The 218,207-nt window shown below is 68.6% G+C and carries 235 protein-coding genes, 3 tRNA genes and 2 pseudogenes (2 of these 240 only partly in view); 124 read left to right on the top strand and 116 right to left on the bottom strand.

Translation table 11 applies throughout. From position 1 onward, the window contains the following. From NLF94_RS10910 to NLF94_RS10890, 5 genes are all read right to left on the bottom strand, one after another. Positions 1-187, bottom strand: the beginning of a protein-coding gene (locus NLF94_RS10910; protein WP_254837654.1) for a 30S ribosomal protein S13. 329 nt of this gene lie to the left of the window's left edge; the window shows 187 of its 516 coding nt (coding positions 1-187); the start codon lies at positions 185-187; its stop codon lies beyond the left edge, outside the window. A gap of 16 nt (positions 188-203) precedes the next feature. Then, positions 204-287 (bottom strand) — tRNA-Ser (locus tag NLF94_RS10905). 196 nt (positions 288-483) lie between these two features. Continuing rightward, positions 484-636 (bottom strand): hypothetical protein, encoded by a 153-nt coding sequence (locus NLF94_RS10900; protein WP_254837653.1) that lies wholly within the window; start codon positions 634-636, stop codon positions 484-486. Between the two features lie 44 nt (positions 637-680). After that, positions 681-923: a DUF7976 family protein gene (locus NLF94_RS10895; protein WP_254837652.1), complete on the bottom strand. Its 243-nt coding sequence runs from the start codon at positions 921-923 to the stop codon at positions 681-683. 2 nt (positions 924-925) lie between these two features. Then, entirely contained in the window at positions 926-1,969 is a 1,044-nt protein-coding gene (locus NLF94_RS10890) for an Mrp/NBP35 family ATP-binding protein (RefSeq protein ID WP_254837651.1), read from the bottom strand. 135 nt (positions 1,970-2,104) lie between these two features. Here NLF94_RS10890 and moaA point away from each other — a divergent pair, with 135 nt between their 5' ends. Further along, positions 2,105-3,088 (top strand): GTP 3',8-cyclase MoaA, encoded by a 984-nt coding sequence (gene moaA, locus NLF94_RS10885; protein WP_254837650.1) that lies wholly within the window; start codon positions 2,105-2,107, stop codon positions 3,086-3,088. A gap of 120 nt (positions 3,089-3,208) precedes the next feature. Here the strand turns inward: moaA and NLF94_RS10880 are convergent, their stop codons facing one another. The 3 genes from NLF94_RS10880 to NLF94_RS10870 all read right to left on the bottom strand — a co-directional run bounded on the left by NLF94_RS10880 (position 3,209) and on the right by NLF94_RS10870 (position 6,116). Continuing rightward, positions 3,209-4,429 carry a hypothetical protein gene (locus NLF94_RS10880; protein ID WP_254837649.1) on the bottom strand — a complete coding sequence of 407 codons (1,221 nt, stop codon included), beginning with the start codon at positions 4,427-4,429 and terminating at the stop codon, positions 3,209-3,211. Between the two features lie 59 nt (positions 4,430-4,488). Further along, entirely contained in the window at positions 4,489-5,490 is a 1,002-nt protein-coding gene (locus NLF94_RS10875; RefSeq protein WP_254837648.1) for a PKD domain-containing protein, read from the bottom strand. A 170-nt stretch (positions 5,491-5,660) separates the two neighbouring features. After that, on the bottom strand, positions 5,661-6,116 hold the full coding sequence (locus tag NLF94_RS10870; protein ID WP_254841419.1) for a DUF7960 family protein: 456 nt from the start codon (positions 6,114-6,116) through the stop codon (positions 5,661-5,663). A gap of 130 nt (positions 6,117-6,246) precedes the next feature. Between NLF94_RS10870 and NLF94_RS10865 the strand changes: the two genes are divergently transcribed. Beyond that, positions 6,247-7,284 (top strand): tyrosine--tRNA ligase, encoded by a 1,038-nt coding sequence (locus NLF94_RS10865; RefSeq protein WP_254837647.1) that lies wholly within the window; start codon positions 6,247-6,249, stop codon positions 7,282-7,284. 36 nt (positions 7,285-7,320) lie between these two features. On the opposite strand, the gene NLF94_RS10860 is transcribed toward NLF94_RS10865, so the two are convergent. Further along, positions 7,321-8,145: a hypothetical protein gene (locus tag NLF94_RS10860; RefSeq protein WP_254837646.1), complete on the bottom strand. Its 825-nt coding sequence runs from the start codon at positions 8,143-8,145 to the stop codon at positions 7,321-7,323. Between the two features lie 52 nt (positions 8,146-8,197). Beyond that, positions 8,198-8,521 carry a winged helix-turn-helix transcriptional regulator gene (locus NLF94_RS10855; RefSeq protein ID WP_254837645.1) on the bottom strand — a complete coding sequence of 108 codons (324 nt, stop codon included), beginning with the start codon at positions 8,519-8,521 and terminating at the stop codon, positions 8,198-8,200. 189 nt (positions 8,522-8,710) lie between these two features. On the opposite strand from NLF94_RS10855, the gene NLF94_RS10850 reads away from it, so the two are divergent. Both NLF94_RS10850 and NLF94_RS10845 read left to right on the top strand, forming a co-directional pair. Then, complete coding sequence (locus NLF94_RS10850) at positions 8,711-9,124, top strand: DoxX family protein (protein WP_350355878.1); 414 nt, start codon at positions 8,711-8,713, stop codon at positions 9,122-9,124. Positions 9,125-9,270: 146 nt separating this feature from the next. Further along, positions 9,271-9,513, top strand: a complete 243-nt coding sequence (locus NLF94_RS10845) for a transcriptional regulator (protein ID WP_254837643.1) — start codon at positions 9,271-9,273, stop codon at positions 9,511-9,513. Positions 9,514-9,542: 29 nt separating this feature from the next. On the opposite strand, the gene NLF94_RS10840 is transcribed toward NLF94_RS10845, so the two are convergent. Further along, positions 9,543-9,947 (bottom strand): SRPBCC family protein, encoded by a 405-nt coding sequence (locus NLF94_RS10840; protein WP_254837642.1) that lies wholly within the window; start codon positions 9,945-9,947, stop codon positions 9,543-9,545. Between the two features lie 52 nt (positions 9,948-9,999). On the opposite strand from NLF94_RS10840, the gene NLF94_RS10835 reads away from it, so the two are divergent. The 4 genes from NLF94_RS10835 to NLF94_RS10820 are packed head-to-tail and all read left to right on the top strand — an operon-like array spanning position 10,000 to position 14,811. Beyond that, positions 10,000-10,890, top strand: a complete 891-nt coding sequence (locus tag NLF94_RS10835) for an ABC transporter ATP-binding protein (RefSeq protein ID WP_254837641.1) — start codon at positions 10,000-10,002, stop codon at positions 10,888-10,890. Further along, positions 10,890-12,743, top strand: coding sequence for an ABC transporter permease (locus NLF94_RS10830; protein WP_254837640.1), 1,854 nt, complete (start codon positions 10,890-10,892; stop codon positions 12,741-12,743). The genes NLF94_RS10835 and NLF94_RS10830 overlap by 1 nt, the downstream gene beginning before the upstream one ends. Continuing rightward, positions 12,736-13,779, top strand: a complete 1,044-nt coding sequence (locus NLF94_RS10825; RefSeq protein WP_254837639.1) for an ABC transporter permease — start codon at positions 12,736-12,738, stop codon at positions 13,777-13,779. Before NLF94_RS10830 ends, NLF94_RS10825 begins: the two co-directional genes overlap by 8 nt. Before the next feature lie 57 nt (positions 13,780-13,836). Next, the gene (locus NLF94_RS10820) at positions 13,837-14,811 is read left to right on the top strand and encodes an aldo/keto reductase (protein ID WP_254837638.1); all 975 of its coding nucleotides are present in this window, start codon (positions 13,837-13,839) and stop codon (positions 14,809-14,811) included. A 2-nt stretch (positions 14,812-14,813) separates the two neighbouring features. On the opposite strand, the gene NLF94_RS10815 is transcribed toward NLF94_RS10820, so the two are convergent. Continuing rightward, positions 14,814-15,818, bottom strand: coding sequence for a PGF-CTERM sorting domain-containing protein (locus NLF94_RS10815; protein ID WP_254837637.1), 1,005 nt, complete (start codon positions 15,816-15,818; stop codon positions 14,814-14,816). A 115-nt stretch (positions 15,819-15,933) separates the two neighbouring features. Between NLF94_RS10815 and NLF94_RS10810 the strand changes: the two genes are divergently transcribed. Next, positions 15,934-16,584, top strand: coding sequence for a helix-turn-helix domain-containing protein (locus tag NLF94_RS10810; RefSeq protein ID WP_254837636.1), 651 nt, complete (start codon positions 15,934-15,936; stop codon positions 16,582-16,584). Here NLF94_RS10810 and NLF94_RS10805 read toward each other — a convergent pair. Together NLF94_RS10805 and NLF94_RS10800 are read right to left on the bottom strand one after the other, a co-directional pair. Next, positions 16,578-17,096 carry a hypothetical protein gene (locus tag NLF94_RS10805; RefSeq protein ID WP_254837635.1) on the bottom strand — a complete coding sequence of 173 codons (519 nt, stop codon included), beginning with the start codon at positions 17,094-17,096 and terminating at the stop codon, positions 16,578-16,580. The two genes, NLF94_RS10810 and NLF94_RS10805, sit on opposite strands and share 7 nt — an antisense overlap. 81 nt (positions 17,097-17,177) lie before the next feature. Next, entirely contained in the window at positions 17,178-17,687 is a 510-nt protein-coding gene (locus tag NLF94_RS10800) for a macro domain-containing protein (RefSeq protein ID WP_254837634.1), read from the bottom strand. 87 nt (positions 17,688-17,774) lie between these two features. On the opposite strand from NLF94_RS10800, the gene NLF94_RS10795 reads away from it, so the two are divergent. From NLF94_RS10795 to NLF94_RS10760, 8 genes are all read left to right on the top strand, one after another. Further along, positions 17,775-18,176 carry a DUF7522 family protein gene (locus NLF94_RS10795; RefSeq protein ID WP_254837633.1) on the top strand — a complete coding sequence of 134 codons (402 nt, stop codon included), beginning with the start codon at positions 17,775-17,777 and terminating at the stop codon, positions 18,174-18,176. Then, positions 18,151-18,288, top strand: coding sequence for a hypothetical protein (locus tag NLF94_RS10790; RefSeq protein ID WP_254837632.1), 138 nt, complete (start codon positions 18,151-18,153; stop codon positions 18,286-18,288). Before NLF94_RS10795 ends, NLF94_RS10790 begins: the two co-directional genes overlap by 26 nt. Positions 18,289-18,467: 179 nt before the next feature. Next, positions 18,468-18,908 carry a PH domain-containing protein gene (locus tag NLF94_RS10785; protein ID WP_434085397.1) on the top strand — a complete coding sequence of 147 codons (441 nt, stop codon included), beginning with the start codon at positions 18,468-18,470 and terminating at the stop codon, positions 18,906-18,908. Continuing rightward, positions 18,908-20,389: a PH domain-containing protein gene (locus NLF94_RS10780; protein WP_254837630.1), complete on the top strand. Its 1,482-nt coding sequence runs from the start codon at positions 18,908-18,910 to the stop codon at positions 20,387-20,389. The genes NLF94_RS10785 and NLF94_RS10780 overlap by 1 nt, the downstream gene beginning before the upstream one ends. A 79-nt stretch (positions 20,390-20,468) precedes the next feature. Further along, complete coding sequence (locus NLF94_RS10775; protein WP_254837629.1) at positions 20,469-21,254, top strand: DUF7537 family lipoprotein; 786 nt, start codon at positions 20,469-20,471, stop codon at positions 21,252-21,254. Positions 21,255-21,296: 42 nt separating this feature from the next. Beyond that, positions 21,297-22,127 (top strand): DUF7537 family lipoprotein, encoded by an 831-nt coding sequence (locus NLF94_RS10770; RefSeq protein WP_254837628.1) that lies wholly within the window; start codon positions 21,297-21,299, stop codon positions 22,125-22,127. Positions 22,128-22,167: 40 nt separating this feature from the next. Then, positions 22,168-22,401, top strand: a complete 234-nt coding sequence (locus tag NLF94_RS10765) for a CDGSH iron-sulfur domain-containing protein (RefSeq protein ID WP_254837627.1) — start codon at positions 22,168-22,170, stop codon at positions 22,399-22,401. 34 nt (positions 22,402-22,435) lie between these two features. Beyond that, positions 22,436-23,218 carry an HAD-IIA family hydrolase gene (locus NLF94_RS10760; RefSeq protein ID WP_254837626.1) on the top strand — a complete coding sequence of 261 codons (783 nt, stop codon included), beginning with the start codon at positions 22,436-22,438 and terminating at the stop codon, positions 23,216-23,218. On the opposite strand, the gene NLF94_RS10755 is transcribed toward NLF94_RS10760, so the two are convergent. Then, complete coding sequence (locus NLF94_RS10755; protein ID WP_254837625.1) at positions 23,201-26,050, bottom strand: penicillin acylase family protein; 2,850 nt, start codon at positions 26,048-26,050, stop codon at positions 23,201-23,203. The genes NLF94_RS10760 and NLF94_RS10755 overlap by 18 nt on opposite strands. A gap of 82 nt (positions 26,051-26,132) precedes the next feature. Between NLF94_RS10755 and NLF94_RS10750 the strand changes: the two genes are divergently transcribed. The 6 genes and pseudogenes from NLF94_RS10750 to NLF94_RS10725 all read left to right on the top strand — a co-directional run. Further along, positions 26,133-26,825, top strand: a complete 693-nt coding sequence (locus NLF94_RS10750; RefSeq protein WP_254837624.1) for an alpha/beta fold hydrolase — start codon at positions 26,133-26,135, stop codon at positions 26,823-26,825. 36 nt (positions 26,826-26,861) lie between these two features. Then, positions 26,862-27,014: a hypothetical protein gene (locus tag NLF94_RS10745; protein WP_254837623.1), complete on the top strand. Its 153-nt coding sequence runs from the start codon at positions 26,862-26,864 to the stop codon at positions 27,012-27,014. 196 nt (positions 27,015-27,210) lie between these two features. Next, a complete protein-coding gene (gene rbcL / locus NLF94_RS10740; protein WP_254837622.1) occupies positions 27,211-28,464 on the top strand; it encodes a type III ribulose-bisphosphate carboxylase in 1,254 nt (417 codons plus the stop codon). Positions 28,465-28,545: 81 nt separating this feature from the next. Then, the gene (locus NLF94_RS10735) at positions 28,546-28,848 is read left to right on the top strand and encodes a DUF8173 domain-containing protein (protein WP_254837621.1); all 303 of its coding nucleotides are present in this window, start codon (positions 28,546-28,548) and stop codon (positions 28,846-28,848) included. A gap of 95 nt (positions 28,849-28,943) precedes the next feature. Beyond that, entirely contained in the window at positions 28,944-30,383 is a 1,440-nt protein-coding gene (locus NLF94_RS10730; RefSeq protein ID WP_254837620.1) for an RNA-guided endonuclease InsQ/TnpB family protein, read from the top strand. A 12-nt stretch (positions 30,384-30,395) separates the two neighbouring features. Beyond that, positions 30,396-30,647, top strand: a pseudogene (locus NLF94_RS10725) (hypothetical protein); the annotation flags it as partial. A gap of 5 nt (positions 30,648-30,652) precedes the next feature. Here NLF94_RS10725 and NLF94_RS10720 read toward each other — a convergent pair. Continuing rightward, positions 30,653-31,204: a hypothetical protein gene (locus NLF94_RS10720; protein WP_254837618.1), complete on the bottom strand. Its 552-nt coding sequence runs from the start codon at positions 31,202-31,204 to the stop codon at positions 30,653-30,655. 114 nt (positions 31,205-31,318) lie between these two features. Here NLF94_RS10720 and NLF94_RS10715 point away from each other — a divergent pair, with 114 nt between their 5' ends. The 3 genes from NLF94_RS10715 (at position 31,319) to NLF94_RS10705 (ending at position 35,216) form a co-directional block, all read left to right on the top strand. Next, positions 31,319-33,985 carry an AAA domain-containing protein gene (locus NLF94_RS10715; protein WP_254837617.1) on the top strand — a complete coding sequence of 889 codons (2,667 nt, stop codon included), beginning with the start codon at positions 31,319-31,321 and terminating at the stop codon, positions 33,983-33,985. A 305-nt stretch (positions 33,986-34,290) separates the two neighbouring features. Beyond that, complete coding sequence (locus NLF94_RS10710; protein ID WP_254837616.1) at positions 34,291-34,599, top strand: hypothetical protein; 309 nt, start codon at positions 34,291-34,293, stop codon at positions 34,597-34,599. Positions 34,600-34,703: 104 nt separating this feature from the next. Beyond that, on the top strand, positions 34,704-35,216 hold the full coding sequence (locus tag NLF94_RS10705) for a DUF6789 family protein (protein WP_254837615.1): 513 nt from the start codon (positions 34,704-34,706) through the stop codon (positions 35,214-35,216). 1 nt (position 35,217) lies between these two features. On the opposite strand, the gene purF is transcribed toward NLF94_RS10705, so the two are convergent. The 3 genes from purF to NLF94_RS10690 all read right to left on the bottom strand — a co-directional run bounded on the left by purF (position 35,218) and on the right by NLF94_RS10690 (position 37,284). After that, entirely contained in the window at positions 35,218-36,690 is a 1,473-nt protein-coding gene (gene purF, locus NLF94_RS10700) for an amidophosphoribosyltransferase (RefSeq protein WP_254837614.1), read from the bottom strand. Positions 36,691-36,928: 238 nt separating this feature from the next. Then, positions 36,929-37,102, bottom strand: a complete 174-nt coding sequence (locus NLF94_RS10695; RefSeq protein ID WP_254837613.1) for a 50S ribosomal protein L37e — start codon at positions 37,100-37,102, stop codon at positions 36,929-36,931. Beyond that, on the bottom strand, positions 37,099-37,284 hold the full coding sequence (locus NLF94_RS10690) for an LSM domain-containing protein (RefSeq protein ID WP_254837612.1): 186 nt from the start codon (positions 37,282-37,284) through the stop codon (positions 37,099-37,101). The genes NLF94_RS10695 and NLF94_RS10690 overlap by 4 nt, the downstream gene beginning before the upstream one ends. Before the next feature lie 155 nt (positions 37,285-37,439). Here NLF94_RS10690 and NLF94_RS10685 point away from each other — a divergent pair, with 155 nt between their 5' ends. The 3 genes from NLF94_RS10685 (at position 37,440) to NLF94_RS10675 (ending at position 39,100) form a co-directional block, all read left to right on the top strand. Further along, a complete protein-coding gene (locus NLF94_RS10685) occupies positions 37,440-37,700 on the top strand; it encodes a hypothetical protein (protein WP_254837611.1) in 261 nt (86 codons plus the stop codon). Between the two features lie 90 nt (positions 37,701-37,790). After that, positions 37,791-38,747 carry a zinc-dependent metalloprotease gene (locus tag NLF94_RS10680; RefSeq protein ID WP_254837610.1) on the top strand — a complete coding sequence of 319 codons (957 nt, stop codon included), beginning with the start codon at positions 37,791-37,793 and terminating at the stop codon, positions 38,745-38,747. A gap of 53 nt (positions 38,748-38,800) precedes the next feature. Then, positions 38,801-39,100, top strand: coding sequence for a zinc ribbon domain-containing protein (locus NLF94_RS10675; RefSeq protein ID WP_254837609.1), 300 nt, complete (start codon positions 38,801-38,803; stop codon positions 39,098-39,100). A 6-nt stretch (positions 39,101-39,106) separates the two neighbouring features. Here the strand turns inward: NLF94_RS10675 and NLF94_RS10670 are convergent, their stop codons facing one another. The 5 genes from NLF94_RS10670 to NLF94_RS10650 form a co-directional block, all read right to left on the bottom strand. Next, on the bottom strand, positions 39,107-39,475 hold the full coding sequence (locus tag NLF94_RS10670) for a Zn-ribbon domain-containing OB-fold protein (protein WP_254837608.1): 369 nt from the start codon (positions 39,473-39,475) through the stop codon (positions 39,107-39,109). Beyond that, positions 39,472-40,638 carry a thiolase C-terminal domain-containing protein gene (locus NLF94_RS10665; protein ID WP_254837607.1) on the bottom strand — a complete coding sequence of 389 codons (1,167 nt, stop codon included), beginning with the start codon at positions 40,636-40,638 and terminating at the stop codon, positions 39,472-39,474. The genes NLF94_RS10670 and NLF94_RS10665 overlap by 4 nt, the downstream gene beginning before the upstream one ends. Before the next feature lie 49 nt (positions 40,639-40,687). Continuing rightward, positions 40,688-40,924 (bottom strand): DUF8527 family protein, encoded by a 237-nt coding sequence (locus NLF94_RS10660; protein ID WP_254837606.1) that lies wholly within the window; start codon positions 40,922-40,924, stop codon positions 40,688-40,690. Then, entirely contained in the window at positions 40,921-41,316 is a 396-nt protein-coding gene (locus NLF94_RS10655; RefSeq protein WP_254837605.1) for a nuclear transport factor 2 family protein, read from the bottom strand. The genes NLF94_RS10660 and NLF94_RS10655 overlap by 4 nt, the downstream gene beginning before the upstream one ends. Positions 41,317-41,378: 62 nt before the next feature. Next, the gene (locus NLF94_RS10650; RefSeq protein WP_254837604.1) at positions 41,379-43,157 is read right to left on the bottom strand and encodes an acyl-CoA dehydrogenase family protein; all 1,779 of its coding nucleotides are present in this window, start codon (positions 43,155-43,157) and stop codon (positions 41,379-41,381) included. A gap of 111 nt (positions 43,158-43,268) precedes the next feature. On the opposite strand from NLF94_RS10650, the gene NLF94_RS10645 reads away from it, so the two are divergent. Beyond that, on the top strand, positions 43,269-44,126 hold the full coding sequence (locus NLF94_RS10645; RefSeq protein WP_254837603.1) for an enoyl-CoA hydratase/isomerase family protein: 858 nt from the start codon (positions 43,269-43,271) through the stop codon (positions 44,124-44,126). Between the two features lie 43 nt (positions 44,127-44,169). Continuing rightward, positions 44,170-45,060 (top strand): beta-keto acid cleavage family enzyme, encoded by an 891-nt coding sequence (locus NLF94_RS10640; RefSeq protein WP_254837602.1) that lies wholly within the window; start codon positions 44,170-44,172, stop codon positions 45,058-45,060. A 92-nt stretch (positions 45,061-45,152) separates the two neighbouring features. Here NLF94_RS10640 and panB read toward each other — a convergent pair whose 3' ends face one another. Beyond that, complete coding sequence (panB, locus tag NLF94_RS10635) at positions 45,153-45,959, bottom strand: 3-methyl-2-oxobutanoate hydroxymethyltransferase (RefSeq protein WP_254837601.1); 807 nt, start codon at positions 45,957-45,959, stop codon at positions 45,153-45,155. Positions 45,960-46,093: 134 nt separating this feature from the next. Between panB and NLF94_RS10630 the strand changes: the two genes are divergently transcribed. Continuing rightward, complete coding sequence (locus NLF94_RS10630) at positions 46,094-46,336, top strand: DUF5822 domain-containing protein (RefSeq protein ID WP_254837600.1); 243 nt, start codon at positions 46,094-46,096, stop codon at positions 46,334-46,336. On the opposite strand, the gene NLF94_RS10625 is transcribed toward NLF94_RS10630, so the two are convergent. From NLF94_RS10625 to NLF94_RS10610, 4 genes are read right to left on the bottom strand one after another with little or no spacing between them, the layout of a single operon-like run. Further along, positions 46,297-46,842: an HAD family hydrolase gene (locus tag NLF94_RS10625; protein ID WP_254837599.1), complete on the bottom strand. Its 546-nt coding sequence runs from the start codon at positions 46,840-46,842 to the stop codon at positions 46,297-46,299. The two genes, NLF94_RS10630 and NLF94_RS10625, sit on opposite strands and share 40 nt — an antisense overlap. A 21-nt stretch (positions 46,843-46,863) precedes the next feature. Then, a complete protein-coding gene (locus NLF94_RS10620) occupies positions 46,864-47,991 on the bottom strand; it encodes an acyl-CoA dehydrogenase family protein (RefSeq protein ID WP_254837598.1) in 1,128 nt (375 codons plus the stop codon). 57 nt (positions 47,992-48,048) lie between these two features. Then, positions 48,049-49,278 carry an alanyl-tRNA editing protein gene (locus NLF94_RS10615; RefSeq protein ID WP_350355824.1) on the bottom strand — a complete coding sequence of 410 codons (1,230 nt, stop codon included), beginning with the start codon at positions 49,276-49,278 and terminating at the stop codon, positions 48,049-48,051. 45 nt (positions 49,279-49,323) lie between these two features. Further along, entirely contained in the window at positions 49,324-49,821 is a 498-nt protein-coding gene (locus NLF94_RS10610; RefSeq protein WP_254837597.1) for a helix-turn-helix domain-containing protein, read from the bottom strand. Between the two features lie 187 nt (positions 49,822-50,008). On the opposite strand from NLF94_RS10610, the gene NLF94_RS10605 reads away from it, so the two are divergent. Beyond that, positions 50,009-50,093: transfer RNA gene (locus NLF94_RS10605), tRNA-Leu, on the top strand. A 136-nt stretch (positions 50,094-50,229) separates the two neighbouring features. On the opposite strand, the gene NLF94_RS20790 is transcribed toward NLF94_RS10605, so the two are convergent. Then, complete coding sequence (locus NLF94_RS20790; protein ID WP_256558605.1) at positions 50,230-50,364, bottom strand: DUF7129 domain-containing putative zinc-binding protein; 135 nt, start codon at positions 50,362-50,364, stop codon at positions 50,230-50,232. Positions 50,365-50,486: 122 nt separating this feature from the next. Between NLF94_RS20790 and NLF94_RS10600 the strand changes: the two genes are divergently transcribed. Then, entirely contained in the window at positions 50,487-51,050 is a 564-nt protein-coding gene (locus NLF94_RS10600; RefSeq protein WP_254837596.1) for a DUF420 domain-containing protein, read from the top strand. A 49-nt stretch (positions 51,051-51,099) separates the two neighbouring features. On the opposite strand, the gene NLF94_RS10595 is transcribed toward NLF94_RS10600, so the two are convergent. Genes NLF94_RS10595 through NLF94_RS10575 form a run of 5 tightly spaced genes read right to left on the bottom strand, consistent with a single transcriptional unit; the run spans position 51,100 to position 56,867 of the window. Then, entirely contained in the window at positions 51,100-51,702 is a 603-nt protein-coding gene (locus tag NLF94_RS10595) for a class I SAM-dependent methyltransferase (RefSeq protein WP_254837595.1), read from the bottom strand. Then, on the bottom strand, positions 51,686-52,381 hold the full coding sequence (locus NLF94_RS10590) for an RNase P subunit p30 family protein (RefSeq protein WP_254837594.1): 696 nt from the start codon (positions 52,379-52,381) through the stop codon (positions 51,686-51,688). The genes NLF94_RS10595 and NLF94_RS10590 overlap by 17 nt, the downstream gene beginning before the upstream one ends. 44 nt (positions 52,382-52,425) lie before the next feature. Beyond that, complete coding sequence (locus NLF94_RS10585; protein WP_254837593.1) at positions 52,426-53,019, bottom strand: rhomboid family intramembrane serine protease; 594 nt, start codon at positions 53,017-53,019, stop codon at positions 52,426-52,428. 2 nt (positions 53,020-53,021) lie between these two features. Further along, a complete protein-coding gene (locus NLF94_RS10580) occupies positions 53,022-53,969 on the bottom strand; it encodes a DUF368 domain-containing protein (RefSeq protein WP_254837592.1) in 948 nt (315 codons plus the stop codon). Further along, positions 53,970-56,867: an oligosaccharyl transferase, archaeosortase A system-associated gene (locus NLF94_RS10575; protein ID WP_254837591.1), complete on the bottom strand. Its 2,898-nt coding sequence runs from the start codon at positions 56,865-56,867 to the stop codon at positions 53,970-53,972. Positions 56,868-56,987: 120 nt separating this feature from the next. Here NLF94_RS10575 and aglJ point away from each other — a divergent pair, with 120 nt between their 5' ends. Then, on the top strand, positions 56,988-57,923 hold the full coding sequence (gene aglJ, locus NLF94_RS10570) for an S-layer glycoprotein N-glycosyltransferase AglJ (RefSeq protein WP_254837590.1): 936 nt from the start codon (positions 56,988-56,990) through the stop codon (positions 57,921-57,923). Here the strand turns inward: aglJ and NLF94_RS10565 are convergent. Beyond that, positions 57,920-58,249, bottom strand: coding sequence for a hypothetical protein (locus NLF94_RS10565; protein WP_254837589.1), 330 nt, complete (start codon positions 58,247-58,249; stop codon positions 57,920-57,922). The genes aglJ and NLF94_RS10565 overlap by 4 nt on opposite strands. Before the next feature lie 80 nt (positions 58,250-58,329). On the opposite strand from NLF94_RS10565, the gene NLF94_RS10560 reads away from it, so the two are divergent. After that, entirely contained in the window at positions 58,330-58,539 is a 210-nt protein-coding gene (locus NLF94_RS10560) for a ribbon-helix-helix domain-containing protein (RefSeq protein ID WP_254837588.1), read from the top strand. Here NLF94_RS10560 and NLF94_RS10555 read toward each other — a convergent pair. Next, the gene (locus NLF94_RS10555; protein WP_254837587.1) at positions 58,527-58,940 is read right to left on the bottom strand and encodes a JAB/MPN domain protein-containing protein; all 414 of its coding nucleotides are present in this window, start codon (positions 58,938-58,940) and stop codon (positions 58,527-58,529) included. The two genes, NLF94_RS10560 and NLF94_RS10555, sit on opposite strands and share 13 nt — an antisense overlap. A gap of 167 nt (positions 58,941-59,107) precedes the next feature. Between NLF94_RS10555 and NLF94_RS20785 the strand changes: the two genes are divergently transcribed. Further along, complete coding sequence (locus NLF94_RS20785; RefSeq protein WP_256558604.1) at positions 59,108-59,239, top strand: DUF7503 family protein; 132 nt, start codon at positions 59,108-59,110, stop codon at positions 59,237-59,239. Positions 59,240-59,246: 7 nt separating this feature from the next. Here NLF94_RS20785 and NLF94_RS10550 read toward each other — a convergent pair whose 3' ends face one another. Together NLF94_RS10550 and NLF94_RS10545 are read right to left on the bottom strand one after the other, a co-directional pair. Further along, positions 59,247-61,295: a CHAT domain-containing protein gene (locus NLF94_RS10550; RefSeq protein ID WP_254837586.1), complete on the bottom strand. Its 2,049-nt coding sequence runs from the start codon at positions 61,293-61,295 to the stop codon at positions 59,247-59,249. Between the two features lie 52 nt (positions 61,296-61,347). Continuing rightward, positions 61,348-62,013: a hypothetical protein gene (locus NLF94_RS10545; protein WP_254837585.1), complete on the bottom strand. Its 666-nt coding sequence runs from the start codon at positions 62,011-62,013 to the stop codon at positions 61,348-61,350. A 92-nt stretch (positions 62,014-62,105) separates the two neighbouring features. On the opposite strand from NLF94_RS10545, the gene NLF94_RS10540 reads away from it, so the two are divergent. Continuing rightward, the gene (locus NLF94_RS10540) at positions 62,106-62,801 is read left to right on the top strand and encodes a VOC family protein (protein WP_254837584.1); all 696 of its coding nucleotides are present in this window, start codon (positions 62,106-62,108) and stop codon (positions 62,799-62,801) included. On the opposite strand, the gene NLF94_RS10535 is transcribed toward NLF94_RS10540, so the two are convergent. Further along, entirely contained in the window at positions 62,794-63,084 is a 291-nt protein-coding gene (locus tag NLF94_RS10535; RefSeq protein WP_254837583.1) for a DUF5779 family protein, read from the bottom strand. The genes NLF94_RS10540 and NLF94_RS10535 overlap by 8 nt on opposite strands. Positions 63,085-63,407: 323 nt before the next feature. Beyond that, positions 63,408-63,671 (bottom strand): hypothetical protein, encoded by a 264-nt coding sequence (locus NLF94_RS10530; protein WP_254837582.1) that lies wholly within the window; start codon positions 63,669-63,671, stop codon positions 63,408-63,410. A 105-nt stretch (positions 63,672-63,776) separates the two neighbouring features. Here NLF94_RS10530 and NLF94_RS10525 point away from each other — a divergent pair, with 105 nt between their 5' ends. The 3 genes and pseudogenes from NLF94_RS10525 to NLF94_RS21085 all read left to right on the top strand — a co-directional run bounded on the left by NLF94_RS10525 (position 63,777) and on the right by NLF94_RS21085 (position 67,032). After that, positions 63,777-65,648 (top strand): DEAD/DEAH box helicase, encoded by a 1,872-nt coding sequence (locus NLF94_RS10525; protein WP_254837581.1) that lies wholly within the window; start codon positions 63,777-63,779, stop codon positions 65,646-65,648. Between the two features lie 31 nt (positions 65,649-65,679). Continuing rightward, positions 65,680-66,246, top strand: a complete 567-nt coding sequence (locus tag NLF94_RS10520) for an acyltransferase (protein WP_254837580.1) — start codon at positions 65,680-65,682, stop codon at positions 66,244-66,246. Positions 66,247-66,484: 238 nt separating this feature from the next. Further along, positions 66,485-67,032 (top strand): annotated as a pseudogene (locus NLF94_RS21085) (RAD55 family ATPase). Between the two features lie 151 nt (positions 67,033-67,183). On the opposite strand, the gene NLF94_RS10510 reads toward NLF94_RS21085, so the two are convergent. The 5 genes from NLF94_RS10510 to NLF94_RS10490 form a co-directional block, all read right to left on the bottom strand. Beyond that, positions 67,184-67,579, bottom strand: a complete 396-nt coding sequence (locus NLF94_RS10510) for a PIN domain-containing protein (RefSeq protein ID WP_254837578.1) — start codon at positions 67,577-67,579, stop codon at positions 67,184-67,186. After that, the gene (locus tag NLF94_RS10505) at positions 67,576-67,824 is read right to left on the bottom strand and encodes an antitoxin VapB family protein (protein WP_254837577.1); all 249 of its coding nucleotides are present in this window, start codon (positions 67,822-67,824) and stop codon (positions 67,576-67,578) included. The genes NLF94_RS10510 and NLF94_RS10505 overlap by 4 nt, the downstream gene beginning before the upstream one ends. A 214-nt stretch (positions 67,825-68,038) precedes the next feature. After that, entirely contained in the window at positions 68,039-69,172 is a 1,134-nt protein-coding gene (locus NLF94_RS10500) for a hypothetical protein (RefSeq protein WP_254837576.1), read from the bottom strand. A 245-nt stretch (positions 69,173-69,417) separates the two neighbouring features. Beyond that, positions 69,418-69,600, bottom strand: coding sequence for a DUF7576 family protein (locus NLF94_RS10495; protein WP_254837575.1), 183 nt, complete (start codon positions 69,598-69,600; stop codon positions 69,418-69,420). Positions 69,601-69,667: 67 nt separating this feature from the next. Continuing rightward, positions 69,668-70,531 (bottom strand): SDR family oxidoreductase, encoded by an 864-nt coding sequence (locus tag NLF94_RS10490; protein ID WP_254837574.1) that lies wholly within the window; start codon positions 70,529-70,531, stop codon positions 69,668-69,670. A gap of 296 nt (positions 70,532-70,827) precedes the next feature. Between NLF94_RS10490 and NLF94_RS10485 the strand changes: the two genes are divergently transcribed. Then, positions 70,828-72,078, top strand: a complete 1,251-nt coding sequence (locus NLF94_RS10485; RefSeq protein ID WP_254837573.1) for an inorganic phosphate transporter — start codon at positions 70,828-70,830, stop codon at positions 72,076-72,078. A 142-nt stretch (positions 72,079-72,220) separates the two neighbouring features. On the opposite strand, the gene glmU is transcribed toward NLF94_RS10485, so the two are convergent. Next, positions 72,221-73,405, bottom strand: coding sequence for a bifunctional sugar-1-phosphate nucleotidylyltransferase/acetyltransferase (gene glmU / locus NLF94_RS10480; RefSeq protein ID WP_254837572.1), 1,185 nt, complete (start codon positions 73,403-73,405; stop codon positions 72,221-72,223). Positions 73,406-73,492: 87 nt separating this feature from the next. Beyond that, entirely contained in the window at positions 73,493-74,839 is a 1,347-nt protein-coding gene (locus NLF94_RS10475) for a RimK family alpha-L-glutamate ligase (protein WP_254837571.1), read from the bottom strand. Positions 74,840-74,932: 93 nt separating this feature from the next. Between NLF94_RS10475 and NLF94_RS10470 the strand changes: the two genes are divergently transcribed. From NLF94_RS10470 to NLF94_RS10440, 7 genes are all read left to right on the top strand, one after another. Then, the gene (locus tag NLF94_RS10470) at positions 74,933-75,943 is read left to right on the top strand and encodes a succinylglutamate desuccinylase/aspartoacylase family protein (protein WP_254837570.1); all 1,011 of its coding nucleotides are present in this window, start codon (positions 74,933-74,935) and stop codon (positions 75,941-75,943) included. Positions 75,944-76,051: 108 nt separating this feature from the next. Beyond that, positions 76,052-76,429, top strand: a complete 378-nt coding sequence (locus NLF94_RS10465; RefSeq protein ID WP_254837569.1) for an Hsp20/alpha crystallin family protein — start codon at positions 76,052-76,054, stop codon at positions 76,427-76,429. Between the two features lie 152 nt (positions 76,430-76,581). Then, the gene (gene sdhC, locus NLF94_RS10460; protein ID WP_254837568.1) at positions 76,582-76,971 is read left to right on the top strand and encodes a succinate dehydrogenase, cytochrome b556 subunit; all 390 of its coding nucleotides are present in this window, start codon (positions 76,582-76,584) and stop codon (positions 76,969-76,971) included. Position 76,972: 1 nt separating this feature from the next. Next, positions 76,973-77,338, top strand: a complete 366-nt coding sequence (locus NLF94_RS10455) for a succinate dehydrogenase hydrophobic membrane anchor subunit (protein ID WP_254837567.1) — start codon at positions 76,973-76,975, stop codon at positions 77,336-77,338. Positions 77,339-77,340: 2 nt separating this feature from the next. After that, the gene (locus NLF94_RS10450; RefSeq protein WP_254837566.1) at positions 77,341-78,225 is read left to right on the top strand and encodes a succinate dehydrogenase/fumarate reductase iron-sulfur subunit; all 885 of its coding nucleotides are present in this window, start codon (positions 77,341-77,343) and stop codon (positions 78,223-78,225) included. Between the two features lie 38 nt (positions 78,226-78,263). After that, positions 78,264-80,090 carry an FAD-binding protein gene (locus NLF94_RS10445; RefSeq protein WP_254837565.1) on the top strand — a complete coding sequence of 609 codons (1,827 nt, stop codon included), beginning with the start codon at positions 78,264-78,266 and terminating at the stop codon, positions 80,088-80,090. Between the two features lie 192 nt (positions 80,091-80,282). Then, the gene (locus NLF94_RS10440) at positions 80,283-80,636 is read left to right on the top strand and encodes a DUF7344 domain-containing protein (RefSeq protein ID WP_254837564.1); all 354 of its coding nucleotides are present in this window, start codon (positions 80,283-80,285) and stop codon (positions 80,634-80,636) included. 333 nt (positions 80,637-80,969) lie between these two features. On the opposite strand, the gene NLF94_RS10435 is transcribed toward NLF94_RS10440, so the two are convergent. After that, positions 80,970-81,338, bottom strand: a complete 369-nt coding sequence (locus NLF94_RS10435; RefSeq protein WP_254837563.1) for a HEPN domain-containing protein — start codon at positions 81,336-81,338, stop codon at positions 80,970-80,972. 172 nt (positions 81,339-81,510) lie between these two features. On the opposite strand from NLF94_RS10435, the gene NLF94_RS10430 reads away from it, so the two are divergent. From NLF94_RS10430 to hflX, 4 genes are all read left to right on the top strand, one after another. Then, positions 81,511-81,996 carry an Rpp14/Pop5 family protein gene (locus NLF94_RS10430; protein ID WP_254841417.1) on the top strand — a complete coding sequence of 162 codons (486 nt, stop codon included), beginning with the start codon at positions 81,511-81,513 and terminating at the stop codon, positions 81,994-81,996. Positions 81,997-81,998: 2 nt separating this feature from the next. Then, positions 81,999-82,742, top strand: coding sequence for an archaeal proteasome endopeptidase complex subunit alpha (gene psmA / locus NLF94_RS10425; protein ID WP_254837562.1), 744 nt, complete (start codon positions 81,999-82,001; stop codon positions 82,740-82,742). Between the two features lie 201 nt (positions 82,743-82,943). Continuing rightward, entirely contained in the window at positions 82,944-83,669 is a 726-nt protein-coding gene (locus tag NLF94_RS10420) for a ribosome assembly factor SBDS (protein WP_254837561.1), read from the top strand. Positions 83,670-83,741: 72 nt separating this feature from the next. Then, positions 83,742-85,049: a GTPase HflX gene (hflX, locus tag NLF94_RS10415; RefSeq protein WP_254837560.1), complete on the top strand. Its 1,308-nt coding sequence runs from the start codon at positions 83,742-83,744 to the stop codon at positions 85,047-85,049. Here hflX and NLF94_RS10410 read toward each other — a convergent pair. The 4 genes from NLF94_RS10410 to NLF94_RS10395 form a co-directional block, all read right to left on the bottom strand. Next, the gene (locus NLF94_RS10410; RefSeq protein WP_254837559.1) at positions 85,027-85,530 is read right to left on the bottom strand and encodes a hypothetical protein; all 504 of its coding nucleotides are present in this window, start codon (positions 85,528-85,530) and stop codon (positions 85,027-85,029) included. The genes hflX and NLF94_RS10410 overlap by 23 nt on opposite strands. A 79-nt stretch (positions 85,531-85,609) precedes the next feature. Then, positions 85,610-86,092, bottom strand: a complete 483-nt coding sequence (gene moaC, locus NLF94_RS10405; RefSeq protein WP_254837558.1) for a cyclic pyranopterin monophosphate synthase MoaC — start codon at positions 86,090-86,092, stop codon at positions 85,610-85,612. A gap of 46 nt (positions 86,093-86,138) precedes the next feature. Then, positions 86,139-87,572, bottom strand: coding sequence for an NAD(P)H-hydrate dehydratase (locus NLF94_RS10400; RefSeq protein WP_254837557.1), 1,434 nt, complete (start codon positions 87,570-87,572; stop codon positions 86,139-86,141). A gap of 66 nt (positions 87,573-87,638) precedes the next feature. Then, the gene (locus NLF94_RS10395; protein WP_254837556.1) at positions 87,639-87,917 is read right to left on the bottom strand and encodes an acylphosphatase; all 279 of its coding nucleotides are present in this window, start codon (positions 87,915-87,917) and stop codon (positions 87,639-87,641) included. Positions 87,918-88,022: 105 nt separating this feature from the next. On the opposite strand from NLF94_RS10395, the gene NLF94_RS10390 reads away from it, so the two are divergent. Next, positions 88,023-88,436 (top strand): hypothetical protein, encoded by a 414-nt coding sequence (locus NLF94_RS10390; protein ID WP_254837555.1) that lies wholly within the window; start codon positions 88,023-88,025, stop codon positions 88,434-88,436. On the opposite strand, the gene NLF94_RS10385 is transcribed toward NLF94_RS10390, so the two are convergent. Continuing rightward, a complete protein-coding gene (locus tag NLF94_RS10385) occupies positions 88,418-89,329 on the bottom strand; it encodes a DNA-3-methyladenine glycosylase family protein (RefSeq protein WP_254837554.1) in 912 nt (303 codons plus the stop codon). The genes NLF94_RS10390 and NLF94_RS10385 overlap by 19 nt on opposite strands. Before the next feature lie 126 nt (positions 89,330-89,455). On the opposite strand from NLF94_RS10385, the gene NLF94_RS10380 reads away from it, so the two are divergent. Next, positions 89,456-89,893, top strand: coding sequence for a DUF555 domain-containing protein (locus tag NLF94_RS10380; RefSeq protein WP_254837553.1), 438 nt, complete (start codon positions 89,456-89,458; stop codon positions 89,891-89,893). Between the two features lie 48 nt (positions 89,894-89,941). On the opposite strand, the gene NLF94_RS10375 is transcribed toward NLF94_RS10380, so the two are convergent. Next, positions 89,942-90,178 (bottom strand): UPF0058 family protein, encoded by a 237-nt coding sequence (locus tag NLF94_RS10375; RefSeq protein ID WP_254837552.1) that lies wholly within the window; start codon positions 90,176-90,178, stop codon positions 89,942-89,944. 164 nt (positions 90,179-90,342) lie between these two features. Between NLF94_RS10375 and NLF94_RS10370 the strand changes: the two genes are divergently transcribed. Beyond that, the gene (locus NLF94_RS10370; RefSeq protein WP_254837551.1) at positions 90,343-90,747 is read left to right on the top strand and encodes a translation initiation factor IF-2 subunit beta; all 405 of its coding nucleotides are present in this window, start codon (positions 90,343-90,345) and stop codon (positions 90,745-90,747) included. A 7-nt stretch (positions 90,748-90,754) separates the two neighbouring features. On the opposite strand, the gene NLF94_RS10365 is transcribed toward NLF94_RS10370, so the two are convergent. Further along, the gene (locus NLF94_RS10365; protein WP_254837550.1) at positions 90,755-90,997 is read right to left on the bottom strand and encodes a DUF7508 domain-containing protein; all 243 of its coding nucleotides are present in this window, start codon (positions 90,995-90,997) and stop codon (positions 90,755-90,757) included. After that, positions 90,997-91,530 (bottom strand): DUF5796 family protein, encoded by a 534-nt coding sequence (locus NLF94_RS10360; RefSeq protein ID WP_350355823.1) that lies wholly within the window; start codon positions 91,528-91,530, stop codon positions 90,997-90,999. Before NLF94_RS10360 ends, NLF94_RS10365 begins: the two co-directional genes overlap by 1 nt. 118 nt (positions 91,531-91,648) lie before the next feature. Between NLF94_RS10360 and NLF94_RS10355 the strand changes: the two genes are divergently transcribed. Both NLF94_RS10355 and NLF94_RS10350 read left to right on the top strand, forming a co-directional pair. After that, on the top strand, positions 91,649-92,497 hold the full coding sequence (locus NLF94_RS10355) for a shikimate kinase (RefSeq protein WP_254837549.1): 849 nt from the start codon (positions 91,649-91,651) through the stop codon (positions 92,495-92,497). Positions 92,498-92,643: 146 nt separating this feature from the next. Next, positions 92,644-92,910, top strand: a complete 267-nt coding sequence (locus tag NLF94_RS10350; protein WP_254841416.1) for a chorismate mutase — start codon at positions 92,644-92,646, stop codon at positions 92,908-92,910. 295 nt (positions 92,911-93,205) lie between these two features. On the opposite strand, the gene NLF94_RS10345 is transcribed toward NLF94_RS10350, so the two are convergent. Beyond that, positions 93,206-94,312, bottom strand: coding sequence for an IS630 family transposase (locus NLF94_RS10345; RefSeq protein ID WP_254837548.1), 1,107 nt, complete (start codon positions 94,310-94,312; stop codon positions 93,206-93,208). Between the two features lie 315 nt (positions 94,313-94,627). On the opposite strand from NLF94_RS10345, the gene NLF94_RS10340 reads away from it, so the two are divergent. The 3 genes from NLF94_RS10340 to NLF94_RS10330 all read left to right on the top strand — a co-directional run bounded on the left by NLF94_RS10340 (position 94,628) and on the right by NLF94_RS10330 (position 96,000). After that, entirely contained in the window at positions 94,628-94,912 is a 285-nt protein-coding gene (locus NLF94_RS10340) for a ribbon-helix-helix domain-containing protein (protein WP_254837547.1), read from the top strand. Then, positions 94,905-95,189, top strand: coding sequence for a type II toxin-antitoxin system RelE family toxin (locus NLF94_RS10335; RefSeq protein ID WP_254837546.1), 285 nt, complete (start codon positions 94,905-94,907; stop codon positions 95,187-95,189). The genes NLF94_RS10340 and NLF94_RS10335 overlap by 8 nt, the downstream gene beginning before the upstream one ends. Before the next feature lie 208 nt (positions 95,190-95,397). After that, the gene (locus tag NLF94_RS10330; protein ID WP_254837545.1) at positions 95,398-96,000 is read left to right on the top strand and encodes a class I SAM-dependent methyltransferase; all 603 of its coding nucleotides are present in this window, start codon (positions 95,398-95,400) and stop codon (positions 95,998-96,000) included. Between the two features lie 135 nt (positions 96,001-96,135). On the opposite strand, the gene NLF94_RS10325 is transcribed toward NLF94_RS10330, so the two are convergent. Next, complete coding sequence (locus tag NLF94_RS10325; protein WP_254837544.1) at positions 96,136-97,932, bottom strand: HU family DNA-binding protein; 1,797 nt, start codon at positions 97,930-97,932, stop codon at positions 96,136-96,138. A 119-nt stretch (positions 97,933-98,051) separates the two neighbouring features. Here NLF94_RS10325 and NLF94_RS10320 point away from each other — a divergent pair, with 119 nt between their 5' ends. The 4 genes from NLF94_RS10320 to NLF94_RS10305 all read left to right on the top strand — a co-directional run bounded on the left by NLF94_RS10320 (position 98,052) and on the right by NLF94_RS10305 (position 101,937). Beyond that, entirely contained in the window at positions 98,052-99,050 is a 999-nt protein-coding gene (locus tag NLF94_RS10320; protein ID WP_254837543.1) for a transposase, read from the top strand. A 327-nt stretch (positions 99,051-99,377) separates the two neighbouring features. After that, on the top strand, positions 99,378-100,295 hold the full coding sequence (locus NLF94_RS10315) for an NAD-dependent epimerase/dehydratase family protein (protein ID WP_254841415.1): 918 nt from the start codon (positions 99,378-99,380) through the stop codon (positions 100,293-100,295). 182 nt (positions 100,296-100,477) lie between these two features. Next, positions 100,478-100,873: a DNA-binding transcriptional response regulator gene (locus NLF94_RS10310; RefSeq protein ID WP_254841386.1), complete on the top strand. Its 396-nt coding sequence runs from the start codon at positions 100,478-100,480 to the stop codon at positions 100,871-100,873. Between the two features lie 8 nt (positions 100,874-100,881). Next, positions 100,882-101,937 (top strand): two-component system sensor histidine kinase NtrB, encoded by a 1,056-nt coding sequence (locus tag NLF94_RS10305; protein WP_254841385.1) that lies wholly within the window; start codon positions 100,882-100,884, stop codon positions 101,935-101,937. Between the two features lie 66 nt (positions 101,938-102,003). Here the strand turns inward: NLF94_RS10305 and NLF94_RS10300 are convergent, their stop codons facing one another. From NLF94_RS10300 to NLF94_RS10280, 5 genes are all read right to left on the bottom strand, one after another. After that, positions 102,004-102,639, bottom strand: coding sequence for a helix-turn-helix domain-containing protein (locus tag NLF94_RS10300; protein ID WP_254841384.1), 636 nt, complete (start codon positions 102,637-102,639; stop codon positions 102,004-102,006). A gap of 154 nt (positions 102,640-102,793) precedes the next feature. Next, on the bottom strand, positions 102,794-104,089 hold the full coding sequence (locus NLF94_RS10295) for a hypothetical protein (RefSeq protein ID WP_254841383.1): 1,296 nt from the start codon (positions 104,087-104,089) through the stop codon (positions 102,794-102,796). Then, the gene (locus tag NLF94_RS10290) at positions 104,089-104,796 is read right to left on the bottom strand and encodes a hypothetical protein (RefSeq protein ID WP_254841382.1); all 708 of its coding nucleotides are present in this window, start codon (positions 104,794-104,796) and stop codon (positions 104,089-104,091) included. Before NLF94_RS10290 ends, NLF94_RS10295 begins: the two co-directional genes overlap by 1 nt. Positions 104,797-104,882: 86 nt before the next feature. After that, complete coding sequence (locus tag NLF94_RS10285; protein ID WP_254841381.1) at positions 104,883-105,740, bottom strand: hypothetical protein; 858 nt, start codon at positions 105,738-105,740, stop codon at positions 104,883-104,885. 141 nt (positions 105,741-105,881) lie between these two features. Continuing rightward, positions 105,882-106,871: a TIGR04024 family LLM class F420-dependent oxidoreductase gene (locus NLF94_RS10280; protein WP_254841380.1), complete on the bottom strand. Its 990-nt coding sequence runs from the start codon at positions 106,869-106,871 to the stop codon at positions 105,882-105,884. A gap of 90 nt (positions 106,872-106,961) precedes the next feature. Here NLF94_RS10280 and NLF94_RS10275 point away from each other — a divergent pair, with 90 nt between their 5' ends. Further along, entirely contained in the window at positions 106,962-107,996 is a 1,035-nt protein-coding gene (locus tag NLF94_RS10275; RefSeq protein WP_254841379.1) for a saccharopine dehydrogenase family protein, read from the top strand. A 27-nt stretch (positions 107,997-108,023) separates the two neighbouring features. On the opposite strand, the gene NLF94_RS10270 is transcribed toward NLF94_RS10275, so the two are convergent. Next, complete coding sequence (locus NLF94_RS10270; protein WP_254841378.1) at positions 108,024-109,175, bottom strand: MBL fold metallo-hydrolase; 1,152 nt, start codon at positions 109,173-109,175, stop codon at positions 108,024-108,026. Positions 109,176-109,319: 144 nt separating this feature from the next. Here NLF94_RS10270 and NLF94_RS10265 point away from each other — a divergent pair, with 144 nt between their 5' ends. From NLF94_RS10265 to thiC, 5 genes are all read left to right on the top strand, one after another. Then, positions 109,320-109,979, top strand: coding sequence for a winged helix-turn-helix transcriptional regulator (locus NLF94_RS10265; protein WP_254841377.1), 660 nt, complete (start codon positions 109,320-109,322; stop codon positions 109,977-109,979). A gap of 88 nt (positions 109,980-110,067) precedes the next feature. Continuing rightward, the gene (locus tag NLF94_RS10260) at positions 110,068-110,952 is read left to right on the top strand and encodes a GAF domain-containing protein (protein ID WP_254841376.1); all 885 of its coding nucleotides are present in this window, start codon (positions 110,068-110,070) and stop codon (positions 110,950-110,952) included. Then, positions 110,945-111,598 carry a DUF7504 family protein gene (locus NLF94_RS10255; RefSeq protein ID WP_254841375.1) on the top strand — a complete coding sequence of 218 codons (654 nt, stop codon included), beginning with the start codon at positions 110,945-110,947 and terminating at the stop codon, positions 111,596-111,598. The genes NLF94_RS10260 and NLF94_RS10255 overlap by 8 nt, the downstream gene beginning before the upstream one ends. Before the next feature lie 75 nt (positions 111,599-111,673). Continuing rightward, positions 111,674-111,877, top strand: a complete 204-nt coding sequence (locus NLF94_RS10250; protein ID WP_254841374.1) for a hypothetical protein — start codon at positions 111,674-111,676, stop codon at positions 111,875-111,877. A gap of 101 nt (positions 111,878-111,978) precedes the next feature. Continuing rightward, a complete protein-coding gene (thiC, locus tag NLF94_RS10245; RefSeq protein WP_254841373.1) occupies positions 111,979-113,409 on the top strand; it encodes a phosphomethylpyrimidine synthase ThiC in 1,431 nt (476 codons plus the stop codon). Positions 113,410-113,463: 54 nt separating this feature from the next. On the opposite strand, the gene NLF94_RS10240 is transcribed toward thiC, so the two are convergent. Next, complete coding sequence (locus tag NLF94_RS10240; protein WP_254841372.1) at positions 113,464-114,357, bottom strand: ABC transporter substrate-binding protein; 894 nt, start codon at positions 114,355-114,357, stop codon at positions 113,464-113,466. Between the two features lie 159 nt (positions 114,358-114,516). Here NLF94_RS10240 and NLF94_RS10235 point away from each other — a divergent pair, with 159 nt between their 5' ends. Continuing rightward, positions 114,517-115,380 carry a pyridoxamine 5'-phosphate oxidase family protein gene (locus tag NLF94_RS10235; RefSeq protein ID WP_254841371.1) on the top strand — a complete coding sequence of 288 codons (864 nt, stop codon included), beginning with the start codon at positions 114,517-114,519 and terminating at the stop codon, positions 115,378-115,380. 17 nt (positions 115,381-115,397) lie between these two features. On the opposite strand, the gene NLF94_RS10230 is transcribed toward NLF94_RS10235, so the two are convergent. Then, positions 115,398-115,895: a gamma carbonic anhydrase family protein gene (locus NLF94_RS10230; RefSeq protein ID WP_254841370.1), complete on the bottom strand. Its 498-nt coding sequence runs from the start codon at positions 115,893-115,895 to the stop codon at positions 115,398-115,400. Positions 115,896-115,996: 101 nt separating this feature from the next. Then, the gene (locus NLF94_RS10225) at positions 115,997-116,275 is read right to left on the bottom strand and encodes a hypothetical protein (RefSeq protein WP_254841369.1); all 279 of its coding nucleotides are present in this window, start codon (positions 116,273-116,275) and stop codon (positions 115,997-115,999) included. Positions 116,276-116,642: 367 nt separating this feature from the next. On the opposite strand from NLF94_RS10225, the gene NLF94_RS10220 reads away from it, so the two are divergent. The 8 genes from NLF94_RS10220 (at position 116,643) to NLF94_RS10185 (ending at position 124,902) form a co-directional block, all read left to right on the top strand. Further along, complete coding sequence (locus NLF94_RS10220; protein WP_254841414.1) at positions 116,643-117,842, top strand: LeuA family protein; 1,200 nt, start codon at positions 116,643-116,645, stop codon at positions 117,840-117,842. Positions 117,843-118,154: 312 nt separating this feature from the next. Beyond that, entirely contained in the window at positions 118,155-119,912 is a 1,758-nt protein-coding gene (gene ilvB / locus NLF94_RS10215) for a biosynthetic-type acetolactate synthase large subunit (RefSeq protein ID WP_254841368.1), read from the top strand. Next, positions 119,909-120,541: an acetolactate synthase small subunit gene (gene ilvN / locus NLF94_RS10210; protein WP_254841367.1), complete on the top strand. Its 633-nt coding sequence runs from the start codon at positions 119,909-119,911 to the stop codon at positions 120,539-120,541. The genes ilvB and ilvN overlap by 4 nt, the downstream gene beginning before the upstream one ends. Beyond that, positions 120,538-121,530 carry a ketol-acid reductoisomerase gene (ilvC, locus tag NLF94_RS10205; protein WP_254841366.1) on the top strand — a complete coding sequence of 331 codons (993 nt, stop codon included), beginning with the start codon at positions 120,538-120,540 and terminating at the stop codon, positions 121,528-121,530. Before ilvN ends, ilvC begins: the two co-directional genes overlap by 4 nt. Positions 121,531-121,570: 40 nt before the next feature. Further along, positions 121,571-121,876 carry a DUF7989 family protein gene (locus NLF94_RS10200; protein ID WP_254841365.1) on the top strand — a complete coding sequence of 102 codons (306 nt, stop codon included), beginning with the start codon at positions 121,571-121,573 and terminating at the stop codon, positions 121,874-121,876. Continuing rightward, positions 121,869-123,293, top strand: coding sequence for a 3-isopropylmalate dehydratase large subunit (gene leuC, locus NLF94_RS10195; RefSeq protein ID WP_254841364.1), 1,425 nt, complete (start codon positions 121,869-121,871; stop codon positions 123,291-123,293). Before NLF94_RS10200 ends, leuC begins: the two co-directional genes overlap by 8 nt. Beyond that, entirely contained in the window at positions 123,294-123,932 is a 639-nt protein-coding gene (leuD, locus tag NLF94_RS10190; RefSeq protein WP_254841363.1) for a 3-isopropylmalate dehydratase small subunit, read from the top strand. Next, positions 123,925-124,902, top strand: a complete 978-nt coding sequence (locus NLF94_RS10185; protein WP_254841362.1) for an isocitrate/isopropylmalate family dehydrogenase — start codon at positions 123,925-123,927, stop codon at positions 124,900-124,902. Before leuD ends, NLF94_RS10185 begins: the two co-directional genes overlap by 8 nt. Here the strand turns inward: NLF94_RS10185 and NLF94_RS10180 are convergent, their stop codons facing one another. The 3 genes from NLF94_RS10180 to NLF94_RS10170 all read right to left on the bottom strand — a co-directional run bounded on the left by NLF94_RS10180 (position 124,903) and on the right by NLF94_RS10170 (position 126,062). Next, positions 124,903-125,364, bottom strand: a complete 462-nt coding sequence (locus NLF94_RS10180; protein WP_254841361.1) for a DUF5799 family protein — start codon at positions 125,362-125,364, stop codon at positions 124,903-124,905. It abuts the gene before it with no gap. Between the two features lie 46 nt (positions 125,365-125,410). Beyond that, on the bottom strand, positions 125,411-125,770 hold the full coding sequence (locus NLF94_RS10175; RefSeq protein WP_254841360.1) for a winged helix-turn-helix transcriptional regulator: 360 nt from the start codon (positions 125,768-125,770) through the stop codon (positions 125,411-125,413). 112 nt (positions 125,771-125,882) lie between these two features. Further along, the gene (locus tag NLF94_RS10170) at positions 125,883-126,062 is read right to left on the bottom strand and encodes a hypothetical protein (protein ID WP_254841359.1); all 180 of its coding nucleotides are present in this window, start codon (positions 126,060-126,062) and stop codon (positions 125,883-125,885) included. Between the two features lie 180 nt (positions 126,063-126,242). Here NLF94_RS10170 and NLF94_RS10165 point away from each other — a divergent pair, with 180 nt between their 5' ends. Beyond that, positions 126,243-127,028 (top strand): sulfite exporter TauE/SafE family protein, encoded by a 786-nt coding sequence (locus NLF94_RS10165; RefSeq protein ID WP_254841358.1) that lies wholly within the window; start codon positions 126,243-126,245, stop codon positions 127,026-127,028. A gap of 9 nt (positions 127,029-127,037) precedes the next feature. On the opposite strand, the gene NLF94_RS10160 is transcribed toward NLF94_RS10165, so the two are convergent. The 3 genes from NLF94_RS10160 to NLF94_RS10150 form a co-directional block, all read right to left on the bottom strand. Continuing rightward, entirely contained in the window at positions 127,038-127,922 is an 885-nt protein-coding gene (locus NLF94_RS10160; protein ID WP_254841357.1) for a hypothetical protein, read from the bottom strand. Positions 127,923-128,008: 86 nt separating this feature from the next. Further along, positions 128,009-130,120, bottom strand: a complete 2,112-nt coding sequence (locus NLF94_RS10155) for a plastocyanin/azurin family copper-binding protein (RefSeq protein WP_254841356.1) — start codon at positions 130,118-130,120, stop codon at positions 128,009-128,011. A gap of 102 nt (positions 130,121-130,222) precedes the next feature. Next, positions 130,223-131,209 carry a sulfite exporter TauE/SafE family protein gene (locus NLF94_RS10150; RefSeq protein WP_254841355.1) on the bottom strand — a complete coding sequence of 329 codons (987 nt, stop codon included), beginning with the start codon at positions 131,207-131,209 and terminating at the stop codon, positions 130,223-130,225. A gap of 196 nt (positions 131,210-131,405) precedes the next feature. On the opposite strand from NLF94_RS10150, the gene NLF94_RS10145 reads away from it, so the two are divergent. The 3 genes from NLF94_RS10145 (at position 131,406) to NLF94_RS10135 (ending at position 134,092) form a co-directional block, all read left to right on the top strand. Further along, the gene (locus NLF94_RS10145) at positions 131,406-132,857 is read left to right on the top strand and encodes a dihydrolipoyl dehydrogenase (RefSeq protein ID WP_254841354.1); all 1,452 of its coding nucleotides are present in this window, start codon (positions 131,406-131,408) and stop codon (positions 132,855-132,857) included. 87 nt (positions 132,858-132,944) lie between these two features. Next, on the top strand, positions 132,945-133,298 hold the full coding sequence (locus NLF94_RS10140) for a DsrE family protein (protein WP_254841353.1): 354 nt from the start codon (positions 132,945-132,947) through the stop codon (positions 133,296-133,298). Between the two features lie 74 nt (positions 133,299-133,372). Continuing rightward, positions 133,373-134,092 carry an NAD(P)H-hydrate epimerase gene (locus NLF94_RS10135; RefSeq protein ID WP_254841352.1) on the top strand — a complete coding sequence of 240 codons (720 nt, stop codon included), beginning with the start codon at positions 133,373-133,375 and terminating at the stop codon, positions 134,090-134,092. 43 nt (positions 134,093-134,135) lie between these two features. Here NLF94_RS10135 and NLF94_RS10130 read toward each other — a convergent pair whose 3' ends face one another. The 5 genes from NLF94_RS10130 to NLF94_RS10110 all read right to left on the bottom strand — a co-directional run bounded on the left by NLF94_RS10130 (position 134,136) and on the right by NLF94_RS10110 (position 138,586). Beyond that, positions 134,136-134,621 (bottom strand): HTH domain-containing protein, encoded by a 486-nt coding sequence (locus NLF94_RS10130; RefSeq protein WP_254841351.1) that lies wholly within the window; start codon positions 134,619-134,621, stop codon positions 134,136-134,138. Positions 134,622-134,777: 156 nt separating this feature from the next. Further along, on the bottom strand, positions 134,778-135,731 hold the full coding sequence (locus NLF94_RS10125) for a patatin-like phospholipase family protein (protein ID WP_254841350.1): 954 nt from the start codon (positions 135,729-135,731) through the stop codon (positions 134,778-134,780). Continuing rightward, positions 135,724-136,608 carry an SDR family oxidoreductase gene (locus tag NLF94_RS10120; RefSeq protein ID WP_254841349.1) on the bottom strand — a complete coding sequence of 295 codons (885 nt, stop codon included), beginning with the start codon at positions 136,606-136,608 and terminating at the stop codon, positions 135,724-135,726. Before NLF94_RS10120 ends, NLF94_RS10125 begins: the two co-directional genes overlap by 8 nt. A gap of 54 nt (positions 136,609-136,662) precedes the next feature. Then, positions 136,663-138,027, bottom strand: a complete 1,365-nt coding sequence (locus NLF94_RS10115) for a dihydrolipoyl dehydrogenase (protein ID WP_254841348.1) — start codon at positions 138,025-138,027, stop codon at positions 136,663-136,665. A 187-nt stretch (positions 138,028-138,214) separates the two neighbouring features. Further along, entirely contained in the window at positions 138,215-138,586 is a 372-nt protein-coding gene (locus NLF94_RS10110; protein WP_254841347.1) for a hypothetical protein, read from the bottom strand. Between the two features lie 206 nt (positions 138,587-138,792). Here NLF94_RS10110 and NLF94_RS10105 point away from each other — a divergent pair, with 206 nt between their 5' ends. Together NLF94_RS10105 and NLF94_RS10100 are read left to right on the top strand one after the other, a co-directional pair. Further along, positions 138,793-139,221: a hypothetical protein gene (locus NLF94_RS10105; protein WP_254841346.1), complete on the top strand. Its 429-nt coding sequence runs from the start codon at positions 138,793-138,795 to the stop codon at positions 139,219-139,221. A 194-nt stretch (positions 139,222-139,415) separates the two neighbouring features. Beyond that, on the top strand, positions 139,416-140,663 hold the full coding sequence (locus NLF94_RS10100) for an RNA-guided endonuclease InsQ/TnpB family protein (RefSeq protein ID WP_254841345.1): 1,248 nt from the start codon (positions 139,416-139,418) through the stop codon (positions 140,661-140,663). Between the two features lie 76 nt (positions 140,664-140,739). Here NLF94_RS10100 and NLF94_RS10095 read toward each other — a convergent pair whose 3' ends face one another. Both NLF94_RS10095 and NLF94_RS10090 read right to left on the bottom strand, forming a co-directional pair. Continuing rightward, entirely contained in the window at positions 140,740-141,138 is a 399-nt protein-coding gene (locus NLF94_RS10095; protein ID WP_254841344.1) for an OsmC family protein, read from the bottom strand. 51 nt (positions 141,139-141,189) lie between these two features. After that, positions 141,190-141,909, bottom strand: coding sequence for a metal-dependent hydrolase (locus NLF94_RS10090; RefSeq protein ID WP_254841343.1), 720 nt, complete (start codon positions 141,907-141,909; stop codon positions 141,190-141,192). A gap of 111 nt (positions 141,910-142,020) precedes the next feature. Between NLF94_RS10090 and NLF94_RS10085 the strand changes: the two genes are divergently transcribed. From NLF94_RS10085 to NLF94_RS10075, 3 genes are all read left to right on the top strand, one after another. Continuing rightward, positions 142,021-142,446: a GNAT family N-acetyltransferase gene (locus NLF94_RS10085; RefSeq protein WP_254841342.1), complete on the top strand. Its 426-nt coding sequence runs from the start codon at positions 142,021-142,023 to the stop codon at positions 142,444-142,446. A gap of 128 nt (positions 142,447-142,574) precedes the next feature. Beyond that, positions 142,575-143,345, top strand: coding sequence for a fumarylacetoacetate hydrolase family protein (locus NLF94_RS10080; RefSeq protein ID WP_254841341.1), 771 nt, complete (start codon positions 142,575-142,577; stop codon positions 143,343-143,345). Next, positions 143,345-143,545 carry a hypothetical protein gene (locus NLF94_RS10075; RefSeq protein ID WP_254841340.1) on the top strand — a complete coding sequence of 67 codons (201 nt, stop codon included), beginning with the start codon at positions 143,345-143,347 and terminating at the stop codon, positions 143,543-143,545. Before NLF94_RS10080 ends, NLF94_RS10075 begins: the two co-directional genes overlap by 1 nt. 7 nt (positions 143,546-143,552) lie before the next feature. On the opposite strand, the gene NLF94_RS10070 is transcribed toward NLF94_RS10075, so the two are convergent. Beyond that, positions 143,553-144,011: a transporter gene (locus tag NLF94_RS10070; protein ID WP_254841339.1), complete on the bottom strand. Its 459-nt coding sequence runs from the start codon at positions 144,009-144,011 to the stop codon at positions 143,553-143,555. 99 nt (positions 144,012-144,110) lie between these two features. Here NLF94_RS10070 and yqeC point away from each other — a divergent pair, with 99 nt between their 5' ends. Together yqeC and NLF94_RS10060 are read left to right on the top strand one after the other, a co-directional pair. Further along, a complete protein-coding gene (yqeC, locus tag NLF94_RS10065; RefSeq protein WP_254841338.1) occupies positions 144,111-144,833 on the top strand; it encodes a selenium cofactor biosynthesis protein YqeC in 723 nt (240 codons plus the stop codon). A 139-nt stretch (positions 144,834-144,972) separates the two neighbouring features. Next, positions 144,973-145,320: a hypothetical protein gene (locus tag NLF94_RS10060; protein WP_254841337.1), complete on the top strand. Its 348-nt coding sequence runs from the start codon at positions 144,973-144,975 to the stop codon at positions 145,318-145,320. A gap of 21 nt (positions 145,321-145,341) precedes the next feature. Here the strand turns inward: NLF94_RS10060 and NLF94_RS10055 are convergent, their stop codons facing one another. The 4 genes from NLF94_RS10055 to NLF94_RS10040 are packed head-to-tail and all read right to left on the bottom strand — an operon-like array spanning position 145,342 to position 151,358. Beyond that, positions 145,342-146,046 carry an SDR family NAD(P)-dependent oxidoreductase gene (locus NLF94_RS10055; RefSeq protein ID WP_254841336.1) on the bottom strand — a complete coding sequence of 235 codons (705 nt, stop codon included), beginning with the start codon at positions 146,044-146,046 and terminating at the stop codon, positions 145,342-145,344. A 56-nt stretch (positions 146,047-146,102) separates the two neighbouring features. Beyond that, positions 146,103-146,711, bottom strand: coding sequence for a molybdenum cofactor guanylyltransferase (locus NLF94_RS10050; protein WP_254841335.1), 609 nt, complete (start codon positions 146,709-146,711; stop codon positions 146,103-146,105). Continuing rightward, entirely contained in the window at positions 146,704-149,853 is a 3,150-nt protein-coding gene (gene fdhF / locus NLF94_RS10045) for a formate dehydrogenase subunit alpha (RefSeq protein WP_254841334.1), read from the bottom strand. Before fdhF ends, NLF94_RS10050 begins: the two co-directional genes overlap by 8 nt. Further along, complete coding sequence (locus NLF94_RS10040) at positions 149,850-151,358, bottom strand: NADH-ubiquinone oxidoreductase-F iron-sulfur binding region domain-containing protein (RefSeq protein ID WP_254841333.1); 1,509 nt, start codon at positions 151,356-151,358, stop codon at positions 149,850-149,852. Before NLF94_RS10040 ends, fdhF begins: the two co-directional genes overlap by 4 nt. 92 nt (positions 151,359-151,450) lie before the next feature. Here NLF94_RS10040 and hisC point away from each other — a divergent pair, with 92 nt between their 5' ends. Genes hisC through NLF94_RS10020 form a run of 4 tightly spaced genes read left to right on the top strand, consistent with a single transcriptional unit; the run spans position 151,451 to position 154,224 of the window. Then, on the top strand, positions 151,451-152,518 hold the full coding sequence (gene hisC / locus NLF94_RS10035; RefSeq protein ID WP_254841332.1) for a histidinol-phosphate transaminase: 1,068 nt from the start codon (positions 151,451-151,453) through the stop codon (positions 152,516-152,518). Continuing rightward, on the top strand, positions 152,515-153,021 hold the full coding sequence (locus NLF94_RS10030) for an adenylate kinase family protein (protein ID WP_254841331.1): 507 nt from the start codon (positions 152,515-152,517) through the stop codon (positions 153,019-153,021). Before hisC ends, NLF94_RS10030 begins: the two co-directional genes overlap by 4 nt. Beyond that, positions 153,018-153,647: a CDP-alcohol phosphatidyltransferase family protein gene (locus NLF94_RS10025; RefSeq protein ID WP_254841330.1), complete on the top strand. Its 630-nt coding sequence runs from the start codon at positions 153,018-153,020 to the stop codon at positions 153,645-153,647. The genes NLF94_RS10030 and NLF94_RS10025 overlap by 4 nt, the downstream gene beginning before the upstream one ends. A 40-nt stretch (positions 153,648-153,687) precedes the next feature. Continuing rightward, the gene (locus NLF94_RS10020; protein WP_254841329.1) at positions 153,688-154,224 is read left to right on the top strand and encodes a multiprotein bridging factor aMBF1; all 537 of its coding nucleotides are present in this window, start codon (positions 153,688-153,690) and stop codon (positions 154,222-154,224) included. On the opposite strand, the gene NLF94_RS10015 is transcribed toward NLF94_RS10020, so the two are convergent. Then, positions 154,221-154,403, bottom strand: coding sequence for a hypothetical protein (locus tag NLF94_RS10015; RefSeq protein WP_254841328.1), 183 nt, complete (start codon positions 154,401-154,403; stop codon positions 154,221-154,223). The two genes, NLF94_RS10020 and NLF94_RS10015, sit on opposite strands and share 4 nt — an antisense overlap. Positions 154,404-154,508: 105 nt before the next feature. On the opposite strand from NLF94_RS10015, the gene NLF94_RS10010 reads away from it, so the two are divergent. Both NLF94_RS10010 and NLF94_RS10005 read left to right on the top strand, forming a co-directional pair. Continuing rightward, positions 154,509-155,201 carry a DUF47 domain-containing protein gene (locus NLF94_RS10010; protein WP_254841327.1) on the top strand — a complete coding sequence of 231 codons (693 nt, stop codon included), beginning with the start codon at positions 154,509-154,511 and terminating at the stop codon, positions 155,199-155,201. A gap of 76 nt (positions 155,202-155,277) precedes the next feature. Further along, complete coding sequence (locus NLF94_RS10005; RefSeq protein ID WP_254841326.1) at positions 155,278-155,493, top strand: DUF7511 domain-containing protein; 216 nt, start codon at positions 155,278-155,280, stop codon at positions 155,491-155,493. Here the strand turns inward: NLF94_RS10005 and NLF94_RS10000 are convergent, their stop codons facing one another. Continuing rightward, positions 155,494-156,120 carry a hypothetical protein gene (locus tag NLF94_RS10000; RefSeq protein WP_254841325.1) on the bottom strand — a complete coding sequence of 209 codons (627 nt, stop codon included), beginning with the start codon at positions 156,118-156,120 and terminating at the stop codon, positions 155,494-155,496. A 79-nt stretch (positions 156,121-156,199) separates the two neighbouring features. On the opposite strand from NLF94_RS10000, the gene tpiA reads away from it, so the two are divergent. Further along, positions 156,200-156,844, top strand: a complete 645-nt coding sequence (gene tpiA, locus NLF94_RS09995) for a triose-phosphate isomerase (RefSeq protein ID WP_254841324.1) — start codon at positions 156,200-156,202, stop codon at positions 156,842-156,844. A 9-nt stretch (positions 156,845-156,853) separates the two neighbouring features. Here tpiA and NLF94_RS09990 read toward each other — a convergent pair whose 3' ends face one another. The 5 genes from NLF94_RS09990 to NLF94_RS09970 form a co-directional block, all read right to left on the bottom strand. After that, positions 156,854-158,746: an ATP-binding protein gene (locus NLF94_RS09990; RefSeq protein ID WP_254841323.1), complete on the bottom strand. Its 1,893-nt coding sequence runs from the start codon at positions 158,744-158,746 to the stop codon at positions 156,854-156,856. 48 nt (positions 158,747-158,794) lie between these two features. Continuing rightward, positions 158,795-159,244, bottom strand: a complete 450-nt coding sequence (locus NLF94_RS09985; RefSeq protein ID WP_254841322.1) for an acyltransferase — start codon at positions 159,242-159,244, stop codon at positions 158,795-158,797. Between the two features lie 63 nt (positions 159,245-159,307). Then, positions 159,308-159,586: a hypothetical protein gene (locus tag NLF94_RS09980; protein ID WP_254841321.1), complete on the bottom strand. Its 279-nt coding sequence runs from the start codon at positions 159,584-159,586 to the stop codon at positions 159,308-159,310. 31 nt (positions 159,587-159,617) lie between these two features. Continuing rightward, a complete protein-coding gene (gene dinB, locus NLF94_RS09975; RefSeq protein WP_254841320.1) occupies positions 159,618-160,829 on the bottom strand; it encodes a DNA polymerase IV in 1,212 nt (403 codons plus the stop codon). Positions 160,830-160,896: 67 nt separating this feature from the next. Then, entirely contained in the window at positions 160,897-161,982 is a 1,086-nt protein-coding gene (locus NLF94_RS09970) for an SMP-30/gluconolactonase/LRE family protein (RefSeq protein WP_254841319.1), read from the bottom strand. An 88-nt stretch (positions 161,983-162,070) separates the two neighbouring features. Between NLF94_RS09970 and NLF94_RS09965 the strand changes: the two genes are divergently transcribed. Beyond that, complete coding sequence (locus NLF94_RS09965) at positions 162,071-162,715, top strand: hypothetical protein (RefSeq protein WP_254841318.1); 645 nt, start codon at positions 162,071-162,073, stop codon at positions 162,713-162,715. Here the strand turns inward: NLF94_RS09965 and NLF94_RS09960 are convergent, their stop codons facing one another. From NLF94_RS09960 to NLF94_RS09940, 5 genes are all read right to left on the bottom strand, one after another. Then, the gene (locus NLF94_RS09960; protein WP_254841317.1) at positions 162,716-162,982 is read right to left on the bottom strand and encodes a hypothetical protein; all 267 of its coding nucleotides are present in this window, start codon (positions 162,980-162,982) and stop codon (positions 162,716-162,718) included. 61 nt (positions 162,983-163,043) lie between these two features. After that, the gene (locus NLF94_RS09955) at positions 163,044-163,658 is read right to left on the bottom strand and encodes a COG4315 family predicted lipoprotein (protein ID WP_254841316.1); all 615 of its coding nucleotides are present in this window, start codon (positions 163,656-163,658) and stop codon (positions 163,044-163,046) included. 73 nt (positions 163,659-163,731) lie between these two features. Beyond that, positions 163,732-164,034 (bottom strand): DUF8036 family membrane protein, encoded by a 303-nt coding sequence (locus tag NLF94_RS09950; RefSeq protein ID WP_254841315.1) that lies wholly within the window; start codon positions 164,032-164,034, stop codon positions 163,732-163,734. 57 nt (positions 164,035-164,091) lie between these two features. After that, positions 164,092-164,376, bottom strand: a complete 285-nt coding sequence (locus tag NLF94_RS09945) for a winged helix-turn-helix domain-containing protein (protein ID WP_254841314.1) — start codon at positions 164,374-164,376, stop codon at positions 164,092-164,094. 39 nt (positions 164,377-164,415) lie between these two features. Beyond that, positions 164,416-166,026 (bottom strand): FAD-binding oxidoreductase, encoded by a 1,611-nt coding sequence (locus NLF94_RS09940; protein ID WP_254841313.1) that lies wholly within the window; start codon positions 166,024-166,026, stop codon positions 164,416-164,418. A gap of 184 nt (positions 166,027-166,210) precedes the next feature. On the opposite strand from NLF94_RS09940, the gene NLF94_RS09935 reads away from it, so the two are divergent. Then, on the top strand, positions 166,211-166,384 hold the full coding sequence (locus tag NLF94_RS09935) for a hypothetical protein (RefSeq protein WP_254841312.1): 174 nt from the start codon (positions 166,211-166,213) through the stop codon (positions 166,382-166,384). A gap of 18 nt (positions 166,385-166,402) precedes the next feature. On the opposite strand, the gene NLF94_RS09930 is transcribed toward NLF94_RS09935, so the two are convergent. After that, positions 166,403-167,683, bottom strand: coding sequence for an MFS transporter (locus NLF94_RS09930; RefSeq protein ID WP_434085396.1), 1,281 nt, complete (start codon positions 167,681-167,683; stop codon positions 166,403-166,405). A gap of 118 nt (positions 167,684-167,801) precedes the next feature. Between NLF94_RS09930 and NLF94_RS09925 the strand changes: the two genes are divergently transcribed. Beyond that, entirely contained in the window at positions 167,802-170,579 is a 2,778-nt protein-coding gene (locus NLF94_RS09925) for an ATP-dependent helicase (RefSeq protein WP_254841310.1), read from the top strand. Between the two features lie 61 nt (positions 170,580-170,640). Then, positions 170,641-171,669 carry a DUF8073 domain-containing protein gene (locus NLF94_RS09920; protein ID WP_254841309.1) on the top strand — a complete coding sequence of 343 codons (1,029 nt, stop codon included), beginning with the start codon at positions 170,641-170,643 and terminating at the stop codon, positions 171,667-171,669. A gap of 2 nt (positions 171,670-171,671) precedes the next feature. Here NLF94_RS09920 and NLF94_RS09915 read toward each other — a convergent pair whose 3' ends face one another. Both NLF94_RS09915 and NLF94_RS09910 read right to left on the bottom strand, forming a co-directional pair. Further along, positions 171,672-172,898: a lactate racemase domain-containing protein gene (locus NLF94_RS09915; protein ID WP_254841308.1), complete on the bottom strand. Its 1,227-nt coding sequence runs from the start codon at positions 172,896-172,898 to the stop codon at positions 171,672-171,674. A 4-nt stretch (positions 172,899-172,902) separates the two neighbouring features. Beyond that, positions 172,903-175,779, bottom strand: a complete 2,877-nt coding sequence (locus NLF94_RS09910; RefSeq protein ID WP_254841307.1) for an RtcB family protein — start codon at positions 175,777-175,779, stop codon at positions 172,903-172,905. 345 nt (positions 175,780-176,124) lie between these two features. Between NLF94_RS09910 and NLF94_RS20975 the strand changes: the two genes are divergently transcribed. Next, a complete protein-coding gene (locus NLF94_RS20975; RefSeq protein WP_254841306.1) occupies positions 176,125-181,560 on the top strand; it encodes a right-handed parallel beta-helix repeat-containing protein in 5,436 nt (1,811 codons plus the stop codon). 20 nt (positions 181,561-181,580) lie between these two features. Here the strand turns inward: NLF94_RS20975 and NLF94_RS09900 are convergent, their stop codons facing one another. Both NLF94_RS09900 and NLF94_RS09895 read right to left on the bottom strand, forming a co-directional pair. Next, positions 181,581-183,800, bottom strand: coding sequence for a hypothetical protein (locus tag NLF94_RS09900; RefSeq protein ID WP_254841305.1), 2,220 nt, complete (start codon positions 183,798-183,800; stop codon positions 181,581-181,583). A gap of 274 nt (positions 183,801-184,074) precedes the next feature. After that, positions 184,075-185,229, bottom strand: coding sequence for an acyl-CoA dehydrogenase family protein (locus NLF94_RS09895; protein WP_254841304.1), 1,155 nt, complete (start codon positions 185,227-185,229; stop codon positions 184,075-184,077). A gap of 133 nt (positions 185,230-185,362) precedes the next feature. Here NLF94_RS09895 and NLF94_RS09890 point away from each other — a divergent pair, with 133 nt between their 5' ends. Continuing rightward, positions 185,363-187,333 carry a 3-hydroxyacyl-CoA dehydrogenase/enoyl-CoA hydratase family protein gene (locus tag NLF94_RS09890; protein ID WP_254841303.1) on the top strand — a complete coding sequence of 657 codons (1,971 nt, stop codon included), beginning with the start codon at positions 185,363-185,365 and terminating at the stop codon, positions 187,331-187,333. 31 nt (positions 187,334-187,364) lie between these two features. Here NLF94_RS09890 and NLF94_RS09885 read toward each other — a convergent pair whose 3' ends face one another. Further along, the gene (locus NLF94_RS09885; protein ID WP_254841302.1) at positions 187,365-188,684 is read right to left on the bottom strand and encodes an archaellin/type IV pilin N-terminal domain-containing protein; all 1,320 of its coding nucleotides are present in this window, start codon (positions 188,682-188,684) and stop codon (positions 187,365-187,367) included. 139 nt (positions 188,685-188,823) lie between these two features. Here NLF94_RS09885 and NLF94_RS09880 point away from each other — a divergent pair, with 139 nt between their 5' ends. From NLF94_RS09880 to NLF94_RS09850, 7 genes are all read left to right on the top strand, one after another. Next, positions 188,824-189,084 carry a hypothetical protein gene (locus tag NLF94_RS09880; RefSeq protein ID WP_254841301.1) on the top strand — a complete coding sequence of 87 codons (261 nt, stop codon included), beginning with the start codon at positions 188,824-188,826 and terminating at the stop codon, positions 189,082-189,084. A gap of 65 nt (positions 189,085-189,149) precedes the next feature. Next, the gene (locus tag NLF94_RS09875) at positions 189,150-190,412 is read left to right on the top strand and encodes an MgtC/SapB family protein (RefSeq protein ID WP_254841300.1); all 1,263 of its coding nucleotides are present in this window, start codon (positions 189,150-189,152) and stop codon (positions 190,410-190,412) included. Between the two features lie 55 nt (positions 190,413-190,467). Then, positions 190,468-191,802, top strand: coding sequence for a class-III pyridoxal-phosphate-dependent aminotransferase (locus tag NLF94_RS09870; RefSeq protein ID WP_254841299.1), 1,335 nt, complete (start codon positions 190,468-190,470; stop codon positions 191,800-191,802). A 60-nt stretch (positions 191,803-191,862) separates the two neighbouring features. Next, positions 191,863-192,681, top strand: a complete 819-nt coding sequence (locus tag NLF94_RS09865) for a DUF4399 domain-containing protein (RefSeq protein ID WP_254841298.1) — start codon at positions 191,863-191,865, stop codon at positions 192,679-192,681. A 93-nt stretch (positions 192,682-192,774) separates the two neighbouring features. Next, the gene (locus NLF94_RS09860; RefSeq protein ID WP_254841297.1) at positions 192,775-193,860 is read left to right on the top strand and encodes a phosphotransferase family protein; all 1,086 of its coding nucleotides are present in this window, start codon (positions 192,775-192,777) and stop codon (positions 193,858-193,860) included. 102 nt (positions 193,861-193,962) lie between these two features. Then, positions 193,963-194,235, top strand: a complete 273-nt coding sequence (locus tag NLF94_RS09855) for a hypothetical protein (RefSeq protein ID WP_254841296.1) — start codon at positions 193,963-193,965, stop codon at positions 194,233-194,235. 38 nt (positions 194,236-194,273) lie between these two features. Then, positions 194,274-194,702 carry a CBS domain-containing protein gene (locus NLF94_RS09850; protein WP_254841295.1) on the top strand — a complete coding sequence of 143 codons (429 nt, stop codon included), beginning with the start codon at positions 194,274-194,276 and terminating at the stop codon, positions 194,700-194,702. A 72-nt stretch (positions 194,703-194,774) separates the two neighbouring features. Here NLF94_RS09850 and NLF94_RS09845 read toward each other — a convergent pair whose 3' ends face one another. After that, positions 194,775-195,104 carry a ribbon-helix-helix protein gene (locus NLF94_RS09845; RefSeq protein ID WP_254841294.1) on the bottom strand — a complete coding sequence of 110 codons (330 nt, stop codon included), beginning with the start codon at positions 195,102-195,104 and terminating at the stop codon, positions 194,775-194,777. Positions 195,105-195,151: 47 nt separating this feature from the next. Continuing rightward, positions 195,152-195,343 (bottom strand): hypothetical protein, encoded by a 192-nt coding sequence (locus tag NLF94_RS09840; RefSeq protein ID WP_254841293.1) that lies wholly within the window; start codon positions 195,341-195,343, stop codon positions 195,152-195,154. Positions 195,344-195,429: 86 nt separating this feature from the next. Here NLF94_RS09840 and NLF94_RS09835 point away from each other — a divergent pair, with 86 nt between their 5' ends. After that, positions 195,430-196,371: an HhH-GPD family protein gene (locus tag NLF94_RS09835; RefSeq protein WP_254841292.1), complete on the top strand. Its 942-nt coding sequence runs from the start codon at positions 195,430-195,432 to the stop codon at positions 196,369-196,371. 79 nt (positions 196,372-196,450) lie between these two features. Further along, complete coding sequence (locus NLF94_RS09830) at positions 196,451-197,032, top strand: NADPH-dependent FMN reductase (protein ID WP_254841291.1); 582 nt, start codon at positions 196,451-196,453, stop codon at positions 197,030-197,032. Here the strand turns inward: NLF94_RS09830 and NLF94_RS09825 are convergent. Next, positions 197,029-197,952 (bottom strand): hypothetical protein, encoded by a 924-nt coding sequence (locus NLF94_RS09825; protein ID WP_254841290.1) that lies wholly within the window; start codon positions 197,950-197,952, stop codon positions 197,029-197,031. The genes NLF94_RS09830 and NLF94_RS09825 overlap by 4 nt on opposite strands. A gap of 81 nt (positions 197,953-198,033) precedes the next feature. Here NLF94_RS09825 and NLF94_RS09820 point away from each other — a divergent pair, with 81 nt between their 5' ends. The 4 genes from NLF94_RS09820 (at position 198,034) to NLF94_RS09805 (ending at position 203,003) form a co-directional block, all read left to right on the top strand. Next, positions 198,034-198,669 carry a YIP1 family protein gene (locus NLF94_RS09820; protein ID WP_254841289.1) on the top strand — a complete coding sequence of 212 codons (636 nt, stop codon included), beginning with the start codon at positions 198,034-198,036 and terminating at the stop codon, positions 198,667-198,669. 42 nt (positions 198,670-198,711) lie between these two features. Beyond that, positions 198,712-200,820 (top strand): OB-fold nucleic acid binding domain-containing protein, encoded by a 2,109-nt coding sequence (locus NLF94_RS09815; RefSeq protein ID WP_254841288.1) that lies wholly within the window; start codon positions 198,712-198,714, stop codon positions 200,818-200,820. Between the two features lie 83 nt (positions 200,821-200,903). Next, positions 200,904-202,562, top strand: a complete 1,659-nt coding sequence (locus NLF94_RS09810; protein ID WP_254841287.1) for a tRNA uridine(34) 5-carboxymethylaminomethyl modification radical SAM/GNAT enzyme Elp3 — start codon at positions 200,904-200,906, stop codon at positions 202,560-202,562. 51 nt (positions 202,563-202,613) lie between these two features. Next, entirely contained in the window at positions 202,614-203,003 is a 390-nt protein-coding gene (locus tag NLF94_RS09805) for an SHOCT domain-containing protein (RefSeq protein WP_254841286.1), read from the top strand. A gap of 1 nt (position 203,004) precedes the next feature. Here the strand turns inward: NLF94_RS09805 and NLF94_RS09800 are convergent, their stop codons facing one another. Continuing rightward, entirely contained in the window at positions 203,005-203,841 is an 837-nt protein-coding gene (locus NLF94_RS09800) for a M14 family metallopeptidase (protein WP_254841285.1), read from the bottom strand. Between the two features lie 93 nt (positions 203,842-203,934). On the opposite strand from NLF94_RS09800, the gene NLF94_RS09795 reads away from it, so the two are divergent. From NLF94_RS09795 to NLF94_RS09785, 3 genes are all read left to right on the top strand, one after another. After that, the gene (locus NLF94_RS09795; RefSeq protein ID WP_254841284.1) at positions 203,935-204,612 is read left to right on the top strand and encodes an MBL fold metallo-hydrolase; all 678 of its coding nucleotides are present in this window, start codon (positions 203,935-203,937) and stop codon (positions 204,610-204,612) included. A 41-nt stretch (positions 204,613-204,653) separates the two neighbouring features. Beyond that, positions 204,654-205,685: an NAD(P)/FAD-dependent oxidoreductase gene (locus NLF94_RS09790; protein WP_254841283.1), complete on the top strand. Its 1,032-nt coding sequence runs from the start codon at positions 204,654-204,656 to the stop codon at positions 205,683-205,685. A 146-nt stretch (positions 205,686-205,831) separates the two neighbouring features. Next, positions 205,832-206,311: a TspO/MBR family protein gene (locus NLF94_RS09785; protein ID WP_254841282.1), complete on the top strand. Its 480-nt coding sequence runs from the start codon at positions 205,832-205,834 to the stop codon at positions 206,309-206,311. A 39-nt stretch (positions 206,312-206,350) separates the two neighbouring features. Here the strand turns inward: NLF94_RS09785 and NLF94_RS09780 are convergent, their stop codons facing one another. After that, positions 206,351-207,520, bottom strand: a complete 1,170-nt coding sequence (locus NLF94_RS09780) for a M24 family metallopeptidase (RefSeq protein WP_254841281.1) — start codon at positions 207,518-207,520, stop codon at positions 206,351-206,353. A 293-nt stretch (positions 207,521-207,813) separates the two neighbouring features. Between NLF94_RS09780 and NLF94_RS09775 the strand changes: the two genes are divergently transcribed. Then, the gene (locus NLF94_RS09775) at positions 207,814-208,272 is read left to right on the top strand and encodes a hypothetical protein (protein WP_254841280.1); all 459 of its coding nucleotides are present in this window, start codon (positions 207,814-207,816) and stop codon (positions 208,270-208,272) included. A 172-nt stretch (positions 208,273-208,444) separates the two neighbouring features. Here NLF94_RS09775 and NLF94_RS09770 read toward each other — a convergent pair whose 3' ends face one another. Continuing rightward, positions 208,445-209,050 (bottom strand): class I SAM-dependent methyltransferase, encoded by a 606-nt coding sequence (locus NLF94_RS09770; protein ID WP_254841279.1) that lies wholly within the window; start codon positions 209,048-209,050, stop codon positions 208,445-208,447. A 102-nt stretch (positions 209,051-209,152) separates the two neighbouring features. Here NLF94_RS09770 and aroA point away from each other — a divergent pair, with 102 nt between their 5' ends. Next, positions 209,153-210,478, top strand: coding sequence for a 3-phosphoshikimate 1-carboxyvinyltransferase (aroA, locus tag NLF94_RS09765; RefSeq protein WP_254841278.1), 1,326 nt, complete (start codon positions 209,153-209,155; stop codon positions 210,476-210,478). Between the two features lie 138 nt (positions 210,479-210,616). On the opposite strand, the gene NLF94_RS09760 is transcribed toward aroA, so the two are convergent. Continuing rightward, positions 210,617-211,651 carry a guanosine monophosphate reductase gene (locus NLF94_RS09760; RefSeq protein WP_254841277.1) on the bottom strand — a complete coding sequence of 345 codons (1,035 nt, stop codon included), beginning with the start codon at positions 211,649-211,651 and terminating at the stop codon, positions 210,617-210,619. A gap of 104 nt (positions 211,652-211,755) precedes the next feature. Between NLF94_RS09760 and aroC the strand changes: the two genes are divergently transcribed. After that, complete coding sequence (gene aroC, locus NLF94_RS09755; RefSeq protein WP_254841276.1) at positions 211,756-212,943, top strand: chorismate synthase; 1,188 nt, start codon at positions 211,756-211,758, stop codon at positions 212,941-212,943. Between the two features lie 11 nt (positions 212,944-212,954). On the opposite strand, the gene NLF94_RS09750 is transcribed toward aroC, so the two are convergent. From NLF94_RS09750 to NLF94_RS09735, 4 genes are all read right to left on the bottom strand, one after another. Next, the gene (locus tag NLF94_RS09750) at positions 212,955-214,436 is read right to left on the bottom strand and encodes a hypothetical protein (RefSeq protein WP_254841275.1); all 1,482 of its coding nucleotides are present in this window, start codon (positions 214,434-214,436) and stop codon (positions 212,955-212,957) included. Positions 214,437-214,621: 185 nt separating this feature from the next. Then, positions 214,622-216,136 (bottom strand): hypothetical protein, encoded by a 1,515-nt coding sequence (locus tag NLF94_RS09745; protein WP_254841274.1) that lies wholly within the window; start codon positions 216,134-216,136, stop codon positions 214,622-214,624. A gap of 87 nt (positions 216,137-216,223) precedes the next feature. After that, a tRNA-Ser gene (locus NLF94_RS09740) sits at positions 216,224-216,307 on the bottom strand. Between the two features lie 254 nt (positions 216,308-216,561). Then, the gene (locus tag NLF94_RS09735) at positions 216,562-217,296 is read right to left on the bottom strand and encodes a hypothetical protein (RefSeq protein ID WP_254841273.1); all 735 of its coding nucleotides are present in this window, start codon (positions 217,294-217,296) and stop codon (positions 216,562-216,564) included. 59 nt (positions 217,297-217,355) lie between these two features. Here NLF94_RS09735 and NLF94_RS09730 point away from each other — a divergent pair, with 59 nt between their 5' ends. Beyond that, positions 217,356-217,574 (top strand): hypothetical protein, encoded by a 219-nt coding sequence (locus NLF94_RS09730; RefSeq protein WP_254841272.1) that lies wholly within the window; start codon positions 217,356-217,358, stop codon positions 217,572-217,574. Positions 217,575-217,658: 84 nt separating this feature from the next. Here NLF94_RS09730 and NLF94_RS09725 read toward each other — a convergent pair whose 3' ends face one another. Then, positions 217,659-218,207: the 3' portion of an FKBP-type peptidyl-prolyl cis-trans isomerase gene (locus tag NLF94_RS09725; RefSeq protein ID WP_254841271.1), read on the bottom strand. The gene runs 459 nt beyond the window's last position; 549 of the gene's 1,008 nt are visible here — the last part of the coding sequence; its start codon lies beyond the right edge, outside the window — the gene reads right to left on this strand; the stop codon is at positions 217,659-217,661.

Here is a 218,207-nt window from a genome sequence, read left to right as displayed (position 1 = left end):
CGAGCAGTTCCCGGCGGTCGATGTCCGCTCTGTCCGCGATGATGCGAGCGACGCGCCGACCGATGCCGTTCATGTCGGTCAGCGCCCGCTCGACGCTCTTCGTCCCGTCGAGGTCGGTCTGTCCGATACGGACGAAGTACTGAATGTCCTCGTCTTCCTCGTCCGCCGTGGGTTCTTCTGCACTCATGTGTGGGTTGGATTAGCGTCGTGGCGGGGATTTGAACCCCGGAGGCTTGCGCCACAGAGTTAGCAACCCTGCGCCTTGGGCCATGCTTGGCTACCACGACTCGCGTGCGCCTATCCTCGCCCTCACGGAACTACGTTCCGTGCGTCCCTGAACTCTCGTTCGGGGTTTCTCGGACTCGGGGCCGGGGCCCCTGCATCGATTGCGTCCTCCGCTACCCCGCGACCGTACTTAAGCACAACGATACGCCCGGCGACGGCGGTGCTGGGGCGTGAGACGGTCACACGGCCCTCGACCGATCACTCCGCGACCGGTTCCTCGAGCCCCAGGAACGCCCGGATGCGGGCCGAGAAGACGAACGCCACCAGTCCCACGAGGAACGACAGCATGCTCGGAACGACGATCCACCAGACGTTCGGGTGATCGATACCCGTGTGCAACAGCGCGTCCATACGGGTCGTGGAGGGCGACGGCGACAAAAAAGGTCCCATCGGCGTCAGCCGTCCCGCTCCGGGCGGCCGCCGCGCTCCTTGACGTCGAGGATGGTCCGGACGTTCCGGTAGATTTCCGCCGGCGTCGTCTCCTCGTCGGGGTCGTAGAGGTCCGAGACCCGGTACAGCATCGCCGCGACCTGCTCGCTCTCGGAACTGTCGCCGCGCACCTCCGCGGCGACCTCCCGCAACAGCGCCGCCCGCTCGGGGTCGCTCTCGACCCGCTCTTCGTCCTCGCTTCCCGGCATCGTCACCTGCGCTCGCTGGCCTGCCGCCGACGGACGATGCCCTGCATGTTCGCCGTCTCGTCGGCGAACTCCCGGAAGGCCGCGCCCGCCTCGCTGTCCGTCTCGAGGACGATGGGCGCCCCGGAGTCGCCGCCCTCCCGAACGGACGTGTCAAGCGGAACCTCGCCGAGGAACGGCATGTCGTTGTCGTCGGCGAACTCGCGGCCGCCGCCGCTGCCGAAGATGTCGTGTTCCCCACCGCAGTCCGGACAGACGAAGCCCGACATGTTCTCGACGATGCCCAGCACCGGCGTGTCGTGCTTCCCGAACATCCGCAGGCCCTTCCGGGCGTCGTCGATGGCGACCTCCTGCGGCGTGGTCACGATGACGGCCCCCGACACCGGGACGGACTGCAACAGCGTCAACTGCGTGTCGCCCGTTCCCGGTGGCAGGTCGACGACCATGTAGTCGAGGCGCCCCCACTCGACGTCCTCCCACAGCTGGGTCAGTACCTTGTGGACCATCGGCCCCCGCCAGATGACGGGGTCGTCCTCGCCGACGAGGAAGTCCATGCTCATCAGCTCCATCCCGTACCGTTCCGGCGGGATGATGGTCTCCTCGTGGGTCGCCTTCGGTCGCTCGTCGGCCTCGATCATCCGCGGGACGTTCGGCCCGTAGATGTCGGCGTCGAACAGGCCAACGCTGGCACCCATCTCCGACAGCCCCGCGGCGAGGTTCACCGCCACCGTCGACTTCCCGACCCCACCCTTTCCCGAGGCGACGGCGATGATGTTCTCGACGCCCGGCAGCACCGACTCGTCGGCGGACGGCCCGGCGTCGACGCTCGCCGACAGCTCGAGTTCGCGGTCCAGGTCGGCCAGTTCCTCCCGGACCGCCCCGGCCATCGCCGTCTCCGTCGGCGAGTACGGCGCCCCCAGTGCGAGGTCGATTGCCACGGTACCGTCGTCGACGGTCACGTCGTTGACCAGCCCCAGCGAGACGATGTCGTCCCCGAGGTCGGGGTCCTTGACCGCCGAGAGTCGGTCGAGTATCGCGTTTTCGTCCATACGTCCGGATAGGCCGCGAGACGACGATAAGGGTTGTGAACGGCGACCGGGAGACCGCTCTGGCGTAACCGAATACAGTTACTGGCGACCGGCTGGTGGCATCGATTTTAAGCACATGAACACGAACTCTCGGATATGCTCGAGGACGGGTTCGGGAGGGAGGTCACGGGCGTCCGGGTCTCGCTCACCGACCGGTGTAACTTCGACTGCGTCTACTGCCACAACGAGGGGCTGGGCGACACCCGCGGCCCGATGGAACCCGCCGACGACGAGATGGACACCGACGATGTCGTCCGCTTTCTCGAGGTAGCCGCCGAGTTCGATGTCGACGCCGTGAAGTTCACCGGCGGCGAGCCAATGCTCCGGCAGGACCTCGAGGAGATCGTCCGCCGGACGCCCGATTCGATGGAGACCTCGCTCACCACCAACGGGACCTTCCTCCCCGACCGCGCCGACGGGCTCGTCGACGCCGGCCTCGAACGCGTCAACGTCTCCCAGGACGCCCTCTCGCCCGAGACGTTCAAACAGGTCACCAAGAGTAGCGCCTACGACGACGTGATGGCCGGGGTCGACGCCGCGCTGGAGGCCGGTCTCGACCCGGTCAAGCTCAACATGGTCGTCTTCGAGCAGACCGCGGGGTACGTCCCCGAGATGGTCGACCACGTCGCCGACAACGAGGGCCTGCAGCTCCAGCTCATCGAGTACATGCCCGAACTCGCCGGCCGGCCCGACTGGGCGGTCGACATCGACCGGGTCCACGGCTGGCTCGAAGAACGGGCCGACCGCGTCGAGCACCGCGAGATGCACGACCGCCGCCGCTACTGGGTCGGTCCCGACGACTCGGCCGAGACGGAGACGGGCATGGTCGAGATCGTCGATCCCGTCGAGAACCCCACCTTCTGTGCCAACTGCCACCGCGTGCGCGTCACCCACGAGGGCTACCTGAAGGGCTGTCTCAACCGCAACGACGACCTCAAGAGCATGGGCGAGATGACGAAACCCGAGATCCGGGAGGCGTTCCGCGAAACCGTCGAGAACCGCGTGCCCTACTACGGCGAGTACATGATCCGCGACGACGACGGCGAGTGGGTCTTCAACGACGATTACATCGAGGCCTGAGCGGCAGGGCGTTCACCGCCGGACCTGGTTGTATGCTCAAATCGACCTGTAATTTTATGTCACAACGAGGTGACATATCGACACCAATCCCCGTGTGGATTATTCAACTGTCGTACATCTCTACAGCTGGTTATCGCTCAATGCCTTGACCGGCCGAGAGAGCTGCTGGGGGCCCCATGTCACCGTGATTTCGGAGACGTTGTCGTTAGCGGAGGTCGTCACCTGACCGTCTGGCGAGCCATACACCTCCCGGAGTTCGGCCTCACTCGGCGGCGACCCCTTGATGCGGGACGTCACCGCCTGCCCCATCCCCGTTTCGCCGTTGGTGTCGAACCCATAGAAGATCGCATCAAACTCCGGTAACCGCTGGACCTCCCGATTCGAATACGGACTGTCATCAAACTGCACCCGCCCATCCCTGATCTCGCCCACGACCATCGGCATTCCCGGTCGGAGCTTTGAGAGACACCACTGGACTGACTCCTCACCCACCACACTCTCACCCTCACCAGCAAGCCGGAGGATTAACGGGTGGAGGGCTTCAGGGTCTTCATCGCCGGACTCGACGGCGATGATATCGCGGTCTCGCGCCTCACTCACGATGATGTTCCGGCTAGAGGCATGCTCCACACCCGAATACACGACTGTATCGGGGTACCTATCGTCTTTCGTCGAGGGGTTGTCTGCGACGGCCTCATGAAACGACGACAGGTTCGCACCAACGAACATGATTATGCCAGGCGAAGAGTATCCAATAACCTCATCCACCTCACGGGCTGATTCCTGCTGTTCTGACTCCGCAGCGAGCCCGGTCTGTTTGAGGAGCTCCGGGCCAACGTTCGGGAACCCCTCACCGATCGGATCGGTAATGATTTCAGCGATATCGATTGTTGCTCCGAGGGGGGTGTGGATGAGGTCGTATTTCGGAGGGCGGAACAGGTTGCCTTTGTCCGGAGCGAGTGTCCAGTCCTCGGTTTTCGTGGCTCCGAACGTCATTTCGGCATTGATCATGCGGATGTACCATTCCCAGTCGATTCGGACGAAATTCGAGTTGTTCGTCCGCTGTTCACCGCGGAGATGCTTCTGTGGCAAGAGTTCCATGTAGTTTGGAATCGTGAGGTCCTCAGGCGCGTACTCTCGGGATTCTGTTACTGTCGGAGTTGCTGTGTCTGTCGCCGTCGGGCTCGGCGTCTCCGTGGGAGTAGTGGTGTCGGATTCGAGGCGGTTACAGCCCGCTGTTCCAGCTGTGAGGCCAACACTGATCGTTTGGAGCAGCCGCCGCCGTCGCATCATATAATTCCTCTTCAGAACTATACGTAAATATATCTGTGGTGGTGCCACGTCCTGAACATCTCGTCAACCGCGGATGAACCTGACCGGAAATCTGCCTTGGGCTGGGGCTACGGTTGGATATACCCTGAATCGTTCCCCCTATACCCCGAACCATCACTGGAAAACCCAGACCCACCTCCTCCATCACTGGACCCGTTTTCTCCACCTTCGTCGGGGAAATCGTTCCCGCTATCGTTGGCGCCATTGTCGCCATCGCCTTCTTCTGGGTCATCGCCTTTATCGTCGTTGCCGCTGCCGGGGCCGCTGGCGCAGTCGTTGTCGTCACAGGCGCTGTTGTACCCGCTCGTCACGGAGCCGGTGTCACCGTCCGTCGGGTCCCCGACGCAGGTGTAGCCGGCGGTGGCGGGTCCCCCCGCGAGGTCACATTCGGAGTTACCCGTCTCGAAACCGTCCTGGGAGTCGGACCCGGCGTCGACCGAACCGCCCGTGTCGGAGTCGTCGTCGGAATCGAACGCCTGTGGTTCGACGAGGAGCGTGTCGCGGGCGGTGCGGCCCGACGAGTCCCGAACGACGACCTCGATGCGGTGGGTACCGGGATCGGAGAAGGTCAGCGGACGTTCGTCGGTGTCGGCAGCCCCCGAAAGCGATCCCTCGGCGACGGTTGCGTCGTCGACGCGCCAGGTGATCTCCTCCAGTTCGGCGTTGGTGGTCTCCGCCGTGGCTTCGTAGGGAGTCGGCTCGTCGGCCGGCGGATCGGTCGGGCCGTCCAGTTCGACGGACGGGCCGGCACCCTCGACGTAGACGTAGAGGGTGTCGCTGTCGGAGCGGCCCTCGCCGTCGGTGACGGTCAGCGTCACGTCGTAGCGACCGGGGTCGTCGGGCGTGAAGTGGGTCCGGGCGCAATCGGCACAGTCCGGCGTGATCTGGCCGCCGTTGGGCGTCTCTATCGACCACTCGTAGCTGTCGATGGTGCCGTCGGGGTGCGAGGAACCGGTGCCGTCCAGTTGGACGGTCGTGTCGACGGTGACCTCCTGGTCGAGGCCGGCGTCGGCCAGCGGACCGGAGTCGGCGGCGGCGACGCCGAGGGTTCCCGCCAGAAGCGAGGCCACGAGGACGAGAGCGACATATCTTTTCATATTTCTTGGGACGGATTTAATACCGTTCCACTATATATAATTTCGGGCGGATTCTGGTCGTAGGTTTCCCGAGGGTCGACGACGGGCTCCGCTAGCGACGTCGCGGTCGTCGACGCCCCGTTCCGGGTCGGGTAGAGGCGGCTTCAGGCGGTCGAGCGTTCCAGCGGGCCGAGGTCCTCGAGCGCCCACTGGACGATGCGGGCCTCGACGAGGTCGCGGGTCTCGACGTTGTCGTCGCCGTTCTCGTATCGGTCGAGGACCGAGCGGGCGGACTCGCGCATCTCCGCCTCCAGCGGCGCCTGGTCCGGTTCCTCGCGGGTGGCGTTCAGGAGCGCCTCGAAGTCCTCCCGGAGGACGAACGACGCCCGGCCGGCGTTGCAGCGAGACAGCGGACTCATCCCGGTCTCGAGGACGAGTTCCCGGACGGTCGCCCAGTCGTCGGCACAGAAGTACAGCGAGACCTCGCCCTCGATGTCCCGCCAGGCTATCGGGCCGGCGTGTTTCAGCAACTGGACGGCCCGGGGCGGGATGTCGACCCGGTGGTCGGTCTCGGGGCGGCCACAGAGACAGCAGGGCTTCTCGGTACGCCCGGTGTACATGCCCCGGAGTAGGTCCCGGAGGGGCATGGCCGTACGGTCTCCGGGGATTCCTGTGGGTTCTCGTGTGCGAGGCGTTGGCGACGAGGCGGATACCCGAACGTTTTATCGGCCGCCTCACGGTAGCAGGTCCATGGACGCGGCCGAGCGGACCGACCTGGTCACGCGGTACACCGAGGAGGTCGTCACCGAAGCCGAGATCGAGGCGCTGTTCGAGGAGCGGGAGTCGCCGAGCGCCTACATCGGCTACGCCCCGACCGGCGAGATGCACATCGGGCACTTCACGACGATCCGGAAGCTCGCGGACTTCATCGAGGCCGGCCTCGACGTGACGGTGCTGGTCGCCGACCTGCACGCCCACCTCGACGACGCGAAGAGCCCCTTCGAACTGCTGGACGCCCGCTCGGCGTACTACCAGGCCGCAATCGAGGCGATGATCGAGGCCGCCGGCGCCGACCCCGATGGCGTCGAGTTCGTCCGGGGGACGGACTACCAGCTCGAAGAGCCCTACACCCTGGAGCTGTACCGGATGCTCGCGGAGACGACGCTCTCGCGCGCCCAGCGGGCGGGCAGCGAGGTGGTCCGCCAGTCGGAGAACCCGAAACTGGGCGGACTCGTCTACACGCTGATGCAGTCGCTGGACGTGGCGGCGCTGGAGGCCGACATCGCCTACGGCGGCATCGACCAGCGTGGCATCTACATGCTGGCCCGCGAGCAGTTGCCCGAGCAGGGGTACGACAAGCCCGCCTGCGTCTTCGCGCCGCTGCTGTCGGGGCTGACCGGCGGCAAGATGTCCGCCTCGGAGGCGGGCTCGAAGATCAACCTCACCGACGACGACGAGGCGGTCGCCGAGAAGATAGAGAGCGCCTACTGTCCCGCCGGCGACGTCGAGGACAACGGTGTCCTCGAGTACCTCCGCTTTCTCGTGTTCCCGGTGTTGGCCGAGCGCGGCGAGGAGTTCCTCGTCGAGCGACCCGAGGAGTACGGCGGGGACCTCGTCTACGCCGACTACGAGGCCCTCGAGTCCGACTTCGTCTCCGGCGAACTCCACCCGGCCGACCTCAAGCCGGCGGCCGCCGAGGCAATCGCCGAGGTCATCGAACCGGTTCGAGAACGGTTGCTCGAGGCGCCGGAACTGCTGGCGGACGCCTACCCCGAGAAGTACGCCTGACGAACGAGGGGTCGGCCGCGCCGCCGCAGTCGGAACTCACCGCCGGGGCGGCGTCGGTCGCTGGACGACCACCACCTTCGGTTCGTCGCTGCGCTCGGGACACTCCGCGGCGGTCTCGACGGGGATCGACTCCAGGTCCTGGAACCCCTCGCGGCGGGTCCCGTTGTCGTCGTAGAAGACGAACCCGGGGAGCGCGAGCTCGTAGCTTCGGGACTCGCCACCGCCCAGCAGCGGCGAACCGAGCGAGGGTCTGTACTCCAGCGGCGCCGGCCGGTACTCCGGACCGTAGACGCAGGCGTGGTACCGGTCGATGTCCGCACGCCGGGGGAGGAAGAAGCCGTTCGTGACCGTTACCGTGCCGACCGTGGCCCGGTCGCGGACGTCGGGTATCTCGACCGACTCCTCGAACTCGGCGGTGGTCGTCGGCTGCGGCCCGGCGAGGTCGACGCCGACGAGTGCGACGGACGCCAGGAGCACCGCGACGACGGCAACCGCCGCCCGCCGCCGTCCGAGCGTCAGGCTGTCCCGCTGGGCGAGATAGCCGAGCGCGATGAAAAGCGCCGACGACCCCGCGAGGAGCAGGAACGTGCCGCCGTCGCCGACGTCGAATCGCGAGAGGACGTACGCGACGAAGACGAGATAGCAGCCTGCGGCGAGCGCGTACGCGACGATATCCAGGGTCTCGACGTCGAAGCCGACGCCGACGAGCAGAAAGCAGAGGAAGCCGGCGAACAGCAGGGTGGCCGTCGTGGCCGGTGAGACGCCCTCGAAGAGCTGGAATCCGAAGTACGCCGCCGCGGCGACCCCGAGGAGGATGCCGACGACGTAGAGGAGCTTTTCACGGTCGAGTCCGAGTGCCATACCGGAACACCAGCGGCGTCCTACAAGGGTCTTTGGCCGGCGCTGTGGTCGATTAGGTCTCGAGCCACTCGTCGGCCCACGCTTCGATCTCGTCGAAGACCGGACACAGCGACCGCCCCTTCGGAGTCAGCGAGTAGTACGTCGCGACGGGGGCGTCCTCCTCGAGGCGGCGTTCGACGAAGCCCGTCCCCTCCAGGTCGTCGAGCACGCGGGACAGCGTCCGTGCGTTGGCGTCCGTCTCCCGTTTCAGTTCGTTGAACCGCCGTTCGCCGTCCTGCAGGGCGTGCAGCACCAGCAGTCGCCACTTCGACCCGAGCTGTTCGATGGACTCGACGACGGGACAGACCGACTCCGGCTCCTGGGGCGCCTGTGCCATGCGAGCGATACGAGGGCGCCGAATAAATATCTCATCGACGTGCCGCGCCAGTAACACCGGTGTCACCCGGTAACACTCGTGTCCGGGAAATGATATAAACGCGACTGTGCTATCCACGACCGTGATGGCTGTGAACCGCAGTTTCGACGGTATCGACGCTCGACCGACCGTGACGACGGAGGGGCGATGATGTTCGAGACCGCCGGCGCCGACGTCGCCTTCCTGCTCGCGCGGGTCGTCTTCGGGGGCGTGCTCGCCTTCATGGGGCTGAACCACTTCCAGAACGGCGACGAGATGGCGGAGTACGCGGCGTTCAAGGGTATTCCGGCGCCGACCGCGTCGGTACTGTTCTCCGGCGGACTGCTGGTGTTCGGCGGACTCTCGATACTCGCCGGCGTCCTGCCGACGGTCGGGGCCGGGGCACTCGCCGTCTTCCTCCTCGTCTCCGCGGTGACGATGCACGACTTCTGGAACGCGGAAGGCGAGGACGCCCAGACCGAGATGACGCAGTTCCTCAAGAACGTGAGCCTCTCGGCCGGTGCGCTGGTGTTCCTGGCGCTCGCGGGCGCGTCGTGGCCGCTCGCGGCGAACGTCGGTCTCTGACCTGCGGCCGTCGGACCGTTTCTGCCGCCCGGCGTGAACGAACGTTCACTTGCGGACTCAAACGCCGCGAAACGACGTCTTGCGCCGTCTCGTTGGTCGACAAACGAAGGGGCACTTCTATTACGGATGACCGCCCACGTCAGCACATGACTCACACCTGCCGGAACTGCAAGCGGACGTTCTCGAGCAAACTCCAGTACGAACTCCACCGGGACACCTGCTCGGCGGAGGCGCTCATCTGCGAGCGCTGCGGCGAGCAGTTCTCGGAGCGACGGGCGACGAAGGACGGCTGGCACTACGCCTGCCCCAGCGAGGACTGCGAGGGGTCCGGTCTCGAGGAGGATCTCCACCCGGTACGGGACTTCAGCGTCGCCTCCCGCGCCGAATAGGGTCGCCCGGGTGTGCCCCGGACCGCCACTCAGTTCTCGGCCAGTCGCTTTATTTTCCGGCAGGCCCGCCGGCAGACCGGCGCGTAGCCGGCGGCCGCGAACGGTATCTCGAACTCGACGCGGCAGCCGTCGCCCGACGCCGCGACGCGGTGGCCGGTCGCCGGCACGCCGGCGACGTCCCAGCGCCACCGCATCGCCTCGGCGTCGAAGCACCGTATCTCGAAGGGTACCCTGGCTCCGATGCCCCGGATGCGAACGTGGCCGGTCGTCCCCGCCTCGATGCGCCGGGTCGGTGACTCGACGGCCGCCACCGTCGGTCCCCACTCCGGCCACCGCTCGGTGTCGACCAGCAGTTCCCAGACCCGGTCGGCGGGCGCCGCGATGTCGGCGCCGACGACCCAGCGTCGGCCAGCGCTCGTCCGTCGGAGTTCCATGCGCCTCGATACGGCGCCCGGCTTTTTGTCCTCCCCGTCCGACTCGACGGGCGTGATAGACGTACGTGACCTCCGGAAGGAGTACGGGGGGTTCGTGGCCGTCGACGGCGTCTCCTTCGGCGCCGACTCGGGGGAGGTGTTCGGCATCGTCGGCCCGAACGGCGCCGGCAAGACGACGACGCTGAAGACGCTCGCCGGCCTCGTCGAACCCACTGACGGCACCGTCGAGGTCGATGGCGCGCCCGCCGACGCCCGCGAGACCCGCCGTCGTCTCGGCTTCCTCCCGGAGGAGTCGCCGCTGTACGAGGAGATGACCGCGCTTTCGTACCTCCGGTTTTTCGCCGACCTCTACGACGTCCCCCGCGACGTGGCGGACGAGCGCATCCACGAGGCGCTGGACCGACTTGAACTCGACCACCGCGAGCGCCCCATCGGGGACATGTCCAAGGGGATGACCCGGAAGGTAGCCATCGTCCGCTCGCTGGTCAACGACCCCGACGTGGTCGTCTACGACGAACCCGCCTCGGGACTCGACCCTCTGACCACTAACTACATCGTCGAGTTCACGCGGGAACTCGCCGAGGAGGGCCGGACGGTCGTCTTCTCGGCGCACAACCTCTACCATGTCGAGGAGGTCTGTGACCGCGTCGCCATCATGAACGAGGGCCGCGTCGTCGCCAAGGGTGCCCTCGAGGACCTCCGTGGCGAGTACGGTAGCACCGAGTACCACGTCTACACCACCGTCGAGGTGCCGGAGTCCGTTGCGGAGAACGGCCGCTACCGGCGCGTCGTCGAGGGGATGGACGCGGTGCGGGAAATCGAGGCGGCGGCGGCCGAACGGGGCGGCGAGATAGCCGACATCCGGACCGTCGAACCGAGTCTCGAACGGCTCTTCTTGGACCTCGCCGAGACCGGCGAGCGGGCCGGACGGACGGAGGCCTGATGCGGCCGCGAAAGCTCCTCCGCATCGCCCGCTGGGAGACGACCAAGGGCGTCGGCGGCTTCGACCGCGGCGCCGTCGCCGTGGTCGTGGCCGCGGCCGCCTTCGTCGTCGCGTTCGGCGTCGTCGGCCTGGTCGGAGGTGTCGCCATCGAGGACGGCATCTACCGGGTCGGCGTTGACGAGGACAGCCCCTTCCACGACCCCGTCGCCGAGGATCCCACCTTCGCGGTGCGCGACCCCGACCCCGAGGCGATTGCGGACGGCCGACTCCGGGTCGACGAGGGGTACGACATCTACATCGCAAGCAGGTCCGACCGGACGCGAATCTACCTCGCCAGACGCGGCGGCGAACCGACCGACAAGAGTCGCGCCGCAGTTGCCGCCTTCCGGGAGGCCGTCGCGCAGTACAACGAGGGACGGATGCGCCTGGAGGACAACGAGACGGCCGCCTTCCCCGTCGTCGTCTCCCTGGAGTTCGTCGAGCGGGACGGTGTCGGTGGGACCGCCGGCGCCGGCACCGGCGACGATGGCGGCGACGGCAACGGCGGCGGTGGCGGAGGTGACGGCACCGGTGGCGGCGACGGCGGCAGTGGCGGCCTGCCCTCGACGGGCGGCACCGGCGACGACGGCGGCCAGGTGGGGGCGCCCTCGCTCGGCGCCTTCGACCTCTTCGGGACGGCCGGCACCTCCGGGTCGCCGTCGGACATCTCCCCGCCCTTCCCCTTCCAGTCGCTCGTGTTGGCCTTCCTCTTCGTGCTGCCGTTGAACTTCGTCATCCAGGCCTACGGGAGTTCGATGCTGTCGGAGCGACTCGACCGCCGCGGCGAGTTGCTGCTCGTTTCGCCCGTCAGCCCCACCGAAATCGTCTTCGGGAAGACGCTGCCGTACTTCGCGGCCGCGATGGCAATCGCGGCGACCATCGTCGCGGGGCTGTGGGTCCTCGGCGGGCAGGCGGGCCCGCTGTCGGTGCTGGCGGTCGTCCCGCTGGCGCTGCTCTTCCTGTCGACGACGTTCCTCGGGGCGATGTTCGCCCGGTCGTTCAAGGAACTCACCTTCGTCTCCGTCACCGTCAGCACGCTCCTGACGACCTACGCGTTCGTGCCGGCCATCTTCACGGGGACGAGTCCGGTGGCGTTCGTCTCGCCGCTCACCGTCGCCGTCCGGGACCTGACGGGTGCCGGCGTCTCGCCCGGACAGTTCCTCTTTGCGACCGCCCCGGCGACGCTCGTGGCCGGCGTCTGCTTTCTGCTCGGTCTCGGCGTCTACCGCGAGGAGGACCTCTTCACCCAGCGGCCGGTCCACCGCAAGGCACTGGACGCCCTCGCCGGGCGGATCCGCCGCCCCCGGAGCCTCGCGCTCGTGGTCGCGCTGCTCGTCCCGTTCGTCTTCGTCGCGGAACTGCTGGCCGTCGCGCTGCTCTTTGCCCTCCCGGTCGGCCTCTCGATACCGCTCGTGTTCGGCACCATCGCCGTCATCGAGGAACTGGCGAAGGGGCTGCCGATTTATGCCGGCTTCCTCGCCGGCCGCTACGGACGGACGCTCGGAGCCGCCGTCGCGGCCGGCGGGTCGGCCGGCGTCGGATTTTTCCTCGCCGAGAAGCTCTCCGTCCTCGTCCAGGTGGTCGGGCTACCGGGGACGGCCGTCGCCGACGCGGCCTTCCAGACCGGGCTCGGGACGAACAGCCCGGCCGTCGTCGCGCTTTTGGCCGTGGCGCCGCTGGCGCTGCACGTCGTCACGGCGACGGTGTCGGCGGTCGGCGCGAGCCGAGGCCGGACCGCCTTCGCCGTGAGCCTCGCGGCGGCAATCCTGCTGCACCTCGCGTACAACGTCGCGGTGGTGAGTCGCCTTGTCTAGAGTCGCCATCGCGCGCCGGGAACTGGGGTCGCTCTCCCGGGAGAAGACCATCGTCCTCGCCATCCTCATCCAACTGGTCATCGCGGGCTTTTCGTCGTTTCTGGTGGTCGGTCTCACCTCGCTGTACGATCCCGGCGCCGCCAGCGAGAACGTCGAGGTGGCGGTCACCGGCGAGGAGGCCGACGCGCTGGTGGCCGCCTCGGCCGAGGTCGAGGGGGTGGAGCTGGTGACCTACGAGGACCGGGCGGCCGCGAGGTCCGCCTTCCAGCGGAATCGCGTCTCGGCGGTGGTACGCGCGGAGTCGAGCGACGGCCGGGTCGCCGTCACCGCCGACGTCCCGCAGTCGAGCCTCCGGAAGACGCTCGTCGTCGTCCAGTTGCGGGCGGTCCTGGAGGAACTCGAGCGCGACGAGCGGGCCGACCGCGACGCCCACCTCGAGTTCGACCCGCTGCCGCTGCCACCCTCGATCGACGCCAGCCCCTACTTCGGGTTCTCCTACACCGTCCTGCTTCCGCTGCTCGTCTTCCTGCCGGTGTTCATAAGCGGCGCGGTCGTCGTCGACTCGCTCACCGAGGAGATCGAACGCGGCACCCTGGAGTTACTCCGGGTCGCGCCCGTCTCCGTCGTCGGCATCGTCGACGGGAAGGCCGGCCTGCTGGCCGCGCTCGCGCCGCTGCAGGTGCTCGCGTGGGTCGCCCTGCTGGAGTTCAACGACATCGCGATAGCGAACGTCGCGCTGCTGGCCGTCCTCGCGAGCGCGCTCGCGGTTGTCGCCGTCGCCTTCGCCGCCGCGCTCGCCGTCGCCATCCCCGTCCGACAGCGGGCGCAGTTGACCTACTCGCTGGGCGCGCTCGCGGCGTTTGCGGCCGCGGCCGCGCTGCCCGAACACCCCGCCACGACCGTCGCCCGTCTCGCCATCGGCAGCGCGACCACCGGCACCCACCTGCACCTCGCGGGCTACGTCGTGGGTGCCGCCGTCGCCGTCCTCGCGGTCCGGCGCTACGCGGCCGGCATCTCGCCGGAACGGTTCGGGTGACGCCGCGGCCGCCGACCTGCCGGCGACTTTTTGACGGGGCGCTGCGAGGGTACGGGCATGGAGTACACCACGCTCGGTTCGACCGGCATCGAGGTGTCGCGCATCTGTCTCGGCTGCATGAGCTTCGGCGATTCCGACTGGCGCGAGTGGGTCCGCGGCGAGGAGTTCGGTCACGAACTCGTCGAGCGAGCCCTCGATCTGGGCATCAACTTCTTCGACACCGCGAACATGTACTCTCGCGGCGAGAGCGAGCGGGTCCTCGGCGAGGCCCTGGAAGGCCACCGCGATGAGAGCGTCGTCGCCACCAAGGTCTACTTCCAGATGCGGGACGACGACCCCAACTCCGGCGGCCTCTCCCGGAAGACGATCGAACAGGAACTGGACGCCTCGCTCGAACGACTGGGGATGGACACCGTCGACCTCTACCAGACCCACCGCTGGGACTACGACACCCCCGTCGAGACGACGCTTCGGGCGCTCGACGACGCCGTCCGCCGGGGGAATGCCCGCCACGTCGGCGCCTCCTCGATGTGGGCCCACCAGCTCGCCGACGCCCTGCACACCAGCGACCGCCTCGGACTCGAGCGCTTTGCGACGATGCAGAACCACTACAACCTCGTCTACCGCGAGGAGGAACGCGAGACGCTGCCGCTCTGCGAGAAGGAGGGGCTGGGCGTGGTGCCGTGGTCGCCGATGGCGCGCGGCTACCTTACCCGACCCCACGAGGAGTACATGTCCACGAAGCGAGCCGAGACCGACGACTACGCGCAGGCCCACCCCTACGCGGACGGGGGCGGCCGCGAAATCAACGAGCGGGTGCAGGAACTCGCCGAAGAGAAAGGCGTCTCGATGGCACAGTTATCGCTGTCGTGGCTGCTGCACAACGAGTGGGTCGACGCGCCCATCATCGGCGCCTCGAAAATCGAACACCTCGAGGACGCCGTCGAGGCCCTGGAGATAACGCTGTCGGACAGCGACGTCGAGTACCTCGAAGAGCCCTACGAGCCGGTGTCGGTGTCGGGCCACGAGTGAGGTCAGCACCGCCGCCGGACTAAGTAGACCGCACCGAGGAGAGACAGCACCGCGGGAACCGGCCCGAAGCCGGGGCCTTCGCTTGCGGTCGGCGTCTGCAGGACGTGGTCGTCCCACCCCTCGGTCGGGGTCGCGGCCCCGTCGTCGGCAACCGTCGAGACGCTGTCGGCCGTCTCGATCGGCGTCGTGGTCGGCGTCGCGGTCGTCCGACTCGTCGCGGTCGGCTGTGGGCCGGTCGACGCCGCCTCGGTCGGCGTCTGGTCGGCGGTCGTCGACCGCGGCTCCGGGGTGCCGCCATCGCCGCCGTCGCTGCCGGTACCGGTCGTCGTGGGGGTGGACCGGGGAGTGGGCGTCGGCGTCGCCTGGGGCTCCGACGGCGGCGGCCCGAGCTTTTCGCGGGCCGCGGCCTCGTTCTCGCAGTTACAGATCCAGAAGTAGTGGGACTCGCTGCCGAAGGTGGCCCGCTCGCCGCCTTCGGTGACACCCGTGGTCGTCCCGGTTATCCGGTACCAGCCCGGCTGATCGGGGTTGTCGATGCAGTTGGCGACGGAGATGAACTCGTCGCCGTCGTCGAAGTACGTCGAGCCGCCGAAGTCGTTCTCGCCGTAGTACTCGACCTGGAAGACGTCCTCCCCGGCGGTGAACGACTTCACGTTCGACTGGAGGCTCTCGTCGATCTGATAGCCCTCCAGGGTCTCCCCGCGGTCGATGCCGAACGTCTCGCTGTTGGAGGGTCCGCAACTGCTGAAGCTCCCCTCCTCGTAGGTCGCGGTGGTCCGTTCGAGGGTCCGCAGGTCGGTGCCGCCCCTGGCGACGACCTGCTGGCCGTACCTGACGTTCTCGGCGCCGGGACTGCGGTCGTCGAGCGGGACGACGGTGAAGTTGGCCTGCTGGGGACCGTGACTCGCCCCGGCGACCCCGACGGTGGGGGGCACGGCCGCACCGGCCAACAACGCCAGCGCCAGCCCCGCCACGAGTGCCGCGACGAAACCACGATTCGGCCTCATCTGTTGTATACTCGTCGTCGCTTCAGTCCGTTACGGCTGTCGCCGTCAATCGTCGGTCCCTTCATATCCGAAACGACCATTGGAGGTTTATACCCCGGCTACTAACGGTGGGGCGATGCGGTACGTCAAAGTCTCGCTCATCCCGACCGGCGGCGACATCGACCCGGTCGGCGAGGACATCGAGGCCCACCCCTCGCTGACCCGGGAGTCGATACTCCACATCAGTCGCCTCAACGACGGTACCGCCGTCCTGCTCACCCAGATACGCGGGGACAAAGAGACGCTCGAGGGGATTCTCGAGGACTCCGGGGAGGTAATCTCCCACAACGTATCGACGCTCCGGGACGGTCTGCAGGCGTACGTCCACACCGAACCGACCGAGTCGGCCTCTGCCCTCCTGGAACTCGAACAGGAACACGAGTTCGTTCTCGATATGCCCATCGAGTACGGTCCCGACGGGGGGCTGAAGGTCGCCGTCATCGGGCGCGAGGAGACCGTCCGCCGTGCCATCGAGGACGTCCCCGAGGAGATACGGGTCGAACTCCAGCAACTGTCGGACTACGACCCGGAGCTACGCGAACTGTCCTCGCTGCTGACCGGCCGCCAGCAGGAGATCCTCGACACCGCGACCGAACTGGGCTACTACGAGGTGCCGCGGCAGGCGACCCACCAGGACATCGCCGACGACCTCGACCTCTCGACGACGACGGTCGGCGAACACCTCCGGAAGATAGAGGCGCGGATGCTCTCGGAGATCGCTCACTGATCGAGAGGTCGGGTGAGACGGCTCGTGATGTAGGCGCTGGCGAGGCCGACCAGTCCGACCGGCAGGCTCACCTGGAACATCAGCGTCCCCAGTGCCGACGGCTCGATGGGTCCGCCGCCCCCGCCCCCGCCCCCGCCGCCCCCACCGGCACCGGCCCCGTACTCCGCGAGCACCGAGACCGTGAGAAACAGCCCGAGTCCGGCAAAGAGGAAGAAGCCGACGAAACTGCCGACGCCGGCGACGACGGCCGCGGTCCCGTCCCGCTCCGGGAGCGCCACCCCGACGCCGATGCCGGCGACGCCCGCCGCTATCGGGCCGACGGCGTAGACGAAGAAGATGGAGACGAGGAACATGATACCGACCTGCGTCGAGTCCAGCGGGTCGGTCCCGGGATCGACGAACTGCTCGATGAAGAACCCGAGCGTGAAGTTGGCCGCCAGCCCGAGACCGGCACCCAGCGCGGTGAAGATGCCGACGATGGCCAGCGCGTAGACGTACGCGGGTCGACTCATGGACGTAAAAATAGGGTCGTTCCGAATGTACGTGACGGTATCGCCGCAGTACGCCGGCGGTCTTAAGTCTGCACCCCGTCGTCACTCGCTTCGGATGTCGTCGGCGGTTCGCCGTATCGTCTCGAACTCCTCGTCGCTGTAGGCGATGACGCGGACGTCCTCGAGGCTCTCGGGGTCGAAATCGGCGATGGTTTCCGCGATGATCCGAGCGCCGTCTTCGAGATCGAAGCCGGCGACGCCGCAGCCCAGCGCCGGTATCACGATCGAGGTACAGCCCCGCTGGTCGGCGGCGGCGAGCGCGTTTCTGGTCGCCGTCCGGATGCTCTCGGCGGTCGCCCGGCCGTCGCCGTAGTGCGGCATCGCCGCCGCGTGGACGACGTACTCCGCCTCGAGGTCGAAGGCGTCCGTCACCGCAACCGCCCCGAGGTCGACCGGCCCGAGCGCGGTCGCCGCCTCGTTGAGCTGCTCGCCGCCGCGGCGCCGGAGCGCGCCGGCGACGCCGGAACCCATCTCCAGGCTCGTCCCGGCCGCGTTGACGAGGGCGTCGGCCGACTGTGCCGCGATGTCCCCCTGGATCACTCGGAACTCCATGCTCGGGCTTGCCCGGCCACCATCAAAAATGGCTCGCGGATCGACACGACCCTCGGATTTTTCACTGTTCTTCCACCAGTGGCGGATATGCCGGGTACGGCTGGTCCGGGCGACGGCGATCCCGGGCCGGGAATCGACGCGCTCCGACGCCGGACGGACGGATCGCTGTACAGCGTCGTCCGGTTCGACCCCGACGACTTCGAGGTGCTGTACGTCGGCGAGGAGACATACGAGATGTATCCGACCGACGACGCCATGTTCGAGCACTTCGAGCGGATCTTCGACTACGTCGGCATCGACTTCGCGGAGAAGGCGCTCTTCACCGACGTCCTGTTTTCCGGCTCCGGATCGGTCCAGTACATGACGACCTGCCTGGACTCGGTGAAGGTGGTGCGGCTGTACGCCGGCTCCACCGGGGTCTTCCTGGGAGTCGACCCGGCGGAACCCGTCCCGCCGCTGGTCGATGTCGTCGAGACGCACCTGTTTTGAGGCCAACGGGTTCCAGCGGCCGGCCGGCGACCCCCTGTTGCACTTCGCGGCGCCCATCGACGTGACGGCCGGCCGGGTCCACCGGGCGTCGGTCCGGGAGGCGGCCAACTAAATACCACGCGCTCACAGGGACACCCAATGGACACGGACACCGAGCGGGGCGACGACGGTCCGTTCGACGAACGGCTGACCCCGGCGGTCCGGCCGGTCGACGACGGCGCGGCGGACGGCGCCGACGCCGCCCCACCGGTCGAGGAACTCGTCGGTCCCCGGCGGACGCTCGACCCGACCATCCAGCAGGTCTGGCTCCTGCAGGCGGTCGTCCCGTCGCTGGTGCTGGGAGGCCTGGTCGCGGTCGCGCTGGCCTTCCTCCCCGTCGGGGCGCCGTGGATGGGCGTGGTCGTCGCCGCTGCGGTCTTCGTCGTCTCGGCCGTCTTCGCGGTGCTGCGGTATCGGTCGTGGTCCTACGAGGTCCGGGAGGACTCGCTGTACCTCGAGCGGGGCGTCGTCACCAACGTGCGGACGGTCGTTCCCTACGTCCGCATCCAGCACGTCGACGCGAGCCGGGGGCCGATAGAACGGGCGTTCGGGCTGGCGACGACCGTCGTCTACACCGCCGGCTCCCGCGGCGCGGACGTCTCGATTCCGGGGCTGTCGCCGGAGCGGGCCGACGACCTCCAGGCCCGACTGAAACAGCTGGCCATCGCGGCCGAGGGCGAGGACGCCGTCTGATGAAACTGGACCCGCTGTCGATCCCGTACCGGACGGGCGAATCCGTCCTCCGACTGGCCTGGGTGCTGGTCTTCGTCTTCATCGGATCGCCGTTCGAGGGCGTCGCTGGCGCCGCACTGCTCGTCGTCGCGTGGTTCGTGGTCGCCCTGGGCTATCAGGTCGTCTACTACCAGCGATTCGAGTACGAACTCACGGGCGACTCGCTGGACATCGCCTCCGGCGTCGTCTCCCGGCGGAACCGCGAGATACCGGTCGGCCGCATCCAGAACGTCGACATCAGTCGGAACGTCGTCCAGCGGCTGCTCGGGCTCTCGGAGATCAACCTCGAGACCGCGGGTGGCTCCTCGACGGAGGCCTCCCTGAAGTGCGTCAGCGAGGCGGAGGCCGAGCGGCTCCAGGCCGAGATCGGTCGCCTGAAGCGCGGCGAGGAGGGGTCTCTCGAGGAAGCGACGGCGCCGGAGAGCCGCGAACTCTTCGAGATAACGACGAAGGAACTGGTCCTCCTGGGCGTCGTCGGCATCGACCTCCGGCTGCTCTCCATCGTGACCGTCGTGTTGCCGGTCGTCGCGCCGTCGCTGCGCGAGCGGTTCGCCGATCCGCTGGTCGGGCTGGCGGTGACGGCGCCGCTCGCGGCCCTCCTCATCGTCGCCGCCGTGGCCGCCATCAGCGGCGCCCTGGCGGTGACGAACTACTACGGGTTCCGGCTGTCCCGCCGCTCGGACGAACTGCACTACGAGCGGGGACTGCTCCAGCGGTTCAGCGGCACCATCCCGCTGGAGAAGGTCCAGACGCTTTCCATCTCGGAGAACGTCATCGCTCGCCGGCTCGGTTACGCCTCGCTGGCCGTCGAGACGGCCGGCTACGCGCCCGGCGACGCCGGCTCGCAGTCGGCCATCCCGCTGGCCGAACGGGACCGGGTGTTCGACCTCGCGGGTTCGGTGGAGGCCTTCGACGACGTCTCCTTCGAACGTCCGCCGAAACGCGCCCGTCAGCGGTACGTCGTCCGGTACGGCGCCGTCGCCGTTCTCGCCGTCGCGGCGGTCTTTGCGGTCAATCGCTTCACGGCGCTCCCCTTCGCCTGGTACTGGACGGGCGTTCTCCTCCCGGTCGCGCCGGTCGCTGCCCACCTCAAGTGGGTCAACCTCGGCTACGACGTCCAGTCGGAGTACGTCGTCCTCCGGGAGGGATTCTGGACGCGGACGATAACCGTCGTGCCGTACTACCGGGTCCAGAACGTCGTGGACTCGAGGACGGTCTTCCAGCGACGCCGGCGGCTGGCGACGCTTGTCGTCGACACCGCCGGCTCCAGCGGCCTGACCGGCGGCCAGCCACGGGCGCTGGACATCGACGCCGACGTGGCTGCGGAACTCCGCGAGGAGGTCGCCGACCGCCTCCAGGAGTCGCTCGTGCGCCGCCGCCGACAGCGACGACGCGAGCGTATCCGATCCATCGAGTCGGGACCGGCCGAGCCGACCGCCTGAGACGCCCGCCAGCGGTCGCCGACGCTCCCGGTCCGGTCGGGCCACTACACTTTTAATCCGCTCGACACCACGGAACTGTATGGTGAAGCGTTCGACGCTGGCGGTGTCGCTCGTGGTCGTTCTGACGCTGCTCTCCGGTTGCTCTGCGGTACTGGACGGTGGCGGCAACGGCAACGCGACCGACGGGGACGGCCCGAGCGACCCCGCCGGGTTCGAGTACGCCGACGGCTACGGTCCCGACGGCGTCACCGACGGGTCGGTGGCCGTCGAGAGCCACCAGTCGTCGCTCATCGACGGAGGGAGTTTCACCGGGACCTACACGTACGAGGTCGAGGCCAACAACGAGACGACCGCCGTGAACGTCGAGAGCCGCGTCGACTTCGAGTCCGAGGAGAACTACCAGCGGGTCGACGTGGACACGCCGCAGTCGACGAGCGTGGTCGAGGTCTACCGCAACAGCGACACGCGGTACCGGCGCTCGGAGTTCAACAACCAATCGAGTGTCCAGTCCCAGGACCGGACGTTCGTCGCCGAGAACGTCACGGCGCTGGACCCCGTTCGCCCGCTACTGTTGAACATCTCCGCGTACGACTCCTCGGTCGTCGAGCGGAACGGCACGACGGTCGTCGTCTACGAGAAGACCAGCAGCGAGGGCGTCGACTCCTTCTACGGCGTCCAAGACTCGGCGAACATCTCGTCGTTCTCGGGGACGATGGCCGTCGACTCCGATGGGGTCGTCCGGTCGGCCGACTACGAGATGACCTACACCGTCGACGGCCAGCAACGGACGCTCTCGGTGGAGTACTCGCTGTCGGCGGTCGGCGACACGTCGGTCGAGCGCCCCGCGTGGGTCGACGAGGCCTGAATCGGTCACAGCTCTTATAGGTTCTCGCCGGCACGTCCGCTCATGGACCGCCGGGTCGTCGCCACGGTCGCCGTCGTCGTCGTGCTGTCGCTCGCCGGCTGTTCGGCTCTCCCCGCTTTCGACCAGGACCAGACGCCGGCCGCGACGCCCTCGCCGACCGCGACCACGACACCCTCGGCGACCCCGACGCCGACCGCGACGCCGACGCCGCAGGACCCGGCGAACGTCGACTACCCCGACGGCTACGGTCCCGACGGCATCGAGGACCCCGACGCCGCGGCCCGGACCCACGTCGACGCGCTCGTCGGGGCCGACAGCTACCGGTTCCGATTCGACGTCGGCGTCGGCTCCGGCAACGGGACCGAGGACGCCTTCGTCTACCTCCTCTCGGTCGACCAGGCCAACGAGACGGCCCTGGAGATACGTGACGACGGCGACGCGACCCGCTACCAGTACTACGAGAACGACCGTCTCTACCTCAGACTCGTGGTCGACGGAGACGAGCAGTACAACGCGACGGACACCGAGTTCGTCCCCGAGCAGTTCACCGGCAGCCAGTATCTCGGCCCGCTGTTCGAGCACGTCGAGTACGGTACGCCCGAGACCGTCGATACCGACAACGGGACCCTCCACCGCTATCGCAGCGAGAACGTCACCGACCCCGACGCGATACTCCCGGGCAACGCGACCGAAGCCGAGATAGCGAGCTTCACGGTCCAGCTCGTCGTCCACGAGGACGGGTACGTCCGGGGCGCGCGATACATCGTCGTCACCGAGAACGGCTCCGAACTGGCTGCCGTCGCCCTCGTCGAGGACGTGAACGCCGAGACGGTGACCCGCCCCGAGTGGTACGACCGGGCGGCCGAGGGCTGAGACGGTCAAGGCTCTTGGGGCCGCGGCTCTCACGCCCGGTATGGCACGCGAGGTGCGACACGAGGCGACCGACCCGGCGATTCTCGACGCCGACGACCTGGGCGACGACGGGAAACTGTACGTCTGTCGCTGCGGACTTTCGGCGAAACAGCCCCTCTGTGACGGCTCTCACAGGCGAACCGAGGACGAGACCGACGGGGTCGTCTATCGGTACGACCCGGACGGCGACGACGAGCGCCGCGTCGTCGAGGGGATCGAACTCGCCGAGGAGTAGCGGGGCTTAATCGGGCCGAGCACCTACGGCCCGTATGGACTACGAGGGGGCGGTGCTGGACCTGGACGGGACGGTTTATCGCGGCGACCGACTGCTCCCCGGGGCGGGCGCGGCGGTCGAGCGACTCCGGGCAGCCGGCGTTCGGACGCTGTTCTTCTCGAACAACCCGACGAAGTCGCGGGCGGAGTACGTCGAACGACTCGACTCCCTCGGTATCGAGGCCCGCCCCGAGGAGGTGCTGTCGGCGGGGACGGTCACGACCCGGTTCCTCGCCGACGAACACGCCGACGACGCGGTGTTTCTGATCGGGTCGCCCGGCCTGAAACGCCAGTTCGAGACGGCGGGACTGGACTTCGTGGCGGACGCCACCGACGCGGACGTGCTCGTGGTCTCCTACGCGCGGGAGTTCGGCTACGGCGACATGCTGGCCGGCTACCGCGCTCTGGAGGCCGGCGCGAGGTTCTACGGTACGGACCCCGACATGCTGATACCGGCCGACGGCGGGATGATTCCGGGGTCGGGCGCGGTCATCAACGCCGTCGGCGGCGTCCTCGGACGAGAGCCCGACAGAATCATCGGCAAGCCGTCGACGGAGGCTCGGCGGGCCGCTCTCGACGCACTCGATGTACCGGCGGAGCGGTGTTTCGTGGCCGGCGACCGCCTCGACACGGACATCGCGCTCGGCGAGCGGGCCGGCATGACGACGGTGCTCGTCCGGACCGGCGTGACGACCGACGCGGACCTCGAGACCAGCGACGTCTCGCCCGACCACGTCGTCGACTCGCTCGAGGACCTGCCGTCAGCGCTCCCCGAGTGAGAGACCGTCGAATCCCGGAATCGTCACGCCGGGACCGTCTTCCGTCTCGTCTTCCGTCTCGTCTTCTTCGCCGGAGTCGACGTCGGTCGCGGCCGCACCCCCGATGTCGTCGAGGATGCCGTTGACGCTCCGGTCGAGCTGGCCGGTGAGGTCGCGGACCGCCCGGAGGCCGCCGCCGGGAACCGAGAAGAGCTTTACGGCCAGGTCCGTCACCGGCCGTCCGGCGTCGGCTATTTCCTCGCTTTGGGTCCGCAGCGTCTCCTGTGCGGTCGCCCGCTCCTCGACGCCCTCGCGGGCCAGCGGCAGCGGCTTGTACTCGAAGTTTTCGTAGAGGTCCAGCTGGTTCGTCAGGCGGTCGGGCTCGTTGCCCGCCAGCGTTCCCAGCAGTTCGACGACGTTCTGGTGACCGGAGTTGCTCGGCGGCAGCGACGCGCCGTTTTCCAGTCCCTCCCCGACGACGTACGACTGCGGGAAGCTCGACCGGTTCGTCATCGGCACCCGGTCGGCGTTGGCGGCGCCCAGCGGGGAGAACTCGCTTTGCCGGTTCTCCAGCAGCCAGTCGGCGGGGTCGGGGCTGCCGTACCGCTCTTCGAGGGTGTCGGCCGCCCGCTGCATCGCCTTCCGGATCACCTCGCTTTGCGTGGACCCGTCGGCGTCGTCCCCCGGACTCCCGAACCAGCGGTACTCGGTGTCGCCGTCGATGGCGGCCACCAGCGTGACGTCCTCGTTTACGGTCGCGCCGTGGTCGGCGGCGTGGGGGTCGCCGCCGCCCATCCCGTCGGCGTTCGTCGGGTCGTAGTTCAGCGTCGGCGTCTGCTCGCCGAGTTCGTCCCGGAAGACCAGTTCCTGGAGCTCCTTTCGCGTTTCCTCCCAGATGGCCATCCCGCCGTTGTCGTAGGTGCCGTTCGAGCCGGGCCGGAACGAGTAGTCCGTCGCTGCCCACGTTTCGAGCTCCTCGCCCATCGCCGTCAGCTGGTCGTCGACGAACCCCGGTGCGACCGCCTCCAGCATGGCCGGCACCGAGCGGGGGGCGTAGGGGTGTTCGACGCTGCAGTCCTCGACGATGTCCTCGACGTCCTGACGGGTCAACTCGCCGCCGGTCCGCGCTATGGCCTCCCGGATCAGCCGGTCCATCACGTCGACCCTGTGGACGGTGCCCCACTGCTGTTCGGAGCTACCGGCCCGCCAGCCCGGTGCGGGCGCGTTGTTCCAGTTGACCACGTAACCCCGCTCGGGGTTGCGGACGCTGGCGACGCTGGTGCCGAACTCGAAGCCGCCCCAGTCGTGTTCGGCCTGGGGCTTCGGCATCCGTGGGTCGCCATCTCCCCGTCGGTCCGGCAGCTTTCCCGTCCGGAAGTAGGCTATCTCGTCGTCGCTGACGACGTGGAAATTGAACCCGAACGGGAACTCCGAGATGTACGATTCGAACTCGTCGATGCTGTTGGCGCGGCCAACCTCGGCCCACTGGAAGGCGCCGTCTAGCTCGTCCATCCGGGACGTTATCCGCTGGCAGTAGGCGACGTTCTCCTCGGGGTTCCACGCGATGACCGGCATCGAGGTTCCCTCCTGTTCGACGCGGGCGACCTCCTGGCGGACGACCGTGTACTCGCCGGGACTCGTCTGGCCCTGGGCCGCGCCGCCGACGGGGTTCGTGTAGTGTCGCACCTGCTGGGTGGCCATCTCGTGCCACTCGCCGTTCCAGCGGTAGCGGTGTCGGTCCTCGGGGTCGAGTTCGACCGCGATGGTGTCTATCATCTCGTCCTGGGAGGTCGTCACCGTCCAGGCGATATCGGGCGTCCGACCGATGACCAGCGCCGGCGCGGCGACGACGCCCATCCCGACGATGTCGAAGCCGGCGCCGTGAATCCCGACCTCGTAGGGGATGGGTGGCTTGAACAGCCCCATCTGCGGCCCGGCGCCCAGGAGTGGTTTCTCGCCTGCGGTGTGTTCCTCGCCGACGATGACGGCGTTGGAGCCGAACCTGAACCCGTTGAGCATACCGCGAGCCTCCCGGAGCCCCTCGGTGAGACCGTCCGGTACCGGGAGCCCCTCGTCGATGCCCCACGGAACCGCGTCCCTGGCCGCCCTGATGGCGTCGAGTTGGTCCTCGGAGAGTTCGTCGTACTCGAGAGCGCGCTCGTCGGTGTCGTCGACCTCGCTGGACAGCACCGACCCGTAGTGTTCCTCGGGGACGACGACGTTGTTGAGGTCGTCGTAGGCCGCCCAGGCGTCCCGCTCGGACTCGAAGTTCTCGAACATCTCCGCGAGCGTCCGGGCGTTCGACAGTTCCGCGCCGCCGTTGACGCCGAAGAAGCCCAGCGCGTAGTTGATCCACGCGATGGAGTCCTCGGGCTTCCAGGGCTCGATGGGGCGACCGAGCGCGGCGAACTCCCCCGGAAGCTCCCCCTCGGCGATGCGTTCGACGATCTTCCGGTTGACGCCGTCGCTGAACCCCCGCAGCGCCGCTCTCGTGGTCTCGCTCGCGTCTTCCCACTGCTGGTTTATCCGGTCGCGGCTGTAGAGGTCCCGCCGGACCTCGATGTCGGAGGGCAACTGTGCGGGGCCGAGCCACTCGGCGCTTTCGCCCCTGCCGACGAGCCGGAGGGCGTCCATCTGGAAGAGTCGGTCCCGCGCCTGGACGTAGCCGTTGCCGTACGCCAGCGAGTACACGTCGTCGGCGTAGACGTGACTGACCCCGTACTCGTCGGTGAGAATTTCGACCTCCTCGAGCGGTCCGTCCTCCTGCCCCTGGAGCGTCGTTGCAGTCACCTGCCCGCTTCCGACCAGCCCCGCGGCTGCCCCTGCAGCCCCGAGGAAGCTTCTGCGTCTCATACCCGAGGGTGCGTCTCTTCGTAGAAGTTTCGTACCCCGTAGCTGAGGGGTGTTTTATGTATCGGCTGCACGAACGAGGGACGTGAAGACGGACGAACTCGGGAGCGGCGACGACCTGCTGTTCGTGATGGGGTGGGGCAACCGCGTCGACGGGACCAACGAGCGGTGGTTCGCCACGCAACTGGCCGAGGCGGGCTACCGCGTGACGCTCGTGGAACTGCCGACGAACCCCACCGACTTCGAGAGGGAGTCCCTCGCGCCCGTCGCCGACGTCCGGGACGGACTCGACTCGCCGGTCGTCGTCGGCCACAGCACGGGCGGACTCGTTGCGGCGCACCTCCAGCCGGAGCGAGTCGTCTACGTCAGCCCGTGGTGGGCGTTCTACGGCGAGAAGATACGGGGCAGTCTGCTCGAGTGGGGCTCGAAGCTTCCCATCGAGACGCCCGTGGTCCCCATCGACTTCGACCGCGAGGAGGTCGGCCCACGGGTGACCGACCGGGGCTGGGAGCGGGTCCCCGACCGCGTCTCGCCGGCCTTCGTCCGCGAGATACGCCGAGCGCAGGCGGAGCTACCGCCGATAGCCGACGGCGCACGCGTCTGTGTCTCGCTTTCGGACACCGTCGTCGGCCTGCAGGGCGTCGGCGAGCGGGTCCCGCCCGAACGCGTCCACCTCTACGAGGGCCGCCACGAGCCGTTCACCGCCGAGGATCGGACGGCCGCCACCGCCGTCGTCGTCGACGCCCTCGACGCGACCGAGTCGGATGGTAACGTCTGACAAGGATTTATATAGAAGGGCTTCCGACCCTCTATCATGGTGAACGATCACACACCATACGACTACGGCGACGCGGAGACCGAAGCGATCGGCGAGGACCCGGCTCACGAACGGCAGCACGGCCTCGATACGGTCATCGTCGACGGGTCGGCGATGAGCTACAGGCGCTACACCAGCGACGAGGCGTGAACATCCGGGCCGACGCGGCGTCGGCCCCCGGGGCGGTCGCGGCCATCGGCCGCTCCGAGACGCGCACCGTTCGACGAGCGATTCCTCGCTTTCGGTGTTTCGACCACCGATAGCGGCTGCTTCGTCCGGCCGCGTCCCTCCCGACGACCCGGTCCGGCGGCGAGATATAAGGGCCGGGACGACGAACGAACGAGGTATGGAGTACGCTGATTTCCTCGACGAGACGTACGAACCCGACGAGGCGGACCTCGTCTGTACGTTCCGCCTCGTGCCGGGCGCGGGCCTCTCCGTCGGGGAGGCCGCCGCCCGGGTCGCCTCCGAGAGTTCCAACGGCACCTGGGCGACCCTCGCGCCGGAGTCGGACGTCGCACAGTACTCGGCGGTGGCCTGCGACATCGGGCCGGCGGGCGACCACGGGACCGAGGTGACCGTCGCCTACCCCGAGGCGCTCTTCGAGGACGGGAGTCTGGCGCAGGTGCTGTCCTGCATCGCGGGCAACATCCTGGGGATGAAGGCGGTCGAGACCATCCGGCTGCTGGACTGCGAGTGGCCCGCGGGGCTGGCGCGGTCGTTCCCCGGCCCGCAGTTCGGGTCGGCGGTCCGGTCGGAACTGCTGGACGCCGGCGACCGGCCGCCGCTGGCGACGGTGCCGAAACCGAAGGTCGGCCTCTCGACGGCCGAACACGCTCGGGTCGGCTACGAGGCGTGGGTCGGCGGTCTCGACCTCCTGAAGGACGACGAGAACCTCACCGACCAGGACTTCAACCCCTTCGAGCGCCGCGTGAGCGAGTCCCTGGAGATGCGCGACCGCGCCGAGTCCGAGACCGGCGAGCGGAAGGACTACCTCGTCAACGTCACCGCAGAGACCGACGAGATGGTCCGCAGGGCCGAGTACGTCGCCGACCAGGGCGGCTCGTTCGTCATGGTCGACGTCGTCACGACGGGCTGGAGCGCCGTCCAGACCGTCCGACGGCGGACCGAGGACCTCGATTTGGCCATCCACGCCCACCGCGCGATGCACGCCGCCTTAGACCGCCTGCCGCAACACGGCGTCTCGATGCGCTGTCTCGCCCAGTTCGCCCGCCTGGCCGGCGTCGACCACATTCACACCGGGACGGCTGGCCTCGGCAAACTGGAAAACGAGGACACCGCGGGCATCAACGAGTGGCTCCGCGGCGAGTTCCACGGCCTCCGGGACGTCCTGCCGGTCGCCTCCGGCGGTCTCCATCCCGGCATCGTCGACGACCTGCTCGCGGCGCTCGGCACGGACGTGATGGTTCAGGCCGGCGGCGGCGTCCACGGCCACCCCAACGGCACCGAGGCCGGGGCCCGTGCCCTCCGGGCGGCCGTCGAGGCGCACGTCGACGGCGAGTCGCTCGAATCGCGGGCCGAGACGGTGCCCGAACTGGCGACCGCCCTCGAGAAGTGGGGCACCGAGACGCCGCGGTAGGGGGTCGGTCCGGCCGGAGCGGGCGGTTCGGTCGGGGCTGCCCCCGGGATTTATCGAAGCGGCCGACGATTCGGGGATACGATGTCGCTCCTCGCATCGATCGACCTTGCCCTCCTCGTCCAGGTGTCGGCCGACCCGGCGCCGTCGGCCGGCCGCCCGCTGGTGAACCTGCTCGGCAGCGCCGTCGGGGCGTTTCTGACGACGCTCGTCGTCGGCGCCATCCTGATCGCGGTCGCGGAGGAGTACACCCTCGGGAAGATGGCGACCGTCGTCGAGGAACCGCTGGGATCGTTCCTCTACGGGCTGATCTGTCTCGTCTTCCTCGGGCTGGTGATCCTCGTGCTCGTCATTACAGAACTGCAAGGCGAAAGCCCACGGTTTTAGCCGTGGGATGAAGCCGACAAAGCGGGGACAGTCCACGGTCGAATGCCTGCCTGCAATCCCAACGTTTAGTGTCGGCCAGTGACATATTACCACTGGTGAGTGGACGACCACAGCGAACGAACGAGTACACCGCCGAACCAATCAGTGACCGGTATCGGGAGTGCTTGTTCGAGTGGTTGGCCGCCCACGCCCCCCTGTGGAATCAGATCACCTACCGACGCCGCCAAGCCTACTTCGACGACGACAAAGACGTCTGGGACGTAGCATACGACGACTTGTACGACGAGTACGCACCCGTCCTCGGGACAGCAACGTGCCAGCAGGTCGCCCGGAAGAATAGCGAAGCGTGGCGGTCGTTCTTCCGACTCCTCGACAAATACCACGGTGACGACCCCAGCGTGACGGAGAAACCCAGTCCGCCTGGCTACTGGGGCAACCGAAACGACGGGTACGACCTGCACGGCCTCGTCCGCAACGACCTCTACACCTTCGACTGGAACGAGGACACGAGTACGCTGGAATTTGGCGTCGGTGACGTGTTAGAAGACAAGTACGACTTCGAGTATCAAGAGCGCGTCACGCTCGAAGCCCGTGGTGACCCGCAGTGGAACGGTGACGATTCGAGGTTGGAACTCACCTACGACGAGGCGGCCGACACGGTTCGCGTCAAGCATCCGGTTCGCATTCGGCCAGACCAATTGCAGGAGCAGCGACTGGATGCCTTCACTCACACACTCCACCCGGAGAACGCGACGCACTCGGCCGCCATCGACGTCGGCGCGAACAACACCCTCGCCATCGTCACCACCACCGGCGAAACCGCCGTCTACCACGCTCGTCCCCAATTCAAGCAGTTCCGGCAGTATTCGGCGAAAATCGCCCGTCGGCAATCTGAACTGCCCGAGGAGCGGTATTCGAGTCCTCGGATTCAGCGGTTGTACGACGAGCGAACGCGAAAGCGTGACCACAGCCGGAACGCGGCGGTGAAGCACGCTGCTGAGTGGCTGCTGGAACGGAACGTAGACACGGTGTACGTCGGCGACCTTTCCGACGTACTGTCCACGCACTGGTCCGCTACGGTGAACGAGAAAACGCACGCATTTTGGAGTCACGGGCAGCTCACCGACCGGCTCGAACTCACGCTCGGAGACGTTGGAATCACCGTCAAAGAAGTGAACGAGGCGGATTCAAGTAGCGAGTGCCCGGCGTGTGGGTCGGAGGACGTTCACCGTGCTGGTGACTCGTTCCGCTGCTACGTGTGTGACTTAGACGCTCACAGCGATGTAGCTGGGGCGTGGAATCTGCTGCAAGACGAAGTAGGGCCGATGGCTCGGCCTGCTGCCCTGTCTGTTGGACGCGGCAGGGACGCACCCGCTGACGGGGCGTACTGGGAGTGGGACGACCACGGCTGGAGACCCACAGTATTTCGGGAACAGTCGCGGTCGCCCGACCAAACCAGCCTCAGCGAACCCGCAAGTTCACAGCCGGGGCAATCGGCTGGCCGGATTGCCCACGGAGGAATCCCACGGCTTTAGCCGTGGGAGGAAGTCAACATCATCGGCATCTTCATTGCGGTACCGCTCCTCCTCGTGGCGTATCTTGCCTGGGCCGTCGGCGCGTCCATCGCCTTCCTCGCCGTCGGCGACCGACTCGTCGGTCACGAGGACGGCTGGACGAAGCCGCTGTTGGTCGGCGCGGCGATAAACGGCGGTCTGACGCTGACCGGCATCGGCGGCATCGTCACGTTCGGCATCGGCGCCGCCGGGTTCGGAGCGGTCCTGCGGGACTTCCTCGGGTAGGCGCCTCAGTGAAAGCCCCGGCCGACGTCGCTGTCCTCGACGAGGTCGTCCAGTTCCTTCGACAGTAGCTCCTCGGCCTCCTCGAAGGTGTCCGAGAGGTCGTCGAGTTCGTCGGGCCGGTCGTACATGTCGTACTCCATGGGACCGAAGGCGGGGCTGTCAAGAGCGTCCATCACGTCCTCGAAGAGGGCGTCCGGCGTCGTCGGCGCGTCGGCGTGGGTCTCCAGAACGGTTTCGAGGTTCTTGGCCTTCTTCTCGGCGTCGCTTTCGTCGTCGACGCCGTCGTTGACGCCGAATCGACCGCCGGCCTCTTCGGCCGGGAACAGCGGTTCGAGGTCCTCGTCGACCTTCCGGGCGACCCGGGAGCCGACGCCCCGGACCTCGTAGGGGTTCTTGGCGAAGGTCTTCAGCTGAAAGACGCCGCCGGAGGGGTGGCCGAGGTACATGTCCTCGCCGGGGCCGCCCCGCCGGTCGCCGGCGACGGCACGCCAGTCGCCGGCGTCGGCGCCTGATTCGACGACGTCTTCGAGGATGTCCTGCCAGTCGCGGACGCGCATACCCGTACCGTGGTCCGTGACCGGAATGAACCTGTCGGCTTCCGCGACCGGGCGGGGACGTCGAACGACGGTCCGACCGATAGCGTTTTTCCGGCGAGGGCGCTGGTAGGTGACGTGAACGTACGGGGCCCCGTCGTCGAGGCTCGTGACGCCCGAACCGTCGAGACGAGCCGCGGCACTTCGGAACTGGCGGAGGTGCTCGTCCGGCCGGAGCGTGGCGCGGGCGACCCCGTCCAGGTGACGCTGTGGGGCAAGTGGACCGAGACGGCCGACCTGCTCGAAGCCGGGATGGAACTGCTGGTCACCGACGTCGAGAAAGGGGAGTTCCGCGGCGAGACGCAGTACGCGACCACGGGCGAGTCGGCCGTCGTCGTCGAACCGGACTTCCTCGTCGACGTGACCGACATCCGCGGGTGGGTACAGTGTCCCCGAATCTACTACCTGAACAAGCTCTCGGGCGTCCCGCTGAAGTACCCCGTCGTCAAGGGGACGGTCGTCCACGAGGTGTTCGACGACCTGCTGCGGGGCCGGGACCTCGCGCAGAGCATCGACGAGCGGGTCGCGGAGGCCGCACTCGACATCGGACTCCTGGGCGAGACGGCCGACGCCGTCGCCGAGGACGTCAGACAGAACGCCGCCGCAATCCAGGGGTGGCTCCAGCAGGGCGCCCTCGGCGAGACCGACTCCTGGCGCTCCGAGCAGACGCTCCTCTCCGAGCGGTTCGGCATCAAGGGTCGGGCCGACGCCGTCCGCCGGGGGACGCCAGTCGAACTCAAGACCGGCAAGAACACGAGCCGGGACCCCCGATTCCAGGACAAGGTCCAGGCGGCCTGCTACGCGCTCCTCCTGGCCGACGACGTCGCCGAGGCGCCGGACACGGGGACGCTGCTGTACACGAAGAACACGGCCCTGGACAGGAGCGAGGCCTCGGGCGACCTCTCGCCGGCCAAGGACTTCTCCATCGGTCCGGGCTTTCTGCAGTTCGTCCTCCGGCAGCGCAACGAGATAGCGGCCGCCGAGTACGACCTGACGGTCCCGACCGGCTACGAGGCGGACGCCAAGTGCGAGTACTGCTTCGAGCAGGACACCTGCATGGTCGTCGCCGGCCGCCTCGACCAGGAGTCGAAGGCGGGGCAAATCGGCGAGCCCCTGCCGGACGAGGAACGGGCCTACTTCGAGCGGTTCTACCGCGCCATCGAGGCCGAGCGCCGCGAGGTCCACGCCGAGTACCGGAAACTGTGGGAGCAGTCCGCGGCGGAGCGGGCCGACGACGACCGCGCGCTGATCGACCTCGAACCGCTCGGCCGGGAGGGCGTCTCCGGCGGTCGCTGGCGGCTGTCGGCCCGCCGAACGAGCGACGCCGTCTCGAAGATACGCGAGGGCGACCGCGTGCTGGCCAGCGACGGCCACCCGACCCGCGGGACGGCCGAACTCGCCACCGTCGAGTCGCTCGGCGAGGAGGTGGTCGTGGTCGCCGACGAGCCGCTGGACCTCCGGCGGGTCGACGTCTACCCGTCCGAAATCGGCGTCGACCGCCGGCTCTCGGGGCTGCACGACGCCGTCCTGCGGGGCGACCCCGACCGGAAGGACGTCCTCTTCGGGCGGCGCGACCCCGCCTTCGACGGCGACGAGCGGACCTACATCGACAACAACGCCGCCCAGAACGAGGCGGTCAACCGCGCCGTCACCGCCGAGGACTTCGCACTGGTCCACGGGCCGCCGGGGACGGGCAAGACCTACACGCTGGCCCGGACGGTCCGGGCGCTGGTCGAAGACGGCGAGCGGGTCCTGCTGTCGGCGTTCACGAACCGCGCGGTCGACAACGCCATCGAAGCTCTCGAAGAGCAGGGCTTCACCGACGTCGTCCGGTGGGGTTCGGAGTCCGGCGTCCGCGAGGACATGCAGGAGTACCGCCTGGAGCGGTCGGGCGACCCCGAGGAGCGGGCCGGCGCGCTCCGGGAGGCGCGGGTGATTGCGGCGACGACCGCCGCCTGCGGGTCGCGGGCGCTGAAGGCCCAGTCGTTCGATGTCGCCGTCGTCGACGAGGCCGGCCAACTGACCGAGCCGGGGACCTTCCTCGCGGCGAACCTCGCCGACCGGTTCGTCCTCGTCGGCGACCACGAGCAGTTGCCGCCCGTGGTTCGCGCCGAGAACGACCTCCAAGAGTCGCTGTTCGAGCGGCTCATCGAGACCTATCCCGACGCGGGCGTGATGCTCGACCGACAGTACCGGATGAGCCAGCGGGTCCAGTACTTCTCCAGCCGGGAGTTCTACGACGGGGCGTTGCGGCCGGCCTCCGGGGAGGTTGCGGCCCGGCGGCTCGCGGACCTGCCGGGCGTCGACGCCGACGTCCTGCCGCCGGAGCTCCGTGACCCCGTCTCCTTCGTCGACCCGGACGGGACGGCGACGGGCAACTCCAATCCGGCGGAAGCCGACCGGGTCGCCGAGATCGTCGCGGCCTACCGCGAGGCCGGCGTCGACGCCGACGACATCGGCGTCATCGCGCCGTTCCGGGCACAGGTGGCCGAAATCTCCCGCCGGCTGCCGGACGTGGCCGTCGACACCGTCGACCGCTTCCAGGGCTCCGCCAAGGAGGTTATCGTCGTCTCCTTCGTGGCCACCGGGGACCTCGATAGTCCGATCTTCGAGGACCACCGCCGGGTCAACGTCGCGCTGACGAGGGCCAAGCGGGCGCTCGCGCTGGTCGGCGACGAGGGTGCGCTCCGCAGCGTGCCGTTCTACGAGCGGATGCTGGAGTGGGCAGCGAGGCCCGAGCGATAGCGAGGGTCTCGGTATTGCGAGCGGCGACGCGAGGAGCCGCGAGGGGCGTGAGCCGAACGCGAGTGAGGCTCACGTTGTGGTGAGCGGGGAGTGAAACGACCCGCGAGCGGCGAGGGACGACCGGTAGGGAGTCCCTCGTCGTTGCGACTGGATGGCCGTGCCGTCCCAGTGGACTCGCGGTCCATTTCGGCCGAACCGCCGGGGTCGGTAGGCATCCACTACCGCCAGTAGCGGACACATTACTACCAGGGGGAGGTGAGTGGGCCGAGACGGTTGTCCAGGGAGACAGCTACGGGGACGAAGACATGTTCGAAGAGCCACCGGACGACGAGACGGCAGCACAGCACCGACGACGCCCGGCGGACAGCGTCCGCGCGGGCGACACCGTCGTCTACACGAGCAAACTGAACAAGGAGTACAGGTTCGAGGTCGCCGACGTCGACGACGACTGGATAGCGTTCCGGACGGGGCAGATGGTTCACGCCGACCGGTTCGAGCGAGAGGACTTCGAGGTCGTTCGCTCCGGCGAGGCGGCCGTCGCCTCGGCCGAGGGGCGCACGGCCCCGGCCAGCGAGTCGGGGGCGGCCGGACGGCCGACGCCGGACGCCGAGTGAGGACTCGTCGGCGCCGGGGTGCCGGTCGAAACGTCCCGACCTCGCGGTTCGTTTCGCGCTCGCGGCGTCAACTCTTTTGAGGCCCCCCTTCGTTGTGGTAACGTATGGCAGAGAACGATGCGACGGTCGGCGTGTCGGAACTCGACGAGCGGGACACGAACTCGCTTTCGGGCATCGTCGTCGACGGGGTCATCGGCGCCGTCGGCGGCGCGGTCGGGACCGGACTGATGACGCTCGTGTTCATGGCGGCCTCGACGCTCGGCGCGTTCGACCTCACCTCCTTTACCATCCTGGCGGAGATGAGCGGTCTGGCGGCGCTGGCCCCGGCCTACGCCAACGCCATCGGTTACGTCATCTTCCTGCTCGGCGGGATGGTGACGTGGCCGCTGCTCTTCGCCTCGCTGGGCCAGTACCTCCCCGGGGACACGTTCGCCAAGGCGGGCGTCTTCTACGGGTTCATTCTCTGGACCGGATTCGTGCTGGCGTTCTACACGGGTTACTCCGGAATCCAGTTGCCGCTGTACGCCGCCGCGACGCTGGTCGGGCACGTCGCCTACGGCTTCGGGCTGGGATCGGTGCTGGACTACCTCGGCGAGCGAGAAGGGCCGCTGGTGTAGGTCAGTCGTCGGCGAGGCCGGCCTGTGCGCCGTCGATGTCGGGCCGGACCACCTCGCGGTCGGTCGCCTCGCCGTCGATGTCGTAGGGGTACTCGCCGGTCACACAGCCCAGACAGAGGTCCGCACGGGACTCCTCCAGTGCCTCGGCGACGGCGTCGATGGAGAGGTACGAAAGCGAGTCGGCCTCGATCTCCTCGCGTATCTCGCCGACGTCGCGGCCGGCGGCGATGAGCTCCTCGCGGGAGGCCATGTCGATGCCCATGTAGCAGGGGGCGACGATGGGCGGGGCGCCGATGCGCATGTGGACCTCCTCGGCGCCGACGTCCCGCAGTAGCTGGACGAGTTGCGTCGAGGTGGTGCCGCGGACGATGGAGTCGTCGATGACGGTGACGGTCCGGCCCTGGACGACGTCCTTGATGGGGTTGAGCTTCAGCCGAACGGCCCGCTCGCGGGCGTCCTGGGTGGGCATGATGAACGTGCGGCCGACGTAGCGGTTCTTCATCAGGCCCTCGGCGAACTCGACGTCGGCGCCGTCCTCGGCGGCGGCGTCGGCGTAGCCGGAGGCGAACGCGCGCCCGGAGTCCGGCACCGGGAGGACGACGTCGGTGTCGACGCCGCTTTCCTCCCAGAGCTTCCGCCCGAGTTCGCGCCGGACGTCGTAGACGAGGTTGCCGTCGATGCGGGAGTCGGGCCGGGCGAAGTAGACGTGTTCGAAGAAGCAGTGGGCGCTGTTGTCGGTGTCGACGAGCTGGTAGGTGTCGAAGCCCTCGCCGTCCGGCTGGAGGACGACGAGTTCGCCGGGGTTCACGTCGCGGACGAGTTCGCCGTTGAGGACGTCGATGGCGGCCGACTCGGAGGCGAGCATGTAGCCGTCCTCCAGTTTCCCGATACAGAGCGGGCGGTTGCCCTGCGGGTCCCGGACCCCGAGGACGGTGTCGTCGTGGGTGATGGTCAGCGAGTACGAGCCGTGGATGCGCCCCATCGTCCGCTTGACGGCGCGGACGAGGTCGGACTCCAGCAGGTTGCGCGCGAGGTCGTGGGCGATGACCTCCGTGTCGCCGTCGCTGGTGAATGCGTGGCCCTTCGCGGCCAGTTCCTCGCGCACCTCGTCGGTGTTGACGAGGTTGCCGTTGTGGCTCAGCCCGAGCGACCCGGACTTGAACGAGACGGAGAACGGCTGTGCACAGCAGGAGTCGACGCTCCCGGCGGTCGGGTAGCGGACGTGGCCGATGCCGTTGGAGCCGTTCAGCGACTCGATGTCGTCGGGCTCGAAGGCGTCGCCGACCAGCCCCATCTCGACGTGGCTGTGCTGCTGGAAGCCGTCGTGGGTGACGATGCCCGCCGACTCCTGGCCGCGGTGCTGGAGCGCGTACAGCGAGTAGTACAACGGTCGTGCCGCCGCCCGACCGTCGAGCGAAACGCCGACGACGCCGCACTTCTCCGTCGGCCCCTCCGGGTGCCGCCCATCTGGCATGGATGGGGCTCCGTCGCGCAGGGGTAAAAATTCACTCCATCGTGCGTGTTGGCGGGGACGACAAGACTGTGTATATGCATGATAGTGCATATATCGGCGAACGCGCTCGGGTCGGCCGCTCGTCGCTGCCGGCGTCGAGAGTCGTTCGATCCCGGCCGGCGACCCGGACCGGAGGTCCCCGGTCGACGGCCGCCAGCGGTCGCTGTCCGGTCGGCGGAAATCGGGAGAAACGCGGCGGCTACTCGTTCTGCTTGGACTGCCACTCGTAGTCGCGGCGCTTTGCGGTCTTGCCGAAGCCACAGGAGGCACAGACCTTCTTCTTGGAGTGGTAGGACTTCTCGCCGCAGCGACGGCACTTGACGTGTGTCGTCTTGTTCTTCTTGCCCTGGCTCGGGGTCCCTGCTCCGGTCATGGTTGTATCGAGACGACGTTATCGCCGCGGATAATGGTTACGTTGTCGCCTTCCTCGAGGACGAGGTTCATGTGCTGGTCGTAGCCGGCGAGGACGCCGTCGTACATCTCGCCGCCCTTGAGGGTGACGTTCACTTCCGAACCCAGCGTGGCTTCGAGGACGTCGAGGGGTCGGTCTGTCATACGAGTGACCGCACGCGCCGGCAGTATAAACGCACCGGCATACTATCCCGATACCGCCGGGTGAGGGCGCTACGAGGTGGGATCGGACCGCCTGCGGTTGGTCGGTCGTAGCGGCCCCTCGTCACCAATAAGTACGCGAGACTCCAACGTCGAGCATGGTCAAGTTCACTTTCCTGGAGATCCACGTCGACGACTCGGACTTCACCGCCACCGCGAGTGCGCCGTACGAGTTCGGCGAGAAGGACGTCGAGGCCGGCGAGGAGATCCCCGACCGCGAGGACGGCTCGAAGACGGGGGCGGCGCTTGCGGCCGTCGTCGGTCTCGTCTTTCTGGTCGCCGTCGCCTACGTCGCAAAGCGGCGGTTCCTCGACGACGATGATGAGGAGTTCGACGAGGAGTTCGACGTCGAGGTGTAGCTATCGACGGCCGTCGACAGTCGGACGGAGCCCGATCCGCCGCCAGCGCGCTCCCGGAAGCCCTTTGTCCCGGCACTGGCTACCACAACCGTGAGTCTCTATCGCGCCGTCCGCGCCGTCGCCGACTCCGAGGGGGACGGGCCGGTCGACTGGGCCGCCGTCGGCACCGCCGCCAGGGAGGGGACCGACGCCGGCGACCTGACGCTCTCGGAGGCCGAACGCCGCGGGTACGCCGACGACGTCGGGGACGCCCGCGACGCCATCCGCGAGACCGCTGGCCTCGAGTTCGACCTCCCCGAGAACGTGCAGGTCCAGAACCGCCACCACTGGATCGACGCCAATCTCGTGACCTTCGAGCGCCTGCTCGCGCCGCTGGAGGAGCGGACGGTTCTCGCGCCCTCGCTGGCCCGGTCGGCCAACACCGGATCGATGGCGGTCACGCTCGGTTTCCTCGCAAACAACGTCCTCGGGCAGTACGACCCGCTGTTGTTGAGCGACGGCGACCACGGGCTCTACTTCGTCCACCCGAACATCGAGACGGTCGCGGCGGCGCTCGACGTCGACCGCAATCGGTTCCGGCGCTGGATCGCCTTCCACGAGGTCGCCCACGCCGCCGAGTTCGGGGCCGCACCGTGGCTCTCCGACCGACTCGAGACGGCCGTCAGGGAGGCCGTCTCCGAGCTGGCCGACGGCAACGTCGACCGGGAGGCGCTCGGCGAACTCGACGTCACGATGACCGCGGTCGAGGGGTACGCCGAGCTCGTCATGGACCGGGCTTTCGACCGGGAGTACGCCGACCTCCGGGAGAAGCTCGACGCACGACGCGGCAGCGCCGGCCCCATCTCGATGCTTCTGCGTCGACTGCTCGGACTGGGCAGGAAGCGCCGGCAGTACGAGCGAGGGAAGGCGTTCTTCGACGCCGTCGCCGAGGCCCGCGGCGTCGCCGGCGCCGCCGTCGTCTGGGACGCCCCCGGCAACCTCCCGACCGACGAGGAACTCGACGACCCCGACGCCTGGCTCGCCCGGGTCGGCCCCCGCTCGGCGTAGCCCCGAACCCGGGGAACCTCTAAGTGTCGTCGTCCCGTATGTTCACACGACACATGGAGGGGCTGCTCTGGCTGGGTGCCGCGGCGACCCTGTTCGTCCTCCTGCACGTAGCGGTGGCGGCGTACCTCTATCGGGCCGCCTCTGCGAGCGAGGGCGAGTCGGCCTCCGAGTACGTCCCGAGACAGGAGTCCGGCGAACGGGCGCCGGGAACTGGCGAGGACCGGGTCGCCTGTCCGACCTGTGGCGCGCCGAACGATCCGAGTTACCGGTTCTGCCGCCGGTGCATCGCGGATCTTTCCAGCGGCGTCACTTCCGCGACCGGCCCGGACGGCCGAAAACAGCTCGGCAGCTGACGCCGCTCAGACGGCCTCGAACCGCGGTGCGGTGTAGCCCTGCTCGTCCTCGGTGTACCCCGAGAGTGCGACGTCGTCGCCCACGCCGACGGTCTCACCGTCGACGCGGCCGAGCAGGCGGGCGTCCCCGAGGTCGACGATAGCGACCTGGTAGCCGCGCTCCTCGATTCCTTCCGGCGGGACGTTGATCGTCGTTTCCGTGTAGACGACGCCCTCCGTCGGGAGGTCGACCGTCTCGAGGTCGCGTGCCCCGCAGTGTGGGCAAGCGGCCTTCGGCGTGCCGACGGTCGTATCGCACTGCCCGCAACTGCCGCCGAGTAGCCTGCCATCCCGGACCGCATCGGTCCAGGCCGCGTGGGTGAGTCCGTCGCTCATCGGTGGGCCTCCATGACGCTGACGACGGTCGTCGCGGCGTCGCCGCCGAGGTTGTGCGCGACCGCGCGTTCGGCGTCCGGTATCTGCCGTTCGCCGGCCTCCCCGCGGAGATGCTCGACCAGTTCGACGATCTGTGCGGCGCCGGTCGCGCCGATGGGGTGGCCCTTCGCCTTCAGTCCGCCGGAGGGGTTGATGGGGACGTCGCCGTCGCGGGCGGTCCGGCCCTCCTCGGCGGCGGGGCCGCCCTCGCCGTCGGCGACGAGACCGAGCGCCTCGCTGGCGAGAATTTCGGCGCCGGTGAAGCAGTCGTGGACCTCCGCGAAGTCCATCTCGTCGGCGCCGGTGCCGGCCTGCTCGTAGGCCTCGCCCGCGGCGTCGCGGGCCGCCTGTGTGACGTGCGGCGTCGTCTTGTCGGCGATGGGCACCACGTCGGTGGCGTGACCGACGCCCGCGACGTCGACGGGCGCGTCGTAGGAGTCGGCGTACGCCTCGCTGGTGACGACGAGGGCGCTGGCGCCGTCCGAGAACGGACAGCAGTCCATCAGCCGGAACGGGTCGGCGACGACGGGGCCGTCCAGCGCCTCTTCGACGGTCGTCTCCTTGCCGAAGTGCGCCCGGGGGTTCAGGGCGCCGTTGCCGTGGTTCTTCACCGCGACGTGGGCGAGTTGTTCCTCGGTCGTGCCGTACTCGTGCATGTGTCGTTTCGTCAGGAGGGCGAAGACGCCCGGGAAGGTCAGCCCCGCCGGCTGTTCGTACTGGCGGTGGGAGGCCGACGCGAAGATGCGCGTCATTTCGTCGGTGTCCTTGCCGGTCTCGGGGGTGCAGCGCTCGACGCCGCCGACCACGACGACATCGTGGACGCCGGCCTCGACGGCCGCGACGGCGTTCTTGAACGCGTTCGCCGAGGTGGCGCAGGCGTCCTCGAAGCGCTGGACCGGAATCCCCGCCATCCCGACGTAGGAGGCGACTTTCGGTCCGAGGTGGGTCTCGTTTTCGGCCTGTCCGCTCATCGCGTTGCCGAAGTACAGCGCCTCGACGTCCGACGGTCCGATCCCGGCGTCGTCCAGCGCGTCGAAGGCTGCCTCGCCGAACAGCTCCTGCAGTGGTGTGTCGTGGACGCCGAACTTCGTCATGCCAGCGCCGACGACCGCGGCTCGTGCCATAGGCCGATATGCAAGGGTGCCACTAATAACGCGACCGATAGCGGCAGGCTTATTTTCGGTACTCGCGGTTCGAGGCGGGCGAGAGCTGTTCGACGCTCGGAAAGAGGTACCACACGAGCGCCGCGCCGACGAGGAGGCCGGCCGCGACCGCACCGAGGACGACCACGAGCGAGGCGTCGCCCTGGGAGGTGATGAGGCCGGCCGAAAGTCCCACGAGGAGGACGACGCCGACCTTCAGACGGGTCATCGTCCGCTCGCGGTCCTCGTCGGAGATGGGACCCGTCATCGGGTGTCACCCGCTGTGCTGACGTGCATCCCGGCGAAGCGCCAGGCCGTCCCGATGTCGGCGTCGTCGGCCCGCCGCACGAGCGTGCCGCTCCAGCGGGTGTCGAACTCGTGGCGGTGGTCCCGCTCGACGTCGGTCCAGGCCATGAACACGTCGTCGGAGAACCACGCACACTCGTCGTCGCCGTCGACGACGAGCCGTTCGGAGTCGACCGTCCACTCCTCGGTCGTCTCGGTCTGTGCCCGCAGTCCCTCCCGTACCTCCTCGTACCCCGTCAGTCGCTCCCCGATGCCGAACTTGACCGTCGTCTCTGCGGGGGCGAAGAACGGGTACAGCGGTTCGCCAGCACGGAGCCCGTCGTAGTACGCCCGGACGGTGGCCTCGGCGTCCATGCACGGTCTTCGGGGCGGGGCGACTTACCCCTACTGGAACGGCCCGCTGGTCGCCGGCGGCGTCAGTCGTCGGCGGGCGCGGTCTCGACCAGCGACGCCGGTTCGACGCCGGCGTAGTGGGCGATGGCCGCGAAGGCGTCGTCCTCCATGGCGAGGCGGTCGCCGGATGTGACGCCGTAGGCCTCGCCCTCCTCGAACCGCGTCTCGACGAACCGGCGGGCAACCAGTGCCTTCCGGCCGTCGCCGTCCTCGTCGACGGCGGTCTGGGCCTCGTCGAGCAGCAGCGCCGCCGTGACGACGTCGAAGATTAGGTCAGCCAGCCGCTTCGCGTGGTACTGGGCGTAGTCGCCGTCCTCGGTGGCCAGCGTCGCCAGCGCGTTCTGCAACTCGAGGAACTCGTCCTCGACGGTGTCGGCCAGTTCCTCGAGTAGCGGGTGCTCGACGCCGTCGAGGCGCTCCTGCACGTAGGGGATCAGCGCCTCGTGGGCGTTCTCGCGGTTCAGCGCCCGCAGTGTGTCCAGTGCCAGGATGTTCGAGGGGCCCTCCCAGATGGGCAGCACCTGGGCGTCCCGTAGCAGGCGCTCCGTCGTGTGCTCGCGCACGTAGCCGTTGCCGCCCAGTATCTCCATCGCGTACGACGTCGTCTCGACGGACATCCGGGCGGTCTTGTACTTGACGACGGGGATGAACAGCCGCATCAGCTGGTATGCCGCCGAATCGTCGCCCTTCCGTTCACGCTCGTCGAGCAACCTCGCCGCCTCGAAGGAGAAGGCGGCCGCCGCCTCGTAGTCGACGGTCATGTCCACCAGGTCCCGGCGCATCAGCGGGTACTCGTCGATGGTGTCACCGAAAGCCTCCCGGCGGGCCGCCCGGACCTTCGCCTCCAGGAGCGCCCGGCCCATCACGCCGATTGCGCCCGTGGCGTTCGTCAGTCGCTCGAAGTTCATCATCTCCGCCATGTACCGGAACCCCCCGCCCTCCTCTCCGACGAGGTAGGCCTCGGCGCCCTGGTAGTCGATTTCGCCGGTCGGGACCGAGATGGTGCCGAGCTTGTCCTTCAGCCGCCGGAAGTGGGCGTCGTTGACCTCGCCGTCGGGCGTCGTCCGCGGGACGAGAAACAGCGACAGCCCCTCGACGCCGTCGGGGGCGTCGGGCGTCCGGGCCAGCGCCAGCGCGCCCTGGGCGTCGATGTTCGAACAGAACCACTTCTCGCCGTACAGTTCGTACACGTCGTCTTTCTCGGTGGGCTCGGCACGAACCTCGTTGGCGCCGACGTCGGAGCCGCCCTGCTCCTCGGTGAGGAACATCGCGCCCTCGATGTGCTCCTCGAGGTTTCGGGCGGTCAGCCCCTGAAAGTACTCCTCGAGGGCGCCGTCGTCGAACTTCTCGAGGACGATGGCGGCGCCGTTGGTCATCGACACCGGGCAGGTGAAGCCGGCGTCGACGTAGGAAAGCAGCGCCTGCATCATCAGCGGGTGGGTCAGCCCGACCGGTTCGTCGCGTCCCGGCGGTGCGTGGAAGGCGTCGTGGGTGACGCCGAACTCCTCGTAGACGACCTCCTCCTGCTCGTGGACGAGCGGGTGGTACTGAACCTCGTTGAGCCGGTCGCCGTACTTGTCGAATGACTCGAGTTCGTGGCCCGCTTCGTCGATGCGGTCGGCGGTGTCGGCCAGCCGGTGGCCCAGCGCCTCGCCGAACTCCTCCAGGACGGGTTCGGCCCACTCGAACTCGTCGTCCGGGTAGACGCGCCGGGCCTCGAACTGCAGTGTCGGGTCCAGCGCCCAGTAGTTGCAGTTCCGGCCCTCCTCGTAGTCACCGTACGGTATCGGGTCCGCAGTCATACGTATTCGTTCGTGTAGGACCGGATAAACCCCACCGTTGCCGCAGCCGTCGAAACGGCTCGCCGACAGTTTTGGATTAAACGAGTTGTTCGTTTATTTCCGTCCGAAATCATGATGGGCCGCCCCCTGTATCCCTACGACAGGATGGTCACGAGCGACGAACTCGGCAACGAGGACCTGGAGGTGGCGGTGGCCGACGACGACCTCGTCGTCCGTGCCACCATCGACCGCGAGGAGGACCGCAACGCCCTGAACCAGAACGTCATCGGCGGCCTGCTCGACGTCTTCGAGTACGCCGACGACGGCGAGGCCCGCGTGGTCGTGATTCGCGGTGCCGGTGGCACCTTCTGTGCCGGCGGGGACATCAAGTCGATGGCCGGCGCCGTCGGCCAGGGGTCGCAGGCCTACCGGGAAGGGTTCGCCGGGATGAAGAACCTCGTCGAGGCCGCCGTCGACACCGCGGCCCTGACCGTCGCCGCCGTCGAGGGCTACTGTCTGGCCGGCGGGATGGGCCTGGCCGGCGCCTGCGACGTCGTCCTCGCCAGCGACGAAGCCACCTTCGGCACCCCCGAGGTCGACATCGGTATCTTCCCCGCACAGGCGCTCGTTCCCGTCATGCGGACCGTCAACGAGAAGCAGGCGTTCAAGTACCTCTTCACCGGCGAGCATTTCGACGCCGAGACTGCTCACGACATCGGCTTCACGACCGACGTCGTGCCCGCCGACGAGTTCGAGGCGGAACTGGACGACCTCGTCGACGGTCTGGTCACGCCCTCCGGGTTCATGATCGAGATCGGCAAGGAGTCCTTCTACAACCAGCGGGAGATGGGCTTCGACGAGGCGCTGGACTACATGCGCGAGATGGTGACGATGCTGGCGATGAGCGACGACGCCGAGGAGGGGTTCAACTCCTTCCTCACCGACTCCGAACCGGACTGGAAGGGCCGCCCCGACGACCCGGACGCATAGCCCGCCGACCGACACGAGGACCGACGAAGACGACCCACTACCCATGACAATCGAACAAGAATCCGTCAAAGGCAACGACCCCGAGAAGGCAGTCATCAGCGCGGCGCTAACCGGCGCGCTGACGACCCGCGACCAGTGTGAGGCCATCCCGTACACGCCCGAGGAAATCGCCGAGGACGCCGCCGAAGCCCGCGAGAACGGCGCCGCAATCGCACACATCCACGCCCGGACCGAGAACGGCTCGCCGACCTTCGACGAGGAGGTGTACCAGGAGATTTACGACGAGGTTCGGGCCCGCACGGACATTCTCATCAACTTCTCGACGGGGGCGCTGCACGAACCCGTCGACTCCCGCATCGAGTACGTCGAGGGTGTCCAGCCCGACATCGCCGCCCTCAACATGGGGTCGATGAACTACGCGAAGTACAGCGAGAACCGCGACGACTTCGTGTTCGACATGGTGTTCGACAACCCGTTCAACGAGATCCGGGAGTTCCTGCAGGCGATGAACGACAACGGTGTCAAGCCCGAACTGGAGTGTTTCGACACCGGCCACGTCGGCAACATCCGGCCGTTCCTGAAGTCCGGCGACCTCGAGTCGCCGCTGAACTTCTCGCTCATCATGGGCGTGCTGGGCGGCATCCCCCCGAGCATCGAGAACCTCGCCCACCAGGTCCGGCAGGTGCCCGACGACGCCAACTGGCAGGTCATCGGCATCTCCCGCGACCAGTGGCAACTGGCCGCCGGCGCCCTCTCGATGGGCGGCAACATCCGCGTCGGCCTCGAGGACAACTTCTACCTCCCGAACGGTGAGATGTCGACGAACCCCGAACTGGTCGCCAAGGCCGCTGAGTTGACGCGGAACGTCGGCCGCGAACCCGCAACGCCCGAGGAAGCCGCCGAGATCATGGACATCGACGCGACGCACTTCTAGGCCCCTCGTCGCTCGGGGTTTCTCGCCCGCCGCTCGTGGCTCGCTTCGCTCGTCGTTCGTTCTGACGAGGTCCCACCTCGTCCCGACCGGTCTCAGTACACGTCGTCGAGTTCCTCTTCGTAGTGGCTGTGCTTCTCGGCCGGGTACTCGCCGTTCTCGACCTCGCTAACGTAGGCCTCGATGGCGTCGGTCATCTCGCCACGGACGTCGCCAAAGGCCTTCGAGAACGGCGCCGTCCCCTCTGAGAGACCGATGACCTCGTCGATGACGAGCACCTGGCCGTCGCAGTGCGGGCCGGCGCCGATGCCGATGGTCGGAATCGAGATGGCCTCGGTCACCTTCCGTGCGAGGTTCGCGGGGACGTGTTCGAGGACGAGCGAGAAGGCGCCGGCGTTCTCGTGTTCGCGGGCGAGGTCGACGATGCGGCGGGCGGACTCGGCGTCGGTGCCCTGCCGGAACAATCCCGTCTCGTTTTCCCGCTGTGGCGTCAGTCCGAGGTGGGCCTGCACCGGGATGCCCAACTCGGTCAGCGTCCGGGTCAACTCGACGGTGTGGGGACCGGACTCGAGTTTGACCGCGTCGGCGTCGGCCTCCTTGAGCATCCGGCCGCAGTTCTCGACGGCGTCGCCCTCGTCGGCGCCGTACGAGAGAAAGGGCATGTCGGCGATGACCAGCGCCTCCTCGGTCGCCCGTGCGACGGCGGCGGTGTGACTGGCCATCTCCTCGACGGTGACCGGGAGCGTCGAGTCGTACCCGAGCCGTGTGTTGCCGACCGAGTCGCCGACGAGAATCATGTCGACGCCGGTCTCGTCGACCAGGCGGGCCGTCGGCGCGTCGTAGGCCGTCAGCATCGTCACCGGCTCCTCGCCGGCCCTCTCGCGGATGTCCTTCGCGCGCATGTCCCAAACTCCGTCGGGGGTGTGCTAAACGCTGTCGCTTCGACAGCGGCGGCGGGATTCGAAGACGAGCGGGCCCACCGGCGGTCGAGACCCGAACCGTAACCGCTTACCCGGAGAGCGCCCCAGAGCGGGGTATGCCGGAGCGCGTCGAGACGACCGACCCCGAGGGCGTCGACTACGGGTGGGTGATGCAGACCACGTTCGTCCTCACCATCGTCGTCGGCGCGCCCGTCGTCGCGGCGCTGTCGGCGTTCGTGACCCTCTCGACGTGGGGCGAGCGGGCGGAGTTCGCGGTCCGGGTCGGCGCCGTCGTGTGGCTCTGCATCGGCGTCCCCGTCTACGCGTACGCCCGGAGCCACTCGGAGACGTCGAGGTAGTCGGTGCCGGCCTGGTCTGCGGTCCGGGCGTCTCGTTCGCTGTCGCCGACGAACAGCGTCCCGTCGGGGTCGCCGTCGAGGCGCCGGACGGTCTCCAGGAGCGGTTCGGGGTCGGGTTTCTCCGTCCCGACGGTGTCGCGGCCGACGACGGCGCCGACCCCGTCGATGCCGTGCTCCGACAGCGCGATGCGGCAGGCGGCCTCGCAGTTCAGCGAACAGACGCCGACGGTCCCGTCGGGGACGGTCCCCGCCGCGGGCAACCGCTCGGAAGCGCGTGCGCCCTCGCGCTCGAACTCCGCGATGACGGATTCGACGGCCTCGCGGTTGCCGGAGCGGTCGGCGGCCGAAAGCATCGTCCAGAGGTCGTCGGGCGGCGAGACGCCCCGCTCTCGGAGCGTCTCGGCGACGGCGTCGGCCACCGCCTCCCAGTCGACCACGAGACGGACCAGCGTGCCGTCGAGGTCGAAGACCAGCGTGTCGTGGTCGGTGCTGTCGGCGGCGCTCATCGCGTCGGTCCCCCGAAGCGGTCAGTCCAGCAGTTCACGGGCGATGACCTTCTTCTGTATCTGGGTCGTCCCCTCGTAGATGGTCGTTATCTTCGCGTCGCGGTAGAGCCGCTCGACGGGGAAATCGGTGGTGTAGCCGTAGCCGCCGTGAACCTGGACCGCCTCGTTGGTCACGTCCATCGCCGCCTCGCTGGCGAAGTACTTCGCGGTGCTGGCGGCCATCGACGGCGGCGACCCCTCGTCGAGTCCACGGGCGGCCTCGTAGGTCAGCATGCGGCCCGCCTGGGTTTTGGCGTGCATCTCCGCGAGTTTCTGCCGTATCGACTGGATGTCGGCGATGGGGTCGCCGAACTGCTCGCGCTCCCCTGCGTACTCGACGGCCAGGTCCAGCGCGGACTGGGCGAGGCCGACCGACTGGGCGGCGATACCGACCCGCCCGCCGGTGAGGATGGACAGCGCCGCGGATAGCCCGCGGCCCTCCTCGGTCAGCCGGTAGGACTCGGGGATGCGGACGTCGTCGAAGACGAGCGTCGTCGTGTCGCTGGCCCGGAGCCCCAGTTTCTCCTCCTTCTTGCCCACCTCGAGGCCGTCGGCGTCCTTCGGGACGACGAACTGCGTCACCGTCCGCGGGTCGTCGCGGTCGGTCTTCGCAAAGAGGACGACGACGCCGCTTCGCTCGCCGTTGGTTATCCACTGTTTCGTGCCGTTGATGACGTACTCGTCGCCCTCCTTGCGGGCCTCGGTGGACATCTCGGCAGGGTTGGAGCCGGCGTGCGGCTCCGACAGCGCGAACGCGCCGACCGGCCGGCCATCGACCATCTCCGGCAGCCACCGATCCTTCTGTCTCTCGTCGCCGAACTCGGCGATACAGGAGGTGGCCAGACAGTGAACCGACAGCGCCGTCGCCACCGCCAGTTGACCGTACGCGACCTCCTCGTTGACGAGGGCGTAGGTCAGCCCCTCGACGTCGAGACCGCCGTACGCCTCGGGGACGGTCATCGCCGTCACCCCGATGTCGGCCAGCCCGTCCCACACCGCCTCGGGGAACGTCTCCGTCTCGTCGGCCTCGCGGGCCGTCGGGCGTATCTCCGCCTCGGCGAACTCCCGGACGGTTTCCCGGATGGCCTCCTGCTCCGGCGAAAGCTCCATGTCCGGTCGTCGGCCGCGACCGGCAAAAATCGTCCGCTCGTCGGGCGCCGCCTCGCCTCAGCGGTCCTCGTCCGTCGCCCGCAGATACGAGACGACCGTCTCGCCGTCGGCGTCGAGTCCACCGGCCGGGGCGACGGTCGGGGAGCCGCCGCCCCCGCCGCCGAACTCGTCCGTGAGTTCCTCGACCACCTCGCCGGCGTCGGGCGTGCCGCCGGTCCCGACCGCGAGGCTACCCGACGACGACACCAGGACGAGCACGTCGACGCCGTCTGGGCGCTCCCGGACCCGTTCGGCGAGGGCGTTGGCGTCGGCGTCGACGACGGCCGCGGCCCACCGGCGGCCGTCCCGCTGGAAGCCGTCGTCGCCGGCCTCGGCGACGGCGGCGTCGAGGACCTGCCCCCTGAGATCGTCGCGTTCGGCCTCCAGCGCCGCCACGTCGTCCTGCAGGCGCGCGACTTCGTCCGGCAACGACTCGACGTTGGTGCCGAGCGTCGCGGCCGCCTCGAGGGCGGCGCCCTTCTCGGCGACGCGGCGGTCGATGCCCGCCGGCCCGACGGCGAACTCCACGCGGGTCAGCCCCTCGCCGGGGTTCGAGCGTCCCAGCACCGTCACGGGACCGATCTCTCGGGTGTTCCGGACGTGAGTCCCGCCGCAGGCGGCGACGTCCCAGCCGTCGATTTCGACGATCCGCACGGTGTCTCCCGCGATGCCCTCCTCCGTTTTCGTGTTGAACGCGACGTCTTCCCGTGCGAGCGCCTCCTCGCGGTCGAGTCGCTCCCAGGTGACCGGGCGGCTCTCCCAGACGCAGCGGTTGACCAGTCGCTCCAACTCGAGGAGCGTCGCGTCGTCGACGTCCGTCGAGGTGGTGAAATCGACGCGGACCTTCTCGTCGGTGCTCGCTGCTGCGCCGTTCGCTCGCTGCCCCCGCGGGGCAGCGCCGATGTCGAAGCCGCCGTAGCCGACGTCCTCGAAGAGCCGGCGACCGGCGCCGTACAGCGCGTGACTCGCCGTGTGAGCGCGGGCGCAGTACCGGCGGAACTCGGGGTCGATTGCGGCCTCGACGGTCCGGCCGGCCTCGAGTTCGCCGTCGAGGACGTGGACGACCTCGCCGTCGCACTCCTGGACATCGAGGACCTCGTGGCCGCCGAGGGTACCGCGGTCGGCGGGCTGGCCGCCGCCCTCCGGGTAGAAGTACGTCTCCGAGAGGACGACCCCGCTGCCACCGGACTCGACGGTGGCCTCGAAGGCGAGCGTCTCGGGGTCGTCGGATGCAAGGGAGTTCACCATGGCTGCCCGGTGAGCCGGCGGCGACAAAAGCGGGTCGAAAGCGGGCTACTCCTCGGCGAGTTCGACGCCGAGCCGTTCCTCCAGGGCTTCGATGAGGGAACCGCCGACGTTGGCGCGGGCGGCCCGGCCCTGTTCGACGGCGACGAGGTCCTCCACGTCGATGCCGAGTTCCGCGGCGAGTTCGTCGGGCTGGAGACCGGCCGCCTGGCGGGCGTCCTCGACGACTTCGCCGTAGCCGGCCACGAGGTAGGGCAGCGGATCGTCCTCGTAGTCGGTCCCCTCCTCGAAGTCGGTGTCGGCCTTGCGGGCGTCGTCCAGTCGGGCGGCGTTCTGTGCGGCCTTCTTGCGCCGCTCGCGCTCCTCGTTTCGGCTCTCGTCGCCGCCAGAGTCGCCGCCGTTCTCGCCGTGTCTGGCACACTCCCCGCAGACCTCCAGTTTCGCGCCGGCGACCGTCGCGGTCTCGAGGTCGCGGTCCTCGGCGCCGCAGAGCTCGCAGGCGCCGCTGGAGTCGCCCCCGACACCGCCGGTCGAGTATTTGGCCATACGGGAGTTCACTGCTGGTACGTACTTCAACCCCGCGTTCCTCGCCAGTGCGGCCGTCCGCCGCTCCCGCGGCCGTCCGCCGACACCGCGTCGCCCGCCCGGAATCGCCAGCGGGTGCCACACGGCTGGTGAACGGAAAGGGTTAAAACGGAACGACTCCGAGGCAAGCGTGCGGAAGACACAGCGTGCGTGGGTAGCCAAGCTAGGCCAACGGCGCAGCGTTGAGGGCGCTGTCCTGTAGAGGTCCGCCGGTTCAAATCCGGTCCCACGCACTGCCAACTCGCAACGCGGCGAGGTCAGTGCGGGTGCTCGCAGACAGCACCCACGCAAATTCTCCCGAGGTACCGGCCGCGAGCCGTGCGGCCGTCGGCGTTGCTGCCGCTGTTGCTCCGGCGTCCCGCAAAAAACCTAGAGGGACCGTTCGATACCGATGTTCTTCAGGTAGCCGCCACAGGCGCAGAGCCGCCCCTCCGGGTCCCGCTGGCGGTCACCGCAGTCCATACACTCGTAGAGGGTGTCTCCCTCCGGTTGTGTCCCGCGCATACTGTGGAACCGTACGTGTCTGAGTATGATAACTGTTATCATGACTCTCGGAAGGTAGACGGACGGGCGTTTCCGGTCCCGAATCACCAACATCTATCCACCGTCCGCTCGTAGCGAAGCGCATGCAGACCCGGACGTGGGCCAGAGAGCACGTACCGGCACTGACGGCGGTTCTGACCGTCGTGTCACTGACGCTGGTCTTCGGCGCTGCCCTCCAGATGCTCCCCGTCGGGGCGCTCCCGAGTCCCGAGGGGCTTCTGGCGGCGATACCGCACGTCAACGCCGTCCTCAGCCTCGCGGCCATCGGCACGATAACCGCCGGGGTCCGCGCCATCCGCCGCGGCGAGGTCGAGCGACACCGGGCGCTCATGCTTTCCAGTTTCGGCCTGTTCGCGCTCTTTCTCGCGCTGTACCTCTACCGGGTCGCCGTCCTCGGACCGACCGAGTTCACCGGACCCGCCTTCGTCCGCACGTACGTCTACTTCCCGGTCCTGTTCGTCCACATCGCGCTGGCCATCGTCTGTGTCCCCTTCGTCTTCTACGCCCTGTTGGTCGCCGGGACCCGCCCGACTGCGGAGATATACGAGACGCGCCACCGGACGGCGGGCCGGGTCGCGGCGGCGCTGTGGCTCGTCTCCTTCACGATGGGGCTGGCCATCTATTCGATGCTGTACCACGTCTTCTGATACTGCCGGCTGTAACTATTCACGTAATTACAGCCGGCAGTACGAGCCGTCAGGGGGTCCGCTCGGCGACGAGGACGCCCACCTGTTCGTGGACCATCTCGACGGCGGTCAGCGAGAAGCCGGCCGCTGTCAGCGCGTCCGCGAGCACCCCGACCGTCGCCGGGTCGTCCACCTCGGGGCTGTAGAACGGTTCCGCGGGGTCGGGTTCGCCGAAGAACATCACGTCCCCGAGGACGAACCGGAGCGGGTCGAGGTCGGCGATGACCTCGATGGCCTCGCGCTTCTCGGCGTCCGAGAGGTGATGCATGGCGAAGTTCGAGACGACGACGTCCGCCCGCTTGACGTTCGGCTCCCGGAAGGTGCCCTCGCCGACGGTGACGTTTTCGAGGCCGCGTTCCTCGGCCTTCCGGCGGGCCTCGGCCATCATCCCCTCGCTGATGTCGCGGCCGAGGACCCGTGCTGCGTCCGCCGCGAGTCGGAGTCCGATGGCGCCGGTGCCGCAACCCAGATCGAGGACGACGTCGCCGGGACCGGGGTCGGCGTACTCGACGACGAGCGAGACGGCCGCGCGGTACTCCTCGCGCTTGTCGTCGTCGTACTCTTCGGCCTTCTCGTCGAACCGGGCGGCGTGCTCCTCATGGCTCTTCTTCATGCTCGTCGATACGGACGCCCGGCTCTATGAACGTCCCGGAGCGCCGCTTTCTGTTCCGGGCGGCGATGTCGCCCCAGGCGCGAAGGCCCGCCTCGATAGCCTCCCGGTCGAAGCCGACGACCTCCCCGACGGCGTACAGTTCCCGCGGCGCCCGCAACTGGAGGTGCGAGCGCGGGTCCGCCGAGACCACGAACGGGGCGTCGTAGGCCTCGACCAGTTCGCGGAGTTTCCGGAGGCCCTGGATAGCCTGCACCCGCCGGCCGCCGTCGGCCCGGAGGACGCGCCCGAAGTTGAACTCGAGGTGGACGCCGTTCTCGGCGGCGGCCTTCGCCAGTACGTGGTTCACGTCGCCGTCGGCCATCGGGTGGGCGAGCACGTCGACCTTCGGCTGCTCGACCGCGAAGCGGTTCAGCGGCCCGCCGTGGACGCAGACGACGTCCCGCTTCGAGCGGTAGTTGCCGACGAGGCCGCTGGCCTGGCCGACGTCGTCGGTCCGTATCTCGATGCCGGAGACGACGTCGAGACCGTATTCGGCGGCGACGGTCTTGGCGTCGTAGTCGCCCTGGGCGTCGCCGTGGTTCCGGACCACCACCCCCTCGTAGCCGTAGTCGGCGGCCGTCGTCGCCAGGCGGGCGACCGTCGCCTCGCCGTCGGGGTGTGCGTGGACGCCCTCGTACATGACCGTCCTTCGTGGCGGCCGCGCCTTTGGTGTTGCGTCTCGACTCACGCGTCGGCCTGCGGCGACGCATCGGACCCGACGTGCAACAGCCGACCCCGACCGGCGACGGCGCCGACCAGGAAGCCGGTGAAGTGCGCCACCAGGGCGACGCCGGGTGCGGCCGTCGCAAGCGTCACGACGGCCGCCAGCACGCCGAATAGCAACAGCGACCCCGCGGTCCCGAGCGGGAGCCACGACAGCGCGCGCGTCGAGGCCCGGTTGCCGACCAGGAAGTACCCCATCAGCGCGAAGATGGCGCCGCTCCCGCCGAGGACGCCCGCGCCCCCGAACGGGACCGTCACGAGCACCTGCGCGATGCCCGAGAGCGCACCCGAGACGACGAAGAACAGGTGGAACCGTATCGGCGAGGTCACGTAGGCGACGAGCGGGCCGACGACGGCCAGCGCGAGCGTGTTGGCCGCCAGGTGCTGGAGGCTCCCGTGGGCGTAGACGCTCACCAGGGTGGCCGAGGGATGTTTCGTCAGCGGCCACCGCAGGACGAACACCGCCGGGTCGACGCCGAGCGCCCCGTCGAACGCCTGGACCGCGAACACCACGGCGAAGAGACACAGCGTCGTCAGGGTCGGCCTGTCGCCCATCGTCAGTACTCCAGGTCGTCGGTGTAGTTGTCGAGGACGAAGACGAGGCCGGCGCCGACGACGACGGGAACGGCGACGACGGCCGCCACCACCGCGGGCGACCCCTCGACGTTCGTCCGCACCTCGAAGACCGGCAGCCGGAGCGCGCCGACCATGAGACTCACGAGGAAGACGAGCGTCGCCTCCCGATAGCGTTGCAGGGCCGCCCGCACCGCGTAGGCGATCGAGAAGACGCCGACCAGCGCGCCGGCCATGAACGCCCCGAACGGCACCAGCGCCTCGGCGAGCGACGCGGTGTCACCGCCGACGGCCGCGAGGAGGCCGTTCACGACGTCGCTCGGAATCTCGGTGACCGTCTCGTACTGGCCCATCACCAGCAGCAGGAACGACCCGGAGATGCCGGGTAGCACCATCGCCGAGATGGCGATTGCGCCGGCGACGAACAGCACCAGCGGCGTCGACGAGGAGGTCGGCCCCGATAGCGAGGGGTCCGTGACCACGAACGCCACGACGAACCCGACGGCGGCGACGATCGCCCGCCGGGGCGTCGTCGCGTCGACGTACCGGTACAGCACGACCGCCGAGGCTGCGATGAGCCCAAAGAAGAACGCGTAGGTCGGGGCGGGGTACTCGGTGACGGCGACGTTCATCGCCGTCGCTATCGTCGCCGCCGCCGACAGCACGCCCGCCCCGAGTACGAGCAGGAAGGGTACGTCCATCCGCAGGAGGTCCTCGGCGAGGGCGGCCCGTCCGTCGGTCGTGTGAAGCGAGAGGAGGTGTCGGACCACCCGCGGATCGACGGAGGTGAGCGCGGTTATGAGCTGCTCGTAGACGCCGACGATGACCGCGATGGTGCCGCCGGAGACGCCCGGCACGGTGTCGGCCGCCCCCATGCAGGCGCCCTTGAGGTAGACGACGAGCCACCCCCGGACGCCGACGGAGTCGGACATTCAGGACGCCCTGACGCCGCGCTGCTGCTGTGGGGTCGCCGTGGCCGTCGCGTTCGTCCCACCACCGGCGTCGCTGCTCGTCTCGTTACCGCTCGTGGCGGTACCGTTCGTCGCGTCGTTCGTCGTCTCGTCGCCCGCCGTCTCGTTGTCCGAGGTGGTCTGTTCCTGCAACTCGACCTGCGTGACGGTGTCGTTCTCGCCGAGGACCTGCCCCTCGGTCACGTCGGCCCCGCCGACGAAGATCCGCGAGCCGTTGTCCGCCAGCGCGAGGAACCGGTAGCTGCTGTTGGCCCGGACGCTGACGTTCGTGTAGCCGGCCTCGGTGCCGTACTCGTCGTAGCCCGTCGTCGAGTACGGCACCGTCATCTCGAAGTTGCCCTGGTCGTCGGTCCGTGCGAACTGCCGGTAGGTGAACGTCTGATCCGTGGTCGGGATCTCCATCGTGACGGATGCCTCGACCTCCGTGTTGGCGGGGCCGGTTCCCTCTATCGTCGCGCCCTCGACGCGCTCGAAGGTCTTGACCTCGGACTCGACGGGCGGATCCTGCACCCGGAGGTTGCTGTACAGCGGCGACGGCCGTGCCTGCTCGCTGGCGTGGACGAGCCGGTAGTGTTCGAGCGCGCCGACCCGCTCGCCGGGCTGTCCGAGCAGCCCGCCGTGTATCGCGGTGGGGTCGCTCTGGGCGGCCTCGCGGGCCTGCTCGGGGCTGTCGAACTGCTGGATCGGGGCGCCGTCCTCCGGCGGTACCGGGATCCCTCCCGGACCCCGCCGGAATCGACTGACGAAGCTCGCGGGTTCGCGGGCGCTGCCGTGGAACTGGTAGAGCCGGACCCGCATGCTCTCGTAGGCGCGCTGGGTGTGAATCCCCCACAGCGGGACGTACTGTCCCCGCTGGAGCGCCCGGGGGCTCGCAACCGACAGGCCGAGGTCGCTGGTGTTGAGCCCGTGGCGCGTCTCGAAGGCCGTCGGAGCGTTGTACTTCGTGGTCCCAGCGTAGCCGAGCTGGTAGTCGACCATGACGTACCTCGTTCCCTCGCCCTCGCCGCTGTCCTCGGCGAGAATGTCGTTGGCCTCGGTCTCGTTGCCCGCCAGCAGGAAGTCGGCGGCCTGATCGGCGTGCTGCTGGAAGGGGTTGGCGACCGGGATCCGCTCGCCGCCGTAGGTGATGTAGTGGCCGTAGTCCCACCACGCCATGACGCCGTACTCGCCGTCCGTGTACTCGAAGTCGTCCGTTGGCCCGTAGCTGCCGTAGTACGCCAGGTCTCGAGGACCGCTACCGCCGTACTCGCCGACGTCGGGTGTCTCCTCGGAGAGCCACTCGAGGCTGCCCTGCCAGTCCTCGTACTCGCCGGGGTTCGTCGCGCTGTCGGACGCACGCATCGGCGCCGCAGTGGCCACGAGCGGCCCGGCGACGACGAACAGGATGGCGACGACGATGAGCACCTGGTACGGCTCGACTTTCGTGACGTCCGCCCGAACATCGTCGAGGTCGATGAAGGAGAACACCTGCCCGACGAGGTATGCGTTGCCCGCGGCGACGCCGATAGCGAGGTAGTAGTCGAACCGCAACTGCGTCATGGTGAAGATCACCATAAGCGCCGTGAACGTGGCGACCAGGAGCTGTTCGGCGCGGGGACGTTGGGCGAAGACTGCACGCACCGCCACAACGAGGACGCCGATCATGGCGGTGTAGAACGCCAGCCCGTAGCTCGTGAAGAAGAACTGGACGGGGTTGTCGAGCGCCTGGGCCTCGCCGACGGTGGCTGCGGTGTCGGTCGAGCCGAGACCGGCGACCCGTTCGACCTGCCGGAGGAGGAAGCCGAACGTGTCGGGCGCGACGACGGCGAGGACGGCGGCCGCGATGGCACCGATCCCGGCGACGCCGATCGGGTAGGCGTTCCGCGGGAGGTCGCGGTTCTCCCAGAGCCGTGCGACGGCCGCCATGAAGAGTGCGCCGCCGGCGACCAGAACTGCCAGCAGCGGCTGTAGCAGCGATAGCTCGGTCGTCTCCAGCGAGAACGCCGTCAGGAACGGGAGCAGGAGGACGGCGGCGACCAGCGCCGCGACCACCGACGGGATGACGACGTGATCGGGACTGTGGCCGCGGACGAACTCCACGGAGAGGTGGAAAAACAGGAAGATGGCGTAGATGCCGAGGAGGAACACCGCGGGCGGCCACACGAGCATCGTCAGCGTGAGCGCGACGCCGAGGGCGGCACCCCAGGCGACCGGCTCCTTCAGCAGGCCCAACTCCCGGGTCTCGACGAACTCGTAGATGGGCTTTTCCCGCTGGGCGACGGTGAGCATGGTCATGCCGATCGACAGCACGAGAAGCGTCGCCAGCACCTCGGCGATGTGGTGGTCGTAGACGCCGGCGACGCTCCGGGAGAGGAACTGTCCGGGCGTGAGCGCGAGCACGAGGACGCCGATGATACCGCCGAGGCGCCCGCCGAGGCGCTTGCCGACGTAGTACATCGGCGGGACACACAGGACCGCGATGACCGGCGGCGTCAGGACGGTGACCAGCGTGACCGTCGACTGCGAGGGCGATCCGAGGCCGACAACGAGCGCGACCGTCGCCACGATCTGGTCGAAGATGGTACCGAACTGGCCGACCTGGGTGCCGGTGTCGAACCCGCTCCAGACCTCGTAGGGCATGTTGAACGGGTAGTTCTGGATGACGTAGTCGGTCGTCCGGCGGTGGTAGTAGGGGTCGTTCCCGCGGTAGAGCGGCTCGCCGCCCTCGCCGATCATCCGCCCGTAGTGTCGCACCCGGATCCACAGCATGAAGAGCATCAGGGCTGCGAGAACGGGGATGTGGTACAGTCGGTATACGGAGTCGAGCTGCGACTCGTAGTCGTCGAGTCGCTCCTCGACCTGATCCCACCGCTGACTCATTGCCCCCAACAACTGTCAAAACGCGCATAAGCCTTTTCCATTGGTCGTCGAAACGGGGGCGGCGAACCGCCGACCGCGAAAGCTCAGTCTTTTTGTCGCTCGGTGCCGCAGGCACCGCCAATGCCCGACCGCTCGGACGTCTGTGTACTCCTGCCGACCCTCGAAGAGGCTGAGACCATCGGCGAGGTGGTCGACGGCTTCCGCGAGGCGGGCTTCGAGCACGTCCTGGTCGTCGACGGCCACTCGACGGACGGCACGCGGGACATCGCACGCGAACACGGCGCCCGGGTCATCACCCAGTCGGGGTCGGGGAAGGGCCAGGCGGTCCGGGAGGGGATCGCAAGCATCGACCGGGAGTACGTCCTGATGGCCGACGGCGACGGCACCTACCGCCCCGAGGACGCCGGCGCGATGCTGGAACCGCTGTTCGAGGGGCGGGCGGACCACGTCGTCGGCAACCGCTTTGCCGACATGGAGGAGGGCGCGATGACCCGGCTGAACACCGTCGGCAACCGGATCATCAACCGCCTGTTCGCGGCCGTCCACGGCCGGGACATGGAGGACATCCTCTCGGGGTACCGGGCGTTCACCCGCGAGTCCTTCGAGCGGTTCCAGCTGGACGCCGAGGGGTTCGGCATCGAGACGGAACTGGCCGTCGAGTGCGTCCGCAACGGCGTCGCCACCGAGGTCGTCCCCATCCGCTACGAGCGGCGGCCGGGCGGTTCGGAGACGAACCTCCACCCGCTGAAGGACGGCGGCCGGATCATCCTGACGCTGTACACGCTCACGAAGACGAACAACCCAATCTTCTACTTCGGCTTCGTCGCGGCCGTCGGCACCCTGCTGGGGCTCGGCCTCGGCAGCTACGTCGTCTACGACTACGTTATCAACGGCATCTCCCACGAGGTCATCGCCCTGCTCGGCGTCTTCGTCATCCTGCTGTCGATGCAGCTGTTCATGTTCGGCGTGCTCTCGGACATCATCGTCTCGGTCAACCGCGAGCAGACGCGCCGCCTGGAGGAGCTGTCCGACCGACTCCGGGAGTTCGAGGACTAGAAGGGCAAAAGCGAGCGGAGCTGTCCGACGATGCTGTTGTTCGCGCGGTCGCGCCTGGCCTCGAAGACGGGGTGCAGCGCGTTCATCAGGTCCTGTCTGGTCTCGAACTCGTCGGCGTGGGTTTCCTCCAGCGCCGCCGACAGCGACATCTCGTTGCCCTTGGCGTCGTAGGGAATCGCGGGGTCGTCGAGACGGTCGACGAGGGCCGAGGCCGTCGTCGGGAAGACGATCTCGTCCCGGTCCAGATGCTCGTCGAGGGCCGCGATGCCGAAGGCGATGGTGTCTATGTCGTCGCCGTCGTCCTGCTGCGGTGGTCGGACTCCCATTTCCGTCTCCTTGGACGTTCACCACCGTAAAGGCACACGACTTGCCAACGTCTATGCCGACGGCGCCCCTCCCGGCCGGTATGACGGATTACACGACCGTCTCGATTCCGAAGGACCTCGCCGACCGCGTCGAGGAGACCATCGAGGGGACCAGCTTCTCGTCGACCAGCGATCTGGTGCGGTTCCTGCTGCGGAGCATCGTCATCCAGCACCAGCAGTCCGGCGAACTGACGGAGGCGGAGTTCGAGGAGATAACCGACCAGCTACAGGATCTCGGTTACCTCGAGTAGTCCTCGATGGTCCCGTGGGGTGGGGCCACGTCGAGGACGTCTATCGGCAGCTGCTCGCCGGAGCGGTCGAAGGCACCGACGCAGTCGTCGTCGTACGGCGGGACGGCGACGAAGACGACTTCGTGGAGGTCGTCCCGCTTGGTCAGCGCCAGCGGACCCTCCGGATGCGTGACGAACCGCCCCGCCGAGCCGGGCGTCGAGAGATCCATCCCGAAGACCGCAGTCACCGACTCGCCCGTATCGGGCAGGTACATGTCGGTGAACACCGACGCCTCCGCCGGGAGGTCGGCGTCGAGTTCGCCGGCCGCCGTCACCGCCAGCGAGACGGTCACCGAGGAGGGGTCCCTGTCGGCCCCCAGATCCAGGAGTGCCGTCAGCAGGCCGCGTGTGATGTAGACCACACCGTCCGTTCGGACCTGTCGTCCCTAACGCTGTCGGTTTCCTTGCGGGAAAAAATTTACTGTATTAACTTGAACGGCGACCAGCCGTTCGTTTGTTGTGCGAAACGATGACAACGGGAGAAAGGGCTACAAAAAGCTTATTGCTTCGACACGGGACTGAATCGAATATGTCGAAAAAGGCGATCAAACAGTTCCTGGCCGACCACCCGAGGCTGACCAGCGCCCTGTTTACGCTGATGCTGTTGTTGTCCCAGGTCGGGACTGTCATCGCCAACGGCGACGGGCACGGCGGGCCCTGATCCGGCTTCAGAACCGTTCGGCTGCGTCGCTACTCCAGACGAACTCCCCGTCGACGAAGACGGGGAAGGAGGCCGATTCGAGGTACTCCCGGAGTCGGTCGGCGGTCGTCCGCACTTCGGGCAGATCCTTGGGGACGAGAAACACCGACGGATCCTCGCCGACGCCCGGGCGGAACTGCGCGCCCATCCCGCCCGACCCCGAGAGGTGCGGCGTGACCTGCACCCGGTACTCGTCGGCCCCGACCGACTCGACTTCGGCGACCCACGGGATGAGTCCCCTCGGCTGTGCGATGTCGGCGTTGCCGTCGCCGACGACGAGGTACTGTGAGCCGACGATGCTGCACCGTCTGGCGATGGCAAGTGCCCCGTACAGGGGAAACCCCCGGTTGAGGAGGCGGGCCATCGTCTTCCCGATACGGAGCGCCCCCTCGTCGAGCACCTCGTCGAACGTCACGACGCTTGCGACGGCGCCCTTCTCTATGAGTCTGTACCCCTGTTCGTAGGACCGACACGCGTTCAGGAACGCGATGTCGACGCCCACCTCCTCCAGTGCCGCGATGTCGAGGGCGCCGTCGGCGCACTCGAATCCGCCCTCGCCGACGTGACCGACGTAGTGGACGTAATCGAGGTCGGACTCGAAGACGAGACGGAGGCTCTCGGTGTCGAGGTCGTCGTGGAAGGTAACCTCGAACGGCAGGTTCAGGTTCGACCCGTAGGCGCCACGGGCCGTGTCGCCCTCCTCTAGCATCTCCTCGTCGTTACAGACGACCGCCACCTGGACCTCGTCGTCGGCCGGCTCGCGCTCCATCCAGTTCCGGTAGGCCTGCGGCGTCGCCTTGCTGGCGCCGATGGGGACGCCCGGCCCGACCCAGGCCTGTGCCAGCGAGTCCGCACCCGGTGGTCGGACCACGCTCGCACACCCGTCGGCTGTCTCGCTCTCCCCCTCCGGCGCGTCGCCGCGGGGCGTCGGCCCGTCGTGGGTTCGTACCACTGCGAGGTCGTTTGCGAGGAAGGGTATCGCCTCGATGCCCTGCCGACTCGGCTGGACGTGGGCCGTCAGATTCCAGTCGGGGAGGTGCTCCTCGATGGTCCCGTAGGGAACGTCGAGGTACGCCTCGAGGCGTTCGGCCGGGGGCCGACCGTGGAGGGTCTCGATGTCCACGCCGAGGGTTCCGTCGAGGACCTCCCGTTCGAACAGCATGACGTCCCGCTGCCCTTCGGTCCTGACGAGGCAGTCCAGGAAGAAACTCCGCTTGAGGGTCCGCTCGACGGCCCGCTCGAACCCGTCGCCGCCGTCGAGTCGGTGGCGCGTCCCCTCGACGACCAGCGCAGGGGTGTCCGACTGTCGGACCGGCGCTTCGAGGTAGTACGACAGCGGCGCCGCGGGCAGCACGTACTCGAGTTCGGGCGGTACCTCGAGGCGTACGTTCCCCTCGGGCGATTCGAGCCCGGACGGGATCGAAAGCTCCCCGCCGACCTCGATTGCGGGCGGATGGCCACGGAGCGTCGGATACGAGCGCTTGCTGCCTCGGGTCTTGAGTTCGGTCCCGAACGTCGACACCGCGCGCATCACGTCGCAGGGGTCCTCGGTGGTCGTGACGGTGGCGGCCGGTCGTTCGTGGTGCGAGCGGGCCCCGACGACGACCGTCCGCGGCTCCGGAAGGTCGATCAACACGTTGTCGACCCGGTTTTCGACCTCGAAGGGGCCGGGCACTTCGGCGTAGAGCTTCAGCGGCCCGGACAGTTCGACGGTGTAGGTCCCCGCCGGGAACGCCTCGTGGCCGAACAGCTCCACCTCGGTCATGTTGTCGGGCCCGTGAACGAACGACGCACCCGTCGGAACGAACTCCAGATGGTCCGTCGAGAGGGCGATGGTGACGTCCGTGGGGTACCGGAATCGGTCGCCGTCCGCCGGGACGGGCGAGACCCCGCCGCCGGTTCGTATCGTGTAGTTTCGCCGGTCGATGCGGTCGTTGATACGGACACCGCCCTCCGGGGGCGTCTCGACGGAGACCCTGGCTGCGTCGCCGCTCACTCGTCCGTCACCGACGGCCATGCATGCACTGAAAACTATCAGGAAGAAAAACCTATCGGGCTGTACTACTTTATCAGAGACCGATGAATCCGCGGAGGTTGTCGAGGTACAGCGGCACCATCTTCCTGCGCGAGCCGTCGATAGCCTCCCGGATGACGCCCCGGACGTCCTCGAAGACGCCTTCGCCGTGCCCGACGAGCAAGCGGTCGGCGTCGTACTCCAGCAGCGACCGGGGCGGCACCGCACGCAGCATCGGGTGGACGCCGAGTCGCTCGCCCGGTGCCCGGAAGTACGACACCGTCCCCAGCGCCTCCGGGACGACGAGCGTCTCGCCGTCGAACAGCGCCCCCTCCTGCCAGAATGGGTTGTCGACGACGATGTCGAGGGCGAACTCGCCGACACCCTCCTCGAACCGGACGACGGGTGCGTCGATGTCGGACTCGACGCCGCTCATCCACTCCGGGACGTAGACGGGCACGTCGTGGCGGTCGGCGACCGCCGCCGAGTCCCGCTTGTGACGGTCCAGCAGGACCACGACGCCGCCGACATCGCCGTACTCGGCGAGCAGGTCGTCGACGCCGTCGGCGTCGACCGGGTCGATCACCCACAGTTTCCCGCCGCTCTCGACGGCGTGGGAGGCCCGCTGCATCGTCTCCCCGGGGTAGGCGAGCCAGCCGACGCCGCCCTCGAAGCGGTCGATCTCGGTCAACTCGGCCGCTCCGCTGCCTTTCATTCCCATGCGCTCCGGTTCGTGTCCCGACGGCTTAAATTCCGCAGTGCCGGCAGTTCGGCGTGCCCGGGCTTTATCGGGGGCGACGACGATATCGAAGCATGCTTCGAGCGTGTCGCTGGCTGGCCCTCGAGGTCAAGCGCGTCGACCCGGTGGTCGACTTCTACCGGGAGCACCTCGACGTTCCGGTCGCGTGGGACACGGACCGGGAGGTAGCCCTCGACGTCGGGACGGGCGGGCAACTCCGGCTTCGCCGCCCCGACGGGGTTCCCCGCGGTGGGCTCCACACACACTACGCGCTGGCCTGTCCGGCCGGCGCCTACGACGCCTGGTGGGACCACCTCGAGAGCGCCTTCGACCTCCAGGAGGTGGACTTCGGCGGGATGCGCTCGCTGTACTTCTACGACCCGGAGGGCAACTGCGTCGAGATAGCCGGTGCGGGCGAGTCCGACGCCACGGAACGGAGGCTGGAGGGCGTCTTCGAAGTGGTCTTCGAGGTCGAGGACCTCCCCGAATCGGAGCAGTTCTACACCGACCTGGGCTTCGAGGTGGTCGACCGGGGGGAGGACCGCAGGCGGACCCGGCTGACGACCGGGCCGTTCGACATCGAACTGTGGGAGCCACACCTGGGACTGGCGGACGCACGCGGCGGCGTCCACGTCGACGTGGGCCTGACGGCCGACGACCCGGAGACGGTCGCCGACAGCGTCGCTGCGCGGGTGACGAAACGCGAGCGCGTCGAGGACGGTATCCGCATCCGCGATCCCGACGGCCACTACCTGACGCTCCTCAGCTGAGCCGGTCGGTGTCGATGTCGCGGCCGGGCGGCGAGATGACCAGGAAGTCCCTGAAGTGCATCAGTTCCCCGCCCATGTCGCGGACCTCGCGGGCGAAGCCTGCGGCGAGCTCGTTGAGGTCCCCTTCGACGTTCAACACGAGCACGTCGTCGTTCTCGACGTGCTCGATCCACTCCTCGTCGTCGGTCGAGCCGTCCAGAACGCCGAGGACGACCCGGCCGCTCGGGTCCGGTTCGTCGAGTTCCCCCTCGGCGGTCTGCAGGTCGAGGTCCAGGTCGCTCATACCCGATTCTCCACCCCCCTGGAGAAAAAGCCTGCCGGCCTCGGAGCCGACACACCCGCGTCCGCCTAATCAGTTAGGCACCAGGCACAACCCCCAACGGTCGGTAGGGGCGGATGCGCTGGGACGACGACTGGTCGATGCCCATTGACACGAGCCTCTGACACTCGGCGACGAACTCTCGCCAGCGCCCTACCGGGAACCCCGTTCCCGACCCGTTCCCCACCCCACCTCACCTTAACGCTCCCGTTCAGGCGTGGTCCGTGGCCCGAACTCGGGCCGTGCGGGCCGCGTCACCCGTTTCGAGACGGCGAGTGGCGTCGCCGTCACTCGAAGACGGGGCCCTCCTCCCGCAGCGCCTCGACGTCCTCGACGACGGCCTCGGCCTGCTCCGGGAACAGCGCGACCTGAACCTCGTTACCGTCGGCGTCGGACGCGACGAGTTTGACCTGGCTGTCGCCGAACGCCCTGGCCTCGACGTCCTCCACGTCGAACAGTTTGGCCGACGCCGACTTGTTCGGGGCGCCGACGTTCTCGATGCTTCCGTCCTTGAACTCGACCATGAAGGAATCGACGTTCAGATTGAGCACGACCGTCGCTTCGCACCCCAGCGAGTAAACGGTTCCTCCGTCGGTCGTCGGTGCGGCCGTCCCGACGCGGGGCGCTTTTATCCGCCCGTCGCCTACCGGGGGGTAGTGACCGAGAACGCGGACGAGCCGGCGGTCGACGTCGACGCCTTCTACGACGCCCTCGAGGACCGGACCCGCCCCGTCGTCACGGCGACGGAGGTGGCACGCGTGGCGGACTGCTCGCAGGCAGCGGCCGTCGAGGCGCTCGAGGGCCTGGTCGCCGACGGCCGGATCGAGCGGCTAAACGTCGACAGCGACCCCGTGGTGTGGTTCCCGACTGACTACCGCGAGACTGCCGCCCGCGAGCGGGTCTCGGTGTTCCCTGACCGCCGGGAGATAGTCGCCGACCAGCCCGTCCAGTTCACCCGGGCGCAACTGTCGCAGTTCGCCCGCCTCGAGGAGACGAACCGTGAGGGGGCCTACCGCTACACCGTCCGCGAGCAGGACGTCTGGAGCGCGCCCGCCGAGACGCTCGCGGACCTCCTGACGACGGTCCGGTCGGCGCTGGGTGGCCGATACGAAGCCCTCGAGGAGTGGATCGAGGACCAGTGGGAGCGGGCCCACAGGTTCCGGCTGCGGACTCACGAGGACGGCTACGTCGTCCTCGAAGCCGAGAGCGCGGACCTCCTGGGCAACGTCGCCGAGCAGCACCTCGATGACGGCCTCGTCCGGGCCCGCATCGACGACGAGACCGCCTGGGTCGACGCCGACCGCACCGCCGAGATCAAGCGCACGCTCTACGAGGCCGGCTACCCGGTCCAGGACCACCGCGAACTGGAGACGGGCGACGACCTGCCCGTCGAACTCGAACTGTCGTTGCGCCCCTACCAGGCCGACTGGGTCGCCCGGTTCGCCGACGCGAACTCCGGGGTCCTCGTCGGCCCGCCCGGGTCCGGCAAGACCGTCGCCGCGCTCGGTGTCATGGCCGATGTCGAGGGCGAGACGCTGATACTCGTCCCGTCGCGGGAACTGGCGGGCCAGTGGCGCGAGCGAATCCTCGCCGACACGACGCTCACCGCCGACCAGGTCGGCGAGTACCACGGCGGCGTAAAGGAGATACGGCCCGTCACCATCGCCACCTACCAGACGGCCGGGATGGACCGCCACCGCTCGCTGTTCGACTCCCGCAAGTGGGGACTCATCGTCTACGACGAGTGCCAGCGCATCCCCTCGCCCGTCAGTCGCCGCAGCGCCGACCTCCAGACCAAGCACCGGCTCGGTCTCACGGCGACGCCCATCCGGGAAGACGACCTGGAGGAGCAGATATACACGCTCGTCGGGCCGCCCATCGGCACGGACTGGGAGGCGCTATTCGAGGCGGGCTACGTGGCCGAACCGGAGGTCGAACTCCGGTATCTGCCGTGGGCCTCCGAGACGCACAAAAACGAGTACGGCGCCAGCGAGGGGCGGGAGAAACGCCAGCTGGCGGCGACGAACCCCGCCAAGAGCCAGGAGATAGCGGCCCTCCTCCGCGAGCACCCGGGGTCGAAGGCCATCGTCTTCGTCGAGTACCTCGACCAGGGCGAGTCCATCGCCGAGGCGCTCGGCGTTCCCTTCATCAGCGGCGAGACGCCCCACGCCCGGCGGAGCCGGCTGTTCGACCGGTTCCGGTCCGGGGCGCTGGACACCGTCGTCGTCTCCCGGGTCGGCGACGAGGGCATCGACCTGCCGGACGCCGAGGTGGCCGTCGCCGCCTCCGGACTGGGCGGGTCGCGCCGACAGGGTGCCCAGCGGGCCGGTCGGACGATGCGGCCCGTCGGCAAGGCCAGGATGTACGTGCTGGCGACTCTCGGCACCCGCGAGGAGGAGTTCGCCCGACAGCGCACGCGACACCTCGCCGCCCGCGGCGTCCGCGTCCGGGAGGGCGAGCCGTCCGCCTTCGACGGCGAACGGGTGGCCGGCAGGGCGCCGGCCGCCGGGACCGACGCCGAGGAGTAAGTTCAAACGGCCCGGCCCCGATGTCGGGACCGTGACCGACCGCGACGACGACGGCGACACGGGGCGATACGGCCGGGTGACCCGGCATCCGACGCCCGGCCCTGGCAACTCCCTGCAGTCGTGGACCGACGCAAAGCACCCCCTCCGGGTCGCGTTCAACTACGCGTTCATCGTCGCGGCGCGACACTCCCCGAGCCTCCGGCTGAAGAACTGGCTCCTCCGGCGAATCGGCGTCTCCGTCGGATCCGGCGTCTCGTGGGGCCTGGAGTCGACGCCGGACGTCTTCTGGCCCGAACTGATCACGGTCGGCGACGACGCCATCGTCGGCTACGACGCGACGCTGCTGTGTCACGAGTTCCTCCAGGACGAGTACCGCACCGGCGAGGTGCGGGTCGGCGAGCGGGCGATGATCGGTGCCGGCGCAGTCGTGTTGCCGGGTGTCGAAATCGGCGCCGACGCACAGGTGGCCGCGAACTCGCTGGTCGCAGAGGACGTGCCACCGGGCGAGACGTGGGCCGGCGTGCCCGCCGAACCGGTCGACGACACCGACAGGCGGGACGGGACGGCGGACGCCACCGACGGCGACTCGCCCGACTGATTTCCGCCCCTCCCCCGACTGTGTGCGCCCGAAGAGCGAGTCACCGGGAGTCCCGTCGGCCGCGTGTTACCGGAGAACCGACGGACGGGGCGGCCCCGGGTTCGAGGCTGGAAACGGACGGTTCGATTAATACGTCCCCACCCAGAAACCGTGTCAAGCCATGTCACACGAACGGCTGGCGACCGGGGTATAGGTGGTCGACGAACACCTCGACGGTGGCCTCCCCTCTGGCACCATCATGGCCGTCGTCGCCCCGCCCGCCACGCAGAGCGAACTCCTGGTGTCAACCTCGCTGCCCAGCGGCCGACGCTGTACCTGTCGACCCGGCGGAACGAGGAGAGCGTCCGGGACGCCTTTCACCGCGCCGACCTCGACATCGAGGACTCGATGATTGCCTACGCTGACCCCGACGCCGACCTCGACGACGTCGGCAGCACCATCAGCCGGGTCGGTGCCGAGCAAAACCCCATCATCGACCCCGCGAACCCCCTCGAGCGGTGGGACCCGCAGGTCTACCAGCAGTTCCTCAACCGCCTGCACACCTACATCCGCCGCACCGGCAGCATCGCGGTCGTCCACTGCCACACCGTCGGCGACGACCTGGGCCGGGAGGTCACGCTCGGCATCGCCGACGTGGTGCGCAGACTCGACCAGACCGTCACCCCCGACGCCGTCGAGTCCACCCTCGTCGTCTCGAAGTTCCGCGGCGGCCGCGCCCTGACCGAACCCATCACCCTCGAGTTGACCGACAACGTGCGGGTGGACACCTCGCGGAACGTGGCCTGAGGCCGCTGGCCGCCGTGCCGTCAGGGTCGCCGCCGGTCGAAACAGGCCGTGCCGAGGCCGAACCGGATCCGTTCACTGCCGGGGCACACCCGAGGTATTCTCCGATACGCCCGTGAGTCGCATCAGAACGGCCGAACGGACTCGCCGGCGGTCAGTACTCCTCGACGTCGACGACCCTCTTCGTTTCCTCGTGAGTGAGGTCGCCGTCTCCCGAGACCACCGGCACGTCGAGTTCACGGCCGACCGCAGCGACCAGTGCATCGACCCCGTCCAGATACGGCCCGTCCGGCGCTATCTCGTCCGCGATGTGCCCTGCAGTGGCGGCCGTTCGCTCGTCGACCGGACGAACGTCGACCCACGCCAGGTCCGCGCGGGCCCCGTCGATGTCCCCGTTCGGGAGGTTCCCCTCGCCGACGAGGACCTCGGCGAACGCCGGGACGGGGACGACCCATCGGGTCCGGCCACCGCCGTGCTCCTCGTAGAACTCCCGGGTCGCCTCGACGCCGTCCAGGTAGTCGATCAGAAAGGTCGCGTCGAGGACCTTCATGCGGTGTCCTCGGCCCGCTCGCGCATCCGACGCTTCCGCTCGTCCTTCGACTTCCGCCGACCCTCCCGGACCCGCTCGGCCTCCTCGTCGGACCAGCGGCCGAACCCGTCGTAGAAGTCGCCGGCGTCCTCCTCGTCGAGGATGCGCTCCAGCACGTCGTTGTAACTCTCGCCCTCCCGCCGACGCCGTTCGATTGCTCGCTTCACCGTCGCGCTCACTCGAATCTGTTCGTCCGCGATTCCCATGTTGCGTTGACGTTGGCGTTGACGCAACTTTGCCTTTTGGTGGGAACCGGGAACGGGGTGATCGGCGCGTCAGGCCGGTCACGGTACTCCCGGAGGACCCTCTGATTCCTCCAGAGAAACGCATCGGAGCGGGGATACCCCTGTCCGTCGTTGCCGGGCTGTTCGCAAGCTTCAGGTGCGAGCAAGCAGCCTCCGTCGGTCCATCGCCCTCAGGTCACTCCCAGGCGACCGAGATCTCCGAGACGTTCTCGCCGGCCGTCGTGCTGACCGACCCATCCTCGGAACCGTACACCTCGCGCAACTCGGCGTCGCCCGGCGGCTCCCCGTCGACCCGCGACGTCACCGCCTGCCCCGTCGCCGTGAACCCGTTGGTGTCGAACCCGTAGAAAATCGAATCGAACGACGGCAACCGCTGCACCTCCCGGTTGGAATACGGACTCTCACCAAACTGCCGACGCCCGCCGTTAATCTCGCCCAGCACGACCGGCACCGCCGGCACCAACTGCGATAGACACCACTGCACCGACTCCTCGACCGCCACGCTCTCACCCTCCTTCGCTAGCCGGCCGAACGTCGGGGTCAGGGCTTCAGGCTCCTCGTCGCCGGACTCGAACGCGATGATGTCGCGCTCTCGCGCCTCACTCACGATGATGTTCCGCCCAGAGGCATTATCGACACCCGAGTAAACGACTGTATCCGGGTATCCATCGTATTCTGACGAGGAATTGTCTGCGACAGCGTCCCGGAACGACGAGAGGTCCGCGCCGACGAACATGGTGACACCGGGCTCCGCGTATCCGATGACTTCGTCGACTTCGCGGGCTGCCTCCCGCTCGCCCGGCTCCGCATCGAGACCAGCCTGCTTGACCATCTCCGGCCCCGCGTTCGGGAAGGCGTCGATGACATTGGCTATGACCTCTGCGTTCTGGATTGCGGCTCCAATAGGCATATGGATGAGGTCGTACTTCGGCGGGCGGAACAGGTTGCCTTCGTTGGGAGCCAGCGTCCAGTCTTCGCCGCTGGCCGCCCCGAACTCCATCTCCTCGTCTATCATCCGAACGTACCACTCCCAGTCGACACGGACGAAATTGGAGTTGCTCGTCCGGTCGGTGCCGCGGAGGTGCTTCTGGGGCAGCAGCTCGATGTAGCTGGGGATGGTGAGGTTCGCCGGGGCGTAGTCCCGGGTATCCGTCTCCGTTTCCGTCGGGGTTTCTGTCTCCGTCGCGGTCGGGGTCGGGGTCGGAGTGGCGGTGGGGGTGTCCTCGCCGTCGGAACCGAGGCGGTTGCAGCCGGCGACCCCTGCCGTGAGGCCGACACCAATCGTCTGGAGGAGGCGGCGTCGTCGCATTGATTATACTCATCTACCGTACGGATTGCATTAAAATCTCACTGAAAAGAGAAAACGAAACGCTGGTCCGTTCGTGGTGAATCGACCGGGAGACCGACAACGTCGAGATTCGAGTCAATAAGGGCTGATTCCGGGGAAACACGGCGATGCGAGCGCCGCCATGCTCGATAGAGAACTGAGCCGCAAAAACGACAGCGACGAAACGGCACGACGGTGGAGGGGACCGAAGTCGGGTCGCGGTTCGATCAGGGCTCCCACTCGGCGCGACACGCCTCGTCACAGAAGTGCGCCGACTGGACGCTGTCGTCCTCTATCCAAGTGATGACCCGGTGTGTGGCCTCGTTCACTATCGGTTCCCCGCAGGCATCGCATCTCGGCGCGTCCTCCTCGGTGACGTCCTCACCGAGGTCCGAAGTAGGGTCGACCATCTTACCGTACGGTTAGGAGGCACGCATATGAACGATTATGTTCCCACAGGCGGTGCCGGCGCGGGGTTCACTCCGGGCGCTCGTAGCTCGGGTCGAACATCTGGGCGGACATCGGTGCCGGGTCGCCCTCCGTGAGGTTGTACTTCGAGAAGTCCTCGACGCCGGCCTCCCGGAGGAGTTCCTCGTCGTAGACGGCGTTGCCGTTGAACGACGAGGGGTCGCGGCTCAGCATCTCGAGGACGGTGTCGCTGACGATTTCCGGCGTGCGCCAGTCGTCCTCTGTTCCCATCCCGAAGTAGCGCGTCGCGCGGGTGTCGATGGCGGTGACCGGCCAGAAGGAGTTACAGCCGACGCCGTGGCCGCTGAGTTCCGTCGAAAGCGACAGCGTGATGAACGACATCCCCATCTTCGACCAGGCGTACGGTGCCTCGCCGGGCGCGCGGTCGACGGTGACCGGCGGCGCGTTCGCCAGCAGCCAGGCGTCGTCGACCTCCTTGAGGTGGTCGAGGAAGGCCCGCGAGGTGAGGTAGGTCCCCCGGACGTTCACGTCGTTCAGCAGGTCGAAGCGGTTCGCGGGGAGGTCCTCGACGTTGGCTATCTGGATGGCGCTGGCGTTGTTGATGACGATGCCGACCTCGCCGAAGTGGCCGATGGCCTCCTGGGCGGCCGCCTCGACTTCAGCCTCGTTGCGGACGTTCAACTGGATGGGCAGCGCCTCGACGCCCAACTCCTCGCACTCGCGGGCGGTCTCCTCGATGCTGCCCTCGAGGTCCCTGTCCTCGCCGTAGTCGTCGTTCTCGCTGGTCTTCCCGGTCGAGACGATGTTACAGCCCTGCTCTGCGAGTGCCAGCGCCAGCGCCTTGCCGATGCCGCGGGTCGTGCCGGTGATGAAGGCGGTCCGTCCGGAGAGGTCCGGTTTCTCGAGCGTCATGGCCCACCCATTCGCGGGGCGGGTATTAAATCCGGGTCGTCCGGCAACGTTGGGCTGGATTCGCAAGCGCACGTCCGAGACGGGCACTACCGGGAGCACGAACGAGAGACAGCCGACCGCCATAGCCTGTTGTCAGGCGGGGCGTGCTGAGCACGGGGTGTGCCGTCGATAGGACACACCATCCTCTCCTGGGAAAGCGACGGATGACGAAGCTCTACACCCTGTTATGCGGCTCGGCCGGGTCGATTTTTCGACGTATACTATATCCGGGCGGCGTCCGACTGCTCAGAGAAGGGATGGTCTCAATTTTACTGGTCGCTGGGATCGCCGTAGCGGTGTTCGTTGGGTTCAACATCGGTGGCTCGTCGACAGGAGTGGCGTTCGGTCCGGCGGTCGGCTCGCGTCTCGTCCGCAAAACGACTGCTGCGGCGCTGTTCGTCGGGTTCGCGTTCCTCGGCGCGTGGACCGTCGGACGGAACGTCATCGCAACGATGAGCAGCAGCATCGTCCCGGCTGTTCAATTCACGCCCGCTGCGAGTGTTGCCGTCCTGTTCTTCACTGGGCTCTCACTGTTGATCTCGAATCTGTACGGCGTTCCGGCCTCTACCTCGATGACGGCGGTCGGAGCTATCGCCGGACTGGGCCTCGCATCGGGGACGCTCAACCAGGCACTGATGTTCGTCATCGTCTCGGCGTGGATCGTCGCACCGCTGTTGAGTTTCGCCGTCGGCATCGTCATCGGGCGGTACGTGTACCCGTATCTCGACCGCTACGTCGCGTTCACGAAGTTCGACCTCCATTTCGTCCAGCTCGACCGCTCGCGGACGATTCCGCGCCCGTACCTGAACCGGAACGCGTCACCGCAGGACGTCGTTGGGTCGCTCTCGGTCATCCTCATTGCCTGTTACATGGCATTCTCCGCGGGCGCCTCGAACGCGGCAAACGCCGTTGCCCCGCTCGTCGGCGCCGGCGGGTCGCTGACCGTCGACCAGGGCGTCCTGCTCGCCGTGGCGGCCTTCGGACTGGGCAGTTTCACCATCGCCCGCCGGACGCTGGAGACGGTCGGCGACGATATCACCGAACTCCCCATCCTCGCGTCGCTCGTCGTCTCCATCGTCGGCGGGACGGTCATCACGATACTGTCCTACCTCGGCATCCCCGCCAGTCTCGCGGTGAGTACGACCTCGACGATAATCGGCCTCGGCTGGGGCCGGGCGAGTCGTGCGGCGACGCTGGCGGAACTGGCGACGCCGGCATCCGAGCCGACGGCGGCCGACGTGGACATCGCCACGGGGGCGCTGGCCGCGTCGCGGGGCGAGGACGTGCCCACCAGCCCGACCATCGGGGACATCGCCCGACACGAGGAACCGGCCGAAAGGCCGGACGAGGTGCCGGACGTACCGGAGGTCGGCGAGAAGGGGCCGGTCGACCTCGACAGGAAGAGCCTCTTCGACCCGGCGGCGGCCAAGCGCATCGTGACGATGTGGGTCCTGACGCCCTCGCTCGCGGTGGCCGCGTCGTACCCGGTGTTCCTGTTCTTGCTGTGAACGCCACTTGAAGACGCACTGACGCCCTCGTACTGCAGCAGATCCCCGATTCCGATTCAACGAGCACCCGCAGAAATATATCTGAACTGACGGACGGCTCGGCGGTCCGTTCCGAGTTCGAAGAGGAGCAGTCCGACCCGGTTCACCGGTCCCGCGTGACGGACTCGCCCGGCGCCGTCGTCGCACCGGCCGACAGCACGACGCCGGGGGCGAGGCTGGTGTTGATGCCCGTCTTCGCGCCGGGGCCGGCGACGACGCCGTACTTGCGGCGGCCGGTCGAGACGCGCTCGCCCTTGACGGTCTGTTTCACGTTGCCGTCGTCGTGTCTGAGGTTCGCCACCTGCGTGCCGGCCCCGAGGTTCACGTCGGGACCGAGCAGGCTGTCGCCGACGTAGGAGACGTGCGGGACGGCGGCGCCGGCCATCAGCACCGAGTTCTTCACCTCGACGCCGTGGCCGACCTTGCAGCCCTCGCCGACGAGCGTGGCACCACGGACGTAGGCGTTCGGGCCGATTTCGGCGCCCGAGCGGACGAGGGCGGGCCCCTCGATTGTGACCCCCGGTTCTATCGTGGCGCCCTCCTCGACAACGACGGGGCCGCGCAACTCGGCGTCGCCGCGGACGTCGCCGTCGACGCGGCGGTCGAGACCGTCGAGTTTCCACTCGTTTGCCGCGAGCAGTTCCCACGGGCGGCCGACGCCGAGCCATCGCTCGACCGGCACCGCCCGCACGTCGCGCTCGGCGAGGAGGCGCTCGACGACGTCGGTTATCTCGTACTCGCCGCGCTCGCTCATCTCGACGTCGTCGAACCAGTCGGTCGCCTCGGCGGGGAAGCCGTAGGCGCCGACGTTGACGCGGTTGCTGGGCGGGTCGTCGGGCTTCTCGGTCACGTCGACGATTCGGTCGCCGTCGAGCGAGAAGACGCCGTACGGCCGGGGGTCGTCGACGGTGTAGGCGCCGACGGCGGGCGTCGCCTCGAACAGCGCCTCGATGGCCGCCTCGTCGTAGATGTCGTCGCCGTTCAGGACGGCGAAGTCGCCGTCGAGGTGGTCGGTCGCGGCGCCGACGGCGTGGGCGGTGCCGAGCTGTTCGGACTGGACCGCGTAGGTGACGGGCACGCCGCGGTAGGCGTCGCCGAAGTGCTCGCGGACGGCGTCGGCCTCGTAACCGACGACGAAGACGAGTTCGGAGGCGCCGGCGGCGACGGCGGCGTCGGCGGTGTGGGCACACAGCGGCCGGTCGGCCACCGGCAGCATCGGCTTCGGAACCGTCTCCGTCAGCGGTCGCATCCGGGTTCCTTCGCCCGCAGCGAGGATGACAGCCTGCATGTGGCGCCCGTCGCCGCCGAACGGGAAAAGCGGCCGGGGTTCGTCGGTCCTGGCGCACCGTCCCGCCGACGGACGCCGCAGTCCGGGTCACTCCTCCTCTTCGGTGTCGGACAGCGCGGGGGGTTCGGCCTCGTCGGCGCGCTCGCGGACGTCGACGTGGTAGTGCTGGAGGATGTCCCGGCCGAGCAGGATCGGGTAGTCCATGTGGCTGCGGTCCTCCACGCTCGCCGTGACGGTGTGCTGGGTCCCGCCGATGCCGACCACCAGGTCGACGACGGGCCGGGACTTTCCGGCCTTGACGCTCCCGGAGCGAACCTTGACGATGTCCTTGATCGGGCCGGTGCCGATGTCGGCGGCGAGCTGGGCGTCGATGCTCGTCCGGGTCGCGCCGGTGTCGGACTTCGCCAGGACGGTCTGCTGTCCGGTCGTTCCCATGACGGCGACCTCCTCGATGTAGCCGATGACGAGGGGTTCGACCGGGGATTTGGCCTGCTTTCTCGGCATACACGCCGGCCGCGAATCGTCGAGGTTCGCCGACAGCTCGTACACCCGCTCCTCGTCGACCTCACCGCCGGCGCGTTCGACGGCGAGTCTGACGATGTGCGGGGCGGGCGACCGTCCGGTCGCCTTGAACAGCCCCCGGAACCCGGCGGTGGGGTTGACCTCGAGGACGTAGTAGCCCTCCTCGCCCTGGACGATGTCGACGCCGGAGTAGTCCAGCCCGACCACGTCGGTCGCGCGTTTCGCCATCGTGACGACCTCCTCGGGGAGGTCGTCCGTGGCGTCCTCGACCTCGCCGCCCAGGGCCACGTTCGTCCGCCACTCGCCCTCCGGAGCGTAGCGGTTCATCGCGCCGACGATGCGGTCACCGACGACGTAGATGCGGAGGTCGTGGTGCCGCTGTTCGTCGTGCTCGATCAGCTCCTGGAGGAACGCTTGCCTGGAGCCGACCATCGGGTTGAGCTGGTCGTCGGTGTCCAGCTTCCAGGCCCCGCCGCCGTGGGTGCCGATGGCGGTCTTGTAGACGAACTCCGGGCCGAACCGCTCCCGGCGGGCGTTCAGCGTCTCGCCCGACAGCGCGAGCAGCGCGTCCGGGACCGAGACGCCGGCCTCGGCGAGTGCGACCCCGGTGGCGAACTTGTGCATCGCCGTCATGGTCGCGGTCGGCGTGTTCAGCATCGGCCGTGCCCGGTCGAGCATCGTCGCCAGCCCCAGCGCCTCCGCCGGCTGTTCTTCCTTCGACAGCAGCAGCCGATTGATGACGATGTCGACGTCGGGTTCCAGCGTCACCTCGCCGTCGTCGACCTCGACGACGGTGTTCTCCGCGCGGAGCCACTCGGTCCCGAAGCCGAGGTCGTCGGCGGCGTTGAGGATGGCCTTCGACTCCTTGGAGCTGTGGAGGCTGAGGACGCCGACGGTGAGGTCCGTTTCCATAGTATAGAACGTGGAACGCCGCAGAGCAAAACGATGGCGGTCACCACGGTCGGCGCCGGACGGGTTTATACCGTGTCCGCACCTGGAACCCGTATGTGCGGTGCATTCACGTACGACGGCGGGGTCGTCCGGCCCGGCGAGACGGCGGACCTCCGCTACACCGTGAGCGAGACCTATCTCGGGGACCCCGTGCGCGTTCCCGTGACCATCGTCAACGGCGAGCGCGAGGGACCGACCCTGTTCCTCTCGGCGGCGACCCACGGCGACGAACTCAACGGCATCGAAATCGTCCGCGAGGTGGCCCAAGAGTGGGACCACACCGATCTCGCGGGCACCCTGGTCTGTCTGCCGGTCCTCAACGTCCCCGGCTTCATCGCCCAGCAACGGTACCTCCCGATCTACGACCGGGACCTCAACCGCTCGTTTCCCGGGACGGAGACGGGTACCAGCGCCGACCGCATCGCTGGCCGGGTCTTCCGGAACTTCCTCGAACCGTGCGACTTCGGCGTCGACTTCCACACCTCGACGCGGGGCCGGACGAACGTACTCCACGTCCGGGCCGACACCGACCACGAGGGGGTCGAACGGCTGGCGAAAGCCTTCGCCTCGAACGTCGTCATCTCCAGCGAAGGGCCGGAGGGAACGCTCCGCGGGGCGGCCACGGAGGCCGGGACGCCGACCATCACCGTCGAACTGGGCGAGGCCCACCGGTTCCAGCGCCCGCTCATCGACGCGGCACTCGAGGGCGTCCTCTCGGTGATGGCGGAGTTGGGAATGCGCGAGACCGAGCGGGTCAAGTGGCCGGGCTGGCGGACCGTCATCGAGGGCGCCGACGAGAAGACCTGGCTCCGGGCCGACGCCGGCGGTCTCGTCGAGATGCACGCCGACCGCGGGTCGCTGGTCGAGACCGGCGATCCCATCTGTACCATCACCAACCCCTTCAAGACCGAGTCGGTGGTCGTCGAGGCACCGTTCACCGGCCTGCTGGTCGGCGTTCTGGAGAACCCGCTCGTCTATCCCGGCAACCCGCTGTGTCACCTGGTCGCGCTGGACGAACAGACGCGCCGGGCGTTCGAGGCCCACCACGCCTCGCTCCGCGAATAACTGGCCGTTCAGTCGGTTCGAGTCGGTATTGTGGTGTTTGCTAGCAAGATTAGAAAGATTTTTTACGAACCACGAACAATCGTCCGATGCACTCGAGGTGACAGACCCATGCTCGAGCCAACGACCCCGAGCAGCTGGCGACAGAGCCTCGACCTCCCGAGCCGGCTCTTCGGCGAGGGGTTCACCGGTGGTAACGACTACGAACTGTACGAGGAGGACGGTGAGTTCGTCCTCAGCATCGACGCGCCCGGCTTCGAGCGCGAGGACATCGACCTGACCTGGGACGGCGGTGTCCTCAACGTCGCCGCCGAGCACGTCGACGAGGACCGCGGCCGGAAGCGCACCTACCACCGACGGTTCCGGTTCCCGAAGGACGTCGAGACCGACGCCATCTCCGCGTCGTACACCAACGGCGTCCTCGAGGTGACCCTCCCCATCCAGGAGGGCATCGAGCCCCGCGGCGAGCCCATCCCCATCGAGGGCTGACGTCGCGGTAGCCGACGCACCGTTTTTCCGCCCGCCGTTCGCGGTTGCCACTCCACGTTTCGAGGCGGGCGCCCGTCCACGACCCCGGAGACCCCTGTGACACGTTCCCGGAAGGTAACTACTATACCGGCGGGGAACTGACGCTACCGTGCATGAGTCAATCGTACGACCGGGGTCTGATAGAGGACTTCGGGCGGTGGCGGGAGTTCTCCGCCGGGATGTGGGCCTGGGTGTTCCACAAGTTCACCGGCTGGGTACTCATCGGCTACCTGTTTACACACATCGCCGTGTTGAGCACGGCGACGGTGGACGGGACCACCTACACCACGACGCTGCAGGGGCTGGAGGAACTGCTCGTCGTGCGGTTCCTCGAGGTCGGCCTGCTGGCCGTCGCGGTCTTTCACATCCTGAACGGCGTCCGACTGCTGTTCGTCGACCTCGGTGTGGGGCTGGAGGCACAGGACAAGGCGTTCTACGCCGCACTGATAATCACGGCTGCCATCACGGTCGCCAGCGTTCCGACCTTCCTGGGAGGGTTCTGAGATGGCGGACTACTACTCCTCGTTCGAGCCGAAGGGCACGCGCTGGCTGCTCCAGCGCATCACCGCCGCGTTCCTCGTGGTGGTCCTGGCGTATCACTTCCTGCTGTTGCACTTCGTCAACCACGCAGCCGAGATAACCTTCGCCGGCACGACCGCGCGGATGAGCCAGGTCGGGTACTTCTCGACGATGGTGCTGTTCCTCGTGACGGCGACGTTCCACGGCGTCAACGGCGTCTACAACGCCCTCGTCAACCAGGGGCTGGAGGGAACCCCGAAGACGGCCGTCAAGTGGCTGCTCGTCGGCGCCAGCGTCATGCTGGTCGTCCAGGGCATCCGCGTCTCGCTGGCGATGACCAACCTGGTGTAACCATGAGTACGCAAATAGAACAAGAGTCCGAAGCCGAGACGGAAGCCGAGGCCGACGTGGAGACCGAGGCCGAATCGACTCACCAGCAGCGCCGACTGACGGCCAAACACGACCGCGCCGACATGCGGCAGCGCGCCGAGGCGGAACTGTCCGAGACCGACGAGACGGTGAAGCTGAAGGTGTTCCGCTACGACCCGGAGGTCGAGGGCAAGTCCGACCCCCGGTTCGACACGTTCCGGGTCCCCTTCACGAAGGGGATGACGGTGCTGGACGCGCTCATCTTCGCCCGCGACCACTTCGACTCCTCGCTGACCTTCCGACACTCCTGTCGGCAGGCCATCTGTGGGTCCGACGCGCTGTTCATCAACGGCCGCCAGCGACTCGGCTGCAAGACACAGATGTCGGACCTGGACTGGCCGGTCCGCATCGAACCGCTCCCGCACGCCGAGGTGGTCAAGGACCTCGTCGTCGACATGGAGCACTTCTACGACCAGATGGAGTCCGTCGAGCCGTACTTCCAGACCAACGACCTGCCGTCGGGCGAACTCGAGGAGCAACGGCAGGACCGCGCCAACCGCGAGAAGATCAAGATGTCGACGCGATGCATCTGGTGTGGCGCCTGCATGTCGTCGTGCAACATCGCGGCGGGCGACAACGAGTACCTCGGGCCGGCGGCCATCAACAAGGCCTACCGCTTCGCCATGGACGAACGCGAGGGCGAGGACATGCAGGAACACCGCCTCAACATCATCGAGCAGGAGCACGGCGTCTGGCGGTGCCAGACCCAGTTCTCCTGTACCGAGGTGTGTCCGAAGGACATCCCGCTGACCGAGCACATCCAGGAACTGAAGCGCGAGGCGGTCAAGAGCAACCTGAAGTTCTGGTAGAAACACGCTAAAGAGAGTTCAGTCCAAACACATCACCAATGCACGAACACGACGTCATCGTCGTCGGCGCCGGCGGAGCGGGTCTCCGTGCGGCCATCGCGGCCCACGAGGAGGGCGCCGACGTCGCCATGGTCACGAAGTTACACCCGGTCCGGTCGCACACCGGCGCCGCGGAGGGCGGCATCAACGCCGCCCTGCGGGACGGCGACGACTGGGAACTGCACGCGTACGACACGATGAAGGGGTCGGACTACCTCGGCGACGCCCCCGCAATCGAGAAACTGGCACAGGACGCCCCCGAGGAGGTCGTCCAACTCGAGCACTGGGGGATGCCCTTCTCCCGGGAGGACGACGGCCGGGTCTCCCAGCGGCCCTTCGGCGGCCTGTCCTTCCCGCGGACCACCTACGCGGGCGCCGAGACCGGCCACCACCTGCTGCACACGATGTACGAGCAGGTCGTAAAGCGGGGCATCACGGTCTACGACGAGTTCTACGTCTCCCGACTCGCCGTGACGGACCACGACGACCCCGAGGACCGCGAGTGTCACGGCGTCGTCGCCTACGACATCAAGTCGGGCGACATCGTCGGCTTCCGGGCCACCAACGGCGTCATCCTCGCGACCGGCGGCGACGGACAGGTCTTCGACCACACGACCAACGCCGTCGCGAACACCGGCGACGGGCCGGCGATGGCCTACCGGGCCGGCGTCCCCGTCGAGGACATGGAGTTCGTCCAGTTCCACCCGACGACGCTGCCGTCGACGGGCGTGCTCATCTCCGAGGGCGTCCGCGGCGAGGGCGGCATCCTCTACAACGGCAACGGCGAGCGGTTCATGTTCGAGTACGGCTACGCGAACAACGCCGGCGAACTGGCCTCCCGGGACGTCGTCGCCCGCGCGGAGTTGACCGAGGTCAACCAGGGCCGCGGCATCGAGGACGAGTACGTCCACCTCGACATGCGGCATCTCGGCGAGGAGCGCATCTATGACCGCCTGGAGAACATCATCCACCTCGCGGAGGACTTCGAGGGCGTCGACCCCGTCGAGGAACCGATGCCGGTCAAACCCGGCCAGCACTACCACATGGGCGGCGTCGAGACCAACGAGCACGGCCAGACCTGCATCGACGGCCTGTACGCCGCCGGCGAGTGTGCGTGTGCCTCGGTCCACGGTTCGAACCGCCTGGGCGGCAACGCCCTGCCGGAACTCATCGTCTTCGGCGCCCGCGCCGGCCGCCACGCCGCCGGGACGGACCTCGGGACCGCCGAGGTGCCGACGGGTCCCTCCGCCCGCAGCGAGGACGAGACCGACCTCGACACCCCGGTCGACCCCGGTGCCCTCGAGACCGACGGCGATGTCGCGGCCGACGGCGCCCTCGTCGAACCCGCCGAGGTCGTCGACCACGCCGTCGAGATGGAGCGCGCACGCGTGGAGGACATGCTCGAACGAGACGGCACCAACCACGCCGAAATCCGCGAGGACCTCCAGAAGGCGATGACGCGCAACGTCAACGTCTTCCGCAACGAGGAGGGCCTGAAGACGGCCCTGGAGACCATCCGGGAGTGCCGCGAGCGGTACAAGGACGTCGCCGTCGCCGACCCCTCCCGGACGTTCAACACCGACCTCATCCACACCATCGAGACGCGGAACCTCATCGACATCGCCGAGACCATCACCCTCGGCGCACTGGCCCGCGATGAGTTCCGCGGCGCCCACTGGCGGCAGGAACACCAGGAGCGGAAGGACGACGAGTGGCTCAAGCACACCATGATCGCCTGGGACGGCGGCACCCCCGACCTCTACTACAAGCCCGTCATCCTCGAAGGCGAGAACAAGGAGTACGAGCCGAAGGTCCGCAGTTACTGAGGTTCGCGGAACCGTCGTAGATCCGTTTTTCTCGACCTCCTGCCCCCGATACCCCTACTGAGAGACATATCAGGAGACGTCTGGAACCCCTCCAAAACCCCGTCCAGTCCGGCCCGTCGAACGGGTTCTCGAAATCCTGAATATACGTAAGTATTTACGAGGCGGCGCGTTTCGCAACGAGAGACATATAAAATGTCAACAAAAGAGATTGAGGTCGGAGGCTCGCTGAACGAACTGTTCGAGATGCTCAGCCACGGACATCGCCGTCGCGTGCTCGTGGCCGTTGGACGACAAAACCCGCAGGACGACGAGGACATCGCATCGGAATCGGTCGCGGAGAGGGACGAGCGTGGCGACGACGAGGCGCTCGACTCGGTACAGCAGCAACTCTACCACGCCCACCTCCCCAAACTGGCCGAGGCGGGATTCATCGACTGGAACCGCGATTCCGGGGTCATCACCCGCGGGCCGCGGTTCGAGGAAATCGAACCGCTCCTCAGATTGATGAGCGACCACGAGGACGAACTGCCGGACGGCTGGCCGTAACCCTGCTACTGGTGTAGTGGACGCTGTCGTGAGAGGGTGGGAACAGCGCCCCGTTCGGCAGGACTGGCGTGCCTGGCACCACCGGATGATTTCAACGAGAGCAGAGTTCTCTCTTGGGGGCGGGCGGCGGTCGATACCCGGGCGAGCATACGCCGAACGAAGCGAGGCGTTTTGGTTCGGGAGTGCGAGGCTCTCCCATCGACGAAAGACCGCGCGTGCGGTCCTTCGAACGATTCCGAGGGCGAGGCCCGCGTGACGGCGGTTTTTTCATCGACGTTTTTCAAGGAGTGGTGCGCGAGCGGAGCGAGCGCACCCGACGCAGAAAAAGGTCGGTTAGCAGAAGTCTTCCATGTCCTCGACGAACCGCTCGGCGCGCACCAGTTTGGCGTCGAGGTCCATCTCGACGTCCTCGTGTTCGTAGTCGGCCTTCTTGCGGTAGGCGCGCAGGCCGTTGAGGAACTGGGCGTCCTCCATGGACGTCTCCTCGGCGATGACGACATCCTCGGCGAACTGCGCGGGGACGTGGTCCTCGTCGTCGGGCAGCGTCCCGCGGACGGAGAGGACGGCCTGGGCGGCGTGGAAGGCCGCGAAGTAGGTCCGGTTGACGACACCGGCCGTCGAGCCGTCGGCTTCCCGGAGTTTCTGGGCGTCGTCGAGCGCCTCGCGTGCCTTCCGCAGTTCGGCGTCGGCGAAGTCCGTCATCGGCGGCGCCCTCCTGCGGTCGCGTTCGCGGTCCGGTTTCGGTCCCCTCGTCGTGGTCCGTCTCGCATGTGGGTCCGATGCGCACCTCTCGCCTTCAATCCCGGGGTCCTCGGTCGAGCAGGACCGGCACTCGACCGCCGGAGATATGTCCGTGGGCGCCGTCGACGAATCCGTGAAGCACCTCCCGAAGCACCTCCGTCCGCGGTGGCGGTATCTGGCGGTCGGGCTGGAGTCGTGGCCCGAGGCGGACGTCGACCGCCGTAGCTTCCAGCGGGCGCTGTGGTTCGCCGCCCAGAATTTGCTGGGCGACGCCGGCAGCGCCGACCTCGACGGGTCGGTGCTGACGTTCCGGTTCGAGGACGGGGCCGGCGAGGCGGTCGTCCGCGCTCGCCGCGGGGAGGTCGAGCGGTTGCGTGCCGTGCTGGCGACGGTCGACGCCGTCGACGGCGACGACGTGGGCGTCGTCGTCCGGGGCGTCAGCGGAACGGTGCGGGCCTGTGAGGAAAAGTATATACGAGGCCCGGCGGAAGTTTCCGAGGAGAGAAACGTCGTGTTCGCTGGTGCCGACCGGCACGCCGTCGTCCGGGGCGACCGGGTCGACGCCGACGTCGGCGGCGGCCATGTGGGCGCGACGGCACTCGATATCCGCGACAACTAACAATGCAGGGACAATCGCAGCAGCAGGCGTACGACCGGGGGATAACCATCTTCTCGCCGGACGGCCGCCTGTACCAGGTCGAGTACGCACGAGAGGCGGTAAAACGAGGCACGGCGTCCATCGGCATTCGAACGCCCGAGGGCGTGGTGCTTGCGGTCGACAAGCGCATCCGTAGCCCGCTGATGGAGCGGACGAGCGTCGAGAAGATCCACAAGGCCGACGACCACGTCGGCATCGCCAGCGCCGGCCACGTCGCCGACGCCCGCCAGCTCATCGACTTCGCGCGGCGGCAGGCGCAGGTCAACCAGCTTCGCTACGGCGAGCCGATCGGCGTCGAGACGCTGACGAAGGCCGTCACCGACCACATCCAGCAGTACACCCAGGTCGGCGGCGCCCGACCGTTCGGTGTCGCGCTCATCATCGGCGGCATCGAGGACGGCGAGCCGCGCCTCTACGAGACGGACCCCTCGGGGACGCCCTACGAGTGGCAGGCGCTCGCGGTCGGCGCCGACCGCGGCGAAATCGAGGACTACCTCGAGGCCAACTACGAGGCCGAGATGACGCTGGAGGAGGGCGTCGGGCTGGCGCTGGCGGCGCTGGCGTCGGTCAACGACGGCGGACTCGCCCCGGAGGGCATCGGCGTCGCCACCATCCCCACCGAAACCGCGACCTTCGAGGAACTCTCCGACGAGGAGACCCGCGAGTACCTCGAGGCCAACGACCTGCTGGATACCGACGAGGAGTAAGCCGGTCGCCGCCGACCGCAAGCGCGACCCCACTCCGAGGAACGGTCGTATTCGCCCTTCGACGATTCTGCCGCTCGACGCCCGCCACCGGAGCGGCGGGACCGTCGGCGGCGTGCGGCCGACACCGTCGTCTCGACGGAGCAGTAACGCGTGACGCCCGACGTAAACAGCTTTTAACCCCGCCCGCTCGTAGCGGCGTGTATGATATCACTCGACGAGGCGGTGACCGCCCGCCTGGAATCGCACGGCGAGCGGTTCGAGGTACTGGTCGACCCGGACGCGGCCCTCGCCATCAAGCGCGGCGAGTTCGACGGCGACCTCGAGGAGGTCATCGCCGCCGAGGACGTCTTCGAAGACGCCTCCAGCGGTGACCGCCCGCCCGAGAGCGCTCTCGAGGAGGTGTTCGGGACCACCGAGCCGCTGGAGATCATCCCGGAGGTCATCGAGCGCGGCGAGATACAGATCACGGCCGAGCAGCGCCGCGAGATGCAGGAACAGAAGCACAAACAGCTCATCAACCAGATCGCCCGCAACGCGGTCAACCCCCAGATGGACGACGCGCCGCACCCGCCCGAGCGCATCGAGCGCGCCCTGGAGGAGGCCGGCTTCCAGGTCGACCCGATGGAACCCGTCGAGAACCAGGTCGACGACGCCCTGGATGCGCTGCGGCCCGTCATCCCCATCCGGTTCGACGAGGTGGTGATGGCGGTGCAGGTACCGGCCGACTACGCCGGCAGTGCACAGGCGCAAATCCGGCAGTTCGGCGACCTGCAGGATGAGGAGTGGCAGTCCGACGGTTCGTGGGTCGGCGTCCTGAAGTTCCCCGCGGGCCTGCAAAACGAGTTCTACGACCTCGTCAACGAACACACCAGCGGCGAGGCCGAGACCCGCGTCGTCAAGGACGAGGACGAGATTGGGACGCGGTGACGCCGCCCGGCATGTCAACTGTCGACGGCGTTGCCCGACGCTTAAATATCCCGACCGCCTAGTCGACGACGAGTGACAGGGACAAACGGCAGGGCGGTCGTCGCCAAACGGGTCGACGACGGCCACCCGGACACCGAGGAGATACGTGATCTGGCGCGGGCGGCCGGCTACACCGTCGCCGGCGAGGTGACGCAGACGCGGACGGAGGATCCCGCGCTCTGTCTCGGGGAGGGCAAGGTTGCCGAGCTGGCCGACCGCGTCGCCGCGACGGACGCGACGGCCGTGATATTCGACAACCGGCTCGGTCCCTACCAGACCTACAACCTGGGGACGAAGCTACCGACGGGCGTCGAGGTGGTCGACCGGTTCCGGCTCATCCTCGACATCTTCGGGCAGCGCGCCCGGACGAAGAAGGCCCAGTTACAGGTCGAACTGGCCGAACTCCGGTACGAACTCCCGCGGGCGGAGGCGAAGGCATCGCTCGCCAAGCGGGACGAGCGCCCGGGGTTCATGGGGCTGGGCGAGTACGACGAGTCCCGCGAGCGGGACATCAAGGCCCAGATAAGCCGCATCAGCGACGAACTGGAACGCATCGAGGAGACCGAACAGCACCGCCGCGAGCAGCGCCGGGAGTCGGGGTTCGACCTCGTGGCGCTGGCCGGCTACACCAACGCCGGCAAGTCGACGCTGCTGCGCCGCCTGGCCGAAGACGTCGACATCGACGAGAACGAGGGACTGCATCCGGACCTCGACTCGACGGCCGAGTCCGAAGACCGGCTGTTCACCACGCTCGGGACGACCACCCGCCGGGCGGCGTTCGACCGCCGGAACGTGCTCGTGACCGACACCGTCGGGTTCATCTCCGATTTGCCTCACTGGCTCGTCGAGTCGTTCAAGTCGACGCTCTCGGAGGTGTACCGGGCCGACCTCGTTCTCCTGGTCGTCGACGTCTCCGACCCCATCGAGGAGATACGCGAGAAACTGGTGACGTGTCACGACACGCTCTACGAGCGCAACGAGGCGCCCATCGTCACCGTCCTCAACAAAATCGACGCCGTCGACGACGAGGAACTGGAGCGCAAGCGGGAGGCGCTGTCGGCGCTGGCGCCGAACCCCGTCGCCATCAGCGCGAAGGAGGGCGACGCCGTCGACGCGCTCCGGGAGCGCATCGACCGCGAGTTGCCCGACTGGCGCCGCGAGCGGCTTGTCGTCCCGATGACCGACGACACGATGAGCTTCGTCTCGTGGGTCCACGACCACGCCGCGGTCGAGGACGTCGACTACGGGGAGCAGGTCACCATCGACTTCGAGGCCCGGCCAGCGGTCGTCGAGCAGGCCAGAGCGAAGGCCAGCGACCTCACCGTCGCGCCCGCGGAGTAGCGTCGCCGGAGTCCCGGACGAGAAGCGCCGCCAGCAGTCCGAGCGCGACGAGTTCGACGATTTTCGACGGCAGCGCGAAGTGGCCCGACGCCAGCCGTTCGAGGAAGGTCGGTTCCGTACTCTCCGTGTCCCAGCCGTGGGTGTGGCCGCCGGCCGCCTCGCCGTGGGAGTGACTCGCCTCCGGCGGCTGCCAGTCGAGTCCGAGTGCGGACTCGGAGAGCCCCAGCGCGTAGACGTCGACGTAGGCGACCAGCGAGACGAGAAGGAGCGCGATTCCGCCGAGGTAGGCGGTCCGGCGGGAGACGGCGCCGAGACCGGTCGCCGCGACGCCGGCCAGCGCGACCGCGCCCCACGCGACCAGAAGCAGCGAAAGCGGCGTCACCTCGGTCGCCAGGGCGTCGACGCCGACGGCGACGTGCATGGCGCCGGCGAGTCCGACGAGGGTGCCCGCGGCGGTCGGCAGGTGGATTCCCTCGGCCATGGTCCGGGATTCACGCCGTGACGTAAAACGCTAGGCCGTGTTCCGTCCCAAATTCGGCCGCGTCGTCCGCCCTCGACCGTCAGGGGTCTCTCTTTTCCTTCGAGACGACCGCCACGTCGGTGATGCGGGTCTCGGGGTACTGTCCGTTTTCGTCCTTCTCGGCGGCCTTGACCATGTCCCAGACGACATTCAGGCCGGTCGTGACGCCCTCCAGGGCCTCCATCTCGCACCCGGTCGTGCCGGTGGTCTCGACGGCCACCTCGATTCCGACCCGGTCGTCGCCGACCGAAAAGTCGACATCGACGTTCGTGACGGGAATCTGGTGGCACATCGGCACCGACTCCCAGGTGTGCTTGACGGCCTGGATGGCGCCGACCCGCGCGACGGCGAGGACGTCGCCCTTCTCGATGCCGTTTTCCGCTATCGCCTCGACCGTCGAGGGGCGGAGCCGTATCTCGCCGCGGGCGACCGCGCGCCGCTCCGTGACCGGCTTGTTCCCGACGTCGACCATCCGGGCGTCACCGTCGTCGGTGACGTGGGTGAGGTCCGACTCGTCGCTCATACTCGCCTCTCTCGGCGGGACGGCGAAGAAACCTGCGGCGCCGCGGTCAGTCGTCGGGCCACAGCGCCCGCGGGACCGCCTCCAGCAGGTCGGTCGCCGTGAGGCCGTAGCCGTACTCCTCGACGACGAGGTCGCCCGCGCGGCCGTTGGCGTAGGCGGCCACGGCGCCCGCCCCGGCCGGGTCGAGGACGCAGGCCATCGCCCCGCCGACACCCGCGAGGACGTCGCCGGTCCCGCCGACGGTCATGCCGGGGTTGCCGGTCCGGTTGAGCCGCGTGGTCTCGCCGTCGGAGACGACGTCGTAGGCGCCCTTGACCAGCAGCGTCGCGCCCAGGTCGGCGGCGAAGGCCTCGACGAGGGCGGCCCGCTCGCCGGGGTCGTCGGCCGTCTCGCCGCCCATCTTCCGGAGTTCGCCCTGGTGGGGCGTACACAGCAGGGTCGCGTCGGTGTCGACGTCGGGGACGACCTGCAGCGCGTCGGCGTCGACGACGGCCGTGCCGTCGAAGCCGGCGAGGAACTCGCGGACGGCGGCGAGCGTTCCCTCGTGGTCGCCGAGGCCCGGGCCGAGGACGACGCAGTCGGCGTCCCCGGCGGCCGCGAGCAGGCCCTCGACGTGGTTCGGCGCGAGTCGGTCGCCCGAAAGCGGGTCGACGATGAGGTTCTCGCTGTACCCCTGCACCTCGCCGGCGACGCCCTCGGGACAGGAGACGTACGCGAGGTCGGCGCCGGCCCGGAGCGCGGCCTGCGCGGTGAGCGCTGGCGCGCCGGTGTAGGGACCGCCGCCGACGACCCGGACCTCGCCGAAGTCGCCCTTGTGTGCGGTCGGGTCCCGCGAGAGCCGTAGCAGGTCGCCCCGTTCGACGAACCGCTCGGCGGCCGCCGGGATGCCGATGTCTGCGACGGTCACCGCGGCGTCGACGGACTCCAGCCCCGGTTTCTCGTCGTGGAAGGTGACGACGTGGTCGGCATCGACGGCGACGCCGGCCGCCTCGCCCGTATCGGCGTCGACGCCCGAGGGGACGTCCACGGAGACGACGGTGGCGTCCACGTCGTTCATCGTCCGGGCGGCGGTCGCTTCGGGTTCCCGGAGCGCGCCCGTCACGCCGGTGCCGAGCATGGCGTCGACCACGACGTCGGGGTCGCCGAGCGAGAGCGCCGCCGAGTCGGTCACCTCGCGGGCGTCCAGTTCGGCCGACTGCAGTGCGTCCCAGTTCTCGCGTGCGATGGTCGTCGAGATGGTCTCCGCGCGTCCCAGTAGGTGGACGGTGACGTCGAACGCCGAGAGGAAGCGGGCGGTCACGAAGGCGTCGCCGCCGTTGTTGCCCCGACCGCAGACCAGCGCCACGGCGTCACCCGGGTCGGCCACCTCGCGGACGACCCGGGCGACGGCGTTGCCCGACGACTCCATCAACTGCTTGCGGGGGACGCCGAGCGCGGCCGCGTTCGCGTCGACGACGGCCATCTCCTCGCTCGATATCATGGCCGCGGGTTCGGCCGGCGAGCCGTTAATGGTTCCTGTCGGACCACGCCGGACCGCGGCCGCGGTTCAGTACCGTATCTCGAAGCCCGATTCGCCCTTGGGGTCCGTGTACTCCACCTCGACGTCCTCGACGACGGCCCGCTGGCTGCCGGTGTGACACCACTCGACCATCGCCTCGACGGCCGCCGCATCGCCCTCGAAGACGGCCTCGACGCGGCCGTCGTCGAGGTTCCGGACCCAGCCGTCGACGCCCTTCTCACGGGCCGTATCGCGGGTGTTCGCGCGGTAGTAGACGCCCTGTACCGTCCCGGAGACGAAAACGTGTGCGCGAGTTCGCTCGCCCATGGACGGCGGTTGTGGACGAAGGCTCTAAAGGGTCGGTTCCGCCGGGCCGTCCGGGAGCAGGGCCGAACGGTCGGCTTTTGATGCTCCCGTTCCAACGGTCGCCGGATGCTGGAGACGCTCAGGGCGGCGCTGACGCCGAACGTCGAGGCGGTGCGGCGAGGGTCGGTCGGCGGGTGGGACCGTGCGGCCGAGTTCCCCTACACCCACCACACCGAGGCGGCGTCGGCCGCCCGACGCCACCGGGACAACGGCCGGCCGGAGCGGGCGGAGGCACTCTTCGAGTGGTGTCTCGACTACGCGGAGGCCGAGGCCGCCGCCGAGTACTTCATGGACGTGCCACCGGCCCACTACGAGGCGCTCGCGGACCTCTACCGGGAGGCGGGCCGCGAGGCTGCCGAGGTTTCGGTCCTGGAGCGCTACGTCGAGTTCGTCCGGACCATCGGCGGGACGCCCCGGAGCCGGGTGCTCGACCGGCTCGAAACCGCCCGCGAGCGGGCGGGTCAGGACTCGCGGAGGTAGTGGAACACGTACGTCTGTGCGTAGCCGGCGTACTCGCCGCCGAACCGCTCGCGTATCGCCCGTGAAGTGGCCTCGTACCCCCCGCGCTCGCAGTCGGGGTAGTGCTCCTCGATTGCGGTCCGGATCCAGGTGTCCAGCGGGACCGCCTGCAGGTAGCCAAGCGAGAACAGCAGCACGCAGTCGGCGACCTTCTGGCCGACGCCGACGAACCGGGTGAGCGACGCCCGGGCGTCCTCGTAGTCGAGGCCGCGGGCCTCCCCGGGGCGGGCCTCGCCGCCGGCGACCATCTCGGCGGTCCGCTTGACGTACGGCGCCCGGTAGCCCAGCGAGAGGTCACGGAGTTCCGACTCGGTGGCCGCCGCCAGGCGGTCGGGCGTCGGGAACGCGGCGTAGGATTCGCCGTCGAACTCGACGCGCTCACCGTAGCGGTCCGCCAGGGCGACCTGCATGCCGTGGATGCGGGCGACCCGCATCTGTGCCGAGCAGATGAAGGAGATCAGCGAGGGGAAGGGCGGGTCCCGGACCAGTCGCATTCCCCCGTAGGCGTCGTAGGCGCGCTCCAGGAGCGGGTCGGAGGGGGTCGCGGCGACGATGGCGTCGAGGTCGTCGTCGAGGCGGAGTAGCTCCTCGAGTCGGGCGTAGGCGTTCGGCGTCGAGGCTGCCCACTCGATTCGGCCGTCGCGTTGCCGGACCCGGAGCACCTCGGGTTCGTTGGTTTCCGTCGCCGTCGACGGCAGGACGGTGTGGTACCAGGCGTCGCCGCCGGCGGCGTCGGCCGTCTCGTACATGCGGCCGTCGGCCCGCCGCCACAGGTAGGACTGCCCGCTCTCGACGGTCGCCTGTAGGTCGAACCCGCCGTCGAGCGCCGCGACCGCACGACTCCCCGTGTCCATACCGGTCCCATGCGGGCGCGGGGCTTCGGCCTTTCGAGTCCGGGGCGGCCGGGACATCGGGGCGGTGTCAGCGGCGTTCGACCGGTGGGGCGAACCTTCTTTGCGATAGGATTGCAATGTCTTACCATGGACTGCCGGGTCGTCGTAGAGGCTGCCGTTCCCGTGTACGACGTCGAGACGGCCGACGAAGCCGTCCGCATCGCGATTTCGAAGACCGGTGAGATGCTCAACCCCGACCTCAACTACGTCGAGATCAACATGGGCGAGCGGACCTGTCCGAACTGCGGCGACGAACGGGAGCCGGCCTTTATCGCCGCCGACGAGGGGCTGGTCGCCCTCGAACTCGAGATGACCGTCTTCAACGTCGAGCGCGACGAACACGCCTCGCGGGTGGCCCGCAAGGAGATCGGCCAGCGGCTCACGAACATCCCGCTGGAGGTGGTCGAGGTCGAAGTGCTCGAAGAAGAGGACGACGACGGGGACGCCGTCGACGAGCCGGAGGCGACCGAGAGCCAGGACGACGAGGAGGTTCTGCCGGAGTTCGAGGATCTGATGGACGAGTAGCTGACGCTGGAAACGTCGCGTCCGTGAGAACCGTTCGTCCGTCCGCTATCAGTCGGCAGCGGCCGAGACCGGAGCCTCGGCTTCGCGTTCCATCTCTTCGGTGATCCCGTCGGCCAGCGCAAAAACAGCCGCCTTGTGGTCGGTCTTCGATTTGTGGATCGATGTCGGTCGAATACCGAGTTCGGTGTACTTGGCGTGCTCTACCTCGCACTCCGCCATCTGCTCGTAATGCTCGCAAACCTCTGCAAGCAGGCCGTGGAGATGAATGAGCTCCTGCTTCTTCATGGTCACCTTCGCGTAACAACTCGGGGCTTATAGAACTATCCTGACACTGGTTAACACGTACCTGCGGTAGACGGCCCCTGACACACGTTATCATGAGATTCGGGATGAGCGTGACCGTCGCGGTGGCTGAAAGGTTTTTGCTGTCCGCTTACCAACGGCCTGGTATGGATTACGAGGAGCAACTCGACCGTGCGATCGAGTCGTCACCGGACATCGAGGGCTCGGAGAGTCGGTTCTCGCTCCCGGAGCCGAACGTCCGACAGGAGGGCAACGTCACGGTCTACGAGAACTTCCAGTCGACGCTGGACACGCTGGACCGCGAGGACACCCACGTCATGAAGTACCTCCAAAACGAGCTCGGCACCAGCGCGAACATCGACGAGCGGGGCCGTCTCCGGCTGACGGGCGAGTTCCGCACGAGTCGTGTCCGGGAGGCCATGGAGGAGTACGCCGACGCCTACGTCCTCTGTTCGGAGTGCGGGCTGCCGGACACGCGACTGGAGACGGAGAACGGCGCGAAGGTACTGCGGTGTGAGGCCTGCGGCGCCCGCTCGCCGGCGGGCAACTGAGTCCCGGCTACAGCCGCTCTCTGTGTTCTTCGAGGAGTCGCTCGGCCGCGGTGCGGTTCGGGGTCGCCTCCCAGCGGACCTGCGACCCGTCGCCGTACGCGATGGCCTCCTTCAGTTCGTCCCGGAGCGGACCCGCCTCGACTGCGACGACGTTACCCGCCTCGTCGCCGAGTTCGTAGATGCCGTAGCTGTCGGGAACCGAGTCGACGGTGGCCCGCTCAAGCGGTTTCCAGGGCTTTCGCAGCGGCATCACTCGCCCCCTTCGTCGGTCCCTTCGCTGGGTTCCCCGTCGCCCTCGCCGCTCGCGGGTCGCTCGCGCTCCCCGCTCGCCCCGTTCGAGACCTCCCGCTGGTCGGCCTCGCTGCCCACTATCTCGTAGGCAGCCTCTCCCATCTCGTCCTCGGCGAAGACGAACACGCGCCCGCGGGCGGCCTCGGGGTCGGCCGTCACCTCGATTCGGTAGCCGTGGTTCTCCGCCTCGACGCCGGGGAACAGCGACGTCTCCTCGCCGCCGTCGAGTAGGACGCGGCCGACGCCCGTCGACTCGAGTATCTCGTCGTGGGTGTTGCGGTCGTTGACGTACACCATCACCCCCTCCCGTTCGTCCGGCGAGGTGACGAGGACGTGCACGTCCTTGCCCGGGCCACAGACGACCGACCCCTCGCGTTTCTCGGGAACGCCGTGGTAGAAGACCGACCGGTCGTCGAGGTACTCCACCTCGACACCCTCCGGTTCGAGCGAGACGCGGAGCGTCTCGGGGGCGATGTCGCTTCGCTGGGGCATGGCCGACGGTAGGACCGACGCTCTCAAAAGGCGGTCGGTCGCGGTTCGGGAGCAACGGGTCACGGAGCCGTTGCGCTAACCGCCACCGCTTTGTAGCCGCCACGGTGAGGTGCGGACGATGGAAGGTCGCGCAGCCGCCCCCGCGGCAGGGACCGTGCTGAACGCCCTGGCGAACGGCTACGGCGCCGCCTTCGCCATCGACGCCCACACGGAGGCGACCGTCGAACTCGACGAGACGGGCGAGGTGACCGGCGAGATAGCCGGCGCGCCGGAGGCCGACACGCGACTGATCGAGCGTTGCGTCGAGGTAGTCGTCGAGCAGTTCGGCGACGGTGAAGGCGGCCACGTCCGCACCGAGAGCGACGTGCCGATGGCCTCGGGACTGAAGTCCTCGAGCGCCGCCGCCAACGCCGCGGTGCTGGCGGCGCTGTCGGCGCTGGACGCGACCGACGAGATCGCCCGCGAGGACGCCTGCCGGCTGGGCGTCGACGCCGCCCGCGAGGTCGGCGTCACCGTCACGGGCGCCTTCGACGACGCCTCCGCGTCGATGCTCGGCGGCGTGACCGTCACGGACAACACCGAAGACGCCCTGCTCCGGCGGGACGAACCCGACTGGGACGTGCTGGTCTACACGCCCGACGAGCGGGCGTTCTCAGCGGACGCCGACGTCGCGCGGTGCGAGCGAATCGCGCCGACCGCCGACGTGGTCTACGAACTCGCCGCCGACGGCGACTACGAGCGGGCGATGGGCGTCAACGGCTTCGCCTTCTGTGCGGCGCTGGGGTACCCGGCCGACCCCATCGTCGAGGCGATGCCCGAAGCGGCGGCGTCGCTGTCTGGCACCGGGCCGAGTTACACCGCCGTCGGCGACCGGGAGACGCTGGTCGAGTTGCGCGACGTCTGGGAGAAGCGAGAGGGACACACATGGTTGACAACGACACAACACACGGGAGCGACGACGCTGTGAGCGAGGAAAGCGAGGCCGAACGCAGTGAGGCCTCGGACGTGGCGATCGGGGAGCGCGAGCGACCCGCGAGCGGCGAGGCCGACCAGCGGGAGGCCTCGGAAGGGGCGAGCGGGAAGAGTGGAGCAGCCGCCCGCACCGCCGAGGAGATGGGTCTCGACGAACTCCGGACGGAGATACGGACCATCGACCGCGAGATAGTCGAGCTAATCGCCCAGCGGACCTACGTCGCCGAGAGCATCGCCGAGGTCAAACGCCAGCAGGGGATGCCGACGACCGACGAGTCCCAGGAGGAGGCGGTCATGGAGCGGGCCGGCGAGAACGCCGAGCAGTTCGACGTCGACGCCAACCTGGTGAAGGCCATCTTCCGGCTGCTCATCGAGCTGAACAAGGTGGAGCAGCGAGAGTCTAGGTAACACACAACACGATTTTGTGCAGTCCTTTCTTTCACGTTAAATTGCCCTGACTAGCCGCTCGGTCGAGTCTGCGTATCGAGCGGCTGATTCACTCCCTGGAAACTGAAACGAGCCCGCCACGTACACGGAGCCCGGCATCCGCCGAGCGGGGCCTTCGGAGAAGGCCCCCGAGGCGGTTCGCGGCGGCGCGAAGCGCCGCCGTAGCGCGCACGGACTGACGCGACGCCCCCGGCGTCGCGGAAGGAGTACGCGCGCATATTTTCCCCACGTTTTTGCCGACCCGGCGGCTTAGTGATTAGCGGATCTTATTGAGGAATCCACTGAGGTGATTGTCAATCCACGATGCAGCGAAGCTCAGTTGCTCGGTCAGTTCTTCGAACAGATCGTCAAGGAGTGTTCGGTACTCGTCTTCATCTTCGACAATCAGCGGTGATGACTCCCACTTGAGACTTTTCCAGACTGGCTCGATTGGATTGAGATGCGGCGATCCAACCGGAAGGAATACGAGATCAATTCCTAGTTCGTGGGCACGCTTGCGAGTGTACTTGCAAATGTGAGATGAGAAGTTATCTAAAACGAGCAGAATCCGGGTACGCGGATTCTGCTCGCGGATCGTCTCGAAGCACTCACAGATCTGTTCTTTCTCCTGGTTCGGCGGAAACGACAGTACACTCTCACCGTTGAGTGCATAGAACCCGGCCGCTGGTGTGTCGATTTTCACCAGCGGCCGGGTGATGTGTGGGTCATCAACTGTGTACATCCGCTGAGAATTGTCCCACGGCTGTGGATGTGACAGGTCGAAAAACCCGATGACTGTGCCACCATCTGTTCGAATATCCTCGTCACGGTCCCAGTCTTCGTCGTCTTGATCTTTCTCTCGTTTGTTGTGAGGCTGATCGTCGGCATCCTCGTCGAACGCGTACTCGACGCGTTCGTCGAGAATCCCTTCGGCGTCGTCTGGTCGATCAGGACGTTTCGTCCGTGGAATAGCGTACGAGAGGCCGAGGTTGTCCAGAAACGTCGGTAGATAGTGTGGATGATACTCGATATTGAATTCCTCGTTGAGGAGATGCTGAATCTCCTGTTTTTTCCAGGGCTGGCCCTCACGGAGTCGCTCGATCAGTCGCTGCTGTTCGGCCTCGCCGAGCTTCGGGGGCCTGCCGCCCCCGAAGTTCGGCGTGAGTTTGCCCAGTCCTCCTTCATTCCAGCGTTCGACCCAGTTGTCAGCTGTCCCCTCTGATCGCCCAACGTCATCAGCGGCTTCAGCGAGCGTCGCTCCCTTGTATAGCCGTTTGATGAACACGAGCCGTTCGTGTTGCTTCACGTCGTCAGTTTCCGTGAGCAGTCTATCCAGGTCTTCCTCGCTCAGGTGGCGTACAACTTCTTTCTCACGGCCAGTCATTACATCGAAAAGACGGTTTTCCTCAATAACTTCCCCGAATGACTATGCCGCCGGGTCCTGTAAAAAGTGGGCTGTATTGACCGATTCGCATCTCTCTGTTTAGGGAAGCGCGCTGTAGCTTGACGACTGGGTCCCTACTGCGATTATTTATATGATCCTCTCGCTTTGGTTGAATCCCACGATTATTCGATAGTCACCGACTCGCAACGACTGACATGATTTCAGCCCAGCGATTCTGGCGTCGCTTCGTTCCTCTCATGAGGAGTCGTATCTGCCAGCGAAACAAACTTGGTAAGACGGTAGTAACACAAGCGTATGTCTGAAGCAACCACCGAAAACGACGAAGAGGACGAAATCGTCACGGTGAACTTCAAAGTCACCCAGTCGTTTCTCGACGAGATAGACGGGACGTGGCAGGGACGCGGCTTCAACAGTCGGAGCGAGTTCATCCGGTATACGCTGCGCGACGCAATCGAGTTCCCGACGTTCGACCGCGACGAACTCGTGGCCCTCCTCGAAGCGGAAGAGGATATCCGCAAGGGGCGAACCATGAGCGCCGAAGAGGCGCGCGAGCAGTTCGGTACGGGCGGAGATGAGTGACGGCGACTGGACGTGGGAACTCTCATCGAAGGCTCAGAACGACCTCGCCGCGCTCGACCCCCACGAACAAGACCGTATTCTCGACAAACTCGACGAAATCGTCGAGTCGCCGTGGCGCGACCCACCCGATTACGGCGAACCACTGCAGAACAGTCAACGGAAGAAAGTGCGCGTTGGAGGGTTCCGGCTCGCCGTGACGTTCCGTCAGAACGAACGACGCATCGTGGTTGCTCGAATCAAGCGCCGTGGTGGTGCGTACACCGCCGACGATGACTGAGTACACTCCGAAGAAAGCAGCAAGATGGACAAAATCTGTAACGGGAGTCCGAGACCTGAACAAGGTCGAACAGCGCGAGAGTCGGTAGCGATACCCGTGATGTTCGATAGCGTTTGACATCCAGACGGCGTCGCGTCCCTCCTTCGCAGACCTGTCAGCGATAACTCTTGGAACCCTTATCTTCCACCGAGGCTACTGCTGAGTAGCTATGAACGAACCGGAGGACAGCTATCACGGGTACACGCCGGTGGACTACGACGAAGATAGTGCGGCGGACGAGGCGTACCAGACGTGCGTGTCGTACATCGTCGAACACGCACCGATCGGACGCGACGATACGGTGGTCGATATAGGTACGGGAACCGGAACCGTCGCGCTCGAACTCGCATCGAAGTGCGAACGCGTCCTCGGTCGAGACATCCACGAGGAGTGGCTTCGATACGCCCGAAAGAAGACAGCGGAGAACGGCGTCGAAAACGTCTCGTTCGGCCGTGGGTCGTTTCGGGAACCGAACGTGGACGAGGCGGTGGATGTCGTCGTCGCAAGTTACGCGCTCTACATGGCGTACGACGAGGGCGGTAAGGTGGAGCTACGGGCCGCAATCGAGGGCATTTCGTCGCTGAATCCCCGTCACCTCGTCGTTGCCGACAAGATGTTCTTCGGGCCACCGGACTCCCGTGGCGACTACGAGACACTCCCGCGGATGGGGACTGTTGCGAACCTGCTCGCCGATGCAGGTTTCACGCTCACCGACGTGGAGATCGTCAGTGGCTCCGTGGGCGTTCTCGTCGCTACTCGAACGGGTAGATAACCAGACGAAGGCGATAGCCTCCAGCGGTAATCGGTCCGCCATGCGAGCGGAAGCGACGAGGTACACGGGATCCGTTGCGTCAGTCCAAAGCCGAACGAGGTGGACCAGCGCGAGAGCCGCTGAACGGAGCCCCCCTCAGTTCACGCTCTTCGAGAGCTCCGCACCCGCCTTGAACTTCACGTCCCGAGACGCACGCGCCGCACCCACCAGGTGAAGTACCGGCGCGTCCACCGCAACGTGCTTCAGAACGATATCCCCGTACGTCCGGCGCCCGGGCGGCTTCCGAATGCCCTCGGCCCCACCACTCGAGAGCACTCCGGACTCGACCAACGCACCGACTGTTCCCGAATCTATCCGCGCTCCCCGCAGAGCACGCGGACCCGACACCGACCGCTCCACCAGGTCTCCGAGTCCATCTCCATCGACGTCGCCGAGCCCAACGGGAACCACCTGCGTCTCCGTCGTCATCGACAACACCGTCAACGAACCCGCGTAGAGCGCCGCCTCGTCGATTACCCACCCGCCCGTGTAGACGAGCTGGTCGTCGCTCCGACACCGTTGGGTGTACAACAACGCAGGGAACGGATGCGGACACTCCGGTGGCTGCACCAACACCTGATAGACGAGCGTTCCCGGTGTCGACCCCGACCTCGTCGTGCGCGCCCACACACCGGGTCCACAGGGGTCGTCGTCGGATACAGCGGCACACACCGTCGCTGGTCCGCCGTCGGTTTCCGGCGGCGTGTTGATAATCGTCACCATCCCGTCACTCTCCCGAGCGACCTCGAGACTCCCGCCCGTCGCAATCGGACCAGATATATCCGCCACGAAATGGGGCGTCGTCCCACACAGTGTTCCGGGACGAACGTCACCGTCCTCGTCGTCACAGTCCCCCAGCCCATCACCGTCCGAATCAGCGTCTCCCCACGAATAGACTCGCCCGGCACCGTCAGACCGGCCCGTCAGGTAGTCGACGAGCCGCTGTGGCGTCACTTCTCCGGAGATACTTCCGTTCCCACCCGGGACCTCCGCATCGGGCACACACACGGTGAATCGCTCACCGATAATCGGCTCTCCATCGAAATACTCGACGAGGTCCTCGCGTTCTTCCGCAGCCAGCGGTCCGTTCGGGGGAGCGATGGCTCCCCGGTGAATCGCGGACTCACCCCCAACCGCATCCCCCTCGTAAATCGGACTCGTGTTGTCCCCGCCCAGAACTTCGATTGCCGACTCCCATTCCTCGTTCTCGACGTGGTTTCTGGCCTGACGAACTGCTTCCTCCATGCGACCAACGTTCTTCAGGGCCGCCACACAGGACTCGTCGGGGCACCGCTCCAGCACCGACCGAAGCTCCGAGAGCGTCCCGTCCATGTCACCCAGATCCGACGTGATTTCCCTGCCAGTCTCCGGGTTTCGACCCGTCCGCGCACTCCGCTTCGAGATCGACGCGACAGCCGCCTCCGTCTCCGCTTGAAGCCGGGCCTCCAGATCCAGCGCGACCTCGAACGACTCGTCTGATTCGTCGAGGTCGTCTCCGAGGATATTCACGGCGCGTATTGTGGACCGATTACTCCGCGAATTGTTGTAGTTCGCCGCCGAAACCGCCACCGAAGTCACCCACGCCTCCAGTTCGACCTCCACGGATACCAACCCGGACCCACCGGACAACGTCGGCGTCAGTCGAGTCACGCGCGGTTCGCTCAACGACTGGCCGAAGCTGCTGTCGGTGTCGTCGTCGGACCGAGCGTCGCTCGGCCCCGCGAACACTGCCCCGGGAGAGGCCCCAGTGTTGGTCACGGCCGACGCCCCCCGGTTCAGACACCCAGCAACCGACCCGACCCCGACGACGCCCCCTACCGCGAGGAGGCGGCGGCGACTGATGGTATCGTGTGGCACGTCACGCGGGGTCCCGGTAGGTCTTCGTGAACTCATGATCAAATATTAGAGGAGCAGAACAATCATAAGTATTCCTATAGGTCGGGGATGGAATACTTTCTTCGGAAGGCGGTGGTGCAGAAGTCCTCACAAGGAAGCGGTAGGACGAAATTGATGTGTCCAGCAGCAAGTCCGTCCTACCGAGTAACGATACGGTCGAACAGGTTTTCAAAGCACTGGAGACGGAGACAACGGCACTGTTCGAACACCTCGATGTCTCGTTTCTCACCGACTATCCCGTGTTCGCCCCCGATCCGAGGGGGCGAACACGGGTGCACGACCCACCAGAACTCCTGAAAGGTGTCCTCCACTGCTTCTACCACGATATCTACGGTCCTCGTCCGATGGCACGGGAACTCCACAACGAGGACGTCTGGCGACAGTGTGGCTTCGAGCGTCCGCCGTCCCGGCGGACACTCTCAAGATTCATCACCGACTTCGAACTGGTCGCCGAGGACGTATTCATCGAGTTAGTCCACGAGCTTGCCGAGCAAGTCCCGCTCGGCAAGCTCTTCCGCATCGACGGCACAGACATCCCCGTCGATCACCGTGACGAGGACGCTGACTGGAACTACGATCACGCAGAAGACGCCTACTACTACGGCTACGGTTGCTGTGTCGTCACTGCAGCAGACAATATTCCGGTTGCAGCGGCGTTCACTCCTGGGAAGAAGGTCGATGAGGAGACGGCGATGCGCGTCACGCGTGACGCGCTCGCCGTCGACACGCCACGCTGGTTCCTCGGTGATTCTGAGTTCGATATGCTGGGGTGGCACGACTGGCTGCTGGAGCAGTCAGTCGTGCCGATATCACCGTACAACCCACGGAATACAGACGATCCTCCAGACATAGAATACCGCGTCGAAGAACGAATCAAAGCACACAGCGACACAGTTCGTCTCTGGCAGCGCCAACTCGACGAGACGTATGCAGAACGCTCACGGGTTGAAACAGCGATTGGCGTCTGCAAGGATCTCGGCCTCGGGACCCCGCGGGTCCGAGGCCGAGTACGCGTCAAAGCACACGTCTTCATCGCTCTTTGCCTTCGATTGGCCGTTGCACTCGCTAATCACCATCGAGGAAACGATGTCGCCAGCCCAACCATCACGCTATGAGAACAGTTCTGCGCCACCGCCTCTTCGGAAACCAACGGCCGACTTCCGTGTACACCCTGCCTAACCGGGCATCTTGCTCTCCCCGTCGTCGAGTACAATCGATCCAAGTGTCCAAGAGACGAACGCCCGACGTGAGATAGCGGCAATCGACGCACAACGCGTGGTACGTTTCGGCTACCCGAACGAGGTAGCGCGAAGAGTAACCGACCGAACACGGCAGTTCCTCGTCGTTCCGGGCGGATGCTAGACGCCGACGAGCGAGCGGACTCGACCGGCCCGGACGAATCCCGAGAGTTGATAGGCCCCTCGCGCGACAGTCCCGCCTACATGCAGGGAAAGCGCGTTCTCGTCACCGGCGGCGCGGGCTTTATCGGCTCGAACCTCGCCAACGCACTGGCCGTAGACAACGACGTCGTGGTGGTCGACGACGGCTACCTGGGAACGCCCGACAATCTCGACGACGCCGTCGAGTACCACGAGACCAGCGTCCTCGCAGAGGACCTCCCCACGAACGTCGACGTGCTGTTTCACCTGGCGGCGCTGTCGTCCTATGCGATGCACGAGGACGACCCCGCCACGGGCGCCCGCGTGAACGTCGAGGGGTTCGTCAACACGGTCGAACAGGCCCGCGAGGACGGCTGTGAGACGGTCGTCTACGCCTCGACCTCCTCGATTTACGGCAGCCGAACCGAGCCCTCCCCGGAGGACATGCCGGTCGCCGTGAACACGGGCTACGAGGCGTCGAAACTCGCCCGCGAGCGCTACGCGGAGTACTTCTCGAACCACTACGACGTGACGATGGCGGGCATGCGCTTCTTCTCGGTGTACCAGGGCTACGGCGGCGCCGAGGCGCACAAGGGCGAGTACGCGAACGTCATCGCGCAGTTCGCCGACGACATCGCCAGCGGCGAGGCGCCCGTCCTGTACGGCGACGGCACCCAGACCCGCGATTTCACCCACGTCGACGACATCGTTCGTGGACTCGAACGGGCCGCCGAGAACGAACTGGACGGCATCTACAATCTGGGCACGGGCGAGGCCTACTCGTTCAACACCGTCGTCGAGTTGCTGAACGAGGAACTGGGCGCCGACGTCGACCCCGAGTACGTCGAGAACCCGATTCCCGACTCGGTGTACGTTCACGACACCTGCGCCGACCCCTCGAAGATGCGCGAGGCGACCGGCTGGGAGCCCGAAATCGAGTTCCGCGAGGGAATCCGGCGCGTCTGTGAACAGTACGACTGACCGCTCCTCGTCGGCGCGTCCCCCGTCGAGGGCGGCGACATCGCCGACAGATGGGAGACCCGCACGTCCCGTCCGGCGGGTCGACTACCTTTCAGTATAGGCCCTCCGGGTCGAGCGCGAACGTCGTGGCTATTCCGATAGGAGGTACGTCGTTGGGGATGGGGACCCGATGTACGGTCACGATGTCAGCAACCCGACCCACGGTCCAGATCGTCGAGAGCGAGCGCTCCCGCGCCGTCATGCTGTCCGAGTGGCTGTCCGACTGCTTTTCGACCTCGGTGGCGACCTCCGGGGTCGGCGCCCTCGGCGACGTCGACGACGACACCGACATCGTGGTCGTCGCCCAACAGCTCTCGGACATGCGTGCCGGGGAACTGCTGGAGGGGCTTCGAGCCGACGGTCACGACTGCCACGTCGTGCTCCTCTCGGAGGGCGGGGTCGTCGCCGACTACGAGGGGGACAGTTTCGGCCGCGTCCTCGAGTGGCCGCTGAACCCCGAGCGACTCCGGGCGGCCGTCGACGAGGTGGCCGGCGTCTCGCACCCGCTGTCCGCCGGATCGAACCGTCTGGCTGCCTGACCGTCGGGATGAGCGAGGAACTGTCCGCCAGCGCGGGCGACGTGCCCCCGGCGCTCCTCGGGGAGGCCATCGAAGCTGCGGGCCACACGGTGTACGTCACCGACCGCGACGGCGTCATCCGGTACGTCAACCCGGCCTTCGAGGAGATGACCGGCTACGCCGCCGAGGAGGCAATCGGCAAGACGCCCCGGATGCTGAAGTCCGGCGAACAGGACGCCGACGTCTACGAGGGGCTGTGGGAGACGATCACGTCGGGGGAGGTCTGGCGGGACGAACTCGTCAACCGCCGGAAGTCGGGCGAGACCTACGTCGTCGACCAGACCATCGCACCGATCACCGACGAGACCGGGACGACGACGGGGTTCGTCGCCATCGCCGCCGACGTCACGGACACCTACGCCCGCAAGCAACAGCTCGAGCGACACAACGAGCGGCTCGACGAGTTCGGGTCTATCCTCAGTCACGACATCAAGAACCTCCTGGCCGTCGCCGCCGGCACGACCGAACTCGCCCGCGAGACGGGCGACCTCTCGCACCTGGCGAAACTGGAGGAGACCCACGACCGCATCGAGGAACTGACCGACGAGATGCGCACGATGGCGGAGGCCGGCAAGACCGTCGGGGATGAGGAGTCGGTGACGCTGTCGGCGGTGCTCGCGGACGCGTGGGCGGCGACGGCGACGCCCGCGGCGACCGTCGAGATAGCGACCGGCGACCTCGAGGTCCGGGCCGACAGGAGCGGCCTGAAACGGGCCTTCGAGAACCTGTTTTGCAACGCCATCCTGTACGGCGGCGACGACGTCTCCATCGAAGTCGGCATCGAGGGCGACTGCCTCTACGTGGCCGACGACGGTCCCGGGATTCCGCCCGAGGAACGGCCGACGGTGTTCGAGAAAGGCTACACGACGCGTGCGGAGGGCACCGGCTACGGCCTCGCCATCGTCGAGAGCGTCGTCGAGGCACACGGCTGGAACGTCGACGTGACCGAAAGCGATGCCGGCGGCGCCCGATTCGAGATCGCGGGGCTGGACACAGCGAGGGCACGGTCCCCGGCGTCGGGCTGACGGTCGGTCTCCGGTACCGGCGACGCCCGCCGGGCACGTTCGACCGTTCTCGCCGTCCCCCGTCGGCTACGCGGTGTCGGGACCGACGAGCGCCGACCTGACCAGTTTCGCCTCGCCACGACGGAGCGTCGTGCTCACCGAGGACTTGTCGACGCCGAGCGCGTCGGCGAGGTCGGTCAGGGTGCACTCGCGGGGAACTGCGTAGTACCCCTCACGGACCGCTGTTTCGAGGACCTCCCGCTGGCGCTCGGTCAGAAGCGAGTCGGTCTCGGTCCGGGACACGAGCGACTCCAGTTCGTACGACAGCGGTGACGCCTCGAGGACCGACCGGAGGTCGTCGAGTTCCTCGCGGGTCCCCGTGAGGTCGAAACTGTACCAGCCGTTCCGCACCACGACCGGGAACTCGATGGCCAGCGTCGAGTGCTCGGCGAACTCGTAGAGGTCCGTCTGGGTCGTCTCGTACTTGCCGAGTGCCCGTCCCGGCTCCGATTCCAGCAGTTCGTAGGACCGTATTGCGGGGTGAGAACGCATCGCGGCCACGGCCTCCCCGGCGGAGTCGGCCACGACTTCGCCGAGTTCTAGCGCGTGATCGTCGAGCTTGTAGCCGGACAGCAGGCGGAACTCCCCGGCCGGGAACTCCCGGGAGAGTTCCGAGACCCACAGGTGCTCCGGCAACTGGATGCGGAACCCCGCGCTGATCATCGGCACCGGTCTCGCATGCGCCGGCCGGCCCCCGCCGCCGGTTCGTCGCCAGTGGGTGCCTGCCTGACTGGTGGTCTCCGGACGGTCATGCTCGTGTCGACCTTCCCGTCCGGTCCGTGTGGCGCAGGTAGTACAAACCTGTCCCCGAGTTGGCTCAGGATTCCAGCGCCGCAACGACCTGCCGGGTCGCCTCGGGGACACTCCGGGCCCGCACGGTCGCGGTGACGTACCGACGCATCGGGTCGTCAAGGCGCCGCGGCCGGACGCTACGGCGAATCCGGGCCAGCTCCTCGTCGGCGAAGGTGACCTGCACGGCGGCGTCGGCCAGCACGCCGCGAGCCAGGGCCGGCCGTTCGGCCTCGGTCAGGGCCGCCCGGATGGTCTCCAGCGCCGTCGACCGCGCCTCCCGGACGTCGGCGCCGGTCTCGGCGCCGAATCGCTCGCCGTCCTCGGCTCGGTTCCGAACTCGCTCGTAGGCCAGCAGATCCGTCAACGCCCCGGTGGCGTCCACCACCGTACTGGCCGCGCCGTCGCCGTCGCCGACGTTTTTCGCGCTCGACTCGGCGTCGCTGCGGAGTCGATACTGGAGCTCCCAGCCGAGGTCCCGCTCGTCGGGCGTCCCCTCGGGGGGGAGTTCGTCCCGTCGGCGCCGAACGTCGGTGACCAGGGAGTCGGCCGCCGAGTCGAACGTCCCCTCGAGGCTGCCGGCGCCCGGCGAAAGCGAGTCCGTGAACCGCTCGTAGAGGTAGCGACCGTCCTCGAGGTGCGTGCGTGCCGACTCGGCGTATTCGCCCCACTCGGCGACGGTCAGGAGATCTCCCGACTCCTCGTAGACGGACGGCTCGCGGTCGGCGAGGACCCGCCGGACGTTCGCCTCGACGTGGGCGTGGACGACGACGGCCCGGACGGGGTCGGTGCCGCGGTACTCGTGGGCCGACCGGAAGGCCTCGGCGTCCTCGACCGTCTCGCGGTGTCGTTCGCGTAGCTCCGCTTTCGTCCGTCCGTCCTCGACGAAGGCCCACCCTTCGGCGGCGAACCGGGCCTCGGTCCGTGCGTACCGGAGCGACTGCAGCGCCGACAGCCGGGTCGTCGCGGATCGGGCCTCGTCGAGGTACGTCGTCGCCTCGTCCGCCGCGTCGACGAGTCGGCCGCGGACGTAGCCGTTGGGGATCTCCCGAGCACCGAGCGGCAGCGGGAGCGTCTCCAGCAGGTCGGTCACGCGGGTCGCCGTCGCCTGGAGCTTCGCCCGCTCGATGTCGACCGGGACGGCGTCGGCGACGACCGGCACGGACTCGCCCTCGTCGGGGACCTCCGGCAACTCGCCGAGCGGTATCTCCTCGCTGGAGCCCTCGCCGAGGTCGCCGAGGTCGTTACAGCCCGCGAGGGCCGCACTGCTCGCGGCGCCGGCCGCCAGCAGGAACCGCCGGCGCGTCGTCGAGGAGCGGTCCATCACTCCGCACCCCCGTCGACGGCCGCCGTCACCGTGTCGACGGCCTGTCCGCTGTCGGCCGTTCCCTCCGCGCCGCCCGGCCCGTCCCGGTCGCAGCGGCCGCTACCGCCGACGCTCGAGCCGTAGGAGTTGACCTCGTCGCGGTCGAGCGCGGCCGGGATCCGAACGAGCCGTGACTCGAAGACGTACTCGTCGGCGGCACACCGATCGTCGTAGGGCCGGACCTGCTGGGCGTAGTCGGTCCGTATCTCGTCGGTCGACCACGAGATGCTGCACAGTTGGAGCCGGAAACACGCCTCGACGGTGCTGGATTCGAGATACAGCGTCTCGCTGTCGAAGTCGGTCGCGGAGACGAACGACGAAACCGGCTCGGCGTCGACGCCATCGGCGACGGTGAGTTTCTCGGCGCGTGATGCCGAATCGACGATCTCGTGTTTGAGGCGGGGGTGGAACCGCTCCAGGCGTGCTGGATCGGTCGGCTCGCCGTCGCCGTCGGGAATCCGGACGGGCGGATACCTCGTATCGGCGCGGACCAGAACGGTGTCGGGGTCCGACTCGGAACCCCCGTTCGGCGGTCGCGGGCCGTCGTCTTCCGAGACCGTCCGGGTCGCGGTCGATTCCTCGCCGGAGAGGGCGCTACAGCCGGCCAGGCCTGCGGTTACGGCCGTCGCTGCCTGGAGGAGGCGGCGTCGCGTTGGAGGGACCATCAGTGGAAACGATTGCGGACAGCTTCCGTATATCGCTTTTGTTGTCGGTGGTGTCAGCGTCGTTGAAGGTCGCCCCTCGAGCCCGCTCAGCGACTCGCCTCGTGACGCTCCACCGACTCCGCGACGGCGGCGACGGCCTCGATCCGCCGTTCGAGTTCGGTCGAATCGAGCAGGAGTCCCTCGGTCCGGACCCGGACCCACTCGGAGGGACCGTCCTCGCCGTCGTCGGCCAGGCGCAACATCCCCTGGGCAATCGTGCCCGCCACGGAGTCGTCCGCCCCCTCCAGGGACTCCTGCATGGCGTCGACGGTCGCGCTCTGGACGTCCCCGACCGCGACGCCCCCTTCGAGGTCGTCCAGCGCCTCCCGGACGCGGTCGTCGAGTATCTCCCGACCAACGTCGGCCGGCACCTCCCCCGCTACGGTGTACTCGCCGTCGACGGTCGTCGACTCCATCGATCCGAGTTTCGAGAGACCTTCGCCCGGGACCGTCGGCCCGTGTCCGAACAGCGCGGTCCACTCGACCGGCGTCGAAAGTGCCGTCTCGACGACTGTGTAGGTCGTCGACGACCCGGAGTCGCCGCTGCCGGTGCTCACCGTGTAGGTCCTCGCACGTACCTCTCGACCGCTGGCGCTGCCTTCGAGCACCGGCGCCGGCAGGAGTTGGCGGTTCCCCTCGGGCGGGTTTCCGACCAGTCCGGCCGCCTGGGGTTCGAGGCCGGCACGCCGCCCCGTGCGCTTCCAGGCGGACCGGTCCAGGTAGGCCGAACCGGCTATCCCGACGAGGGCGGCGACGCCGACCGCGACGAACCCCTGGACGGGCGTTCCCGGGATGGTCGACGGCGTGAGAAACGGTTCGGCCACGCCGGTGTACGCCGCAACGATCGTTCCCCCGACGAGGACGACCGCGAGCCCCAGCACCAGTTTCGACGGTCGAATCAGCATCGTACCCCCTACTTAGCTACGTCCGTCGCGGGCGTCCCGGATTAAACCTCGGGGCCGGCCACCCTGCCGAAACCGCCGATCCGGTGGCCAGCCCGCTCTCCGGTCTTCGCTTCCCGCCCTCGTCCCCGCCATGCCCCGCGCTCAGGCCAGCACGTCCATCGTCCGGCGGCGCTGTTCGGCGGTCATCTCCCCGAAGAACCCGATCCGGACGGCGTCGACGCCGTCGACGGCCTCGAACCGCTGGACGGTCTCCCGGACCGCATCGGGCGACCCGGCGGCGACGAGGCCGTCGACCATCTCGTCGGTGACCGCGTCGACGGCCGCCTCGCGGTCGCCCTCTCTCCAGGCGTCGTGGACGGCGTCGGTCTCCCCGTCGAAGCCCTGCCGGGCGATGGACTGCCGGTAGTAGGGTCCGTAGGCGCCGATCATGAACGCGAGCTGGCGGCGAGCGACGTTCCGGGCGCGGTCGGCGTCCGCCAGCGCACACGAGCGGACGGTGACGGCGACCCGGAGGTCCGCGGGGTCGCGGTCGCCGAGGTCCGCGCCGCGCCGGAGGTCGTCCATCCGCTCGGACAGCGCGTCGGGCGTGAACAGTTGCGGCACCCAGCCGTCGGCGAAGCGACCGGCGAGTTCGGTTGCCTTCGGGCCGAGCGCCGCGAGGTCGACCGATACCTCGGTCGGTTCGACGCCGCGAAGCCGGAGGCCGCCGCCATCGAAGACGGTGCCGTCGTAGTCGAGTTGCTCGCCGGCCGACACCTGCTTGAGGATTTCGATGGTCTCCCGGACGCGCCGCAGCGGCCGCTCGAAGCTGCCGAGGTGCCACCGCTCGGTGAGGTCGGGCGAGGAGGCGCCGAGCCCCAGCCGGTAACGGCCGTCGCTCGCCTCCTGGAGCGTGACGCCGGTCTGGCCGAGCATCGCGGGCGAGCGCCCCCACGGCGAGAGAACGTCGTTCGAGAGGCCGATGTCGTCGGTCCGCTCGGCCAGCGTCGCAAGCACCGTCACCGCGTCGCGGCCGGTCACCTCCGGCACCGACAGGCGATCGTAGTCCAGCGACTCCGCCCGGACGGCGAGGTCGGCGATGGCGTCCAGCGAGTCCATCCCGTCGGGGACGACGACGTCGCGTTCGGTCATGGGGGCTCTGCGAGCGCGACCTCGATAAGCTTGCGGCGACCTGCCGGGTACCCGGCGGGATTTTTGAGTCGGGCCGACGAACGCTCTCACATGACGCTGCTCGTATACGGTGCCTACGGCTACACGGGCGAACTTATCGCCGAGGAGGCGGTCGACCGGGGCGTCGAGACGGTCGTCGCCGGCCGCAACGAGGTCAGGACCGAACACCTCGGCCGACGGCTGGACTGTGAGAGTCGGTCCTTCGGCGTCGGCGAGGCGCCCGACCACCTCGAGGACGTCGACGCCGTGCTCAACTGTGCCGGCCCGTTCGTCGACACCTACGAGCCGATGGTCGAGGCGTGTCTGGAGACGGGCACCGACTACCTCGACATCACCGGCGAACTGTCGGTCTTCGAGGCCGTCGCCGAACGCGACCGCGAGGCCGAGCAGGCCGACGTCTGTCTGCTTCCCGGGGTCGGCTTCGACGTGGTGCCGACGGACTGTCTGGCGGGCCACCTCCACGACCGCCTCCCGGGGGCGACCGACCTCGCTTTGGGGTTCGACCCCAGCGGCAGCGTCTCGAAGGGCACGCTTGCGTCCGCCATCGAACACGCCGGGCAGGGCGGGAAGGTGCGCCGGAACGGGGACATCGTCGACGTGCCGAGCGCCCACCGGAGCCGCCGCATCGACTTCGGGCGCGGCGAGCGCAACGCCGTCGCCATCCCGTGGGGGGACGTTTCGACGGCCTACTACACGACCGGCATCGGGAACGTCGAGGTGTACACGGCGATGCCGAAGGCGGCCGAGCGGGCGCTCCGGCTCGGCCGGCCGGTGCTGCCGCTGCTGGAGGTCGAACCGGTCAAGCGGACGCTGCAATCGGTCGCCCAACTGACAGTCTCGGGACCGTCCGCCCGCCAGCGCGAACGGGGCGCCTGCTACGTCTGGGGGGAGGCGACCGACGGCGAGACGACGGTCACCTCGCGGCTGAAGACGCCCGAGACGTACGCCCTGACCGTCGACGCCGCGACGACGGCCGCCGAGCGCGTCCTCGAGGGCGACCAGGTCGGCTTCGAGACGCCGGCGGCGGCCTTCACCCCCGAGTTCGTGCTGGAACTGGACGGCGTCGAGGGGTTCCACGACGAGTAGCCGGCCGCCTGCGAGGGCCAGGCGGGGTCAGTCCCCGGTCGCCGCGCAGTTGTTCGGTCCGAGTTCCAGTTCGACCGCCGACTCCTCGTCGTCGGGCGCCTCGCGCCCGGCGTTGATGGCGATTATCGTCTCGTAGTTCGCGGGTTTTGCCGGCAGCGACCCGGTGAGCCGCTCGACGAACGTCTCGCGGTCGACAGTCAGGAGGTCCAGCCCGGTGCGTGCGCTCCCGACGGTGGTCGCCACCGGCTCGCCGAGGGTGACCGAGGTCGTACCGTCGGCCGCGAGCGAGAAGTGCCCCGGCAGGACCGTCACGTCGTCGGGCAGCGAAAGCAGCGTCCGGTGCAGCGAGTCGTAGAGCATCTCCGCGCCCGAGGCCGCGTCGCCGTCGCCGAACTGGAGTTCGGTACGGCCCACGCTGTCCACGAACAGCGTGTCGCCGGTCAGGACCGCCTCGCCGTCGACGAGGTAGCTCACCATCTCCGAGGTGTGTCCCGGCGTCGGGACGGCCTTGAGGTCGATTTCGCCGACGGAGACGATCTCGTTGCGGGCCAGCGGCCGGTAGTCGTAGCTCACGCCGCGGTCGGCGGCGTCGGCGCCGAGGTAGTAGGTCGCGCCGACGTACTCGGCCAACTCGCGGCCGCCGGAGAGGTGGTCGGCGTGGACGTGGGTGTCGAGGACGAACTCGATGGAGTAGCCGCGGTCGGAGGCCTCGGCGGCGAAGGTCTCGACGTGTCGCGTCGGGTCGACCACGGCCGCGACCTCGGCGGCGGGGTCCCCGATCAGGTAGCCCAGACAGCCCTTCGCGCGGCGCTGGAACTGGACGATTTCGAGGTCGCCGCTCGTGGGCACGTCGACGACGTCGTAGACCCGGCTCCAGCCCTCCATGCCGTCCTCGACGACGGTGACGTTCTCGTAGCCGGCGTCCTCCAGCCGTTTGGCGATGTCGAACGACGAGACGCCCTTCGCACAGATGGTGACGATGTCGTCGTCCGGTTCGAGACCGGTCGCGTCGCGGAACGCCGCGGCGTCGAACTCGAAGGCCGGCTTGTAGGTGTACTGGATGGCGCCCTCGATGTGCCAGGCCTCGTAGCTCTCCTCGGGCCGGGTGTCGAGTAGCGCGAACTCCCGGTCCTCGTCGAGCCAGTCCCGGAGTCGGGTCGCGGATATCGTCTGGACCATGGGATCCGGTTGGTCTTCCGCCGGGTTATATTGTGTGGTTGTCCCCAAACCAAAATATTCTCTACCCCTGGCAGTTCGCCGGTGCGGGCACCGTTTCGACGGCCGTAGCACAAGACATACACGGGCGGGTCGCACAGCGACGGTATGGACGTTCGGCCGGTCGTCGCGGTGCTGGTGGTGTGTCTGGCTTTTGCGCTCGTCGTGCCGGTCCAGGCCGGCGGCGCCGCAGCGACGTCCGAGCAGGCGATGCAGGCCAGCGGCGCGGGCGGCGGTTCGGGCGGCGCCGCCTCGCTGGACACGCTCCGGCTGGCGGCGTCCTCGGGGAACCTCGGTCGTGCCGACACCGAGGGCGTCCTCGACCAGCCGACGCGTGCGGCGGTCTACGAGGCCATCGAGACGGCGCCGGGACGGAGCCTCTCGGCCATCGCCGCGGCGGTCGGCGTCACCAAGTCGACGGTCGAGTACCACGTCGACGTGCTCCGGGAGGCGGGGCTGGTGGCGGGGACGGTCGTCGCCGGGACGCGCCGGTTCGCGCCGGCGGGGACCGACGCCGAACTGGCCGGGACGTTGCGGGCGGACGCGACGGCGGCGATGCTGGAGGCAGTCGCGGCGGAGGAACCCGCCTCGGTGACGGCCGTGGCGGAGGCGACCGACCGGGCGGCATCGACGGTCTCACACCACCTCTCGCGGCTGGCGGAGCGCGGCCTCGTCGAGCGGAAGCGGGCCGGCGAAGCCGTCCTGACCTCGCTCGCGCCGGCGACACGGCGGGCGCTGGCCGACGACCCGGCGCCGGCCGACGACTGAGCGGGTCGGGCCATCACGCTCGTGTAACGGTCCGTACAGTCGTCGAACCCATCCGTGTGTTTTAATATCTGGTGTGCGACCTGAGCGTGTGATACTCTGTATAGATTCCGACACGAACGAACTGGGCCGGACAAGGGACGCTCTCGAGGCGGGGGGCTTCCGGACTCGCGGCGCCGACTCCCTGGAGGCGGCCCGGACGGAACTCGACGAGGAGTCGGTCGACTGCCTGGTCACCGAGTACGACCTCCCGGACGGGAGCGGTCTCGAATTGCTGCGGGAGAGCCGACGGACCGCGCCGGACACGGCGTGCGTCCTCTACACCGACCGGTCGCTCGAGGAGATAGACACGGCGGCGTTCGGCGATGTCATCGCGGAGTACGTCCCGAAAGGCGACCCGGACGCCGTCGACCGACTCGTCGACATCGTCGAACACAGTCTGGCCTTCAGGAGTCAGACGGCCTACCCGCTGCCCGAAAACGAGGACGCGCGGCTGGCGGCGCTGGAACGGTACGCCGAGGACCCGGCGTCGCTGTCGGCGTCGCTCGGTCGGCTGACGGAACTCGCCGCCGAACAGTTCAACGTCGACGCGGCCGCCGTCGGCCTGATAGCGAGTCACGAGGAGCGGTTCATCTCGTGTCACGGCACGTCGCTCGACAGCCTCGAACGCGAGGAGACCATCTGCACGTACGCGATTCTCGACGAGGACGTGACCGTCGTCGAGGACACCGCCGAGGACCCCCGATTCAGCGACAACGAGGAAGTCCGGGCGGCCGGCATCCGCTTTTACGCCGGTGCCCCGATGACGACGACGGACGGCCACCGGGTCGGCGTGTTCTGCCTGCACCACTCCGAGGCGCGTTCGCTGGCCGAGCGGGACCGGGAGCTACTGTCGCTGTACGCCGACGAGGCGATGGAGCAACTGGAGTTGCGGCACCGCCTCCGGGACACCGAGGGGGGACAGACCGATGGATGAGGTCCCCTACGAGTTCGACCGCCTCCCGCTGTCCGGCATCAGGCCGGGAACGACCGTCCTGCTGACCGGCCCGCGACACGAGGGCGCCCGCGAACTCGGCCTGCAACTCCTCGCGGGACCCACCGGCGAGGGCGCAATCGTCATCACGACGAACCAGCGCGCCGAGCGCATCGCCGACGACTGCGAGCGCATCGGCATCCAGGTCAGCGACGACGACACCGCCATCCTCGACTGCGTCGGCGACGAGGACGCCGAGGTGCCGGCCCGGGTCCTCCCCGTCGCCGGTCCCTCGGATCTGACCGGCATCGGGATGCGCTTCTCGGACGTCTACGTCGACTTCAGGGGCGACGACATAGAGCGGGTCCGGACCGGGCTGTTCTCGCTGTCGACGCTGCTTTCCTTCGGCGACCTCCAGACCGTCTCGCGGTTCGTCCACACGCTCGTGGGTCGCATCGACAGCGTCGACGGCCTCGGCGTGTTCCTCATCGACCCCGCGAGTCACGACGAACAGACCGTCCGGACGCTCTCGCAGTTCTGTAACGGCCGCATCGAGGTCCGCGAGACCGACGGCGATCCCGAACTCCGGAGCCGGGGCCTCCCCGAACAGCCGGACGGGTGGCTCCCGTTCACGCCGACTCCCCGGTAGCTGGACCGGGCGTGGCGACCCCGGTGGACGGCCGCCTGTCCCGTCGCTTATGCCCGCTCGCTCACAGGTCCGTCCATGGGCTCGGACGGACTCGTCGAACTGGACCAGTCGTGCTGGAAAGCGCTGGCGAAGTACAACCTCCTGCTGGCGACGCTGTTCGGCGTCCTCGCCGTCGCCGCACGGGCACACCCCGACGCCGGGACGGTGCTGGTCGTCGAGAACGCCGCCCTCTCGCTCACCTTCGGGGCCGTCCAGACGTACGCCTGGCTCTCCTCGTGACGCCGTGGCCGCGAGGCTGTGACTGCCGGACCGTCGTCCCCGTCCCGCGACCTCGCCGCCCGGCACAACGTTTATTATCTAGTTGTATTACTAGCGAATCGATGCCGAGAACCCAGTTACAGCGCGCACGCGACGGCGAGGTGACGCCCGCGATGGAGCGGGTGGCCGAACGGGAGAACCGGGAGCCGGAGTTCGTCCGCGAGCGGGTCGCTGGCGGGCAGGCGGTCGTCCCGAACAACCACGCTCACGAGGCGCTGGACCCGATGATAATCGGTCGGGACTTCTCGACGAAGGTCAACGCCAACATCGGCAACAGCGAGACGACCAGCGACGCCGACGAGGAACTGGAGAAACTCCACACCGCGGTCCACTACGGCGCGGACACGGTGATGGACCTCTCGACCGGCGAGAACCTCGACGAGATACGCGAGCGGAACGTCGCCCACTCGCCGGTGCCGCTCGGAACCGTCCCCATCTACGAGGCGGTTACCCGCGTCGACGACGTGGCCGACCTCACCCCCGAGTTGCTGCTCGAAGTCATCGAGAAGCAGGCCGAGCAGGGCGTCGACTACATGACCGTCCACGCGGGCGTGCTCGCCGAGCACCTCCCGCTGACGGACGGCCGGACGACCGGCATCGTCTCCCGCGGCGGCTCCATCCTCGCACAGTGGATGGAGGAGAACGGCGAGCAGAACCCACTCTACACTCGGTTCGAGGAGATCTGCGACATCTTCGCCGAGCACGACGTCACGTTCAGCCTCGGTGACGGCCTCCGGCCGGGGTCGCTCGCGGACGCCTCCGACGACGCCCAGTTCGCGGAACTGGACACGCTGGGCGAACTCACCCGCGTCGCGTGGAATCGCGGCGTCCAGGTGATGGTCGAGGGGCCGGGACACGTCCCGCTGGACGAGATACGGCACAATATGGAGCGCCAGCGGGAGGTCTGTGACGGCGCGCCGTTCTACGTGCTGGGACCGCTCGTCACGGACGTAGCGCCCGGCTACGACCACGTCACGAGCGCCATCGGCGCGACCGAGGCCGCCCGCCACGGCGCGGCGATGCTCTGCTACGTCACGCCGAAGGAGCACCTCGGGCTGCCGGACGCCGGGGACGTCCGCGAGGGGCTGGCCGCCTACCGCATCGCCGCCCACGCCGCCGACGTCGCCAACGGCCTGCCCGGGGCCCGCGACTGGGACGACGCCCTCTCGGAGGCACGCTACGAGTTCGACTGGCGCCGGCAGTTCGAGCTGGCGCTGGACCCCGAGCGGGCCCGCGAGTACCACGACCGGACGCTCCCCGGCGACAACTACAAGGAGGCACGCTTCTGCTCGATGTGCGGCGTCGAGTTCTGTTCGATGCGCATCGACCAGGACGCCCGCGAGGCCGACGGCGAGATGACGGACATCGAGGGCGGCACCGACCTCGGGTCGTCGCCGGCGTCCGAGACCAACCTCCCGCCCACCGGCACCCACCGGTCGGACGCGCTCGACGACGTTCCCGACGCCCACGGGACGGCGGCCGACGACGACTGACGGCACCGGGTGAGACCGCACGGAAGGGCCGACGGCTCCCGCCGGGAGTCCGGGTCACTCCCGCCGCCAATCCCGGGGCACGTACTGCTCGAAGGACGGCGTCTCGCCCGGCCCGAGCGGACGGAAAGCCCGCTTGCCGTCGATTCGGAACGACTCGATGCCGGAGCGGCCCGGTCCGGTGAGATACCCGACGTATGCCATCGCGAGCGAGTAGTTCGTGCGGTGGCGGGCGGGATTGACCGGGATGACGGCGTACTCGTTGCGGAGCAGCGACGGTGGGTCCTCGATACCGTAGTCGACGTGTGCCCGTAGCCGCTCGTCGGCAACGTTGAGGAAGGTCCCGCGGTCGGTCAGGGTGTAGGCGCCGGTGTTGGCGGCCACGAGCAGCGTCTTGCCCATGCCCTGCCCGGTCTCGGCGTACCACTTTCCACGGGGGTCGATGCCCGCCTCGGCCCACAGACGGCGCTCCCGGACGTGCGTTCCCGAGCGGTCTCCCCGGGAGACGAACGGGGCCCCGGCGTCGGCGATGGCCTCGAAGGCCGCCAGCGGCGCCTCGCCGGCTATCCCGGCCGGGTCGTCGGGCGGACCCACGACGAGGAAGTCGTTGACCATGACCGACCGGCGGTTGATGCCGTGGCCGGCCCGGAGGAACTCGTCCTCCAGCGGCCGGGCGTGGACCAAAACGACGTCGCAATCGCCGTCCCGGGCGACCTGGAGGGACGCGCCGGTGCCGCGAACGACCGCGTCCACCCCCGCGCCGAACAGTCGTTCGACCTCCGGGTTCAACTCGTCGAGGAGACCGCTGTCGTGTGCGGTCGTCGCCGTTGCGAGCGTCAGCGTCTTCCCGCGCACCGTGGCGTCGGTGTCCGCCGAGTCACTGTCGGCACAGCCGGCAATCGAGAGGGCCCCTCCGACACCGAGTACCTGAAGATACCGCCGACGGTCCATACGAGTGTAACTTTCACCGACCACAAATAAGATTTGAGAAGCCTAATTTAGTTACATCCGGGCCGTGGTGGTGATGCATTTCTCGCTCGTCGCTCGCGCGCCCGACCTGTTAAGTTCCTCGCGCGCCCTCGTCGGGTACATGCACGCGGTGAGGACGCGATGACCCCCACGGCCGACCGGCGAGTCGACGCCGACCGCCTCCGCCGTGCGGTCTACGACTCCGCGGCCGCGGAGGTAGCGACCGCGAGCGGCAACCGCCCCGAGACGTTCCCACTCAGTCCCTTCTACGACGGCGACGACGACACCGTGGTGGTCACGTCGCCGCCGGCTTTCTCGGGAAAGGTCGACTCGGTCCGCGAGAACCCGCAACTCTCCGTACTGTTCTACGACGCAGGCGAGCCGTTCCTGCTGCGAGGACGGGGTACCGTCCACGACGACGACCTCGAGGCCAACGCAGAGTACGTCCAGCAACTCATCGCCGCCGAACCCGACTCGCCGAAGAAGGACGCCTTCTCGGGTACGTCGTCGCTTCTGGAGTCCCGGATCGGCCGCTTTTTCTTCGGATGGTACGCCCTCCGCGTCGTGGTCGAGATAGAGCCGGTCGCCGTCGAGGCGGTCGACGCCGACGCCGGACGGCTCCCCGCCTGGCCCGAGCAGGGCGTCGACCCCGCCGAGGCCGGCTCCTACGATCGGCTGGCCTTCACCGTCGTCGACGGCGAGGGCTGGCCGACGACGCGGACGGTCGCCGACGTCGAACTCGACGGCGACGCCGCGCTGCTGGACGTTCCGGGGTCCGTCGAGGAGGGGCAGCCCGGCTGTCTGCTGTGTCACTGGCACACGCCCGGCGTCGAGAAACTCGGCCAGCGGCTCTTCCGGGGCCGCTGTCGGCCGGCCGGCGACCGGGTCGCCTTCGAGCCGGCGAGTAGCTTCTCGATGCGCAACGAGACGTGGCTGGACCGCCTGAAGTTCGTCGTCGAGGGCAAGCGCCGGACGCGGGCGTACTTCCGGAAGCGTTCGGGGTAGCCGGAGGCGGGGGCGGCCTACTCCAGTCGCTCGCTGTCGGCGTGTTCCCGCGCCAGCTCGACGTACTGGTCGGCGGCGTAGGCCCACGGCGACTCCTCGACTTCCTTGACCTTCTCGGCGGGAACGCCGGCGTACAGCGTCGAGGGCTCGACCTCGGTGCCCTCGGTGAGGAGGCTGTTGGCGCCGACCATCGCCTCCCTGCCGACGGTCGAGCGGTCCAGCACGGTCGCGCTCATCCCGACGAGGCCGCGCTCTCCGATTTCGGCGTTGTGGACGATGGCAGTGTGACCCACCGTCGCGTAGGGGCCGATCTCGGCGCCCTCGTGGACCACGGCGTTGTCCTGTACGTTCGCACCCTCCCGCAGGACGATCTCGCCGTGATCGCCCCGCAGCGTCACGTTGGGCCAGACGCTGGCGTCGGCCTCGAGGGTCACGTCGCCGATGACGACCGCCGCGGGATCGACGTAGGCGCTCTCGTGGATGTCGGGTTCGACGCCGTCGAAGCTACGTATCATACCGGGGGCGTCTCGCCCCGAGGTGATAACGGTGGCTGGTGACGCGTTCGCCTCGGAGAAGCGGGCCGTCGTCCGGCCGGGCAGTTGGCTCCACTGCTGACTCAGTTGAACGCGCCCTTGACCCGTCCTCGAACGGTCCCGACGAGACCCCAAACGAGGATCCAGGCGACGATAGCGACGAACGTCACCACGGTCGAGGACAGGAGTCCCAGGGGGTCCGTCAGGTCGGCCAACACCGGGAGCGCGATCAGGAGGCCACCCGCTGCGATGAGCCCTCCCGCGAGACCCTCGAGCCACATCCAGACCGCGCTACCCGGCGACTCGTTATCGCGTGGACTCCCGTTTTCCCCTCCGACCCCTGCTTCGTTTGGTGTGTGCATACATACCACGCTCCGAAAACTACATTTTCGTCCATTATAAATCCTGTGTCCGGGTCCCGATCCGGGTCGGCCCGGCCGCCCCGAGACTGAATGTCCGTCAACTTCCGGACCGCGCGCGAGGCTCGTGATTGGTTATTTCACACCTGTATCGAGAAATAATCTTCATCATCCCTGCCGTCATGGTCCGACCGTCGGATCTCGTACCTCACAGTACAAGGAGAATGGAACACGTACTAGGCGTTTATGTCGGGCGGTTTCCTCGGAGAGCCCTGCCCGGGCGAGACGGAGAGCCGTGCAACATCTGTCTCAAGGACAGTTTTAAATAGGTAGAGGCGCCTCCCACGAGTTGCAATGACACAGCACGAGGATACGTCGGCTTCGCCGGCGGATCGAGTTCTTCCAGGGCACTCTAGATAGTACCTCAGAGATCAGTGAGGCCCGGATTTTCGACACGACGCTGCGCGACGGCGAACAGTCACCCCGTACCTCGTTCTCCTACGAGGACAAACGCGAGATAGCCGCCGTCCTCGACGACATGGGTACCCACGTCATCGAGGCGGGGTTCCCGGTCAACTCCGAGGCGGAGTTCGAGGCGGTACGGGACATCGCCGAGGCCACGTCGACCACGGTCTGCGGGCTGGCCCGCGTCGTGGAGGGGGACATCGACGCCGCACTCGATTCCGGTGTCGAGATGGTGCACGTATTCTGTTCGACCAGCGACGTGCAACTGCAGGATTCGATGCACACCAGCCGAGAGGAGGCGCTGGAACGGTCCGTCGAGGCCGTCGAGCGCGTCCACGAGGCCGGTGCGACCTGCATGTTCTCGCCGATGGACGCCACGCGCACCGACGAATCGTACCTGATAGACATCATCGAGGCCGTCTCCGAGGCGGGGACGGACTGGATCAACATCCCCGACACCTGCGGGGTGGCGACGCCGCGGCGGTTCTACGACATGGTCGAGACCGTCGTCGCCCACACCGAGGCCGACGTGGACGTCCACACCCACGACGACTTCGGGCTGGCGGCCGCCAACGCCCTCTCGGGCTACGAGGCCGGCGCCGCACAGTCGCAGGTGTCGGTCAACGGCATCGGCGAACGGGCCGGCAACGCCGCCTACGAGGAGGTCGTGATGGCGCTGGAGTCGCTGTACGACGTCGACACCGGCATCAAGACCGAGCGCATCACGGAGCTTGCCCGCATCGTGGAGGGCAAAAGCGACATCGACGTGCCGGCGAACAAGCCCATCGTGGGCGACAACGCCTTCTCCCACGAGTCGGGCATCCACGCTGCCGGCGTCATCGAGAACGCCGACACCTTCGAGCCCGGCGTCATGACGCCGGAGATGGTCGGCGCCAGCCGGGAGCTGGTGCTCGGCAAGCACACCGGCACCCACTCCGTCCGCCAGCGGTTGGAGGAGGCCGGCTTCGAGCCGACCGAGGGGGAGGTCCGCGAGGTGACCCGCCGGGTCAAGGACCACGGCGCCACGAAGGAGCAGGTCACCTTCGAGCAGCTGAAGGAGTTCGCCCGCGACGTGGGCGTCCGACGCGAGGAGGTTCGCATATAGGATGCCCTCGGCGGACGGCTTTCGCCCGAGCCAGCGACAGGTGTACGGCCGACACGGACGCACGGGCAACGCTTGCAGGACGCGGAACGCTTATGATGGTTCCCCGCAGTACGAACGACGTGATGAGGGACGCGACCGCTGGACGACGCTCGTTCGCGTTCGTGACCAGCGTCGCGGCCACGATCGTAGGGGCCGCCTAGCCCCGACACCACCATTCTCGTCGCTGCGGTTCGCATCGATTTCGGACAGTTCCACCCAGACCATGTACACACGAGACACCAACCGACGGTATCGCACGACCGGTGAGTCGCCATGAGCGGCGAACCGAAACAGGCACCCGCGGAGGCCGACGCGTCCGACGCGGCCGCGACGGGGCCGACGGAGGTCGAGACGGGCGCCGACGCGGTCGTTCGCGCCCTCGAGAACGCGGGCGTCGAGCACCTCTTCGGCGTCCAGGGCGGCGCCATCATGCCCGTCTACGACGCGCTGTACAGCTCGGAGATGACCCACGTCACGATGGCCCACGAGCAGGGCGCCGCCCACGCGGCGGACGCCTACGGCATCGTCAGCGGTGACCCCGGCGTCTGTATGGCGACGTCGGGACCGGGCGCGACGAACCTCGTCACCGGGCTGGCCGACTCCAACATGGACTCGGACCCCGTCGTCGCGCTGACGGGGCAGGTGCCGACGGACTTCGTCGGCAGCGACGCCTTCCAGGAGACCGACACGGTCGGCGTCACCGGCCCCATCACGAAGGCCAACTTCTTCTCCGACGACCCGGAGTCGGTCGGCACCGACGTCGGCACCGCCTTCGCGCTGGCTAAGCGCGGCCGCCAGGGGCCGACGCTGGTCGACCTGCCGAAGGACGTGACGAAGGGCGCGGCGAGCGAGGACCCCGGCGAGCCGCGGACCCCATCGACGTACAGTCCGCCGGAGACTGCCGCCCCCGAGGCCGTCAGCGAGGCGACGGACGTCCTCGCGGCCGCCGACCGGCCAGTCATCCTGGCCGGCGGCGGCGTCATCAAGGCCGAGGCCTGCGAGGAGCTACGCGAGTTCGCGGTCGAACACGAGATTCCGGTCGTCACGACGATGCCCGCCATCGGCACGTTCCCGGAGGACCACGAACTCTCCCTGGAGATGGCCGGCATGCACGGCACCGGCTACGCCAACATGGCCATCACGATGACGGACTGCATGCTCGCGGTCGGGACGCGGTTCGACGACCGTCTGACCGGCGGCGTCGAGACGTTCGCTCCGGACGCCGAGATAATCCACGTCGACATCGACGCCGCGGAGATATCGAAGAACGTCGAGGCCGACTACCCGCTGCTCGGCGACGCGAAGGCCGTCCTCGAGCAGCTAGCGACGGCGATGCCGCGGTCCCCGGAGGCCGACGAGTGGCGCGAGCAGTGCCGGGAGTGGAAACAGGAGTACCCGATGGACTACGCCGCGCCCGAAGACGACCCCGTCAAGCCGCAGTACGTGGTCGAGGCCTTCGACAGCGCGACGGCCGACGACACCATCGTGACGACCGGCGTCGGCCAGCACCAGATGTGGGCCTGCCAGTACTGGACCTACACCGAGCCCCGGACGTGGGTCTCCTCGCACGGCCTGGGCGCGATGGGCTACGGCGTCCCCTCCGCCATCGGTGCGAAACTTGCGGCCGACGACGACCAGGAGGTCGTCTGCTTCGACGGCGACGGCTCCTTTTTGATGACGTGTCAGGGGCTTTCCGTCGCGGTCCGGGAGGAACTCGACATCACCATCGTCGTGTTGAACAACGCCGCCATCGGCATGGTCCGCCAGTGGCAGGACGCCTTCTTCGGCCAGCGCCACATGGCCTCGGAGTACCCCTGGGTGCCGGACTTCGACACGCTCGCGGAGGCGTTCGGCGCCCGCGGGTTCCGCATCGAGAGCTACGACGAGGTCGAGTCCGTCGTCGCCGAGGCCCTGGAGTACGACGGCCCCAGCGTCGTCGACGCCCACATCGACCCCGGCGAGAACGTCTACCCGATGGTGCCCAGCGGCGGCGACAACGGCCTGTTCGCCCTCGCGGAGGACCAGCTGTGAGCCGGAATCAGAACGTCCGACGGGACGGCCTGGAGGGACCGGAACCCGAGGAGCGAAAGCGGCCGGTCGGCCGCCGGAACTCACAGGGCATCCGCGTCGACCCCGAGGTCGAGGTCGAACACGAGCCCCGCCGGACCATCATCTCGGCGTACGTCGCGGACGAACCCGGCGTGCTGGCGCGGGTCTCCGGACTGTTCCACCGGCGGCAGTTCAACATCGAGTCGCTGACCGTCGGGCCGACGCAGAACGAGGGCTACTCCCGCATCACGATGGTCATCGAGGAACCCGACCCCGGCATCGAACAGGCCAAAAAGCAGCTCAACAAGCTGCTGCCGGTCGTGCACGTCCGGGAACTGGACGAGAAGCCGGTCGCCCGCGAACTGGTCATCCTGAAGGTCGACGGCGACGAGCCGGACAAGGTCCAGGCCATCACCGAGATGTACGGCGGCGAGACGCTGGACGCCGGGCCGCGGACCATCACGGTCCAGATAACCGGCGACGAGAGCAAGATAGACGACGCCCTGGACGCCTACGAGCAGTTCGGCATCCGGGAGATAGCCCGGACCGGTCAGGCGGCGCTGGCGCGCGGCGAGGCCGAGACCGCCCGGGTCGACGAGACGCACACATGAGCGCAGACATCTACTACGACGACGACGCCGACAGCACCGTACTCGACGACCGGACCGTGGCCGTCCTCGGCTACGGCAGCCAGGGCCACGCCCACGCACAGAACCTCGACGATTCGGGGGTCGACGTCGTGGTCGGCCTGCGGGAGGGCTCCAGTTCCCGGGAGGCTGCCGTCGCCGACGGTCTCGAGGTGGCGACCCCGTACGAGGCCGCCGAACGAGCCGACCTGGTGAGCGTGCTGGTGCCCGACACCGTCCAGCCGGCCGTCTACGAGACCATCGAGAGCGCGCTGGAACCCGGCGACACGCTGCAGTTCGCCCACGGGTTCAACATCCACTACGGCCAGATCGAACCCGACGAGGACGTCAACGTCACGATGGTGGCACCGAAGTCGCCGGGCCACCTGGTGCGGCGCAACTTCGAGAACGACGAGGGCACGCCCGGTCTGCTGGCGGTGTATCAGGACCCCACCGGCGAGGCCCACGACGTCGGACTCGCCTACGCGAAGGCCATCGGCTGCACGCGAGCGGGTGTCGTCGAGACGACGTTCCGCGAGGAGACCGAAACCGACCTCTTCGGCGAGCAGGCCGTCCTCTGTGGCGGCGTGACCTCGCTGGTCAAGCAGGGCTACGAGACGCTCGTCGACGCCGGCTACTCCCGGGAAATGGCCTACTTCGAGTGCCTCAACGAGCTGAAACTCATCGTCGACCTGATGTACGAGGGTGGGCTCGGCGAGATGTGGGATTCTGTCTCCGACACCGCCGAGTACGGCGGGCTCACCCGTGGCGACATGGTCGTCGACGAGCAGGCCCGTGAGAACATGGAGGAGGTGCTCGAAGCGGTACAGGACGGCACCTTCGCCCGCGAGTGGATCTCCGAGAACCAGGCGGGCCGCCCGAGCTACAAGCAGTTGCGCGCCGCCGAGAAGAACCACGACGTCGAGGACGTCGGCGAAGAGCTGCGCGGGCTGTTCGCGTGGGGAGAGGAATAACGCGATGACAGACAGCGAACCGACACGGGACAGTGACACCATGAGCCAGGACACACGCGAGACCGACCGCACCGACTACAAACCGACGCTGGGGGCGGTGAGCCACACCAACCCCTACACGGGCGAGGCCTTCGGCGACACCCAGACCTACGACCGCGGCCGGACCGTCGCCGCCGACGGCGGTGAGGCGAACGCCGAGAGCCGAACCTCGTCGGAAGCGAAAGCGTCCGACGACGAGGAGGGCCGAAACGTCGACGAGGAGACCATGGAGGACGTAGCCCACGAGCCGCCGGGCGAGACGGAGGGCGCCCAGGCGGCCTACGACCGCGGAGCAGGCCATGAGTGAGGGGACGCTGTACGACAAGGTGTGGGAGAACCACCGGGTGACGACGCTCCCGAACGGCCAGGACCAGCTGTTCGTCGGCCTGCACCTCATCCACGAGGTGACCAGTCCGCAGGCGTTCGGCATGCTGCGCGAGCGGGACATCGAGGTCGCCCGCCCGGACCTGACCCACGCGACCGTCGACCACATCGTCCCGACCGACGACCGCTCCCGTCCCTACGACAACGAGGCCGCAGAGGAGATGATGGCCGAACTGGAGGAGAACGTCCGGGCGGCCGGCATCGAACTGGACGACCCGACGACGGGCGACCAGGGCATCGTCCACGTCATCGGGCCCGAGCAGGGCCTCACACAGCCCGGCACGACCATCGTCTGTGGCGACAGCCACACCTCCACGCACGGTGCCTTCGGCGCGCTCGCGTTCGGCATCGGCACCTCACAGATCCGGGACGTGCTGGCAACCCAGACCGTCGCCATGGAGAAGAAGGACGTCCGGAAGGTCGAGGTGACGGGCGAACTCGGAAAGGGCGTCACCGCGAAGGACGTCATCCTCACCATCATCCGTCGGCTCGGCACCGACGGCGGAGTCGGCTACGTCTACGAGTACGCCGGCGAGGCCATCGAGTCACTCGGCATGGAGGGCCGGATGAGTATCTGCAACATGTCCATCGAGGGCGGCGCCCGCGCCGGCTACGTCAACCCCGACGAGACGACCTACGAGTGGCTGGCCGAGACGGACGCCTTCGCCGACGACCCCGAGCGCTTCGAGGCGCTGAAGCCCTACTGGGAGTCGGTCCGCTCGGACGACGACGCCACCTACGACGACGTCGTCACCATCGACGGGTCGGCGATCGAGCCGATGGTCACCTGGGGTACCACACCCGGTCAGGGCATCGGTATCAGCGAGGAGATTCCGGCGCCCGAGGACCTGCCGGCGGACAAGCGGGACACCGCCCGACGCGCCCAGGAGCACATGCGCGTCGAACCCGGCGAGACGATGGCCGGCTACGACATCGACGTCGCGTTCTTGGGGTCGTGTACGAACGCCCGGCTGCCGGACCTGCGGGCGGCCGCCGAGGTGGTCGCCGGCCGCGAGGTCGACGACTCCGTGCGGGCGATGGTCGTTCCCGGTAGCCAGCGCGTGAAGGCCGCCGCCGAGGCGGAGGGCCTCGACGAAATCTTCCGCGAGGCTGGCTTCGAGTGGCGCGGCGCCGGCTGTTCGATGTGTCTCGGCATGAACGACGACCAGTTGGAGGGCGACGAGGCGTCCGCTTCGTCCTCGAACCGGAACTTCGTCGGCCGGCAGGGCTCGAAGGACGGCCGGACCGTCCTGATGAGTCCCGAGATGGTCGCCGCCGCCGCGGTCACCGGCGAGGTAACCGACGTCCGCGAGTTGCCGAAGGCGGAGGTGGAGGCGTAGATGCCGGACGACATTCCGAGCGTCGAGTACGTCGCTGGCACCGGGATTCCGGTGCGCGGAAACGACATCGACACCGACCAGATCATCCCCGCGCGGTTCATGAAGGTCGTCACCTTCGACGGCCTCGGGGAGTTCGCGTTCTTCGACCAGCGGTTCCACGACGACGATACGGAGAAGGACCACCCGTTCAACGAGGAGCAGTACCAGGACGCCAACGTCATGGTCGTCAACGCCAACTTCGGCTGTGGCTCCTCGAGGGAGCACGCGCCGCAGGCGCTGGTCCGGTGGGGTATCGACGCCATCGTCGGGGAGTCCTTCGCCGAGATCTTCGCGGGCAACTGCCTCGCGCTGGGCGTCCCGACGGTCACCGCCGACGCCGACACCGTCGAGACGCTGCAGGAGTGGGTCGAGGAGAACCCCGACGGCGACCTTGAGGTCGACGTCGCCGACGAGACGGTCACCTACGGCGGCCGGACGGTCGACGTCGAGGTCGACGACGCCCAGCGGAAGGCCCTGGTGGAGGGCATCTGGGACACGACGGCGCTGATGAAGTCCAACGCCGACGCGGTCGAGCGGACCGCCGAGTCGCTGCCGTACGTCGACGCGCCCGAGGGAGGACGGGGCGGCGCCGATGACTGAGTCGGTACTGGTCGTGCCGGGCGACGGCATCGGCCAGGAGGTCGTCCCGGCAGCCGTCGACGTCCTCTCCGACGTCGCGGACCTGGAGTTCTTCCACGCCGAGGCCGGCGATCATGTGAAACGCGAGACGGGCGAGGCGCTCCCCGAGGAGACCTACCGGCGCGCCAGCGAGGCCGACGCGACGCTCTTCGGCGCAGCCGGCGAGACGGCCGCCGACGTCATCCTCCCGCTGCGGGAGGCGGTCGGCTCCTTTGCGAACGTCCGGCCTGCCCGTGCGTACCCGGGCGTCGACGCCTTGCGCCCGGAGACGGACCTCGTGTTCGTCCGGGAGAACACCGAGGGCGTCTACTCGGGCATCGAGTCGGAGGTGGCCGAGGGCGTGACGACGCTGACCCGCGTCGTCACCGAGGAGGCCTCCCGCCGCATCGCCGAGTACGGCTTCGAGTACGCCGCCGAGAACGGCTACGACGACGTGACGATAGCCCACAAGGCCAACGTGATGCGGACGACCGACGGCCAGTTCCTCGACGCTGCGAAGACCGTCGCGGGCGAACGGGGCGCCGACTACGAGGAGGCGCTGATGGACGCCCTGGCGATGCACCTCCTCCTCCGGCCCGAGGAGTACGGTGTCGTCATCTGTCCGAACCTGGCCGGCGATATGCTGTCGGACCTCGCGGCCGGTCTGGTCGGGGGACTCGGACTGCTCCCGAGCGCCAACGTCGGCGCGGAGAACGCGCTGTTCGAACCGGTTCACGGGTCGGCGCCGGACATCGCCGGTCAGGGGGTCGCAAACCCCGCGGCGACGGTACTGTCGGGGGCGATGCTGCTGGAACACCTCGGCTACGATGCGGAGGCGGCCGCCGTGCGCGGTGCCGTCGAGGGCGTGCTCGCCGAGGGCCCGCGGACGCCCGACCTGGGCGGCGACGCCTCGACCGAGGACGTCACCGCTGCGATACGCGAGCGACTGTAGTCACTCCCGATCGGCTTCGGCCGCCGCGGCCCGGACCTCCTCCCAGCGGCCGTCGGACTCGAGGTGCGCCTGGAGTTCGTCGGCGTAGGCGGCGACCATCGACTCGGCCGCCTCGAGTTTCTCCTCCTCGACGCCGTCGTCGCTGCCGCCGTCGCCGATACCGAGTGCGTCCAGCAGCGAGTCGACGATGCCGCCACCACCGCCGGCGTCGGACTCCTGGGGCTGTCCCATCGGTCCCATGTTTGCGACCTTCTCCAGTTCCGGCAACACGCTCGGTAAATCGGAAGTGTCGGCGACGAGTTCGGCGGCCTCGCCGTCGTCGGGGTTCTCGATTTCGAAACTCGTCGCCGTCATGATGAGGCCCCACTCCTGCCGCGAGAACGGGGAGTTGTCCACCTGCGTGGAGAACTCGTCGTCGACGGTCATCCGGTCGCCGACGATCATGTCCTGCCAGTCGCTCATGGCACGCCGTACGGACTCGCGGGTATAAAAGTCCGAGGCGAGCGAACTACTCCTCCGTCTCGGCGGGGGGAGCGAGGTACTCGTCGCCCCACTCGCGCATCGAGACGATGACCGGTTCCAGCGACGTCCCGAACTCGGTCAGGGAGTACTCGACGCGGACCGGCTTCTCGTTGACTATCTCCCGGTCGACGATATCGTTTTCCTCCAGGTCGTCCAGCGAATCCGACAGCACCTTGCTCGAGATGCCGTCGACGTCCCGCTTCAGCGCGTTGAACCCCAGCGGGCCGTTGTTCAGGAGGCGGTGGACGATGACCGGGTGCCACTTCTTGCCGATGAGCGACGACGTCGTGGTGATCGGGCACCACTCCTCGCCGGCACACCAGACTTCCTTTCGCTGCTTGCTCATGCTCGTCGGTTCGGCCTCGTCGATCTTATAGTTACTTCCCCTCACTGGGTTGTGTCTAGTCACCTATGGCTGCTCCCCCGTCCACGACCGATGTCCGGCACACGACCGCGCGTCAGACGCTGGCCTCGCGGGTCACGTAGAGGTCCGACTGTATCCAGGCGCCCTCGCAGTCGCGGTCGTATATCAGCCACTCGCCGTCGCCGGTGTCGACGTCCCGGAACCGTTCGAGCGGCGTCGCGTCGACGCCGACCGTCGGGCAGTCGCCGTCCGGACAGAGTGATTTCGTCGTCATACTTGGTCACCACACACCTTCCGGTTACTCCTGGTAATCAATAAGCCCTCCCGAACCGGGGGGTAAGTCGGTGAGCGGTTGGTAACCCCGACGCCGACCCGAGAGCGAGGCGCGGACAGGTGTGCCCCCGTCGCGCACGGGCAGGGACGGTTTATGCCGTCGGGGACGGAACCGTCGGCCGTGTCGCCGACGCTCACGCCGGTTCTGGCCGGTGCCGTCTTCGTCGTGGTCCTCGTCGCTGGTGCGCTCAACGGCGTCGCTGGCTTCGGGTTCGCTCTCGTGGGGACGATGGCGCTGGCGACGGTCGTCGACCCCGCGACGGCCGTCGTGTTCATGATTCTCCCCATCCTCTCGGTGAACCTCGCCCTGGTCCGTGAGCTTTCGGTCGCGCAGTTGCGGACCTGCGGTCGCCGGTTCGGGCCGCTGGTGGCGGCGGCGCTGGTCGGGACCGTCGTCGGTCTCCTGGCGCTGGACGTCGTCCCGACCGGGCCGCTCCGGGTGGGTCTCGGCGTCGTCTCGCTGGCCTTCGTCGTCAACGCCCAGGAAGCGGTCACGGTGCCGGGGGTGGAACGGGCCAAGGAGGGCTGTTTCGTGGAGTCGACGCCCGCGATGGTCGCCGTTGGCGGCCTCTCGGGGGTGCTTTTCGGCGGAACCAACGTCGGCGTCCAGTTCATCGCCTACGTCCGCAGTTGCGACCTCTCGCACGGCCTGTTCGTCGGCGTCGTCGCCATGGTGTTTCTGGGTCTCAACGGCGTTCGCGTCCTCGCGGCGGGGGCGCTGGGGCTGTATCCGAACGCGACGGTCTTTCTGGCCTCGGCCGCGGCGGCCCTGCCGGCCGTCGCCGGCGTCGCGGTCGGCAGCCGCCTCCGGGACGCCGTGAGCGAGCGCCGTCGCCGGGCGGCCGTTTTGGGTCTCCTGACGGTCGTCGGCGTCCGACTCGTGCTCGGCGGGCTGGGTATTGTCTGAACCGCCCGTCTACGGGACGACGACGAGGGACCCGGTCGCCGCGGCGACGACGAGCAGGTAGAACACCGTCCCGAGCGCCGCGCTGACGACGACGACGCGGTCCGGGTCGCGCCGGGGCAGCGTGTGCCGGACGTACGGAACGTCCGTCAGTTCCGGGCGGGTGAGCAGGCGGTTCATCAGGACGCCGAAGGCCGCGACGACCACCGGGCCGACGAGGAGGCTGTTGACGACCGCCATCAGCGAGGCGGTCGTCGCCTCGGTGAGCGAGAGCGTCGCCACGGGACCGACGGTCGCCGCCGGGGCCGGCAGTGTCGTCAGAAGGCCGCCGTACTTCGCGTAGGCGAAGAGTCCCGATCCGACCAGGATGGCGAGGAACTTGACCCGGGTTCCCGCCCGCCGCGACAGCGGGCGCGGGGCGACGAACAGCCCCACGAGGAAGACGGCGTTCATACCGAGCCAGGGTCCGAGGTCCTGCAGCGCCAGCGGTAGCCCGGTCGCCAGGATGCCCACGGTGAACCAGTCGAGGCTCAGGTGGCGGGTGCTCGGACAGGACCCCGAGAGCACCTCCTGGCGGTGGACCGGATGCGCCAGGTGGAAACTCGCTCGCAACAGGAGGAACGTCGGGACGACGAGCAGGTACGCGTAGAGGCGGACGAGGAGGCCGGCCGTCGACCCGACGCTGCCGAGGACGACGGCCGTCGAGAAGTCGACGACGCCGTTGACGAACCAGAAGGTCAGAATCGAGGGCGCAAAGAGGCAGGTGTTCAGGACAGCGGTCAGGTGCCCGCTGGAGAACTCGAACTCCTGGGAGAGCAACTCGGCGAACGCCGACGCCAGGTTCGAGCCGACCTCGAAGACTCGTCTACCTTCTCCGGCCTCCGACTCCGTTCCCATCACCGGTTACTTCGCGTGCTCGTTTTTTCAATCCCCGTCGGTCTGGCATCGCGGACGAACACCGGCGGACGGCACTGTCGACGCCGCTATTTCGGCTCGTCGCTCCGGCCGGGGACCCCGCGGCCCTGGTAGAAGTCCCCACCCCAGTGGCTGATCCAGATGTCCTGATTAGCGAGGTACAGCGCCCCTTCTGTGTCGAAGGTGCGGTCGGCCACTGACCACTCGTCGGCGCCGGTGTCGTACTCGACTGCGGCGTTGTAGACGGCTGCCTGTCCGAACTCGCCGCCGGCCGCCGGCGGGAGCGGCAGCGTGTACTCGGCGCTCTCGTCGCGGGACTGTGGTCGCTCGGCCCGCTGGAGCCGCCCCCGGTTGAACGTCTGGTTGAAGAACGAGGCGTAGTTCTCCTGGACGTCCATCTCCAGGAGGAAGTTCGCGGCATTGATACCGCCGGTGATGTCGCCAGCGTCCCGGGCCGTGATGGTGTAGGTGTCGTCGCCGGTGCCGGAGGCGTAGACGCCGGCCTCCTCGTCCCAGAGGTCGTCGGTGAGGTAGCCGAGGACGGACTCGGCGGTGTCGGCGTGGTCGACCCCGTCGAGTTCGGAGGCCCACAGCAGGCCCTGCCCGACGACGCCCTGGGTCGCCGCCTGGTTGTCGGCGCCGTTCTCGACGCGGCCGTCGCCCGCGAGGTTCGACTCGACGGCCTCTGCGAGGTCGTTGGCGTACTCGCCGGCCCGCGCCTCGAGTTCGGAGTCGCCCGCGTGGGTGCCGTACCAGCCGACAGCACCGAGCATCAGGCCGAGACTCCGGGTCGACTCCATCCCGACGATGTCGCTCGGTCCGAACAACCCCATCGTCGTCTGTGCCATCCCGTCGGTGAGTTGCTGTATCTTCCCCGGCGGGATGAGCGGCTCGGGATTGACGTAGCCGAACCACTCGCCCTGCGCGAGGCTTGTCAGATCCGAGAGGAACCACAGCATCGCGGCGTGGTGGTGGGGGCGGGAGGTCTCGTCGACGACCGCCCCCTCGCTCGGCCGGAAGCCCGAGACCAGGCGGAGGCTGTCGCCCTTCGTGAGAGCGCCGTTGCCCTCGGGCCCGCCCGCGACGAGCGTCGCGCGGATGCCGATCTGGGCCAGCGTCGTCAGCACCTCCGAGCGGAACTGCGCGGCCATCTCGGGTGGCAGCGCCTCGAAGTGGTTCTCGAAGTTCTTCGCCCAGGTGACGCCCTTCAGGTGCGTCCACGCCAGCGAGGAGGGGCTGACCACGCCCGAGGACTTCGATTTATCCCACTGCAGCGTCGAGGCGTCGGGCCGACCGTCCTCGCCGGACAGCACCGGCTGCTCGGTGAAGGCCGGGTCGCCCTCGGTGAAGGCGGCCATGTTGAGGTTGGGGTTCTTTACCGGCGGTTCGTCGGTGTCGGCAGCCTCGAGCATCTTCGGGAACCGCTCCTCGAAGGCCTGCTGCTGTTGCTCGTTGTGCGGGAACAGCACGCCGTTGGCGCTCATCGCGATGTTGGTACTCATGTTGTACAGGGAGTACCAGTAGGAGTCCCAGGTGGCGTCTATCCAGGTGTAGCCGGTCGAGGCCTGCCCGCCGCTGACGCCGGCCAGCTCCAGCAGCCGTGAGAGGTTCTCGGCGGCCGAGGAGCTCTCGAGGTTCTCCGGTGGTTCCGTTCCGGGGCCGCCGGCCGGCTCCTCGACGACGACGAGCCCGACCATCCCGAGCCCCTCGTGGGGCGTGCAGTAGTAGTTGTAGACGCCGGTTTCGGAGACGGTGTGCTCGAAGGTGTCGCCCTCGCTCATCACGCCGGAGTCGAACGCCTCGGCGCCGGACGGCACCCGGTTCGGCTTGTCGTTGCCGGAGTGGTAGGCCGTCACCGAGTGGCTGCCGGAGATGTCCTCAAAGGTGACCGTGCTTCCCGACTCGACCCAGGCGACAGCCGGCGAGAAGACGAACTGGCCGGCGCCCCGGTCCTCCTCCAGCGACAGCGCCTCCACGGTCGCCGAGGACTGGAGGTCATCGGGACCGCCGAGCACGTCGGCGCCCGGCGTCGAGTCCCCGGCGTCGGTCGCCGTCGGGTCGTCACCGGAGGTGTCGGTGGGATTCACCTGGTCGTCCTGTCCACCGGAACAGCCTGCGAGTGCCGCGGCGGCCGTTACGCCGCCGAGGTGGAGCAGCGTTCGTCTATTGTAGTTGGACATTGGTGACGGCCGACCGTTTCTTTCGCTACGTATTTACTCTAAGCCAACCCCCCGGTAACGACGTAACCGGCAAGTAATTCCGTGAGTTCGTCGAAACCCCGACTACGCCAGCAACTCGACGGCGAGGACGATGCCGCCGACGACGCCGAAGACGACGCCGAGACCCGTCTCCATGAGGTCCTCGGGCAGGTACTTCCCGACGCGGGTGCCGACGGTGCCGCCGACGAGGACGCCCGGCACCGACCAGGCGACGACGTACCAGACGGGCGTCGCGCTCAGGGCGTGGATGGCCGCGCCGACGGCGGCGGTGATGGCCAGCACGAACACGCTGGTCGCGATAGCCACTCGCGGCGGGAGTCGACACCGGACGACCAGCTGTGTGGTGACGATTTCGGGGAGACCCGCGCTGATGAGGCCGGTGACGAAGCCGCCGAGTCCCGACAGCGCGACGCCCGGGGCCCGCCAGCACGTCGTGTACCGGTAGACCTCGCCGTCGGCGGCCTCGACGACCGTCTCGGGGTTCCCCTGGGCCCGCTCGCGGAGGTACTCGCCCTCGCTCTCGCCGGGTTCGCACTCCTCCGCCGAGGGGTACAGCGCCAGGAACCCGCCGAGCGCGAGCAGTCCGACCCCGAAGGCGAGTTTCAGGAGCGTCGGGTCGACGCGGTGGGCGGCGAAGGCGCCGACGACGATGGCCGGGACCGACCCCAGAAGTAGCCACTTCGCGGTCGCGTAGTCGACCACGCCCTGTCTGACGTAGTTTGCCAGGCCGTTGCCCATCCCGAACACCTCGGTCAGGAGTCCCGCGCCGATGGCCTGGGCCGGCGTCAGCCCAACGACGAGCATGAAGAAGGGGCTGAAGAACAGCGCCCCCGAGACGCCGGCCGCGAGAGCGACGAAGGAGAAGGCGACCGAGGCCGGGAATATCCACCAGTGGTCGAGGAACTGCGCCGCCGAGAAGGGGAGCGCGACCTGGACGGCAGGCGCCGAGAGCGACCCCGCCCCGACGGTGCCGCTTGCGACGCCGACGGCGGCCAGCGCCGACCCAACGAGGACCCCAGCGAGGACGCGGCGGTACGGGCGACTACCCATCGACACCCCTCCCGGAGCGTCGCGCGACCAGTATAGTTACCATACGTAACCCTGCGACGGCGACCACAATAAGCGTACAACAGAGCGACGGGTAACCCGGTTACCGAGCGGTTACTGCGGCTCTCGGCCGTCGTCGCGCTGAACGGTCACACGACCGCGAACGTGGTTTCATTGCCGTGCAGCGAATGGGTAGAGTATGGAGGAGTACGACTTCCTCGTCGTCGGTTCGGGGTCGGGACTGGACGTGGCGAACGCGGCGGTCAACCGCGAGAAATCCGTCGCCATCGTCGAGAAGGGCCCGCTCGGCGGCACCTGCCTGAACCGCGGCTGTATCCCCTCGAAGATGCTCCTGTACCACGCCGAGGTGCTGGAGACCGTCGAGCGCGCCGACGAGTTCGGCATCCACGCGACGGTCGAGGACGTCGAGTTCGCCGACATCGTCCGGGAGGTCAACGAGGAGGTCTCGGCCGACGCCGACTCCATCCGCCGGGGGCTGCAGTCGTCACCGAAACACGACCTCTACGAGGGGGAGGCCCGCTTCGTCGACGACCGGACCGTCGAGGTGTCGGGCGGGGCCGACGACGGCGCCCGGGTTCGCGGCGAGACCGTCCTCGTCGCGGCCGGCACGCGCCCGGCCGTCCCCGACATCGACGGCATCGGGTCGGTCGACTACCTGACGAGCACGGAGGCCCTGCAACTGACTGAACCGCCGGAGCACCTCCTCGTCGTCGGCGGCGGCTACATCGCGGCCGAACTCGCGCACTTCTTCGGCACCTTCGGCAGCGACGTCACCATCGTCGGGCGCCGGCCGGACCTGCTGCCGGAGGCCGACGACGAGGTCGCGGCGGCCTTCACCGACCGCTACGCCGAGCGGTTCGACGTGTATACGGGCTACGAGGCGGTCGCCGCCGAGCAGTCCGGCGACACCGTGACCGTCGAGGCCCGCCCCTACGCCGAGGCCGGGAGCGTCCGGACGCCCGCCGGCGGGGGCGACATCGAGGCGGCCGACCGCGTCGAGGTCACCGGCGATACGTTGCTCCTGGCGGCCGGGCGCGTGCCCAACACCGACACGTTGAACGTGGCAGCGGCGGGCGTCGAGACGGACGCCCAGGGGTTCGTCGAGACCGACGAGTACCTCCGGACCACCACCGACGGCGTCTGGGCGCTCGGCGACATCGTCGGCGAGTACCTGCTGAAACACAGCGCCAACCACGAGGCCCGTGCGGTCGTCCGGAATTGCTTCGGCGACGAGATGGAACCGGTCGACTACTCGGCGATGCCCTTTGCGGTCTTCGCCTCCCCGGAGGTCGCCGGCGTCGGCGCCCGAGAGTCCGAGTTGCGGGCCGACGGCGTCCAGTACGCCACCCGGACGTACCCCTACGAGGAGACCGCCCGCGGCAGCGCGATGAAGGTCGAGGGGTTCGTCAAGGTCATCGTCGACCTCGATGGCGGGATCCTCGGCTGTCACATCGTCGGACCCGACGCCTCGACCCTGATCGAGGAGGTCGTCGTCGCCATGACGGCCGGGTCGGGCACCGTCCGGGACATCCGGGCGTCGATACACGTCCACCCGGCGCTGTCGGAGGTCGTCCAGCGGGCCTTCGCCGGTCGGTTCAGCCGGCCCGACGACCACGACCACCACCACTGACGGGGGCCGCGACGGTTCCGGTGTTCGGTCCCCACCGTGCACGACCGGGCCGTCTTTATTCCCCGGTTGGCCGTACGCGGGGTCGCAATGACGAAAGCTGCAATCGTAATCCTGGCAGGAACCGACGGCCACGAGAACCTCGGTCGACTCGTCAACGGTCTCGAGACGGCCCGGGAGTTCGTCGAGGCGGGCGACGACGTCGAGGTAATCTTCGACGGCGCGGGCACCCAGTGGGTCGAACGGCTGGAGGACCCCGACAGCGACCAGCACGACCTCTACGCGGCGGTGAGAGACGATGTCGGCGTCTGTGACTACTGTTCCGGCGCCTTCGGCGTCGAGGAGGCGGTCGACGACGCCGGAGTCGTCACGCTCGACGAACACGGTGGCCACCCCAGCATCCGGTCGCTCGTCGAAGACGGCTACGAGGTCATCACGTACTGAGTCCCGGGGCGGGCGGAACCGTCCCGTCGGGGTCGCCGGAGCATACAAGACGCCGGCGGGCGACCCGACTGGTCGTGGAGCCGAACGCCTTCGAGACGCCGGGCGGGGTCGAACTGACGGCGGTGACGGCCGAGGAGATGCGTGCCGTCGACCGGGTCGCCACCGAGACGGTCGGTCTGCCGCTGCTGTCGATGATGGAGAACGCGGGCCGGAACCTGGCCGGCGTCGTCGAAAAGCGCCGCGAGGGTCGCCGCGTCGTCGTCTTCGCCGGCGGCGGCGGCAACGGCGGTGGCGGTCTCGCCTGCGCTCGCCACCTCCACAACTGCGGCGTTCCCGTCGCCGTCGTCCTCGACCGCGACCCGGCGTCGCTCTCGGGAGCGACGGCCACACAGCACCGGGTTCTGGACGCGATGGAGGTGCCGGTCCGGCGTGCCGACGACGACCGCGACGCCGGGGTCGTCGCCGTCGACGCGCTCGTCGGGTACGGTCTCACCGAGGCGCTACGGGGACGCGCCGCGGAACTCGCCGTGGCGTGCAACGACGCAGCGACGGTCGTCTCGCTGGACGTGCCGACCGGCGTGAACGCGACGACGGGGGAGGTCCCCGGCCCGGCCGTCGAAGCCGACGCGACGCTGACGCTGGCGCTCCCGAAGACGGGGCTGGGACCGAACGCGGGCGACCTCCTGCTCGGGGACATCGGGATTCCGGCGGCGGTCTACGAGGAACTCGACGTGCAGTACCGCAATCCGTTCGAGGAGTACGTCGTCCGAATTCGCCGAACCGAGGAGGGATGAGACCGGACCGGGCGACCCCCGGACCCGGCGGTCGCGGCGGTGTTCACTCCGCCCGGCCGGCCAGCGGCGCGGTGGCGTCCCCACGGGCGCGTTCCAGGGCGTCGAGTCGGTCCGAAACGCTCTCGACCGCCGCGCCGTCCGAGACCGGCGCGACCGCCACCAGTTCGTCGCCGCGGTACGTCGCAAGCGCGATGGCCGGAAACCGGATGCCGCTGCAGTCGGTCCCGTCGATGGTCTCGGCGCCTTCGACGTGCTCGAAGAACGGCTTCAGGGAGCGGCCGGTCCGGTCGGCCCACCGCTCGAAGGCCGCCAGACGGCCGAGGAGGAACCGGCCCGGTTCGGTGTCGGCGGTTGCGGTCCCCGGACAGACCTGTTTGCCGGTGACGTGGACCGTCAGGTCGTCGACGACGCCGTCGGCTTCGAGTCGCTGGAGTCGCTCGACGACCACCTCCTCGCCGAAGCGGGAGCCGCTCGGGGCCAGAGAACGGACGAACAACTCGACGCGCAGGGGTGGTTCTGTCAGAGTCATGGTGGACGGTCGGACGTGCTGATACTCCACGGCCAGCAGAATATAGGTTCGCTAACGTCGGAGTTCGTGACTTACCGATCGCTCATCGTCGGGCGGCGGAATGTCGGGCGACCCGGCGAGAGCCGACCCACTCCTCGGCGATCCCGAAGGTGGCCGCTACCGGTCGGCGAGAAACGCCTCGGCTCGGCGCTCGCCGAGGGCCAGCAGTTCGTCGATGAACGCCGGCGAGCGGTCGGCCTTCGTCGAGCAGTGGAACTGCTCGCCCATCTCGATGCGGTGGACGCTCGCTTTCGTGAACTCCGATTCGGGGAGATAGCCCGCGTCGATCCAGTCGTTGACCCGCTCGATGAAGCCTATCTCCTGGTTCAGGGAGATGTTCCCGGCGAGTTCGTTCCGCCGGTCGGATATCTCCTCGTTGGTCTTCGGAAGGTCCGACCGCTGCTGTGGGTTTATCTGGACGACCCACAGCTCCTCGGGTTTCCGGCCGCCGTCGCCCCGCATCAGGTCCTTGACCGGCGGGTTCTGGCTGAAGAGCCCGTCCCAGTGGTAGTGGCCGTGTATCTCGACGGCCCGGAACAGTTCGGGGATAGCGGCCGAGGCCAGCACCGCGTCGGCGGTTACCTCCTCGTCGACGAACGTCTCGAACTCGCCGGCGTTGACGTTGACCGTCCCGACGACGAGCGACGGCCGTTCCGGGTCACCGCACAGCGCCCGGATCGTCTCGAAGTCGACGTGCCGTTCGACGAGCGCCCGGAACTCCGATTCGGCCCACGCCGTGGCGGGCAGGAGGTACGGACTCACCGTCGGCACCGGGAGGCCGCTCGTCTCGACGCGCCGGGTCCAGACCGCCGTCGCGTTCGTCACCCGGTCGATGGGGTCGTCGGCGGCGACGTCCTCCCAGACCGCGTCCAGCAACTCGACGGCGCGCTCGCGGCCCTCGGTCGCCAGCCCGTACCACGCCGCGACGGCGTTGAGCGCGCCGCCCGACGTCCCCGAGAGACCGACGAGTTCGTCCTCGTCGTCCCAGTTTTCGAAGACGTGTCTGAGGAAGCCGGCCGTGAAGGCGGTGTGGCTCCCGCCGCCCTGGCAGGCGATTGCGACCCTACTCATAGGTGGTGGTGTAGCCGCCGTCGAACAGCAGGTCGCTCCCGTTGAGGTGGCGGGCGTGCGAGGAGAAGCCGAACACGAAGAGGTTGGCCACCTCGGCCGGCGTCATCATCTCCTTCGTTCGGGCCTGTCCCAGCATGACGTCCTCGACGACCTCCGCTTCGGTAATGTCGCGCTCGGCGGCGGTGTCGGCTATCTGGTCGACCATCAGTGGCGTCAGCACGTAGCCGACACTGACGGAAAAACCCCGGAGCGTTCCGTCGCCCTCCGCGGCGATGGCCCGGGTGAGACCGGTCAGTCCGTGTTTGACGGTGATGTAGGCCGGCTTGTCCCGCGTGGCGTAGTGGCCGTGAACCGACGACATGTTGCCGATGGCGCCGACGCCGTCCTCGGTCGCCCGGACGTGCGGCATCACGAGTTTCGACAGTAGGAACGGCGCTCGAAGCATCAGGTCCCCCATGAGGTCGTATCGCTCCATCGGGAACTCGGCGAGGGAGGCGATGTGCTGCATCCCGGCGACGTTGGCGAGGTACCGGATTTGCCCCTCCTCGCTTGCTGCCTCGACCGCGGCCTCGCACTCGTCGTCGTCGGTCAGGTCGGTCGGCGCGGCGACGACCCGCCCGTCGGCGTCGAAGGACTCGGCCGTGGTAGCTACCTCCTCGAGGCCGTCCTCGTCGACGTCGAGGCCGACGACGGTGAGGCCGTTGACCGCCAGCGCGATGGTCGTCGCCCGCCCGATACCCGACGCCGCGCCCGTCACGAGTGCGACGTTCTCCCTGCCGAACCGCTCGTCGTCGATTCGGAGGACGTCCCCCTCGGTCAGTTCGGGCGCCGAGGTCGATTCGTCCGTCGATTCCGGTTTCGTCGTGTCTGTGGGCATGTGTCAGGAGTCTTGGAGGGGGTTCGGACGCTTTCCATCCCGCGGGTGGTTCCGTTACAGTTCGGCGGCCGCGTCGGCGAAGGCAGCCGCGACGACCTTGTTCATCGAGGGGTGGACGTGGATGGTGTCGGCGACGTCGGCGACCGAGAGACCGTGTCGGACCGCGAGCGTCGCCTCGTGGACCAGCATCGACGCCTCGTGACCGAGGAGGTGCGTCCCGAGCACCTCGCCGTCGGGGGCGGCCAGCACCTTCACCAGCCCCTCGTCCAGTTTCAGCGCGCGGCCCATCGCTGTGTCGGCGTACTCGGCCCGACCGACCACGTAGTCGGTGCCCGCCTCTTGTAGTTGCGATTCCGTCCTCCCGACGCCCGCGACCTGCGGTTCCGTGAAGACGGCGTGGGAGATGCCGCGGTAGTCGACGGTCCGGTCGCCGCCGAGGAGGTTCTCGGCGACCACCTCGACCTCGTGGTCGGCGGCGTGTTTGAACGGGTGCTGACCGATGACGTCGCCAGCAGCGTAGACGCCGTCGACGCTCGTTTCGAGGCGGTCGTCGACCTCGACGAAGCCACGGTCGTCGGTCTCGATGGCGGTGTTCTCGATGCCGATGCGGTCGGTGTTCGGCCGGCGACCCAGCGCCACGAGCAGTTCGTCACCGGCCACCTCGACGACCTCGCCGTCGGCGGACTCGGCGGTGGCGGTGACCGTGCCGTCGGTCTCTTCGACCCCGGTCACCCGGTAGCCGGTGTAGGCGTCGTGGCGCCGTTCGGCGACGGCGGTGAATCGCTCGGCGATTTCGCCATCTTCCCGCGGCAGCAGCGTCTCCTCCATCTCGAGTAGTGCGACCTCCGTCCCGAGGGCGTCGAAGTAGTAGCCGAGTTCGGCGGCGATGTAGCCGCCGCCGAGAACGACCAGCCGTTCGGGCGGGTGTCGTAGCCGCAGCGCGTCGTCGCTGGTGAGGTAGTCGACCGACGCGATGCCGTCGATGGCGTCGATGACGAGCGGTCGCGTCCCCGCGGCGACGAGGAGTTCGTCGGCGGTGTATTCGGTGCCGCCGGCCCGGACGGTCCGGTCGTCGACGAACTCGCCCTCGGCGTTGACGAAGGTGAGGTTCTCCTCGCTTCGTTTCGCGTCGGCCATCCCCTCGGCGACGCCGCCGAGCGTGCCGTGAACCTCCTCGACGATGGTCTCGGTGTCGACCCCGCGCACCGCTGCGTCGACGTGGAATCGGTCGGCGTCTCTGACGGCGTTGACGCGGTCGGCGTGGGCGATCAGCATCTTCGAGGGGTTACAGCCGCGGTTCAGACAGGTACCGCCCAGCGGACCCTTCTCGACGAGGACGGTCTCCTTGCCTGCTGCCGCGGCCGCCGAGGCGACCTTGTTGGCGGCGCCGCCGCCGAAGACGAGCACGTCGACCGACACCGGGTCCGTCGTCGTCCTTGCCGTGGCACCGTCGCGAGAGCCTGATTCGGACATGTACAGTTATCAGGTAACGTCAAGTAACCATAAGCGCTAGGTAAGGGTGGACACACTGGGTTACCCCGGACTCACCGGGCGGCAAAACGCCACGGGAACCGCCCAACCGACCCACCGGTGTCCGGTAACGGACTCAGTTCCGGTAGACGCAGTGGAAGCCGGCGACCCGCTGGTAGAAGGCTGGAATCACCTCGGTTCGGAGGTCCGCGTCCGGGTCCGCCGCGAACGCCTCCCGCGTCCGGGCGCGGGCGTCCTCGATTGCGGTCCCGACGTGGGGCGGGACCCCGCTGTCGTCCGTGGCGCCGATGTAACTCCAGACGAACGCCGTCTCCAGACGGTCGAAGAACCGCTCCGTCGGTGCGAACTCGGCCGTCCCGCCGTCGACCAGGCGGTAGTACGTCTCCCGGATGAGCCGTCGGCCATCGCCGAGTCCGTGATCGGAGAACGAGGTCGTCGTCGTGCAGTCGTCGGTCCGCTCGTCGTCGGTGCCGTTCCGTGTGCTCACGTCGGTACGTCGTTCCGATTACTATATGTAACCTGTATCGTCGTGCGAAAAATTCGCACGACCGGCACCGACACGCCGATTACCGAGACGTAACCGAGTAACCTATCACTCTCCTAACCTTTAATGGTTACTCCTCACAACCAGGTAAGTGTCCGTTAGCTTCCGGCCGGCGTCGGTCGGAGGCTCTCCGACGGAGGTACCCGAGAATGGTCACGATACTCAGCGGCCTGATAGGCGGATTGCTCGCAACCATCGTCATGACGGTGTTCATGATGGCGCTCGGCGACGACTCGCCGCCGCCGACGGCGGCGCTGTGGGCGAAGTACGTCGGCGACGGCCCGGCGGACGACTACGTGATGCCCGGGATGGTGCTGCACCTGCTGTACGGGGTCGGCGCGGGGGCGGTCTTCGTCCTCGCCGTGCCCGCAATCGGGTTCGGACTGGACGGGGTGGTCGCCGCGGTCGCGGCCGGCGTCGTCTTCGCCCTCGTGCTGACCGTCGTCGGGATGGTCTTCTGGATGAACGTCGTCCTCGCGATGGACGCCGCACCGAAGACGATGGCGATGTTCGGCGTCTTCCACCTCGTCTACGGGGTCGTCCTCGGCGGGGTCGTCGGCGCGGGCGTGCTGGGCTGAGTGCTCGGTTCCGGCTCGGGGTCGAAACGCAGGCGTTCGAGCGTTTTCGAGGTGGAGCCTCCGGCCTCAAGGAGCGACCGAAGCGTAGCGAAGGGAGCGAGTAGGCCGGAGAGGAAACCGACATGGTACGACACAACCAGCATACGGCGACCGACTCCCGAATATTTAAGTACCGTCGGGTGTTCTCTGAAGTCATGGAGGTGCGTCGAACCGCCGCCGTGAAGCTTGCCGTTTCCAACGAGCAACGCGACGCACTCCACCGAACCGCCGAACAATACCCGTACTGCGCGAACCGAACCGCCGACTACTGTTGGTCCGGCACCTCGTTCACCGAGTGCAAGACCAACAAGCGGCAGGTGCGGGACGCGCTCTACTCCGAACTTCGAGAGGAGACAGACCTACAGGCACAATTCGTCCAAGCCGCCATCCGACGCGCCGTCGAAGCCATCAAATCGTGTGTCGGACGCTGGAAGAAGGGACAGCGCGTCTCTTGCCCCACGTTCACCGCCGAAACGATGGACTACGACACGCGGAGCGCGACCTTCTACCGCAACAAGGTGTCGCTGTCAACCGTTGAGGGGCGAATCGAACCCTCGTTCGTTCTCCCGGCAGACAGCCCGACGCCCCACGAACGGTACGTACTCTCCGAGGACTACGAGTTCCGAGAGAGTACGCTTCGGTACGACGCGGCAACCGACGAGTTCTACCTCAACATCTCGACGCGGCGGGTAGACGGCGACGCAGAGGTTTCGGCAGATACCGGGCACCCCGACCAAACGGTCCTCGGTATCGACCTCGGGGTCAACAGCCTTGCCGTCTCATCGACCGGCTTGTTCTGGCAGGGAGACGAATACGACCACTGGTGCCGCGAGTTCGAGAAGCGGCGTGGTGAGATGCAACAGCGCGGCACTCAATCCGCGCACAACGCTTTGCTCCGACTCGGGAAGCGTGAAAGAGCATGGCGGAAACAGTACATCCACACGGTCGCTAACGAACTTGTCGCGGAAGCCGTCAAACACGACTGCGATGTAATCGCGTTCGAGGAGTTGACAGATATTCGAGAGCGGCTACCGCAAGCGGAGTGGCACCACGTCTGGGCATTCCGCAGGCTGTTCGAGTACGTCTCCTACAAAGCGCCCGAACAGGGGATCTCCGTGGAGCAAGTCGAACCGAACCACACGTCTCAACGCTGTTCTCGGACGGATTGTGGGTTCACGCACGAGGACAACCGCCGCGGAGAACAGTTCTGTTGCCAGAAGTGCGGCTACGAGGTGAACGCGGATTACAACGGTGCGAAGAATATCGGGCTACGGTACGCCCGAAAGCGGACACACAGACTCCGTTCCTCGCCCAAGTCGGGGAGCGGAGACGCAGAAGTAGACCTGCGTGTGAATGGTGGGACGTTGAACGGCGAGAGTCACCGGCCTATTGCTGGTGACTGATTGCCGGGAGTCCACATCAAAGCCCCACCCTCAAGGACCGAGGCGCGTATGCGCCGAGGGAGTAGGGTGGGGTAGTTTACAAGGCGTCGGTCGTCACGTCGACGTCGGCGTGTAGCGACTCCTTGAGGGAGTCGTGGACGTGGCAGATGTCCTCACCGAGTTCGAGGAGTTCCGCCACCTCGTCGTCGTCGAGGTCGGCCTCGATGTGCATCTGGAAGCTGATCGAGGTGAGGTCGTCGTCGTCGTTCAGGTCGGCCTCGGCGGCCGTCTCGACCTTCCCGAGTTCGACATCGAGTTCGCGCTGGGCGCCGGCGCGGCAGGCGAAGGTGAAACAGGAGGCGTAGTCGGCGACCAGCACCTCGTTGGGTGTCGGCCCCTCCGCGCCAGTGGCGTCGATGCTCAACTCGAAATCGCCGGCGCGACTCAGTGCGTGGAACTTCTCCTCGTTGACGGTGGTGGTTTCGATGTCGGCCATTGCGGGTTCGGCTTGGCCCGGCGACGTTAAAAAGGTAGTCGGACCGGACCCTCAGAGTTCGAAGCTCTCGTCGCCAGCGAGGACGACCGCCTCGGCACCGGTCCCGGTCGCCTTCAGTTCGCGCTCGAAGTCCGCCGGGTCCATCTCGATGGGTGGGAACGTGTCGTAGTGCATCGGGGCCGCGTAGTCGACGTCGAGCCAGTCGGCGGCGATGGCGGCCTGGGCCGGTCCCATCGTGAAGTGGTCGCCGGCCGGCAGCGCCGCGAAGTCCGGTTCGAGGAACGGCCCGATGACATCGCGCATCTCGGTCAGCAGGCTGGTGTCACCGGCGTGGTAGAAGGACGTGCAGTCGGGGTCGGACTCCTGGGTTGGCTTCTTGTCGCTGACGACGAAGCCCGCCGGGACGCCGGCGGAGGCGCCGTAGTCGGTTTCGATGCCGTTCGTGTGGGCCGCCTGCGTCATCGTCACCCAGGCGTCGCCGCACTCGACGGTCCCGCCGATGTTCATCCCCATCCCGCCGACGGCGTCGTAGTCGCCGAAGTTGTCCTCGAGGTAGGAGACGAGCTCCGGTACCGCCACCAGACCGCTCCCCTCGTAGCGGTCGACGTCGCCGATGTGGTCGGCGTGGCCGTGCGTCAGGAGGACGTAATCCGGGTCCAGCTCCTCGGGGTCGGTGTCGGTCTTCGGGTTCTCGAAGAAGGGGTCGATGAGCAGGTCCGTGTCGTCCACCGAGACGTGCCACGTCGAGTGTCCGTGCCAGGTTAGCTCCATAGCGCGTGAACCTACTCGCGTCGACGTATTAAGAGTGGGTGACGCCCCCGAGTGGACCCGCTCCGGCCCGCTACCGCGCGAGTTATCCGGTCCCGGAATACTAGCGGGAACATGGACGTACGCCGCGTCGAGACCGACGACGAACTGACGGACGCCCTCGCGGTCCGCCGGGAGGTGTTCGTCGACGAGCAGGACGTCCCCGAACACAGGGAACTGGACGGCCGCGACGACGCGGCGACGCACTTCGTCGCCTACGACGGCGACCGACCCGTCGGAGCGGCTCGACTCCGGGCCTACGACGACGCGACCGCGAAGGTCGAACGCGTGGCGGTGCTGGCGTCCGAACGCGGACGGGGTCTCGGCCGGGAACTGATGGACGCCGTGGAGACCCAGGCAATCGGGGACGGCTACGAGGCCGTCGTCCTCCACGCCCAAGTTCCAGTCGTCGAGTTCTACGAGCGGTTGGGCTACGAGGTGACAAGCGAGCCCTTTGAGGACGCCGGCATCCCCCACCGCGAGATGCGGAAGGACCTGTAGACGGACGCCTCCCCCGGGGCACGGCCGAGGCGCAACTCGACGGGCGCTTTCGTACGCGTCCCCGCGGCGGCGGGGAGAGCAACCGGGCGGCACGAACCCTTTTTTGGCCCCCCGACGGAGCGGGGTGTATGCGACACGTCCGATTCCGCGACCCCGCTGGCGACGTTCGTGGCGGCGAGTGGACCGGCGAGGAAGACGCCGAGATTCGCGCCGATCCGGTCGACGGGAACCGCTTTTCGATCACCCCGGAGTTCTACGCGGCCGACGAGGTCGAGATACTGCCGGCCTGCGATCCTTCGAAAATCGTCTGCGTCGGCCTGAACTACGCCGATCACGCCGCCGAACAGGGCAAGGAGATTCCCGACCGGCCGCTGCTCTTCCTCAAGCCGCCGAACACCGTCGCCAGCCACGACTCGACCGTCGAGTTGCCCGCCGGCAAGGAACGACTCGACTTCGAGGCCGAACTGGGCGTCGTCGTCGGCGAGCGGTGCCGGAACGTCGACGCCGCCGACGCCGCCGACGTCGTCGCGGGCTACACCTGCGTCAACGACCTCTCGAACCGCGACGACCAGGCCGTCGAGACCAACTGGGTCCGGGGGAAGGCCTTCGACGACGCCGCCCCCATCGGGCCGGTCGTCGCCTCGCCCGACGAGGTGCCCGAAGACGCCGCCGTCCAGTGTCGCGTCGACGGCGACCTCCGGCAGGACTCCTCCCGCGCGGAGTTCATCTTCTCCGTCCCCGAGTTGATCGAGGAGATAACGACCTACATGACGCTGGAACCGGGCGACGTGGTCTCGACCGGTACGCCCGAGGGCGTCGGCCCGCTGGCCGACGGCGACACCGTGGAGGTGACCGTCGAGGGCGTCGGGACGCTGCGGAACGACGTCGAAATTCCCTGATGTTCTACTGGTTCCGGCCGCCGATTCACCTCTGTGAGTCGGCCGACCCCGAGCGGGCGCTCTGCGGGGCGCGGGTGACCGGCGTTTCGCCGACGGTCCGGCCGTTCCCCGAGGACGCCGACCCGGTGGAGTACTTCGAGGACCGAAACGCCGAGGTCTGCGGCAACTGCGAGCGCGTCCGCGAGGCCAGACGGGAGTAGCCGCGGCCTACAGGAACGCCGGCGTTCGCCCCAGCAGGCCGGCAACGACGAGCAGACCGACCGCGAGCAGGGCGGCCGCCAGGTAGAAGGGTCGCGCCTTGCGGGCCGGTTCCCGTATCTTCCGCTCGTCGACGCCGCGTCTCGCCTTCGCGCTGCCGATTTCGACGGTCGCGGCCAGCCCCAGCCACAGCGCCACCATCGCGAGGACGAGGTATCCCCGAGAACTGCCGGTGAGCGACTCGACGGTGTACCCGGTACCGGCGAGGTGCCCGCCAGTGACGAGCATCAGCAGGGCGCTGATTCGGGTCACCCACTGGAGTTTCGAGACGACGCTGCCGAAGGCCTCCGGCGAGATGTCCCCGTCCATCGCCAGCGGTAGCACGGCGGCGACGACGAACAGCACCGACCCGCTCCACAGGGCCGCGAAGGCCGTGTGGATGGTGTACATCGCGGTGTCTACGACCATGCCGAAGGCCGCGGGCGGCAGCCACTAATAGACACGACATCCGGCAGCGCGGACGACGCCCGTCGGCAGCGTTTTCCGACGCCGCGTCGACCGTCGGGCATGGAACTGGCCGACGCGTTCGCCGCCGAGGGCCTCCTCGCCGTCGTCGGCGCCGGCGGCAAGAAGTCGACGCTGTACGCGCTGGCGGCCGACCTCGACCGAGCGGTCCTGACCGCGACGGTCCGCATCCCGCCGTTCGATGGCCACGTCGAGCGACTGGCCGTCACCGGGGAGCCGGGTGGGGTCGTCGAGTCGAACGACGCCTGGCCGCTCGGCGTCGTCCCGGGGCGGGACGGCGACCGCGACCGCTATCTCGGCTACGGGACGGCGACCGTGGACGACCTGGCCGAAGCGACGGACGCCCCCGTGCTCGTGAAGGCCGACGGCGCCCGCCGCCGCTGGCTGAAGGCACCCGCCGACGACGAGCCACAGGTGCCCGCCGCCGCGAGCACCGTCGTGCCGGTTGCGAGCGCCCGGGCCGTCGGCGAACCGCTCGACGCCGAGCGGGTCCACCGGCCCGAACGCATCGCCGCTCTGACCGGCCTCGCGGCAGGTGAGGAGATACGCCCCGGCGACGTGGCGACCGTCCTGACCCACGAGCGGGGCGGCCTGAAGGGCGTCCCCGACGGTGCCGCGGTCCGCCCGCTCGTGAACATGGTCGACGACGCCGACCTGGAGGCGACGGCGCGCGAGATAGCCGCAGAGGTCGTCGCCCACCCGCGGGTCGAGGCGGTCGTCCTCGGGCGGATGGACCTCCGGAAGGTCGTCGACGTCGTCGAGTGACCGACGCTGGACCGACTGACACCCGATCTTCCCCTCACCGTGACTCGACGGGCGGTGAGTTCGCTCGATACGGTCGCGTGTCGAGTACCGACCCGGAGCGGAACGCTGAAGCCACCGACGGACCAACGCCGAGTATTCCATGTCGTCCATCTCTACCCTCCGTGACCGGATCCGTCCGGGTGCGTTTATCGTCGTGGTTCTCCTCGTCGGGGGCGCTACGTACTTCGAGTTCCTGGTTACCGAACCGAGTCCGTACTCGTTTCTTCTCTGGATAATCCTCGTTCCACTGTTGCTGGTATCGGCAGCAGTGAAGGGGGTCCGTAGCCACCGGCTCTACCGGCCGCTCACGTTTGGTAGTTTTATCGCTATCGGGGTGCTCCAGTATCTCGACGGTGAGTGGTACCTTCTCGCCGGTCTGTTCGTTCTCGCTGGGATCGGCGGGCTGATCTCTGCCCTCCTCTCAAGGGAGACCCCTGCACCATCGTAACCCTGCTGGTAGGGGTCGTGCTCAGAACTCCTCGACGTGCGGCCGGAGGTCCAGTTCGAGCGTCCACGCCGAGCGATCCTGCTCGACGAGGCTCCAGTAGGCGTCGGCGATGGCGTCGGGGTCGAGGTACTCCTCGCCGGCTTCCTCGGGGTCGACCTCCGGCGGCCGGATCATCCCATCGACGACGACGTGGGCGACGTGGACGCCCTCGGGGCCGAGTTCGCGCGCCATCGATTCGGCCATGCCGCGGCAGGCGAACTTGGCGGCGCTGAAGCCGACCGCGCCCTCCCGGCCCCGGACCGATGTGGTCGCGCCGGTGAAGATGACGGTCCCGCCGTCGCCGTCGACCATGTCCTCGACGGCCGCCTGCGAGCAGTGCAGCGCCGCCTCCGGTCCGACCGACAGCGCCCGCCGGAACGCCTCCGGGTCGGCGTCCAGCAGGCCGTCCCACGACGCCGCGCTGGCGTGGTTGACCAGCACGTCGACGGGGCCGAACGTCTCGGCGATTCGGTCGAAGGCGTGATCGATGGTCATCGGGTCCGCGAGGTCGGTCGGCACTGCCAGCGCCTCGCCCGGTGTCTCCTCGCGGAGTCGCGCCGCCAGGTCGGTCAGGTACTCCTCCGAGCGGGCCAGCAGTGCGACCGAACAGCCCTCCTCGGCGAAGCGCTCCGCCACCGACGCGCCCAGCCCCGGCCCGACGCCGGCGACGACCGCGGTTCGTGACATGACTCCCGAGAAGCGCGCCGGCACAAAGAGTCTGTGGCCGCCCCGGCGGGTCGGGACTACTCCAGCCGGTCGGCCGCGTCCCGCAGGTCCGCCGGCGTGTCGACGCTCTCGAAACTGGCCAGCGTGCCGTGAGCAAGCAGGTCCGCCCGCTCGACGACCTCGAAGTCCAGCGAGAACACCGGCTCGACGAGGCGGGGCTCCCCCTCGGCGAGCGCGTTCTCGCAGGCCGCTGCCATCTGCTCCGGCCGGTAGACCGCGTGCAGCGGTTCGAACCACTCGGCTGGCTTCGGGACGGCCGCCTCGTGCCCGGCCGCCCGCTCGAAGAGGTATCTCAGCAGGCCCGGATCGAGGAACGGCATGTCGCAGGCGACGACGGCGGCGTAGTCGGCGTCGGTCGCCCGGAGTCCCGTTTCGACGCCGGCGACGGGGCCGCGGTCCGGGTCGGCGTCGATGGCGAAGGCAGGGTCGCGGTCCGCCAGGACCGCAGCTATCGCCTCGCGCTGGTCGGCCCGGCAGTTGACGACCAGTTCGTCGGCGACGGCGGCCAGCGCGTCGGCGACGCGGGCGACGAGCGGGCGGCCGCCCACCTTGAGGACCGCCTTCTCCCGGTCGCCCATCCGCGTCGAGCGGCCGCCCGCGACGACGACGCCGGCCCGATCAGTCATCGGTCGCCACCGTCGCCGGCGTCTCACCGTCGACCGGCCGGACCCGGACGCTCGCCACCTTGTACTCCGGGATGCCGCTGGTCGGGTCGTAGTGCTCGCCGGTGAGTTCGTTCGCGGCCCCCTCCGCGAAGTGCATCGGCACGAACACGACGCCCTCGCCCGGGCGGTCTGTGACCCACGCCCGGACCGTTATCTCGCCGCGCCGGGAGGCGACGCTGACGGTGTCGCCGTCGGCGATGCCGAGGTCGACGGCCGTCTCGGGGTGGATTTCGACGAAGCTCTCGCCGACGTGGTCGGTCAGGGCGTCGACGCGGCGGGTGAGCGTCCCGGTGTGGAAGTGATACAGCACCCGACCGGTCGTCAGCGTCAGCGGGTACTCCTCGTCGGGCAACTCGCCCGGCTGACCCATGTCCGCGGGGACGAACCGGGCGCGTCCGTCATCGAAGTTGAAGCCATCCTCGTAGAGGAACCGGGTCCCGGGGTCGTCGGCGTCGGTGCAGGGCCACTGGAGGCCGCCCTCCCGTTTCAGGCGGTCGTGGCTGATGCCGCCGTAGATGGGTGCGACGCGGGCGATTTCCTCCATGATTTCGGCGGGGTCGGCGTAGTCCCAGTCGGCGCCCATCCGGTTTGCGAGCGCCTGGACGACCCGCCAGTCCGGGCGGGCCTCGCCCGGCGGGTCGCGGATTCTGTCGACCAACTGGACGCGGCGCTCGGTGTTGGTGAAGGTGCCGCGCTTCTCGGCGAAGGAGGCCGCCGGCAGGACCACGTCGGCGTGGGCCGTCGTCTCCGTCTCGAAGATGTCGACGACGGCGAGGAACTCCAGTTCCTCGAGGGCTTCCTCGGCGTGGTCGACGTCCGGCTCCGACAGCGCCGGGTTCTCGCCCATCACGAACAGCCCGTCGAGGTCGCCGTCGTGAATGGCCTCGAACACCTCCGTCACCTTCAGGCCCACCTCCTCGGGCGGCCGGACGCCCCACTCGGCCTCGTAGCGGTCGACGACCGCCGGGTCGGTCACGTCGCCGTAGCCCGGCAGTTTGTTCGGCAGCGTCCCCATGTCGCCGCCCCCGCCCTGGACGTTGTTGTGCCCGCGGAACGGCGACAGCCCCGCGTTCGGCTTCCCGACGTTGCCCGTCAGCAGCGCGAGGTTCGCCATCGCCAGGACGTTGTTCGTGCCGTGGCTGTGCTGTGTCAGCCCCATCGCCCAGCCGAAGACGACGGACTCCGCCGACGCGACGGTTTCTGCGGCCCGCTTCAGTTCGGCGGGTTCGATGCCGGTCAGTCGCTCGACCTCGGCGGGCGTGAACGGCTCGACCTTCTCGCAGAGTACGTCGAAGTGGTGGACGTGCTCGTCGACGAAGGTCTCGTCGTGGAGCCCGTTCTCGACGATATGACGGGCCATCCCGTTGAGCCAGGCGACGTCGTAGCCCGGCGTCGAGCGGAGGTACTGGTCGGCGTGCTCCGCGATTCCGACCTTCCGGGGGTCGACGACGACGAGGTCGGCGCCGTCCCGGACGTTGCGCTTGATCTTCGTCGCCAGCACCGGGTGGGACTCGGTGGTGTTCGTCCCCGACAGCAGGTAGGCGTCGGCGTTCGCCACGTCCTCGATGCTGTTCGACATCGCGCCGTAGCCGACCGTCTGCAGCAGTGCCGCCACCGTCGAGGAGTGACACAGTCGCGCGCAGTTGTCGACGTTCGGCGTCTCCAGCACGGTCCGGGCGAACTTCTGGAGCAGGTAGTCGTCCTCGTTCGTGCACTTCGAGGACGCGAAGGCCGCGACCGAGTCGGCGCCGCCCGTCCGCCGGAGGCGTCCCAACTCGGCGGCCACCCGGTCGAGGGCCTCCTCCCAGGTCGCCTCGCGCAACTCGCCGTCCTCCCGGACGAGTGGCGTCTCCAGGCGGTCGTCGCGCTCGACGAAGCCGTAGCCGAACTTCCCCTTCACGCAGGTCGAGAAGTCGTTCGCGGGCGCTGCGTCGGGGTCGGTCGCCCGGACGCCCAGGATCTCCTCGCCCCGCGAGTGGACGTCGAACCGACAGCCGACGGCGCAGTAGCCGCAGGTGGTCTCGGTCGTCTCGATGCGCCGCTTGCGGGCGTCGGCCACCCGCGTTGCGACCCCGAAGAGGATGCCCTCCGAGAGCACCTCCGCGGCGACGTCCTCCGCGAGGTGTTCGCCGGCCCGCAGCGCACGGCTGCCGGCGTCTTTCGCGCCGTCGGCGGCCCGCCGCTTCGCCCGCCGCATGAATCCCGACACGCCGGGGTCGGCGTCCTCGCCGGTCGCGGCCCCCGTCGACTCGCGTTCGAGAACCGACCCGACCGAGTTGCGCTGGCTGAATCCCGGCAGCGGCATCGTGGTGGCGTCGACCAGTCCCTCCTCGACGAGGCTGCCCGTCGGACACACCGTCGCGCAGTGGCCGCAGGTCACGCAGGTAGAGTCGGCCATCGTCTCGGCGTCCGTCTGGAAACCGATGCGGGTGTCCTCGCCGCTCCCCTCGACGCGGAGGACGCCCTCGACCTGGACGTCGTTGCAGGCCTCGACGCAGCGGTTACAGAGGATGCACTTGTTGCGGTCGACGTTGATGGGCGAGGTGGCGTCGAGCGGTTCGTACGCCCCGCGGTCGTCGAAGACGCCGTACCGGGGGTGGGTGACGCCCGCCTCGATTGCGGCGTCCTGCAGTTCACAGCGGCCGTTCTTCCCGCAGGCCGTACACCGGAGGTTGTGGTTCGACAGGACCAAGTCGAGGTTGACGCTCCGGGCGGTCTCGGCGTCGGGGGCGTCGGTCCGGACGACGGCACCGTCAACGGCCGGCGTCGAGCAGGCGGCGACGAGTTCGCCGTCGGCTTCGACCGTGCAGGTCCGGCAGGTCGAGCGGGGACCTATCTCCTCGCCGGCCTCGGTCTCGCGGTCGTAGTGACACAGCGCCGGCACCTCCTGGCCCGCGGCCTCGACGGCGTCCAGTAGCGTCCCACCGGGCGGGACCGCAATCGTCTCGCCGTCAACGGTGAGGGTGGCTGCTTCGTCCCCGTCGAAGCGAGGGGGGTCGTTGGCCGTCCCGGTCCGGAAGTCCTCCGTCAGCGGCGTTGACGGCCGCGGGTCCTCGACGTCGAGGTCCGGCACGCCCGGCGTCGGGCTGTCGTCTGCGCTCATGTCAGCCCCTCGCAGGCACCCGCGGGACAGCGCCCCTCCGCGTGGGCGCGGAACTCGCTTTCGAACTCCGCGAGCGCGGTCCGGACCGGGCGCGCGGCCGTCTCGCCGAAGTCACAGAGGCTCGTGGTCGCCATCACGCGGCTCAACTCCCGGATTTCGTCGGCCTCGAACGACCCGTCGTAGACCGCCCGCAGCGCCTCGTGGAGCTGTTTCGACCCCTCCCGACACGGGACGCACCGGCCGCAGTTCTCCTCGCGGGCGAACGCGGCCCGCTCGCCGACCGCCGCGACGACACACCGCTCCGAGTCGAGGGCCTCGAGGACGCCCTCGGTGCCGAGACCGGCGGCGGCGAGCGCCGGTCCGCTCGCGGGCACGTCGAGCGAGCGGGTCAGCCCGCCGAACCGTCCGCCGACGACGAACCGGGGGGATTCGGGCGTCTTGACGGCGCCGAGCGCGACCGACAGCGAGGCGTCGGTCGGTACCTCGACGACGGCCGGTTCCGGCACGTCGCCGCCGACGGAGACCAGGCGGGTCCCGGGGTCGACCGCGCCGGCGTCGAAGGCGCCGGGGTCGCGCCACAACTCCGCCAGCCCCAGCAGCGTCCGTGGCGTGTGCACCAGCGTCGGGCGGCCGTACAGTCCCCACTCCTCTGGACCGGGGGGACGCCGGCGAGCCTCGACCCGGTCGGCGCCCTCCAGCGCCTCCAGCGCCATCGTCGGCTCGCCGACGCGGAACGACCCCTCGGCGGTCGCGATCTCCCAGCCGTCGACCGCCGCGAGTCGGTCCCGGAGCGTCCCGTCCGACGCCGGCGCGAAGGCGACCACGTCCTCGGCGCCGACGATCTCGGCGACGGCGTCGGCGGCGTCCGCGACCCGTCCGGGAGCGGCCGCACAGCAGAGCCGGTCGGCGCGGGCGGCGGGGTCGGCGTCGTTGGCGTGGACGACGACGACCGCCTCGCCGTCCGCACTCCGGGCGCGTTCCCAGGCGTCCGCGACGGCCTCGTCGGCGGTGACGTCGGCCCGCCCACGCCCCCGGAACCCGACCTTGCGGGCGGTCGCAAGCGCCGCCTCGGGGTCCTCCCGGACCCGCGGGGCGACGGGGTCGGCCACGGCGTCCGGCGGGTGCCACCCGAAGCCGTCGAGAACGCGGCGGCACCCGGCCGACAGCGGTCCCGCCGACGGCCACGGAACTTCGCCGTCCTCTGCGGTCGCTACGACGCCTCCCTCCGGCAGGTCGCCGCGCTCGCAGGCGTCGACGATGCGTGTTACTGTCGCGTCGGTGACGGCGCCGTGCAGTGCCGTTCGGCCGCCGACCGACACGAAGACGTGCGGCCCGCCGGCGGCGCCCGTCAGTCCCGTCTCGACGACTTCCGTCCGGTCAGACCGCTGGCGTGCGGTTTCGAGGAGCGTGCCGCCGTGGTCGGGACCGTCGATTTCCGCGTCTGGGCCACCGACTGCCACGCGAACGGTCGGTCCCTCGTCGGTCGGGCCGGGTGACTCCGTCATCCCGTCCACCGAGGGCCGAATCGGTGAAAAGCGTTACCGCGTCTCGCAGGAGATGGACGCCTACTTATGCCGCCGTGCCCAGAGAGTCGCGTATGCAACCACGGGACCTGTCGGCGCACGTCGCCTACGAGGCCGGCCGCGGCGTCGAGGAGGTCGCCCGCGAACTGGGGCTCGACCCCGGGGAACTCGTGAAACTCTCCTCCAACGAGAACCCGTTCGGCCCGGCCCCGGCGGCCGTCGAGGCGATACGCGAGACGGCGGCGGCGGCCCACACCTACCCCAAGTCGGCGGCGACCGACCTCCGGGAACGGCTGGCCGACGAGTGGGCGGTCGTGCCGTCCCAGATATGGCTCGCCAACGGCGGCGACGGCGCCCTCGACTACCTCGCTCGCGCGATGCTGCTGCCGGGCGAGGCAGTCCTGGTCCCCGCCCCCGGGTTCGCCTACTACGCGATGAGCGCCCGCTACCACCACGGCGTCGTCGAGTCCTACCCCCTCGAGAAGGCCGACGAGTTCGCCCAGACGCCCGAGACGGTGCTTCCCCACTACGACGGCGAGCGCATCGTCTACCTGACGAGTCCCCACAACCCCACCGGCAGCGAGGTGACGCTGTCGACCGTCGAGACGATTGCCGAGGAGACCGACGAGGAGACTCTCGTCGTGGTCGACGAGGCCTACGGCGAGTTCTCCGACCGGCCCTCCGCGACCGGCCTCGTAGAGGAGCGCGACGATGTGGCGGTCCTGCGGACGTTCTCGAAGGCCTACGGCCTCGCCGGGGTCCGCCTGGGCTACGCCATCGTCCCGGAGGCGTGGGCCGACGCCTACGCCCGGGTGAACACGCCGTTCGCGGCCTCCGAGATCTCCTGTCGGGCCGGCCTCGCGGCCCTCGACGACGAGCACCACGTCGAGAGGACCGTCGAGACCGCACGCTGGGCTCGGGAGTACATGGACGAGCACCTGGCCTGTCCGACCTACGACAGCGCCGGCAACTTCGTCCTCTGCGAGGTCGGGGACGGCACCGCGGTCGCCGAGGCCGCAAAGCGCGAGGGCGTCATCGTCCGGGACACCACCTCCTTCGGCCTGCCGGAGTGCGTCCGGGTCACCTGCGGGACCCGCGAGGGGACCCGACGCGCCGTGGAGGTGTTGAACGACGTCGCATGAGGGTCGCCGTCACCGGCACCCCGGGGACGGGGAAGACGACGGCCACCGACCGGGCCGACACCGACCTCGACGTCGTCCACCTCAACGAACTGATCCGGGAGGAGGGTCTGGCGACCGGCGAGGACGACGAGCGGGACAGTCTGGTCGCCGACCTGGAGGCGGTCGAGACACGCCTCGCCGACCGCGAGGACGTCCTCGTCGAGTCGCACCTGGCCCATCACCTCGCCGTCGACCGGGTGGTGGTGTTGCGGTGTCGCCCGGCCGAACTGCGCGAGCGACTGCTCGACCGCGGCGAGAGCGAGGCCAAGGCCACGGAGAACGCCGAGGCCGAGGCGCTGGACGTCGTCCTCTCGGAGGCGGTCGACGCCCACGGTCTCGATTCGGTCTACGAGATAGACACGACGGACCGCTCGCCCGAGGCGGTCGCCGCCGACCTGGAGGCCGCGATTGCCGGGCGCCGCGAGCCGTCGGCCGGGGAGGTGGATTTCACCGACCACCTATGACGCTGGACAGACTCCGCCCGGTCGCCGAGCGCGCGCTGGACCCGTTCGTGACCGCCGCCGACCGGGTCGGTCTCTCGCCGGACGGCGTCAGCGTCCTCGCGTTCGGGTTCGCCGTCGCCGCCGGCGCCGCCTACGCGCTCGCGGGGCAGGCCGTCGCCGGGTTCGGCCCCGACCCGCTCATGTACCTCGTCGGCGCCGTCTTCGTCTTCCTGAACGGCTGGATGGACCTGCTGGACGGCGCCCTCGCCCGCCGGCAGGGCACCGACTCGAAGGCAGGCGACCTGCTCGACCACGTCATCGACCGCTACGCCGACATCGTGGTCGTGGCCGGCCTGGCCGCCGGCACGGGCCGCTACCTGCTCGGGTTCCTGGCCGTCACGGGCGTCCTGATGACCTCCTACCTCGGGACGCAGGCGCAGGCGGTCGGGCTGGACCGCGTCTACGGCGGCGTCGTCGGCCGGGCCGACCGCCTGGCCGCCATCGGCGGCGTCACCGCCGTCGCCGCTGTCTACCGGGAGCCGCTGGCCGGCCTGTCGCTCGTCGGCTGGCTGCTCGTCTTCCTCGCCGTCGTCGGCCACCTGACCGCGCTGCAGCGGTTCTACTACTCGATGGCCGCCGTCGAGTAGTCGGGGAAACCCTTTTGCGCCCGAGCGGCAAGGGTCGGACATGGTCCAGTGTGAGATGTGCGGCGCCGAAACGGGGTCGCCGAAGACGGTCAAAATCGAGGGTGCGGAACTCGAGGTGTGCGACGACTGCGCCGACTTCGGCACGGAGGTCCAGACGCAGGACACCTCGTCGACGTCGACGAAGTACTCGACCTCCTCTTCGTCCTCGTCGTCTTCGTCCGCCTCGAGCGGCGGCTCGTCCGGCACTGGCGGCGGTGGCGGTGGCGGCGGGAGTCGCCGCGACATGTTCGACGAGATGGACGAGGTCGTTCCCGACTACGACCAGCGCATCCGCAACGCCCGCGAGAGCGAGGGCCTCACCCAGGAGGAACTCGCCAAACAGCTCAACGAGAAGGCGAGTCTCATCCGCAAACTCGAGCGGGGCGACGTCCTCCCGAGCGACAAGGTCCAGCGGAAACTCGAGAAGGCGCTTGGCATCTCGCTGTCGGAGGGCGGCGGCGGCGACGACAGCGAGTGGTCGAGCGACTCGTCCACCGGCGGCACCACGCTGGGCGACGTCGTCAAGCGGAAGGACTAGCTCTCGAACAGCACGTCATCGACGGCCGGATTGACGACCACCTTCTCGGTTCCGTCCGCGGGTTCGTCCAACTCGACCGCCAGCAGCTCCGACCCCTTCTTCGGCGTGTAGGTCCGCTCGACGACCGTTCCCAGCCGTGGCTCGCCCTCGACCGACACCCAGACGCGGCGTCCCGTCATGGACGCCGCTTGGGACTCGTCGTCCCTGTATGCGTCGGTCCCCGCCGGGATAGGTGTGAGAAACAGTCACGAACGTCGTCGAACGACCCGCTCATAGCAGCCGTGATGGTCGTCCGCGGACTCGGGACGCCCATGTCCGGTCACGAACCGGCGGCCGTCGCCGTCGTCCAGGGGCGGACGGAACTGTTCCTGGCGGAGGTACGCGAGTGCGTCGAGTCGCTACCGAGCATCGTCGACAGTTATCGGACCGATCCGGCTGTCTTCTCCGAGCGAGTCGCGGGTCTCGCGGCCCAGGAGTCGGTCTGCAACGAGGCAGCGCGCGAACTCCGGGTCGCCGTCAGCGAGTCGGCGGCCGCCGACGCGTTCTTCTACCCGGCGGGGCAGTTCCTCTCGCTGGTCGCGGCCATCGACGGCGTCGCTAACCGGGCCGAGCGGGTCGCCACCGAACTGGCGACCATCGAGCCCGCACTGAGCGCGCGGTGCCGGGAGGCGCTCCGCCGGATGGCCGAGACCGCAATCCGGGCTTTCGACGCGCTGGCGGCCGCGACGACCGCCTACGTCGAGGCCCTGGCGACCGGCGGCGACACCGACGCCGGGGTCGACTCCATCGAGCGGGTCCGCGAACTCGAAAGCGAGTGCGACGACACCAGACGGGCCGCCCTCCGGATGGCGTTCGACGACGCTCCCACCGCCGAGGCGCTGGCGCTCCGGGCCGTCCTCCACGAGGCCGACGCCGTCGTCGACGGCATGGAGACGGTCGCCGATTCGCTCGACGCCATGCGGGCGACGTGGTTGTGAGGTCTCGGGAGCCCTATGGAGTCCCCCGGACGGCCACTAGCAACGGTTTTCCCCCGGTCGATTCATCGCTCCGACGATGACAACCACGGGCGAGGACGCGGACGCCGCCGGCGACGAACCGGCGACGGACGCTCGCCGGCCACCGATAACGCTCGAATCCAGCCTCGTCAGGTACGACGGCGACCCCGACCGCCGGACGATATACCCGCCGGGAATCTCCTCCGTCGCGCGGATGTCGACATGGCTGAGCGCCGACAGCGACGCCTTCGTCGACCTCGAGGACGCACGCTGACTACCCCTCCGGCAGCAGGTAGGCCGGCGCGTCCGCGCCCTCGATTTGCCCGCCGTGGTACCACACCAGGTAGTGGGCTGCGTCGGGGGCCTTCGAGGCCTCGAAGACCAGCTGGAGGCGCTTGCGCTCGCCGGGGTCGAGTTCCGAGTACCACGTCAGCCGCCGAATCTCGGCCTCGCCGTCGGGCTGGTTGACCTGCGACAGCGAGACGTCGCCGAGGGCGTGGCGGTGGTCGTACTCGGCGCCGTCGACCCGGAGAACGAACTCGTAGTCGGTGACGGCATCGAGCGGCTCCTCGCCGCGGTTCGAGAGCGCGAAGTCGTAGGCGAGGACCCACCCTTCCGGCGGTTCGTAGAACTTGAAGCCGTCGCCGTCGTCGGGAGCGTACCGGACGCGGTCGTGGCCGTGCCAGCCGAGCGCCTCCAGCGTCAGGCCGCTGTCGGCGGTCGCAGCGGGACTGAAGCGGCGCGACGCCGGCACCGAGTCGGCGACCTGGCGGTCGGGGTCCTCGGCCGGCGGCGGCGGGGTCTCCTCGCCGCCACCGGTCGGTTCGGGCTCGACGAACCCACAGCCGGCCGTCGCCGCGGCGGCACCGGCGAGCACGGTCAGGGCGGTTCGTCTGTCCACACACCTTCTGTCGGTCCCGGGATAAAAGACGTTGTCCCGAAAGGGTAGCTATTTCCCCCCGGGACCACGCCTCTCGCCCATGTTCGTCCTCGTCAATCTGAAGGCGTACCCCTGTGACCCCGTCGCGGTCGCCGACGCCGCGGCGGCGGTCGCAAACGACACCGGCGTCCGCATCGCGGTCGCGCCGCAGGCGGCCCACCTCGCGTCGGTCGCCGACACCGGCGTCGAGACGTGGGCCCAGGACATCTCGCCCGTCGAGCACGGCTCTCACACGGGGTCGACGCTCGCGGAGGCGGCCGCCGAGGCAGGCGCCGCCGGGACGCTCCTGAACCACTCCGAGCGCCGGCGCAAACTCGCCGATATCGACGGTAGCCTCCGGGCGGCCGAGCGGGCCGGCCTGGAGACGGTCGTCTGCGCGAACAATCCCCAACAGATCGCCGCGTCGGCGGCGCTGGAACCCGACGCCGTCGCCGTCGAACCGCCGGCACTCATCGGCACCGGCACGCCCGTCTCGAAGGCCGACCCCGAGGTCGTCACCGACTCCGTCGAGGCTGCGGCGGCCGTCGGCGACGTGCCCGTCCTCTGTGGCGCGGGCATCTCGACCGGGGAGGACCTCGCGGCGGCGGCGGAACTGGGCGCCGAGGGCGTCCTGCTGGCCTCCGGCGTCGCCAAGGCCGACGATCCCCGCGCCGCTCTCGAAGCGCTGGTCGAACCGCTGGCGTAGCGCCCCGCCTCAGGCCTCCGGCCAGGCGCCGGCGCCCTCGCTTTCGTCGCCCGGGGCGGTCTCCCCGGGATCGCCAGTCCCGCCCGTCTCCTCGTCCGGCGTCGACAGCGGCGCCTCGACGTCCTCGACGAACGACGCCTCGACGGCCCGGACGATGCGGTCCCGCTCTGTCTCGGAGATTCCATCGTCCATGGACAGCGGGTCGACGGACTCCTCGGCGACGAGCGCGGGCAGGGCGTACTCGTGGCTGCCGGTCGCGGCGTGTTCGACGAGACCGCGCCGCCGCAGCGACCGGTTGGCGGCGTACGCGGCCGTGCGGTCGCCGGACCCGCCGGCCGCGGCGTGGGCCGCCTGCGGCGTCGCCGGCCCGTACTCGCGGTAGTGTCTGAGCATCGCTCGCTCGACGTCCTCGAGGGCCGCGATTTCCCGCCGCAACCGGTCGGTCAGGGACTCGCCGACGGGCGGCGCGTCGTCGTCCTCGCCGGTCGCCGAGGTCGACGGTTCGGGGTCGGTCTCGGGATCGCGCCCCGTCGAGGCGTCGGACGACGAATCGACCGACGATTCGGGTTCTTCGGAGGATTCCGCAACGTCGGGACCGTCGACGCCGGCGAGTTGGTCCAGCAGGTCGTCCCCGTCGTCGGTCTCGTCGGTAGTCTCCGTCGCTTCCTCGACGGTCTCCTCCGGCGTCTCCTCGTTTCCGCCCGACGACTCGCTCGCGTCGGGTACCGGCGTCGACGCCGGTTCCTGGTCGCCGCTCTGGATGGCCTCCAGTTCGGCCTCGAGTTCGGGGTCCCGGCGGACCGGGCCGGTCGCGGCCTCCTCGAGTTCGCTCTGCCGGCCGGGGGCGGCCGACAGCGGCCGGCCCGTCACCTGCTCCATCATCGCCCGCGAGAAGCGGTCGGCCATCTGCTTGAGGTCACGGGCCTCCGAGAGCTGTCGTTCCAGGTCGCGGATACGCTCCTCTTTCTTCTCGAGTTCCCGCTCCAGGTCGGCGATGCGGTTCTCCCGCTGTTCCTGGGCCTCGGTGATCTCCTCGAGTTCGCCCAGCAGGTCGCCGCTGACGCTCTTGAGTTCGGGTCGCTCGAAGTCGTCGAGACCGGGCGTCGCGCCGGCGTCGAAGGTCCGCTTGCGCTCGAACTGGACGACCCGGACCGCCTCGTCCCAGTCGGTCTGCAGGAAGCACTCGCCGTCGTCCATCTCCTCGATGTGGTCGGCGTAGTCGCTGCCGAGGATGCGGCCGACCACCTTGGTGTCGTTGTTCCAGGTCAGGCGGTGCCAGACGAGCCAGTCGCACTGCGTGATGAAGTCCTTCTTGACGTCCGCCGGTCGCTGGCTGATGCCGACGATGCCGAGGCCGTGCTTGCGGCCCCGCTTGCCCACCTTGATGAGCATCCGGCCGCACTCGTCCATGCCGCCGCCCTCGGGGATGTACTCGTGGACCTCCTCGACGAGCATCAGGAACGGCTGCTTCAGCTTCTTCTCCTTTGCGAACAGCTGTTTCGTCACCTCGGTCAGCAGTTCGCGCGCCTCGGACTCGTCGAGGAAACTGGAGACGTCGAGGATGATGGGGACGTTCTGTTCGAGCGCCAACTCGGCAATCTTCTCGGCGTGCTCGACGTTGACCCGCAGGTCGCACTCCTCGTCGGCGCCGACGTGGAGGATTTCGTACTCCTCCTTCAGCCCGTAGTACTCGCCGTCGATGTCGACGATGAGGATGCCGTACCCCTGGTCGAGCAACTTCTCGCAGATGACGCTCGCGGAGTTGGACTTGCCGCTACCGCTCTTGCCGGTGACGAACGAGCGGCCGGTCAGTACGTCCACGACCGGGAGTTCGACCGGGCTGCCGGCGTCCTCACCGCGACTCACCTCACCGATGGCAATCGTCTCCTTGTCCTCGCCCATTGGCGGACTGGAGAGGCGCGCCGCACATAGTTGTCAGTCAGACGGTCGTCATGCGCCGTCGTCTCGTCGACCCCCCCGGACGACGGTCCCGGCCGGAACGTTCTCCTCGACGGTCACGCCAGCACCGACGACGGCGTCCTCGCCGACCGTGACCCCCGGCAGTACGACAGCGCCGGCCCCGACGAACGCGCCCGCCTCGAGAACGACCTCGTCGAAAACGTCGTTGCGGAACTCCATGCCCGCCTCGTCGATGTCGTGAGTGACGCCGACGACGGCCGCGTTCGGGCCGACCTGCACTTCCGGTTCGAGGCGTGCGTTCTCGACGTAGGCGTTGGCGTTGACGTCGGTCGGACCCGCGATATCGGACTTCTTCACCGAGGTCCGCTCGTATATGCGGACGCCGTCGTCGACGTCGGAGTCGTGGACGGTGACGTACTCCCGGATTTCGGCGTCGCCGACGGTCGAGTTCTCGAGGCGTGCGGTCTCGTCGATTCCCATGCCGGCGCCTCGCCGCGGTCGGTAATGAGGCTGTGGCCCCCGGTCGCCCGGCGGGCCGGCGCGCTACCCGTCCGCCCGGATGACCCAGTGGTTCTCGTCCTGCCGTATCAGGACGGACTCCTCGCGGAGTTTTGCGATGTAGCCGGTCGGCTGGTCGAGCAGTTCGTGGTCGGCGTCGACGCGGACGAGGTTGCCGATGAGTTTCGCGGCGGGCGGCTTCTGGGCGGCCCCGCAGTCGTAGATGGTGATGAACTCGTTGCCGTCGCTGGTCTCGTGGACGATGACGTGGGCGTGCGGCGCGAGCCGCCACCGCTCGTCGCCCGCGACGGCGAGGTGGTTCACGACCCGGGGTTGGGGGGCCAGCGACAAAAGGCTACTCGAACTCCGTGAGGTCGACCTGCCCCCCGGAGTCCCGGCGGTAGCGCCGCCGGATGCCACTCCCTTCGCAATCGCCGTCGCTCTCGCCCTCCCAGGCGTCGAGGCTGGCCTGCCGGCGGTCGGCGAAGGAGAGCTTCGACACCCGGACGCCGAGTTTCCGCACGGTCGTCTCCTCGAACTCCGAGAGCAAATCGAGGGCGACGCCCTCGAGGAGGTCGGGGTCGTCGACCGGCCCCGACAGCGACCGCGCCCGGGTGTTGACGTCGAAGGGCGGTTCGACGACCTTGATGCCGATGGTCTTGTAGAGGGCGCCCTTCGCGGTAGCGCGGTCGGCCACCTCCGCTGCCAGCGCCCGGACCCGCTCGCGTTTCTCCTCGGGGTCGTCGGTCGCCTCGACGAAGGCCGACTCGCTGGAGAGGCTCTTCGAGCGGCCCGTCGGCTCGACCTCGCGGTCGTCCTCGCCGCGGGCCTGGGCGTGGACGTCCCGGCCGCGCTCGCCGAAGGCGTCGACCAGCGCCGATTCGTCGGCGGCGGCGACGTCGCCGGCCGTCTCCAGGCCCATCGCCCGCAGTTCGCGCGCGGTGACCGGGCCGACGCCGTGGAGGTCCGCGACGTCCATCGGATCGAGGAACGCCCGGACCTCGCCGGGCGGGACGACGACGAGTCCGTCCGGTTTCTCGGCGTCGGAGGCGAGTTTCGCGGTCGTCATGTTCGGCGCGATGCCGACGGAGGCGACGACGCCGGCCGCCGCCTCGATGTCGGCCTTCAGTCGGCGGCCGAACGCCGCCGCGTCGTCCCACGCGAGGTCGCCCAGATCGAGATACGCCTCGTCGATGGAGACGTTCCGGACGGTCTCGCCGGCCGCGTCGAGGACGGCCTGCACCGCCTCGCTGACGGACTCGTAGTACTCCATGTCGACGGGGCGGTAGACGCCGGTGTCTTCGGGGTCGTCGGCGGTCGCCCGCCGCGGCAGCAGTTCCAGCGCCTCCGAGATGGCCATCGCGGACTCGACACCGTACTCGCGGGCCTCGTAGCTGGCGGTGGCGACGGCTCCGTGTGCCTCGCCGGCCTCGTAGCCCATCCCGACGACCACCGGCTCGCCCGCCAGGTCGGGCTCCCGGAGCCGCTCGCAGGCGGCGTAGAAGCAGTCCACGTCGACGTGACAGACCACTCGGTCGGGCGTCTCGACGCCCGGAAGCCGCGCCATGGCGGCCGTTGGCGGGCCGCCGTCTATAAGATTGCGAGAGCGGGGTGAAACTGGAGCGTCCCGGCCGTCAGTCCAGGTCGTACCGCACGACGCGCTGGCCGAACAGCGACCCGAGGTACAGCGCCCCCCCGTGTGGCGTCGCCGACGTGACGCCGAAGACACCGCCGTCGGGGTCGTGGAGGCTCTCGATCACCTCGCCGCTCTCGTCGAGGCGCAACACGAGTCCGTAGGGGTCGCCGTTTATCTGCTCCATCGCGGCCGTCGGGAGCTTGCCGAGCTGGCGCTTCAGCCACGGTCGGGGATGGAGACCGTCCAGGGTCTCGTCGCGCGGCGTCGGAATCGCCAGCCAGTGGGTGCCGTCGTCCGCGACCTCGACGTTGTCCGGGTAGCCGGGGAGGTTCTCGGCGAACCGCTCGGCGTCGCCGGCGCGGTCGCCGTCGAACCAGTACCGGGTCACCCGGTAGCGGGAGGTCTCGGTCACCAGCAGCGACTCGCCGTCGGCGTGCGGACAGACGCCGTTGGCGAAGCCGAGTCCGTCGAGTTCGACGGTCGTCTCGCCGCTGTCGGGGTGGTACGCCAGGAGCCGGCCGGTGTCACGCAACTCGAACAGTTCGTCCTGGAAGATGTCGTGGACGGTCGCGTCGCTGAAGTAGACGGTGCCGTCGTCGGTGACGTGGAGGTCGTCGGCGAAGGCGATGGACTGGCCGTCGGCCCGGGCCGAGAGCGTGGTCACCTCGCCGTCGGGCCCGACGGACTGCAGGCCGGCGTCGGTCGCACACACCAGCAGGTCCTCGCCGTCGAACGTCATTCCGAGCGGCCGGCCGTCGACGGTTGCGAACCGCTCGAGGTCGACGTCCGTCGTGGTGGCGTCGACCGGCTCGACGGTTCGGACGATATCGTCGTCCTCGGTGCCGGTGTAGAGCCGGCCGTCGTCGTCGAAGGCGACGTCCTCGGGGCCCTCGCAGGTGACGACGGTCTCGGCGCCGGCGAGTTCCCGGTTCGGCGCCAACGCGCCGGTCATCTCGGGCGGCTCCGGCGGGTGCCACTCGGTGGGGTCGATGCGGGAGTCGACGAGGGTCGCGGCGCCGACGAGTCCGGCCCCGCCCAGGACGACCGTCGCCAGCGGGTGCTCGCGGGCGAACTTCAGTACCATGTCAGCACCTGATACCGGCAGCGGCTCAAGCGTTGTGGTCCACGAAAGGGGGCGACAGTCCTAAGCGGACGGTCCACGATGTCCGGTCGTGGCCGACGAAGCCGACGAGGAGGGAGGGGACGGCGGGACCACCGCCGCCGAGGTCGTCGAGGAACTCGAGCGTCTCGAGTCGTCGGTCTCCTCGCCGGAGGAACGGCGGATAGCCAGCCGGATTCGAAGCCTCGGCGCGGGGCTGTACGGACTCGAACGGCGGGCCGTCGGCGGCGTCGGCGAGCACATCCGTTCCTACACCACGAGGGACGTGGCCGAGGCGTTCGTCGGGTCGACGCTGTTCTCGCTGCCCCTGGTCGTCGAGGGGGGCGTCCTCGACATCGGCGAGCACTTCGCCACCGGGTTCGTCTACGGCCTGCCGGTGTACTTCCTCGGCAACGTCGCCTTCGTGACCGTCGTGACGGCGGGTCTGCTCTACTACGCGGAGTTCCGGGACGTCGAGGTGACGTACCTCTTCGGCGTAGTTCCGCGCCGGCTGACCGGCGTCCTGACGATAGCGTTCCTGATGGCCGCCGCGACGATGGCGCTGTGGGGACGGCTCGACGCCTCCCGACCGTTCCTGACGGTGTGTCGGGTGTCAGTCGTATGGACCGCCGGCTCGTTCGGCGCCGGTCTCGGGGACATCCTGCCGGGCGAGAGCGAGGGCGCCGACCTCGGCGACGTCCTCGACCGGTTCGACTGACTACTGGAAGCCGTAGCCCTGGTCGCCGGTCTCGGGGTCCTCCGGGGGCCGTCGCGCGATGGGAAGCCCGCCGAACAGCGCCGCGATGACCAGCAGTGCCGCCGACAGGACGACGAAGTCACCACTGGGGTCGTAGCCGGCCAGTTCCGCGCCCGTCGAGACCACGAAGACGGTCACGTAGAAGGCGACGATGGCCAGCAGTATCAACACGAGGAACGTTGCGACGGTTCGCAGCAGTCCGCTGAGGATTCTGACTGGACGGCTCATCTCGCCCCGAAGTTCGAATCCGACTGACAAGAATCTGGTCACTGGCGGTCGCCGCGACGGATCAGTAGCCGTAGATGCCCCCGCCGTCGCCGTCGCCGCCGTCGCCATCGCCACCGTCGTTGCCGTCGGTTGCGGTCGGCGTCGGGGAGGGCGTCGAGGTCGAGTCGGGCCGTACCACCGCCCCGTCGGGTGCGAGTACCCACCAGACGCCGCTGACGCCCTGGCCGCTGGCGTCGCCCGGTTCCTCGTCGCTGGCGTAGTAGTACAGCGGCCAGCCGTCGGCCGCCACCTGTCGGTCGCCGCTCTCCCGCTCGAAGGTGGTGACGTCGGCGGTGACGCCGTCGCCGGCCTCGACGCCGCCCGTCGCCGTGAACGGCGGCCAGGTGTCCGCACACCCACCCGTGCAGGTGCTTTCCCCGGCGCCGCGCGTGTCCTGCTCGAACATGTACAGCGTCATCCCCTCGGGGCCGACGAGCACGTCGCCGAACTCGTCGTGGCTCCGGACCCCGACCGTGGTCGGTACCGCGGCGTCGGTCGGCGTCGGGTCCCCGGACGCGTCTGTCGGTGTCGCCGTCGGGGTCGGCTCCTCGTCGCCGTTGCCGCTTCCGTTCCCGAGACAGCCGGCGACCGCGACGGCCGCCGCCGTGCCCACGAGCCGCCGTCGTGTGAGTGGCATGAACGTCCCGTCGGCTCGTCGAGTGATGAGGGTTTTCCGAACTGGGTCCAAACTTCGTCCGAGATTCGCTGGCTCAGGTGAACGTGATCCGGCCGAGGAAGACGAGGGCGCCCAGTTCGAGTCCGCACAGCAGCGTCACGCCGGCCCGGACGTCGGTTCCGGAGTTGACGAACCACGCGATGAAGTCGGGGTGCAGGACGTAGAAGTACAGCCACAGGACGTTCTGGACGAACAGCAGCACCGCGAAGACGAGCAGTCCGAGCGTATGTCTGGCCCGGTGCTCCCGGTAATTGTCCAGCCAGACGTAGCCGAGACCCACGAGGAGCACCACGTTGAGGGCGGCCGCCGCGCGGGCGGCGCCGAGCCAGACGTCCATCGACACCCCATAGCGACCCCGCCGGTATATGTCCTGTCCAAAGTTCGTCCAACATTCCTACTCGTCGCCCTCGACGGTCTCGAGGACCTCCTCGACGGTCTCCCAGTGCGCCTCGGTCCGGTCGGTGAACAGGTAGACGGCCGCGTACTCGTCGCCGGACCGCCGGAGGACGTTGTTCTCGACGAGGACGTCGAGGTGGTGTCTGATGGTCGTGTAGTCCATTCCAAGCTTCTCGGCGAGCTGGTTCGGGTTCCGTGGCCGCTCCTCGAGCGCGCGGATGATCCGGGCTCGCGTCGACCCGCCGCGGGAACTGGCGAGCAGATACCACAGGACGCCCTCCATTCGGGGTGAGGTTCCCAGCGGGGCGTTGTAAACCTACGCTCACAGGAGCGCGCCGGGATTCATGACGCCCTCGGGGTCCAGCGTCCGCTTCATCGACCGCAGGGCCTCCAGGTAGGCGTCGGGCGCCTCCTCGTGGTAGTGTTCGCGGTGGACGCGGCCGACGGCGTGGTGGTGGGTGATGGTCGCGCCGTGCTCCATCAGGGTGTCGGAGGCCGCCCGCTTGATGGCCCGCCACTGTTCGAGTTCGTTGCCCACGTCGGCGGGCGCGACCAGCGTGTAGTAGGGGGCCGGTCCGTCCTCGTAGACGTGGGTGAAGCGACAGGACATGAAGCCGGCGCCACACGCCTCCTGCATGGCTCCGACGACGTTCTCCTGCAGCGCCTCGTGGAGGTCGGAGAACTTCTCCCAGGTGACGGCCGTCTCGAAGGTGTCGACCAGCACGCCCATCGACACCAGGGCGTTGAACAGGTACGGCCCCTCGAAGAAGGAGTCCCGCCAGGAACCCTCGTCGGTGTCCTCGCGGTTCTCCTCGGTGTCGCCGCTCGTTCGGTCCTCGATAGTCGGGCCGTCGGGACAGCGACCGCCGTACTCGGCGGCGATGTCCAGCGCGCGGTCGAGGTCGTCGGCGACGGGGTGGTCGGTCGACTCGAAGCCGAGCACGAGCAGGTGGCTGCCGTCGAAGGCCAGTTCGTTGAGCATCGCCTCGTTGCTGTCGAGCAGCCGGCAGTTCGCGGGGTAGAGCCGCGCCTGGACGATCTCGCGGGTCGCCTCGACGGCGTCGAAGTAGTCGTCGAACCGGACGGTCGCCCGGGCGCGGTGCGGCGGCCGGGGCTGGACCCGGGTCCACCCCTCCGTGATGACGCCGAAGGCACCCTCGCTGCCCAGCAGGAAGCGGTTCGGGTCGGGGCCGGCACCCGAGGCGGGGAGCCGACGTGTCTCCAGCGCGCCGGCCGGCGTGACGGCCCGCACGGACTCGACGAAGTCGTCGATGTGGGTGTACCGCGTTGCGAAGTGGCCGCCCGCCCGTGTCGCCACCCAGCCGCCGAACGTGGAGAACTCGTAGGACTGGGGGTAGTGCCGTAGCTGGAGGTCGTGGTCGGCCAGCTGTGCCTGGATTTCGGGACCGGTGGCGCCCGCCTGTATCTTCGCGCTCCGGGAGTAGGTATCGACCTCGAGGACGCGGTTCATCTCGCGGGTGTCCAGCGAGACGACGCCGGCGTAGCCGTCGCCGCCGCACTCGACGCCGCCGACGACGCTCGTTCCGCCGCCGTACGGGACGACCGCGACCCCCTCGCTCGCTGCCCACTCGATGACGGCCTCGACATCGGCCTCGTCTCGCGGGCGGGCGACGAGGTCCGGGGCCGAAGCGAAGTCGCCGTGGAACCCACGGACGATGTCCCGGTACCCCTTCCCGTATGTGTGGCTGGCCCGGGCGCGCCGGTCGGCCGTCACCACGTCGCTCAGGCTCGATGGGGCCGCCAGGGAGGGAGCGGGCATCTCGACGTCTTCGAGCGTCGGGTACTCCATGAGGGACAGGTCGGGGAACCCCAGCATGCCCTCGATGCGGTCGGCCAGTTCGCGGCGCTCGTCGTCGTCCGGGAGGCGGTCCTCGTACCCCCAGGCCCAGAAGCTCAGCGGTCGGTCGCTCACCGGGCCCACCTCGGGTCCGAAATCATGGGCCAACGTGGTGGGAGCGGACGGTTAAACCTTCCACCGGCAAACGACGGCGCGACGGGGTCGTCGGTACCGCGCCGGGGAACCGAAGGGAAAGCGTTGTGTCTGCGGGGGGAGACCGAACGGGTATGGCACGACGAGGTCGGTCGGGATGACGACGATGTCCGAATCGGCACGGCGGCGGGTCGTCGGCCTGCTCGTCCTCGCTATCGCGACCCTCGTCGGCCGGGCGCTCGCCGGGACGCTGGGTGCGCCAGCCGTCGTCAGTCGGAGCCTCTACCTGTTCGCGCTCGCCAGTCTGGTCGCCTGCGTGTTGGTCGTCGCCACGGACTGATCCCGGCGGACGACGGGGTCAGTCGATCGATTCCCCGGCTTCGGCGTCGGGGGGCGACGAATCCACGCCCGGCAGCAACTCGCCGGTTTCGCGGTAGACGCCGACCACGAGGACGCCTCCGGCGACGAGCGGCAGGACGGCACAGGCGGCGTAGACGGGCCAGAAACCGACGATCTCGACCAGCGGCAGCGATATCATCGGCCCGAGACCGCCACCGATGTCGCCGAAGACGTTGGTCGTGCCGACCGCCCGGCCCATCCGGCCGTCCGGGGTCAGATCGGCCAACAGCGCCATCAGGGGGCCGCTGGTGCCGCCCTGTCCCGCCCCGACCAGCACGCAGGCGACCGCGAGCGTCGGCACCGTGTCGGCCGCCGCGAACAGCACCAGCCCGACGAACGTTATCAGGAGGAAGGCCAGCAGTGCGGGCATCCGCGAGCCCTGCCGGTCGCTGGCGTAGCCGCTGAGGAACATGAAGACGGCGGCGGAGACGACGGTCACCGCCATGAAGGCGCCCGACGAGCCCTGGGCGTCCAGCCCGAAGACGCTGAGGTCGTTGACATCCAGAAAGAGCACGAGCGTTGCGAAGATGACGCCGATGTACGCAAAGAGGACGGTGAAGTTGACCAGCCCGACGGTCACGGCGGGCACCGACGTGTCGACATCCCAGGGCTTGACCGACCGGCGCGGGCCGCCGTCGAGGTGGGTCTCCGGGACGGCGAAATACGCCAGCAGACTCGCAAACAGCGCGAAGACCGTCGCCACCACGAACGCCGCGACCGTGCCGTAGAACTCGCTGACGACGCCGCCGACGACCAGCCCGGAGGGGAACCCGAAGATGACGCCGCCGCGGATCAGGCCCATGTTGGTGCCGCGGGTGCCCCCGTCGCTGACGTCGGCGGCGATGGTGTAGGCGGTCGCAAAGACGAGCGCGCTGCCGACCCCCCAGGCGAACCGGGCGAGCAGGAACCACGCCGCCGGCGTCGCCGAGTCGACGGCCACGATGTAGCCCGCGGTCGCAACGCCCTGGATCAGCAGGCCGACGACGAACGGGGTCCGCGTGCCGGCGCGGTCGACGACGATCCCCGCCGGGGCGTTCGCAAACAGGCGGGTGAAACGGTTGGCACTGAGGATGAGGCCGACGAGGAACGGCGAGATACCGAGGACGGCACCCAGGTTCGGCAGGATCGGGAAGACGACGCCGCCGCCGAAACCGACGAAGAAGGTGCTGGCGATGACCGCGGCGACAACCGTCCGGTCGCCGTCGTCCGCAGCGTCCGTCCCCCCGGAATCGTCGGTCAGTTCCGTCACTGCATTGACTGACTGGTCAGTCAACAAAGACGGTTTCGGAATCGGTCCGCCAGGAACGAAACGACCGCGAGCCAAACCCACTTGCCGGTGGGACCCCAACCTACAGCCGATGGATTCGGGGACGCCGGCGGACGCCGAGGCCGCCGTCCGGGAACTGCTCTCGGGGCGGGACTTCGAGTACGACGCCGACGCAGTCGAACTCGACGACGCCGAGGCGTTCTGCCGGCTCTCGCCCGCCGTCAGGGAGTGGTGGGTGGAGACGTTCGGGGCGTTCGTCCCGGAGAACGGCGGGCTGTTCACCCCGCCACAGAAGGGCGCCATCCCTCGCATCGACGAGGGGACGAACACGCTCGTCTGTGCGCCGACGGGCAGCGGGAAGACCCAGGCCAGTTTCTGTGCCATCGTCGACGACCTCTTCGAGCGGGCGCGGAGCGAGGATGGCCTCGAGAACGGCGTCTACTGCCTGTACGTCTCGCCGCTGAAGTCGCTGGCCAACGACATCCACCGGAACCTGTCCGAACCGCTCGAGGGCATCACCGAGAAACTCGAGGCCCGCGACGAGTCCGTCGAACTCCGCCACGCCATCCGGCACGGCGACACCAGCGACAGCGACCGCCAGCGCATGTTAGAGGAGACGCCGCATATCCTCAACACGACGCCGGAGACGCTGGCCATCCTGCTCAACAGCCCGAAGTTCAAGCGCAAACTCGAATCGGTCGAGTACGTCATCGTCGACGAGATACACTCGCTGGCCGACAACAAGCGCGGCACCCACCTCGCCGTCTCGCTGGAGCGACTGGAGGCGATGTGCGAGACGTCGCCGACCCGGATCGGCTGTTCGGCGACGGTCGAGCCGCTGGAGACGATGGGGGAGTTCCTCGTCGGCGGCCGCCGCGAGGACGGCGAGTGGACGCCCCGCGACTACGACGTCGTCGACGCCCGGTTCGTCCGGGAGTTCGACGTCGAGCTGTCCTGTCCCACGGACGACCTGATCGACACGCCTCGGGAGGTGGTCACCGACCGCTTCTACGACCGACTGACGGACCTGGTCGCCGACCACACCAACACCCTCGTGTTCACGAACACGCGGTCCGGCGCCGAGCGCGTCCTGCACAACCTCCGGGAGCGCGGCGAGTACGACGAGTCGAACTCGGGCTGTCACCACGGCTCGCTGTCGAAGTCCCGCCGGACCGAAATCGAGGAGGGGCTCAAGGCCGGCGAACTCGACGTCGTGACTACCTCGACGTCGCTGGAACTCGGCATCGACATGCCGTACATCGACTGCGTGGTGCAGGTCGGCTCCCCGAAGTCCGTCGCCGCACTGTTGCAGCGGGTCGGCCGCGCCGGCCACCAGCTCGGCGAGACGGTCAAGGGTCGCGTCGTCGCGCTGGACCGCGACGAACTCGTCGAGTGTGCCGTAATGCTTCGGAAGGCCGAGAAGGGGTTCGTCGACCGCGTGTTCGTCCCCGCGAAGGCCGACGACGTCGCCACACAGCACGTCTACGGGATGGCCATCAACGGTCCGCGACCCGAGGCCGAGGTTCGGGCCATTCTCCGTCGGGCCTACCCCTACCGGACCTACGACGACGGCGACTTCGAGCGGCTGTTCCGGTACCTGACCGCAGACTACGAGGGCATGGAGGACCGGAACGTCTACGCGAAGGTCTGGCGCGATGACAACGACCCGCCGGGCGGCGAGCACCACTACGACGACTTCGACCCCGGGACGCCGCTGGTCGGCAAGCGCGGCCGGCTGGCTCGCGTCATCTACATGACCAACATCGGGACCATCCCCGACTCGTTCAGCTGTGACGTGTTCACTCGCTCGGGCGAGGAGTGGGTCGGCCAGCTCGACGAGGAGTACCTCGACACCTTAGAGAGCGGCGACGTGTTCGTCCTCGGGGGGGCCCGCTACGAGTACCGCTACCGGCGCGGGTCGAAGGTGTACGTCGACCCGACCAGCGCCCGGCCGACGGTTCCGTCGTGGTTCTCCGAGCGACTGCCGCTGTCGTACGACCTCGGCCGCGAGATACTGTCCTTCCAGCGCGAACTGCTGGATCGTCTCGACACGGGCGGGCCGCCGGCGGTCCGGCGGTGGCTCCGGGAGTTCCCGCTCGACGAGAACACCGTCCGCGCCATCACCCGGGCCTTCGACGCCCAGGTCCGGTACGCCGGTCCCGAGAGCGTCTCGACGGACCGCCGGCTGGCCATCGAGGTCGAACTCGACCGCGAGGCCTACCGGCGCAACTACTACGTCCACGCCAACTACGGCCGGCAGTTCAACGACGGTCTCTCGCGGCTCCTGGCGTACCGCTGTGCGCAGGCGGCGAACACCAACGTGAAGGTGGCCGTCGCCGACCACGGCTTCACGCTGTCGATGCCGCTGAACCGGAAGGTCGACCTCGGGGGACTCCTCGAGGACGTCGACCCCACGGCGGTCCGGGGTGACCTGCGGGCCGCGCTGGACGGCACCGACCTCCTGAAGCGGTACTTCCGCATCAACGCCACGCGGGCGCTGATGATACTGAAGCGGTACAAGGGCCACGAGAAGTCAGCCAGCCAGCAGCAGGTCTCCAGCGAGATGCTCTTGGGGTTCGCCGAGGAGAAGACCGACTTCTCGGTGTTAGAGGAGACCTACCGGGAGATACTCGAGGACAAACTCGACGTCGGCGCCGTCGAGACGTTCGTCGCCGGCGTCGCGGCCGGCGACATCGACGTCGCCGTCCAGCGGGTCGACTCGCCGACCCCCCGGGCGTTCGGCCTGGCGACGCTGATGGCCAGCGACGTCGTCCTCGCGGAGGACGAGTCCGCCGTTCTCCAGGAGTTCCACGACCGCGTGATGGCCGAAATCGACGACGAGAGCGTTCCCGTCGGAACCGATGACTGACACGGAAATCTATGCTAGGCGATAGCGTTATACACCTGCTAACATAGACTGTCTCTCGAAGATGGAAGTCGGGGACTCACTTCGGAACCTGGCCGATGTGGTGGACGAGATCGAGGGGACGAGCGCCGAGGTAGTAGAAGCGACGCCGAACGGTTTTGAAACGGGGGAGTTCGTCGCCGATATCCGGGTGCGGATACCCGCTGACCCGAGCGCCGAGATCGGTTCGTCCCAGTCGGCAACCGACTCCGGTTTGGCTACCGACGAGGACGCCGCTGATAGGGATACCGACGAAACCACGACCCCGGACGACTCTTCGATCCGAGACCGTCGGGGAGATGAGCCAACGGATGTTACGACCGAGGGGAACGCCGGAACGAAAGACGGTGCATCCATCTCCGGGTCGGCGTCCAGTGACTCGCCTGAAAACGATGACGCTGCGACGGAGGGGTCGGCCCCCGTCGTGTGTAATGTCGAGGGATGCGATGCCGATTTCGACAGCGAACACGGGATGCGAATCCACCGGACGAAGACACACGGTCCCGCGGGCCCCGACTACGACCGCGAAGTCCTGCGGGAGGTGTACGACAGTCACGACTCCTTCGGCGACATGCGCGAGGCGCTCGGCGTCGAGGTGAGCGCACAGTCGGTCCGGCGGTGGATGATGGACCGGGGAATCCACGACCCCGGAAACAGTTCGCCGGCCGACGAGGGGACGAGCGACGGCGACCCGACCGACGAGGAGACGGCCGGCGGGAAACCGGCCGCTGGGACGAACGGGACGGAACCGTCCGCGGTCCCGGAGGACGCCTCGGCCGACCGGACACGGCTCCCGGCGGTCGACGACTCGCTTCCGGAGGGGGTGACGGCGACGACTCTCCGGGAGGCCGTCGAGGGGGCCGACACGCTCTACGACGTCCAGACCGACCTCGACGTCGACCGCAGGACGGCACGGGACCTGCTCTCGGAGTACGACCTGCTGGAACTCGTCCACGGCCGGGTCGCCGACCGCCGCCGCCGCGAGGAACTGAAAGAGGAGATAGACGACCGCCTGAAAGCGAACGCCCCGACCGCAAACTCCAGTTCGGACTGAGTTCAGACCAGCAGCGTGTTCAGCGCGTCCGGAACGACCAGCACGTCGCTGCCGGCGTCGACGGCCGCCTCGACGGAGTCGCGGGCCGTCATCAGACACTCCTCGACGACACCGGGCGCCCCGCTGTTCGTCACGTAGATCGGGTGATCCCGGAGCGCCCGTGCGACGACGAACGCCCGCTGGGCGCCCGGTTCGTAGCCCGAACGCATCTCGTCGTACAGCGCCCCGGGGCTGTCAGCGCCCGAGAGCCGCTCGTAGAAGCGCCGCTCGCCGGTTCCCTCGCCGGCCCCTTCCGGGAGTTCGGCGGGAATCACGACCCGCCCGCCCTCGCGGAGGGGATCGTGCGCCCCGAGGACGACGTAGGTCGCCGCTCGCGTCGCCTGATAGAGGTTGGCATCCTTCGGCGCGCCGACGCCGGCGACGACGGCGTCGAACCCGTCGTCGACCGCGACGGACAGCGCCTCGCGCGCGCTGTCGGCCAGTTCGCGCACCACGAGACGAGGGTCGCCCGCAGCCACGTCGAGGATGCCCTCCGGGCCGTGCGTGACGTTGAGACAGAACGCCAGGCCGCAGGCGTCGCCCGCCTCGTCGACGGCCTCCCGGAAGGGGTTGTCCTCGATCCGGCCCAGCCGGACCCCCTCGTCGGCCAGCATCCCCGGCCCGTGGGTGTCCCGGATGAGCGGTTCGCCGCCGGCGCCGATGGCGACGGTCTTGGCGCCCCCCGAGAAGCCGGCGTACTGGTGGGGTTCGACCATGCCCGTCGAGAGCACCGTGTCGGCCAGCGCGACGCGGCGGTGCAACTCGACCGGCGTGCCGTCGACGCTGCCGACCTCGACGGTGTCGTCGGGGTCGTGGTTGACCGCCAGGTCGGCGTGCTCGCCGAGCATCGCCGCCAGTTCGTCGTCGGTCATCGGGCGGTGCAGCCCCAGGCCGATGACGACGGTCACCTGCTCGCGGACGACGCCGACTCGCCGCAGTTCCGACAGGAGGGCGTCGACGAGGACGTCGTCCGGCGTCGCCCGCGTGACGTCCGTGACGACGATGGCGACGGTGTCGTCGGGCGAGACCAGGTCCGTCAGTTTCGGTCCGGCGGGGTCCGCCAGCGCCGCCTCTGCCGCCGCCCGGACGTCGACCGCCTCGCCGCCCGGCGGGTCGGCGACGGTCACCGCACAGTCCGGCAGCGCCACGTCGAGCGTTCCGTCGCCGAGCGGCACCTGGAAGTCGGCCATCGGATCAGCCCTTGATGTTGCAGACCGGGTAGACGCGGGCCACCTTGTCCCCGATGCCGAGTTCGTCGCTGACGCGGACCACCTCGTCGACGTCCTTGTAGACGCCCGGCGCCTCCTCAGCGATGGTCGCGCCGCTCTGTGCCTTGACGTATATCTGATTGGTGTCCCGCAAGTCGTCCCGGACGTCGCCGCCCCAGAACTCGTCCTTTGCCTGCGTGCGACTCATCAGGCGGCCGGCGCCGTGGGCCGTCGACCCGAAGGAGACGTTCATCGACTCCGAGCCGCCACAGAGGACGTAGGAACCGGCCCCCATGCTCCCGGGGATGATGACCGGTTGACCCACGTCGCGGTAGGCCTTCGGCACCTCGGGGTGGCCGGCCGGGAACGCACGCGTCGCGCCCTTCCGGTGGACGTACAGTTCCCTGTCCTCGCCGTCGACGTCGTGGACCTCCTTCTTGGCGATGTTGTGCGCCACGTCGTAGAGCAGTTCCATCTCGAGGTCCTCCCACGGCTCGCCGAAGACGTCCGCGAACACCTCCCGCGTCCGGTGGGTGATGAGCTGTCGGTTGACCCACGCGAAGTTGATGGCCGCACACATCGCGTCGTAGTAGTCCTCCGCCAGCTGGGAGCCGGCCGGTGCCGCCGCGAGTTCCCTGTCGGGCAACTGCGACAGCAGCCCGCTGTGGGCCTCCTCGATGTCCCGGAGGTAGTCGTTGCAGACCTGGTGGCCCAGCCCCCGCGACCCGCAGTGAACGAGCACCACGACCTGGTCCTCCTCGAGCCCGTAGGCGTCGCCGACGGCCGAATCGAACACGTCGGTCACCCGCTGGACCTCCAGGAAGTGGTTGCCGGAGCCGAGCGACCCCATCTGGTTGCGGCCGCGGTCCTTGGCCTTCTTCGAGACGGCCGCCGCGTCGGCGTCGGGCCGTCGCCCCTCGTCCTCGCAGTGGGCCAGGTCCGACTCGACGGCGTAGCCCTCCTCGAGACACCAGTCGACGCCCCGCTCGAGGGCGGCCTCGACGGTGTCGCCGCTGCCCTCGACGATGCCGCCGCCGCCCAGCCCCGACGGGATGGCCTCGAAGAGCGCGTCGACGAGTTCCTCCTCGCGGCCCCGAACGTCGTCGTAGGTGAGATTAGTTTTCACCATCCGGACGCCGCAGTTCGAGACGACGATGCCGTTCGCGAGGAAGTTGTGAGCGTCGTGCTCGACCCCGATGTCGTAGACCGGCTCGACACCGGCCGGTTCTATCGACTCGACTTCGACCGGTACCGTCAGGTTCTCGCGCACCTCGGTCGACTCGCAGAACTCCTCGAACGTCGGGAAACCGGCCGGTGGTCGGGGGCGACCGGAACGGCCGCTCCAGGCGCTCCGCTCGACGAACCGCTCGTTGATATCGTATCGGTCTTTCAGCTCGGAGACCGGAGTGCCGCCGTCGGCGAGCGTCTCGACCTCGCTTGCTATCTCCGCCCTTCGGTCGATGACGTGTTCCTTCCTGCGGAGATACTGCACGGCGAGCGCCGCCTTTCGCTCCTTCTCCCGACTGTAACTGTACCCGACCGTCGAGAAGAACCGAACGAGGTTCTCCGCGTCGCTTTGGACGCCGAGCCTGAGACGTTCGGTCTCGTCCGTCTCGGCCTCGAACCGCTCGATTTCGTTCGTCCCGATGCCAATCGAATCGAGTGCCTCCGCGATTCCGCGCAGGAACTCCTCGCCCGCGTCGGCCACCTCGGTACGACGGTTCTGCGAGACCTTCGGACAGTAGAAGTTCGTGTTCGACACCGCCGACGGTTCGCTCATCTCGGCGCCGAAGAACGCCGACAGGTACAGCGCCCGCTGCCAGTCGGCCAGGCGGTCGAACCACGACGGGAGAGTGAACGACGATTCGACCTTGCTCCCGTCGGGGACGCCCAGACGGAGGAGCAGTTGCTTGAACCCGTGTGCGCCGACCTTGACGCTGTACTCGGTTCGGGTGAACTCGTTGCCGTCTATCTCGTGGTCCCGCTCCCGTGAATAGATTCTCGACGGCGTGAACCCGAGCGCGGCAACGTCTTCGCGGATGGTCTCGAGGTCCCCGGAGTCGGCGTAGAACCAGGTCTGGGGCCCGCTGAACGCGCCGTCGCCCGTGTGGAACCCCGCAAGTTTCAGGAGACGGTTGAACGCTTCGTCCGTCGATTTCAGCGGCAGCAGGTCGTGCCGCTTCAGGAACGCGACCAGCTGTGGGTCCTCGTCGGCGAAGTCATCCTCGGTGAGGACGGTGAACTCCTCGGGGGATTCGTGCTCGATTCCCTCGAAGGGGTGAACGTAGACGGTGTCACCCTCGTCGATGTCGTCGAGTTCGACCATCCCGTCCGGTGTCAGGAACGGATGGTCGCCGGTCGAACGGAGCGTCCGCCCCGTCTCCGTCTCCACCTCGAAGACCTCACGTTCTCCGGATTCGGTGAACAGCCGGAGCTCGGATTCGGTCAGTTCGTCCCCGGCCACTACGGCCTCCTCGTCCTCGAACCGTTCTCGAAGTTCGGCTATCGGCATCTTGCGGCCGAACGAGAGCCGAACGTCCGCGTCGCCGGTGAGGCAGTTGATGTCGTACCCCACCGCTCCGGGGGAAATACAGCCGTTTTCGGCGTCGATGCCTGCCACGCCGCCGACGGGGAAGCCGTACCCCTGGTGGCCGTCGGGCATGCAGATGGCGTACTTCTCGATGCCGGGCAGATGGGTGGTGTTGCGCAACTGCTGGAGGGTCCTGTCGTCTGCGATCTCCTCCAGGAGCGCCTCGCTGGCGAAGACGCGGGCCGGCACGCGCATCCCGCCCTCGGGCGGCATCTCCCAGACGTGTTCGCGGACCCTGTGTAACGTGATGTCGCCCGCCTCGAACGTGGTCATGGTAGGTGGTTTCGCGCGCCCGACCCAATAAGTTACGACCCGGCCGCCGACGACGGCGGGTCGGCTGCGATGGAACAGTCGCGGACGACCGGGGACGTGAACCTCATCGTAAACAACAAATGTCAACTTTTCTCATAAAGATTGATTGACGACTGCCGAATGGTAAGGGTATTGTGCTGGACGGGGGCAACCGGCGGGACGCACCGCCCGGACGGGGTAGCATCGGAGCGTGGAGACGGTCGCCCGGCGACGGCGTGACCGGAGAGCGGTGTCCCGGGAGCGGCCCGGCGGCCGGGCGGGGGAGTCCCGAGGGCGTCCCCACTGCCGAACGGGAGACCCCGGCCCGTGGCTGAATCGCGCTCGCCGGCGGTCGCCGTCGCCATCGCCTGCGTGGCGGCCCTCACCGCGGTTGCCGTCCTGACGGGCGCGCCCGGCGCGGCAGGGGTCGGAGACGACGCTACCGTCGCTGCCCAGGCCACCTCGGAGACGACCGTCACCGGCTGTCGGGTCATCGACAGCCCCGGCACCTACACGCTCGCGGCCGACCTCGTGCAGGTCGACGGCTCGCAGCGAGTCGGCAGCGGGACCGACGGCTCCTGTATCGAGATCAACGCCAGCGACGTGGTCTTCGACGGCGGCGGCCACCTGGTCGACTCGGTGGAGCCGCAGGCCCACGGCTACGGTACCGGCATCAAGGGCGTCGACGTCGACGGCCGGTCGGGCCGACTCCGGAACGTCACGGTGCGGAACGTCCGCCTGACCGACTGGGAGACGGGCGTCGAGGCGGTCAACGCGACGAACGTCACCGTCGAGGACGTCACCGTCTCCCACCGCGACGGCACCTGGAACTTCCGGAACTTCATGGCGATACGGCTCTCCCGGGTGTCGAACACGACCGTCCGGGACAGCCGCCTCGAGAAGCACGTCCACGGCGTCTCCGCGGGATACTCCTCGGACGACTCCCACTCGAACAACCGCTACGTCGGCAACGACGTCCGCGATGTCGGCAAGGGGCTCTCGATAAACCGGGGCGCGGACAACACGATAGCCGACAACACCGTCCGGGCGCAGGGGACGGCCATCGAGGTGTACAACGACGACCCGACGGTGCGGAACAACACCGTCGTCGGGGGCGTCCACGACGGCATCCGGGTCGGTGGCAACAACGTCACCGTCGTCGACAACACCGTCCGGGACATGTCGAACACCCGGGCCAACGGCGACAGCGAGTACGCCATCGACGTGGGCGGCCGCAATCACGTCGTCCGGAACAACACCGTCGAGGACAACGCCCACGGGATACAGGTCGGCGGCGTCGGCCACCGACTCCGGGACAACGCGATGGCTGGCAACGACGAGAACTTCCACCTCAGTCCGGACCACCCCGAACTCGCCCCCGAGACGCGATTCGGGACGCTCGACGTCGACGGCTCCAACACCGTCGACGGCGACCCGGTCTACTACCGGTTCGGCGGGTCGGGCGTCTCGGTCACGGCGGCCGACGCCCCCGGGGTCGTCGCGCTGGCCAACACCACGGACGCGACGGTGCAGGGCGTCACCCTCCGGAACAACACCGACGGCCTCTACCTCTACAACGTCACCGACACGACCGTCACCGACGTCACCGTCGACAGCAACGGGTTCGGTGTCGACGCCGACGGCGGCCGGAACGTCACGCTCTCGGGCAACACCGTCGCGGACAACCAGCTATCGGGCGTCGTCGTCAGGTCGCTCGTCCTCGGCGCGGCGAACTACACCTTCGAGGGCAACCGAATCTCGGACAGCGGCGTCTCCCCCGACCGTGACGTCGGCAGTCCGCGGAACCTGGGCCTGTTCTACGAGGGATCGAACGCGACGATAGCCGACAACAACGTCTCCCACAACAGCAACGGCGTCCTCGTGCAATCGCAGGCTACCTCACGTGTCATCGACCTCCGGAACAACACGATTTCGAACAGTACCGGTACCGGGATGACGGTGTCGGGGTGGTTCTCGACGGCGGGTGGCGAGTCGATCCGACGAAACGAGGTTTCGGACAACGGGAACGCCGGCATCGTCGTCGTGGGGACGGGCGGTCCCATCGAGGACAACGTCGTCCGGGACAACGGCGAGGCCGGCATCTGGCTCAAGACCAGGTTCGACAACACCGTCGCGAACAACACCGCGACGGGCAACTGGTACGGCGTCCGCCTCGGCTTCGTCAACGACGACGGCAACCCCATCTTCGTCGACGACAAGACCGTCGTCGACAACCGCCTCGCTGGCAACACCTACGGGGTCCACGTCGGCGAAGGCTCACAGAACAACACGATAGCGCGGAACAACGCCTCGCACAACCGGTTCGGCGTCTATCTCGACCGGACCGGAAACAACCACGTCCTCGACAACGACGTCTCCGGCAACGACCGGGACGGCGTCCGGGTGGCGGGCTACCGGGACGACGTCGACAAGGACCTCCAGGAGTTCCGCATCGAGAACAACACGGCCGCCGACAACGGCGAGAACGGTGTCTATATGTTTGGCGTCGCGCCGGTGTCGGGCGGTCCAAACTATCCAGTCAAACTGGTCGGGAACGCGGTTCGAAACAACTCCGAAGATGGCATCCACATCAGCGGGTCTACGGACGTGTTCGTCGACGAGAACGCGCCGGTCCGGCGGAACGCAAAGGCCGGCATCCGGGTGACCCAGAGCGATTCGACCTACCTTCGCAACCACACGACCGCGAACAACACTAACGGCGTGGTGGTTTCGGGGAGCGGCGGGCCGGTAGGGGTAACGCTTCAGGACATCAATGCGACCCACAACGCCGAAAGCGGCATCGTCGTTGCGGGTGCAGCAAACGTCGAAATCACACCAGGCGTCACCGCCAACGAGAACGACGGTGCGGGGTTCAGGCTGGATGGGACTTCCGGGAACGACCTCTTCGATACTACGGCCGATGGGAACGCCGTTGGTTACGAAATCGTCTCGAGCCAGAACGTCGAACTCGACGAGGTCGTTGCGACGAACAGCAGCGAATCGGGAATCGAAATCCGTGACAGCGGTTCTGTCCTCGTGACCGAGAGCACCGTCAGCGACGGGACTACCGGTGTAGATATCCGGGCCCCGACCGGCGCCGGAAGCCACGAAAACCCCGCCGTCTCGATCGAGCAAAATAACATCACAAACAACGACCGCGGCGTCCGCATCGTCGACGACGGCGCTACAGTGGCGGCTGTCGAGCGGAACGACGTTCTGAACAACGACGTCGGCGTCGCCTTCGGTCGGAGCAGCAGTTCGGCGGCCACCTCGCAGGACAACGTCGTCCGGTCGAACCGCATCGTCGGCGGCACCACCGCCTTCCGTATCCTCACGTTCGACGCCGAGACGGCCACCTCGCCGTCGGCGGAGCAATACGTCGTCTACGACAACTACGTCAACACCTCCGAGCACCTGGCCGTCTCGACCGGCAACCGCTCGGATGCCGTCGGCTACCTCCGCTTCAGGCGCCACCAGCCGGCGACCCGCTCGAACGAACTCGGCGGCGACAGACTCGCCGGCAACGCCTGGCTGAAGCCGGACGGCACCGGCTTCAGCCAGACCTGTACTGACGCCGACGGCGACGGGGTCTGCGACGACCCCTACTACCTCGTCGACTACGACGGGACGGACTTCGACACCTGCAAGGACATCGACGGCGACGGCATCAAGGACACCGACAGCGACGGCCTCTGTGACAACTGGGAGGACGCACTCCGGGTCGATTCGGCACCGCTGACAAACGCGTCGATTCGAACCGACGCGCCGGCACCGCCGAACCCCAACGCCGGCCCGGGCATGGACCTGATTGCCGCGGGGAGCAGCCTCGACCACCGGGACCTCTTCCTCGAGATCGACTACATGAAAAGCCCGACCCATAGTCACCGCCCGGACCCCGAGGCCGTCGACGATGTCGTCGCGGCCTTCCGGGACGCTCCCGTCCAAAATCCAGACGGGACGGCTGGTATCGACCTCCACGTCGTCGTGGACGACGAGGTGTCCGAGAACCGGTTCCTCAAACTCCACGGCGGTGGCGACAAGGTGTCGCCCAACGCCACCTTCGACGACCTGCGGACCGGCGACGGGAGCAACCCCTGCGGCGGCGTCAACGGCACCGCCGCCGAGCGCGACGCCGACAACTGCGCCGAATTGCTCGCGGCCCGCGAGCGGGTCTTCCACTACTCGATGTCCATCCACAAGTACACCCACGCCCCCGGCTCCAGCGGCCTCTCGTGGAGCCGCTACTTCGTGATGTCGCTCGGCGGCTGGAGGAACAACGTCGGCTCCACGGAGAACCAGGCCGGCACGCTGATGCACGAGTTCGGCCACCAGCTCGGCCTCCCCCACGGCGGCAGTGACGGCGTCAACTACAAGCCGAACTACATGAGCGTCATGAGCTACACCTACCAGCTGACCGGGCGGTGGCCGGACCGGCCGGTGGACTACTCCGACGAGCGGATCCGCTCGCTCAACGAGTCGGCGCTGGACGAGTCCCGGGGGGTGAACGCCTCCCGGAACTGGCCCATCTTCTACAACAGCAGCGGCGGCATCAACTGGACGCGGGCCGACGACACGCCCATCGACTGGAACGGCAACGACGAAATCGACTCCGGAACCGTCCGACAGGACATCGAGAGCTTCAACCGGACGAAAGCCAGTAGCTTCGAGGTCGTGGAGGGCCACGACGACTGGGCGAACCTGAACCTCGTTCCGTCCGGGAGTCCCGTCGGCGGCGGCGTCTCGATTCCGGTGAGCGAGACGGCGGAGGAGCGGACCGTCGAGGAGGTCCAGCAGGTGGCCGCCGAATCGGACTTCGACGACGACGGCGTCTCGAACCTGGCCGACAACTGCCCGTCGACGGCCAACGCCGACCAGGCCGACGCCGACGACGATGGCGCCGGTGACGCCTGCGACCCCGGCGACGTCGACCTCGTGGTCGACCTCGCGGGGCCGAGTACCCACGACAACGGGAGCATCCAGTACACGGCGACGCTCACCAACGAGGGCTCCCATTCGGCCTCCGAAGTCGTCCAGACCGTCGACGTGCCGTCCCAGGTCCGACTGGACGAGGTGTCGGCGCCCGGAGCGACCTGTACGTTCGCCGGCGGCGTGCTGGCCTGCGAGGTGGGCCCGCTGGCGGCCGGCGAGACCGTCGAGATGACCGTCGAGGGGACGGTGACGGTCGACGAGTCGTACTCGGTCACCGCGAGCGCGAGGGCCAACGAGACGGACACCTGGCCGGGCGACGACGAGGCCTCGCTGTCGACGTTCGCGGGGTCGCCGGCGCCCGACCCCGAGGTCGCGGCCGAACCGCTCGCGGTCGACTTCGGTGACGTCCGGGCGGGCGACGCCGAGACCCGTGCGGTCACGGTCGCCAACGGCGGGACGGGGACGCTGGAGGTGACCGACCTGTCGGTGACGGGCGCGGACGCGGCGAACTTCTCGGCGGCCGACGGCGGGCCGTTCGTGCTGGCGCCGGGCGCCTCCCGCGACGTGGCGGTCGACTATGCGCCGACGGCAGCGGGCCCCCACGCCGCGACCCTGGAGATAGCGAGCAACGACACCGACGCCGGGACCCTCACGGTCGCGCTGGAGGGCAACGGTACGGAAGCGACGGGAGCGGCGGCCTACGCGAACGAGTCGGGCGTCGTCGACAACGAGGGGTTGCGGACGGCCGTCGACGACTGGCGGGCCGGCGACATCTCGACGGCCCTGCTGCGGGACGTGGTGGACTACTGGCGGACGGGCGACCCCGTCTCCTGACGCGAGCGAGGCGAGCGGTCTCAGGCCACCTCGGTCGCCCGGGCGCGCTCCGCCCGCCCTATCGCCCGCCTGAGCCGACGGACGAGAAGCGTCGCCGATTCGTCGCTGTACCCGTTCCGGCCGGCCCGGAGGGCGTCGACGGCCCCCTCCAGCAGTCGAACGACGTTTCCCAGGCGCTCGTCGGCGGCCGCGGCCTCGCCGACGGCGGCGGCCTCGATTGCCGCGTCCAGTTCCGAGATGGCCTCGGCGAGTCGGCCGACGACGCCGCTGTCGGCGCCGTCCCGCTCCTGGAGTCGACTCGCCAGATTCCGCAGATCGACGAGCAGGTCCCGCAGCGAACGGGTCAGACTCGCCTTCCCGGTCTCGACGCGTTCGACGGTGGCGTCGCCTCCCTCCGCGAAGTCGTCGGGACCGACGCGATAGCTGCCGCGGCGGCCGTCGGAATCGACGACGTCGACGGTGTAGCGGCCCGCCCGGTGGACGGCGACGGCGAAGCGGTCCGGCTCGACCGGCCGGCCGTCGTAGAGCGGGCCGGCGTAGTCCTCGACGACGCGGACGCGCTCGATGCCGGTCGTCGCCCGGCCGTCGCCACGGATTCGGGCGGCGTCGGCGTTCGCCACGACGCCGACCCGTCCCGCCGCCCCCGCGGTGACGAGGCCGCCGTCGTGGGTGAAGCGTTCGGCGAAGGGAGCGTAGCCGGGACCGTCGACGACGAGGCGGTGGTCGCCGGGGTCGACCCTGAGGAACCCGAACAGCCCGGCGTTCGTGACGGTGGCGACCGGCTCCTGGCTCGCCAGTTGCGTCGCCAGTTCCGTCGGCGGGCCGACGAAGGAGACGGTGGCCACGTCCTCGATTGCCTCCCGCGAGGCCGCGACGACGCGGTCGAGGGTGCCGTCGGCACCGCTCCGTAGCTGTCGGACCCGTCCGACCACACGGTTCGTGAGCCCGGCCGGCCGCGAGCCGTCGATTTCGGCGCGGTGAGCCGGGTCGGTCACGTCCGAGAGGGGGTCCTCGTAGCGGGGCTGCTCCCAGGGAATGCCGACGGTGGTGATGTGGCCCGCCACCTGATCCTCGACGTACCCTGGAATCCCGAACTCGAAGCTCAACTGGGGTCCGTCGAACGACGATATCTCCTCGCGGACGGCCTCGATGGGTTCCAGCGCGTAGGTGTCGTCGCCGGCCGTCGGACTGTTGGGAGCGGTCAACACCAGCCCCGGTTCCCGCAGCGGGAGGTCCTCGGGTGGCGTCGGGATGCCGTTCCAGTCGGTGACGGTGACGGCCTCGTCGACGAAGTCGCTCCGTTCGAGGTCGAGGTCGGGGTGTTCGTCGAGGCGGTGGCCGCCGAGTTCCGGCACGACGAACGGCAGTCGTGCGCCCTCGTCGCGGGGGAGGCCGTAGGCGAACGGTACCCGGAGGCTGGAGGCGGCCTCGAGGAAGTCGTTGGTCACGTCCGACCGGAGGGCACCATCCGCGACCCGCTCGAAACTCGGGACGGCGTCGTTCACGTCGGTCGCGCTGGAGTGAGAGCCCACCTCCGAGAGGACGCCCGGCCGCCGGGCCGTCCCGGCCGACGGGTCGAGGACCTCGTTGTTCGGGACCTTCCGGGAGTGGGCGCTGGCGGAGAGCAACAGCGGGTCGCCGGCCTCGGCGTCGACGAACACCTGCAGCAGTTCCCAGTCGTGCCAGTGGAAGTTGACCGTGAACTGGTCGAACGCCGAGTACATCCAGTACTGGACGGCGTCGACGCCCTCGGCGGCCTCGGTCACCCGGTAGAACACCGTCGGGAACGGTGGGCCGTCGCTCGCACGGGCGTCCTCGGAGTAGCCCTCGAGGGCGGCGATTCCCTCCAGCGGTACCGGCTCTTCGGCGTTGGGGACGTACTCTCTGGGGTCGGTCGGGTACCACTTCTCGAGGCGGCCGAAGTAGAGGTCCGGCGCGTACCGCCGGACGAGTTCGGGGGCCGTCTCGTCGGGCGTCTCGGTCGGGGCGTCCTCGTCGGTTCCGGTGGGCGTCGGTCCGTCCGTCCCGGTCGGTGTGGGGGTCGCGTCCCCGGCGGGCGGGTCCCCGCGGGTGCCGAACCACGCGCCGGCCACGCCGGTCGCGCCCAGCGCGGCGAGACCACCGTAGACCAGCACGCGACGGCGCCGGTCGTCGTCCGGTCCTTCCGTGTCCGCCGTCTCGGTGCCGCGGCTCTCGGCTCCCGTTTCGTCGCCTCCGTCTCCCCGCTTGTCGTTCGACACGTTCGGCCAACAGAGGCGGGCGACTCTACATAAGTGTACGGTCGGCCGGGGCGAGAACGGGGGCGAAAGCGGGCGGCCGGTCCCGACTGAGTCGCACGAGCATCCGCGCGAGCGGAGCGAGCGCGGTTCGCGGCGACGAGACGGCGGAGCCGTCGAGTCGCCGTAGCGCCCGACGACTACCGCGGCCCGCAGGGCCGCGACAGGAGGAGGGCGCGCATATTTTCCCCACGTTTTTGCCGGGCGGGCCACCGGCCCGCCCGTGTAAAAAGTGGTTTTAGAAGCCCTTGCCCTGGAGTTCGCGGGCGATAATCATCTTCTGGATTTCGGTGGTGCCCTCGTAGATCTGGGTAATCTTGGCGTCGCGGTAGAGGCGTTCGGCGTCGAAGTCGTCGACGTAGCCGGAGCCGCCGTGAATCTGGACGCACTCGTTGGCGGCGTCAACGGCGATGCGGGAGGCGAACTCCTTGGCCATCGAGGCGAGCTTGGTGTTGGGGGACCCGCCGGAGTCGACGGACCACGCCGACTTGTAGGTGAGGTTGCGGGCGGCCTCGAGTTCGGTGTGCATGTCGGCGAGTTTGTGCTGGATGGCCTGGAAGTCGCCGATGGGACGACCGAACTGCTCGCGTTCCTGGGCGTACTCCAGCGCGCGCTCGGCGGCGCCCTTGGCGATGCCGATCCCCTGGGCGGCGACGCCGGTTCGTGTGGCGTCGAAGAACTGCATCTGCTGGAGGAAGCCCATGCCCTCGGTGCCGACGAGGTTCTCCTCGGGCACGCGCACGTCGTCGAGGATGAGTTCGGCGGTGTCCGAGGCGCGAATCCCCATCTTCCCCGTTATCTTGTCGGCCTCGAAGCCGTCGCGGTCGGACTCGATGATGATCTGGCTGAAGCCGTTGTACCGGCCGTCGGCGTCGGGGTCGGTCTTGCACAGCGTGACGAAGAAGTCACCGATCGACCCGTTGGTGATCCACATCTTGTTGCCGTTGATGACCCACTCGTCGCCGTCCTTCTCGGCGCGCGTGCTGACGCTCGAAACGTCGGACCCGGTGTCGGGTTCGGAGATGGCGGCGCCGGAAATCGCCTCGCCCTTTGCGACGGGTTCGAGGTACTCCTCTTTCTGCTCTTCGGTGCCGTACTCGAGGATGGCCTCGGTCCCGAAACTGGTCGCCAGGATCGACAGCGCGATGCCGGGGTCGGCGGCGAACAGCTCCTCGGCGATGAGCACCGAATCGACGGCGTCGTAGCCGGCGCCGCCGTACTCGATGGGGATGGTCGCACCGCACAGCCCCATTTCGGCGGCCTCGTCGACGATGTCGTGGGGGAACTTCTCCTCGCGGTCGTACTCCTTGGCGTGGGGTCGAACCTCGTTTTCGGCGAACCGGCGGACCTCCTCTTTGATCTGCTCCTGTTCGTCCGATATGGCGAAGTCCATGGTTCTTCACGGGGGCGCCGACACAAAACCTTTCTCAATCCCAACGAATTCGCCCCGGTCGTTCCGGTCGCCCCGAATACGGGGCGAGACAGAAACGTTGAAACGGGTTCCGACAGACCCTTCGGCTGTCACAATGGAATTCGACGACATCGAGACCGTCGCGGTGCTGGGCGCCGGCAACATGGGCCACGGTATCGCGGAAATCGCCGCCCTCGCGGGCTACGAGGTCAACCTGCGGGACGTCAAAGAGGAGTTCGTCCAGAGCGGCTACGACGACATCGAGTGGTCGCTGGAGAAACTCGCCGGGAAAGAACAGATCACCGACGACGAGGCCGACGACGCTCTGGAGCGCGTGACGCCGTACGTCGACATCGAGCCCGCCGTCGGCGACGCCGACTTCGTCATCGAGGCTGTGCCCGAGAAGATGGACATCAAGGAGGACGTCTACGCCGACGTCGAGGAGTACCTGCCCGAGGACGCCATCATCGCCACCAACACCTCCTCGCTGTCGATCACGGATCTGTCGGAGTTCACCGAGCGACCCGAGCAGTTCTGCGGGATGCACTTCTTCAACCCGCCGGTGCGGATGCAGCTCGTCGAGGTCATCACCGGCGCCCACACCGACGAGTCGACGCTGGAGGCCACCGAGGAGCTCGCCGAGGCCTTCGACAAGACGCCCGTCCGCGTCCACAAGGACTCGCCCGGATTCATCGTCAACCGCATCCTCGTCCCGCTGATGAACGAGGCCTGCTGGATGGTCAGCGAGGATGTCGCCACGGCCGACGAGGTAGACTCCACGACGAAGTTCGACATGGGGCTGCCGATGGGCGTCTTCGAACTCGGCGACATGACCGGCCACGACGTCACCCACCACGTCCTCGACTACATGAACGAGGAACTCGGGCAGGCCTACGAGCCGGCGCCGTTCCTCCAGGAACTCATCGAGGAGGAACGCTACGGCCAGAAGACCGGGCGCGGCGTCTACGACTACGAGGACGGCGACGGTCCGGACATCCCGACCGACGCGGGCAGCGACGAGATAGCCGAGCGGTTCCTCGCGGCGATGGCCAACGAGGTCGGCAACCTCGTCGGCGGCGACGTGGCCGGTCCCGACGCCATCGACGAGGCGGTCATGCTCGGCGCCGGCTTCCCCGAGGGACCGGCGAAGATGGTCGACGACCACGGGCTCGACTCGCTGGTCGAGACGCTCGAGGACCTCCACGACGAGACGGGTCACCCGCGCTTCGAGGTCTCCGACGGACTGCGGGAGGCCGCCGACGCCGGTGGTTTCCACGGCAGCGACGACGACGAGGCCGGCGTCGAGTTCACGAACGTCGAGGTCCGCTACCCCGGCGACATGGTCGGTCAGATCGTCCTGGACCGCGAGGCCCGGATGAACACCATCAACCCGGCGCTCCTGGACGATCTCGCCGAGGCCATCGACCTGCTGGAGGACGACGACGAGGTCCGGGCCATCCTCGTCACCGGCAAGGGCGACCGCGCGTTCTCCGCGGGCGCCGACGTCACCTCGATGGCGAGCAACGCCGACCCGCTCGGGGCCATCGAGCTCTCCCGGAAGGGCCAGCAGACCTTCGGCAAGCTCGAGGAGGTCGACATGCCGGTCGTGGCCGGCATCGACGGCTTCGCGCTGGGCGGCGGCTTCGAGCTCGCGCTGTGCTGTGACTTCCGGCTCGCATCCGAGCGGTCCGAGCTCGGCACCCCCGAGCACAACCTCGGCCTGCTGCCCGGCTGGGGCGGCACCCAGCGACTGATGCGGATCACCGGCTTCGGCCGCGCCAAGGAGATCGTCTTCACCGCCGATCGGTACGACCCCGAGACGATGTACGACTACGACGTCGTCAACGAGGTCGTCGACAACGAGTCCTTCGAGGAGCGCGCCCACGAGTTCGCCGCCGACCTCGCAGCTGGGCCGCCCATCTCCCAGAAGCTCACGAAGCGGGCGATGCTCCGCGGCTACGGGGACATCGAGGCCGGCCTCGAACTCGAGTCGCAGGCGTTCGGCCACCTCATCAACACCGACGACCTCATGGAGGGCATCACCGCCTTCATGGGCGACGGCGAGCCCGAGTTCGAAGGGAAGTAACGCGCGGAGCGACCGTCGGCCGAACGGCCGCTCAGACCAGTCCGCTGCTGTCGGAACCGTCTATTTCGTTCCCGTCGTCGTCTTCGAGATACCGGACGTCGTTCCCGTCGCGCACGTCGTCGACGTACTTCAGTTTCCCGTCGGCCAGCCCGACGTAGACGATCTCGCCGTCCCCGTCGCCGTCGACGTCGGCGACCGTCGGCGGCGCCTTCACGGCGTCCGGGGCCGTGAGCGTGGTCGTTCCCTCGCCGCCCGAGGCGGTCGGCTCGCCCGTTATCTTGACGTCGTTGCTGCCGTCGACGACGACGACGCTGACGGTACCGTCGTCGTCGATGTCGGCGAGCGCGCCGGCGCCGATGCCGTTGTTCGAGCCCGTCTGGCCGTCGTCGACGTTCTTCGTGGTCCCGTCCGGCTCCAGGTAGCGGAGTTGCTGGCTCGCGTCCGCGAACACCAGTTCGTCCGTGCCGTCGCCGTCGACGTCGCCGATGCCGCTGATGGCCTGGACGCCGTTGCCCGGCGAGGCGACCGCGACGGGAGTCCCCGACGGTGTCACCCGATAGAGGGTGTCGTGGTTCTCGTTTACGAAGAAGACCGACCGGTCGCTGCCGTCCCAGGAGCCGACGCCGAGTCTCGTCTTGGCGTGTTCGATGTCCCCCGGGATCGTGCTGCCGTCGGCGAGCGTGGTGGTCCCGTTCGTCGAGTTGGTGAGTTTCAGTTCGCCGTCGCCGTCGACGAAGGGGACGTCGGCGGTGCCGTCGGCGGTCAGGTCCAGCGTCGGACCGAGCGCCTGCGCGTCGGCGGTCGCCGAGAGCGTCTCGACGGCGCCGCCGTCGCCGTCGACGCTGTCGATGGTGGCCGTATTCGCGGTGTAGACCGTCCCCGGACAGCCCCACGGGCCGTCGGCGGCGTCGGTGTCGGTCTCAAACCGGTCGAGGACGTAGCTGTCGTCGGTCTCCTCGGCCCGCCAGACGACCGCTATCTCGTCGTCGACGGCGTCGATGCGCTGGCGATCGCCGGCGGTCAGGTTCCGGCCGGCCAGGACGACCGGGTCGTCGGCGCCGTCGAGTTCGATGCGGTCGCCGTCGATGCGGTCGCCGGCGACGTGGCGGAGTTCGTGGCCACAGGTGCCGTCGTCGAGTTCGAATCGGGTCGTCGGCGCGGGCGACGACTCCGTCAGCAGACCGAACGCCAGCGCCGAGGCGAGTACGCTCAGGAGGATGACGATGGCAACGAGGAGCGCGCCACCGACTACGGGGGAAAGTCCCCTGTCTCGATCCCCGAAGGGCGATGACGACCACCGAATCATGGCTGGAGAGCGGGCGGCGAGTCGCGGTGCGACGACCGCGGCCACACGTCCCGATAGGTATCGTTCCCGGTAAAGACCACGAACCAGTACCGCGCTCGTATCGAAGCGTGAGTCGGAGCGGCCGTCGACGTCGCCGGGGGCGGGTCCGAAACGCCCAACGGCCGTCGCCGCCTACGGACGGTCGATGGTCGGGTCACGCGCCCTCACCGCGCTCGCGGGGCTGCTCGTGAGCCTCGCGGTCAGCGTCGGCATCTACCTGCAGACCGGATCGCTGCTGCTGTTTCTGTTCGTCCCGTTCGTCCCGTTTCTGTTCTCCTCGTCGCTCCGGCGGGAGGACGATGACGACCGGCCGCCGACGCGGGCCTGTCCCGAATGCGAGTTTCGGACCCGCGAGTCGGAGTTCGAGTACTGCCCGCGGGACGGACGACGGCTCCGCGAGGAGTAAGCTCCCGGGTTGCTACCGCTGGACTCGCCGACGGCCTTAACCGGCCGCCGTCTGAAGGCCCGCCGATGGCCGCACCCGGAACGTCGCTACTGGACGACACCGTGGTCGCGCTCGCGCTCGCGGCGGCGCTGGGACTGTTCCTCGGTCTCGAACGGGAGTGGTCCGACAAGAAGGCCGGCATCCGGACCTTCGCGCTGGTGAGCCTGGCGGCCGCCGTCTTCACCATCCTCGAGCGCCCGCTGTTGCTCGTCGTCGGCGGCGCATTCGTGGTCGTCGTCGCCGTCATCCTCGGCGTCCAGGGCCTCCTGGGGCAGGCCGACAGCCTCTCTTTGACCACCTCGACGACGCTTCTGGTCGCCTACGGCGTCGGCGCACTGGTCGCCGCCGGCTTCGTTCTGGAGGGGGTCACCGTCGCCGTCGTCTCCTCGCTGCTGCTCGTCCTGCGGGCGGAACTGCACGGCGTCGCGGACGCTCTCTCCCGCGAGGAGGTCCGGGCCGGCACCGAGTTCGCCATCCTCGCGTTCGTCGTCTACCCACTCCTGCCGCCCGGGGAGCGCACCGTCGCCGTCGGGGACCTCGGCGTCGCCTTCGAGCCGCGGGTCGTGTGGCTGATGGTCGTCTTCGTCGCCGGCATCGGTATCGTCAACTACGCCATCGTCCGGCTGTACGGCGGCCGCGGCATCGCAGTCACGGGCTTCTTCGGCGGCCTGGCCTCCTCGACGGCGGTCGTCGGCGCCATTCTCGACCACGTCGACCAGCGCTCGGCGACGGCGGACTACGGCGTCGCGGCGGTGGCGCTTGCAAACGCCTCGATGGCGCTGCGGAACCTGACCATCGCCGTCGCCTTCACCGTCGGATCCGGCGTCCTGCTCGAACCGGTCGTCCCGCTCGGCGTCGTCATCCTCGGGGGATTCCTCGCGGCCACGGTGACCGCCGACTGGTCGGCCGCCATCGACCTCGACCTCGACAGCCCCTTCACGCTGCGGTACGCCCTCGGCGTCGGCGCGCTGTTCTTCCTCGTGCTTCTGGTCGGTGGGTTCGCCGAGGCCCGCTTCGGGACCGGCGGACTCTACGTCGCGGCGCTGCTCGCGGGACTGGTGTCCAGTGCGGGCGCCACCGCCTCGGCGGTCGTCCTCTACGGCAACGGCAGCGTCACGAGCCTGGAGGCGACGGTCGCGGTCCTGCTGGCGACGGCCGCCAGCATCGCCGTCAAGACCGGCCTGTGTGCGTTCTCCTCGAATCGGGGGTTCGCGAGAGGGGTCGCCGCCTGGAGCGCCGCGCTGCTCGTCGCGGCTGGCGCGGTGACCGTGCTGCTGGTGGCCCTGTGAGGGGCGGCTTTCGATAGCGTCAAAATTTAATTCGGCACTGTCCGAAGTGGAGGGTATGGACAGAGAGACGGCCACGCCGCAGGTCGACGAGATGCCAGGTCCGCTCGCCCGCGAACGGGCCGAGTACCACGGCTCGCTCGCGGCGCCGAGCACCTACGTCTACGAGTTCGTCTGGGACGTCACCGAACCCGCCACGGGTCCGTTCTGTACGGACGCCGACGGCAACGTCCTGATGGACTTCACCGCCCACGTCGGCGCCGCTCCGCTCGGCTACAACAACCCCGAACTGCTCGAGCGGATGGAGGCCTTCGAGATGATCGACCCCGTCAAGATAGCCGGCCAGGACTTCTACACGACGGCCGGCGACCCGACCGACCCCGACTTCCCGGGGCCAGCGGAACTGATGGAGCGGCTGACGGAGGTGTCGCCGGACGGCATGGACACCGTCTTCCTGTCGAACTCCGGGGCCGAGGCCGTCGAGAACGCCCTGAAGATATGCTACGACGACACCGCCGGCAAGTACGGCATCACCTTCGAGGGTGCCTTCCACGGCCGGACGCTCGGGACGCTCTCGCTGAACCGCTCGAAGGAGATCTACCGTCGGAAGTTCCCCGAGATACACGCCATCCACGACGCGCCGTTCTGTCGGGACGGCGACTGCACGCCGGCGAGTTGCGAGTGCGGCTTCTTCGCCGGCGACACCTCGGCGCTCCGCCGGATGCTGGACCCCGAGCGCGGCCGCGTCAACCCCGACGAGGTAGCGTATCTCATCCTCGAACCGATACAGGGCGAGGGTGGCTACCACGTCCCCAGCGAGGCGTTCATGGCGGAGGTGGCCGACCTCTGTGACCGCCACGACCTCCTGCTCGTCGCCGACGAGATACAGTCGGGAATCGGACGGACCGGCGACTTCTGGGCCTCCGACGGCTTCCCCATCGAACCGGACGTCATCTGTGCGGCCAAGGGTGCCCGCGTCGGGGCGACCATCGCCAGCGCCGACGTCTTCCCCGAGGAGACGTCGCGGCTCTCCTCGACGTGGGGGGCCGGCGACATCGTCGACGCCATGCAGGGTGCGCTCACCATCGACGTCATCCGCGAGGAGAACCTCATGGCCAACGCCGAGACCCGGGGCGAGCAGATGCGGGCCGAAATCGAGGCCGCCGACCTCCCGAACGTCGTCGACGTGCGGGGCCGGGGACTCATGCAGGCCGTCGAGTTCGACACCAAACAGCGGCGCGACGACGTCGAGGAGGCGGCCGTCAAGCGCGGACTGCTGACGCTCGGGTGTGGCCACAAGACGCTCCGACTCCTGCCACCGCTGGACGTCCGCGAGCGGGAGATAACCATCGGCGTCGAGGTGCTGTCCGAGGCCGTCGAGGCGGCGGCCTGAGCGGCGCTATTCGTTCGGAAACCACGCCGTTTAAATTACCTCCGAGTCACCGAACGATACATGCGAGAGAGCATTTCACGGCGGACGTTCGCGGCGATGGCCGCCAGCGCGGCGACGGTTCCGCTGGCGGGATGTCAGTCGGACGGTTCGGGCAACGGTAACGGCGACGGCGGCGGAAACGGCGAATCCTCGGGCGACGGCGACGCACCCATCGAGTACGACGGCGACGCCAGCGTAGCCTTCGGGACGCCCGAGGACGGCGCGACGGCCGCAAACGGCGTCACCGTCTCGATGACCGCCGAGAACTTCACCATCGAATCGTCCGGCGAGGTCAACGAGAACAGCGGCCACTTCCACATCGTGATAGACGAGGGCCCCGTCGAGACGGGCGAGACGATACCGAACGACGACAGTCACCTGCACTACGGCGACGGCTCGACCCGGACGGTGCTGGACCTCGAACCGGGCACCCACGAACTGACGCTGCAGGTCGGCGACGGCAAGCACCGCGCGCTCCCGCTGACCGACACCGTCGAGGTGACCGTCGAGGAGGCGTCGGTGTCCTTCGGCGCCCCCGAGGACGGTGCCACCGTCGAGAGCCCCGTCGCCGCCGAGTTCGAGGCCTCCGACAGCGCGACCGTCGAGCAGGCTGGCGAACTCAGCCAGACCGGTGGGCACTTCCACGTCATGGTGGACACCGAGGCCGTCGAGGTTGGCGAGGCCATCCCGAACGACGACAGCCACCTCCACTTCGGTGACGGGTCGACGTCCGCCGAGTTAGAGCTAGAATCCGGCGAACACGACCTCCTCCTCCAGATGGGCGACGGCGAACACCTCGCGCTGCCCGCCACTGACGAGATTACCGTCACCGTCGAGTGACGACCGGTACCCGGGCGCCGGCGGCCCGCCGGCGCCCGGGACGCCCTCACACGCCGCCGGGAGACTTTTTCGCCGCAGGTCCCACGTACCGGCATGACCGATTCGGCGCCGGGGGCGGACCTCACCGCACTCCGGGGCTATCTCGAGGGGGAACTGGACGAGACGGTGACCGGCGTCGAGGTGCTCCAGAACGGCCTCAACCTCGTCGTCGCGGTATCGACGACCGGGGCAGCGCCGGCGTACGTCGTCCGCCGACCCAACAAGCTTCGCGGCACCTACTACATGCACTCCCTGGACGAGGAGTTCGAACTGTTGCGGCGACTCGAACCGACGCCCGTCGCCGCGCCGGCGCCCGTCCTGCATCCTGACGACGAGACGGTTCTCGGTGGCCCCTTCGTCGTCGTCACCTACCTCGACGGCGAGGTGGTCCCGCTGGGTGACGGGCTACCCTCGCGGTTCCGCTCGCCGGACGCTCGCGGCCGCCTGGCGACGAGTCTCGTCGACGCGCTAGCCGAGATTCACACCCTCGATACCGGGCGATTCGAGGGGGTCTGCGCCCGGGTGACGCCGCGGGAGCGGGTGGTCCGGGCCACCGAGCGGTTCGACTCCCTGAGGAGCGTCACGGGCCACGACTCGGTTGCGCTGGAGGCCGTCGCCGAGTGGCTCCGCCGCAACGCCCCGACCCCCGACGAGACGGTCCTGGTCCACGGGGACTTCCGGCCCGGGAACCTGCTGTTCGGGCCCGGCGAGGAGCCGACGGTGACCGGCGTCCTCGACTGGGAGACGGCGCGTCTGGGCGACCCGCTGACGGACCTCGGCTACCTGCTCCTCCGGTGGCGAGACGAGGGCGATCCGACCCCGTCGCTGGACCGCCTCGACGACGGGAGCCTCGACGAGTCCACCCGCGAGGAACTCCGTGCGGCCAACGAGCGGGGGCTGGCCCCGTTCACCGCCCAGCCGGGGAGTCCGGACCGGCGGGCGCTGATGGATCGCTACGAGGCCGAAACCGGCATCGACGTCGAAAACGAGCGGTTCTACCGGGCCCAGGCGGCGTTCCTCCTCGCGCTGGTGTGGGCGGACCTCCACCGCTGTCGTGTCGAAGCGGGCGAGGCGAGCGGCCGGGAGCCGTGGGTGGACTACGCGCTGCTGCTGGCGGAGGCGATAATCGACGACGGGTAGTGCACGGAGGAACCGGAGGACGGCGGTCAACGACGACGACAGTGACACGCGATTCCACCAATGACGAGACTTATACGTCTCCTCTCCGTTATCTTATAGGTTATGGCAGACGAGATATTCACGGAACCCGAGGAGTCCACCGAGGAGTGGGTCGACGTACGGATGACCAACCCCGAGGCCGGGGAGTGGGACGTCGACTGCGTGGTCGTCGACGGCCGGGTCAGTTACCTGGACCTGCGCATCCGGCCCGAACTCCTGGCCGGCTTTCTCGACTGTCTCATCGACGACGTGGGTGAGGGGCGCGGGCGAGCGGTGCTGGCGGAAGTGCTCGAACGGAACGACATCGACCTCGACGGGGGCGGCGAGGATGGATAGCGACGGGCTTCCGGCGGTCCCGCGGTGGGGAGCGTAGAATGATCGACCAGCCCGTCGGGAGCGTGATGACGCGTTCGGTTCGGACGGTGTCGCCGGAGATCACCGCCTGCGAGGTGGCGAGGACGTTCGCCGATCACGGCATCGGGTCGGTCCTCGTGGTCGCGGCCGACGGAGACGCACCGCTCGGAATCGTGACCCAGTCGGACGTGATGCGGGCGGTCGCCGACGAGGCCGACCTCACGACGACCAGGGCGAAGACGCTCATGTCCGCGCCGCTCGTCACCACGACCAGCGGGGCGGAGATCCACGAGGCCGCCGCCGTGATGCGGGACCGCTCGATTCGACGGCTCCCGGTCCTCGACGGGGAGGAACTCGTCGGCATCCTGACGACGACCGATCTCGCTCACTACCTGCCGCGGCTCAGGAACACGATTCTCCGCGAACGGGCCGACGCCGAGGACGGCTGACCGGACGGTCGCCGAGGAGCGCCGAATCCCGAGCCCTACGGCTGCAACCGGGACCCGCAGAGCTGCGACCGCTCAGAACTGGTAGCGCCGGTCATCGTTCGTGTCCGGTTGCGGGAAGGCGTCGCCACCGGTCATCTCGTCGTAGGTCATCCCCGAGAGGTACTCGTCGTAGGTGACGTCGTAGCCGCTCCGGAGGTGGAAGTCGAGGTTACCCGTCTCGACGGCCGACTGAAACAGCATGTGGACCGCCCGCCGGAGGAGTTCGTCCGGATCGTCCGGCCCGTAGGCCGCCGTGAGCATCGCCAGTTCGTTCCGCGTCTCGGCGTCGAGTTCGACCGAGAGCTCCTCGCCGAGGTCGGCGTAGGCCGTCTCGACGTCGGTCGAGAGGTCGTCCAGTCCCATGCAGGTGGTCGGTCGGGGGCAAGGAAGTGGGTTTCGCTCCGCTGGAGTCACTCCTCGGTGCCGAGGCCACCGCCGCCGCCACCGACGCGGTCGTACAAGAGGACGAACACGGAGACGAACAGAAACAGCGCGGCGATGAACGGGATACCGACGTCGAGGTGGAACGCCGCTACGGTGACGAGCGGCAGGAAGACTGCGAGTCCGACGGCGGCGACCACCACCTGCGTAATCTCCCTCATACCTCACCCCGCGGCCGCCTGTCGGATACGTGTTCCGCCCGCCGGAACCGTCACACACAAGCGCGACCCACCGGAAGGGCCGTGTGATGACCGACGGCCCGGAGACCGCCGACGCGGACGCGGGCGAGTACCTGCCCGACGACGTCGGGGCGGTCCGGTCGGCGCTCGTCGAGTGGTACGAGACCGACCACCGCGAGTACCCCTGGCGGGAGACGACCGACCCCTACCCGATCCTCGTCTCGGAGGTGATGAGCCAGCAGACGCAACTCGACCGCGTCGTCGACGCCTGGCGGGACTTCCTCGAGGCGTGGCCGACCGTCGCGGCCCTGGCCGCCGCCGACCGCGCCGACGTGGTCGCTTTCTGGACCGACCACTCGCTGGGCTACAACAACCGCGCGAAGTACCTCCACGAGGCGGCCCGGCAGGTCACCGAGGAGTTCGACGGCGAGTTCCCCGAGACGCCCGACGGCCTCCAGGAACTGATGGGCGTCGGTCCCTACACCGCAAACGCCGTCGCCTCCTTCGCGTTCGACAACGGCGACGCCGTCGTGGACACGAACGTCGAGCGGGTGCTGTACCGCGCCTTCGACGTTCCGGACGACGACGCCGCCTTCGAGCGCGTGGCCGGCGCGCTGATGCCCGACGGCGAGTCGCGGGTCTGGAACAACGCCATCATGGAACTGGGCGGCGTCGCCTGCGAGAAGACGCCCCGCTGTGACGAGGCTGGCTGTCCGTGGCGAGCGTGGTGTCACGCCTACGAGACGGGCGACTTCACCGCGCCGGACGTGCCGACCCAGCCGTCCTTCGAGGGGAGTCGCCGCCAGATGCGGGGGCGGGTGGTCCGGGTGCTCGGCGAACACGACGACCTGCCGCTGGACGAACTCGGGCCGCGGGTCCGGGTGGACTACGCCCCCGACGGCGAGTACGGCCGGGAGTGGCTCCGTGGCCTGCTGGATGACCTGGCGGACGACGGGCTCGTCGACGTCGAGGAACGGGACGGCGAGGCGGTCGCCCGGCTCCGGCGGTAGTCCCCATCCCCATCGCCCTCCGTTCCACCGGGCCGTCGCGGACCGGACCGCATTTGGCGGTCGGCGCCGAACGCCGCCCATGAGCGACGTACGCGTGGCTGCCGTCGTCGGCAGCCTCCGCGAGGACAGTTACAGCCGGCTGGCGTGCGAGCGAGCGCTGGCCGCAGCCGGGGGGTACGAGGGCGTCGAGACGGATCTGATCGACCTCCGGGACTTCGAGTTGCCGGTCTTCGACGCCGACGACCGGTCGGCCGGCGACGCCGACGAGCTGGTCCGTCGGGTCCAGGCGGCCGACTCGGTGATCCTCGGCACGCCGGTCTATCACGGCTCCTACTCGTCGGCGCTGAAGAACGCGCTGGACTACTGCGGCTTCGACGAGTTCGACGAGACGACGGTGGGGTTGCTCTGCGTCGCGGGCGGGGCCTTCCCGACGACGACGCTGGACCACCTCCGGTCGGTCGCGCGGGCGGTCAACGCCTGGGTCGTCCCCCACCAGGTCGCGATCCCGCGAGCGCGGGAGGCATTCGCCAACGGAGAACTCCTCGACGAGGACGTCGCCGACCGGGTCGACACGCTCGGCCGCCGGATGGTCGAGTACGCCACCATCGAACCTGACCCGCGGACGCTGGAGGCCAAACAGAACGTCGGCGCCGACGACTAGGCGTCCGGTCCGGTCCACTCCGCCAGCGTGGCCGAGCGGTCGCCGGACTCGGCCACCCAGACGACCCGGACCGTGGCGTCGGGTTCGACCGACACGGCCCGGGCGTCGCCCGCGCTGACGGGTGTCTCCCACGCTCCCCGGGCGTCGCTGGTCTCGACGAACAGGTCGTCCTCCTCGGGTATGTTGTCGCCTGCCTCGTGTGTGATCGTCACCTCGCCCGCGTCGGGAGCATACTCGAAGGCGAACCGTACCTGGGGCACGGATGCGGCGGGCTGCCGTTCGGATCGGCCGACCAGCAGGACGATACCCGAGAGGTTCCCGACGTCGCCGGATCGGAGGGTCTCGGCGGTGGCGTCGACGACGAACAGCCGTCGTATCTCGCCGGGCGAGACCCCGGCGCCGTAGACCGACCCCTGGAGCCGATCGAACGGGACCGCTCCTTCCGTAGTCGGCTGGCCGTCGTCGCCGACGGTGACGAAGTTCCAGTCGGCGTACTCGACGAAGGCCTCGTTGGCGAATATCTGGTAGACGAACTCGCCGGCCGACTCGTTGTAGAGGGGGGCCACGAATCCGGCGCGGGCGCCGACCGACATATCGCGGCTGACGCGCAACTCGGCGTCGTCGGTCCCACCCTCGAACCCGCTGTCCAGCAGGAACTCCCGCTTTGGGTCGGCGTACTCGATGGTGTAGGCGTCGCCGCCGGCGTTCACCGTCGCCGCCCCGTCGACCATCCCGGGATAGTCGACGACGGCATCGTCCGTCACGTAGGGGTCTTCCGGCACGTCGGTGCCGGTCGGCGTCGTCGTCGGCGTCGATCCGTTGGTTCCACCGGGCAGGGAGTCCGACGAGCAGCCGGCCGAAGCGGCCGCGGCGGCGACCCCGAGCGAGGCGAGAAACCGGCGGCGGTCCAGCCCGTTCATACCCGTCGGTGAGGCGCACGCTTAAAAACACCAGCGATAGACCTCGGAAGCCTCATGGCCCGTCCCGACGAACGCACAGCCGTGACACAGTGGGTCGAAAACCCCAGTGGCGGCCGCGAGCGCGGGCCGCGGGGGATCGCCCGGGCGTGGGTCGAGGTGCTGGTCCGGCCGGGGCGGTTCTTCCGGAACGGGGTCGCGCCCGGCGACCAGGCGCCGGGGCTGACGTTCGCCATCGTCGTCGCCTTCGCTTTCGTCGGCGGGCGCCTCCTCGTCGCGCCGGAGACGCTGTCGGGGTACGGCCGCATCGCGGCGGCCACCGGGAGCACGTATCTGACGGCCGTCGTCGTCCTCGGGGCGGTCTGCTTTCTGGTCGCGCCGCTGGTGCTGCATCTGGCGGCGGCGCTGGGAACGGTTGCGCTCGTGGCGCTCGTCGACGACCGTGCCGGCGTCAGCGAGACGGTCCAGGTCATCGCCTACGCCGCGGCGCCGGGGGTCTTCGTCGCGGTCCCGCTCCCGGCGGTGCAGGTCGTCGCTGCAGCCTACGGGGCTCTCTTGCTCGCGGTCGGCTTCGCCGTGGTTCACGGTGCTTCGCCGCCGCGGGCGGCCCTCGCGGCGACCGTCCCAGCGCTGTTCGTCTTCGGCTTCGCCTTCGGCGGCATCGGCGCCTTCGAGGCGGTGACCGGGCTCGAGGTGACCGCCGACCGCGGCGGCAGGTAGATTCCGACAACCGTTTTAAGCCCCGCCCCTTCGACTCCGCCAATGGCCAACTGTATCATCTGCGGCACCTCCACGGAGGGACCCATCTGCGAGGTCCACCAGGAGGACGTAGCGTTCGAGTTCGAAGGCGACCACCCCTCCCAGCTGACGCCCGAGCGGTACTACCGCGGCCGGGTCGACGGCTACGCCGACTTCGGCGTCTTCGTCGACATCGGGAACGTCACGGGGCTGCTCCACCGGAGCAAGCTCGACCGCCGCCTCGAGAGCCTCGACTGGGAGGTCGGCGACGACGTCTTCGTCCAGGTGAACAACATCCGGGACAACGGCGACATCGACCTCGGATGGTCGATCCGACAGTCCGAGCGGGAGTTCCGGGGCGTCCTCGTCGACTCCCCCGACGGCGACTACCTGGCCGACGAGTACCACGACGACGGCGACGAGGGGACGGCCGACGAGGGGGCGGCCGACGAGCAGACCGGCGGGAGCCCCGAAGAGACCACCGAGACCGAGGCCGAACCGGAACCCGAACCGGAGTACGAGCCCGAACCCGAGCAGGAGTCGTCGGCAGACGAGCAGTCGGGCGGCACGCCGGACGACGAGGAGCTGGCCGAGACGGCGACGAACGAACCGGAATCAGGACGGCAAGAGGACTCCGAGACGGCCGACATCGGCAGGATCGCCGTCGAGGACCTCCGCGAGCACGTCGGCGACGTCGTCCGCCTCGAGGGAGAGGTCGTCTCCGCACGCCAGACCTCCGGCCCGACCGTCTTCGAACTCCGTGACGAGACGGGCGTCGTCGACTGTGCGGCCTTCGTCGAGGCGGGCGTCCGGGCGTACCCGGACATCGAGGCCGACGACGTGGTCCGACTCGACGGCGAGGTCCGCGTCCGGCGCGACGAAATCCAGGTCGAGACCGAGTCGCTGGTCGAACTCGAGGGTGACGCCGAGGCGGCCGTCCGGACCCGGATGGACGAGGCGCTGGAGGCCCGGGCCCGCCCCGACGAGACGGAACTCCTGGGCGACGATGACGCGCTCGACGCCGTCGCCGAGGAGGTGGCCGACGCCGCGGCCACCATCCGGCGGGCGGTACTGGAGTCGCGGCCGGTCGTCGTCCGCCACGACGCGACGACGGACGGCTACGTCGCCGGCGCCGCAATCGAGCGGGCCGTCCTGCCGCTCGTCGAGTCCGAGCACGCCACCGCCGATGCGGTGTATCACTACTTCGACCGCCGCCCGCTCGAGGACGGCGTCTACGACATGAACGACGCGACGAAGGACGTCACCCGAATGCTGGGCGACCGCGAGCGCCACGACGAGAAGCTGCCGCTTTTCGTCTTCGCGGCCGCCGGGTCGACGGCCGCTTCGATGGACGGTCTCGAACTGCTCGACGTCTACGGCGCCCCGCGGGTCGTGCTGGACGGCCGGCCGGCCGACGAGTCGGTCGCCGCCGAGATCGACTCGCTTGTCACGACCGAGGCGCGGACGGCCGCGACCGTCGCCGCCAACGTCGCGGGCGCGGTCAACGACGAGGTGCGCGAGGACCTCGGTCACCTCCCCGCCGTCAGCTACTGGAACGAGGTACCGGAGCCGTACGCGGAGCTGGCCGCCGAGGCGGGCGTCGACGAGGCGACGGCCAAAGACCTCCGGGAGGCTATCGCGCTGGAGGCCTTCTACCAGTCCTACGAGGACAAGCGCGAACTCATCGTCGACCTCCTGTTCGAAAAGCAGACCGGTCTCGCCGAACAGGTGGCCGAGCAGTTCCGCACGAAACTGGAGGCCGAAATCGACACGGCGACGGCCAACCTCGACGAGCGGACCGTCGACGGCGCCACGGTGACCGTGCTGGACACCGACGCCTACACCCACCAGTACGACTTCCCGCCGACGCGACTCCTCCTGGACGAACTGCGGCGGCGGCTCGACGCCGACGTGGTCATCGGCGTCGGGACGGACGAACTCCACGTCCGGACCGACGACGCCCTCGACCTGGAGGCGCTCGTGGCCGCCCTCCAGCTCGAGGCGCCCGACGCCGGTGTCTCCGACCCCGGCGCCCGCGAGCCCAAAGTCGAGTTCCTCGCCGGCGAGCGGGAGGCCGTCCTCGACGCCGTCGTCGACGCCGTCGCCGAGCGGGCACTGGCCGCCTCGGCCTGAGAACCCCCTTCTCCGGACTCTCACTCGACGCTCGTGGCGGACCGCTACCCACTTACCGCAGGCGTACGTTGACCCGACAGCGAATGAGTACCGACGCCGACCCCACGGAGTCGGAGGCCTTCCAGCGGGTCTGTGAGTCGCTCGTCGAGTCCATCCTGGCCGGCGACGTCGAGCGCGACGACCTCGAGAGCGCCAAGATGGACGCCTGCCGGGAGCACTCCTCGCCGAAGGTGCCGAAGAACACCGAGTTGCTCGACTTCGCCCCCGACGAGCACCGCGAACAACTGGAGTCGGTGCTGCGCCGGAAGCCGGTGCGGACGGCCTCGGGCGTCTCGCCCGTCGCCATCATGACCTCGCCGCACACCTGCCCGCACGGCAAGTGCCTCTACTGTCCGGGCGGGCCCGCCTCGGAGTTCTCCTCCTCACAGTCGTACACGGGCGAGGAACCGGCGGCGGCCCGCGGCGTCCAGAACGACTACGACCCCTACGGCCAGGTGACGCTTCGCCTCCACCAGTTGCGGAAGATCGGCCATCCCGTCGACAAGGTGGAACTCATCCTGATGGGCGGGACGATGACGGCCCGAAGCCACGACTACCAGGAGTGGTTCGTCAAGCGGGCCCTGGCGGCGATGAACGACTACGACCTCGAGTCCGAGCCCTCACCCAGCGAATCGGAGTCCTTCAAACCCGATCCCGAGGACGTCGAGTTCCGGTACCTCGAGGACGTCGTCGCCGAAAACGAGACGGGCGACATCCGCAACATCGGGACGACCTTCGAGACGAAGCCGGACTGGTGTGACCCCGAGCAGATCGACCGGATGCTCCGCCTCGGCGGCACGAAGGTCGAGGTCGGCGTCCAGACGACCTACGAGCGGGTCAACCGCGAGATGCACCGGGGCCACGGCGTCCAGGCCAGCCTCGACGCCAACCGACGGCTCCGGGATTCGGCGTTCAAGGTCGGCTTCCACATGATGCCCGGCCAGCCCGGGATGTCCAGGGAGATGTGCCTGCAGGACTTCCGGGAACTGTTCAAGAACACGGACTGGCGTCCGGACTACCTGAAGATTTACCCGACGCTGGTGGTCCGGGACACCGTCACCTACGACATGTGGCGCCGCGAGGAGTACGAGCCGCTGACAAACGAGGAGGCCGCCGAACTCGTCGCCGAAATCAAGTCGATGATACCGCGCTACACGCGGCTCCAGCGCGTCCAGCGGGACATCCCGGCGGACTTCATCGACGCCGGGGTCTGGAAGTCCAACCTCCGACAGTTGGCGCGCAAGCGGATGGACGAGCACGGCTGGACCTGCGACTGCATCCGCTGTCGGGAGGTCGGCATGAACGACGAGGAACCCGAGACCGTCGAGTTGGACGTGACCACCTACGAGGCCGCCGGCGGCACGGAGCACTTCATCGCCTTCGAGGACTTCGAGAAGGACCTGCTGGTCGGCTTCTGTCGGCTCCGGTTCCCGGACGACCCCGTCCGCGAGGAACTCGACGAGGCGGCGCTCGTGCGGGAACTGCACGTCTACGGTAACGAGGTCGGGGTTGGGGAGGCGGGTGACGGGGACCACCAGCACGAGGGCTACGGCCGGCGCCTGCTGGCGAAGGCCGAGGAACTGGCCCGCGAGGCCGGTTACGAGAAACTGTCGGTCATCTCCGGCATCGGCGTCCGCCAGTACTACCGCGAGAAACTGGGCTACTACCAGGACGGCCCATACGTCTCGACGCGGCTCCGGTAGTGCCCTCGCGTCCGGCCGTGGTTTTTTGAGGTCCAGCGGCGGAGTTGGCGTATGGCCGGGGTGGAGGTACTTCCAGAGGGGTCGGCGGGCGTCGTCTCGATGCTCGTTCTCGTGGCAGGTCTCGGCGCGCTGTTCGCGGGCCTGGAGTGGTTCTGGGTCGTCTTCGTGGTCGGCTACGCGGGGCTTGTCCCGCTGACGGCGATGCTTTCGAGGGACGACGACGAGGAGCGGGAGACGTCGTCGGCGGACCCCGAGGGACGGGCGTCGGCCGACGACTCCCGGACCGACGCCCTGGAGACGCTCCGGGAGCGGTACGCCCGCGGCGAGTTGACACACGAGGAGTTCGAACGGAAACTGGAGGCGCTCCTTGAGACGGACAGCCCGGAGCACGCCGAGAAGCGCGTCGAGCGCAACCGGGACCGCGAGGGAACCCGGGAGTGACCTACTCGGCCGCCGGGTCGACGCCGAGCACCGCGAGCGCGCCCGCCGGCGAGGTTCCGAGTCGACTCGCTCGATACCCGAATATCTCCTCGTAGCCGCACTCCGACATCAGGACGGGGTAGAAGGGTCGGTGTGCGACGAGTCGCTCCTCGCCGGCGGTGGCGAACACCGCGCCGGCCGCCACGCGGGTGAAGTTCTCGGCGAGCAGTTCGTACTCGACGCCGGACGGTTTCTCGACGGCGTCCTCCAGGACGTAGTAGTTGGGGTCGGTCCCGTCGTGGTCGGCGGTCGGCAGGGCGCCCGTCTCCGCGAGGAAGGCCCGCGCCTGGCGTTCGGCCTCGTCGGCCGCCGCGTCGGTGCCCTGACAGCCGGCCTCGACGGTGACGACGGTACCGCAGTCGGTGAAGGAGCCGTCGGTCACGCGGTGGTGGTCGACGACGTGCGGGACCGGGAGGCGACCGGCGAGGTCGAACGCGGCCGGCTGGGTGTGTTCGACCAGCGCGATGGGGTCGGGCGTCGAGTGGGTGGCGTGCAGCGACAGGGTCGGCAGGCCGGCCGTCTCCGCACAGAGCCGCGCGGCCAGTCGCTCCTCGAGGCTCCCGTCGGAATCCCCGGGGAACGACCGGTTGAGGTCCGTCTCGAGGTAGCGCTGGCCGGCCTCGACGGCCGGCGGGTTGGCGACGACGAACTTCACGCCCCGCCGGAGCGACAGGTCGGCGTCGCGGAGTCGCTCGACTGCCCGGACGCCGCTCGGCTCGTCGCCGTGGACGCCGCCGACGACGGCGAGTTCGGGGTCGCCCGGTCCGTGAACGGTCACGTCCGGGGACGCTTCGGTCATGCACCCAACTATGCCGGACGTCCGGATTAATCCTCGCCTCTCGGCGCCGCTCCGTGGGTCGGTTTGATGTGGGCCCGCCCCGTAGCTCCCGCCGTGGCGCGAGAGGTCACCGAGGGGGTTCACCTGCTCGAGGTCGGCTGGCCGGAGCCGGTGGGGGCCAACGCCTACCTCGTCGACGACGGCGACGTGACGCTCGTGGACGCGGGCCTGCCGATAGGTCGCCGGCCGCTGTCGGCGGAACTGGCCGCGGCCGGCTACGGGACCGACGACCTCGACCGCGTCCTCGTCACCCACTACGACATCGACCACGTCGGCGGCCTCCGGCACCTCGGGGACGACGTGCCGGTGTTCATCGGATCGGCCGACGCCGACCTCGTCAGGGGTGCGTGGTCGCCGCCGCTCTTCCACCACAAGGGGCTGTTCCATCGGGTGATTCGCCGGCTGTTCCCGCTGTCGGGGCTGGACCTCCACCCGGTCGTCGACGGTGACCGGATCGGCGGGTTCCGGGCGGTGCACACCCCCGGACACAACCCCGGGCACACCGTCTTCCTCCACGACGACCTCGGCGTGGCGGCGCTCGGGGACCTCGTCTGGGAGTCGGACGGCCGGTTCGTCGCCCCGCCGTGGCTGGACTCCTACGACACCGACCTGATACGGCACAGCATCGCCCGGGTGGCGAGGGAGTCCTTCCAGTGCGCCTGCGTCGGGCACGGCCGGCCGGTCGCCCGCGGCGCCGACGCCGTCCTGCGCGAACTGGCGGCAGAACTGTAGTCGGCGGTCGCGCTTTTGCCGCCGGGGGCCGTACAGCTGCCATGGACCTGGCAATCGTCGGTGCCGGCGCCGCCGGCGCCGCGACCGCCTACGCGCTCCGGGACACAGACCACGACGTCACGGTATTCGAGAAGTCCCGGGGCGTCTGCGGCCGGGGCGCCACCCGGCGCCGTGAGGACTGTACCTACGACCACGGCGCCAACTACGTCCGACCGGACAGCGACCGGGTGACGGAACTGGTCACCGAGACGCTGCCGACGGCGGGACTGGTCGACATCGAGGAGCCGGTCTGGACGTTCGACGCCGCGGGCCGAATCTCCGAGAGCGACCGCCCCGACGCCCACAAGTGGAGCTACGAGGCCGGCATCACACAGCTCGCAAAGCGGCTGTTCGAGGCGGCTGACGCCGAGGTGACCTTCGAGACGCGGGTCGGCCGCCTCGAACGCGACGACAGCTGGCGGCTCCTCGACGTCGACGGCGAGAGACTCGGCCGGTTCGACGCGGTCGTGTTGACGCCGCCGGCCCCCCAGACGGCCGAGTTGCTCGCCGAAACCGCGTGGAGCTATCCGCTTCGGGAGGACCTGGTGGCAACCGTCGAGGCCGTCCCCTACCGGACCGTCTACTCGGTACTCCTGCACTACCCCTTCGAACTCGACTACCCGTGGTACGGGCTCGTCAACGACGACCGCGAACACGAGGTCGGGTGGCTCTCCCGCGAGGAGTGCAAGCGCGGTCACGTCCCCGACGGCGAGTCTCTGCTCGTCGCACAGATGTCGCCCGCGTGGTCGACTCGACGGTACGACGACCCGAGCGAGGCGGTCAAAGCCGACGCCGCGAGCATCGTCGCGGACCTGCTGGACGACGACCGCCTCGCGGACCCCGACTGGACCGACCGGCAGGGCTGGCGGTACGCGCTGCCGGACGACGGCGTCGACACGGGGCCGCTCCGGGCAGCCGAGGGCCACGGGCTGTACTTCGCCGGCGACTGGGTGGCCGGCGACGGCCGCGTCCACCTGGCCGTCGAGAGCGGGCTGGACGCCGGCGAGCGTATCGTGAACGCACGCGGGGAGTGAATCGTTTTGGTTCGACGCGTGCGGTCCTCTCGAACGGCAGAACGATTGTCGGGGGGATACCCGACCATCGCGTCCGTCCCGGTTCGATTCCGGGCGACGAACCCGCCACCAACTACTGTTACGGTGCTGGCCCGCAAACGGTCCGTATGGTCACGCTTCCCTCCCGCGAGGCCGCGCTCCGAGCCGTCGGGTTCGTCCTGCTGGTCAACGTCGTGGGCGCGGCCCCGGCGCTGCTCGCCGGTCCCGACAGCGCGTGGTTCCAGGCGCTGGAGAAGCCGGCGCTGTATCCGCCACCCGTCGTCTTCGGCATCGTCTGGACCGCGCTGTTCACGCTCATGGGCGTCGCGCTGTGGCTCGTCTGGGGGAGCGACGCCGAGGGCCGCCAGGTGGCTATCGCGCTGTTCGCCGCCCAGATGGCATTCAACGTCGCCTGGACGCCGGTCTTCTTCGCACGGGAGGCGCTGCTCGTCGCGCTGGGCGTCATCGGCGCGCTGTGGGTGCTCGTCGCCGTGACCATCGTCGCCTTCGACCGCGTCGACCGCCGGGCGGCAGCGCTGCTCGTTCCCTACCTGCTGTGGGTCTCGTTCGCCTTCTTCCTCAACTACCGGTTCTGGCAGTTGAACTAGGGGAGACGGGGCATCCGGTCCCGAGGGGGGCCGACCGACTCACAGCCGGAGCCGTTTCTCGTAGTCGGTGAGGTTCTCGTGGCCCTCCTCGGTGACGACGACGAGGTCCTCGATGCGGACGCCCCCGACCTCGGGGTCGTACAGGCCGGGCTCGACGGTGACGACGTGGCCGGCCTGCAGTTCGTTGTCCTGCTCGGAGACGCGGGGGAACTCGTGGATGTCGAGACCGACGCCGTGGCCGGTGGTGTGGATGAAGCCCGTCTCGGCGGACTCGTCGGCCCGCAGCGTCGGCAGGCCGGCGTCCTCGTAGACGTCGCAGACGGCATCGTGGACGTCGCTGCCGGAGACGCCGGCCTCGATGGTCTCCAGGGCGGCCTCCTGTGCTTCGAGCGTCAGGTCGTACCACTCCCGAACCGTCTCGGAGGGGTCGCCGACGCAGAACGTCCGGGTCATGTCCGCGAAGTAGCCCGTCGCCTTCGACTGCGGGAAGATGTCGACGATGATGGGCTCGCCGGCCGACAGCGGCCCGGAGCCGCGGTCGTGGGGGTCGGCGGCGTCGGCGCCGCAGGCCACGATGGCCTCGTCGAGGTTACAGCCGTGCCGCAACAGCGTGATCTCGATCTCCTGCTTGACGAACTCCGAGGTCAGTGACTCGCCCTCGTGGACGAGCGTGCCGTCCTCGACGTCGGCGCCGCCGATGAGTTCCTCGGCGCGGGCCATCGCGGCCTCGTTCGCGCGCTGGGCCTCGCGGACGTGCTCGACTTCCTCGTCGGTCTTCGTGGCGCGAATCGAGGCCAGCACGTCCTCCTCGTCGGCGGTCACCTCGAAGCCGAGGTCGCGCAGACCGTCGGCGGTCCCCACCGGGAAGTCGTCGGGGACGACCACCGATGCGGCGTCGTGGGCCTCGAGGAAGGCCGCGAGCGTCCGGTGGCCTCCCTCGGCCTCGCCGTACTCGTCGATTTTCTCGCGGTGGCCGTACTCCGAGAGCCGCTCGACGCTCTCTGCTCGTGCGGTCCGCGCCGCGCGACCGTACTCCAGCGTCGAGACGAGCAGACGAACCTCGCCGGTGTACAGCGTCACGAACGGGTCCGGGGCGGAAAAGCCCGAGAGGTACCGCTGGTTGGAGTCGTCGCCGCCGGCCTGGACGAGGTAGGCGTCCGCGCCCGCCTCCTCCAGGAACGCGTCCAGTCGCGAGAGGTCCGGGTCCATACGGGAACGGCGGCCCGCGGCGTCTTAGGGGTTGTCGTCGGCTCCGCCCGACGTGGTCGTCGCCCTCGACAGCGCACATACATCACTCGCCGGCCCGTGTCAGGGGGTTCAGCTCCCGTCCCCAGCATCGGAATCGACGGAGCCCTGGTTCGAACGTTCCAGGTCACCCGTCGATACGGCCGTATCACTCACCGTCTTCCTTGCTCACCCAGCGCCGTCCGTCTCTTCAGCAGTGGACCGCGAAACCACTTTTCACCGCAAAATATTCAAAAATTACCATCTCTGATATTACTATGAGGAGACGAAAAATATTGAAGGCCGCATACGTCGGCTCTCTGGCGGCTATCGCTGGGTGTACGAACGAACCGGGTGGTAATTCAGACGAACAGCAGACCAGCGAGACGACCACTGAAACGGATGGTGGTTCCGACGGAAAGCAGACCACCGAGTCGGGGTCTCCGAATCGCTCGGAACGCAGAGCGGATTTCTTGTTCAACAACAAAGTGACTCGGACTCAGGAGGTGACGATGACCGTGACCGACGATTCCGAGTCTGTCGTGTTCCAGGAGTCGTATCGGCTCGATTCACAGGGCGAAAAGAAGGTGACAGTGCCCGAGTTGAGAGGCGAACTCCTCGATTACGAATTCGAAACCGACGCCGCCTCGGCTACGAAACGCTGGGCTCCCGACCGGCCCTCACAATTGCGCGTGAACGTTCGGTCTGGAGAGATTGATCTGTTCGTTGTCGCATAGAGATCGACTGTTCGCCCCCGAGCCCCCGTTATCGGAGGAGCCTGCAACCGGGGATAGCGGGTCCGATTTGCAGGAACTCGTCGAAGGGTACGCTCCACAGCTGTAAATTATCAGGTCCGCTACCGCAGTTCGTGGTGCGTTCGGGACATGCGGGCACGACCGGCCGCCGGGGTCACTCCGACGACGCTCGCTCGACGACGCCGAGAATCCCCGGCACCACCCCGAACGTCGTCTCGAAGGGGACCGGCTCGTGGGTCTCGACGCGCCAGCCGTCCCCGAAGGCCCGCCGCATCGCGCGCTCCGAGAGGGGCGTCGGTCCCGCGTTCTCCGGCGCGTCGGGACCGAACTCCAGACAGAAAACGCGGTCCCCTTCGCCTAGCACCGTCGCCAGCCCGCTCGTGTACGCCCGGCGGTCGTCGGTCTCGAGGGCGTGCAACATCCCGCAGTCCAGCACCGCGTCGAACCGCCCGAGGTCCAGTTCCGGCAGCGCCACGGCGTCCCCGACGTGGAAGGTGACCGACTCGCCCGCCCTGTCGCGGGCGCCCTCGATTGCGGGTTCGGAGAAGTCGACGCCGACGACGTCGTGACCCGCGTCGGCGAGGTGCGCCGCCTCGATACCGGTGCCACAGCCCACGTCGAGTACCCGCCCACCCAGGTCGCCGGCCCGTTCGAGGGCGACGACCTGTGGCTGCGGACGGTCGGTCTCCCAGGGAGTCGCCCCCTCCTCGTAGGCATTGTCCCACCACTCGGTCCGGTCGTCGCCGTCGTCGTCCGCCATCGTGTGCGGCGTCGTCGCCGCGACGGTATGGACCTTCGGGTTCGACGGGCGGCGGGCCGGGCGAGCCGGTAGCCTCTTTTCGCGCCGCCGCAATCCGCCGGTATGGACGTCACCATCTCGCCCTCGCGGCTCTCGGGGACCGCGCGCGCGCCGCCGTCGAAGAGCTACACCCACCGGGCCGTCCTCGCGGCGGGCTACGCCGACGGGGCCACCGTCAGGAATCCCCTGTTCAGCGCCGACACGCGCGCGACGGTCCGGGCCGTCGAGGCCTACGGCGGGTCGGTCACTCGAACCGACGACGACCTCGACGTCGAGGGGTTCGACGGCGCTCCGGTCACGCCCGACGACGTCCTCGACTGCGCAAACAGCGGGACGACGATGCGACTGACGGCGGCGGCCGGCGCCCTCGTCGACGGGGCGACCGTCCTCACGGGCGACGACTCGCTGCGGTCGCGCCCGCAGGGACCGCTGCTCGACGCGCTGGGGCAACTGGGCGCCCGCGCGGAGTCGACGCGGGCGAACGGGCAGGCGCCGCTCGTCGTCGGCGGCGGTCTCGAGGAACGCGAGGTGTCGATGCGGGGCGACGTCTCCTCGCAGTACGTCACCGCGCTGCTGATGGCCGGCGCGGTGACCGAGCGGGGCGTCGACCTCGAGTTGACGACCGAACTGAAGTCGGCGCCCTACGTCGACATCACGCTTGAGGTGCTGGACGAGTTCGGCGTCGACGCCGAGGTGGTCGGCGGCGACGACTCGGTGGTCCGGTCGGCGGGCGCCGGGGGGTTCCGCGTCGCCGGCGGGCAGTCCTACGCGCCCGAGGGCGGCGAGTACCACGTCCCGGGCGACTTCTCCTCGATGTCGTACCTGCTGGCGGCGGGCGCGCTGGCAGCCCCCGACGGCCTGGTCGTCGAGGGCGCCCGTCCGAGCGCCCAGGGCGACGCGGCCATCGTGGACGTCCTCGACCGGATGGGCGCCGACATCGAGTGGGACCGCGAGGCCGGCCGCATCCGGGTCGCCGAGTCCTCGCTGTCCGGCATCGAGGTCGGCGTCGCGGACACGCCGGACCTCCTGCCCACCATCGCCGTCCTGGGAGCGGCCGCCGACGGGACGACCCGAATCACCGACTGTGAACACGTCAGGCTGAAGGAGACCGACCGGGTGGCCGCGATGGCGACCGAACTGGAACGCATGGGCGTCGACGTCGAGGAGTACGAGGACGAACTCGTCGTCCACGGCGGCGACCTGTCGGCCGCGACGGTCGCCGGCCACGACGACCATCGCATCGTCATGTCGCTCGCGGTCGCTGGGCTCGTTGCCGACGGCGAGACCACGGTCGAGGGTGCCGACCACGTCGACGTGTCGTTCCCGGCGTTCTTCGAGGTCCTGTCGGACCTGGGGGCCGCCGTCGACCGGCGGGCGACCGACGGCTGAGACAGAAGTTTCAAAAGCGCAAGGTGGAAACGGACGGACCGCGTTGGTCGGCGTCCCTCGACCGGCGCAGCAGTGGTCCACACCTCAGGGGACGCCCGGTCCCCGTTTTCCGGACGGCGACGGCCGACAGCGGCCGCGCTACTCCCGCCGTGCGAACCCGTGGGCGCCGTTACGACGCTCGACGGTCCCCTTTACCTCCATGAACTCGGCGTTGTGTCTGGCGGTTTCGAGGTCGTGTGCGCCGGCATACGAGAGGCCCGACCGGATGCCGGCGGTGAACTCCTCGAGTCTCGGCCCGACCGGGCCGGTGAAATCGGTGACGGCCTCGACGCCCTCGTCGGCGTCGACGTCGACCTCTTTGTCGTCGCGGTCCTCGGCGGCCGCCGCCGTCGACATGCCCCGCGAGCGCTTGTACCGCTGGCCGTCGATTTCGACGATTTCGCCGGGCGCCTCCGCACACCCGGCGAAGAAGCCGCCCATCATGACGGCGTCGGCGCCGGCGAGCAGGGCCTTCACCGCGTCGCCCGAGGAGGTGATGCCGCCGTCGGCGATGGTCGTCACGCCGTGTTCGTCGGCGGCCGCCGCACACCGCTCGACGGCGGTGAACTGCGGCACGCCGAAGCCCGTCACCTCGCGGGTCGTACAGTGGGACCCGGGCCCGACGCCGACCTTGACGCAGTCGGCGCCCGCGGCCGCGAGGTCGGCGACCGCCTCCCGGGTGACGACGTTGCCCGCACAGAGCGGCGTGTCGGGGAACCGCTCGGCGAGCGTCTCGGTGGCCTCCAGCGCTCGCTCCATGTGGCCGTGCGCGACGTCGAGAACGAGGATGCAGGCGCCGGCCTCGACGAGTGCGGCCGCACGGTCGACGTAGTCCTCGGCGATGCCGACGGCCGCGGCCGTCCGCAGTCCTTGGTCGGTGACCTCCCGGACCATCTCGGCCTGCTCGTCGACGGGCAGAAATCGGTGGACGACGCCGAGTCCGCCCGCCTCGGCGACGGCGGCGGCCATCGATTCCTCCGTGACGGTGTCCATCGCCGCGGTGGTGACCGGGACGGACAGTTCGACGCCGTCGGCCAGTTCCGTCGAGAGGTCGACCTCGCCGCGACTGTCGACCGGCGACCGCTGGGGTACGAGCAACACGTCGTCGTACGAGAGTCCCGTTTCGTAGGGCATACGCAAACCTTCCAAGCGTAGCCGATACGCTCACATAAACGCGTCGGTGGGCGGGCGTTGCAGCAATAACAAGCCTAAACCCCCGGCGCCCCGAGTGGCCGACAATGAACGGAAACCGCTTCGGTCGGCTCTTCCAGCTGACGACGTTCGGCGAGAGCCACGGCGAGGCGATGGGCGTCACCGTCTCCGGCTGTCCGGCGGGCGTCGAACTCGACGAGGAGGCCGTCCAGTACGAACTCGACCGCCGCAAGCCCGGCCAGTCGCAGATCACCACCTCCCGGGGCGAACCCGACGAGGTGTCCATCAAGTCCGGCACCCAGGACGGCTACACGACGGGGACGCCCATCGGGATGGTCATCCAGAACAAGGACGCCCGCTCGGGCAAGTACGAGCCGTTCGTGACGGCGCCGCGGCCCTCCCACGGCGACTACACCTACTCCGCGAAGTTCGGCACGCGCAACTGGGGCGGCGGCGGCCGCTCGTCGGCCCGCGAGACCGTCAACTGGGTCGCCGCCGGCGCCGTCGCAAAGCAGGTCCTCGAACAGTCCGACCACGACGTCCGAATCAAGGCCCACGTCAACCGGCTCCACGACATCGAGGCGCCCGATGTGACCTTCGAGGAGATGCTCGAACACACCGAAGAAAACGAGGTGCGGTGTGCCGACCCCGAGACGGCCGAGGAGATGCGCGAGTTGCTCGAGGAGTTCCAAGCACAGGGCGACTCCGTCGGCGGCTCAATCTACTTCGAGGCCCGCGGCGTCCCGCGCGGCCTCGGCGCCCCGAGGTTCGACGCCTTCCCGGCGCGGCTGGGGCAGGCCATGTTCTCGATTCCGGCCACGACGGCCTTCGAGTTCGGTCTCGGCGCCGACGCCGCGTCCGTGCCGGGTCACGACCGCAACGAGGACTGGACCTTCGAGGACGGCGACACCCGGCCCGACACCGTCGCCGAGGCGGGCGACCCCGTCCCCGTCGGCAACGACCACGGCGGCCTCCAGGGCGGCATCACCACCGGCGAACCCGTCTTCGGCGAGGTGACCTGGCACGCGCCGACCTCCATCCCGAAGGAACAGCGGACCGCCGACTGGGAGACCGGCGAACAGAAGGACGTTCAGGTCGTCGGTCGCCACGACCCGTCGCTGCCGCCCCGGGCCGTCCCCGTCGTCGAGGCGATGCTGTACGTCACCGTCCTCGACTTCATGCTCCTGGGCGGCCGTATCAACCCCGACCGACTGGACGACCGCCCCGGCGCCTACGACACCGACTACCACCCCTCCAGTCCGCGCAACGAATAGTTCGGGCGCGGTCACTCCTCCAGCGGGTCTTCACCTTCGACGTGGAAGGTCTCACCGTCGTACTCGACGGTCCTCTCGAGTTCCTCGTAGCCGACGGTGCCGCCGACGACGTGTCGGTCCGCATGGAGGACGACTCGGTCGACGCCCTCTCCGAACAGCGGCAGGGCGTTCCGGTAGCCACGCATCGGCCGCCTGAAGAGCTGTTCGGAGACGAGCCGCCGGTCGGGCTCCGCGTCGGTTCGCTCGAAGACGATTTCGGCATCGGGCGGGTGCTCGTCGTCACCCCAGACGGGCATCGTGGCGGTCACCGCCTCGCCGTCTCGCTCGATTTCGACGTCGTCGTCCGGTTTCGGGTCGACATCTGGCGCTTCGAGGTCGACCAGGGCCGCGTGGGTCTCGTTGTCGCGGCTGAAGCCGACCCTGTAGGCGTACCGGCCGCCGCCGAGGTGGCCGACGCCGCGCCCGTCCTGGCAGTCGATGGGCTCGCCGTGGAACAGCGATAGCTCCGACTCGTCGCTGTCGCCGGGCGGGATGTACGAGAGCGGCTGGTTGATGAACCACGGCGCTATGCGGAACCACTCGCCGTCGACCAGTTTGTACAGCGTCCAGTCGTACGGGTTGCCGCTCAGGCGTTCGTGACTCCGGTTCCGGAGTTCGTACTCGATGCAGGTCGGCGCCTCGACCCGCTCCGCGGCGGGCTGGAGGTAGACCGCCGTCGAGGTATCGGCCTCGTGGTACCATGCCATCCCCTCGGCGTCGGGTAGCGACGGCACGTCCGCGTCGGCGAACTCGGAGGCCGATTCCGGACCCGGCGCGTCCGTCTCCCAGACGGAGACTGTGAACCCCTCTCCCTGGTAACTGAAGGCGTACTCGCCGACGCCGAGCGGCGGTTCCTCGGGGTCGTCGCTGCCGACGAGGTAGTACTCCCCGAGAACGGCTTCGTCGGGAGCGAGCGTGACCTGTTCGGGCAGCCACTCGCGGCCGCCGCCGGCGAGTCGCCAGCGACCGTTCCCGTCCCGCGTCACCTCGGGTGCGGACTCCGCGAGGTCGTAGTTCTCGGTCGGCGCCAGGTAGATCGTCCCGTCCCCGTCGTCCCGTCTCGCGCTCGGGGGGTTCCAGAAGCCCGGAATCCGACGGAGCTCGAACGTCTCCTCGAAGCTCCCGCGGTTCTCGACGAGCGCGTGGACGACCGCGGGCGAGTCGGCGGTGGCCGGTTCGCTGATGCCGTAGGTGGTCGTGACGCGGTCGTTGATCCGGCGGCGACCGTAGAGCGCGACGGTGAGCGGCGCGGTCTCGAAGTCGACCACGCGCCGCTCGCGGAGGTCCTCGGCGGTCAGGGACCTGTCATCGTCACCCCGGTCGTCGGTCGGCGTTCCGGTCCCCGTTCCCGGTGGCGAGACCGGCGTCGCTGTCGGCGTCTCCTCGGAACCGCCGAACGTACAGCCTCCGAGGAGGGCTATTCCGGTCGTCGCGAGGAAACGACGGCGTTTCATGGAAGGTCGTCGTATCGGGCTAGGAATAAGTCTCGTGAACGGTCAAACGGCCCTTTTACACACCCGGCGAGCCGGTCACTCGGTCTCGGGTCCTTCTGTTTGGCGCCCGCATCGATTCCGACCGGCTCGACGACCGCCTCGGTGAGTACGAGACCGGTTCTCCCCTCCAGCCCCGCAACGGGTGGTCACTCCTGCGGCGCGCCCTCCCACTCGACCCGAACAGTCTCGTCCCTGTAGGCGACTGCTTTCGGTTCGTTCTTGAGGACGTTATACCCGGCGACGTCATCGCCGGCGACCCGGAGGCGAACCCGCTCAACGCCGTCCTCGAACAGCGGGAGAGAGTTCCGGTAGCCGAGGAGTTTCGGCCGGTAGAGCTGTTCGGGTATGAGACGCCGGTCGGGCTCCGCGTCGGTCCGTTCGAAGACGAACCGTTTGTCGTGCCAGCCGTCGCCACCGTCCCAGTGTGGTGTCGTGACGATGACCTCGTCGCCGTCGTACTCGATGTCGACCGCTTCGGTTGGTTCGGGCGAGACGGGCGGCGCCTCTACATCGAGCAGGGCCCCGTGTACCTCGCCGTCGTAGGAGTACCCGACGTGGAAGGCGTATCGACCGCCGCCGAGGTGACCGACCGCGCGGTAGTCGTCACACTTGACGGCGTCTCCGTTGTAGAGACCGAGGCGCCAGCGGTCGGTCTCGCCGGGCTGAAGGCCGCTGGGTGTGTGGGGATATCCGAGGGTGAACACGTAGTGCCACACCCCGGATTCGAGCTTGTAGAGCCCCCAGCGGTTGGACTTACCATCGAGAGTCGTTTTCGACCGGTTCTGTAGCTCGTATTCGACGCGAGCGGGCGCGCTCACCTGCTCGGCGGACGGCGACAGGTACACCCCGGTGTCTTCACCGGCCTCGTGGAACCACTCCGTCGGTCCATCCACCGGGAGCGGCGGGACGTCCGGGTTCTCGAAGGTCGACGCTTCAACAGGACCGGGGGTCTCGGTCGGCCAGACGGAAATGGCGAACCCGTAACTGTCGACCCCAAAGTCGTACCGGCCCCGAATGATCGGCGGCATCTCGGTGTCGTAGGGTCCGACGAGGTGGTACTCACCGAAGTACGTCTCACCGGGCGCCAGTGTCAGCCGACCGCCGAACCCATCGACCGTCCGTACGCCGAGCCGCCAGCGGCCCGCCTCGTCGCGTGTCACCGCGACCGAGTAGCCGATACCGTCGTGTTGCTTCGTGGGGGCGAGGATGGCGAAGACGCGGGGGTCCTGACTGCCGACGCGGCGACCAGCCGGCGTCGATCCGAACCCCGGCAACCGCCCGGGATAGAAGGTCTGTTCGTAGTCGCGGGTGTTCCGAATGGTCGCCCACACGACCGCCGGCGATTCGGCCGTCGGCGGCTCCACCAGCGCGTGCCGGGTCAGGAGGCCGTCCGCCGTTACATGTCCTTCTCCGCCGTCCAACATCGTCGCCGTGAGGTCGGCCGTCTCGAACTCGACCAGACTATCAGCCGCACGGAGGCGTTCTTCGGGTGACCGTTCGTCCGGCTCGGACACCGGCGTCGGACTCGGCGTCGAATCCGTCGATGAAACCGGCGTGGCAGTCCTGGTCGACGTTCTCGTCGGCGTCTCGTCTCCGATTCCGAACGTACAGCCTCCGAGGAGGGCGACAGCTGAGGCTGCGAGGAAGCTTCGACGCTTCATAGACGGGTGCTATCGACCCGCACTGATAAATTTCCTGTCTGTTAAAACCATTAGTTAACTCTCTGGTCGGATAAACGAACCAAAGGACGGTGAGACTGGGATTCGAACCCAGGAGGCCTCTCGGCCACCTGCTCTCAAGGCAGGCACAATGGGCCGCTCTGTCATCTCACCGCATCCCGTGGTACTGGTGGCTCCCTGTAAGGCCTATCGGTCCCGGTGCCCCCCGTGAGGGAGACACGGTTTTGACGCGGGGCGCCGAACGTCCGGTATGGGTGACCGTGCCTGCTATCGGGAGTTCTGCCGGGAGTGCGATGCACCGGTGACCATCGTCGACGAGACGTGTCCCGAGTGTGGACGGCAACTCGAGGTCGACTGACGGGCAGTCCGTCCCTTCGGCGCGGCGTCGGACGTGTAGAGGGCCACGATCACCGCGTCACGGCGAGGCCGCCGTCGGTCACCTCGACGACCAAGCCGGCGTCTTCGACCCACTCGGCCAGCGCCCGCGGCACCAGTCCACCGGCCTTCCGGCGGGTCCGGACGCTGGTGACGACGTCGGCGAGGTCGGCCGCCGTCTCGAGGTAGGGCTTGGTCTCGAGGAACTGGACGTCGAGACTGGCGTCGAGCACGCGGTTCGTCAGCGTCTCGAAGGCCGGCGGGGCGTAGCAGTCCGCGAAGTCGATGGGTTCGCCGAAGGCCGCGAAGTAGACCCGGCCGCCCGGCGCCGGTGCCATGACGGCGTCGGTGCTGCGGAGTTTCATCGCGGCGCCGTCTATCTCCGGGCGGGCCAGGAAGGCCGCCTCGGGGCGGGTGATGGCGACCGACGCCACCTCCTCGGTCTCCAGCAGGTGCGTGGCGGTGTTGCCCGCCCGCCCGGCGAACGACTCGCCGACCTGCTTCTCGAAGCGGACCTCGGCGGGGTCGACGACGTCGGCGACGACCTCCCGGACCTCGGTCTCGGCGCCCTCGCCGTCGAGGGCCTCGTCGGGCCGGTAGTTGACTATCAACTCCCCGCCGCTGTCGACGACGGCGCGGACGGTGTCCTTCGTCAGGGCGGTGTAGAGGTCGGCCGCTTCGGTGGGCGACAGCGACGTGGCATCGACGAGGTCCGGCAGGACGAGGCCCGGTCGCGGCGGGTCACAGAGGACGGCGACGGTGGTCATACCGTCAGGTGTCGCGGGAAGGTCTTGAGTTTTATACTCCTCGACGCGGAGAGGTCGGTATGGAGTGGACGAAACCGCTGTCGCTTTCGCTGTCGGTCCTCGTCGCCGCCCTGGCCGTCGGCGGCGCCGTCGAATTGATCCGGTCGACGCTCGGAACCGGCGAGTACGTCGCTGCTGCCGCCGGCGTGCTCGCGTTCCTCGCCGTGGTACTGCTCGCCGCCGTCGCGGTCGGGGCGAAGAACGGCCGGTGGCTCAGCAATCCCGATTCGTACTGGTAGTCGGTCGGACGACACGGGGCCTGGACCGTCCTTCGGCGAGAAAGCGGTGGATTCCGTCCCGTAGTTCGTCGACGCGTCTACGATTTATAACTCGTCTGCGATCTCGTCGGCGTCGATGTCGGCCTCCTCGAGGGCCTCCTCGATGTCGACGTCGCCGGCGCCGGCGCCGCCGCCCATACCGCCCATCATGCCGGGCATGCCCATGCCGGAGCCGTCGAGGATCTCCTGGATGAGGATGCGGTCGAGGTCCGTGAGGTCGATGATCTGCTGGGCGATCTGCTGTTTCTGCATCATCCACTGCTGGTTCATCGCCAGCTGGGGGTCGGACTCGACGTAGAGGGTCCGCTTCTCGACCGTCTCGGTGATCGTCTCGGGTTCGGCGTCCTCGTCGTCGTCCTCGTCGGGCTCCTCGACGCGGGTCTCCTCGACCTCGTCGGTCTCGATCCACATCTCCAGGTCGAGGTCGAGGAACATGTTCAGCAGGCCCTCGGCCTGCTCGAGGTCGTCCTCGACGACGCCGAGAACCTCGTAGTCGTACTCGATGTCCTCGCCGGCCAGCGGGTGGTTGAAGTCGACCCGTGCGCGGCCGCCGACGATGGTCTCGAGGACGCCCTGCTGGCCCTCGATCTGGAC

Source organism: Natronomonas marina (genome assembly GCF_024298905.1).
Lineage (GTDB): Archaea > Halobacteriota > Halobacteria > Halobacteriales > Haloarculaceae > Natronomonas > Natronomonas marina.
The sequence above is the reverse complement of the archived record's forward strand: the minus strand, read 5'-3'. Positions and strand labels throughout refer to the sequence as shown.

Bases quoted from the DNA above. Each gene is read 5' to 3' on its own strand.
- NLF94_RS10900 (WP_254837653.1), bottom strand. From the start codon at position 636: ATGGACGCGCTGTTGCACACGGGTATCGATCACCCGAACGTCTGGTGG.
- NLF94_RS10895 (WP_254837652.1), bottom strand. From the start codon at position 923: ATGCCGGGAAGCGAGGACGAAGAGCGGGTCGAGAGCGACCCCGAGCGG.
- NLF94_RS10890 (WP_254837651.1), bottom strand. From the start codon at position 1,969: ATGGACGAAAACGCGATACTCGACCGACTCTCGGCGGTCAAGGACCCC.
- moaA (WP_254837650.1), top strand. From the start codon at position 2,105: ATGCTCGAGGACGGGTTCGGGAGGGAGGTCACGGGCGTCCGGGTCTCG.
- NLF94_RS10870 (WP_254841419.1), bottom strand. From the start codon at position 6,116: ATGTACACCGGGCGTACCGAGAAGCCCTGCTGTCTCTGTGGCCGCCCC.
- NLF94_RS10865 (WP_254837647.1), top strand. From the start codon at position 6,247: ATGGACGCGGCCGAGCGGACCGACCTGGTCACGCGGTACACCGAGGAG.
- NLF94_RS10860 (WP_254837646.1), bottom strand. From the start codon at position 8,145: ATGGCACTCGGACTCGACCGTGAAAAGCTCCTCTACGTCGTCGGCATC.
- NLF94_RS10855 (WP_254837645.1), bottom strand. From the start codon at position 8,521: ATGGCACAGGCGCCCCAGGAGCCGGAGTCGGTCTGTCCCGTCGTCGAG.
- NLF94_RS10850 (WP_350355878.1), top strand. From the start codon at position 8,711: ATGTTCGAGACCGCCGGCGCCGACGTCGCCTTCCTGCTCGCGCGGGTC.
- NLF94_RS10845 (WP_254837643.1), top strand. From the start codon at position 9,271: ATGACTCACACCTGCCGGAACTGCAAGCGGACGTTCTCGAGCAAACTC.
- NLF94_RS10840 (WP_254837642.1), bottom strand. From the start codon at position 9,947: ATGGAACTCCGACGGACGAGCGCTGGCCGACGCTGGGTCGTCGGCGCC.
- NLF94_RS10830 (WP_254837640.1), top strand. From the start codon at position 10,890: ATGCGGCCGCGAAAGCTCCTCCGCATCGCCCGCTGGGAGACGACCAAG.
- NLF94_RS10820 (WP_254837638.1), top strand. From the start codon at position 13,837: ATGGAGTACACCACGCTCGGTTCGACCGGCATCGAGGTGTCGCGCATC.
- NLF94_RS10815 (WP_254837637.1), bottom strand. From the start codon at position 15,818: ATGAGGCCGAATCGTGGTTTCGTCGCGGCACTCGTGGCGGGGCTGGCG.
- NLF94_RS10810 (WP_254837636.1), top strand. From the start codon at position 15,934: ATGCGGTACGTCAAAGTCTCGCTCATCCCGACCGGCGGCGACATCGAC.
- NLF94_RS10805 (WP_254837635.1), bottom strand. From the start codon at position 17,096: ATGAGTCGACCCGCGTACGTCTACGCGCTGGCCATCGTCGGCATCTTC.
- NLF94_RS10800 (WP_254837634.1), bottom strand. From the start codon at position 17,687: ATGGAGTTCCGAGTGATCCAGGGGGACATCGCGGCACAGTCGGCCGAC.
- NLF94_RS10795 (WP_254837633.1), top strand. From the start codon at position 17,775: ATGCCGGGTACGGCTGGTCCGGGCGACGGCGATCCCGGGCCGGGAATC.
- NLF94_RS10790 (WP_254837632.1), top strand. From the start codon at position 18,151: ATGTCGTCGAGACGCACCTGTTTTGAGGCCAACGGGTTCCAGCGGCCG.
- NLF94_RS10780 (WP_254837630.1), top strand. From the start codon at position 18,908: ATGAAACTGGACCCGCTGTCGATCCCGTACCGGACGGGCGAATCCGTC.
- NLF94_RS10775 (WP_254837629.1), top strand. From the start codon at position 20,469: ATGGTGAAGCGTTCGACGCTGGCGGTGTCGCTCGTGGTCGTTCTGACG.
- NLF94_RS10770 (WP_254837628.1), top strand. From the start codon at position 21,297: ATGGACCGCCGGGTCGTCGCCACGGTCGCCGTCGTCGTCGTGCTGTCG.
- NLF94_RS10765 (WP_254837627.1), top strand. From the start codon at position 22,168: ATGGCACGCGAGGTGCGACACGAGGCGACCGACCCGGCGATTCTCGAC.
- NLF94_RS10760 (WP_254837626.1), top strand. From the start codon at position 22,436: ATGGACTACGAGGGGGCGGTGCTGGACCTGGACGGGACGGTTTATCGC.
- NLF94_RS10755 (WP_254837625.1), bottom strand. From the start codon at position 26,050: ATGAGACGCAGAAGCTTCCTCGGGGCTGCAGGGGCAGCCGCGGGGCTG.
- NLF94_RS10745 (WP_254837623.1), top strand. From the start codon at position 26,862: ATGGTGAACGATCACACACCATACGACTACGGCGACGCGGAGACCGAA.
- rbcL (WP_254837622.1), top strand. From the start codon at position 27,211: ATGGAGTACGCTGATTTCCTCGACGAGACGTACGAACCCGACGAGGCG.
- NLF94_RS10735 (WP_254837621.1), top strand. From the start codon at position 28,546: ATGTCGCTCCTCGCATCGATCGACCTTGCCCTCCTCGTCCAGGTGTCG.
- NLF94_RS10720 (WP_254837618.1), bottom strand. From the start codon at position 31,204: ATGCGCGTCCGCGACTGGCAGGACATCCTCGAAGACGTCGTCGAATCA.
- NLF94_RS10710 (WP_254837616.1), top strand. From the start codon at position 34,291: ATGTTCGAAGAGCCACCGGACGACGAGACGGCAGCACAGCACCGACGA.
- NLF94_RS10705 (WP_254837615.1), top strand. From the start codon at position 34,704: ATGGCAGAGAACGATGCGACGGTCGGCGTGTCGGAACTCGACGAGCGG.
- purF (WP_254837614.1), bottom strand. From the start codon at position 36,690: ATGCCAGATGGGCGGCACCCGGAGGGGCCGACGGAGAAGTGCGGCGTC.
- NLF94_RS10695 (WP_254837613.1), bottom strand. From the start codon at position 37,102: ATGACCGGAGCAGGGACCCCGAGCCAGGGCAAGAAGAACAAGACGACA.
- NLF94_RS10690 (WP_254837612.1), bottom strand. From the start codon at position 37,284: ATGACAGACCGACCCCTCGACGTCCTCGAAGCCACGCTGGGTTCGGAA.
- NLF94_RS10685 (WP_254837611.1), top strand. From the start codon at position 37,440: ATGGTCAAGTTCACTTTCCTGGAGATCCACGTCGACGACTCGGACTTC.
- NLF94_RS10675 (WP_254837609.1), top strand. From the start codon at position 38,801: ATGGAGGGGCTGCTCTGGCTGGGTGCCGCGGCGACCCTGTTCGTCCTC.
- NLF94_RS10670 (WP_254837608.1), bottom strand. From the start codon at position 39,475: ATGAGCGACGGACTCACCCACGCGGCCTGGACCGATGCGGTCCGGGAT.
- NLF94_RS10665 (WP_254837607.1), bottom strand. From the start codon at position 40,638: ATGGCACGAGCCGCGGTCGTCGGCGCTGGCATGACGAAGTTCGGCGTC.
- NLF94_RS10660 (WP_254837606.1), bottom strand. From the start codon at position 40,924: ATGACGGGTCCCATCTCCGACGAGGACCGCGAGCGGACGATGACCCGT.
- NLF94_RS10655 (WP_254837605.1), bottom strand. From the start codon at position 41,316: ATGGACGCCGAGGCCACCGTCCGGGCGTACTACGACGGGCTCCGTGCT.
- NLF94_RS10650 (WP_254837604.1), bottom strand. From the start codon at position 43,157: ATGACTGCGGACCCGATACCGTACGGTGACTACGAGGAGGGCCGGAAC.
- NLF94_RS10645 (WP_254837603.1), top strand. From the start codon at position 43,269: ATGATGGGCCGCCCCCTGTATCCCTACGACAGGATGGTCACGAGCGAC.
- NLF94_RS10640 (WP_254837602.1), top strand. From the start codon at position 44,170: ATGACAATCGAACAAGAATCCGTCAAAGGCAACGACCCCGAGAAGGCA.
- panB (WP_254837601.1), bottom strand. From the start codon at position 45,959: ATGCGCGCGAAGGACATCCGCGAGAGGGCCGGCGAGGAGCCGGTGACG.
- NLF94_RS10630 (WP_254837600.1), top strand. From the start codon at position 46,094: ATGCCGGAGCGCGTCGAGACGACCGACCCCGAGGGCGTCGACTACGGG.
- NLF94_RS10625 (WP_254837599.1), bottom strand. From the start codon at position 46,842: ATGAGCGCCGCCGACAGCACCGACCACGACACGCTGGTCTTCGACCTC.
- NLF94_RS10620 (WP_254837598.1), bottom strand. From the start codon at position 47,991: ATGGAGCTTTCGCCGGAGCAGGAGGCCATCCGGGAAACCGTCCGGGAG.
- NLF94_RS10615 (WP_350355824.1), bottom strand. From the start codon at position 49,278: ATGGTGAACTCCCTTGCATCCGACGACCCCGAGACGCTCGCCTTCGAG.
- NLF94_RS10610 (WP_254837597.1), bottom strand. From the start codon at position 49,821: ATGGCCAAATACTCGACCGGCGGTGTCGGGGGCGACTCCAGCGGCGCC.
- NLF94_RS20790 (WP_256558605.1), bottom strand. From the start codon at position 50,364: ATGCGCGGGACACAACCGGAGGGAGACACCCTCTACGAGTGTATGGAC.
- NLF94_RS10600 (WP_254837596.1), top strand. From the start codon at position 50,487: ATGCAGACCCGGACGTGGGCCAGAGAGCACGTACCGGCACTGACGGCG.
- NLF94_RS10595 (WP_254837595.1), bottom strand. From the start codon at position 51,702: ATGAAGAAGAGCCATGAGGAGCACGCCGCCCGGTTCGACGAGAAGGCC.
- NLF94_RS10590 (WP_254837594.1), bottom strand. From the start codon at position 52,381: ATGTACGAGGGCGTCCACGCACACCCCGACGGCGAGGCGACGGTCGCC.
- NLF94_RS10585 (WP_254837593.1), bottom strand. From the start codon at position 53,019: ATGGGCGACAGGCCGACCCTGACGACGCTGTGTCTCTTCGCCGTGGTG.
- NLF94_RS10580 (WP_254837592.1), bottom strand. From the start codon at position 53,969: ATGTCCGACTCCGTCGGCGTCCGGGGGTGGCTCGTCGTCTACCTCAAG.
- NLF94_RS10575 (WP_254837591.1), bottom strand. From the start codon at position 56,867: ATGAGTCAGCGGTGGGATCAGGTCGAGGAGCGACTCGACGACTACGAG.
- aglJ (WP_254837590.1), top strand. From the start codon at position 56,988: ATGCCCGACCGCTCGGACGTCTGTGTACTCCTGCCGACCCTCGAAGAG.
- NLF94_RS10565 (WP_254837589.1), bottom strand. From the start codon at position 58,249: ATGGGAGTCCGACCACCGCAGCAGGACGACGGCGACGACATAGACACC.
- NLF94_RS10560 (WP_254837588.1), top strand. From the start codon at position 58,330: ATGACGGATTACACGACCGTCTCGATTCCGAAGGACCTCGCCGACCGC.
- NLF94_RS20785 (WP_256558604.1), top strand. From the start codon at position 59,108: ATGTCGAAAAAGGCGATCAAACAGTTCCTGGCCGACCACCCGAGGCTG.
- NLF94_RS10550 (WP_254837586.1), bottom strand. From the start codon at position 61,295: ATGGCCGTCGGTGACGGACGAGTGAGCGGCGACGCAGCCAGGGTCTCC.
- NLF94_RS10545 (WP_254837585.1), bottom strand. From the start codon at position 62,013: ATGGGAATGAAAGGCAGCGGAGCGGCCGAGTTGACCGAGATCGACCGC.
- NLF94_RS10540 (WP_254837584.1), top strand. From the start codon at position 62,106: ATGCTTCGAGCGTGTCGCTGGCTGGCCCTCGAGGTCAAGCGCGTCGAC.
- NLF94_RS10535 (WP_254837583.1), bottom strand. From the start codon at position 63,084: ATGAGCGACCTGGACCTCGACCTGCAGACCGCCGAGGGGGAACTCGAC.
- NLF94_RS10510 (WP_254837578.1), bottom strand. From the start codon at position 67,579: ATGAAGGTCCTCGACGCGACCTTTCTGATCGACTACCTGGACGGCGTC.
- NLF94_RS10505 (WP_254837577.1), bottom strand. From the start codon at position 67,824: ATGGGAATCGCGGACGAACAGATTCGAGTGAGCGCGACGGTGAAGCGA.
- NLF94_RS10500 (WP_254837576.1), bottom strand. From the start codon at position 69,172: ATGCGACGACGCCGCCTCCTCCAGACGATTGGTGTCGGCCTCACGGCA.
- NLF94_RS10495 (WP_254837575.1), bottom strand. From the start codon at position 69,600: ATGGTCGACCCTACTTCGGACCTCGGTGAGGACGTCACCGAGGAGGAC.
- NLF94_RS10490 (WP_254837574.1), bottom strand. From the start codon at position 70,531: ATGACGCTCGAGAAACCGGACCTCTCCGGACGGACCGCCTTCATCACC.
- NLF94_RS10485 (WP_254837573.1), top strand. From the start codon at position 70,828: ATGGTCTCAATTTTACTGGTCGCTGGGATCGCCGTAGCGGTGTTCGTT.
- glmU (WP_254837572.1), bottom strand. From the start codon at position 73,405: ATGCAGGCTGTCATCCTCGCTGCGGGCGAAGGAACCCGGATGCGACCG.
- NLF94_RS10475 (WP_254837571.1), bottom strand. From the start codon at position 74,839: ATGGAAACGGACCTCACCGTCGGCGTCCTCAGCCTCCACAGCTCCAAG.
- NLF94_RS10470 (WP_254837570.1), top strand. From the start codon at position 74,933: ATGTGCGGTGCATTCACGTACGACGGCGGGGTCGTCCGGCCCGGCGAG.
- NLF94_RS10465 (WP_254837569.1), top strand. From the start codon at position 76,052: ATGCTCGAGCCAACGACCCCGAGCAGCTGGCGACAGAGCCTCGACCTC.
- sdhC (WP_254837568.1), top strand. From the start codon at position 76,582: ATGAGTCAATCGTACGACCGGGGTCTGATAGAGGACTTCGGGCGGTGG.
- NLF94_RS10455 (WP_254837567.1), top strand. From the start codon at position 76,973: ATGGCGGACTACTACTCCTCGTTCGAGCCGAAGGGCACGCGCTGGCTG.
- NLF94_RS10450 (WP_254837566.1), top strand. From the start codon at position 77,341: ATGAGTACGCAAATAGAACAAGAGTCCGAAGCCGAGACGGAAGCCGAG.
- NLF94_RS10445 (WP_254837565.1), top strand. From the start codon at position 78,264: ATGCACGAACACGACGTCATCGTCGTCGGCGCCGGCGGAGCGGGTCTC.
- NLF94_RS10440 (WP_254837564.1), top strand. From the start codon at position 80,283: ATGTCAACAAAAGAGATTGAGGTCGGAGGCTCGCTGAACGAACTGTTC.
- NLF94_RS10435 (WP_254837563.1), bottom strand. From the start codon at position 81,338: ATGACGGACTTCGCCGACGCCGAACTGCGGAAGGCACGCGAGGCGCTC.
- psmA (WP_254837562.1), top strand. From the start codon at position 81,999: ATGCAGGGACAATCGCAGCAGCAGGCGTACGACCGGGGGATAACCATC.
- NLF94_RS10420 (WP_254837561.1), top strand. From the start codon at position 82,944: ATGATATCACTCGACGAGGCGGTGACCGCCCGCCTGGAATCGCACGGC.
- NLF94_RS10410 (WP_254837559.1), bottom strand. From the start codon at position 85,530: ATGGCCGAGGGAATCCACCTGCCGACCGCCGCGGGCACCCTCGTCGGA.
- moaC (WP_254837558.1), bottom strand. From the start codon at position 86,092: ATGAGCGACGAGTCGGACCTCACCCACGTCACCGACGACGGTGACGCC.
- NLF94_RS10400 (WP_254837557.1), bottom strand. From the start codon at position 87,572: ATGATATCGAGCGAGGAGATGGCCGTCGTCGACGCGAACGCGGCCGCG.
- NLF94_RS10395 (WP_254837556.1), bottom strand. From the start codon at position 87,917: ATGGGCGAGCGAACTCGCGCACACGTTTTCGTCTCCGGGACGGTACAG.
- NLF94_RS10390 (WP_254837555.1), top strand. From the start codon at position 88,023: ATGCTGGAGACGCTCAGGGCGGCGCTGACGCCGAACGTCGAGGCGGTG.
- NLF94_RS10385 (WP_254837554.1), bottom strand. From the start codon at position 89,329: ATGGACACGGGGAGTCGTGCGGTCGCGGCGCTCGACGGCGGGTTCGAC.
- NLF94_RS10380 (WP_254837553.1), top strand. From the start codon at position 89,456: ATGGACTGCCGGGTCGTCGTAGAGGCTGCCGTTCCCGTGTACGACGTC.
- NLF94_RS10375 (WP_254837552.1), bottom strand. From the start codon at position 90,178: ATGAAGAAGCAGGAGCTCATTCATCTCCACGGCCTGCTTGCAGAGGTT.
- NLF94_RS10370 (WP_254837551.1), top strand. From the start codon at position 90,343: ATGGATTACGAGGAGCAACTCGACCGTGCGATCGAGTCGTCACCGGAC.
- NLF94_RS10365 (WP_254837550.1), bottom strand. From the start codon at position 90,997: ATGCCGCTGCGAAAGCCCTGGAAACCGCTTGAGCGGGCCACCGTCGAC.
- NLF94_RS10360 (WP_350355823.1), bottom strand. From the start codon at position 91,530: ATGCCCCAGCGAAGCGACATCGCCCCCGAGACGCTCCGCGTCTCGCTC.
- NLF94_RS10355 (WP_254837549.1), top strand. From the start codon at position 91,649: ATGGAAGGTCGCGCAGCCGCCCCCGCGGCAGGGACCGTGCTGAACGCC.
- NLF94_RS10350 (WP_254841416.1), top strand. From the start codon at position 92,644: ATGGGTCTCGACGAACTCCGGACGGAGATACGGACCATCGACCGCGAG.
- NLF94_RS10345 (WP_254837548.1), bottom strand. From the start codon at position 94,312: ATGACTGGCCGTGAGAAAGAAGTTGTACGCCACCTGAGCGAGGAAGAC.
- NLF94_RS10340 (WP_254837547.1), top strand. From the start codon at position 94,628: ATGTCTGAAGCAACCACCGAAAACGACGAAGAGGACGAAATCGTCACG.
- NLF94_RS10335 (WP_254837546.1), top strand. From the start codon at position 94,905: ATGAGTGACGGCGACTGGACGTGGGAACTCTCATCGAAGGCTCAGAAC.
- NLF94_RS10330 (WP_254837545.1), top strand. From the start codon at position 95,398: ATGAACGAACCGGAGGACAGCTATCACGGGTACACGCCGGTGGACTAC.
- NLF94_RS10325 (WP_254837544.1), bottom strand. From the start codon at position 97,932: ATGAGTTCACGAAGACCTACCGGGACCCCGCGTGACGTGCCACACGAT.
- NLF94_RS10315 (WP_254841415.1), top strand. From the start codon at position 99,378: ATGCAGGGAAAGCGCGTTCTCGTCACCGGCGGCGCGGGCTTTATCGGC.
- NLF94_RS10310 (WP_254841386.1), top strand. From the start codon at position 100,478: ATGTCAGCAACCCGACCCACGGTCCAGATCGTCGAGAGCGAGCGCTCC.
- NLF94_RS10305 (WP_254841385.1), top strand. From the start codon at position 100,882: ATGAGCGAGGAACTGTCCGCCAGCGCGGGCGACGTGCCCCCGGCGCTC.
- NLF94_RS10300 (WP_254841384.1), bottom strand. From the start codon at position 102,639: ATGATCAGCGCGGGGTTCCGCATCCAGTTGCCGGAGCACCTGTGGGTC.
- NLF94_RS10295 (WP_254841383.1), bottom strand. From the start codon at position 104,089: ATGGACCGCTCCTCGACGACGCGCCGGCGGTTCCTGCTGGCGGCCGGC.
- NLF94_RS10290 (WP_254841382.1), bottom strand. From the start codon at position 104,796: ATGGTCCCTCCAACGCGACGCCGCCTCCTCCAGGCAGCGACGGCCGTA.
- NLF94_RS10285 (WP_254841381.1), bottom strand. From the start codon at position 105,740: ATGCTGATTCGACCGTCGAAACTGGTGCTGGGGCTCGCGGTCGTCCTC.
- NLF94_RS10280 (WP_254841380.1), bottom strand. From the start codon at position 106,871: ATGACCGAACGCGACGTCGTCGTCCCCGACGGGATGGACTCGCTGGAC.
- NLF94_RS10275 (WP_254841379.1), top strand. From the start codon at position 106,962: ATGACGCTGCTCGTATACGGTGCCTACGGCTACACGGGCGAACTTATC.
- NLF94_RS10270 (WP_254841378.1), bottom strand. From the start codon at position 109,175: ATGGTCCAGACGATATCCGCGACCCGACTCCGGGACTGGCTCGACGAG.
- NLF94_RS10265 (WP_254841377.1), top strand. From the start codon at position 109,320: ATGGACGTTCGGCCGGTCGTCGCGGTGCTGGTGGTGTGTCTGGCTTTT.
- NLF94_RS10255 (WP_254841375.1), top strand. From the start codon at position 110,945: ATGGATGAGGTCCCCTACGAGTTCGACCGCCTCCCGCTGTCCGGCATC.
- NLF94_RS10250 (WP_254841374.1), top strand. From the start codon at position 111,674: ATGGGCTCGGACGGACTCGTCGAACTGGACCAGTCGTGCTGGAAAGCG.
- thiC (WP_254841373.1), top strand. From the start codon at position 111,979: ATGCCGAGAACCCAGTTACAGCGCGCACGCGACGGCGAGGTGACGCCC.
- NLF94_RS10240 (WP_254841372.1), bottom strand. From the start codon at position 114,357: ATGGACCGTCGGCGGTATCTTCAGGTACTCGGTGTCGGAGGGGCCCTC.
- NLF94_RS10235 (WP_254841371.1), top strand. From the start codon at position 114,517: ATGACCCCCACGGCCGACCGGCGAGTCGACGCCGACCGCCTCCGCCGT.
- NLF94_RS10230 (WP_254841370.1), bottom strand. From the start codon at position 115,895: ATGATACGTAGCTTCGACGGCGTCGAACCCGACATCCACGAGAGCGCC.
- NLF94_RS10225 (WP_254841369.1), bottom strand. From the start codon at position 116,275: ATGCACACACCAAACGAAGCAGGGGTCGGAGGGGAAAACGGGAGTCCA.
- ilvB (WP_254841368.1), top strand. From the start codon at position 118,155: ATGAGCGGCGAACCGAAACAGGCACCCGCGGAGGCCGACGCGTCCGAC.
- ilvC (WP_254841366.1), top strand. From the start codon at position 120,538: ATGAGCGCAGACATCTACTACGACGACGACGCCGACAGCACCGTACTC.
- NLF94_RS10200 (WP_254841365.1), top strand. From the start codon at position 121,571: ATGAGCCAGGACACACGCGAGACCGACCGCACCGACTACAAACCGACG.
- leuC (WP_254841364.1), top strand. From the start codon at position 121,869: ATGAGTGAGGGGACGCTGTACGACAAGGTGTGGGAGAACCACCGGGTG.
- leuD (WP_254841363.1), top strand. From the start codon at position 123,294: ATGCCGGACGACATTCCGAGCGTCGAGTACGTCGCTGGCACCGGGATT.
- NLF94_RS10185 (WP_254841362.1), top strand. From the start codon at position 123,925: ATGACTGAGTCGGTACTGGTCGTGCCGGGCGACGGCATCGGCCAGGAG.
- NLF94_RS10180 (WP_254841361.1), bottom strand. From the start codon at position 125,364: ATGAGCGACTGGCAGGACATGATCGTCGGCGACCGGATGACCGTCGAC.
- NLF94_RS10175 (WP_254841360.1), bottom strand. From the start codon at position 125,770: ATGAGCAAGCAGCGAAAGGAAGTCTGGTGTGCCGGCGAGGAGTGGTGC.
- NLF94_RS10170 (WP_254841359.1), bottom strand. From the start codon at position 126,062: ATGACGACGAAATCACTCTGTCCGGACGGCGACTGCCCGACGGTCGGC.
- NLF94_RS10160 (WP_254841357.1), bottom strand. From the start codon at position 127,922: ATGGGAACGGAGTCGGAGGCCGGAGAAGGTAGACGAGTCTTCGAGGTC.
- NLF94_RS10155 (WP_254841356.1), bottom strand. From the start codon at position 130,120: ATGTCCAACTACAATAGACGAACGCTGCTCCACCTCGGCGGCGTAACG.
- NLF94_RS10150 (WP_254841355.1), bottom strand. From the start codon at position 131,209: ATGGGTAGTCGCCCGTACCGCCGCGTCCTCGCTGGGGTCCTCGTTGGG.
- NLF94_RS10145 (WP_254841354.1), top strand. From the start codon at position 131,406: ATGGAGGAGTACGACTTCCTCGTCGTCGGTTCGGGGTCGGGACTGGAC.
- NLF94_RS10140 (WP_254841353.1), top strand. From the start codon at position 132,945: ATGACGAAAGCTGCAATCGTAATCCTGGCAGGAACCGACGGCCACGAG.
- NLF94_RS10130 (WP_254841351.1), bottom strand. From the start codon at position 134,621: ATGACTCTGACAGAACCACCCCTGCGCGTCGAGTTGTTCGTCCGTTCT.
- NLF94_RS10125 (WP_254841350.1), bottom strand. From the start codon at position 135,731: ATGAGTAGGGTCGCAATCGCCTGCCAGGGCGGCGGGAGCCACACCGCC.
- NLF94_RS10120 (WP_254841349.1), bottom strand. From the start codon at position 136,608: ATGCCCACAGACACGACGAAACCGGAATCGACGGACGAATCGACCTCG.
- NLF94_RS10105 (WP_254841346.1), top strand. From the start codon at position 138,793: ATGGTCACGATACTCAGCGGCCTGATAGGCGGATTGCTCGCAACCATC.
- NLF94_RS10100 (WP_254841345.1), top strand. From the start codon at position 139,416: ATGGAGGTGCGTCGAACCGCCGCCGTGAAGCTTGCCGTTTCCAACGAG.
- NLF94_RS10095 (WP_254841344.1), bottom strand. From the start codon at position 141,138: ATGGCCGACATCGAAACCACCACCGTCAACGAGGAGAAGTTCCACGCA.
- NLF94_RS10090 (WP_254841343.1), bottom strand. From the start codon at position 141,909: ATGGAGCTAACCTGGCACGGACACTCGACGTGGCACGTCTCGGTGGAC.
- NLF94_RS10085 (WP_254841342.1), top strand. From the start codon at position 142,021: ATGGACGTACGCCGCGTCGAGACCGACGACGAACTGACGGACGCCCTC.
- NLF94_RS10080 (WP_254841341.1), top strand. From the start codon at position 142,575: ATGCGACACGTCCGATTCCGCGACCCCGCTGGCGACGTTCGTGGCGGC.
- NLF94_RS10075 (WP_254841340.1), top strand. From the start codon at position 143,345: ATGTTCTACTGGTTCCGGCCGCCGATTCACCTCTGTGAGTCGGCCGAC.
- NLF94_RS10070 (WP_254841339.1), bottom strand. From the start codon at position 144,011: ATGGTCGTAGACACCGCGATGTACACCATCCACACGGCCTTCGCGGCC.
- yqeC (WP_254841338.1), top strand. From the start codon at position 144,111: ATGGAACTGGCCGACGCGTTCGCCGCCGAGGGCCTCCTCGCCGTCGTC.
- NLF94_RS10060 (WP_254841337.1), top strand. From the start codon at position 144,973: ATGTCGTCCATCTCTACCCTCCGTGACCGGATCCGTCCGGGTGCGTTT.
- NLF94_RS10055 (WP_254841336.1), bottom strand. From the start codon at position 146,046: ATGTCACGAACCGCGGTCGTCGCCGGCGTCGGGCCGGGGCTGGGCGCG.
- NLF94_RS10050 (WP_254841335.1), bottom strand. From the start codon at position 146,711: ATGACTGATCGGGCCGGCGTCGTCGTCGCGGGCGGCCGCTCGACGCGG.
- fdhF (WP_254841334.1), bottom strand. From the start codon at position 149,853: ATGAGCGCAGACGACAGCCCGACGCCGGGCGTGCCGGACCTCGACGTC.
- NLF94_RS10040 (WP_254841333.1), bottom strand. From the start codon at position 151,358: ATGACGGAGTCACCCGGCCCGACCGACGAGGGACCGACCGTTCGCGTG.
- hisC (WP_254841332.1), top strand. From the start codon at position 151,451: ATGCAACCACGGGACCTGTCGGCGCACGTCGCCTACGAGGCCGGCCGC.
- NLF94_RS10030 (WP_254841331.1), top strand. From the start codon at position 152,515: ATGAGGGTCGCCGTCACCGGCACCCCGGGGACGGGGAAGACGACGGCC.
- NLF94_RS10025 (WP_254841330.1), top strand. From the start codon at position 153,018: ATGACGCTGGACAGACTCCGCCCGGTCGCCGAGCGCGCGCTGGACCCG.
- NLF94_RS10020 (WP_254841329.1), top strand. From the start codon at position 153,688: ATGGTCCAGTGTGAGATGTGCGGCGCCGAAACGGGGTCGCCGAAGACG.
- NLF94_RS10015 (WP_254841328.1), bottom strand. From the start codon at position 154,403: ATGACGGGACGCCGCGTCTGGGTGTCGGTCGAGGGCGAGCCACGGCTG.
- NLF94_RS10010 (WP_254841327.1), top strand. From the start codon at position 154,509: ATGGTCGTCCGCGGACTCGGGACGCCCATGTCCGGTCACGAACCGGCG.
- NLF94_RS10005 (WP_254841326.1), top strand. From the start codon at position 155,278: ATGACAACCACGGGCGAGGACGCGGACGCCGCCGGCGACGAACCGGCG.
- tpiA (WP_254841324.1), top strand. From the start codon at position 156,200: ATGTTCGTCCTCGTCAATCTGAAGGCGTACCCCTGTGACCCCGTCGCG.
- NLF94_RS09990 (WP_254841323.1), bottom strand. From the start codon at position 158,746: ATGGGCGAGGACAAGGAGACGATTGCCATCGGTGAGGTGAGTCGCGGT.
- NLF94_RS09985 (WP_254841322.1), bottom strand. From the start codon at position 159,244: ATGGGAATCGACGAGACCGCACGCCTCGAGAACTCGACCGTCGGCGAC.
- dinB (WP_254841320.1), bottom strand. From the start codon at position 160,829: ATGGCGCGGCTTCCGGGCGTCGAGACGCCCGACCGAGTGGTCTGTCAC.
- NLF94_RS09970 (WP_254841319.1), bottom strand. From the start codon at position 161,982: ATGGTACTGAAGTTCGCCCGCGAGCACCCGCTGGCGACGGTCGTCCTG.
- NLF94_RS09960 (WP_254841317.1), bottom strand. From the start codon at position 162,982: ATGAGCCGTCCAGTCAGAATCCTCAGCGGACTGCTGCGAACCGTCGCA.
- NLF94_RS09955 (WP_254841316.1), bottom strand. From the start codon at position 163,658: ATGCCACTCACACGACGGCGGCTCGTGGGCACGGCGGCGGCCGTCGCG.
- NLF94_RS09950 (WP_254841315.1), bottom strand. From the start codon at position 164,034: ATGGACGTCTGGCTCGGCGCCGCCCGCGCGGCGGCCGCCCTCAACGTG.
- NLF94_RS09945 (WP_254841314.1), bottom strand. From the start codon at position 164,376: ATGGAGGGCGTCCTGTGGTATCTGCTCGCCAGTTCCCGCGGCGGGTCG.
- NLF94_RS09935 (WP_254841312.1), top strand. From the start codon at position 166,211: ATGTCCGAATCGGCACGGCGGCGGGTCGTCGGCCTGCTCGTCCTCGCT.
- NLF94_RS09925 (WP_254841310.1), top strand. From the start codon at position 167,802: ATGGATTCGGGGACGCCGGCGGACGCCGAGGCCGCCGTCCGGGAACTG.
- NLF94_RS09920 (WP_254841309.1), top strand. From the start codon at position 170,641: ATGGAAGTCGGGGACTCACTTCGGAACCTGGCCGATGTGGTGGACGAG.
- NLF94_RS09915 (WP_254841308.1), bottom strand. From the start codon at position 172,898: ATGGCCGACTTCCAGGTGCCGCTCGGCGACGGAACGCTCGACGTGGCG.
- NLF94_RS09910 (WP_254841307.1), bottom strand. From the start codon at position 175,779: ATGACCACGTTCGAGGCGGGCGACATCACGTTACACAGGGTCCGCGAA.
- NLF94_RS09895 (WP_254841304.1), bottom strand. From the start codon at position 185,229: ATGGACTTCGCCATATCGGACGAACAGGAGCAGATCAAAGAGGAGGTC.
- NLF94_RS09890 (WP_254841303.1), top strand. From the start codon at position 185,363: ATGGAATTCGACGACATCGAGACCGTCGCGGTGCTGGGCGCCGGCAAC.
- NLF94_RS09880 (WP_254841301.1), top strand. From the start codon at position 188,824: ATGGTCGGGTCACGCGCCCTCACCGCGCTCGCGGGGCTGCTCGTGAGC.
- NLF94_RS09875 (WP_254841300.1), top strand. From the start codon at position 189,150: ATGGCCGCACCCGGAACGTCGCTACTGGACGACACCGTGGTCGCGCTC.
- NLF94_RS09870 (WP_254841299.1), top strand. From the start codon at position 190,468: ATGGACAGAGAGACGGCCACGCCGCAGGTCGACGAGATGCCAGGTCCG.
- NLF94_RS09865 (WP_254841298.1), top strand. From the start codon at position 191,863: ATGCGAGAGAGCATTTCACGGCGGACGTTCGCGGCGATGGCCGCCAGC.
- NLF94_RS09860 (WP_254841297.1), top strand. From the start codon at position 192,775: ATGACCGATTCGGCGCCGGGGGCGGACCTCACCGCACTCCGGGGCTAT.
- NLF94_RS09855 (WP_254841296.1), top strand. From the start codon at position 193,963: ATGGCAGACGAGATATTCACGGAACCCGAGGAGTCCACCGAGGAGTGG.
- NLF94_RS09850 (WP_254841295.1), top strand. From the start codon at position 194,274: ATGATCGACCAGCCCGTCGGGAGCGTGATGACGCGTTCGGTTCGGACG.
- NLF94_RS09845 (WP_254841294.1), bottom strand. From the start codon at position 195,104: ATGGGACTGGACGACCTCTCGACCGACGTCGAGACGGCCTACGCCGAC.
- NLF94_RS09840 (WP_254841293.1), bottom strand. From the start codon at position 195,343: ATGAGGGAGATTACGCAGGTGGTGGTCGCCGCCGTCGGACTCGCAGTC.
- NLF94_RS09835 (WP_254841292.1), top strand. From the start codon at position 195,430: ATGACCGACGGCCCGGAGACCGCCGACGCGGACGCGGGCGAGTACCTG.
- NLF94_RS09830 (WP_254841291.1), top strand. From the start codon at position 196,451: ATGAGCGACGTACGCGTGGCTGCCGTCGTCGGCAGCCTCCGCGAGGAC.
- NLF94_RS09825 (WP_254841290.1), bottom strand. From the start codon at position 197,952: ATGAACGGGCTGGACCGCCGCCGGTTTCTCGCCTCGCTCGGGGTCGCC.
- NLF94_RS09815 (WP_254841288.1), top strand. From the start codon at position 198,712: ATGGCCAACTGTATCATCTGCGGCACCTCCACGGAGGGACCCATCTGC.
- NLF94_RS09810 (WP_254841287.1), top strand. From the start codon at position 200,904: ATGAGTACCGACGCCGACCCCACGGAGTCGGAGGCCTTCCAGCGGGTC.
- NLF94_RS09805 (WP_254841286.1), top strand. From the start codon at position 202,614: ATGGCCGGGGTGGAGGTACTTCCAGAGGGGTCGGCGGGCGTCGTCTCG.
- NLF94_RS09800 (WP_254841285.1), bottom strand. From the start codon at position 203,841: ATGACCGAAGCGTCCCCGGACGTGACCGTTCACGGACCGGGCGACCCC.
- NLF94_RS09790 (WP_254841283.1), top strand. From the start codon at position 204,654: ATGGACCTGGCAATCGTCGGTGCCGGCGCCGCCGGCGCCGCGACCGCC.
- NLF94_RS09785 (WP_254841282.1), top strand. From the start codon at position 205,832: ATGGTCACGCTTCCCTCCCGCGAGGCCGCGCTCCGAGCCGTCGGGTTC.
- NLF94_RS09780 (WP_254841281.1), bottom strand. From the start codon at position 207,520: ATGGACCCGGACCTCTCGCGACTGGACGCGTTCCTGGAGGAGGCGGGC.
- NLF94_RS09775 (WP_254841280.1), top strand. From the start codon at position 207,814: ATGAGGAGACGAAAAATATTGAAGGCCGCATACGTCGGCTCTCTGGCG.
- NLF94_RS09770 (WP_254841279.1), bottom strand. From the start codon at position 209,050: ATGGCGGACGACGACGGCGACGACCGGACCGAGTGGTGGGACAATGCC.
- aroA (WP_254841278.1), top strand. From the start codon at position 209,153: ATGGACGTCACCATCTCGCCCTCGCGGCTCTCGGGGACCGCGCGCGCG.
- NLF94_RS09760 (WP_254841277.1), bottom strand. From the start codon at position 211,651: ATGCCCTACGAAACGGGACTCTCGTACGACGACGTGTTGCTCGTACCC.
- aroC (WP_254841276.1), top strand. From the start codon at position 211,756: ATGAACGGAAACCGCTTCGGTCGGCTCTTCCAGCTGACGACGTTCGGC.
- NLF94_RS09750 (WP_254841275.1), bottom strand. From the start codon at position 214,436: ATGAAACGCCGTCGTTTCCTCGCGACGACCGGAATAGCCCTCCTCGGA.
- NLF94_RS09745 (WP_254841274.1), bottom strand. From the start codon at position 216,136: ATGAAGCGTCGAAGCTTCCTCGCAGCCTCAGCTGTCGCCCTCCTCGGA.
- NLF94_RS09735 (WP_254841273.1), bottom strand. From the start codon at position 217,296: ATGACCACCGTCGCCGTCCTCTGTGACCCGCCGCGACCGGGCCTCGTC.
- NLF94_RS09730 (WP_254841272.1), top strand. From the start codon at position 217,356: ATGGAGTGGACGAAACCGCTGTCGCTTTCGCTGTCGGTCCTCGTCGCC.